Annotated in this window: 214 protein-coding genes, 3 tRNA genes, 1 other RNA gene and 1 riboswitch (1 of these 219 cut by a window edge); of the genes, 118 read left to right on the top strand and 100 right to left on the bottom strand. The window is 70.5% G+C overall.

What is annotated here, in order from left to right; genetic code table 11:
* The 4 genes from FFT10_RS15565 to FFT10_RS15580 all read right to left on the bottom strand — a co-directional run.
* The coding region (locus FFT10_RS15565) for a M61 family metallopeptidase (RefSeq protein WP_137733776.1) at nt 1-1531 on the bottom strand (1531 nt) is incomplete at its 3' end.
* Between the two features lie 9 nt (nt 1532-1540).
* Nucleotides 1541-1993 (bottom strand): DUF3429 domain-containing protein, encoded by a 453-nt coding sequence (locus tag FFT10_RS15570; protein WP_137733777.1) that lies wholly within the window; start codon nt 1991-1993, stop codon nt 1541-1543.
* A 42-nt stretch (nt 1994-2035) separates the two neighbouring features.
* Nucleotides 2036-2779 carry a DsbC family protein gene (locus FFT10_RS15575; protein ID WP_373282535.1) on the bottom strand — a complete coding sequence of 248 codons (744 nt, stop codon included), beginning with the start codon at nt 2777-2779 and terminating at the stop codon, nt 2036-2038.
* Nucleotides 2780-2801: 22 nt separating this feature from the next.
* Nucleotides 2802-3920 carry an FAD-dependent monooxygenase gene (locus FFT10_RS15580; protein ID WP_137733778.1) on the bottom strand — a complete coding sequence of 373 codons (1119 nt, stop codon included), beginning with the start codon at nt 3918-3920 and terminating at the stop codon, nt 2802-2804.
* 248 nt (nt 3921-4168) lie between these two features.
* Between FFT10_RS15580 and ychF the strand changes: the two genes are divergently transcribed.
* The 6 genes from ychF to FFT10_RS15610 all read left to right on the top strand — a co-directional run bounded on the left by ychF (nt 4169) and on the right by FFT10_RS15610 (nt 11309).
* Nucleotides 4169-5263, top strand: coding sequence for a redox-regulated ATPase YchF (ychF, locus tag FFT10_RS15585; RefSeq protein WP_137733779.1), 1095 nt, complete (start codon nt 4169-4171; stop codon nt 5261-5263).
* Nucleotides 5264-5319: 56 nt separating this feature from the next.
* Complete coding sequence (gene ylqF / locus FFT10_RS15590; RefSeq protein WP_265575347.1) at nt 5320-6267, top strand: ribosome biogenesis GTPase YlqF; 948 nt, start codon at nt 5320-5322, stop codon at nt 6265-6267.
* A gap of 114 nt (nt 6268-6381) precedes the next feature.
* Nucleotides 6382-7959 (top strand): WS/DGAT/MGAT family O-acyltransferase, encoded by a 1578-nt coding sequence (locus FFT10_RS15595; RefSeq protein WP_228027133.1) that lies wholly within the window; start codon nt 6382-6384, stop codon nt 7957-7959.
* Between the two features lie 4 nt (nt 7960-7963).
* The gene (locus FFT10_RS15600) at nt 7964-8764 is read left to right on the top strand and encodes an SDR family NAD(P)-dependent oxidoreductase (RefSeq protein WP_137733781.1); all 801 of its coding nucleotides are present in this window, start codon (nt 7964-7966) and stop codon (nt 8762-8764) included.
* Nucleotides 8765-8853: 89 nt separating this feature from the next.
* A complete protein-coding gene (locus FFT10_RS15605; protein WP_137733782.1) occupies nt 8854-10551 on the top strand; it encodes an AMP-binding protein in 1698 nt (565 codons plus the stop codon).
* Entirely contained in the window at nt 10551-11309 is a 759-nt protein-coding gene (locus FFT10_RS15610; RefSeq protein WP_137733783.1) for a sulfite exporter TauE/SafE family protein, read from the top strand. The genes FFT10_RS15605 and FFT10_RS15610 overlap by 1 nt, the downstream gene beginning before the upstream one ends.
* On the opposite strand, the gene FFT10_RS15615 is transcribed toward FFT10_RS15610, so the two are convergent.
* Entirely contained in the window at nt 11306-12118 is an 813-nt protein-coding gene (locus FFT10_RS15615; protein ID WP_137733784.1) for an IclR family transcriptional regulator, read from the bottom strand. The genes FFT10_RS15610 and FFT10_RS15615 overlap by 4 nt on opposite strands.
* Nucleotides 12119-12274: 156 nt before the next feature.
* Between FFT10_RS15615 and FFT10_RS15620 the strand changes: the two genes are divergently transcribed.
* The 14 genes from FFT10_RS15620 to FFT10_RS15685 all read left to right on the top strand — a co-directional run bounded on the left by FFT10_RS15620 (nt 12275) and on the right by FFT10_RS15685 (nt 27651).
* Nucleotides 12275-13543 carry a 3-isopropylmalate dehydratase large subunit gene (locus FFT10_RS15620; protein WP_228027134.1) on the top strand — a complete coding sequence of 423 codons (1269 nt, stop codon included), beginning with the start codon at nt 12275-12277 and terminating at the stop codon, nt 13541-13543.
* A complete protein-coding gene (locus FFT10_RS15625; RefSeq protein ID WP_137733785.1) occupies nt 13540-14079 on the top strand; it encodes a LeuD/DmdB family oxidoreductase small subunit in 540 nt (179 codons plus the stop codon). The genes FFT10_RS15620 and FFT10_RS15625 overlap by 4 nt, the downstream gene beginning before the upstream one ends.
* A gap of 11 nt (nt 14080-14090) precedes the next feature.
* The gene (locus tag FFT10_RS15630; protein ID WP_137733786.1) at nt 14091-14981 is read left to right on the top strand and encodes an isocitrate lyase/PEP mutase family protein; all 891 of its coding nucleotides are present in this window, start codon (nt 14091-14093) and stop codon (nt 14979-14981) included.
* A gap of 62 nt (nt 14982-15043) precedes the next feature.
* A complete protein-coding gene (locus FFT10_RS15635) occupies nt 15044-16039 on the top strand; it encodes a Bug family tripartite tricarboxylate transporter substrate binding protein (protein ID WP_137733787.1) in 996 nt (331 codons plus the stop codon).
* Nucleotides 16040-16184: 145 nt separating this feature from the next.
* A complete protein-coding gene (locus FFT10_RS15640) occupies nt 16185-16931 on the top strand; it encodes a FadR/GntR family transcriptional regulator (RefSeq protein ID WP_137733788.1) in 747 nt (248 codons plus the stop codon).
* 34 nt (nt 16932-16965) lie between these two features.
* Entirely contained in the window at nt 16966-18291 is a 1326-nt protein-coding gene (locus FFT10_RS15645; RefSeq protein WP_137733789.1) for an ABC transporter substrate-binding protein, read from the top strand.
* Nucleotides 18292-18332: 41 nt separating this feature from the next.
* Nucleotides 18333-19229 (top strand): branched-chain amino acid ABC transporter permease, encoded by an 897-nt coding sequence (locus tag FFT10_RS15650; RefSeq protein ID WP_137733790.1) that lies wholly within the window; start codon nt 18333-18335, stop codon nt 19227-19229.
* Between the two features lie 3 nt (nt 19230-19232).
* Complete coding sequence (locus FFT10_RS15655) at nt 19233-20225, top strand: branched-chain amino acid ABC transporter permease (protein WP_137733791.1); 993 nt, start codon at nt 19233-19235, stop codon at nt 20223-20225.
* Complete coding sequence (locus tag FFT10_RS15660) at nt 20222-20977, top strand: ABC transporter ATP-binding protein (RefSeq protein ID WP_137733792.1); 756 nt, start codon at nt 20222-20224, stop codon at nt 20975-20977. Before FFT10_RS15655 ends, FFT10_RS15660 begins: the two co-directional genes overlap by 4 nt.
* A 13-nt stretch (nt 20978-20990) precedes the next feature.
* A complete protein-coding gene (locus FFT10_RS15665; protein WP_137733793.1) occupies nt 20991-21650 on the top strand; it encodes an ABC transporter ATP-binding protein in 660 nt (219 codons plus the stop codon).
* 11 nt (nt 21651-21661) lie between these two features.
* Nucleotides 21662-23296, top strand: coding sequence for a class I adenylate-forming enzyme family protein (locus FFT10_RS15670; RefSeq protein WP_137733794.1), 1635 nt, complete (start codon nt 21662-21664; stop codon nt 23294-23296).
* Between the two features lie 95 nt (nt 23297-23391).
* Nucleotides 23392-23490: riboswitch (cyclic di-GMP riboswitch) on the top strand.
* 68 nt (nt 23491-23558) lie between these two features.
* Nucleotides 23559-25643, top strand: coding sequence for a PKD domain-containing protein (locus FFT10_RS15675; protein ID WP_137733795.1), 2085 nt, complete (start codon nt 23559-23561; stop codon nt 25641-25643).
* A gap of 155 nt (nt 25644-25798) precedes the next feature.
* Entirely contained in the window at nt 25799-27040 is a 1242-nt protein-coding gene (locus FFT10_RS15680; protein ID WP_174246117.1) for a PQQ-dependent sugar dehydrogenase, read from the top strand.
* Nucleotides 27037-27651: a c-type cytochrome gene (locus tag FFT10_RS15685; RefSeq protein WP_137733796.1), complete on the top strand. Its 615-nt coding sequence runs from the start codon at nt 27037-27039 to the stop codon at nt 27649-27651. The genes FFT10_RS15680 and FFT10_RS15685 overlap by 4 nt, the downstream gene beginning before the upstream one ends.
* Before the next feature lie 105 nt (nt 27652-27756).
* Here FFT10_RS15685 and FFT10_RS15690 read toward each other — a convergent pair whose 3' ends face one another.
* A complete protein-coding gene (locus FFT10_RS15690) occupies nt 27757-28380 on the bottom strand; it encodes a CHRD domain-containing protein (RefSeq protein ID WP_162520816.1) in 624 nt (207 codons plus the stop codon).
* A gap of 167 nt (nt 28381-28547) precedes the next feature.
* Here FFT10_RS15690 and FFT10_RS15695 point away from each other — a divergent pair, with 167 nt between their 5' ends.
* Genes FFT10_RS15695 through FFT10_RS15710 form a run of 4 tightly spaced genes read left to right on the top strand, consistent with a single transcriptional unit; the run spans nt 28548 to nt 31217 of the window.
* On the top strand, nt 28548-29189 hold the full coding sequence (locus FFT10_RS15695; RefSeq protein WP_137733797.1) for a lysophospholipid acyltransferase family protein: 642 nt from the start codon (nt 28548-28550) through the stop codon (nt 29187-29189).
* On the top strand, nt 29186-30160 hold the full coding sequence (locus FFT10_RS15700) for a phosphatidate cytidylyltransferase (protein WP_137733798.1): 975 nt from the start codon (nt 29186-29188) through the stop codon (nt 30158-30160). Before FFT10_RS15695 ends, FFT10_RS15700 begins: the two co-directional genes overlap by 4 nt.
* A 14-nt stretch (nt 30161-30174) precedes the next feature.
* Nucleotides 30175-30717 carry a crossover junction endodeoxyribonuclease RuvC gene (gene ruvC, locus FFT10_RS15705; RefSeq protein WP_137733799.1) on the top strand — a complete coding sequence of 181 codons (543 nt, stop codon included), beginning with the start codon at nt 30175-30177 and terminating at the stop codon, nt 30715-30717.
* A gap of 41 nt (nt 30718-30758) precedes the next feature.
* Complete coding sequence (locus FFT10_RS15710) at nt 30759-31217, top strand: tetratricopeptide repeat protein (RefSeq protein ID WP_137733800.1); 459 nt, start codon at nt 30759-30761, stop codon at nt 31215-31217.
* A 22-nt stretch (nt 31218-31239) separates the two neighbouring features.
* On the opposite strand, the gene FFT10_RS15715 is transcribed toward FFT10_RS15710, so the two are convergent.
* The 5 genes from FFT10_RS15715 to FFT10_RS15735 are packed head-to-tail and all read right to left on the bottom strand — an operon-like array spanning nt 31240 to nt 35021.
* Nucleotides 31240-31449, bottom strand: coding sequence for a hypothetical protein (locus FFT10_RS15715; RefSeq protein WP_137733801.1), 210 nt, complete (start codon nt 31447-31449; stop codon nt 31240-31242).
* A 10-nt stretch (nt 31450-31459) separates the two neighbouring features.
* Nucleotides 31460-31645 (bottom strand): hypothetical protein, encoded by a 186-nt coding sequence (locus tag FFT10_RS15720; RefSeq protein WP_137733802.1) that lies wholly within the window; start codon nt 31643-31645, stop codon nt 31460-31462.
* Between the two features lie 13 nt (nt 31646-31658).
* Nucleotides 31659-32594: a UDP-3-O-acyl-N-acetylglucosamine deacetylase gene (lpxC, locus tag FFT10_RS15725; protein ID WP_137733803.1), complete on the bottom strand. Its 936-nt coding sequence runs from the start codon at nt 32592-32594 to the stop codon at nt 31659-31661.
* A gap of 44 nt (nt 32595-32638) precedes the next feature.
* Nucleotides 32639-34114, bottom strand: a complete 1476-nt coding sequence (locus FFT10_RS15730; protein WP_137733804.1) for a serine/threonine-protein kinase — start codon at nt 34112-34114, stop codon at nt 32639-32641.
* Between the two features lie 34 nt (nt 34115-34148).
* A complete protein-coding gene (locus FFT10_RS15735) occupies nt 34149-35021 on the bottom strand; it encodes a Tll0287-like and HAMP domain-containing protein (RefSeq protein WP_137733805.1) in 873 nt (290 codons plus the stop codon).
* 197 nt (nt 35022-35218) lie between these two features.
* Between FFT10_RS15735 and FFT10_RS28760 the strand changes: the two genes are divergently transcribed.
* Genes FFT10_RS28760 through FFT10_RS15750 form a run of 3 tightly spaced genes read left to right on the top strand, consistent with a single transcriptional unit; the run spans nt 35219 to nt 39463 of the window.
* Nucleotides 35219-37834, top strand: coding sequence for a flavin-containing monooxygenase (locus tag FFT10_RS28760; RefSeq protein ID WP_137733806.1), 2616 nt, complete (start codon nt 35219-35221; stop codon nt 37832-37834).
* A gap of 16 nt (nt 37835-37850) precedes the next feature.
* Nucleotides 37851-38702, top strand: a complete 852-nt coding sequence (locus FFT10_RS15745) for a CoA transferase subunit A (RefSeq protein ID WP_137733807.1) — start codon at nt 37851-37853, stop codon at nt 38700-38702.
* Nucleotides 38699-39463, top strand: a complete 765-nt coding sequence (locus tag FFT10_RS15750; RefSeq protein WP_137733808.1) for a CoA-transferase — start codon at nt 38699-38701, stop codon at nt 39461-39463. The genes FFT10_RS15745 and FFT10_RS15750 overlap by 4 nt, the downstream gene beginning before the upstream one ends.
* On the opposite strand, the gene FFT10_RS15755 is transcribed toward FFT10_RS15750, so the two are convergent.
* Nucleotides 39438-40424, bottom strand: a complete 987-nt coding sequence (locus FFT10_RS15755) for a tripartite tricarboxylate transporter substrate binding protein (protein WP_137733809.1) — start codon at nt 40422-40424, stop codon at nt 39438-39440. The genes FFT10_RS15750 and FFT10_RS15755 overlap by 26 nt on opposite strands.
* Nucleotides 40425-40612: 188 nt before the next feature.
* Between FFT10_RS15755 and FFT10_RS15760 the strand changes: the two genes are divergently transcribed.
* Nucleotides 40613-41425 (top strand): CbbQ/NirQ/NorQ/GpvN family protein, encoded by an 813-nt coding sequence (locus tag FFT10_RS15760; RefSeq protein ID WP_137733810.1) that lies wholly within the window; start codon nt 40613-40615, stop codon nt 41423-41425.
* Nucleotides 41422-43206, top strand: coding sequence for a nitric oxide reductase activation protein NorD (locus tag FFT10_RS15765; protein ID WP_137733811.1), 1785 nt, complete (start codon nt 41422-41424; stop codon nt 43204-43206). The genes FFT10_RS15760 and FFT10_RS15765 overlap by 4 nt, the downstream gene beginning before the upstream one ends.
* A 33-nt stretch (nt 43207-43239) precedes the next feature.
* On the opposite strand, the gene FFT10_RS15770 is transcribed toward FFT10_RS15765, so the two are convergent.
* The gene (locus tag FFT10_RS15770) at nt 43240-43746 is read right to left on the bottom strand and encodes a CinA family protein (protein WP_137733812.1); all 507 of its coding nucleotides are present in this window, start codon (nt 43744-43746) and stop codon (nt 43240-43242) included.
* 14 nt (nt 43747-43760) lie between these two features.
* On the bottom strand, nt 43761-44684 hold the full coding sequence (locus FFT10_RS15775) for a hypothetical protein (protein WP_137733813.1): 924 nt from the start codon (nt 44682-44684) through the stop codon (nt 43761-43763).
* Between the two features lie 162 nt (nt 44685-44846).
* Here FFT10_RS15775 and FFT10_RS15780 point away from each other — a divergent pair, with 162 nt between their 5' ends.
* From FFT10_RS15780 to FFT10_RS15800, 5 genes are read left to right on the top strand one after another with little or no spacing between them, the layout of a single operon-like run.
* Nucleotides 44847-45674 (top strand): acyl-CoA thioesterase, encoded by an 828-nt coding sequence (locus FFT10_RS15780; protein ID WP_162520817.1) that lies wholly within the window; start codon nt 44847-44849, stop codon nt 45672-45674.
* Complete coding sequence (locus FFT10_RS15785) at nt 45671-46675, top strand: DMT family transporter (RefSeq protein WP_137733815.1); 1005 nt, start codon at nt 45671-45673, stop codon at nt 46673-46675. Before FFT10_RS15780 ends, FFT10_RS15785 begins: the two co-directional genes overlap by 4 nt.
* Before the next feature lie 9 nt (nt 46676-46684).
* Nucleotides 46685-47527, top strand: coding sequence for a class II aldolase/adducin family protein (locus FFT10_RS15790; RefSeq protein ID WP_137733816.1), 843 nt, complete (start codon nt 46685-46687; stop codon nt 47525-47527).
* Between the two features lie 19 nt (nt 47528-47546).
* Nucleotides 47547-48557 carry an aldo/keto reductase gene (locus tag FFT10_RS15795; RefSeq protein WP_137734008.1) on the top strand — a complete coding sequence of 337 codons (1011 nt, stop codon included), beginning with the start codon at nt 47547-47549 and terminating at the stop codon, nt 48555-48557.
* Nucleotides 48558-48588: 31 nt separating this feature from the next.
* Complete coding sequence (locus FFT10_RS15800; RefSeq protein WP_137733817.1) at nt 48589-50964, top strand: MGH1-like glycoside hydrolase domain-containing protein; 2376 nt, start codon at nt 48589-48591, stop codon at nt 50962-50964.
* A 432-nt stretch (nt 50965-51396) separates the two neighbouring features.
* On the opposite strand, the gene FFT10_RS15810 is transcribed toward FFT10_RS15800, so the two are convergent.
* Both FFT10_RS15810 and FFT10_RS15815 read right to left on the bottom strand, forming a co-directional pair.
* Entirely contained in the window at nt 51397-52386 is a 990-nt protein-coding gene (locus tag FFT10_RS15810) for a tripartite tricarboxylate transporter substrate-binding protein (RefSeq protein ID WP_137733818.1), read from the bottom strand.
* Between the two features lie 129 nt (nt 52387-52515).
* The gene (locus FFT10_RS15815) at nt 52516-53436 is read right to left on the bottom strand and encodes a LysR substrate-binding domain-containing protein (protein WP_228027135.1); all 921 of its coding nucleotides are present in this window, start codon (nt 53434-53436) and stop codon (nt 52516-52518) included.
* Between the two features lie 109 nt (nt 53437-53545).
* Between FFT10_RS15815 and FFT10_RS15820 the strand changes: the two genes are divergently transcribed.
* Nucleotides 53546-54712, top strand: a complete 1167-nt coding sequence (locus tag FFT10_RS15820) for a mandelate racemase/muconate lactonizing enzyme family protein (RefSeq protein WP_137733819.1) — start codon at nt 53546-53548, stop codon at nt 54710-54712.
* Between the two features lie 348 nt (nt 54713-55060).
* Here FFT10_RS15820 and ftsZ read toward each other — a convergent pair whose 3' ends face one another.
* From ftsZ to rnpB, 18 genes are all read right to left on the bottom strand, one after another.
* Entirely contained in the window at nt 55061-56290 is a 1230-nt protein-coding gene (gene ftsZ / locus FFT10_RS15825) for a cell division protein FtsZ (protein WP_137733820.1), read from the bottom strand.
* Between the two features lie 126 nt (nt 56291-56416).
* Nucleotides 56417-57649 (bottom strand): cell division protein FtsA, encoded by a 1233-nt coding sequence (ftsA, locus tag FFT10_RS15830; RefSeq protein ID WP_137733821.1) that lies wholly within the window; start codon nt 57647-57649, stop codon nt 56417-56419.
* A gap of 55 nt (nt 57650-57704) precedes the next feature.
* On the bottom strand, nt 57705-58550 hold the full coding sequence (locus tag FFT10_RS15835) for a cell division protein FtsQ/DivIB (RefSeq protein WP_137733822.1): 846 nt from the start codon (nt 58548-58550) through the stop codon (nt 57705-57707).
* Nucleotides 58551-58554: 4 nt separating this feature from the next.
* Entirely contained in the window at nt 58555-59541 is a 987-nt protein-coding gene (locus FFT10_RS15840) for a D-alanine--D-alanine ligase (RefSeq protein ID WP_137733823.1), read from the bottom strand.
* Entirely contained in the window at nt 59538-60950 is a 1413-nt protein-coding gene (murC, locus tag FFT10_RS15845; protein WP_137733824.1) for a UDP-N-acetylmuramate--L-alanine ligase, read from the bottom strand. Before murC ends, FFT10_RS15840 begins: the two co-directional genes overlap by 4 nt.
* Entirely contained in the window at nt 60947-62020 is a 1074-nt protein-coding gene (murG, locus tag FFT10_RS15850; RefSeq protein ID WP_137733825.1) for an undecaprenyldiphospho-muramoylpentapeptide beta-N-acetylglucosaminyltransferase, read from the bottom strand. Before murG ends, murC begins: the two co-directional genes overlap by 4 nt.
* On the bottom strand, nt 62020-63282 hold the full coding sequence (gene ftsW, locus FFT10_RS15855) for a putative lipid II flippase FtsW (RefSeq protein WP_137733826.1): 1263 nt from the start codon (nt 63280-63282) through the stop codon (nt 62020-62022). Before ftsW ends, murG begins: the two co-directional genes overlap by 1 nt.
* The gene (murD, locus tag FFT10_RS15860; RefSeq protein ID WP_137733827.1) at nt 63279-65012 is read right to left on the bottom strand and encodes a UDP-N-acetylmuramoyl-L-alanine--D-glutamate ligase; all 1734 of its coding nucleotides are present in this window, start codon (nt 65010-65012) and stop codon (nt 63279-63281) included. Before murD ends, ftsW begins: the two co-directional genes overlap by 4 nt.
* A 7-nt stretch (nt 65013-65019) precedes the next feature.
* The gene (mraY, locus tag FFT10_RS15865) at nt 65020-66198 is read right to left on the bottom strand and encodes a phospho-N-acetylmuramoyl-pentapeptide-transferase (protein ID WP_137733828.1); all 1179 of its coding nucleotides are present in this window, start codon (nt 66196-66198) and stop codon (nt 65020-65022) included.
* Nucleotides 66189-67628: a UDP-N-acetylmuramoyl-tripeptide--D-alanyl-D-alanine ligase gene (locus FFT10_RS15870; protein WP_137733829.1), complete on the bottom strand. Its 1440-nt coding sequence runs from the start codon at nt 67626-67628 to the stop codon at nt 66189-66191. Before FFT10_RS15870 ends, mraY begins: the two co-directional genes overlap by 10 nt.
* Nucleotides 67625-69130 (bottom strand): UDP-N-acetylmuramoyl-L-alanyl-D-glutamate--2,6-diaminopimelate ligase, encoded by a 1506-nt coding sequence (locus FFT10_RS15875; RefSeq protein ID WP_137733830.1) that lies wholly within the window; start codon nt 69128-69130, stop codon nt 67625-67627. The genes FFT10_RS15870 and FFT10_RS15875 overlap by 4 nt, the downstream gene beginning before the upstream one ends.
* 4 nt (nt 69131-69134) lie before the next feature.
* Complete coding sequence (locus FFT10_RS15880) at nt 69135-70901, bottom strand: peptidoglycan D,D-transpeptidase FtsI family protein (RefSeq protein ID WP_137733831.1); 1767 nt, start codon at nt 70899-70901, stop codon at nt 69135-69137.
* Nucleotides 70898-71218, bottom strand: coding sequence for a cell division protein FtsL (ftsL, locus tag FFT10_RS15885; RefSeq protein ID WP_137733832.1), 321 nt, complete (start codon nt 71216-71218; stop codon nt 70898-70900). The genes FFT10_RS15880 and ftsL overlap by 4 nt, the downstream gene beginning before the upstream one ends.
* A complete protein-coding gene (rsmH, locus tag FFT10_RS15890) occupies nt 71215-72165 on the bottom strand; it encodes a 16S rRNA (cytosine(1402)-N(4))-methyltransferase RsmH (protein ID WP_137733833.1) in 951 nt (316 codons plus the stop codon). The genes ftsL and rsmH overlap by 4 nt, the downstream gene beginning before the upstream one ends.
* A complete protein-coding gene (locus FFT10_RS15895) occupies nt 72165-72635 on the bottom strand; it encodes a division/cell wall cluster transcriptional repressor MraZ (protein ID WP_505891287.1) in 471 nt (156 codons plus the stop codon). The genes rsmH and FFT10_RS15895 overlap by 1 nt, the downstream gene beginning before the upstream one ends.
* Before the next feature lie 300 nt (nt 72636-72935).
* A complete protein-coding gene (locus FFT10_RS15900) occupies nt 72936-74054 on the bottom strand; it encodes a carbonic anhydrase (RefSeq protein WP_137733834.1) in 1119 nt (372 codons plus the stop codon).
* 86 nt (nt 74055-74140) lie between these two features.
* Nucleotides 74141-75346 (bottom strand): multidrug effflux MFS transporter, encoded by a 1206-nt coding sequence (locus FFT10_RS15905; RefSeq protein WP_137733835.1) that lies wholly within the window; start codon nt 75344-75346, stop codon nt 74141-74143.
* A 58-nt stretch (nt 75347-75404) separates the two neighbouring features.
* Nucleotides 75405-75737, bottom strand: an RNA gene (rnpB, locus tag FFT10_RS15910) — RNase P RNA component class A.
* Nucleotides 75738-75793: 56 nt separating this feature from the next.
* Here rnpB and cysK point away from each other — a divergent pair.
* The gene (cysK, locus tag FFT10_RS15915) at nt 75794-76711 is read left to right on the top strand and encodes a cysteine synthase A (protein ID WP_137733836.1); all 918 of its coding nucleotides are present in this window, start codon (nt 75794-75796) and stop codon (nt 76709-76711) included.
* On the opposite strand, the gene FFT10_RS15920 is transcribed toward cysK, so the two are convergent.
* Together FFT10_RS15920 and pyrC are read right to left on the bottom strand one after the other, a co-directional pair.
* Nucleotides 76656-77420: a DUF3025 domain-containing protein gene (locus FFT10_RS15920; RefSeq protein WP_174246124.1), complete on the bottom strand. Its 765-nt coding sequence runs from the start codon at nt 77418-77420 to the stop codon at nt 76656-76658. The two genes, cysK and FFT10_RS15920, sit on opposite strands and share 56 nt — an antisense overlap.
* Nucleotides 77417-78451 carry a dihydroorotase gene (pyrC, locus tag FFT10_RS15925; RefSeq protein ID WP_137733837.1) on the bottom strand — a complete coding sequence of 345 codons (1035 nt, stop codon included), beginning with the start codon at nt 78449-78451 and terminating at the stop codon, nt 77417-77419. The genes FFT10_RS15920 and pyrC overlap by 4 nt, the downstream gene beginning before the upstream one ends.
* A 182-nt stretch (nt 78452-78633) precedes the next feature.
* On the opposite strand from pyrC, the gene FFT10_RS15930 reads away from it, so the two are divergent.
* From FFT10_RS15930 to FFT10_RS15945, 4 genes are all read left to right on the top strand, one after another.
* The gene (locus tag FFT10_RS15930; RefSeq protein WP_137733838.1) at nt 78634-79674 is read left to right on the top strand and encodes an amino acid ABC transporter substrate-binding protein; all 1041 of its coding nucleotides are present in this window, start codon (nt 78634-78636) and stop codon (nt 79672-79674) included.
* A gap of 108 nt (nt 79675-79782) precedes the next feature.
* Nucleotides 79783-80964 carry an amino acid ABC transporter permease gene (locus tag FFT10_RS15935; protein WP_137733839.1) on the top strand — a complete coding sequence of 394 codons (1182 nt, stop codon included), beginning with the start codon at nt 79783-79785 and terminating at the stop codon, nt 80962-80964.
* A gap of 1 nt (nt 80965) precedes the next feature.
* Complete coding sequence (locus FFT10_RS15940; RefSeq protein ID WP_137733840.1) at nt 80966-82069, top strand: amino acid ABC transporter permease; 1104 nt, start codon at nt 80966-80968, stop codon at nt 82067-82069.
* 5 nt (nt 82070-82074) lie between these two features.
* On the top strand, nt 82075-82818 hold the full coding sequence (locus FFT10_RS15945) for an amino acid ABC transporter ATP-binding protein (RefSeq protein WP_137733841.1): 744 nt from the start codon (nt 82075-82077) through the stop codon (nt 82816-82818).
* A 56-nt stretch (nt 82819-82874) separates the two neighbouring features.
* Here the strand turns inward: FFT10_RS15945 and FFT10_RS15950 are convergent, their stop codons facing one another.
* Nucleotides 82875-83789 (bottom strand): LysR substrate-binding domain-containing protein, encoded by a 915-nt coding sequence (locus tag FFT10_RS15950; protein WP_137733842.1) that lies wholly within the window; start codon nt 83787-83789, stop codon nt 82875-82877.
* 182 nt (nt 83790-83971) lie between these two features.
* Here FFT10_RS15950 and FFT10_RS15955 point away from each other — a divergent pair, with 182 nt between their 5' ends.
* Nucleotides 83972-84688, top strand: coding sequence for a PEP-CTERM sorting domain-containing protein (locus tag FFT10_RS15955; RefSeq protein ID WP_137733843.1), 717 nt, complete (start codon nt 83972-83974; stop codon nt 84686-84688).
* Nucleotides 84689-84743: 55 nt separating this feature from the next.
* On the opposite strand, the gene FFT10_RS15960 is transcribed toward FFT10_RS15955, so the two are convergent.
* Nucleotides 84744-86558: an ABCB family ABC transporter ATP-binding protein/permease gene (locus tag FFT10_RS15960; RefSeq protein WP_137733844.1), complete on the bottom strand. Its 1815-nt coding sequence runs from the start codon at nt 86556-86558 to the stop codon at nt 84744-84746.
* 67 nt (nt 86559-86625) lie between these two features.
* On the opposite strand from FFT10_RS15960, the gene FFT10_RS15965 reads away from it, so the two are divergent.
* Nucleotides 86626-87051 (top strand): acyl-CoA thioesterase, encoded by a 426-nt coding sequence (locus FFT10_RS15965; protein ID WP_137733845.1) that lies wholly within the window; start codon nt 86626-86628, stop codon nt 87049-87051.
* A 12-nt stretch (nt 87052-87063) separates the two neighbouring features.
* Here the strand turns inward: FFT10_RS15965 and FFT10_RS15970 are convergent, their stop codons facing one another.
* The 6 genes from FFT10_RS15970 to FFT10_RS15995 all read right to left on the bottom strand — a co-directional run bounded on the left by FFT10_RS15970 (nt 87064) and on the right by FFT10_RS15995 (nt 94491).
* Nucleotides 87064-87825 carry an enoyl-CoA hydratase gene (locus tag FFT10_RS15970; RefSeq protein WP_137733846.1) on the bottom strand — a complete coding sequence of 254 codons (762 nt, stop codon included), beginning with the start codon at nt 87823-87825 and terminating at the stop codon, nt 87064-87066.
* Nucleotides 87826-87827: 2 nt separating this feature from the next.
* Entirely contained in the window at nt 87828-89027 is a 1200-nt protein-coding gene (locus tag FFT10_RS15975; RefSeq protein WP_137733847.1) for an acetyl-CoA C-acyltransferase, read from the bottom strand.
* Nucleotides 89028-89043: 16 nt separating this feature from the next.
* On the bottom strand, nt 89044-91425 hold the full coding sequence (locus FFT10_RS15980; RefSeq protein ID WP_137733848.1) for a 3-hydroxyacyl-CoA dehydrogenase/enoyl-CoA hydratase family protein: 2382 nt from the start codon (nt 91423-91425) through the stop codon (nt 89044-89046).
* Nucleotides 91426-91453: 28 nt separating this feature from the next.
* Nucleotides 91454-91888 carry a DUF2147 domain-containing protein gene (locus tag FFT10_RS15985; RefSeq protein ID WP_137733849.1) on the bottom strand — a complete coding sequence of 145 codons (435 nt, stop codon included), beginning with the start codon at nt 91886-91888 and terminating at the stop codon, nt 91454-91456.
* A gap of 31 nt (nt 91889-91919) precedes the next feature.
* A complete protein-coding gene (locus tag FFT10_RS15990; protein WP_137733850.1) occupies nt 91920-93710 on the bottom strand; it encodes an acyl-CoA dehydrogenase C-terminal domain-containing protein in 1791 nt (596 codons plus the stop codon).
* 70 nt (nt 93711-93780) lie between these two features.
* Entirely contained in the window at nt 93781-94491 is a 711-nt protein-coding gene (locus FFT10_RS15995; RefSeq protein WP_373282536.1) for a TetR/AcrR family transcriptional regulator, read from the bottom strand.
* Nucleotides 94492-94719: 228 nt separating this feature from the next.
* Between FFT10_RS15995 and FFT10_RS16000 the strand changes: the two genes are divergently transcribed.
* The 4 genes from FFT10_RS16000 to FFT10_RS16015 all read left to right on the top strand — a co-directional run bounded on the left by FFT10_RS16000 (nt 94720) and on the right by FFT10_RS16015 (nt 97944).
* On the top strand, nt 94720-95277 hold the full coding sequence (locus FFT10_RS16000) for an HNH endonuclease (protein WP_137733851.1): 558 nt from the start codon (nt 94720-94722) through the stop codon (nt 95275-95277).
* Nucleotides 95277-96014 (top strand): c-type cytochrome, encoded by a 738-nt coding sequence (locus FFT10_RS16005; protein WP_137733852.1) that lies wholly within the window; start codon nt 95277-95279, stop codon nt 96012-96014. Before FFT10_RS16000 ends, FFT10_RS16005 begins: the two co-directional genes overlap by 1 nt.
* Entirely contained in the window at nt 96011-97294 is a 1284-nt protein-coding gene (locus tag FFT10_RS16010; RefSeq protein ID WP_137733853.1) for a cytochrome c, read from the top strand. Before FFT10_RS16005 ends, FFT10_RS16010 begins: the two co-directional genes overlap by 4 nt.
* Nucleotides 97295-97425: 131 nt before the next feature.
* Nucleotides 97426-97944 (top strand): outer membrane lipoprotein, encoded by a 519-nt coding sequence (locus FFT10_RS16015; RefSeq protein ID WP_137733854.1) that lies wholly within the window; start codon nt 97426-97428, stop codon nt 97942-97944.
* 31 nt (nt 97945-97975) lie between these two features.
* On the opposite strand, the gene FFT10_RS16020 is transcribed toward FFT10_RS16015, so the two are convergent.
* A complete protein-coding gene (locus FFT10_RS16020) occupies nt 97976-98587 on the bottom strand; it encodes a restriction endonuclease (RefSeq protein WP_228027137.1) in 612 nt (203 codons plus the stop codon).
* A gap of 97 nt (nt 98588-98684) precedes the next feature.
* Here FFT10_RS16020 and FFT10_RS16025 point away from each other — a divergent pair, with 97 nt between their 5' ends.
* Both FFT10_RS16025 and FFT10_RS16030 read left to right on the top strand, forming a co-directional pair.
* On the top strand, nt 98685-99251 hold the full coding sequence (locus FFT10_RS16025) for a ferritin-like domain-containing protein (RefSeq protein WP_137733856.1): 567 nt from the start codon (nt 98685-98687) through the stop codon (nt 99249-99251).
* 104 nt (nt 99252-99355) lie between these two features.
* The gene (locus tag FFT10_RS16030; protein ID WP_137733857.1) at nt 99356-99514 is read left to right on the top strand and encodes a DUF3309 family protein; all 159 of its coding nucleotides are present in this window, start codon (nt 99356-99358) and stop codon (nt 99512-99514) included.
* Here the strand turns inward: FFT10_RS16030 and FFT10_RS16035 are convergent, their stop codons facing one another.
* From FFT10_RS16035 to FFT10_RS16060, 6 genes are all read right to left on the bottom strand, one after another.
* A complete protein-coding gene (locus FFT10_RS16035; RefSeq protein WP_228027138.1) occupies nt 99515-100339 on the bottom strand; it encodes a YihY/virulence factor BrkB family protein in 825 nt (274 codons plus the stop codon).
* A 59-nt stretch (nt 100340-100398) separates the two neighbouring features.
* Nucleotides 100399-100767: a BON domain-containing protein gene (locus tag FFT10_RS16040; protein ID WP_137733858.1), complete on the bottom strand. Its 369-nt coding sequence runs from the start codon at nt 100765-100767 to the stop codon at nt 100399-100401.
* A 31-nt stretch (nt 100768-100798) separates the two neighbouring features.
* Complete coding sequence (locus tag FFT10_RS16045) at nt 100799-101116, bottom strand: BON domain-containing protein (RefSeq protein WP_137733859.1); 318 nt, start codon at nt 101114-101116, stop codon at nt 100799-100801.
* 133 nt (nt 101117-101249) lie between these two features.
* Nucleotides 101250-103229 (bottom strand): sensor histidine kinase, encoded by a 1980-nt coding sequence (locus tag FFT10_RS16050; protein WP_137733860.1) that lies wholly within the window; start codon nt 103227-103229, stop codon nt 101250-101252.
* A 56-nt stretch (nt 103230-103285) separates the two neighbouring features.
* The gene (locus FFT10_RS16055) at nt 103286-104422 is read right to left on the bottom strand and encodes an ABC transporter substrate-binding protein (RefSeq protein WP_137733861.1); all 1137 of its coding nucleotides are present in this window, start codon (nt 104420-104422) and stop codon (nt 103286-103288) included.
* Nucleotides 104419-106749, bottom strand: a complete 2331-nt coding sequence (locus tag FFT10_RS16060; protein ID WP_137733862.1) for a GGDEF/EAL domain-containing response regulator — start codon at nt 106747-106749, stop codon at nt 104419-104421. The genes FFT10_RS16055 and FFT10_RS16060 overlap by 4 nt, the downstream gene beginning before the upstream one ends.
* Nucleotides 106750-107218: 469 nt before the next feature.
* On the opposite strand from FFT10_RS16060, the gene FFT10_RS16065 reads away from it, so the two are divergent.
* Nucleotides 107219-107791, top strand: a complete 573-nt coding sequence (locus FFT10_RS16065; RefSeq protein ID WP_137733863.1) for a carboxymuconolactone decarboxylase family protein — start codon at nt 107219-107221, stop codon at nt 107789-107791.
* 268 nt (nt 107792-108059) lie between these two features.
* Here FFT10_RS16065 and FFT10_RS16070 read toward each other — a convergent pair.
* Nucleotides 108060-108136 (bottom strand) — tRNA-Ile (locus FFT10_RS16070).
* A gap of 40 nt (nt 108137-108176) precedes the next feature.
* Entirely contained in the window at nt 108177-109205 is a 1029-nt protein-coding gene (gene hrcA, locus FFT10_RS16075) for a heat-inducible transcriptional repressor HrcA (RefSeq protein WP_137733864.1), read from the bottom strand.
* A gap of 106 nt (nt 109206-109311) precedes the next feature.
* Between hrcA and FFT10_RS16080 the strand changes: the two genes are divergently transcribed.
* The 4 genes from FFT10_RS16080 to FFT10_RS16095 are packed head-to-tail and all read left to right on the top strand — an operon-like array spanning nt 109312 to nt 113463.
* Nucleotides 109312-110187 carry an NAD kinase gene (locus FFT10_RS16080; RefSeq protein ID WP_137733865.1) on the top strand — a complete coding sequence of 292 codons (876 nt, stop codon included), beginning with the start codon at nt 109312-109314 and terminating at the stop codon, nt 110185-110187.
* A 2-nt stretch (nt 110188-110189) separates the two neighbouring features.
* Nucleotides 110190-111911 carry a DNA repair protein RecN gene (gene recN, locus FFT10_RS16085; protein ID WP_137733866.1) on the top strand — a complete coding sequence of 574 codons (1722 nt, stop codon included), beginning with the start codon at nt 110190-110192 and terminating at the stop codon, nt 111909-111911.
* Entirely contained in the window at nt 111908-112825 is a 918-nt protein-coding gene (gene rapZ / locus FFT10_RS16090) for an RNase adapter RapZ (protein WP_137733867.1), read from the top strand. The genes recN and rapZ overlap by 4 nt, the downstream gene beginning before the upstream one ends.
* Nucleotides 112822-113463, top strand: coding sequence for an LON peptidase substrate-binding domain-containing protein (locus tag FFT10_RS16095; protein WP_228027139.1), 642 nt, complete (start codon nt 112822-112824; stop codon nt 113461-113463). The genes rapZ and FFT10_RS16095 overlap by 4 nt, the downstream gene beginning before the upstream one ends.
* A 19-nt stretch (nt 113464-113482) precedes the next feature.
* Here the strand turns inward: FFT10_RS16095 and mutY are convergent, their stop codons facing one another.
* The 3 genes from mutY to mutM form a co-directional block, all read right to left on the bottom strand.
* Nucleotides 113483-114574 (bottom strand): A/G-specific adenine glycosylase, encoded by a 1092-nt coding sequence (gene mutY / locus FFT10_RS16100; RefSeq protein WP_137733868.1) that lies wholly within the window; start codon nt 114572-114574, stop codon nt 113483-113485.
* Nucleotides 114575-114604: 30 nt separating this feature from the next.
* Nucleotides 114605-116620, bottom strand: a complete 2016-nt coding sequence (locus FFT10_RS16105) for a dynamin family protein (protein ID WP_162520818.1) — start codon at nt 116618-116620, stop codon at nt 114605-114607.
* A gap of 103 nt (nt 116621-116723) precedes the next feature.
* Nucleotides 116724-117569 (bottom strand): bifunctional DNA-formamidopyrimidine glycosylase/DNA-(apurinic or apyrimidinic site) lyase, encoded by an 846-nt coding sequence (gene mutM, locus FFT10_RS16110; RefSeq protein WP_137733870.1) that lies wholly within the window; start codon nt 117567-117569, stop codon nt 116724-116726.
* A 97-nt stretch (nt 117570-117666) separates the two neighbouring features.
* On the opposite strand from mutM, the gene FFT10_RS16115 reads away from it, so the two are divergent.
* The 9 genes from FFT10_RS16115 to FFT10_RS16155 all read left to right on the top strand — a co-directional run bounded on the left by FFT10_RS16115 (nt 117667) and on the right by FFT10_RS16155 (nt 124988).
* Nucleotides 117667-119562, top strand: coding sequence for a tetratricopeptide repeat protein (locus FFT10_RS16115; RefSeq protein WP_228027140.1), 1896 nt, complete (start codon nt 117667-117669; stop codon nt 119560-119562).
* Nucleotides 119559-120086 (top strand): outer membrane lipoprotein LolB, encoded by a 528-nt coding sequence (locus FFT10_RS16120; protein ID WP_228027141.1) that lies wholly within the window; start codon nt 119559-119561, stop codon nt 120084-120086. The genes FFT10_RS16115 and FFT10_RS16120 overlap by 4 nt, the downstream gene beginning before the upstream one ends.
* Complete coding sequence (ispE, locus tag FFT10_RS16125; RefSeq protein ID WP_137733871.1) at nt 120083-120970, top strand: 4-(cytidine 5'-diphospho)-2-C-methyl-D-erythritol kinase; 888 nt, start codon at nt 120083-120085, stop codon at nt 120968-120970. Before FFT10_RS16120 ends, ispE begins: the two co-directional genes overlap by 4 nt.
* Nucleotides 120971-121006: 36 nt before the next feature.
* A tRNA-Gln gene (locus tag FFT10_RS16130) sits at nt 121007-121083 on the top strand.
* 56 nt (nt 121084-121139) lie between these two features.
* Complete coding sequence (locus tag FFT10_RS16135) at nt 121140-122102, top strand: ribose-phosphate pyrophosphokinase (RefSeq protein WP_137733872.1); 963 nt, start codon at nt 121140-121142, stop codon at nt 122100-122102.
* Nucleotides 122103-122181: 79 nt separating this feature from the next.
* Complete coding sequence (locus FFT10_RS16140; protein WP_137733873.1) at nt 122182-122817, top strand: 50S ribosomal protein L25/general stress protein Ctc; 636 nt, start codon at nt 122182-122184, stop codon at nt 122815-122817.
* Between the two features lie 96 nt (nt 122818-122913).
* Entirely contained in the window at nt 122914-123903 is a 990-nt protein-coding gene (locus tag FFT10_RS16145; protein WP_137733874.1) for a LysR family transcriptional regulator ArgP, read from the top strand.
* Nucleotides 123900-124538: an aminoacyl-tRNA hydrolase gene (pth, locus tag FFT10_RS16150; RefSeq protein ID WP_137733875.1), complete on the top strand. Its 639-nt coding sequence runs from the start codon at nt 123900-123902 to the stop codon at nt 124536-124538. Before FFT10_RS16145 ends, pth begins: the two co-directional genes overlap by 4 nt.
* Nucleotides 124539-124607: 69 nt before the next feature.
* Nucleotides 124608-124988 (top strand): hypothetical protein, encoded by a 381-nt coding sequence (locus FFT10_RS16155; RefSeq protein ID WP_137733876.1) that lies wholly within the window; start codon nt 124608-124610, stop codon nt 124986-124988.
* Nucleotides 124989-125000: 12 nt separating this feature from the next.
* Here the strand turns inward: FFT10_RS16155 and FFT10_RS16160 are convergent, their stop codons facing one another.
* The 4 genes from FFT10_RS16160 to hisF form a co-directional block, all read right to left on the bottom strand.
* Nucleotides 125001-125258, bottom strand: a complete 258-nt coding sequence (locus tag FFT10_RS16160; protein WP_137733877.1) for a YfhL family 4Fe-4S dicluster ferredoxin — start codon at nt 125256-125258, stop codon at nt 125001-125003.
* 6 nt (nt 125259-125264) lie between these two features.
* Nucleotides 125265-125756: a pantetheine-phosphate adenylyltransferase gene (gene coaD / locus FFT10_RS16165; protein WP_137734017.1), complete on the bottom strand. Its 492-nt coding sequence runs from the start codon at nt 125754-125756 to the stop codon at nt 125265-125267.
* Nucleotides 125757-125827: 71 nt separating this feature from the next.
* Complete coding sequence (gene rsmD, locus FFT10_RS16170; protein ID WP_306446575.1) at nt 125828-126367, bottom strand: 16S rRNA (guanine(966)-N(2))-methyltransferase RsmD; 540 nt, start codon at nt 126365-126367, stop codon at nt 125828-125830.
* A gap of 32 nt (nt 126368-126399) precedes the next feature.
* On the bottom strand, nt 126400-127179 hold the full coding sequence (gene hisF, locus FFT10_RS16175; protein WP_137733879.1) for an imidazole glycerol phosphate synthase subunit HisF: 780 nt from the start codon (nt 127177-127179) through the stop codon (nt 126400-126402).
* A gap of 134 nt (nt 127180-127313) precedes the next feature.
* Between hisF and FFT10_RS16180 the strand changes: the two genes are divergently transcribed.
* Nucleotides 127314-127886 (top strand): CHRD domain-containing protein, encoded by a 573-nt coding sequence (locus tag FFT10_RS16180; RefSeq protein WP_162520819.1) that lies wholly within the window; start codon nt 127314-127316, stop codon nt 127884-127886.
* Between the two features lie 21 nt (nt 127887-127907).
* Here FFT10_RS16180 and hisA read toward each other — a convergent pair whose 3' ends face one another.
* The 12 genes from hisA to FFT10_RS16240 form a co-directional block, all read right to left on the bottom strand.
* Complete coding sequence (gene hisA / locus FFT10_RS16185) at nt 127908-128648, bottom strand: 1-(5-phosphoribosyl)-5-[(5-phosphoribosylamino)methylideneamino]imidazole-4-carboxamide isomerase (protein ID WP_137733881.1); 741 nt, start codon at nt 128646-128648, stop codon at nt 127908-127910.
* Nucleotides 128649-128688: 40 nt separating this feature from the next.
* Entirely contained in the window at nt 128689-129348 is a 660-nt protein-coding gene (gene hisH / locus FFT10_RS16190) for an imidazole glycerol phosphate synthase subunit HisH (protein ID WP_137733882.1), read from the bottom strand.
* A 4-nt stretch (nt 129349-129352) separates the two neighbouring features.
* Entirely contained in the window at nt 129353-129958 is a 606-nt protein-coding gene (gene hisB / locus FFT10_RS16195) for an imidazoleglycerol-phosphate dehydratase HisB (RefSeq protein WP_137733883.1), read from the bottom strand.
* Nucleotides 129958-131046, bottom strand: coding sequence for a histidinol-phosphate transaminase (hisC, locus tag FFT10_RS16200; protein ID WP_137733884.1), 1089 nt, complete (start codon nt 131044-131046; stop codon nt 129958-129960). The genes hisB and hisC overlap by 1 nt, the downstream gene beginning before the upstream one ends.
* Complete coding sequence (locus FFT10_RS16205; RefSeq protein WP_137733885.1) at nt 131043-131489, bottom strand: PIN domain-containing protein; 447 nt, start codon at nt 131487-131489, stop codon at nt 131043-131045. The genes hisC and FFT10_RS16205 overlap by 4 nt, the downstream gene beginning before the upstream one ends.
* Nucleotides 131486-131725: a CopG family transcriptional regulator gene (locus tag FFT10_RS16210; protein ID WP_137733886.1), complete on the bottom strand. Its 240-nt coding sequence runs from the start codon at nt 131723-131725 to the stop codon at nt 131486-131488. Before FFT10_RS16210 ends, FFT10_RS16205 begins: the two co-directional genes overlap by 4 nt.
* A 53-nt stretch (nt 131726-131778) precedes the next feature.
* On the bottom strand, nt 131779-133146 hold the full coding sequence (hisD, locus tag FFT10_RS16215) for a histidinol dehydrogenase (RefSeq protein ID WP_137733887.1): 1368 nt from the start codon (nt 133144-133146) through the stop codon (nt 131779-131781).
* Between the two features lie 22 nt (nt 133147-133168).
* Nucleotides 133169-133825, bottom strand: coding sequence for an ATP phosphoribosyltransferase (hisG, locus tag FFT10_RS16220; protein WP_137733888.1), 657 nt, complete (start codon nt 133823-133825; stop codon nt 133169-133171).
* Complete coding sequence (murA, locus tag FFT10_RS16225; protein WP_137733889.1) at nt 133825-135102, bottom strand: UDP-N-acetylglucosamine 1-carboxyvinyltransferase; 1278 nt, start codon at nt 135100-135102, stop codon at nt 133825-133827. The genes hisG and murA overlap by 1 nt, the downstream gene beginning before the upstream one ends.
* Before the next feature lie 102 nt (nt 135103-135204).
* The gene (locus tag FFT10_RS16230; RefSeq protein WP_137733890.1) at nt 135205-135471 is read right to left on the bottom strand and encodes a BolA family protein; all 267 of its coding nucleotides are present in this window, start codon (nt 135469-135471) and stop codon (nt 135205-135207) included.
* A gap of 21 nt (nt 135472-135492) precedes the next feature.
* On the bottom strand, nt 135493-136257 hold the full coding sequence (locus tag FFT10_RS16235) for an ABC transporter permease (protein ID WP_174246120.1): 765 nt from the start codon (nt 136255-136257) through the stop codon (nt 135493-135495).
* Complete coding sequence (locus FFT10_RS16240; protein WP_137733891.1) at nt 136254-137198, bottom strand: ABC transporter ATP-binding protein; 945 nt, start codon at nt 137196-137198, stop codon at nt 136254-136256. The genes FFT10_RS16235 and FFT10_RS16240 overlap by 4 nt, the downstream gene beginning before the upstream one ends.
* 121 nt (nt 137199-137319) lie before the next feature.
* On the opposite strand from FFT10_RS16240, the gene FFT10_RS16245 reads away from it, so the two are divergent.
* The gene (locus FFT10_RS16245) at nt 137320-138027 is read left to right on the top strand and encodes a TetR/AcrR family transcriptional regulator (RefSeq protein ID WP_137733892.1); all 708 of its coding nucleotides are present in this window, start codon (nt 137320-137322) and stop codon (nt 138025-138027) included.
* A 31-nt stretch (nt 138028-138058) separates the two neighbouring features.
* Nucleotides 138059-138832, top strand: coding sequence for a hypothetical protein (locus FFT10_RS16250; RefSeq protein ID WP_137733893.1), 774 nt, complete (start codon nt 138059-138061; stop codon nt 138830-138832).
* Nucleotides 138833-138839: 7 nt separating this feature from the next.
* Here the strand turns inward: FFT10_RS16250 and proB are convergent, their stop codons facing one another.
* From proB to rplU, 4 genes are all read right to left on the bottom strand, one after another.
* Nucleotides 138840-139958 (bottom strand): glutamate 5-kinase, encoded by a 1119-nt coding sequence (proB, locus tag FFT10_RS16255; RefSeq protein ID WP_137733894.1) that lies wholly within the window; start codon nt 139956-139958, stop codon nt 138840-138842.
* Nucleotides 139951-141036: an Obg family GTPase CgtA gene (gene cgtA, locus FFT10_RS16260; RefSeq protein WP_137733895.1), complete on the bottom strand. Its 1086-nt coding sequence runs from the start codon at nt 141034-141036 to the stop codon at nt 139951-139953. The genes proB and cgtA overlap by 8 nt, the downstream gene beginning before the upstream one ends.
* Nucleotides 141037-141124: 88 nt before the next feature.
* Nucleotides 141125-141382: a 50S ribosomal protein L27 gene (rpmA, locus tag FFT10_RS16265; RefSeq protein WP_137733896.1), complete on the bottom strand. Its 258-nt coding sequence runs from the start codon at nt 141380-141382 to the stop codon at nt 141125-141127.
* 36 nt (nt 141383-141418) lie between these two features.
* Nucleotides 141419-141730 (bottom strand): 50S ribosomal protein L21, encoded by a 312-nt coding sequence (gene rplU / locus FFT10_RS16270; RefSeq protein ID WP_137733897.1) that lies wholly within the window; start codon nt 141728-141730, stop codon nt 141419-141421.
* Nucleotides 141731-142016: 286 nt separating this feature from the next.
* On the opposite strand from rplU, the gene ispB reads away from it, so the two are divergent.
* The 13 genes from ispB (at nt 142017) to FFT10_RS16335 (ending at nt 158846) form a co-directional block, all read left to right on the top strand.
* Nucleotides 142017-142958: an octaprenyl diphosphate synthase gene (gene ispB, locus FFT10_RS16275; RefSeq protein WP_137734019.1), complete on the top strand. Its 942-nt coding sequence runs from the start codon at nt 142017-142019 to the stop codon at nt 142956-142958.
* Between the two features lie 14 nt (nt 142959-142972).
* A tRNA-Pro gene (locus tag FFT10_RS16280) sits at nt 142973-143049 on the top strand.
* Between the two features lie 145 nt (nt 143050-143194).
* On the top strand, nt 143195-144949 hold the full coding sequence (pilB, locus tag FFT10_RS16285) for a type IV-A pilus assembly ATPase PilB (protein WP_137733898.1): 1755 nt from the start codon (nt 143195-143197) through the stop codon (nt 144947-144949).
* An 83-nt stretch (nt 144950-145032) separates the two neighbouring features.
* Nucleotides 145033-146253, top strand: a complete 1221-nt coding sequence (locus FFT10_RS16290) for a type II secretion system F family protein (RefSeq protein WP_137733899.1) — start codon at nt 145033-145035, stop codon at nt 146251-146253.
* A gap of 3 nt (nt 146254-146256) precedes the next feature.
* On the top strand, nt 146257-147189 hold the full coding sequence (locus FFT10_RS16295; RefSeq protein ID WP_137733900.1) for a prepilin peptidase: 933 nt from the start codon (nt 146257-146259) through the stop codon (nt 147187-147189).
* Nucleotides 147186-147797 (top strand): dephospho-CoA kinase, encoded by a 612-nt coding sequence (gene coaE / locus FFT10_RS16300; RefSeq protein WP_228027142.1) that lies wholly within the window; start codon nt 147186-147188, stop codon nt 147795-147797. Before FFT10_RS16295 ends, coaE begins: the two co-directional genes overlap by 4 nt.
* An 86-nt stretch (nt 147798-147883) precedes the next feature.
* Nucleotides 147884-148639, top strand: a complete 756-nt coding sequence (gene zapD / locus FFT10_RS16305; protein ID WP_137733901.1) for a cell division protein ZapD — start codon at nt 147884-147886, stop codon at nt 148637-148639.
* Nucleotides 148636-148845, top strand: a complete 210-nt coding sequence (locus FFT10_RS16310; protein ID WP_137733902.1) for a DNA gyrase inhibitor YacG — start codon at nt 148636-148638, stop codon at nt 148843-148845. Before zapD ends, FFT10_RS16310 begins: the two co-directional genes overlap by 4 nt.
* Nucleotides 148842-152564, top strand: coding sequence for a DUF748 domain-containing protein (locus FFT10_RS16315; protein WP_137733903.1), 3723 nt, complete (start codon nt 148842-148844; stop codon nt 152562-152564). The genes FFT10_RS16310 and FFT10_RS16315 overlap by 4 nt, the downstream gene beginning before the upstream one ends.
* A 185-nt stretch (nt 152565-152749) precedes the next feature.
* A complete protein-coding gene (gene groES, locus FFT10_RS16320; RefSeq protein WP_054018942.1) occupies nt 152750-153040 on the top strand; it encodes a co-chaperone GroES in 291 nt (96 codons plus the stop codon).
* A gap of 50 nt (nt 153041-153090) precedes the next feature.
* Nucleotides 153091-154740: a chaperonin GroEL gene (gene groL, locus FFT10_RS16325; RefSeq protein ID WP_137733904.1), complete on the top strand. Its 1650-nt coding sequence runs from the start codon at nt 153091-153093 to the stop codon at nt 154738-154740.
* Nucleotides 154741-154912: 172 nt separating this feature from the next.
* The gene (locus tag FFT10_RS16330) at nt 154913-156532 is read left to right on the top strand and encodes a DUF1631 family protein (protein ID WP_137733905.1); all 1620 of its coding nucleotides are present in this window, start codon (nt 154913-154915) and stop codon (nt 156530-156532) included.
* Nucleotides 156522-158846, top strand: a complete 2325-nt coding sequence (locus tag FFT10_RS16335; RefSeq protein ID WP_228027143.1) for a patatin-like phospholipase family protein — start codon at nt 156522-156524, stop codon at nt 158844-158846. The genes FFT10_RS16330 and FFT10_RS16335 overlap by 11 nt, the downstream gene beginning before the upstream one ends.
* Before the next feature lie 26 nt (nt 158847-158872).
* Here FFT10_RS16335 and FFT10_RS16340 read toward each other — a convergent pair whose 3' ends face one another.
* Nucleotides 158873-159793: an alpha/beta fold hydrolase gene (locus FFT10_RS16340; RefSeq protein WP_137733906.1), complete on the bottom strand. Its 921-nt coding sequence runs from the start codon at nt 159791-159793 to the stop codon at nt 158873-158875.
* Nucleotides 159794-159829: 36 nt separating this feature from the next.
* Entirely contained in the window at nt 159830-160549 is a 720-nt protein-coding gene (gene yihA, locus FFT10_RS16345) for a ribosome biogenesis GTP-binding protein YihA/YsxC (RefSeq protein WP_228027144.1), read from the bottom strand.
* 116 nt (nt 160550-160665) lie between these two features.
* Here yihA and FFT10_RS16350 point away from each other — a divergent pair, with 116 nt between their 5' ends.
* From FFT10_RS16350 to msrQ, 5 genes are all read left to right on the top strand, one after another.
* Nucleotides 160666-161328: a c-type cytochrome gene (locus FFT10_RS16350; protein ID WP_137733908.1), complete on the top strand. Its 663-nt coding sequence runs from the start codon at nt 160666-160668 to the stop codon at nt 161326-161328.
* Nucleotides 161329-161416: 88 nt separating this feature from the next.
* Nucleotides 161417-163561, top strand: a complete 2145-nt coding sequence (locus tag FFT10_RS16355) for a cytochrome c biogenesis protein ResB (protein ID WP_137733909.1) — start codon at nt 161417-161419, stop codon at nt 163559-163561.
* Entirely contained in the window at nt 163558-164952 is a 1395-nt protein-coding gene (ccsB, locus tag FFT10_RS16360) for a c-type cytochrome biogenesis protein CcsB (protein ID WP_137733910.1), read from the top strand. The genes FFT10_RS16355 and ccsB overlap by 4 nt, the downstream gene beginning before the upstream one ends.
* Before the next feature lie 81 nt (nt 164953-165033).
* Nucleotides 165034-166023 (top strand): protein-methionine-sulfoxide reductase catalytic subunit MsrP, encoded by a 990-nt coding sequence (gene msrP / locus FFT10_RS16365; RefSeq protein ID WP_137733911.1) that lies wholly within the window; start codon nt 165034-165036, stop codon nt 166021-166023.
* Between the two features lie 34 nt (nt 166024-166057).
* Nucleotides 166058-166678 (top strand): protein-methionine-sulfoxide reductase heme-binding subunit MsrQ, encoded by a 621-nt coding sequence (gene msrQ / locus FFT10_RS16370; RefSeq protein WP_137733912.1) that lies wholly within the window; start codon nt 166058-166060, stop codon nt 166676-166678.
* Here msrQ and FFT10_RS16375 read toward each other — a convergent pair.
* The 3 genes from FFT10_RS16375 to FFT10_RS16385 are packed head-to-tail and all read right to left on the bottom strand — an operon-like array spanning nt 166668 to nt 169488.
* On the bottom strand, nt 166668-167960 hold the full coding sequence (locus FFT10_RS16375; RefSeq protein ID WP_137733913.1) for a TRAP transporter large permease: 1293 nt from the start codon (nt 167958-167960) through the stop codon (nt 166668-166670). The two genes, msrQ and FFT10_RS16375, sit on opposite strands and share 11 nt — an antisense overlap.
* Nucleotides 167957-168460: a TRAP transporter small permease gene (locus FFT10_RS16380; protein ID WP_137733914.1), complete on the bottom strand. Its 504-nt coding sequence runs from the start codon at nt 168458-168460 to the stop codon at nt 167957-167959. The genes FFT10_RS16375 and FFT10_RS16380 overlap by 4 nt, the downstream gene beginning before the upstream one ends.
* Nucleotides 168457-169488, bottom strand: coding sequence for a TRAP transporter substrate-binding protein (locus FFT10_RS16385; RefSeq protein WP_137733915.1), 1032 nt, complete (start codon nt 169486-169488; stop codon nt 168457-168459). Before FFT10_RS16385 ends, FFT10_RS16380 begins: the two co-directional genes overlap by 4 nt.
* A 285-nt stretch (nt 169489-169773) precedes the next feature.
* Here FFT10_RS16385 and FFT10_RS16390 point away from each other — a divergent pair, with 285 nt between their 5' ends.
* A complete protein-coding gene (locus FFT10_RS16390) occupies nt 169774-170415 on the top strand; it encodes a hypothetical protein (RefSeq protein ID WP_137733916.1) in 642 nt (213 codons plus the stop codon).
* A gap of 100 nt (nt 170416-170515) precedes the next feature.
* On the top strand, nt 170516-171106 hold the full coding sequence (locus FFT10_RS16395; RefSeq protein ID WP_137733917.1) for a lysophospholipid acyltransferase family protein: 591 nt from the start codon (nt 170516-170518) through the stop codon (nt 171104-171106).
* Nucleotides 171107-171109: 3 nt separating this feature from the next.
* Here the strand turns inward: FFT10_RS16395 and FFT10_RS16400 are convergent, their stop codons facing one another.
* From FFT10_RS16400 to FFT10_RS16415, 4 genes are read right to left on the bottom strand one after another with little or no spacing between them, the layout of a single operon-like run.
* The gene (locus tag FFT10_RS16400) at nt 171110-172339 is read right to left on the bottom strand and encodes a M20 family metallopeptidase (protein ID WP_137733918.1); all 1230 of its coding nucleotides are present in this window, start codon (nt 172337-172339) and stop codon (nt 171110-171112) included.
* On the bottom strand, nt 172336-174108 hold the full coding sequence (uraD, locus tag FFT10_RS16405; protein WP_137733919.1) for a 2-oxo-4-hydroxy-4-carboxy-5-ureidoimidazoline decarboxylase: 1773 nt from the start codon (nt 174106-174108) through the stop codon (nt 172336-172338). Before uraD ends, FFT10_RS16400 begins: the two co-directional genes overlap by 4 nt.
* Nucleotides 174109-174116: 8 nt before the next feature.
* The gene (puuE, locus tag FFT10_RS16410; RefSeq protein ID WP_137733920.1) at nt 174117-175085 is read right to left on the bottom strand and encodes an allantoinase PuuE; all 969 of its coding nucleotides are present in this window, start codon (nt 175083-175085) and stop codon (nt 174117-174119) included.
* 29 nt (nt 175086-175114) lie between these two features.
* Nucleotides 175115-175843, bottom strand: a complete 729-nt coding sequence (locus FFT10_RS16415) for a GntR family transcriptional regulator (protein WP_137734022.1) — start codon at nt 175841-175843, stop codon at nt 175115-175117.
* Between the two features lie 75 nt (nt 175844-175918).
* On the opposite strand from FFT10_RS16415, the gene uraH reads away from it, so the two are divergent.
* Together uraH and FFT10_RS16425 are read left to right on the top strand one after the other, a co-directional pair.
* Complete coding sequence (gene uraH, locus FFT10_RS16420) at nt 175919-176275, top strand: hydroxyisourate hydrolase (protein ID WP_137733921.1); 357 nt, start codon at nt 175919-175921, stop codon at nt 176273-176275.
* Between the two features lie 243 nt (nt 176276-176518).
* Nucleotides 176519-177727 (top strand): urate hydroxylase PuuD, encoded by a 1209-nt coding sequence (locus tag FFT10_RS16425; protein ID WP_137733922.1) that lies wholly within the window; start codon nt 176519-176521, stop codon nt 177725-177727.
* A 15-nt stretch (nt 177728-177742) separates the two neighbouring features.
* On the opposite strand, the gene FFT10_RS16430 is transcribed toward FFT10_RS16425, so the two are convergent.
* On the bottom strand, nt 177743-179038 hold the full coding sequence (locus FFT10_RS16430; protein ID WP_137733923.1) for a cytochrome P450: 1296 nt from the start codon (nt 179036-179038) through the stop codon (nt 177743-177745).
* Nucleotides 179039-179201: 163 nt separating this feature from the next.
* Here FFT10_RS16430 and FFT10_RS16435 point away from each other — a divergent pair, with 163 nt between their 5' ends.
* Together FFT10_RS16435 and FFT10_RS16440 are read left to right on the top strand one after the other, a co-directional pair.
* Nucleotides 179202-179957 (top strand): SDR family oxidoreductase, encoded by a 756-nt coding sequence (locus FFT10_RS16435; protein WP_137733924.1) that lies wholly within the window; start codon nt 179202-179204, stop codon nt 179955-179957.
* A 101-nt stretch (nt 179958-180058) separates the two neighbouring features.
* Nucleotides 180059-180925, top strand: a complete 867-nt coding sequence (locus FFT10_RS16440; RefSeq protein WP_137733925.1) for an intradiol ring-cleavage dioxygenase — start codon at nt 180059-180061, stop codon at nt 180923-180925.
* Nucleotides 180926-181258: 333 nt separating this feature from the next.
* Here the strand turns inward: FFT10_RS16440 and FFT10_RS16445 are convergent, their stop codons facing one another.
* Nucleotides 181259-181933, bottom strand: a complete 675-nt coding sequence (locus tag FFT10_RS16445; RefSeq protein WP_137733926.1) for a 3'-5' exonuclease — start codon at nt 181931-181933, stop codon at nt 181259-181261.
* A gap of 48 nt (nt 181934-181981) precedes the next feature.
* On the opposite strand from FFT10_RS16445, the gene FFT10_RS16450 reads away from it, so the two are divergent.
* The 14 genes from FFT10_RS16450 (at nt 181982) to FFT10_RS16515 (ending at nt 195445) form a co-directional block, all read left to right on the top strand.
* Complete coding sequence (locus tag FFT10_RS16450; protein ID WP_137733927.1) at nt 181982-182572, top strand: YqiA/YcfP family alpha/beta fold hydrolase; 591 nt, start codon at nt 181982-181984, stop codon at nt 182570-182572.
* Nucleotides 182563-183303 carry a 3-oxoacyl-[acyl-carrier-protein] reductase gene (gene fabG, locus FFT10_RS16455; RefSeq protein WP_137733928.1) on the top strand — a complete coding sequence of 247 codons (741 nt, stop codon included), beginning with the start codon at nt 182563-182565 and terminating at the stop codon, nt 183301-183303. Before FFT10_RS16450 ends, fabG begins: the two co-directional genes overlap by 10 nt.
* Entirely contained in the window at nt 183300-184373 is a 1074-nt protein-coding gene (locus tag FFT10_RS16460; protein WP_137733929.1) for a PLP-dependent cysteine synthase family protein, read from the top strand. The genes fabG and FFT10_RS16460 overlap by 4 nt, the downstream gene beginning before the upstream one ends.
* Before the next feature lie 83 nt (nt 184374-184456).
* Complete coding sequence (locus tag FFT10_RS16465) at nt 184457-186451, top strand: ribonuclease catalytic domain-containing protein (protein WP_137734023.1); 1995 nt, start codon at nt 184457-184459, stop codon at nt 186449-186451.
* A gap of 30 nt (nt 186452-186481) precedes the next feature.
* Nucleotides 186482-187417, top strand: coding sequence for an energy transducer TonB family protein (locus tag FFT10_RS16470; RefSeq protein WP_137733930.1), 936 nt, complete (start codon nt 186482-186484; stop codon nt 187415-187417).
* Complete coding sequence (aroE, locus tag FFT10_RS16475; protein ID WP_137733931.1) at nt 187414-188298, top strand: shikimate dehydrogenase; 885 nt, start codon at nt 187414-187416, stop codon at nt 188296-188298. Before FFT10_RS16470 ends, aroE begins: the two co-directional genes overlap by 4 nt.
* 2 nt (nt 188299-188300) lie before the next feature.
* The gene (locus tag FFT10_RS16480) at nt 188301-189098 is read left to right on the top strand and encodes a transglycosylase domain-containing protein (protein ID WP_137733932.1); all 798 of its coding nucleotides are present in this window, start codon (nt 188301-188303) and stop codon (nt 189096-189098) included.
* Between the two features lie 53 nt (nt 189099-189151).
* Nucleotides 189152-189763 carry a hypothetical protein gene (locus FFT10_RS16485; RefSeq protein WP_137733933.1) on the top strand — a complete coding sequence of 204 codons (612 nt, stop codon included), beginning with the start codon at nt 189152-189154 and terminating at the stop codon, nt 189761-189763.
* On the top strand, nt 189760-190311 hold the full coding sequence (locus FFT10_RS16490) for a TlpA disulfide reductase family protein (protein ID WP_137733934.1): 552 nt from the start codon (nt 189760-189762) through the stop codon (nt 190309-190311). The genes FFT10_RS16485 and FFT10_RS16490 overlap by 4 nt, the downstream gene beginning before the upstream one ends.
* Before the next feature lie 309 nt (nt 190312-190620).
* On the top strand, nt 190621-191082 hold the full coding sequence (gene accB / locus FFT10_RS16495) for an acetyl-CoA carboxylase biotin carboxyl carrier protein (protein ID WP_137733935.1): 462 nt from the start codon (nt 190621-190623) through the stop codon (nt 191080-191082).
* Between the two features lie 20 nt (nt 191083-191102).
* Nucleotides 191103-192452: an acetyl-CoA carboxylase biotin carboxylase subunit gene (accC, locus tag FFT10_RS16500; RefSeq protein WP_137733936.1), complete on the top strand. Its 1350-nt coding sequence runs from the start codon at nt 191103-191105 to the stop codon at nt 192450-192452.
* Between the two features lies 1 nt (nt 192453).
* Nucleotides 192454-193356, top strand: a complete 903-nt coding sequence (gene prmA / locus FFT10_RS16505; protein WP_137733937.1) for a 50S ribosomal protein L11 methyltransferase — start codon at nt 192454-192456, stop codon at nt 193354-193356.
* 65 nt (nt 193357-193421) lie between these two features.
* Entirely contained in the window at nt 193422-194465 is a 1044-nt protein-coding gene (locus tag FFT10_RS16510) for a zinc-ribbon and DUF3426 domain-containing protein (protein ID WP_137733938.1), read from the top strand.
* 65 nt (nt 194466-194530) lie between these two features.
* On the top strand, nt 194531-195445 hold the full coding sequence (locus FFT10_RS16515) for a carbohydrate kinase family protein (RefSeq protein ID WP_137733939.1): 915 nt from the start codon (nt 194531-194533) through the stop codon (nt 195443-195445).
* A gap of 6 nt (nt 195446-195451) precedes the next feature.
* Here FFT10_RS16515 and aroQ read toward each other — a convergent pair whose 3' ends face one another.
* The 8 genes from aroQ to FFT10_RS16555 form a co-directional block, all read right to left on the bottom strand.
* Nucleotides 195452-195925 (bottom strand): type II 3-dehydroquinate dehydratase, encoded by a 474-nt coding sequence (gene aroQ / locus FFT10_RS16520; RefSeq protein WP_137733940.1) that lies wholly within the window; start codon nt 195923-195925, stop codon nt 195452-195454.
* Nucleotides 195922-196827 (bottom strand): sugar phosphate isomerase/epimerase family protein, encoded by a 906-nt coding sequence (locus FFT10_RS16525; protein ID WP_137733941.1) that lies wholly within the window; start codon nt 196825-196827, stop codon nt 195922-195924. The genes aroQ and FFT10_RS16525 overlap by 4 nt, the downstream gene beginning before the upstream one ends.
* Before the next feature lie 3 nt (nt 196828-196830).
* Complete coding sequence (locus tag FFT10_RS16530) at nt 196831-197715, bottom strand: 4-hydroxyphenylpyruvate dioxygenase (protein WP_137733942.1); 885 nt, start codon at nt 197713-197715, stop codon at nt 196831-196833.
* A 20-nt stretch (nt 197716-197735) separates the two neighbouring features.
* Complete coding sequence (locus FFT10_RS16535) at nt 197736-198608, bottom strand: shikimate dehydrogenase (RefSeq protein WP_137734024.1); 873 nt, start codon at nt 198606-198608, stop codon at nt 197736-197738.
* 8 nt (nt 198609-198616) lie between these two features.
* On the bottom strand, nt 198617-199621 hold the full coding sequence (locus tag FFT10_RS16540) for a TRAP transporter substrate-binding protein (protein ID WP_137733943.1): 1005 nt from the start codon (nt 199619-199621) through the stop codon (nt 198617-198619).
* A gap of 46 nt (nt 199622-199667) precedes the next feature.
* Nucleotides 199668-200948 (bottom strand): TRAP transporter large permease subunit, encoded by a 1281-nt coding sequence (locus FFT10_RS16545; RefSeq protein ID WP_137733944.1) that lies wholly within the window; start codon nt 200946-200948, stop codon nt 199668-199670.
* Nucleotides 200949-200964: 16 nt separating this feature from the next.
* A complete protein-coding gene (locus FFT10_RS16550) occupies nt 200965-201516 on the bottom strand; it encodes a TRAP transporter small permease (RefSeq protein ID WP_137733945.1) in 552 nt (183 codons plus the stop codon).
* Between the two features lie 174 nt (nt 201517-201690).
* Entirely contained in the window at nt 201691-202374 is a 684-nt protein-coding gene (locus FFT10_RS16555; protein ID WP_137733946.1) for a TetR/AcrR family transcriptional regulator, read from the bottom strand.
* 91 nt (nt 202375-202465) lie between these two features.
* Here FFT10_RS16555 and FFT10_RS16560 point away from each other — a divergent pair, with 91 nt between their 5' ends.
* The 10 genes from FFT10_RS16560 to FFT10_RS16605 all read left to right on the top strand — a co-directional run bounded on the left by FFT10_RS16560 (nt 202466) and on the right by FFT10_RS16605 (nt 211256).
* Nucleotides 202466-202888 (top strand): DUF1924 domain-containing protein, encoded by a 423-nt coding sequence (locus FFT10_RS16560; RefSeq protein WP_137733947.1) that lies wholly within the window; start codon nt 202466-202468, stop codon nt 202886-202888.
* Nucleotides 202889-202907: 19 nt separating this feature from the next.
* Nucleotides 202908-203393, top strand: a complete 486-nt coding sequence (locus tag FFT10_RS16565; protein WP_137733948.1) for a diheme cytochrome c — start codon at nt 202908-202910, stop codon at nt 203391-203393.
* The gene (locus tag FFT10_RS16570) at nt 203365-204105 is read left to right on the top strand and encodes a cytochrome b/b6 domain-containing protein (RefSeq protein ID WP_137733949.1); all 741 of its coding nucleotides are present in this window, start codon (nt 203365-203367) and stop codon (nt 204103-204105) included. Before FFT10_RS16565 ends, FFT10_RS16570 begins: the two co-directional genes overlap by 29 nt.
* A gap of 26 nt (nt 204106-204131) precedes the next feature.
* Nucleotides 204132-204815: a response regulator transcription factor gene (locus FFT10_RS16575; protein ID WP_137733950.1), complete on the top strand. Its 684-nt coding sequence runs from the start codon at nt 204132-204134 to the stop codon at nt 204813-204815.
* Nucleotides 204812-206335: an ATP-binding protein gene (locus FFT10_RS16580; protein ID WP_162520820.1), complete on the top strand. Its 1524-nt coding sequence runs from the start codon at nt 204812-204814 to the stop codon at nt 206333-206335. Before FFT10_RS16575 ends, FFT10_RS16580 begins: the two co-directional genes overlap by 4 nt.
* A gap of 35 nt (nt 206336-206370) precedes the next feature.
* Nucleotides 206371-207630: an MFS transporter gene (locus FFT10_RS16585; RefSeq protein ID WP_137733951.1), complete on the top strand. Its 1260-nt coding sequence runs from the start codon at nt 206371-206373 to the stop codon at nt 207628-207630.
* The gene (locus FFT10_RS16590; RefSeq protein WP_137733952.1) at nt 207608-208630 is read left to right on the top strand and encodes a cation diffusion facilitator family transporter; all 1023 of its coding nucleotides are present in this window, start codon (nt 207608-207610) and stop codon (nt 208628-208630) included. Before FFT10_RS16585 ends, FFT10_RS16590 begins: the two co-directional genes overlap by 23 nt.
* Nucleotides 208631-208645: 15 nt before the next feature.
* Nucleotides 208646-209389, top strand: coding sequence for a YoaK family protein (locus tag FFT10_RS16595; RefSeq protein ID WP_137733953.1), 744 nt, complete (start codon nt 208646-208648; stop codon nt 209387-209389).
* Nucleotides 209390-209943: 554 nt separating this feature from the next.
* Nucleotides 209944-210801 carry a PEP-CTERM sorting domain-containing protein gene (locus FFT10_RS16600; RefSeq protein ID WP_162520821.1) on the top strand — a complete coding sequence of 286 codons (858 nt, stop codon included), beginning with the start codon at nt 209944-209946 and terminating at the stop codon, nt 210799-210801.
* 239 nt (nt 210802-211040) lie between these two features.
* Entirely contained in the window at nt 211041-211256 is a 216-nt protein-coding gene (locus FFT10_RS16605) for a 4-oxalocrotonate tautomerase (RefSeq protein ID WP_137733955.1), read from the top strand.
* Between the two features lie 34 nt (nt 211257-211290).
* Here the strand turns inward: FFT10_RS16605 and pcaF are convergent, their stop codons facing one another.
* The 4 genes from pcaF to boxC form a co-directional block, all read right to left on the bottom strand.
* The gene (gene pcaF, locus FFT10_RS16610) at nt 211291-212493 is read right to left on the bottom strand and encodes a 3-oxoadipyl-CoA thiolase (protein ID WP_137733956.1); all 1203 of its coding nucleotides are present in this window, start codon (nt 212491-212493) and stop codon (nt 211291-211293) included.
* Nucleotides 212494-212559: 66 nt separating this feature from the next.
* Entirely contained in the window at nt 212560-213828 is a 1269-nt protein-coding gene (boxA, locus tag FFT10_RS16615) for a benzoyl-CoA 2,3-epoxidase subunit BoxA (protein ID WP_137733957.1), read from the bottom strand.
* A gap of 76 nt (nt 213829-213904) precedes the next feature.
* A complete protein-coding gene (gene boxB, locus FFT10_RS16620; protein ID WP_137733958.1) occupies nt 213905-215332 on the bottom strand; it encodes a benzoyl-CoA 2,3-epoxidase subunit BoxB in 1428 nt (475 codons plus the stop codon).
* 89 nt (nt 215333-215421) lie between these two features.
* Nucleotides 215422-217080, bottom strand: a complete 1659-nt coding sequence (boxC, locus tag FFT10_RS16625) for a 2,3-epoxybenzoyl-CoA dihydrolase (protein ID WP_137733959.1) — start codon at nt 217078-217080, stop codon at nt 215422-215424.
* A gap of 210 nt (nt 217081-217290) precedes the next feature.
* Here boxC and FFT10_RS16630 point away from each other — a divergent pair, with 210 nt between their 5' ends.
* Nucleotides 217291-217950 (top strand): DUF502 domain-containing protein, encoded by a 660-nt coding sequence (locus FFT10_RS16630; protein WP_137733960.1) that lies wholly within the window; start codon nt 217291-217293, stop codon nt 217948-217950.
* A 25-nt stretch (nt 217951-217975) separates the two neighbouring features.
* On the opposite strand, the gene FFT10_RS16635 is transcribed toward FFT10_RS16630, so the two are convergent.
* On the bottom strand, nt 217976-218938 hold the full coding sequence (locus FFT10_RS16635) for a helix-turn-helix transcriptional regulator (RefSeq protein ID WP_137733961.1): 963 nt from the start codon (nt 218936-218938) through the stop codon (nt 217976-217978).
* 96 nt (nt 218939-219034) lie between these two features.
* Here FFT10_RS16635 and FFT10_RS16640 point away from each other — a divergent pair, with 96 nt between their 5' ends.
* The 4 genes in view from FFT10_RS16640 to FFT10_RS16655 are tightly spaced (at most 39 nt apart) and all read left to right on the top strand, a layout consistent with a single transcriptional unit that may run on beyond the window.
* Nucleotides 219035-219499: a DUF4863 family protein gene (locus FFT10_RS16640; RefSeq protein ID WP_137733962.1), complete on the top strand. Its 465-nt coding sequence runs from the start codon at nt 219035-219037 to the stop codon at nt 219497-219499.
* A gap of 39 nt (nt 219500-219538) precedes the next feature.
* Nucleotides 219539-221137: a benzoate-CoA ligase family protein gene (locus tag FFT10_RS16645; RefSeq protein WP_137733963.1), complete on the top strand. Its 1599-nt coding sequence runs from the start codon at nt 219539-219541 to the stop codon at nt 221135-221137.
* Nucleotides 221134-221937 (top strand): alpha/beta fold hydrolase, encoded by an 804-nt coding sequence (locus FFT10_RS16650; RefSeq protein ID WP_137733964.1) that lies wholly within the window; start codon nt 221134-221136, stop codon nt 221935-221937. Before FFT10_RS16645 ends, FFT10_RS16650 begins: the two co-directional genes overlap by 4 nt.
* 2 nt (nt 221938-221939) lie before the next feature.
* Nucleotides 221940-222484 carry the beginning of an ABC transporter substrate-binding protein gene (locus FFT10_RS16655; protein WP_373282538.1) on the top strand. The gene runs 625 nt beyond the window's last position, so the window shows 545 of its 1170 coding nt (coding positions 1-545); its start codon is at nt 221940-221942; the stop codon falls past the right edge of the window.

Raw genomic sequence — 222484 nt, forward strand, 5'->3', positions numbered from 1 at the left:
CATCGATGGCCAGCAGTTCGTCACCGGCCGACAGCCCGGCCGCGACCGCGGCACCGCCGGCCAGCACGCTCTTGACCTGCACGCCGCTGACCGGGCCTTCGGACAGCCGCAGCCCCAGGCTGGCCGCCAGGCCGGCGCGCTCAGGCTGGCTGTGCACCCCGATGGCCGTCAGCAGCTCGGCCACCGGCAGCTCGCCGGTGCCATGCACCCAGGCCTGCAGCTCGGCATCCAGCCGGCGGCCGGCCACGTCGGCCAGCACGTCGGCGATGTCGCCTTCGGTGATCGGGCCGCCGCCGCTGCGCTGCCACAGGCCTTGCAGCACGGCATCGAGGCTGCGGCCACGCTGGCGCAGCGTCAGGTCCAGGCACAGGGCCACCAGGGCGCCCTTCAGGTAGTAGCTGACGGTGGCGTTGGGCGTGTTCTCGTCGGTGCGGTAGTACTTCACCCAGGCGTCGAAGCTGGCGGCAGCCACGCTCTGCACCTGGCGGCCGGGCGTGGCCGCCACCGCATTCACCGTCTTGGCCAGCAGGCGCAGGTAGCGCGGCGCGTCGATCAGGCCGCAGCGCAGCAGCATCAGCTCGTCGTAGTAGGAGGTGAAGCCCTCGAAGAACCACAGCAGTTCGGTGTGGTTCTCGCGCTGCCAGTCCACCCTGGCCAGGTCGGCCGGCATCAGGCGCTTGACGTTCCAGGTGTGGAAATACTCGTGGCTGATCAGCCCCAGCAGCGTGAGGTAGCCGTCGGGGATGCCGTCCATGCCGCGGCGCGGCAGGTCGCGGCGGGCGGCGATCAAGGCCGTGCTGGCGCGGTGCTCCAGGCCGCCGTAGCCGTCGTCCACCGCATTCAGCAGGAACAGGTAGTGGCCGAACGGCGGCGCGCCGCCGTCCTGCCCATGCCAGAAGGCGATCTGTGCGCTGCAGATGCGCTGGGCATCGGCCAGCAGCCGGTCGCCGTCGAAGCCGGGCAACGCGCCGGCCACCACGATGTGGTGGGGCACGCCGCCCGCCGTGAAGCTGCCGCGCCAGAAGCTGCCCAGTTCCACCGGGTGGTCGACCAGCTCGTCATAGCTGGCGGCGTCGAAGGCCAGCGGCGTGCCGTCGGCCGCCGGTGCCATCGCGGTGGCGGCTTCCCAGTCGGCCGGCAGGCGGCCCAGATGCAGCCGGTGCGGTGCGGCCTCCTGCCCCACCACCCGCAGGCACAGGCTGGTGCCGTTGAAGAAACCGCGGCGGTCGTCCAGGAAGGCGGCCCGCACCGAGGTGTCGAAGGCATAGACCCGGTACTGCACCACCAGCGCCGCGCGGCCGCTGCAGTCGGCCAGCCAGCGGGTCTTGTCGAGCTGGCGCAGCGGCACGGCGCGGCGGCCCTGGCGGGCTTCCAGCGCCGACAGGTGGCGGCCGAACTCGCGCACCATGTAGCTGCCGTTGATCCACACCGGCAGCGCCAGCTCCTGCTGCGCCGCGGGCTGCGGCACGGTGAGGGTGACGCGGAAATGGTGGCTGTGCAGGTCGTCGATGGCGACGTGGTAGTGCGGCATCGGAGGCCCTCAGCTGCCGGCGGCCGCCAGGAAACAGCAGAACGCGGCCACCGACGACAGCCGGAAACGCAGCGTCAGCCAGTGCGCCACGCCCTGCACCGGATAGACGCGGCGGTCGACCAGGTAGCAGGCCACCAGCATCGCGCCGTGCAGCACCAGGCCGGCGCGCGGCGGCATCAGCACCGCCATCCAGGCCACCAGCGACGGCACCACGCCCCAGAGGAACAGCGAGGCCGGCGGCGCGGTGTGGCGGAAGGCCAGCCCCCAGTGGATGCCGCCGAGGAACGAGACGATCAGCGCGGCATAGGCCGACATGCCGAAGGTGACGAAGTCATGCAGTTCGGGCGCCAGGCCCACCCAGACCAGCAGCGCGCCGAAGCCGAAGGGCAGCAGGCCGCCGTGGCCCAGCCAGCGGGCGGCATCGGTGATCGGGGGGTGGTAGGCCGTGGGCGCGTGGTTCATGGCCCGCGATTGTGGCGTGGCGGGGTGGTCACCCCGCGGGGATCAGCTTTTCTTGGCCGCGGCCATGCGCGCCTCGATCTGCGCGGCGGGGATCGCGCCGGGCGCACGGGTGCCGTCCTCGAACACCACGGCCGGCGTGCCCTGCACCCGGTACTTGCGGCCCAGCTCGGCATTGGCCTCCAGCGCGGCGGTGTCGCAGTTGGCCGGCGCCTTGGAGGCCAGCTTGCCATCGACCATCCAGTCGCGCCAGGCCTTGGCCGGATCCTTGGCGCACCAGATGTCCTTGCTCTTGGCCACCGAATCGGGGCCCAGGATCGGGTAGATGAAGTTGTAGATCGTCACGTCCTTCAGCGCCACCAGGTCGCGCTCCAGGCGCTTGCAGTAGCCGCAGTTCGGATCGCCGAAGACCACCAGCTTGCGCGCCCCGGTGCCCTGCTTGATGACCACCGCGTTCTTCATCGGCAGGCTGGCGAAGTCGATCGCCGTCAGCTTGTTGATGCGCGCCTCGGTCAGGTCGGTCTTGGTCTTGGTGTCGATGATCGAGCCCTGGATGATGTGCAGGCCGTTCTCGTCGCTGTAGATCAGCTCGCTGCCCAAGCGCACCTCGTACAGGCCGGGGATCGGCGTCTTGCTCACCTCGTCGATCTTGGGCAGGTTGGGCAGGCGCTCGGCCAGGTTCTTGCGGATGGCGGCCTCGTCGGCCCAGGCCGAGCCGGCCAGCCCCATCGACAGGGACATGGACAGGCCGAAGGCGGCGGCGGCGCGGTGCAGGGCGGTGGGGGTCATCAGGCAGGTCCGGTGGAAGGCGTCAGGCGTCGAGCGCACGTTGGGTGAGGAAGCGCTTGAGCGGCGCCAGCAGGTTGAGCAGACCCATGCCGCGGTTACGGAGTTCCCGCGCCAGCGGCTGCGGGTGGGCGAACAGGTGCAGCAGGCTGTCGGTCACCCAGCCCATGGCCCGGGTGGGGCCGGCACGCTCGCGCACATGGCGGCGCAGCAGGATCTCGTCGCCCAGTGTGCGCCAGGGCTCGCGCTCGGCGATCACCCGGGCGAGGGACGCGGCATCGGCCAGCCCCAGGTTCAGCCCCTGGCCGGCCAGCGGGTGCACCTGGTGCGCGGCGTCGCCCACCAGCACCCAGCCCGGGCCGCAGAGGCGGTCGGCCTGGGCGATGGCCAGCGGCCAGGCGGCCACCGGGCTGGCCAGGCGCAGCGTGCCGGCGGCGCCGCCGGTGGCATCCGCCAGCGCGGCTTCCACCTCGGCGGCCGGCGCGGCCTGCAGCGCGGCCGCCCGCTCGGCCGGCAGCGACCACACCAGGCCGTAGCTGCGGGTGGGTTCGGGCCGGTCGAACGGCAGCAGGGCCAGCACATCGGGCGCGCGGAACCACTGCCGCGCCACGCCGCCGTGCGGCTGGTCAGCCACCAGGCGCGCGGCCAGCGCGGTGTGGCCGTAGGCCTGGCGCTGGAACTGCACGCCCAGCGCATCGCGGCTGGCCGAGGCCTTGCCTTCGGCCAGCACGGTGAGGGCGGCGTCGCCGGCGTCGGCTTCAGCCAGCATCGCCAGGTGGGGGGCGAAGCGGGCGGCGGTGTGCAGCGTGGCCTCCAGCGCGGCGGCATCGACGATCCAGGCCAGCGCCTCGCAGCCCTGCTGCCAGGCCGAGAACTGCAGCTGGCCGCCGGGCGCATCGCCGGCGATCTGCATCTCGTCGACCGCGGTCACCGCGTCGGCCGGCAGGGCGTGCCACACCCGCAGGTCGGTCAGCAGCCGGCGGGAGGCGGCATTGAGCGCATAGGTGCGCACGTCCGGGGCCGCCGGCAGCGTGGCCGGCGGCGGGCCGGCCACGCCCACCCGCAGGCCCTGGCGGGCCAGCGCCAGCGCCAGGGTCAGGCCGACGGCGCCGTTGCCGCGGATGCACACATCGAGGGTTGCCATGGTCAGTTCCGCCCGGCCGTTCCGAAGGAATTGACAGCCCCATCGGGGGGCAGCGAACGAAGGGAGCGTGGGGGCGTCATTGCCGACCATTGTAGAAACCGGGGGTGACAGGCGGTGGGCCGAATAAAATGGCCTGTTCGGCGGTGCCGGGGCCTGGTGGCCCGACGCAAGCGCCCCGCCCCGTTGCCCCCTGTGGTTTGTGCGTGCGCCAGCCGACGCCAGCCCGTTCGCCCCCCAGAAAGCCACCGATGAGCCTCCAATGCGGCATCGTGGGCCTGCCCAATGTCGGCAAGTCCACCCTCTTCAATGCCCTCACCAAGGCCGGCATCGCCGCCGAGAACTATCCGTTCTGCACCATCGAGCCCAATGTGGGCGTGGTGGAGGTGCCCGACCCGCGGCTGGCCGCGCTGACGCAGATCGTCCAGCCCGAGCGGGTGGTGCCGGCCATCGTCGAGTTCGTCGACATCGCCGGCCTGGTGTCCGGTGCCAGCCAGGGCGAGGGCCTGGGCAACCAGTTCCTCAGCCACATCCGCGAGACCGACGCCATCGTCAACGTGGTGCGCTGCTTCGAGGACGACAACGTCATCCACGTGGCCGGCAAGGTCGACCCGATCGCCGACATCGAGGTGATCCAGACCGAGTTGTGCCTGGCCGACCTGGGCACCGTGGAAAAGAGCCTGCACCGCTATGTGAAGGCCGCCCGCAGCGGCAACGACAAGGAAGCCGCCGCCCTGGTGAAGGTGCTGGAAAAGTGCCAGGCGGCGCTGGACCAGGCGCAGCCGGTGCGCAGCATCGACTTCAGCAAGGAGGAGCGCGCCATCCTCAAGCCGCTGTGCCTGATCACCGCCAAGCCGGCGATGTTCGTCGGCAACGTGTCGGAGACCGGCTTCGAGAACAACCCCTTCCTCGACCGGCTGAAGGAGTTTGCGGCCAAGCAGAACGCCCCGGTGGTGGCCATCTGCGCCAAGACCGAGGCCGAGCTGGCCGAGATGGAGGATGAAGACCGCGCCATGTTCCTGGCCGAGATGGGCCAGGACGAGCCGGGCCTGAACCGGCTGATCCGCGCCGCCTTCAAGCTGCTGGGGCTGCAGACCTACTTCACCGCCGGGGTGAAGGAAGTGCGCGCCTGGACCATCCACATCGGCGACACCGCGCCGCAGGCCGCCGGCGTGATCCACACCGATTTCGAGCGCGGCTTCATCCGCGCCCAGACCATCGCCTTCGACGACTTCATCAAGTTCAAGGGCGAGCAGGGCGCGAAGGACGCCGGCAAGATGCGGGCCGAGGGCAAGGAGTACGTCGTCAAGGACGGCGACGTGCTCAATTTCCTCTTCAACGTCTGACCTTGGGCGCTGACCAGCACGCCGGACCACCCGGCGCCGGGGCCCGCGGCAGCAGCCTGATCCAGTGGTTTCCGGGCCACATGCACAGCACGCGCAAGGCCATCGCCGAGCGCCTGCCGGAGATCGATGCCGTCATCGAGCTGCTCGACGCCCGCCTGCCCGGCAGCAGCGCCAACCCGCTGCTGGCCGAGCTGACCGCCGCCAAGCCCAAGCTCAAGATCCTGAACAAGCAGGACCTGGCCGACCCGGCGCTGACCACGCTGTGGCTGGACCACCTGCGTGCCCAGGCCCAGACCCAGGCGCTGGCGCTGGATGCCGGCGAGGCCGCGCCGGCGCAGAAGCTGATCGCCGCCTGCCGGGCCCTGGTGCCCGGGCGCGGCGGCATGGTCAAGCCGGTGCGGGTGATGATCTGCGGCATCCCCAACGTGGGCAAGAGCACGCTGATCAACAGCCTGCTGGGCAAGCGCAGCGCCAAGACCGGTGACGAGCCGGGCATCACCAAGACCGAACAGCGGCTGGCGCTGGCCAGCGACTTCATCCTCTTCGACACGCCCGGCATGCTGTGGCCGCGCCTGGTGGTGCCCGAGGGCGGCGAGCACCTGGCGGCCAGCGGCGGCATCGGCCGCAATGCCTACGACGACGTGGAGGTGGCGCTGGCCCTGCTGGCCCGGGTGCGCCCGCGTTATGCCGACCGGCTGGCTGCCCGCTACAAGCTGGCCGACCTGGCCGCCGACAGCGACGAGGGCCTGCTCAGCGCCGTGGGCCGCCAGCGCGGCGGCCTGCTGCCGGGCGGGCGGGTCAACATGCAGAAGGCCGCCGAGATGGCGATCCACGACTTCCGCAGCGGCGCCTGGGGCCGCATCACGCTGGAGACGCCGGACGAGTTCGGCCAGTGGCGCGCCGCCGCCGAGGCCGCCGACGCACAGCGCCAGGCCCGCCGCAAGGCACCGAAGACGCCGCAGCGCCAGCAGGACGCCGCCAAGGGCGACACGCCGGCCGGCTGACGCGCTGCTGGAGAACCCGGCCCCGCGCTTTCACCCTCCCCGGGCGGCCCGGGCCGGGACCAGAATCGCCGCAGACCGCCCCACCCGACCGGCGGCCGCCACGAGGAGTCCCGCATGAGCGACATGAGCCACCTCAGCATCATCGACGGTGCCTTCCTGCACCTGGAAAGCCCCGAGATGCCGATGCACGTCGGCAGCCTGGCCCTGTTCGACCCGCCGGAAGGCGGCGCCACCGACTGGTACGAGGCCGTCAAGGCCCATGTGGCCGGCCGCATGCACCTGGCGCCGGTGTTCACCCGCAAGCTGGCGCTGATGCCCTTCGACCTGGCCAACCCGGTGTGGATCCCCGACGACGACATCGACCTGGACTACCACGTGCGCTACCTGGTGCTGCCCAAGCCCGGCACCATGGCGCAGATGGAGGCGCTGTGCGCCCGGCTGCACAGCAGCCTGCTCGACCGCAGCCGCCCGCTGTGGGAGTTCTACGTGATCGAGGGTCTGGCCGACGGCCGGCTGGGCTTCTACAGCAAGGTGCACCACGCCGCAGTGGACGGCCAGGCCGCCGTGGCCATGGCCAACAGCGTGTTCGACCTGACTCCCGAGCCGCGCCGGGTGAAGCCGCCGCGCGCCCGCCGCGGCCACCGCTACCAGCTGGGCGTGGCCGAGCTGCTGGGCGCTGCGCTCAGCAACCAGGCGCGCCAGGTGGTCGAGTTTGCCAAGCTGCTGCCGCCGCTGTTGGGTGCGGCCTCCGGGGCCGCCGTGGACGCCGCCCGACAGGCCCTGGCGCAGCGCCGCGCCGGTGGTGCGGCCACGGCCGGCCCCAAGCTGAAGATGGCGCCGCCCACGCCGTTCAACATGCCCATCACCAACCAGCGCGCCTTTGCCGGCGTGGCGCTGCCGCTGGGCGAGGTCAAGGCCATCGGCAAGGGGCTGGGCGGGTCGATCAACGACATGGTGATGTGGCTGTGCAGCACCGCGCTGCGCGACTACCTGGCCGAAGGCCGCGAGCTGCCGCCCAAGACCCTGGTGGCCGGCGTGCCGATCTCGCTGCGCGCCGAGGGCGACACCAGCGCCAACAACCAGGTCTCGGGCACGGTGATCGACCTGGCCACCCAGGAGAAGGACCCGGCCAAACGCCTGGCGCAGATCATGGCCGGCACCCAGGCGATGAAGGCGACGATGGGCAGCTTCGGCAACCTGATCCCGACCGACTTCCCGTCGCTGGGCTCGCCCTGGCTGCTGAGCGGGCTGGCCTCGCTGTACGGCCGCAGCCGCCTGGCCAGCCGGCTGCGGGTGGCCAACCTCACCATCAGCAACGTGCCCGGGCCGCAGGTGCCGCTGTACCTGGCTGGCGCCACGATGACCGGCATGTTCCCGCTGTCGATCGTGGTGCACGGGGTGGCGCTGAACATCACGGTGCAGAGCTACCGCGGCCAGCTGTGCTTCGGTCTGATCGCCTGCCGCCGCGCGGTGCCTGACGTGGGCGAGCTGGCCCAGGCGCTGGACCGGGCGATGGGCGCGCTGCGCAAGCTGGCCGGGGCGCAGGCGGCAGCCGCACCCGCCGCCGCGCCGGAGCCGGTGCCCGAACCCGCCCCCCGCAAGCGCGCCCGGCCCAAGCTGGCCGTGGTGGAAGCCGCCGCGGCGCCGGCAGAAGCGGCCCGCCCGCGCACCGCCCGCCGCCGCGCGGCCTGAGCGCATGGCCACCGCCCGCCGGCCGGTCGCCCTGGTCACCGGCGCCTCGTCGGGCATCGGCGAGGCCCTGGCCCGGCGCTTCGCCCAGGCCGGGCATGACCTGGTGCTGGTGGCCCGCAGCGCCGACAAGTTGCAGGCCCTGGCCGACGCCTTGAAGCGCGACCTCGGCGTGCGCGCCTGGGTCCTGCCGGCCGACCTGGCCCAGCCCGGCGCCGCCGCCGACCTGACCGCCCAACTGAAGCGCGCCCGCCGGACCATCGACGTGCTGGTCAACAACGCCGGCGTGCTGGAACACGGCCCGTTCATCGGCATGCCCGCGGCGCGCCACCAGCAGCTGATCGACCTGAACATCAGCGGCCTGACCGCGCTGCTGGCGCAGTTCCTGCCCGGCATGGTGGCGCGTGGCAGCGGCCGGGTGCTGAACGTGGCCTCGATCGCCAGCTTCCAGCCGGTGCCGTCGCTGGCCACCTATGCCGCCACCAAGGCCTATGTGCTGAGCCTGACCGAATCGCTGTCGGAAGAACTGAAGGGCACCGGCGTGACCATCACCGCGCTGTGCCCCGGCATCACCGCCACACACATGTTGGCAGCCGCCAGCGCGTCCAGCGCCGAGCTGCAGCGGCTGCCGGGCTTCCTGGTCGGCGATGCCGACGACGTGGCCGACCAGGGCGTGGCCGCCTGCCTGGCCGGCACGGTGATCTGCGTGCCCGGCGCCCTCAACCGCGCCACCGTCACCGCCGGCCGGGCCACGCCCAAGTGGCTGCTGCGGCGCCTCAGCGGCAGCCTGGTGCGGCGGCTGAAATAGCCCTGGCTGCCCCCGATGGGCAGGCACCGGGGCAGCAGGCATGATCATCGGCATGGCCTGACCAGGCCACGACCCGGAGACACCTGCCCATGACCACCAACCCCGACCTGGCCGCCTACCGCGCCGCGCGCGACTTCCTGCTGGCCCACCGCACCGACCTGGACGCCGCCCATGCCGGCTTCCGCTGGCCGCAGCTGACCCACTTCAATTGGGCGCTGGACCATTTCGACGACCTGGCACGCGACAACCACACCATCGCGCTGTGGATCGTGGCCGACGACGGCAGCGAGCAGAAGGTGACCTATGCCGAGATGGCCGCACGCAGCAACCGCGTGGCCAACTGGCTGGAAGGCCTGGGCGTGGCCCGCGGCGACCGCGTGCTGCTGATGCTGGGCAACGAGGTGCCGCTGTGGGAGCTGATGCTGGCCTGCATCAAGATCGGCGCGGTGATGATCCCGGCCACCCAGCTGCTGAGCCGCGACGACCTGATCGACCGCTTCGAGCGCGGCCGCGTGCGGGCGGTGGTCACCACGCCGGCGCACGCCACCAAGTTCGACGGGCTGGACCCGCACGCGCCCGGGCCGGTGGTGCGCATCGCCATCGGCGAGGCCGCAGGCTGGAACAGTTACGCCGATGCGGACGAGGCGTCGGCGGTCTACACGCCCAGGTGCAAGACGCGCACCGACGAGCCGCTGCTGCTGTACTTCACCAGCGGCACCACCGCCAAGCCCAAGCTGGTGGAGCACACCCATGTCAGCTACCCGGTGGGCCACCTCAGCACGCTGTACTGGATCGGCCTGCAGCCGGGTGACGTGCACTGGAACATCTCGTCCCCGGGCTGGGGCAAGCATGCCTGGAGCTGCTTCTTCGCGCCGTGGATCGCCGGCGCCACCATCTTCATCTTCAACTACCACCGCTTCGACCCCCGCCGCGTGCTGGACGTGCTGGTGCACAAGCAGGTGACCACGCTGTGCGCGCCGCCCACGGTGTGGCGCATGCTGATCCAGGAGCAGCTGGGCGGCTGGCCGGTGAAGCTGCGCGAGCTGCTGAGCGCCGGCGAGCCGCTGAACCCCGAGGTGATCGAGCAGGTGCGCAGCGCCTGGGGCGTGACCATCCGCGACGGCTTCGGCCAGACCGAGACCACTGCCCAGGTGGGCAACCCGCCGGGCCAGAAGATCAAGTTCGGCTCGATGGGCAAGCCCCTGCCCGGCTACCGCGTGGTGCTGCTCGACCCCGACGACAAGCCGGCCGACGAGGGCGAGATCAGCCTGGACCTGGGCGATGCCCAGCTCGGCCGCCCCACCGGCCTGATGGTGCGCTATGCCGATTCACCCGAGAAGACGGCCGAGGTGATGCGCGCCGGCCACTACCACACCGGTGACGTGGCCCAGCGTGATGCCGAGGGCTACATCACCTACGTCGGCCGGGCGGATGACGTGTTCAAGGCCAGCGACTACCGCATCAGCCCGTTTGAACTGGAGAGTGTGCTGATCGAGCACCCGGCGGTGGCCGAGGCTGCCGTGGTGCCCTCGCCCGACGCGCTGAAGCTGGCCGTGCCCAAGGCCTTCGTCACCCTGGCGGCCGGCCATGCGGCCGACGAGGCCACGGCGCAGGACATCCTGGACTTCTGCCGCGAGAAGCTGGCGCCGTACAAGCGCATCCGCCGCCTGCAGTTCACCGAGCTGCCCAAGACCATCAGCGGCAAGATCCGCCGGGTGGAACTGCGCCGCGCCGAAGAGGCCCGCACCATGCCGCCGGTGCCGGGAGACGGCGAGTACTTCGCCTGATGGGCTGGCTGGGCTTCGGTGCAGCCCAGCTGGCGGCCATCGGCGCCATCGCGCTGCTGGCCTTCGTGGTGCGCGGGGTGTCGGGCTTCGGCTCGTCGATGGTGGGCATCGGTGGCCTGAGCCTGCTGCTGCCGCCGCAGCAGGTGGTGCCGGCCTTCCTGGCGCTGGAGCTGCTGACCACCGCCCACCTGCTGCCTGGCGTGTGGCGGCAGATCGACTGGCGCAGCCTGCGCTGGGTGATCGGCGGCTGCCTGCTGGCCACGCCGCTGGGCCTGACCCTGTTGGCCGGGCTGGATGCCGGCACGATGCGGCTGGGTGTGTCGCTGTGCCTGCTGGTCATCGCCGCGCTGATGCTCAGCGGCCTGGCCCAGCGCTGGGCGCCCAGGCAGACGCCCGGCCCGCTGGGCGCGCTGGCGGTGGGCGCGGTGTCGGGCGCGCTGAACGGCGCCGTGGGCATCAGCGGGCCGCCGGCCATCGTCTTCTACTTCGCCACCACCGCGGCGGCCACCAGCCGGGCCACGCTGATCGCCTACTTCCTGTTCACCGATGTGTGGGCGCTGGCGCTGGCCGGCGGCGCCGGTTTGCTGAAGTCCGCCGCGTTGCCGCTGATCGTGGCGGCGCTGCCGTGGTCGCTGGCCGGCATCTGGCTGGGATCGCGGCTGTACCTGCGGCTGGACGAGGCGCAGCTGCGCCGGCTGGTGTGGTGGCTGCTGGCGGCGCTGGGCGCGGCCGGCGTGGCCAATGCGTTGCGCGGCTAAGCGGACTGCAGGCCACCTGCCGCGGCGCTGAGCCCGGCCAGCATCTGCGCCAGGCGCCGGGTCTGCCGCTGCAGCACCGCCGCCACCTCGCGCCGGCGGTCGGCGTCCAGGCGTGACGAGATCGCCGCCACGCTGACCGCGGCCACCGGGTTGTCGGCCGGCCAGGCCACGCCCACCGCGGCCGTGCCCGGCACCACCGCGCTGTCGAGGAAGGCAAAGCCCTGGGCCCGGCCTTCGTCCACCGCGGCCTGCACCCGCGCCGGGTCCAGCGCCGACAGCTTGTCGTAGCGCCGGGCATTGGCCTCGATGATCTCGGCCGCCTCGTCGGGCGGCAACGCGCTGAGGATGGCCAGGCCGCCGGCGCCCACGCCCAGCGGCCGGCGGATGCCCACGTCCAGCGTCAGCGCCTTGATCGGGTAGTCGCCCAGCGCGCGGGCGGTGCACACCGCCTCCAGGCCGCGCCGCTCGCTGAGGTAGACGGTGTCCTTGGTCACCTCGGCGATCTCGGCCAGCACCGGCTCGCAATGCGCCGCCAGCTGCACCCGCGGCCGTGCCAGCAGGCCCAGCTCATGCAGCAGCGGGCCCAGGAAGTACTTGCGGGTGACCGGATGGCGCTCGACCAGGCCTTCCACCTCCAGCCGCTGCAGCATGCGCAGGCAGGTGGACGTGGGCAGGCCGCTGGCGGTGGCCACATCGCCCAGGCGCATGCCGTTGCGCCCGCGCGAGGCCACCACCCGCAGCATGCCCACCACGCGCTCGATGCTCTGGGTGCCGCGGCGCGCGCCGCCGGCCGGGCTGGTGGTGCTCATCAGCCGCCCCCGCCCGCAGGCAGTTGCCACGATGCGGCAGAACTTCGGGTTCGACCTGTGGGTGCGCAATACTGTTTCATCCTGCAATGCTAGGTGACCGCCACCCGAATGAATTGCCACATCGTGACAACTTCTGCCCCACCCCGACCCCAGACCATGACCGAGAAGATCCTCGCCCGTGCCAGCGGGCGGGCGGCGGTGCAGCCGGGCGACGAGATCGAGGCCCGGCCAGATTTCGTCATCAGCTACGACTTCCCCGGTTACACCGATGTGTTCTTCAAGGAAGCGCGGGACGAGTTCGGCGTCGACACCGTGGCCACGCCCGAGCGCTATGTGCTGTTCATCGACCACATGATCCCGGCCGCCGCGCCGAAGGAAGAAGAACTGCACCAGAACACCCGTGCCTGGGGTGCGAAGAACAACGTGCCGGTGCATGAGCGCAAGGGCATCGGCCACCAGGTGTCGGCCGAGCTGGGCTATGCCACGCCGGGCGCCTTCATCGTGCACTTTGACGGCCATGTCAGCCAGCTCGGCGCCTTCGGTGCCTATGCCTTCGGCGCGCGCAAGGGCGTACTGGAGGCCTATGTGTCGGAGACGGTGGCGCTGCGGGTGCCGCCCACGGTGAAGATCGTGCTCACCGGCACGCTGCAGCCCGGCGTGATGGCGCGCGACGTGTTCCACCACCTGGTGCGGGTGCTGGGGCCGTCATCCTGCGCCTTCAAGGCGGTGGAGCTGAGCGGCCCGGTGATCGACGCGATGAGCGTGGAAGGCCGGCAGACAGTGTGCGGCCAGGCGATGTTCCTGGGCGCCACCACGATGCTGATCGCGCCCGATGCCAAGACCCTGGCCTGGCTGGACGGCCGCCAGCGCCTGAACGTGCCGCCGGTGCTTCCCGACCCCGACGCGGTGTACGAGCGCACCGTCTCCATCGATGTGTCGGACCTGGCGCCGATCGTGGTGGTGCCGCCCAGCCCGGCCAACACGCGGGACCTGACCGACCACCTGGGCCTGCCGGTGCAATCCGGCTACCTCGGCTCCTGCGCCAGCGGCCGGCTGGAAGACCTGCGCATCGCTGCCCAGGTGCTGCGCGGCCGCCAGGTGCAGCCCGGCTTCCAGCTGCATGTGGTGCCCACCTCGCAGGCCATCATGGCCCAGGCCGCACGCGAGGGCCTGCTGGCCACGCTGGTGGAGGCCGGCGCCTTCGTCAGCTCGCCCACCTGTGACTACTGCTACGGCCGCATCGCCACCATGGCCGACGGCCAGCGCGCAGTGTCCACCGGCACGCTGAACACGCCTGGGCGCATGGGCAGCGTCGATTCCGAGATCTACATCTGCAATGCCGCGGTGGTGGCGGCGTCGGCGATCGAAGGCTGCATCGCCGACCCGCGGCCGTACCTGGTGGGCCAGGCGGAGGTGCCGGCATGAGCCTGACGAACCTGCAAGGCCGTGTCGCCTGGGTGTTCACCGAAGACGACTACGACATCGACCGCATCATCGGCGTGCGCAACATCAAGATCACCGATGTGCAGGAGCTGGCCCGCCTGGCGATGAGCGATGTCGAGCCCGGCTTCGCCGCCACGGTGCAGAAGGGTGACTTGCTGGTGGGCGGCCGCAACTTCGGCTATGGCCACCCGCACTACCCGGCGATGAAGGCGATGCGCCACCTGGGCATCACCGGCGTGGTGGCCGAATCCTTCTCGCCCGGCTTCTTCCGCGGCGAGATGGCGATGGGCTTTCCGCTGATCACCTGCCCCGGCATCCTGGCGGCTGTGGCGCGTGGCGATGCGATCGCCGTCGACTGGGCCGCCGGTTGCGTGCGCCTGCCGGGCCGCGGCCAGCAGCTGCCGTTCGAGCCGCTCGGCAACGCCGAGCGCGGCATGCTGGAAGCCGGCGGCCTGAATCCCTACCTGAAGGCACGCATGGCCCAGGCCAGCGCCAAGCCTGCCCAACCCACCACCTGAGCGACACCACCATGCCCCCAACCAACCGCCAGGCGCTGCGCCAGCGCATCCAGTCCGGCCCCACCTTCTGGTTTGCCGGCGCGCAGGACGCGCTGTCGGCCCTGCTGGTCGACCAGAGCGACTTCGACGGCGTGTTCTCCACCGGCTTCGGCATCTCGGCCTCGCTGCTGGGCCAGCCGGACATGGAGCTCTACACCCTCAGCGAGAACCTGCAAGTCGTCGACCACATGGCCGCGGCGGTGAAGAAGCCCATCTTTGCCGACGCCGACACCGGCTACGGCAACGTGCTGAACGTGGCCCGCACGGTGCGCGGCTTCGAGAAGGCCGGCGTGTGCGCGCTGTCCATCGAAGACCAGATCAGCCCCAAGCGCTGCCCGGCGGCGGCCGTCACATCGCTGGTGGTGCCGCTGGCCGATGCCGTGGCCCGCATCCGCGCCGCGGTCGATGCCCGGCAGGATCCGGACCTGCTGATCGTGGCCCGCACCGACGTGGCCGATCCCGACGAAGCCATCGACCGCGCCTGCCGCTTTGCCGAAGCAGGGGCCGACCTGATCCAGCCGATCTCGCGCACCTTCAGCAGCTATGCCGACCTGGTGCGCCTGCGCGAGGCTTGCGGCCGCCGGCTGAGCCTGCAGCTGATGGAAGGCACCTGGATGGCCCAACTGGACCGGGCGCAGATTGAATCGGTGGCGGCGTTTGCCACCTACCCCATCGTCACGCTGTTCAGCATCACCCACGCGATGCAGGCCAACCTGGCGGCGCTGGCCGCGCGCCGCGGCCAGCCGATGGGCGACCTCCCAGTGGGTCGGACCAGCATGGCCGACTTCAAGCAGCTGATCGGCTGGCACACGCTAGAACACCTGCAGAACCACTACGAACTGGGTGCGGCCAAGCCGCATTGAGCGCTGCATCCGCGCTGGCCCGCCGCATCCGATCCCACAAACCACACACCGAGGAGCTCCGCATGCCCATCACCCGCCGCCATGTGCTGGCCACCAGCCTGGCCACCGCCGCCGTGCTGTCCACCGCCCCCAGCCTGGCGCTGGCCCAGGCCTACCCCAGCAAGCCGATCCGCATCATCGTGCCTTACCCGGCCGGCGGCGCCACCGACGTGGCCACCCGCCTGCTGGCGCCGCGCCTGCAGGACGAACTGAAGCAGAACGTCATCGTCGAGAACAAGCCCGGCGCCAGCGGCAACCTGGGCATGCAGGACCTGGTGCGCAGCCAGGCCGATGGCCACACCCTGCTGATGAGCCTGACCGGCATGCTGTCGATCAACCCGGCCACCTTCAGCAAGGCCGGCTTCACCGCCGCCGACGTGGTGCCGATCGCCCGCGTGTCCCTGGCCCCGCTGATGCTGGTGGTGCCGGCCGATTCACCCTGGAAGACCATGGGCGACCTGGTGGCCGCGGGCAAGGCCGCCGGCAAGGGCGGCCTGCCCTACGGATCCACCGGCCCGGGCGGGCTGTCGCACCTGGCCTCCGAGCTGATCAACGGCCACGCCAATGGCCACTACACCCATGTGCCCTACAAGGGCGGTGCGCCGCTGGCGCAGGCACTGATGACCTCCGAGGTGAAGTGGGGCCTGCTGGGCACCGCCGATGCCCGCGGCTTCATCCAGGGCGGCAAGCTCAAGGCCATCGGCCAGCTGCGGGCCAGCCGGTCCGAGTTGTGGCCCGATGTGGCCACGCTGACCGAGCAGGGCTACAAGGGCGGTGTCGACTTCGATGTCTGGTTCGGCCTGGTGGCCCCGGCCAAGACACCGCCGGCCGTGGTGCAGCTGCTCAACCAGAAGGTGGCGCAGATCGTCACCGAGCCCGATTTCCGCAAGCGCCTGAATGAACTGGGCGGCGTGTCGATGACCAGCGGCAACACCGTCGAGGCCTTCAACGAGGTGCTGCAGCGCGAACTGGCCGTGCTGCCCAAGACTGCCAAGGACCTGGGCCTGCAGCTCGACTGACCGCCTGCGCGCCGCCGCAGGCGGCGCCTGCAAACCTGCCGGCTTGTCCCAGACCGGACACACCCACCGCGGGTTAGCGAGGTTCCGGCAATCCGCTTGTCGGACTAAGATCGCGGCCACAACAAGCAGCGATCGGAGACAGCGGATGGAGGCCCAGACCGGGGCAGAGGTGTTCCAGCGCGTGGTGGTCGAGCCGGCCTACAAGACGGTGTCGGCGGCCATCGAGCGGGCCATCCTCGATGGCGCACTGCGCCCCGGTGCCGCCCTGCCCACCGAGCAGGAACTGGCCGAGCGCTTCGGCGTGCACCGCAGCACCGTGCGTGAAGCCATCCGCCAGGTCGAGCAGGAGGGCCTGCTTCAGCGCCGCGAGGGCCGCCGCCTGTTCGTCTGCCTGCCCGGCGTGCACGACCTGGCACCCCGCGCCACCCGCCTGCTGCTGCTGCACCAGACCACCTTCCAGGAACTGTGGGACGTGGCCCTGACGCTGGAGCCGCTGGCCGCCCGCCTGGCTGCCGCCCAGGCCACCGACGACGACCTGGCCCAGCTGCAGGCCAACATCGACGCCAGTGCCACCGAGACCCGCCTGCCCGAGCTGGTGGCGTTGGACATGGAATTCCACGCCCTGGTGGGCCGCGCCAGCCACAACCGCGCACTGATGCTGGCCCGCGAGCCGGTGGGCCTGCTCTACAACCCCACGCTGCAGCAGATCTTCCAGCGCCTGCCGCAGGCCAGCGCCCGCAACCTGGCCGCCCACCGGCACACGCTGGACGCGCTGCGCGCACGCGATGCCGAGGCCGCGGCCGAGTGGACACGCAAGCACATGGTCGATTTTCAACGCGGCTTCGCGATGGCCGGGCTCAGCATGCGCACGCCCATCGCCCAGCCAACCTAATGCCCATTCCGGGCGACTTCCGAGGAGACATCCGATGACCACTTCCCACGTTACGAAGTCCGCCCGCAGGGGCATCGGCGCCTTGCGCCTGCTGGCCGCCGCCGCAGCGCTGTGCGCCGCCACCAGCGCCCAGGCGCAGGAGACCTTCAAGGTCGGCATCGTCAGCTTCCTGTCGGGCCAGGCGGCCGAGAGCTTCGGCATCCCGGCCGTCAACGGCGCCAAGGTGCTGCTGGACGCCTTCAACAAGGGCGCGGCGCCGGCGCCCTACAACAAGGTGGGCTTCGGCGGCATGAAGCTGGAGTTCGTCTACGTGGACGAGGCCGGCGGCGCCACCAAGCAGGTGCAGGAGCTGAAGACCCTGTACGACCGCGAGAAAGTCGACGCGGTGCTGGGCTATGTGTCCTCGGGCGACTGCCTGGCCGTGGCACCGGCGGCCGAGGAGATGAAGAAGTTCCTGATCCTCTATGACTGCGGCACGCCGCGCATCTTCGAGGACAACAAGTTCCAGTACGTCTTCCGCACCGCCAGCCACGGCGCCATGGACAACGTGGCCCTGGCGCGCTATCTGAAGGCCAAGAACATCAAGGCCGACAGCTTCAACATGATCAACCAGGACTACGCCTGGGGCCAGGATTCGAAGAAGGACTTCGCCGGCTCGATGTCCAAGCTGTTCCCCAACGCCAAGCCGGGCGAGGACCAGTTGCCCAAGTTCGGCGCCGGCCAGTACGGCACCGAGATCTCGGCGCTGATGAGCAAGCCCGCCGACGTGACCCACAGCAGCCTGTGGGGCGGCGACCTGCAGGCCTTCATCCTGCAGGCCGGGCCGCGCGGCCTGTTCAAGCGCACCCAGGTGCTGCTGTCAGCCGGCGACCATGTGCTGCCCGGCCTGGGCGACAAGATGCCCGACGGCGTGATCCTGGGCGCCCGCGGTGCCTATGGCCACATGTCGCCCAAGAGCGCCCTGAACGACTGGTGGTGGGACCTGTACAGCAAGGCCTACAACGTCTACCCGGTGCAGGCCCCGTACCGCATGGTGCAAGGCCTGCTGGGCCTGAAGCTGGCCGCCGAGAAGGCCATGGCCGCCAACGGTGGCAAGAAGCCCACACCCGAGCAGTTGGCCGCGGCGATGCGCAATTCCGAGTGGGATTCGCCCGCCGGCAAGATCCGCATGGCGCTGGGCGGTGGCCACCAGGCCATCCAGGACACCGCCATCGGCCGCACCAAGTACGACGCCGCCAAGAAGATGGTGATGATCGAGGACATCGTGCGCTTCCCGGCCGAGTGCGTGAACCCGCCGGCCAACATGGACGCCGAGGACTGGATCAAGGCCGGCTTCCCGGGCGCGAAGAACTGCCCCTGATCCGTCACCGCTGACCCCCAGGACCTTCGAGGACGCCGCCCATGGCTGAGCTTGTCACCATCCTGATCGACGGCCTGACCTATGCGTCATGGCTGTTCATCGTCGCGCTCGGGCTCACGCTGGTGTTCGGCGTGCTCAAGATCCTGAACATCGCCCATGGCAGCTTCTATGCGCTGGGTGCGTATGGCGCGGCCACCATGGTGGCCTGGTTCGCGAGCATGCAGTTCGCGCCCTGGCTGTCCCTGGTGGCCATGCTGCTGGCGGCGGTGGCCATTGCAGCCATCGTCGCGCCGCTGACCGAGCGCGGCCTGCTGCGCTTCTTCTACGGCCGCGACGAGGTGCTGCTGGTGCTGACCACCAACGCCCTGTTCCTGATCATGGAAGACCTGACCAAGCTGATCTGGGGCGCCAACCCGTACTTCGTCTCCGAGCCCTATGCGCTGTTCGGCAATGTCGACATCGGCGTTCAGAGCTACGTGGGCTACGACTTCATGCTGGTGGGCCTGGCGGTCACCGTGGGCCTGGCGGTGTGGTGGGGGCTGAACCGCACCCGCCAGGGCAAGATCGTGCTGGCGGTGATCCACAGCCCCGAGGTGGCCGCCAGCATGGGCGTGAACGTCTCCCGCGTCTACATGGTGGCGTTCTCGATCGGCATCTTCCTGGCGGCGCTGGGCGGCGCCTTCACCGCGCCGATGATCTCGGTGCAGCCGGGGGTCTCGGTCGGCGTGATCATCCTGTCGTTCGCGGTGGTGATCATCGGCGGGCTGGGCAGCATCGAGGGCGCAGCCATCGGCGCGCTGATCGTCGGCATGGCCCGCTCGGTGGCGGTGCACACCGCGCCGGTGGCCGAGCTGTTCGCCATCTACCTGGTGATGGCGGTGGTGCTGATGTTCCGGCCCGAGGGCCTGTTCCAGCGCATCCAGGCAAGAAAGATCTAGACGATGGCTGCAACGCTCTCCTCCACCGCCCCGGTGTCCAGCGGCCAGCGTGCCGACACCGTGGGCCACGGCCGCACCATCCTGCTGGGTGTGGGCTTTTGCGCCGCGCTGTGCGTCGCCGGCCTGTTCGCGCCCAAGTGGCTCACCTTCCTGGTCACCATGGCGGCTGCCAATGGCCTGGTGTCGCTGGGCATCGTGGGCCTGATGCGCGGCGGCGTGGTGCCGTTCGGCCAGGGCATGATGCTGGCGCTGGGCGGCTATGCCGCCGCGCTCAGCTTCAACCACCTGGGCATCACCGATGTGCTGCTGCTGACCTTCGGTGGCGGCACGGTGGCCGCGCTGGTGGCCGCACCGTTCGCGCCGCTGCTGTCGCGCTACCGGGGCATCTTCTTCGCGATGCTGACGCTGGCGCTGTCGATGGTGCTCTACGGCCTGCTGATGAAGCTGACCATCCTGGGCGGCAGCGACGGCTTCAACGTCGGCCGGCCCACGCTGCTGGGCCAGAAGCTGCCCGACAGCCACAGCGGCTACATCATGTTCGCGGTGGCGGTGGTGCTGGCCACGGTGATGGCGCTGCTGGCGCGCATCTACTTCGACAGCACCCGCGGCCTGGTGACCCTGGCCGTGCGCGAGAACGAGCTGCGGGTGGAGTACCTCGGCGGCTCGGTGCGCCAGGCGATGACCATCAACTTCATCCTGGCCGCCTTCTGCGGCGGCATGGGCGGTGCGCTGGCGGTGCTGGCGCTGGGCCACATCGAGCCCAACTTCAGCTTCTGGACGACCTCCGGTGAGTTCGTCTTCGTCGCCATCCTGGCCGGCTGGCAGAGCGTGGCCGCGGTGTTCGTGGCCAGCACGGTGCTGGAGGTGGTGCGCAGCTTCTCAAGCGCCTACTTCCCCAACACCTGGCAGCTGGTGCTGGGCCTGTTCCTGCTGTTCGTGATCCGCTTCCTGCCAGGCGGCATCGGTTCGCTGTGGATGAAGGGCCAGACGAAATGACGCTCCTCCTCGACGCCCAGGGCCTGCAGAAGCGCTTTGGCGCGGTGGTCGCCGCCAGCGACGTCAACATCGCGGTGCAGGCCGGCGAGCGTGTCAGCCTGATCGGCAGCAACGGCGCGGGCAAGACCACCTTCGTCAACATGGTCACCGGCTACCTGAAGCCCGACGAAGGCCGCATCACGCTGGCCGGGCAGGACATCACCCCGCTGGCGCCGCGGGCCATCACCCACCTGGGCGTGGCGCGCTCGTTCCAGATTCCGCAGCTCTACGGCGCGCTGAGCGCGTTGGACAACATGCTGGTGGCCAATGCCTGCCACGACCGGCGCCTGAGCTTCTGGCAGCCCGCCCGCCGGCCCGAGGCCATCGCCCGGGCCGAGCTGCTGCTGCAGCGCTTCGGCCTGATCGACCACCGCGACCGCCGCGTGTCCGAGCTGCCCGGCGGCGTGCGCAAGCTGCTGGACATCGCGATGGCACTCACTGGGCGGCCCAAGCTGCTGCTGCTGGACGAGCCCACCAGCGGCGTGTCGGCCGAGGAGAAGTTCCCGATGATGGCCACCATCATGGACGCGCTGGGCCAGGAGGCCGACACCACCGTGCTGTTCGTCGAGCACGACATGGACATCGTCGAACGCCATGCCAGCCGGGTGATCGCGTTTTACGCCGGTCGGGTGATCGCCGACGACACGCCGGCCGTGGCCCTGGCCGCCGACGATGTGCGGCGCTACGTGACCGGCGAACTGCTGGCCGAATGAGAAGGCGCAACCCATGTTGAAGATCGAAGGCATCCATGTGGCCATCCAGTCGGTGGTGGCCCTGCGCGGGCTGTCGCTGACGGTGGCCGACGGCACCATGGTCGGCCTGATCGGCCGCAACGGCGCCGGCAAGACCACCACGCTGCGCACGGTGATGGGCCACCTGGCGCCCAGCCAGGGCCGCATCCACTTTGCCGGCCAGGACCTGGCCACCCTGCCCAAGCATGCCCGCGCCGAGCTGGGCATCGGCTACATGCCCGAAGACCGCGGCCTGGTGCCCGAGCTGACGGTGGAAGAGAACATCCTGGTGCCGGTGTGGGTGAACAAGGCGCTGAAGGTCGACCAGCGCCTGGCCCTGGTCTACCGGGTGCTGCCCGAGCTGATGGAGATGAAGGACCGCCGCGCGCTGCTGCTGTCCGGCGGCCAGCAGAAGCTGGTGGCCCTGGCCCGCGCCCTGGCCGTGGGCACGCGGCTGCTGCTGCTGGACGAGCCCTTCGAGGGCGTGGCCCCGGCGTTGAGCAAGCGCCTGGGCGAGGTGATCGCCGGGCTCAAGGGCACCGAGATCTCGGTGCTGATCGCGCAGAGCGACCTGAACCACTCGCGCAAGCTGGTGGATGCGGAATTCACCATCGAGCGTGGCGCGAACGTCGCCCCCGGCGTGGCAGCCCACTGACCAGCGCGCCCATGCAAGACCACTGGCAAGACTGCCCCGTGCCGCCGATGCGGCACGAGGCCTGGTTCGGCGACCGCGTGGTGGCTGCCTTCCATCCGCGGCCGGCCAATGTGTGGGCGATGTTCGCCGCAGCCGCCCAGCGCACACCACAGGCCGAGGCGGTGGTGTGCGGCGCGGTGCGGCTGTCCTATGCCGACTGCGATGCCGCCGCTGCCCGGCTGTCGGCCGGCCTTGCAGCTCAGGGCATCCGCCCGGGCGAGCGCGTGCTGCTGTTCATCGACAACCGGCCCGAGTTCGTGCTGGTCTTTCTGGCGCTGCAGCGGCTGGGCGCCATCGCCGTGCCGGTGGGCGTGCGCGAGCAGCGCCCCGGCCTGGCCTACATCGCCCGGCAATGCGGCGCGGCCGCCATCGTCATCGACGCCGATCTGGCCGACCGCGCGCCGCGCGGCGACGAGGCGCCCGATCTGCGCCTGCACATCAGCATCGGCGGTGCGGCGGGCTGCCAGCCACTGGCCCCGCTGCTGGCCTGTGCCGACAAACCGCCGCCGGTGCACCAACCGGCCGAGCAGGATGTGGCGGTGATCCTCTACACCTCGGGCACCACCGGTCACCCGAAGGGCGCGATGCTGACGCACGCCAACATCGTGCACTCGGTGCTGCACTACCAGGCCGGCATGCGGCTGCGCACGGCCGCGCCGGGCACGCCGGGCGAGCGCTCGGCCCTGGTGGTGCCGGCCAGCCATGTCACCGGCCTGGTGGCGGTGATCCTGACGATGCTGCACCTGGGCGGCTGCGTGGTGGTGGTGCCTGCCTTCAAGGCCGAGCCCACCATCGCCCTGCTGGCCGCCGAGCGCATCAGCCACGCCATCATGGTGCCGGCGATGTACAACCTGTGCCTGATGCAGCCCGGCTTCGCCACGGCGGATCTGTCGGCCTGGCGCATCGGCGGCTATGGCGGCGCGCCGATGCCGGTGGCCACCATCGATGCGCTGGCCGCCCGCCTGCCCCAGCTGACGCTGGTGAACGCCTACGGCGCCACCGAGACCACCTCGCCCACCACGATGATCCCCATGGGACGGACCCGCGGCCATGCCGACACCGTGGGCGTGCCGCTGCCCGCGGCCCGGGTGAAGGTGATGGACGATGCCGGCTGCGAAGTCCCCGCCGGCGACACCGGCGAGCTGTGGATCGCCGGCCCGATGGTGGTGCCCGGCTACTGGGCCAACCCCGCCGCCACGGCCGCATCCTTCACCGCTGGCTACTGGCATTCGGGCGACCTCGGCTCGGTCGACGACCAGGGCTTCGTGCGGGTGTTCGACCGCAAGAAGGACATGCTCAACCGCGGTGGCTACAAGATCTACTCGGTCGAGGTCGAGAACGTGCTGATGGCCTGGCCGGGCATGGTCGAGGCCGCCATCGTCGGCCGGCCTTGCCCGGTGCTGGGCGAGCGGGTGCATGCGGTGGTGCATGCGGCGCAGGGCAGTGCCAGTCGGGGCGACGACGCCGCGCTGCGTGCCTTCTGCGCTGCCCGCCTGGCCGACTACAAGGTGCCGGAGACCATCGCCTGGCGCGCCGAACCACTGCCGCGCAACGCCAACGGCAAGCTGATGAAGCGGCTGCTGCGCGACGAGCTGACCGGCGGCTGAGCCCGCCGACCCGCCGCCAGCCATCCGCAACCAATCGCCACCGCGGGTAACCGGGGGTAAGGCCGGCTGCGCCAGTCGCTGCCCTGCGCCTACCATCGGGGCATTGGCACACCCGTGCGAAAGCCGGGGTCGCAAAGTTCCCGGTCTAACGCCGCCCTGCCCTGCAGTGCGGCCACGGCAGCGGGGCCGCACTGCAGATGCTTCGTCATCGGCGCTGGGTCCCGACGCTCCGGGTGATCCACCGTACCGCCCGAGGCCCTGCATGACCGCTGTCTCCCGTCTCTCCACCACCTTGTCGGCGCTGGCCCTGCTGCTGGCCGCCACGCTCGCCACACCTGCCACGGCGGCCGGTCCGGCGGAACCTGCCGCCACGTCCCGGCTGGGCACGGAAGCCCGGGTGCCGCACCGCGACAAGGGTGCCTTCCCGCAATTGATGCTGCGCGAGCGCGAGGCGCGCGGCCAGCGTGCGGTCGACCAGCTGGGCGCCCGGCTGCCCGAACTGGCGGCCTGGTACGGCAAGTCGGCCGACGAGTTCCGCGCCCACCTGCTGAACGACCGCAGCTGGCGGCTGGACCAGCGTGGCCGGGTGTTCATCGTGGAGGAGATGGACCGGCCGCTGCCGGCAACAGCGCCCACGGCGGCCGCATCCAGCCTGATCGACGGCACGCTGCTGCCGCTGGACCAGACCTTCCTGCTGCACAGCAAACCCGGCGCGGCCCGCACCATCTACCTGAACTTCAAGGGCGCCACCCTCAGCGGCACCGCCTGGAACAGCGCCGGCACCACGATCAACGCGTTGCCGTTCGACCTGGACGGCATCCCCTACAGCTTCTCGACCGCCGAGCTGCAGCGCATCCAGGCCATCTGGCAGCGGGTGGCCGAGGACTACGCGCCGTTCGACGTGAACGTCACCACCGAGGCGGTGCCGGCCGACCGCATCACCCGCGCCGGCAGCACCGACACGGTGTTCGGCACCACGGTGCTGATCACCAGCAGCACCGGCGTGTACAGCTGCAGCTGCGGCGGCGTGGCCTACCTGGGCGTGTTCGATGACACCAGCGACTTCTACAAGCCCGCCCTGGTGTTCTACAACCAGCTCGGTGCCGGCAACGAGAAGTACGTGGCCGAGGCCATCTCGCACGAGGCCGGCCACAACATGGGCCTGGGCCATGACGGCACCGCCACCGTGGGCTACTACACCGGGCACGGCAGCGGCGCCACCGGCTGGGCGCCGATCATGGGTGTGGGCTACTACCAGGCCCTGGTGCAGTGGAGCAAGGGCGAGTACGGCGGCGCCAACAACACCCAGGACGACTTCGCGGTGATGCAGAGCAACGGCCTGCCGTTGCGGGCCGACGACCACGGCAACACCGCCGCCACCGCCACCGTGCTGAGCGGTACCAGCGCCGGCGGTCTGAGCACGCTGACGGCCCAGGGCGTGATCGAACGTTCCAGTGATGTCGACATGTTCAGCTTTGCCGCCGGCGCCGGCTCGGCCAGCTTCACCGTCAGCCCGGCAGCGCGCGCGCCCAACCTCGATGCGCTGGTCACGCTGCGCAACGCCGCCGGCACGGTGCTGGCCACCATCAACCCGGCCGATGCGGTGGGCGCCAGCTTCAGCGTCACCCTGCCGGCCAGCGGCACCTACACCCTGGCGGTGCAGGGCACCGGCAAGGGCGACCCGCTGGCCACCGGCTACAGCGCCTATGGCAGCCTGGGCCAGTATGCGGTGGCTGCCACCGTGGCCACACCGGGCAGCCTGGCGCCCACGGCGGTGATCGGCGCCTCGGCCCTGCGCGGCACGGCACCGCTGACCGTGGCCTTCAACGGCGCCGGCTCCAGCGATGCCGACGGTGCCGTGGTGGCCTGGGACTGGGCCTTCAGTGAAGGCGGCACCGCCGCCGGCAGCAGCACCAGCCGCACGTACACCGCGCCCGGCAGCTACACCACCACACTGCGGGTGACCGACAACGCCGGCCTGAGCGCCAGCGCCAGCGTCACCGTGACCGTGGACGCCCCGGTGGTGGTGCGGACCATGCGCGTGGCCGACATCGCGATGGGTCTGGTGCCCGGCAGCAACGGCGCGGCCCAGGCCTCGGCCGCCGTCAAGGTGCTGGACAGCGACGGCCGACCGGTGGTCGGCGCGGCCGTCAACGGCCAGTGGAGCGGTCTGGTGTCGCGCAAGAGCCTCTCGAACACCGATGCCAACGGCGTCGCCCGCTTCCTGTCGCCCAGCACCCGGGCCACCGGCAACAGCTTCCGCTTCGCCGTCACCGGTGTCAGCCGCAGCGGCTACACCTATGCGCCGCTGACCAACACCGAGACCAACGACAGCATCGCCCGCTGATCCGGCCCCACCGCAGCGGCCCGCACCCCCGGGCCGCTGCGGATGGGCAGACCCCCGCCCCAGCGGCTACCCTGCAAACGGCGCGTCCAGAGACCGGCATCTCCCGGCACGACGCGCCCGCTGACGCCCCGCGTCAGCCCCCGCAGGAGACGCCCATGACCCCACGTTCCGCCCCACCCCGCCGCTGGCTGGCCACGCTGGCCGCCGGCGCCCTGGTGCCCCTGGTCAGCCTGGCGCTGGCCGGCAGCGCCTTCGGCCAGGCCAAGGCCGAGGAAGAGCCCTTCTGGGCCAAGGGCCGGCCCAAGGCCGGCACCGGCGCGCAGCTGGCCCCGGTGCCGGCCTTCCCCATCCCCACCGCCGCGGCAGACCTGCCGCTGGCCAAGATCAAGCTGCCGCCCGGCTTCAAGGCCGAGGTCTGGGCCAGTGGCATCCTCGATGCCCGCGGCATGCGCCAAGGCGACAAGGGCACGGTCTTCGTCAGCTCGCTGTTCGTCGCCGGCAAGATCTACGCGGTGACCGACCAGGGCGGCAAGCGCACCGTCAAGACCATCGCCGAGAAGCTGTTCCTGCCCAACGGCATCGAGTTCCACAAGGGCAGCCTGTACGTGGCCACGCCCAAGGACATCACCCGCTACGACGACATCGAGGCCAAGCTCGATGCGCCGCCCAAGCCGGTGATGGTCTACGACAAGCTGGCCGGCGAGATCCCGCACGGCTGGAAGTTCATCAAGATCGGCCCCGACGGCAAGCTCTACGTGCCCACCGGCGCACCCTGCAACATCTGCGAGGACAAGGAGGGTTTCGCCGTCATCCAGCGCATGAACCTCGACGGCAGCGGGCTGGAGACGGTGGCCAAGGGTGTGCGCAACACCGTGGGCTTCGACTTCGACCCCAAGGACGGCAGCCTCTGGTTCACCAACAACGGCCGCGACTGGCTGAGCGAAGACCTGCCCAACGACACCCTCAACCGGGTCGGCCAGCCCGGCAAGGACCACTTCGGCTACCCGTACTGCCACCAGGGCGACTTTGCCGACCCCGAGTTCGGCTGGGGCAAGGACTGCAAGACCTACACCCAGCCCGCCATGCTGACCGGCCCGCACGCCGGCACGCTGGGCATGCGCTTCTACACCGGCAAGATGTTCCCGGCCAAGTACCAGGGCGCGATCTTCATGGCCCGCCACGGCCCCTGGAACCGCACCCAGAAGTTCGCCGACATCCTGGTGGCCTGGCCGGACGGCAAGGGTGGCATCGCCCGGTCGGAGCCGTTCATGACCGGCTTCGTCGAGAACAACGCCTACCTCGGCCGGCCGGTCGACGTGCAGGTGCTGAAGGATGGCTCGATGCTGGTCAGCGACGACCACAACGGCGCCATCTACCGCGTCAGCTACCAGCCGTGAGGCGGGCGCTTCGGCGGGCGCTGCTTGCTGCGGCCGGCCTGCTGCCGGCAGCGGCCTGGCCCCAGGCCACGGTGGCGTCCTATGCCGAGCGCTATGCCGCCCAGTGCGCCGCCTGCCACGGCGCGCAGGGCGTCAGCACGCTGGCGCAGACGCCCTCGCTGGCCGGCCAGCCCAGCTTCTACGCGATCACCCAGCTGTTCCTGTTCCGCGACGGCCGACGCGACAGCGGCCCGATGACCGCCATCGCCAAGACGATGAGCGACGACGACCTGCGCGGCTTCGCCGATGCCATCGGCAAGCTGCCGCCGGCGCCGCCCGCGGCCACCAGCCCGCCCGATGCCCAGCGGCTGGCGCGCGGCGCTGCCGCGGCCCAGCGGCTGCACTGCCTGGGCTGCCACGGCAGCCAGGGCGAGGGCGCGCGCCAAGTGCCACGCGTGGCCGGCCAGCGCGAGGACTACCTGCTGCTGGCGCTGCGCGGCTTCCGCGCCGGCACCCGGGCGGGCTACCAGCCGGCGATGACCGAGGCCATGGCAGGCGTGGCTGCCGACGAGCTGGATGATCTGGCCCACTTTCTCGCCCATCTGCCGGTGCAACCAGGCGCGCGCCCCTGACTGGCGGCCGCAACACCTGCGGGCCACAGGCGGCGCCGGCATGACCCCAGCCGACGCAAAAAAGCCCGCCGAAGCGGGCTCTTGACCGACGGAAGACGTGCGGGCTCAGCGCGCGCGGCGGCGTGCCAGCAGGCCCAGGGCGGCAACCCCGGCCAGGAGCATGGCGTAGCTGGACGGTTCGGGAACCGCCGACACCTGGATCAGCTGCCCGCGGACCGCGCCGCCGGGGTTGAGCGTCGTGTGCACGTTGACGTACGCCAGGCCGCCCTGCAGCATCTGCAGGAAGCTCATCGCCGCGTAACCCTGGTTCACGCTGCTGGCCGGTGTCGACGCGATCGATGGCGCAAGGATGTTGCTGCCACCCACCAACAGGGTGCTGCCGGCGTTCAGGGCCGTGAACAGGGGGCCGTCCAGCGACACCCGGACCGGGCCATTTTCCGTGGCGCTTGCAGCACCGTGGATGTGGAACGCATTCGCCGCCTTGCCGCCCGTGCCGCCGGTCAGCCCGAAGACCGACATCGCGAAATCGTAGGTGTCGTCCAGCAGCGACACGGTGCCTTGTGTGTCATAGGCGAGGATGGCGATGCCGGAGCCCGGGCCACCGACCGTGGGCAGCACCTCGTTGGCACCCGAGAGCGACGCATTGAAGGTGTACACCACGGCGTGGGCGCTGGGGGCAGTGATCGTCAGCGTCGCGAGCGCGGCCAGACTGAGCAACGTCTTTTTCATGGACGGCAACCTGTTGGGAGCGTGAAAAATGTCAAACAGGAGCGTAGTGCAAGCCGACGGCGTCTTCAATGACCCTTCCGCCGCCATGCGCCCCCCTGAGCAAGGGGGGGCACCTTGTCCTGGCCGCCCGCCGGGCGCGGCACGGACCACCGGATAGCATCGGGCCCATGACCCGCGCCGACGCCATGGGCTTGCTGCTGGCCTTCATCGCCCGACTGATCACCGGGGCGCAGGGCCATTGGAAGGGCTGCCCGCCCAAGGCCGAGCAGCGCATCTACTTCGCCAACCACCAGAGCCACCTCGACTGGGTGCTGATCTGGGCAGCGTTGCCGCGCGAGCTGCGCGCCAGCACCCGGCCGATCGCCGCACGCGACTACTGGACTGCCGGCCGCTTCAAGCACTGGATCACCCGCGAAGTGTTCAACGCCGTCTATGTCAGCCGCCAGCGCACCGACGACCAGGATCCGCTGGAGCCCCTGGTCGAGGCGCTGCGCAACGGCGATTCGCTGGTGATCTTTCCGGAAGGGACACGCAGCAACAAGGGCCTGCCGCAGCCGTTCAAGAGCGGCCTCTACCACCTGGCCCAGCAGTTCCCGCAGGTGCAGCTGATCCCGGCCTGGATCGACAACGTGCAGCGCGTCATGCCCAAGGGCGAGGTGGTACCGGTGCCGATCCTGTGCACCGTCACCTTCGGCACGCCGGTCGCGCTGGGCGAGGGCGAGGACAAGCGCGACTTCCTCGCCCGGGCCCGCGCCGCGGTGGTGGCGCTGCAGCCGGTGGAATCGCAGCTGCAGACCAGCGCCGGATGAACGCGCTCAAGTCCTGGAGCGCCGACCAGCAGGTGGCGCTGCTGTTCGTCATCCTGTTCGGCCTGCTGCTGCTGGCCAGCGCGGCGGTGGCGCTGCTGACGCTGCGCGAGCGCAGCGGCGCCCAGCTCGACCACCATGACCGCCTGCGCCGCGAGCTGCGCGCGGTGTGGGTGGGCGCGGTGCTGTTCTGGGCGGCCTGGGTGTCGGGGCCGGCCGGCGCCACGGTGCTGTTCGGCGTGGTGTCGTTCCTGGCGCTGCGCGAGTACGTCACCCTGGTCAAGACCCGCCGCGGCGACCACCGCAGCCTGCTGCTGGCCTTCTTCGGCGTGCTGCCGCTGCAGTACGTGCTGGTGGCCAACCGCAACTTCGACCTGTTCTCGGTGTTCATTCCGGTCTATGTGTTCCTGGCCATCCCGGTGGTCAGCGCGCTGGCGGGCGATCCGCAGCGCTTCCTGGAGCGCAACGCCAAGATCCAGTGGGGCATCATGGTCTGCGGCTACGGCCTCAGCCATGCGCCAGCGCTGGTGCTGCTGGACTTTCCCGGCCATGCCGGGCGCGGCGCCTTCCTGCTGTTCTTCCTGGTGGTGGTGACCGCCGGCGCCCAGCTGGCGCAGACGGCCGCCAGCCGCCGCCTGCGCCGCCGGCCGGTGGCCCGCCACATCGACCGCAGCTTCTCGCTGCGCGCCTGGGGCATCGGCATCGCCGCAGGCGCGGCGCTGGGCGTGGCGCTGTTCTGGATCACGCCGTTCAAGGCCGGCCAGGCGCTGGCCATGGCCGCCATCGCCGCGGCCGCCGGCACGCTGGGCGAACTGGTGATGAGCGCGCTCAAGCGCGATGCCGGCGTGCGCTACTGGGGCAACACCAGCTCGGTCACCGGCGCGGTGGGCCTGCTCGACCGGGTGGCGCCGCTGTGCTTTGCGGCGCCGGTGTTCTTCCACTCGGTGCGCTGGTACTTCCAGCTCAAGCCCTGAATGGCGACAACCTGATGCGCATCCTCGGCATCGACCCTGGCCTGCAGCGCACCGGCTTCGGCGTCGTCGACATCGACGGCGCGCGCCTGACCTACGTGGCCAGCGGCACCATCAGCACGCTGGAGGTGGCGCGCGGCAACCTGCCGGGCCGGCTGAAGGTGATCTACGACGGCGTGGCCGAGGTCAAGCGCCGCTATGCGCCGCAGGCGGCGTCGGTGGAGATCGTGTTCGTCAACGTCAATCCGCAGAGCACGCTGCTGCTGGGCCAGGCCCGCGGCGCGGCGCTGGCCGCGCTGGTCAGCGACGACCTGCCGGTGGCCGAGTACACCGCGCTGCAGATGAAGAAGGCCATCGTCGGCCATGGCCTGGCCACCAAGCCGCAGATCCAGGAGATGGTCATGCGCCTGCTGCAGCTGCCCGGGCTGCCGGGCAAGGATGCGGCCGACGCGCTGGGCCTGGCCATCATCCATGCCCATGCGGCGCGCCACTTCGAGGCGCTGGGCGGCGCGAAGCAACGGCGCAGCCAGGGTCAGTACAAGGCCGGTCGCACCTACTGACGGCTTGCGCGACACTCACGCGAACCCGAAGGAGCCTGACCATGCGCGCCACCCTCTGCCTGACCGCCGCCGCCCTGCTGGCCTGCGCCCTGCCGCTGCAGGCGGCTGACACACCCGCACCCGCCCCCCGTGCCGCCGCGCCGGCAGCCGACCCGCTGGGTGCCGCACGCGCCCGCATCGCCGCCAACGACTGGCCCGGCGCGCTGAACGCGCTGAGGGCCGTGCGCGACGAGCGCAACGCCGACTGGCACAACCTGATGGGTTTTGCCCTGCGCAGCCAGGCCACACCCGACTACGCCACCGCCGAGCAGCACTACAACGAAGCCCTGCGCATCAATCCGGCCCATCGCGGCGCGCTGGAGTACGCGGGCGAGTTGTACCTGAAGACCAACCGCCGCGCCCAGGCCGAGGCTCAGCTGGCCGCGTTGGCCAAGGCCTGCCCGTCGGGCTGCCCCGAGCTGACCGACCTGAAGGACGCACTGGCCCGCGCCAAGCCCTGAGCGGCCTGCGGCGCAGCAGCCGCTACCAGACCAGGATGATCCCCTGGACCACCTTGGTGAAGATGGCGATGTCGAAGGTGCCCAGGAACACCACCACCGCCCAGTGGTAGAGGGCCTTGGCCCGGGCCAGGGGCACCGGCTCGCCGGTGCCCAGATGCAGCGCGAAGAAAAAGGCCGCCGGCAAGGCCGTCAACGCCAGCAGCACACCACCCACCCAAAACAGCACAGTCATGCGGCCAAGGCTACAGCATCAGAGCGAGCCGCTCGAGGATCAGCACGCCAAAAAACCCCATGGCCGCCAGCAGGGCCCACTTCAGCAGCAGCATGCCGCGCCGGCGCCACACCACCTGCCCGGTGCCGATGGACATGGCGAAGCACAGCAGGCTGGCCAGCAACAGCAGGCCGAAGACCAGGCGGAAGATCAGCATCGCTGGTCCGCCCTCACCAGGCAGGCGCCAGCTCGGCGAAGCCGGCCGGCGCGTCGGCCGCGTTGTCGAAGCTGACCAGTTCCCAGGCCGACGGCCGCGACAGCAGTTCGCGCAGCAGCAGGTTGTTCAGCGCGTGGCCGCTCTTGTAGGCGGTGTAGTGGGCCAGCATCGGGTGGCCGGCGTTGTACAGGTCGCCGATGGCGTCCAGGATCTTGTGCTTGGCGAACTCGTCGTCGTAGCGCAGGCCGTCGGCATTGAGCACGCGGCTGTCGTCGACGACGATGGCGTTGTCCATGCTGCCGCCCAGCGTGAGGCCGCGTGAGCGCATCGCCTCCACATCCTTGGTGAAGCCGAAGGTGCGGGCGCGGGCGATGTCGCGCTTGTAGCGGCCCGAGCCCATGTCGAAGGTGACGCGCTGGCCGGTGGCGTCGACCGCTGGGTGCCCGAAGTCGATCTCGAAGCTGAGCTTGAAGCCGTGGTACGGCTCCAGCCGGGCCCACATCAGGCGCTTGCCCTCGCCCTGGCGCACCTCCACCGGCTCCTTCACCCGCAGGAAGCGCTTGGGCGCATCCTGCAGCGCGATGCCGGCGCTCTGCAGCAGGAAGACGAAGCTGGCGGCCGAGCCGTCGAGGATGGGCACCTCGTCGGCGGTGATGTCGACCTGCAGGTTGTCCAGCCCCAGGCCGCAGCAGGCGCTCATGAAGTGCTCGATGGTCTGCACCTTGGGCGCGCCGGGGTCGCCACCGGCCGAGATGGTGCTGGCCATGCGGGTGTCGCTGACCGCGTCGCAGCGCACCGGGATCTCCACCGGCACGGCCAGGTCGACGCGGCGGAAGACGATGCCGGTGTCCGGCGGCGCCGGGCGCAGCGTCAGCTCCACCTTCTGGCCGCTGTGCATGCCCACGCCCACGGCGCGGGTGATCGATCGGAGGGTGCGTTGCTGCAGCATGAGGGCCGGATTGTCCCGCAGATCGGCCGGGCCCGCGGCCGCCGTCAGTGGGGCAGGCGGCGCAGTTCGTCGAGCAGGCGGGCGCGTGCGGCCGGGTCGTCCACCGCTTGGGCCAGCCGCTGGATGAAGGCATCGCGCTGCGGCGCCGCGGCCAGGGCCTTCTTCACCAGCAGCGGCGCGATCGGGCCGACCTGGCGGGCCAGCAGCCGCTGGGCCGCCTCGACCATGGCCGCGCTGGGCGGCGCCAGGCCGGCGCTGCCGCCGGTGCTGGTGGGCGCCGGCTGGGTGGGGTGGCGCGCGCTGGCGGTGTGGGTGTTGGTGGGCGCGCCGGTGTTCGTGGGCATGCCCGGCCGGCTGCCGGTGCCGGTGGCCGCGGGCTTGCCGGTGCCGGTGGTCAGCGTGGCCGATTCATGGGCGAAGGCCAGGCGGGCGGTCGGGTCGGTCACCTGCTCGGCCAGGCGGGCGTACAGCGTGGGCAGGTCGGGGCAGCCGCGGGCCACCCGCTTGACCAGCACCGCCGCCATCGGCCCCACATGCCGGCCCAGCCGGGCCGCGGCCAGGGCCAGGTCGTCAGGGCTGAAGCCGGTGGGCAGGCTGGAATTGGTGGCCAGGTCGCCCGGTGCCACCAGCGGTGGCGGCATCAGCGCGGTGATGGTGGCGTTGGAGATGCTGTCGGGGTGCAGGCGGCCCATCGCTGCTTCCAGCGCGTCCATGAACTGCACCGCGTTGGCGAAGCGGTCTTCGGCGCGCTTGGCCAGGGCGCGGGTCAGCAGCTCGTCATAGGGCGCCAGTCGGTGCAGGCCGGGCAGGCGCGAGGGCAGCACCAGCGGCTCGTGCACCGCCTTGTACATGATGGTCTCGGGCGGCCCGCTGAACGGCACCCGGCCGGTCAGCATCTGGTAGAGCACCACGCCGGTGGCGTACAGGTCCACCCGCCGGTCCACGGCCAAGCCCTGGAAGCGCTCGGGCGCCATGTAGGCCGGCGTGCCGATCAGGCTGGCGGCCTGGGTGAGGTCGGCATTCTCGATGCGGGCGATGCCGAAGTCCGACACCTTGACCTTGCCGCTGGGCGTGATGATCAGGTTCGACGGCTTGATGTCGCGGTGCCACACGCCCTGCTCATGGGCATGGTCCAGCGCCTCGAGCAGCTGGCCGATGATGCTGGCGACATCGTCGTCGTTGATGTCCAGCCGCTCGCTGACGGCCTGGGTGATGTAGCGGCTCAGGGTGTTGCCGCGCACGTACTCCATCGCGATGTAGTCGACGCCGGCGTCGCGGCCGAAGTCGTACACCGCGACGATGCCGGGGTGCTGCAGCCGGCCGGCGGCCTGGGCCTCGTTGCGGAAGCGGTCGGCGTACGACACGCCCTGCCCGGCGTCCGCGTCAGCGGCCACCCGCATCGTCTTGATCGCCACCTCGCGTTGGATGTCGGGGTCGAAGCCCTTGTAGACGATGCCCATGGCGCCCTCGCCCAGCACGCCGGTGACGCGGTACTTGCCGAGACGTTCAGGGTGGGCCATGGAGGACGTGCGTTGGGCAGGCGCGGCGGACGGCTCAGTCGTCCAGCATCTTCATCGCTTGCACCACGCTGGCGCGCATGCGGGCGAAGCTGGCGGCCAGCACCCCGATCTCGTCGCGGCTGCTGGCGGCGAACTCGGGCGCGGCCAGGTCGCCCTGGCTGACCCGGTCGGCCAGCGCCGACAACTGGGTGACCGGCTGCACCACCAGCTTCCAGATCATCAGGTTCAGCAGCAGGCCGACCACCACGAACACGCCCACCAGCGAGCCGATGAACAACTTGAAGGAGCGCTCGGCCCGGGCCAACGGCACGTCCATCGGCACCGACACGATCTGCGCGCCCACCACCTCGTTGAGCTGCCAGCCGAAGCCGTTGGCCGGGCCGTACTTCGCCACCATCGTCTTGGGCGCCGCCTCCACGCTGCTGTGGCACTGCAGGCAGGCCGGGTTGGTGATGCGCAACGGCCGCGCCACGTAGAGCGAGCGGCCGGCCGGCGTGTCGCGCTGGCCGACGAATTCCTTCAGCTCACCGGCATTGCGGAAGTGGCTGACGATGTCGACCTCCCAGCCCACGGCGCGGTCGCGCGGGTTGGTGGGGTTGAGCGTGGCTTCCTTGTAGGCGTATTCGGGGTACTTGGCGTGCAGCGCGTTCTGCACCTCGGTGGCCGAGTAGCTGGGCACCGCCTGGGGCAGGAACTCATGCTCCATCTGCGCCTGCAGCAGCTTGGTGATCTGCCCGGCGGTGTAGCCACGCACCGCGGTGGCGCTTTCCATCAGCAGCCGGGCGTTGTTCTGCACCTCCTCGCGGGCATTGGCCTGCAGCAGGTCGCGGGTGATCCAGCCGCTGATGGCGATGCCCACGGTCACCACGCTCACGAAGATCAGATTGAATTTGGCCAGCAGCTTCATCGACATCCTTCCGCGGACCCGCCGGCCCGGTTGCGGCGCCAATTCTCACGCAAGTTGCAGGCCCCGCCGCTGCACCAGCCTGGCGCAATGTGGCCCGCCAGCCTCCGGGAAAACCGCCGCACACCACCACCGCGCCCCGTGCAAGATGGTTGCCACAACAACCCCGGCGCGGCGCGCCGACCCAGCAGGAGACAGCGATGGCCGATTCCAGTGCGACAGCAGGGGGCGCGCGCGCCGCCGATGTGGATGTGGTGGTGGTGGGCGCGGGCTTTGCCGGCCTGTACCTGCTGCACAAGCTGCGGGGGCTGGGCTTCCGTGTGCAGGTGCTCGAAACCGCCGACGACGTGGGCGGCACCTGGTACTGGAACCGCTACCCCGGCGCCCGCTGCGACATCCCCACCACGGATTACACCTACAGCTTCGACCCGGCGCTGGAAACCGCCTGGACCTGGTCGGAGAAGTACGCCACCCAGCCCGAGATCCTGCGCTACGCCCAGTTCGTGGCCGACCGCTACGACCTGCGGCGCGACATCCAGTTCAACACCAAGGTGGAGGCGGCGCATTGGGATGCTGCGGCCAACCGCTGGCGCATCCGCACCAGCACCGATGCCAAACTCAGCGCCCAGCACCTGGTGATGGCCAGCGGCTGCCTGTCGGTGCCCAAGACGCCCGACATCCCTGGCGCCGGCCGCTTCCAGGGCCCGGTGTATTCCACCGGCCGCTGGCCGCACCAGGGGGTGGATTTCACCGGCCAGCGGGTGGCGGTGATCGGCACCGGCTCATCGGGCATCCAGTCGATCCCGCTGATCGCCGAGCAGGCGGCGCAACTCACCGTGTTCCAGCGCACGCCCAACTATTCCATCCCCGCCGGCAACGGCCCGGTGGCGCCAGAGCGCCGCGCGCCGCTGGAAGCCAACCGCGACGCCTACCGGCTGGCGGCCAAGTGGTCGCGCGCCGGCGTGCCCAGCGAGCCCACCCAGATCTACGGCCGCTACAGCCCGCCCGATGTGCACGCCGAGCGCTTCGAGGCCGCCTGGAAGACCGGCGAGCTGATCCCCATCCTGGGCGTGTTCGCCGACCAGATCCTGTTCCCGGACAGCAACGCCATCGTCGCCGGCAAGGTGCGCGAGAAGATCCGCGCGGTGGTCCACAACCCCGAGACGGCCGAGCTGCTGAGCCCGAAGGACCACCACTTCGGCACCAAGCGTCCCTGCCTGGACACCGGCTACTACCAGACCTACAACCGCCCCAATGTGCGCCTGGTCGACCTGCGCCGGCAGCCGATCACCAGCATCACCGAGACCGGCATCGACGTGGGCGGCGAATCGATGCGCTTCGACGCCATCGTCTACGCCACCGGCTTCGACGCGATGACCGGCGCCATCGTCGCGGTCGACATCACCGGCCGCGACGGCGTCACGCTCAAGGGCAAGTGGGCCGCCGGACCGATCACCTACCTGGGCCTGATGTCGGTGGGCTTCCCCAACTTCTTCATGGTCACCGGGCCGGGCAGCCCGTCGGTGCTGTCGAACATGATGGTGTCGATCGAGCAGCATGTCGACTGGATCAGCGACTGCCTGGTGCGCCTGCGCAGCGACGGCCTCAGCACCATCGAGCCCACGCCCCAGGCCGAGGCCGGCTGGATGCAGCACAGCCAGGACTGCGCCGCGATCACCCTCTTCCCCAGCGCCGACAGCTGGTACATGGGCGCCAACGTGCCGGGCAAGCCGCGGGTCTTCCTGCCCTACGTGGGCGGGGTGGACGCCTACCGCAAGGCCTGCGACGAGGTGGTGGCCCGCGGCGACCTGGGCCTGCGCCGCAGCGGCCCGGCCGGCGAACGCTGCAACGACGGCGTGGTGCGCCAGCTGCAGCCCGACGTGGGCATGGTGCTGGACATGCTGGCGGCGATGAACCTGCCCACCTTCGATTCCATGCCGCCGGAGGCCGCACGCGCCTTCCTGGCGCAGCTGAACGCCGCCCGGCCGCCCGGCCCGGCGGTGGGCGAGGTGCTAGACGGCAGCTTTCCCGGCGCGGCCGGCCCGCTCAACTACCGGCTGTACCGCCCCGCCACCCCCGGCCCGCATCCGGTGGTGCTGTACTACCACGGCGGCGGCTGGGTGCTGGGCAGCGCCGACAGCGACGACCCGCTGCTGCGCGACCTGTGCGTGCGCAGCGGCTGCCTGATCGTCTCGGTCGACTACCGCCATGCGCCCGAGGCCTGCTTCCCCGCCGCGGTGGACGACGCCATGGCCGCGCTGCGCTGGGTGTCGGCGAACGCCGAATCGCTGGGCGGCGCGCCCGGCCCGGTGGCCGTGGCCGGCTGGAGCGCTGGCGGCAACCAGGCGGCGGTGGTGTGCCAGCTGGCGCGCGACCAGGGCGGCCCGGAGAACCCGCAGATTGCCGGCCAGCTGCTGCTGACGCCGGTGACCGACGGCGAGCGCAGCACCGCCAGCTACCGCGAGAACGCCGAAGGCTATGTGCTGACCGCGTCGCTGATGCAGTGGTTCTTCGACCATTACGCCGACGAAGCCGACCGGCACGATCCGCGCATCGCCCCACTGCGCGCCAAGTCACTGGCCGGCCTGCCGCCTGCCTGCATCGTCACCGGCCAGTTCGACCCGCTGCGCGACGAAGGCGCCGCCTACGCCCGCGCGCTGGAGGCCGCCGGCAACCGGGTGCAGCACATCGCCGCGCGCGGCCACACCCACACCTCGCTGACGATGATCGACGTGGTGGTCTCGGGCGAGCCGGTGCGGGCGCAGATGGCTGCAGCCTTGCGCGGCTTTTTTGCCCGATCCACGGTGGCGGCCTGAGCGCGAGGATGGCGGCATGACACGCACCACCCCCTCCCCCACTGTCGACGACCTCGCCGCCCTGGTGCCCGATGGCGCCAGCGTCACCGTGCACAAGGGCGACGAGCCCGATGTGCCGATGGCGCTGGGCCTGGCGCTGATCCGCCGCGGCGTGCGCGGCCTGCACATCGTCACCCTGCCCACCGCGGCCTACCCGGCCAGCGGCATGCTGGTGGATCTGCTGATCGGCGCCGGCTGCGTGGCCAGCGTCGAGACCTCGGGCATCTCGCTGCATGAACTGGGGCCGGCGCCGCGCTTCTCGGCCGCGGTGAAGGCCGGCACGCTGAAGGTGCTGGACGCCACCTGCCCGGCGGTCTACGCCGCGTTGCAGGCCGGCGCCAAGGGCCAGCCGTTCGCGCCGCTGCGCGGCCTCATCGGCTCCGATCTGCTGCGCCACCGGCCGGACTGGAAGGTCATCGACAACCCGGTGGCCGCGCCCGGCACCGGCCCTGACCCGATCGTGGTGCTGCCGGCGCTCAACGCCGACGTGGCGATCTTCCATGCCGCGCGCGCCGATGCCGAGGGCAATGTGTGGATCGGCCGCGACCGCGACCGCCTGCTGGCGGCCCATGCCGCCGACACCGTGCTGGTGACGGTGGAAGAACGCGTGGCCGGCAACTTCTTCGCCGACGAGGCCCTGGCCGCCGGCACGATCCCGGCCGCGCTGATCACCGCGCTGGCCGTGGTGCCCGGCGGCTGCTGGCCGATGGCGCTGGACGGCAGCTGCGACCTGGACGCGGTGCGCCAGTACCAGCAGGCCGCCCGCAGCGACGACGGCTTTGCCGACCACCTGCGCCGCGCGCTGGCGGGCCAGGCGGTGGCCGCATGACCGACGGCACGCCCATCCGCCCCGAGGAGCTGTACGCCAGCACCATCGCCGACCTGCTGGCCGGCGTGCGCAACGTGGCGGTGGGCATGCTGTCGCCGATCCCCGGTGCCGGTGCGCTGCTGGCCCGCGAGCTCAGCAGCCAGTCCGCCGGGCCGGCCACGCGGGTCACCATCCTCGGCAGCCAGGCCCACAACCGCTTCACCAACGGTGGCGCCGAGCTGTTCGACCTGGCCGGCCGCGGCCGCATCGACGCGTTCTTCCTCAGCGGCGGGCAGATCGACGGCCAGGCCAACATCAACCTGGTGGGCACCGGAGAATACCCGGCCACACCAGTGCGCTGGTCGGGGTCGTTCGGCTCGGCCTACCTGTACTATCTGGTGCCGCGGGTGGTGCTGTTCCGCTGGGAGCACAGCCGCCGCACGCTGGTGCGGCAGGTCGATTTCATCAGCGCACCAGGCCGGTCGGAGCCCGGCGTGCACCGCCCTGGCGGGCCGGTGGCGCTGATCACCAACCTGTGCCTGTTCCGCTGGCAGCGCGAACAGGGCCGCTTCCTGCTGCAGAGCGTGCACCCCGGCCACACCGTGGAAGAAGTGCGCGACCAGACCGGCTTCGACTTCGACCTGCCAGCCACCGTGCCCACCACCGCCACGCCCGATGCGCACCGCCTGGCGCTGCTGCGCGGGCCGGTGGCGGCGCAGATCGCCGAGGTGTACCCGGCGTTCGCGCAGCAGGTCTTCAGGCTTTCGCCAGCCCTGCCTTGATCAGCAGCGGCTTGACGCTGTTGAAGTAGCCCTCGGCGAAGGCGCGGTACTCGGTGGGGTTCTTCTTCCACGGCACCTGGATGTAGCGGCTGAGCAGTTCCAGCGTGGCGGGGTCGTTGTTGGCGTCGTTGAAGGCGTCGTACAGGCTCTGCACGATGGCCGGCGGCAGGTCCTTGGGGCCGACGAGGCCGTAGGGGCTCTGGCCGATGGCGTCGATGCCACGCTCGCGCAGCGTCGGCACGTTCGGGTACTTGGGCAGGCGGGTCTCGGTCACCATCGCCAGGATGCGGCAGCGGCCGTCGTCGACGAACGGGCCCCACTGCGAGGCATCGGCCAGGAAGTCGATCTGCCCGGCCAGCAGGGCCTGCATCCACTCGGCGCCGCCCTTGTACGGGATGTGGGTGAATTTCGAGCCGACCTTCTGCTCGATCTCGATCATCATCAGGTGGCCCGAGCCGCCGATGCCGCTGGTGCCGTAGGTGTGCTTCTCGGGGCTGGCCTTGCCGGCGGCGAACAGGTCCTCCACCGTCTTCCACGGCGAATCGGCCTTGACCACCAGCGCGAAGGTGTACGACGACAGGCCAGTGATGAAGCTGAAATCCTTGGTCGGGTGCCAGTTCACCGGCTGGTAGTGCGGGTAGCGCAGGCTGTTGATGGTGTAGACCGCCAGCGTGTGGCCATCGGGCTTGGCGGTCATCAGCGCCGCCGGGGCCAGGGTGCCGGCCGCGCCGGCGCGGGCTTCCACCAGCACCTGCTGGCCCAGCACCTTGCCAACCTTCTCGCCCACCAGGCGCATGTGCAGGTCGGTGATGCCGCCCACCGCAAACGGGTTGTAGATGGTGATCGGGCGCTCGGGCTTCCAGCGGGGCGCCTGTGCCAGGGCCAGGCCGGGGGCGGCCAGTGCGGCGCCCAGGCCGGCCACCACGGTGCGGCGACGGGGGTGGGTGGGTTGGTCGGTCATGCCATGCCTCCAGGGTTGAGGCCGTGATCTGACCAGCGCAGCCTGCCTTGCACCATGCGGGATGACGAGCAGGAACCCCGCGCTGGCAACGGGAACCGGTGGCCGATGTCGCCTGCGTGACCGGCCGTCCGCATCAACCGGGCCGCTGCTGGACCGGGCCGGCCATCGCCCGTAGCATCGGCCGCCTCATGGACGACCACCCACCGAACCTGCCCTGGTACCAGCCGATCGGCGACGAGGTGCAGGTGTTCGAGGCCGCCTGGGCGGCGCGCCTGCCGGTGCTGCTCAAGGGCCCCACCGGCTGTGGCAAGACCCGCTTCATCGAGCACATGGCCGCCCGGGTGCGCGCGGCCGGCGGCGGCACCGGCGTGCCGCTGGTCACCGTGTCCTGCCATGAAGACCTGACCGCCAACGACCTGGTCGGCCGCCACCTGCTGCTGCACGACCGCACGGTGTGGACCGACGGCCCGCTGACCCGCGCGGTGCGCAGCGGCGCCATCTGCTACCTCGACGAGATCGTCGAGGCCCGGCGCGACACCACGGTGGTGCTGCATTCGCTGGCCGACCACCGCCGCGTGCTGCCGCTGGAGAAGACCGGCGAGCTGCTGCAGGCCGCGCCCGACTTCCTGCTGGTGGTGTCGTACAACCCCGGCTACCAGACGCTGCTGAAGGACCTGAAGCCCTCCACCCGCCAGCGCTTCGTGAGCCTGGCCTTCGACCATCCGCCGCCGGCCCTGGAAGCCCGCATCGTGGTGCACGAGAGCGGCATCGATGCCACGCAGGCCGACCGCCTGACCGACATCGCCCAGCGGCTGCGTGCGCTGCAGGCCCAGGGCGTGGGCGACGGGGTCAGCACCCGGGCGCTGGTCCATGCCGCCCAGCTGATGCGGCAGGGCATCGCACCCCGCCGCGCCTGCACCGTGGCCCTGGCCGACGCACTGGGCGACGACCCCGCGCTGGCCCAGGCCGCGCGCGAGCTGATCGACGTGCTGCTGCCGTGAGCCCCGGCACCGGCCCGGCGGAGGCCTGGCGGCTGCTGGCCGCCGCGCTGGATGTGCCCGGCCTGCAACTGCAGCCGCTGCCCGGTGCCAGCCGCTGGCGTGGCGGCCTGGGCGATGCCGGCGTGCTGGCGCTGGACCCGGCCGCCGCCCCGGCACGGCAACGCCTGCAGGTGCTGCGCCATGTGCTGGACCGGCAGGCCGACGGCCGCTGGGCGCTGGACGGGCTGGCCGCCGGCCTCGGCCGCCCGGCGCAGGGCCGGCTGCTGCGGCGGCTGTTCCTGTGGCTGGACGGCCGCCGCGTCGATGCCCGGCTGGCCGCCTGCTTTCCCGGTGCGCAGGCCGATCTGGCGCTGGACCCGGCCCCGCGCCTGCCAGCCTGGGTGGCCGCCCACCAGCCGCCCGGCCCGCCACCGGCCACGGCGGCCGCCGCGCTGCAGCAGGCGCTGGACTGGCACCAGCAGTTGCTGGCCTTGGGACGCCGCCGCGTGCGGCGGGCGGCGCCGGCGTGGCTGCGCATCCAGCCTGCCGTGGGCCCGGCCGACCCGGCAGCGGCCGGGCCGCCAGGCCATGGCAGCGCGGCCGGCCCGGGCGCCGGCGGCGCGCCAGCGGCTGCCAGCCCGGCACCGCAGGCGCACGGAGCAGGCATGGTCCTGTCGGAGGCTGACCGGGCCGCTGCCGACCCATCGACGCAGCCGCCAACCGAGGCCATGGGCCAGCCTGCCGCGGGTGGTCGCACCGCGCGGCCACGGCTTGCGCCGGCCGGCCCGGCAGGCGCCGAGGTCCGCACCACCTTGTACGACGAGTGGGATGCCCAGCTGCAGGCCTACCGCCGCCACTGGGTGGCGGTGCACGAGCGCCCGCTGGTCGGCCACGATCTGCAGGCGCTGGCCGATCTGCGCCGGCGGCACGCGCCGCTGGTGCGCCAGATCCGGCAGCGCTTTGCCAGCCCGCTGGCCGGCGCACCGCGGCGCGAACGCCGGCTGAGCGATGGCGATGCAGTGGACCTGGATGCCGCGCTCGATGCCCAGGTGGCCCGCCGAACCGCCCGCGCCGCCAGCGACGACCGCGTCTACCAGGCACGGCCGCTGCACCAGCGCTCGCTCAGCGTGGCGCTGCTGCTGGACTGCAGCAGCAGCACCGGCTTCGCCATCCCCGACCACCAGGCCACGCCGGCCGAGACGGCAGCCGACGATGTGCTCTGGCATGCATTCGGCAGCCGGCAGAACCAGGCCGCGCTGCAGCCGCCGCGGCGGGTGCTGGACGTCACCAAGGACGCCGCCGGCCTGCTGTGCGAGGCGCTGCAGGCCATGGGCGACCGGCATGCGGTCTTCGGCTTTTCGGGCGCCGGGCGGCTGCAGGTCGACATCGACCTGGTGAAGGACTTCGATGCCCCCTGGGCCGCCGCGGCCGGCGCGGCCCTGGCAGCCCTGAAGCCGCAGGGCGGCACCCGCACCGGCGCGGCGGTGCGCCATGCCACCCAGCGCCTGCTGGCCGAGCCGTCGCAGCGCCGGGCGCTGATCGTGCTGTCCGACGGCTACCCGCAGGACCGCGACTACGGCCAGGGCACGCAGGCGCTGCAGCACGGGCTGCAGGACACCGCCCAGGCCTTGCGCGAGGCCCGGCGGGCCGGCGTGGCCAGCTTCCATCTGTCGGTCGACGCCGCGGCGCACGACTACATGCGCCGCATCTGCCCGCCGCACCGCTACTGGGTGGTGGAGGCGGTGGACGCGCTGCCGGCGCGCATGCTGGCGCTGGTGCGGCTGCTGGCGCGGCCGGCCTGACGGCGGGCCGGCGCAGCGGCTCGGGTCAGCCGGTCAGGCGGCCGGCGGCGGCGCGGCGTCCAGCGCCGCCTCCAGCAGCTGCAGCGCTGCGGCGGCAAAGGCCAGCATGTTGGCGGCGCGGTCGCCGTGGCCGGTGCGCAGCATGCGGTCCAGGGCCACCGGGCCGTCCACCGCCAGGCAGCTGTGGCCGGCGGGGTCGCCATAGGTGTTGCCGTCGGGGCCGGCGGCGCCGGTCTCGGCCAGGCCCCAGCTGGCGCGGAAGCGGCTGCGCTGGTGGCGCGCCAGCAGCGCCGCATAGGGCGGGCTGGACGAGCGCATGCCCACGGTGTCGTCCGAGGTCAGCGTGGTCAGCAGCCGGCGCGAGCGGCGGGTGTACAGCACCGCGCCGCCAAAGTAGTAGGCCGAGGCACCGGCCCGCGACAGCAGCGCCGCCGACAGCAGCCCGCCGGCCGAGGATTCGGCCACCGCCAGCGTCTCGCCGCGGGCCACCAGCTTGTCGCCGACGCGCTGGCCCAGCGCGAACAGGGTGTCGAGGTCCATGGCTGTGTCCGTTCTCAGGCTGCCTGGCCCTGGGCCACCGGCGGCACCAGCAGCTGGGTGCGCAGGTGGCTGTGGTCTTCCAGGTGGTAGTCGTTGCGCTGGAACACCAGGCTCACCAGCAGCCGGGGGTGCACCGACGGCGACTGCGCCTTGTGCAGACCGAAGGTGTCCTCGGCAAAGCCCAGGCCGGCCGGGCCGTGCAGCTCGCGCATGGCCGGTGCACCGTAGCCCCGGCGCACCTGCTCGTCGGTCCAGCGCTTCTTCTGGAAGCCTTCCACCGTCAGCTGCTTCCAGCCCGGCCGGTGCGACTGCAGCACGAAGTGGTGCGAGCCATCGCCGGCCTGCACCGGCGTGATGTAGAAGAAGAACTTCAGGAAGGCCCAGTCGTCGATGTCGCGGTGGAAGAAGTGCGCCGCCTTCTTGCGCGTCTTCTCGTCGGCATCGGTCGGGAAGGTCCACCACAGCTGGCGCGACACCAGCTGCGCGCCAGCGCCCAGGTAGGCCTGGGCCACCGCATGCACCTGGGGCGAATCGCAGACCGCCCGCATCGCGGCGCAGCCCTGCTCGGGGTTGAAGTACACCGCCTTCAGGATCGGACGGCCCAGCGCCGCCTCGGCCTGGGTGCGCTGGTGCGGCAGGAAGCCGTGGGCCGGGTTCTCGTAGGCGAAACAGGGCGAGCTGTCGGCCCAGCGTTGGATGTCGGCCACCACGTCGGGGCGCAGCCGCAGGTGCGGCGCCAGGCCATCGCGCTCCAGATCCGCCAGCATCGCCGCGGTGCTGGCGCTGGCCTGCACCGGATCGGCCGCCGCGGTGGGCAGCGGACCGTCGGCCGGCTGGCCCTGCCGCGCCCGGGCCATCGTGGCCCGCCGCACGCCGCTGAACCGGGCGATGCGCTGCATGAACTCGTAACTGGCGCGGGCAAGCAGGGGGCCGGACATGGCAGGTCTTTCGGTGGACGCCGGATGATACGGGCCGGCTGTCACCGAGGCGGTGCACCCGCGGCGCCGGCTTCGGCACACTGGGTCCATGCCCCGCCACCGCCCGCCCCTGCGCACCGCCCGCCGCACCAACCGCCACAACACCCGCCACAACACCCGCCCATGAGCGCCTTCGACGACGACACCCGGGTGTGGCCCGGCGACCGCCCCGGCCGCTACACCGGCACGGTGCACCCGGCCTGGAACATCGGCGCCAACCCGAACGGCGGCTACCTGCTGGCGCTGGCCGCGCAGGCGCTGCGCCAGGCCACGCCCAACCAGCCCGATGCGCTGAGCATCACCGTGCACTACCTGCGCCCCGGGCTGGCCGGCCAGCCCTGCGAGATCGACACCCAGGTGCTGCGCAGCGGCCGCACGCTCAGCACCGTGCGGGCCACGCTGGTGCAGGACGGCAGCGCCCGCATGGAGCTGCTGGCGGCCATGGGCGACCTGGGCGCCGCCGGCAGCCAGCCGCCGCCCGTCATCGCCCTGCCGCGCCCCGTGCTGCCGCCGCCCGAGGCCTGCCCCGGCCGCTCGGCCTCGGCCCAGGGCGTGGGCTTGCCGATCCTCAACCGCCTGGACATCCGCCTGCACCCCGACCAGGCCGTGCCCGGCGCTGCCGGCGAGGCGCGGGTCAGCGGCTGGATCCGCTTTGCCGACGGCCGCGCACCCGACGCCCTGGGCTGCCTGCTGATGGCCGATGCCTTCCCGCCCGCGGTGTTCGGCCTGCTGGGCATGGTGGGCTGGGTGCCGACCATTGAACTGACGGTGCACCTGCGCGGCCGGCCGGCGCCGGGCTGGCTGATGGGCGCCTTCTGGGCGCAGGACCTGCGCGACGGCCGGGTGATCGAGGATGGCGCGCTGTGGGATGCCGATGGCCAGCTGGTGGCCCAGGCCCGGCAGCTGGCCCTGGTGCGCAGCCCTGACGGCGGTGCCAAGGCCCCCGGGTGAGCAGCGCCGGCCCCGCCCCGGCCGAGACCGCCCGCCAGGCGCTGCTGGTCGGCACCGCGGGCTACCTGTTCGCTGCGGTGCTGTGGGGCCTGAACCTGCCGCTGTCGGCCGCGCTGCTGAAGCACTTCGATCCGTTCTGGGTGTCGCCGCTGCGCTATGTGGTGGCCACGGTGCTGCTGGGCGCGATGGTGCTGGTCTCGCAGGGGCCGGCGCAGCTGCGCAGCCCCATCCCGCTGTGGCGGGTGGCGGTGCTGAGCGGGTGCGTGGCCGGCTTCCTGGTGCTCTACAACCTGGGGCTGTTCCGCACCCATCCGATGACGGTGGCGGCCATCTCGGCCGGATCGCCGGTGTACGTGGCGGTGGTGTCGCGGCTGATGACCGGCGCACGGCTGGAGCGCGGCTTCTGGGGCGCCACCACGCTGACGCTGATCGGCGCGGGCATCGCGATTGCCGGCCGCAGCCAGGCCCTGGTGGATGCCGGCGGGCCGGCGGTGGGTGTGGCACTGCAGCCGCGGGGCGGCGAGCTGCTGGTGGTGCTGGGCATCTGCAGCTGGACGGCCTATTCCATCCTGGCGCAGCGCTGGTTTCCGCCCACCACGCCGCAGCTGCGCCGCACCTGGCTGACGACGGTGTGGGCCCTGCCCTGGCTGTTCGGCTTCTGGGCGCTGGCCCGCGCCACCGGCCTGGCCGGCGCACCCAACCTGAGCCCCGCGCCGCTGCCGGTGGTGCAGCTGCTGATCGCCGCGGTGTTCTGCACCGCGCTGGCCACCGTGGCCTGGAACACCGGCGTCAACCGCCTGGGCATCCAGACCGGCGGCATGTGGCAGAACACCGTGCCGGTGTTCGCGGTGCTGATCTCGCTGCTGTTCTTCGGCGTGCAGCCGCTGCCCGCGCAGATCCTGGGTGGCGCCATCGTGTTGACCGGCGTGCTGTACATGCAGTGGCAGCGCAGCCCGGCTCGGCAGAAATCACCAGTTCCCAGCCCCACCGCAAAGGACTAAGCTTTGGCCATGATCGACACACCCGACGCCCCCACCGCCGCCGCCACGGTCCCGATGATCGATGGCATCCCCCTCACGCCCAAGCAGGTGACCGTGATCGGCGCCGACCAGATGGCGCCAGCGCCCACGGTGGCGGCCGAGCGGCTGCGGCGCAAGCAGAAGCTGGCCGGTGCGCTGCGCATCTTCGGCCGCTTCGGCTTCGGCGAGGGCGTGGCCGGCCACATCACCGTGCGCGATCCCGAGTTCCCCGACCATTTCTGGGTGAACCCGCTGGGCCTGTCGTTCCGCCATATGAAGGTGTCGGACCTGCTGCTGGTCAACCACCATGGTGAAGTCGTCATCGGCAAGCATGCGGTCAACCGCGCCGCCTATGTGCTGCATGCCGCGGTGCACGCGGCCCGGCCCGACGTGGTGGCCGCCGCGCATGCGCACTCGGTCTACGGCAAGGCCTTCAGCGCGCTGGGCGTGCCGCTCGATCCGCTGACCCAGGACGCCTGCGTGTTCTACGAGAACAACGTGGTCATCGCCGAGCATGGCGGCGCCGTGGTGTTCGAGACCTCGGCCGGCGCCGATTTCGCCCGCGCCTTCGGCCAGAACCGCGCGGCCATCCACCAGAACCACGGCCACTTCACCGTGGGTGCGTCGGTGGACGAGGCGGTGTTCTGGTATGTCTGCTTCGAGCGCTGCGCCCAGGCCCAGCTGATGGCCATGGCCGCCGGCACGCCCAAGCTGGTGCCGCATGCCAACGCGGTGTACACCCGCGAGAACGCCGGCAGCGCGGCCGTGGGCTGGACGCACTTCCAGCCGCTGTGGCAGGAGATCTGCCGCACCGACCCCGAGCTGTTCGACTGACTTGGCGGCGCCCACCCTGATGCAGTACCGCCGCCTCGGCACCAGCAACCTGCAGGTGTCGGCCCTGTGCCTGGGCACGATGATGTTCGGCGACCAGACCGATGCGGCCGAGGCCGGCCGCATCGTCGCCCATGCCCACGCCGCCGGCGTGAATTTCATCGACACCGCCGATGTGTACACCCACGGCGCGTCGGAATCGATGGTGGGCACGCTGATCCGGCCGCACCGGCATGACTGGGTGCTGGCCACCAAGCTGGGCAACGCGATGTCGAAGCGGCCCAACGAGGGCCATTACTCTCGCATCTGGATGCTGCGCCAGGTGGAAGCCAGCCTGCAGCGGCTGCAGACCGACCACATCGACATCCTCTACCTGCACCGGGATTTCCCGGGCATGGACCTGGAAGAACCGCTGCGGGCGCTGGACGACCTGGTGCGCGGCGGCAAGATCCGCCACTGGGGCCTGTCCAACTTCCGCGGCTGGCGCATTGCCGAGCTGGTGCACGGCGCGGCACGGTTGAACATGCCGGGGCCGGTGGTCTGCCAGCCGTACTACAACCTGCTCAACCGCATGCCCGAGGTCGAGATCCTGCCGGCCTGCGACCACCATGGCATCGGCGTGGTGCCCTACAGCCCGATCGCCCGCGGCGTGCTGACCGGCAAGTACCTGCCCGGTGCCCAGCCCGAGCCCGGCAGCCGCGCCGGCCGCGGCGACAAGCGCATCGCCGAGACCGAGTTCCGCGCCGAGAGCCTGGCCATCGCCCAGCAGCTGCAAGGCCATGCCGAGGCCCGGGGCGTCACGCTGGCGCAGTTCGCCACCGCCTGGGTGCTGGCCAACCGCATGGTCAGTTCGGTCATCGCCGGCCCGCGCACGCTGGCGCAATGGGAGAGCTACCTGCCCGCGCTGGACTGCAGCCTCACCGCCGAGGATGAAGCCCTGATCGACGGCCTGGTGGCCCCCGGCCACCCGTCGACACCGGGATTCAACGATCCGGCCTATCCGCTGGTGGGGCGGCGCACCAAGGCCGGCTGAGACCCGCTGCCGGGCGGCACCCGGCGCACCGATGCAACAGACATTCCCGCCCTACCCTGGCGACGCCAGCGGCCGCGATGAAACCGTGCGCGCCGATGTGACGCTGCGGCCCGACGGCACCCGCCGCTTCACCTTGCAGTCCAGCCAGGCGCAGCGCGACGGCGCGGCGCAGCAGCGCAGCATCGATGAACTGCCGGACGCGCCCCGCGTGCAATCGCCCAGCGCCCTGTTCGACGCGCTGTTTGCCATGGCGGTGGACGACGCCCGCCTGAACAGCGTGGACGCGATCCAGGACGCCGCCTACAACGGCGGCCAGCCCATCCCCTGCCGCGGCTTCCAGACCGGCGAGCGCTGGCACTATGTCTGGACGCGTGACCTGGCCTACGCGGCCCACCTGGGCCTGGCCTGGCTGGACCCGGAGCGCACCGCGACATCGCTGCTGTTCAAGACCAGCGGCTGGCGCGACGGCATCACCCCGCGGGCCGGCCTGCCGGCCAGCAGCACCCAGATCGTGCAGGACACCGGCTCGGGCGGCAGCTGGCCGGTGAGCACCGACCGGGTGAGCTGGGCCTGGGCCGCCCAGAGCGTGCTGGACATGCTGGACGGCGATGCGCGGCAGGCGTTTGCCGACCGCGCGCGGGCTGCCCTGCAAGGCACGGTCGAGGCCGACCGCCTGGCGGCATTCGACCCCGCCTCGGGCCTCTATGGCGGCGAGCAGTCCTTCCTGGACTGGCGGGTGCAGAGCTGCGCGCCCTGGATCACCGACCAGCTGGCGCGCATGGCCGGCGCGCGTGCGCTGTCGACCAACGTGGCGCACTTCCAGGCCTTGCAGCTGCTGGCGCAGCTGTCCGACGCCGCGGGCGATGCCGCTGCGGCGGCGCGCCATGCCGGCTGGGCGGCCGATCTGCGCACGGCGATCGACCGGGTGTTCTGGCTCGATGAGGCGCAGCAGTACGCCAGCCTCACCAGCGACGACGGCCACCCGATCGCGCTGCACAAGTTCGACCTGCTGGGCACGGCGCTGGCCGTGGTCAGCGGCGTGGCGCCGCCGCAGCGGGCCGCCGAGGCGCTGGCCCGCTATCCGCATGCGCCGTTCGGGGCGCCGGTGCTGGCGCCGCAGCAACCGGGCGTGCCGGTCTACCACAACCGGGCGATCTGGCCCTTCGTCACCGCCTACGCACTCCGCGCTGCCGCTCAGGTGGGCAACCCGGCCATCGCCGGCCATGCCTTCGATTCGCTGCTGCGGGGCGCAGCACTGAACCTGTCGAACATGGAGAACCTGGAGTGGCTGACCGGCCTGCCGCAGTTCGATGATGGCCCGGTCATCAACTCGCGGCGGCAGCTGTGGTCGGTGGCCGGCTACCTGGGCGCCGTCGCCGAGAGCGTCTTCGGCTGGCGGGTGACCGGCGACGGCCTGCACATCGCCCCGTTCCTGACCACCGCCGCACGGCGCGCGCTGGGCGACGGCGCGGCCGCCACCCTGTCGGGCCTGCGCTGGCGCGGCCACCGGCTGGAGATTGCGCTGGCCCTGCCACCGATGCCGGCCGACGCGGCCGGGCCCGCCCACTACCCGGTGCTGCAGGTCACGCTGAATGGCCAGGCGATCAACGGCGTGATCGGGCCGCAGCAGCTGGCTGCCGGCGACAACCGGATCACGGTGGCGTTTGGCTCGCCGGTGCCCGGCGACACACGGATCGCGCGGGTCGCGACCGTCGATGCGATGGACCGGGCGGATGCGCGGGTGTTCGCGCCCGATGTGCCGCAGGTGCTGTCCCTCGACCGCACGCCCGGCGGCACCGTGCTGCAGTTCGCTGCCCCAGCCTACCGCGAGGCGCTGCGCTTCAACATCTACCGCGATGGACACCCGGTGGCCACCGGCCTGGCCGCCCCCACCTGGACCGACCACCAGGCGCAGCCAGGCGTGGCCCATGTCTATGCGGTGGAGGCGATGGGCATGGCCTCGGGCCACCGGTCGCACCTCAGCGCACCGGTGCGGCTGGACAATTCGGTGCAGCGGCTGGCCTTGGGCGACTGGTTCGTTCGCGACCGCGCGGGCCCGGTCGGCCTGGAACTGCTGTACGACAACCATGCGCACGAGACGCAGACCGGGGTGACCAATGCCGTCAAGGTCTTGCGGGTGCGGGACAGCGCTGGCCAGGCAGTGGCGCAGGGCGTCGTGCAGATGCCCCACATCGAACCCGACGGCGACCGCCATCCGCTGCGGCTGTCGACGATGCTGCGCTGCCAGTTGCCGGCAGGCCGCTACCGCGCCGAGTTGGCCGACTTCTTCAACATGAGCCACCTGCAGGCCAATGCCAGCTACGGCGGCGCCGGCGGCGCCGGCGGGCCGCTCAATGCGGCCGACATCGCCGCGCTGCAGGTGGTGACGCTGCCCGACACGCGCTGAGGCACGCCACGCGCGCCCGCCGGCCTCCCGCCGCCTGCTTGCGCGGGAAGGCGGGAATCTCGATCTCGTCCATGCCATTGCGCGACAGCGCTTCCATCTTGGCCGCGGCCTGGTGGCGGTTGGCAGGCAGCACCGAAGATCACATGCGCGTCGTCGGCCGCATCGCGGCGGATGGTGTTCATCGCTGCACAGCGTTCGCTGTGCTTGACGTTGGCCTTGTTGGCGGCGATTAGCACCAGCACACGGCCCGGGAACTGGCTCGCCATGGCGGGCCTGCGCGCGCCGCTCAGGTCGATGCCTTCGGGCAACGGGCAGGTCACGGCCGCCTTGGTGGTGCGGTCGGGGTTTGCACCCGCCTCCGACCCTCAGCCGATGTACGACCTGATGACGAAGCAGACAGTCAGCCATCAGGCACGGACGCAACCTCAGACGTCAGTCTGCGTAGGACCCTGCCGCCTGGATGACCTTCGCCCACCGCATCACTTCAGCTTCCACAAACTTCTTGTGCGCAGCCGGTTCCACGCGAGCATCCGAAACGACGGTGATGCCCAGCGCCTCCTGGCGCTTGATGAGTTCGGGATCCTTCAGCGCTCCGCGCAGCGCCTCGTTCAGCTTCGCAAGCACGGGCGCGGGCGTGTTCTTGGGCGCGTAGAGGCCGTGCCACACCGTCACGCCGAAGTCCGGCAGGCCAGACTCCGCCAGTGTCGGCAGGGACGCCAGCGAGGGCAGCTTCATGCGCTCCTTGCTCGTCACCGCGAAGGCGCGCACCTTGTCGCCCTCGATCTGCGGCACGGCGTTCGTCGCCTGCTCGCACATCAGGTCGACCGTGCCCCCCATCAGGTCCGTCATCGCCGGTCCCGTGCCCTTGTACGGCACCGTGGTCAATTCCGTCTTCAACGCACTCTGCAGCATCAGCCCGCACAGATGCGAGGCCGAGCCCACGCCAGCGTGGGCCAAGTTGACCTTGGTCGGGTCGGCCGCGATCCACTTGCGCAAGTCGGCAAAGCTCTTGGCCGGCAGCGTCGTGCGCCCGATCAGAGTCGACGGCGCTTCGTTGATGAGGCCGAGGTAGGCGAAGTCGTCGATGCCCTTGTAGGGCAGCTTGCGGTACAGGGTGGGTGCCGTCGCGAAACCAATGTGGTGCACGAGCAGCGTGTAGCCGTCGGCAGAGGCCGTCGCCACCTTCGCTGCGCCCAACGTGCCGCCGGCACCGCCCACGTTCTCGACGATGACCGTCTGGTTGAGCTTCTTGCGCAGCGCTTCGGCCAGGTCGCGGGCGATCTTGTCGCTCGGTCCGCCTGCGGCGAAAGGCACCACCAGAGTGACGGGCTTCTCTGGGAACTCCGCCCGGGCCGCGCCCACGCCGGCCAGAAGAACCGAGGCCACGGCAAGGCCCCACGTACGCCGATGCAATTTGTCCATGCTTGTCTCCGTTGTGGAGCGCCTCAAAAGAGCGCCATGGACGAGATGATCGGGATCTGCGCCGCCGAGGGCCAATGCCCAATTTCTTGGCTTTGATGCCTTCAAAGCACCGCCGTCGGAACCACCGCCTCAGTGACCCGACGCGGCTGCGCTGGCCGCCTTCCAGAAGTGTTCGGCAGCCTTGCCGGACTGTCCACGCTGGCGGTACAGGCGCACCTGCAGATCGATGCGCCAGTCGTCCGGCGCCGCGACGGCGAGCCGTCCGCTGGTCAGGTCGTCCTCGACCAGCAGCTTCGGAAGCCACGCGAGGCCGCGCCGGTCCAGCGCCATTGTTCGCAGCACCGATGCCAGGTGCGCCGTGAGTGCCTGGTGCACGTGCAGCCGATCCAGCGCGGGCCCCTTCAACTCCTTGAGGATGCGCCCGAGCCCGGACTCAGGGCTGTAGCCCAGCCATGGAACTGGAGCACCCTTGCTACTTTCAGGCAGCGCGTGAAGTGGCTCGCCGCCTTCTCCGGGTGCCGAGACTGGGATCAGCTGGTCCGCCCCGACGACGATGCTCGGAAAGTCTGCCTCGTCCAACGGCCCGCGCACACCCGGGTGCCCGTGAGCCAGCATGAAGTGCACCTGGTTCTGCGCCAGCAGCGTCTCGCACTTCTGCTGCACGTCCGACATCAACTGCAGTTGCCCCATCGACGCCTGCGCCTCCAGGGCATGCAGCCAGCGCGGCATGAAGGTGAACGACAGCGCATGGGTGGCCGCGAAGCGCAACGTCGTCGAACTGGCCTCCGCGATGGCCCGTGCCTCGCCCGGCATGCCGGCCACGCGCGACTGCAGGTCCTGCGCGACCGTTCGGAACCACTCGCCCACCTCGGTGACCCGCGCCGGCTGCGAGCTGCGGTCGAACAGGTCCGCGCCGAGCCACTCTTCCAGAGCGCGGATGCGCCGGCTGAAGGCCGGCTGCGTCATGTGCCGCTCGTCGGCCGCACGCGAGAAGTTGCCGGTGGACGCAAGCGCCATGAAGTCGTCGATCCAAGACAAGTTCATGGTCATGGCGGTGCTTTCAAGGCATCAAAGACTAGATAAACAGCATTGGGCAGAACCGGCGCCGCCCACGATCATTTCGACATCGCAACCCCAACCCGACCCGCAGGAGACCACCGTGAAGATCGTCGAGATTCGTGAGAAGACCATCCCCATCAGCTCTGCCATCCGCAACGCCTACATCGACTTTAGCAAGATGAACCTCAGCCTCGTGGCCGTCGTGACCGACGTGATCCGCGATGGCAAGCCGGTGGTGGGCTACGGCTTCAACTCCAACGGCCGCTACGGCCAGGGCAGCATGATGCGCGAGCGCTTCATCCCACGCATCCTGGAGACGAAGCCCGATGACCTGATCGACGCCAGCGGCAAGAACCTCGACCCGCACAAGATCTGGAACGCCATGTTCCGCAACGAGAAACCGGGCGGCCACGGTGAGCGCTCGGTGGCCATCGGCACGATCGACATGGCCGTGTGGGACGCGGTCGCCAAGATCGAAGGCAAGCCGCTGTTCCAGCTGCTGTCCGACCGCTACGGCGATGGCAAGCCGAACCGCAAGATCTTCGTCTACGCCGCCGGCGGCTACTACTACCCGGGCCAGGACTACAAGAAGCTTCAGGACGAGATGAAGAGCTACATCGACCGCGGCTACACGGTGGTGAAGAAGAAGATCGGTGGCGCCTCGCTCGACGAGGACCTGCGCCGCATCGACGCCATCATGGAAGTGCTGCAGGATGGCCAGAAGCTGTGCGTGGACGCCAATGGCAAATTCGACCTGGAAACGGCCGTTGCCTACGCCAAGGCGCTGTCGCAGTACAACTTGTTCTGGTACGAGGAGCCGGGCGACCCGCTGGACTACGAGCTGCAGGCCACTTTGCGCCAGTTCTACAAGAACCCCATGGCCACCGGCGAGGACCTGTTCTCGATGCAGGACGCGCGCAACCTCATCCGCTACGGCGGCATGCGCCCCGACCGCGACTGGCTGCAGTTCGACTGTGCTCTGAGCTACGGCCTGGTCGAGTACCTGCGCACGATCCAGATGCTGAAGGAACACGGTTGGTCGCCCAGCCGCTGCATCCCGCACGGCGGCCACCAGATGTCGCTGAACATCGCGGCAGGTCTGGGCCTGGGTGGCAACGAGAGCTACCCCGACCTGTTCCAGCCCTTCGGCGGCTTCCCTGATGGTGTGAAAGTCGACAACAGCTACGTCACGCTGCCGGACCTGCCCGGCATCGGCTTCGAAGGCAAGGCCGATCTGTTCCGTGAGATGAAGGCACTGGCCGGCTGATGTCCTACAGGGCCGAGCGCCCTGTCTCCGCCTGCACGCTGCGGGAAGCCAGCCCTTTCGAGGTGACAGTGGACGGCACGCCGTACAGCCGCCGCCGCCCTACGCATCGCCACTTTCGGACCCATGATGCCGGTAGGCCTCGCCGCTGCGGATCGCGCGTCGCGCGGTTCGAACGTCAGGTGTCTGGCGCTGCCGGGAGCGACGGCTCCTGGCCGGTTCCCGCCGCCCGGCCCGCCGCCCAAGCCCCGGGCTGGCATGGCTGAACCGACCAGAGGTGAAACAGCCCCCAGACCCGGCGTCCCAGGTCTGGGGGCTTGCTTGCAAAGGCCCCCGCTGCGGGCCGCAGCCTCAGTCCGCCTGCTTGCGCAGGAAGGCCGGGATCTCGATCTCGTCCATGCCGTTGGATGACAGCGCTTCCACCTTGGCCGCCGCCTGGTGGCGGTTGGTGCGCCACACGCTGGGCGTGCTGAGGTTGCCGTAGTCGGGCTGCTGGACCTGGCCCGTGCCACCGGGCTGCGGCGTGGCCAGCACCTGGTTCAGGATGGGCAGGTTGTCGGTGCCGGTGCGCAGCGCGGGCTGGGCGGTGGGCTGCACCACCGTCAGCGGCGGGGTCTGCTGGCGGGCGCCGCGGCTCAGGCCGGTGGCGATCACGGTGACGCGCAGTTGGTCGCCCAGGCTGTCGTCGTAGGCGGCGCCGAAGATCACATGCGCATCGTCGGCAGCGTAACGGCGGATGGTGTTCATCGCCGCACGGCTTTCGCTGAGCTTGAAGTTGGCCTTGTTGGCGGCGATCAGCACCAGCACGCCGCGCGCGCCGCTGAGGTCGATGCCTTCGAGCAGCGGGCAGGCCACGGCGGCTTCAGCAGCTTTGGTGGCGCGGTCGGGGCCGCCGGCCTGGGCCGTGCCCATCATGGCCTTGCCGGGCTCGCTCATCACCGTCTTCACGTCCTCGAAGTCGACGTTGACCAGACCGTGCATGTGGATGATGTCGCTGATGCCGCCCACGGCGTTCTTCAGCACGTCATTCGCGTGGGCGAAGGCCTGGTCCTGGGTCACGTCGTCGCCCAGCACGTCCAGCAGCTTTTCATTCAGCACGACGATCAGGCTGTCGACATTGGCTTCCAGCTCGCTGGTGCCGGCGTCGGCCTGCTTCATGCGGCGCGGGCCTTCGAAGTCGAACGGCTTGGTGACCACGCCCACCGTCAGGATGCCCATCTCCTTGGCCACCTTGGCCACGATGGGCGCGGCGCCGGTGCCGGTGCCACCGCCCATGCCGGCGGTGATGAACACCATGTTGGCGCCTTCCAGGCTGGCGCGCACGCGGGCCTCGGCCTCTTCGGCCGCGGCCTTGCCCTTCTCGGGCTTGCCGCCGGCACCCAGGCCGTTGTCGCCCAGCTGGATCAGCTGGTGCGCGCTGCTGCGGTTGAGCGCCTGCGCATCGGTGTTGGCGCAGACGAACTCCACGCCCTGCACGCCCTGCGTGATCATGTGCTCGACGGCATTGCCGCCACCCCCGCCCACGCCCACCACCTTGATGCGGGTCCCCTGGTCGAATTCTTCGATCATCTCGATAGGCATGTGAATCTCTCCTGTGTCGTCGTCAAGCAGTTGCCAAAATTCTGAAGGTCAAGCCAAAGAGCGCGGGGTTGTTTGAACCCCTGTTGTGTCTGGCCCGGTGGTCGCTGTGCCGCCGGGTCGTTGTGGTCAGAAATTGCCGAGAAACCAATCCTTCGCGCGGCCCACCAGGGTCTTGACCGACCCCGCCTGTGCCGCCACCTTGTGCCCGCGGGCCCGGGCCATGCGGGCCTCTTCCAGCAGGCCCATCACCGTGGCGCTGCGCGGGTTGGCCACCATGTCGAACAAGGGCCCGTGGTAGGTGGGCAGGCCCTTGCGCACGGGCTTCAGGAAGATGTCCTCACCCAGCTCCACCATGCCCGGCATCACTGCGCTGCCGCCGGTGATGACGATGCCGCTGGACAGCAGCTCTTCATAGCCGCTCTCGCGGATGACCTGGTGCACCAGGCTGTAGATCTCTTCCACCCGCGGCTCGATCACGCCGGCCAGGGCCTGGCGGCTGAGCATGCGCGGCGCGCGGTCGCCCAGGCCGGGCACTTCCAGGTTCTCGCTCGGGTCGGCCAGCAGCTGCTTGGCCACGCCGTACTCCACCTTGATCTCTTCCGCATCCTTGGTGGGCGTGCGCAGCGCCATCGCGATGTCGCTGGTGATCAGGTCGCCGGCGATCGGGATCACCGCCGTGTGGCGGATCGAGCCTTCGGTGTAGATGCTGACATCGGTGGTGCCGGCGCCGATGTCGACCAGGGCCACGCCCAGCATCTTCTCGTCCTCGGTCAGCACGGCGGCGGCGCTGGCGCTGGGGTTCAGCACCAGGCGTTCCACCTCCAGGCCGCAGCGGCGCACGCACTTCAGGATGTTCTCGGCCGCACTCTGCGCCCCGGTCACGATGTGCACCTTCACCTCGAGCCGGCTGCCGCTCATGCCCACGGGCTCTTTCACCTCGTGGCCGTCGATGACGAATTCCTGCGGTTCCACCAGCAGCAGGCGCTGGTCGTTCGGGATGTTGATGGCCTTGGCGGTTTCGACCACGCGGTGCACGTCCACCGGCGTCACCTCGCGGTTGTCGCGCACGATGACCATGCCCGTGCTGTTCTGCCCACGGATGTGGCTGCCGGTGATGCCGGTGTAGACCCGCTCGATCTTGCAGGCGGCCATCATCTCGGCCTCCTTCAGCGCCTGCTGGATGCTCTGCACCGTGGCGTCGATGTTGACCACCACGCCGCGCTTCAGGCCATGGCTGCTGGCCACGCCCAGGCCAGCCAGCCGCAGCTCGCCGCTGGGCAGCACCTCGGCGGCCACCGCCATCACCTTGGCGGTGCCGATGTCCAGTCCGACGATGAGATCCTTGTATTCCTTGGCCATGTTGGCGGTGCCCTCGGGTGTTTTGTGTGGCCGTCTGCGCAGCGTCTTGCCGTGTCTATTTCTTGCGGGCCGGCGGCACCGGCTCGCTGGTGCTCACGCCCTTCAGGCGCACCGCAAATCCATCCAGGTGCCGCAGGTCGGCCGATTCCAGCGGGCGCTGGTAGCGCGCCTCCACCCGCGGCAGCGTCTGCACGAAGCGCTGGGTGCGGGCGATCACCTCGTCTTCGGTGCCGCGTCCCAGCTCGATCACGGCGCCCTTGTCCAGCGTGGCGCGCCAGGAGCCGCGGTCGGACAGCTCCAGCTGCGCCAGGTCGCCATCGCGCAGGTTGCGCTGTTGCGCACTGAACACCGGTGCCAGCCGCTGGAGCATCGCCAGCATGGCCGGGGCGCTGCCTTCGGGCCCCTGCAGCCGCGGCAGGCTGTCGTCTTCCACATCGCCGATGTTGGCCTCGAACACCTCGCCATGGCTGTTGACCAGTCGGTCGTTGCCATCGGTGCCCAGCCACAGTGCGGCCGGCCGGTGTTCTTCCAGCCGCACCGCCAGCCGGCCGGGCCACACCCGCTGCACCACCGCATGGCGCACCCAGGGCACGGCCTCGAAGGCCGCGCGGGCCTGCTGCAGGTCCAGCGTGAGGAAGCTGCCGGCCAGCCGCGGCGCGGCGTTGGCGCGGATGGTGCTCTCGCTGTTGCGGGCGACATCGCCCTCGATGCGGATGGCGCGGATGTCGAACAGCGGGGCGCGCGCCAGCCGCTGCAGGCCAGCCGCCAGCAGGCCCACCACCACCAGGGCGAGCACGGTGTTGGCGGTGGCCTGCATCAGCCGCACATCCGCCGGCAAGGCCACGCCTGCCGCTGCAGCCTGGCGGCTGAACGGGGTGGCGAGGGTGGCGGCGCGGACCATGGGCTCAGGCCTGGCCGTCCAGCGCGGCGGTGGACAGCAGGTACAGGCACAGCTGCTGGTAGGAGATGCCGGCGGCGCGGGCCGACATCGGCACCAGCGAGTGCCCGGTCATGCCGGGCGAGGTGTTCATCTCCAGCAGGTAGGGCTGGCGGTCGCTGGCGCGGATCATCAGGTCGGCGCGGCCCCAGCCGCGGCAGCCCAGTGCCCGGTAGGCGGCGACGACGAGGCGCTGGATTTCACGCTCTTCGTCGGGGGGCAGGCCGCTGGGACACAGGTACGAAGTGTCGTCGGTGAAGTACTTGTTCTGGTAGTCGTACTTGCCCTCGGGGGCGACGATGCGTACCACAGGCAGGGCCCGCGCCGTGGCCCCATGGCCGATGACCGGGCAGGTGACTTCGTCGCCATCGATGAACTGCTCGCACAGCACGTCGGCATCGTGGCCGGTGGCCAGCTGCACCGCTTCGGCCATGTTGCTGTAGCCCATGACCTTGGTGATGCCGATGGACGAGCCCTCGCGCGGCGGCTTGACGATCAGCGGCAGGCCCAGTTCATCCGGCACGGTGCGCAGCCGCTCGCGCGACTGGTCCTGCGCCGACAGCCACACCCAGCGGGGCGTGGGCAGCTGCTCGGCCAGCCACACCCGCTTGGTCATGGTCTTGTCCATGGCGATGGCGCTGGCCATCACGCCCGAGCCGGTGTAGGGCAGGCCCATCAGCTCCAGCGCGCCCTGCACCGTGCCGTCTTCGCCATGGCGGCCATGCAGCGCGATGAAGACGCGGGCGAAGCCCTCGCGCTTCAGGTCCGACAGGTCACGCTGCGCCGGGTCGAAGGCCTGGGCGTCCACGCCCTCGGCCTGCAAGGCGGCCAGCACGCCGTTGCCGCTCATCAGCGAGATCTCGCGCTCGGCGCTGCGGCCGCCCATCAGCACCGCCGTCTTGCCCAGGGCGCGGGCGTCGATGGCGGGCAGCTGGAAGGTGGTCGGGTTGCTCATGCCATCTCCCCCAGGAACTTCTCCACCACCTTGGCCGGCACTGCGCCGATGGTGCCGGCGCCCATGGCGATCACCACATCGCCGGCACGGCTGTGCGCGACGATGGCGTCCGGCAGGTCGGCCACGTTGTCGACGAACACCGGATCGACCTTGCCGGCCACCCGCAGCGCGCGGCTCAGCGCCCGGCCATCGGCGGCGACGATCGGTGCCTCGCCGGCGGCATACACCTCGGTCAGCAGCACCGCGTCGGCGCGGCCCATCACCTTGACGAAATCCTCGAAGCAGTCCCGCGTGCGGGTGTAGCGGTGCGGCTGGAAGGCCAGCACCAGGCGCCGGCCGGGGAAGGCGCCGCGCGCCGCGGCGATGACCGCGGCCATCTCCACCGGGTGGTGGCCGTAGTCGTCGATCAGCGTGAACTCGCCACCGTCGCTGCTGGGCAGCTCGCCATAGCGCTGGAAGCGCCGGCCCACGCCGGTGAACTCGGCCAGCGCCTTGACGATGGGCGCGTCGGGCAGCTCCAGCTCGGTGGCCACGGCGATGGCCGCCAGCGCATTGCACACGTTGTGCTCGCCGGGCAGGTTCAGCGTGATCTGCAGATCGGGCAGCACCACGCCGTTGCGGCGCTGGCAGGTGAAGCGCATCTGCCCGCCGGGCAGGGCTTCCACGTTGACGGCGCGCACCTGCACGTCGTCACCCAGGCCGTAGGTGACGATGGGGCGCGAGACCATCGGCAGGATGCTGCGCACGCCGGGGTCGTCGCCGCAGACGATTGCCGCGCCGTAGAACGGCATGCGGTGCAGGAAGTCGACGAAGGCCGCCTTCAGCCGGGCGAAGTCATGCCCGTAGGTGTCCATGTGGTCGGCGTCGATGTTGGTGACCACCGCCATGATCGGCAGCAGGTTCAGGAACGACGCATCGCTCTCGTCGGCCTCGACCACGATGTAGTCGCCCGAGCCCAGGCGGGAATTGGCACCGGCCGAGTTGAGCTTGCCGCCGATGACGAAGGTGGGATCCACGCCCGCCTCGGCCAGCACGCTGGTGACCAGGCTGGTGGTGGTGGTCTTGCCGTGGGTGCCGGCGATGGCGATGCCGCTCTTCAGCCGCATCAGCTCGGCCAGCATCACCGCGCGCGGCACCACCGGGATGCGCTTGTTGCGGGCGGCGATCACCTCGGGGTTGTCGCCCTTCACCGCGGTGCTGGTGACGATGGCCTCGGCACCGGCGATGTGCGCGGCATCGTGGCCCACGAAGACACGGATACCGAGCTCGGCCAGCCGGCGCGCAGTGGCGCTGTCGCTCTGGTCGCTGCCCGAGACGGTGTAGCCCAGGTTGTGCAGGATCTCGGCGATGCCGCTCATGCCGGCGCCACCGACGCCCACGAAGTGGATGTGCTTGACGGCGTGTTTCATCGCTTGTTCACCAACTTGTCGAGTTCGTCGGCCACGCGGGCGGCCGCCTGTGGCCGCGCCAGCGCGCGGGCCTGCTCGGCCATGGCCAGCAGGGCAGGACGCGTCAGCGCTTGCAATTGGGAGGCCAGGCTGGCCGGCGTCAGCGTGGCCTGGTCGATGTGCAGCGCGGCACCGTGGCCGGCCATGTGGCGGGCGTTGTCGCGCTGGTGGGCGGTGGTGCTGACCACCAGCGGCACCAGCAGGCTGGGAACGCCGGCGGCGCACAGCTCGCTGACCGTCACCGCGCCGGCACGGCACACGATCACATCGCAATCGGCCAGCTGCTGCGCCATGTCGTCGATGAACGGCCGCACATCAGCGGCGATGCCGGCGGCGGCATAGGCGCTGCGCACCGCATCCAGCTGGGCCTTGCCGGTCTGGTGCAGCACCTGCGGACGGGCCTCGGCCGGCATCAGCGCCAGCGCGGCCGGCAGGGTCTGGTTCAGCACCTGGGCACCCAGGCTGCCGCCCACCACCAGCAGGCGCAGCGGGCCGCTGCGGCCGGCGTAGCGCGCCGCCGGTGCCGGCAGGGCCTCGATCTCGGCGCGCACCGGGTTGCCGGTGACCAGGCCGTTCTTCACCCGGGCCGCCGGGCCGTCGAAGCCGAAGGCCACGCGGTCGGCCACCGGCAGCAAGGCCTTGTTGCTCAGCAGCAGGCCGGCATCGGCATTGACCAGCATCAGCGGCTTGCCCAGCAGGCTGGCCATCATGCCGCCGGGAAAGCAGACATAGCCGCCCATGCCCAGCACCGCGCTGGCGCTGCGCCGGCGCAGGATGCGCGCCGCATCCCAGAAGGCCTTGAGCAGGCGCAGCCCGCCGGTGGCCGTGTGCAGCAGGCCCTTGCCGCGCAGGCCGGAGAACGCCAGCACGTCCAGCGGGATCTGCGTGGGCGGCACCAGGGTGTTCTCCATGCCGGTGGCGGTGCCCAGCCAGCTGACCGTCCAGCCACGCTTCTGCACCTCGCGGGCCACCGCGATGCCGGGGATGATGTGGCCACCGGTGCCGGCCGCCATGATGACGAGATGGGGCATCACTCCCTGCCCCCCCGCATCAAGCTGCGGTTCTCGATGTCCACCCGCACCACGATGGCCAGTGCCACCAGGTTCATCAGGATGGCCGAGCCGCCGTAGCTCAGCAGCGGCAGGGTCAGGCCCTTGGTGGGCAGCGCGCCCAGGTTCACGCCCATGTTGATCAGCGTCTGGCCGCCGATCCAGATGCCGATGCCCTGCACCATCAGGCCGGCGAACACGCGGTCGAGCACCACCGCCTGGCGGCCGATGACGAAGATGCGGCGGGTCAGCCAGAAGAAGGCCAGGATCACGCAGGCGACGCCGATGAAGCCCAGCTCCTCACCGATGACCGCCAGCAGGAAGTCGGTGTGGGCCTCGGGAAGGTAGTGCAGCTTCTCGACGCTGCCACCCAGGCCCTGGCCGGTCAGCTCGCCACGGCCGAATGCGATCAGCGAATGGCTGAGCTGGTAACCCTTGCCGGCCGAGTACTGCGGATCGAACGGGTCGGTGAAGGCCAGTGCCCGCTGCAGCCGCCACGGGTTGGTGACGATCATCATCACCATCGCGCCCAGCAGCATGGCCACGCTGACGGCGAACATGCGGCCGTTCACCCCGCCCAGGAACAGGATGCCCAGCGCCACCGCGGCGATCACCACGAAAGCGCCCATGTCGGGCTCGGCCAGCAGCAGCACGCCGATCACCGCCAGCGCCACCGCCATCGGCCACACCGCCTTCAGGAAGCGTTCCTTCACTTCCATCTTGCGCACCATGTAGCTGGCGGCATACATGGCCATGGCCAGCTTGGCCAGCTCGCTGGGCTGGAAGTTCATCACCCCCAGCGGCAGCCAGCGGCGCGCGCCGTTCACGCCCTTGCCCAGGCCGGGGATCAGCACCAGCACCAGCAGCACCAGGCTGGCGACGAACAGCCAGGGCGCCGCCCGCTCCCACAGCTTGATCGGCAGCTGCACCACCACCAGCGCGGCGACGAAGGCGATCGCCAGCGACAGCGCATGCCGGCTGAGGAAGAAGGTGGGGCTGTAGAGCTTGTACTTGGGGCTGTCGGGCAGGGCCACGCTGGCCGAATAGACCATCACCAGGCCCAGCGACAGCAGGGCCACGATGCACCACACCAGCGCGCTGTCGAAGCCCAAGATGCGCGGCGCCTGGCTGCCGCCGGCGGGGCCGGTCCAGTCGCGGATCGGCAGGTCCTCGCCGTCGGCGGCGCCGCGCTTCAGGCGCTTGAGCCAGGCCAGCGGCTGCAGGCGTTGCACCAGGCTGCTCATGCCAGCGCCTCCCCACGGTCGGCCGCGATGCCCTGCACCGCAGCCACGAAGACGTCGGCCCGGTGGCCGTAGTTGCGGAACATGTCCAGGCTGGCGCAGGCCGGGCTCAGCAGCACCGCATCACCCACCCGGGCTTGCTGGAAGCACCAGGCCACAGCCGCCTCCAGGCTGTCATGGCGCTGCTGCGGCACCGCGGCGGCGCCGGCATCGGCGGCCAGCGCGGCGGCGATGGCATCGGCATCGCGGCCGATCAGCGCCACCGCACGGGCATGGCGGGCCACCGGTGCGGCCAACGGGCTGAAATCCTGGCCCTTGCCGTCGCCACCCAGGATGACCACCAGCCTGGCCGGCGCCTTGTCGGCACCCAGGCCGATCAGCGCGGCCACGGTGGCACCGACATTCGTGCCCTTGCTGTCGTCGAAGGCCTCGATGCCGCCGATGGTGGCGATGTACTCCACCCGGTGCGGCTCGCCGGCGTAGTCACGCAGGCCGTGCAGCAGCTGGGCCAGCGGGCAGCCGATGGCGGTGGCCAGGGCCAGCGCGGCCAAGGCATTGGCGGCGTTGTGGCGGCCGCGCACCCGCAGCGCGTCGGCCGGCATCAGGCGCTGCAGGTGGATCTCTTCGTCCTCGTCCTTGCGGCGCTTCAGAGTTTCATCGACCTCGCGGGCGCGCACCAACCAGGCCATGCCGTTCTCGACCACCAGGCCGAAGTCGCCCGGTCGCTGCGGCGCGTCCAGGCCGAAGCGCACCAGCTTCGGGCCGGTGGCCTTGGCCGGCTTGCCGCGCCCGCCCTTGACCAGCACCGGCGCCGGCACCAGGGCCTCCACGCGGGCGTCGTCGCGGTTCAGCACCCAGGTGGTGCCAGTGCCGAAGATGCGGGCCTTGGCCGCCGCATAGGCGTCCATGGTGCCGTGCCAGTCCAGGTGGTCCTGGGTGATGTTGAGCACCGTCGCGGCGCTGGGCTGGAAGCCCTGCACGCCGTCGAGCTGGAAGCTGGAGAGCTCCAGCACCCAGACCTGGGGCAGGTGGACAAACACCGGCGCGGCCGGCGGTGGCGGGGCCAGCTGCAGCGGGGCGTCATCGGCGGTGTCGTCCGGCTCGGCGGCGTTCACGGCATCCGCCGCTTCCACCAGGCCGACGTCGGGTGCGGCGGCGGTGTCAACGTCAGCGGGTTCGGTCACGGCAGCCGGCGCAGCCTCGGCCGGCGGCACGCTGGCCTCCAGGTCCAGCGCCGCGGCCAGCGTGTCCAGCATGGTCGGGCCGATGTTGCCGGCCGCGGCCACCCGCAGGCCGCAGCGGGCCACCAGCAGCGCGCACATCGCGGTGGTGGTGGTCTTGCCGTTGGTGCCGGTGATGGCCAGCAGCTTGGGCGCATAACCGCGGTCGGCCTGCAGATCGGCCAGCGCGCGGGCGAACAGGTCAAGCTCGCCGCCCACCGCGATGCCGGTGGCCCGGGCCGCCGCCAGCAGCGGAGCGATGCGGTCATCCTGCGGTGCCAGGCCGGGGCTCTTCAGCACCATCTGGATGCCGGCCAGGGCATCGGCCGACAGCGCGCCGCTGCGCAGCGTGGCGCCCGGCGCGGCGGCGGCCAGCGCGGCGGCCTGCGGCGGGTTCTCGCGTGAATCCCACACCTGCACCTGCGCACCCTGGCGGGCGCACCAGCGCGCCATCGCCAGGCCGGAGTCACCCAGGCCCAGCACCAGCACGTTCAGGTTGGCGAGGTGGTTCATCGTCGGTTCAGCGCAGCTTGAGCGTCGCCAGGCCCACCAGGCACAGCAGCATGGTGATGATCCAGAAGCGGATGACGACCTGGGTCTCGGTCCAGCCGCTCTTCTCGAAGTGGTGGTGCAGCGGCGCCATCTTCAGGATGCGCCGGCCCTCGCCGTACTTCTTCTTGGTGTACTTGAACCAGCTGACCTGCAGCATCACGCTCAGCACCTCGGCCACGAACACCGCGCCCATGATCCCCAGCACGATCTCCTGCCGGGTGATGATGGCGATGGTGCCCAGCGCGCCGCCCAGGGCCAGCGCGCCCACGTCGCCCATGAACACCTGCGCCGGGTGGGCGTTGAACCACAGGAAGGCCAGGCCCGCACCGGCCAGCGCACCGCAGAAGATCAGCAGCTCGCCCGCACCCGGGATGTAGGGGAACAGCAGGTACTTGCTGTAGACCGAGTTGCCGACGATGTAGGCGAAGATGCCCAGCGCCGAACCCACCAGCACCACCGGCATGATCGCCAGGCCGTCCAGCCCGTCGGTGAAGTTCACCGCATTGCTGGCGCCCACCATCACGAAGTAGCTCATCGCGATGAAGCCGAACACGCCCAGCGGGTAGCTCACCGTCTTGAAGAACGGCAGCATCAGGTCGGCCCGCGGCGGCAGCTCGGCGGTGAAGCCGCTCTGCACCCAGTTGACGAACAGCTCCAGCACCTTCTGGTTGTTGGATTCGCTGACGGCGAACGCCAGGTAGGCCGCGGCCACCAGGCCGATCAGCGACTGCCAGAAGAACTTCTCCCGCGAGCGCATGCCCTCGGGGTTCTTGTCGACCACCTTGCGCCAGTCGTCCACCCAGCCCACGGCACCGAAGCCGAAGGTCACCAGCATCACCACCCAGACGAAGCGGTTGCTCCAGTCGAACCACAGCAGCGTGGCCACGCCGATGCCCAGCAGGATCAGCACGCCGCCCATGGTGGGCGTGCCGCGCTTGGCCAGGTGGCTCTGCACGCCGTACTCGCGGATCGGCTGGCCGATCTTCAGTTCGGTGAGCTTGCGGATCACCCACGGGCCCAGGCCCAGGCCGATCAGCAGTGCCGTCATCGCCGACATCACGGCGCGGAATGTCAGGTACTGGAAGACGCGCAGGAAGCCCCATTCGGGGTTCTGCGCCAGCAGCCATTGGCTGAGGGTCAGCAGCATGCGGCACCTCCGGCGGGTGCGGCCTGGGCCGCGGCCTGCAGCGCGGCCACCACGGTGGGCATGCGCATGAATTTCGATCCTTTCACCAGCACCGCGCCGCAGGCGGGTGCCTCACCCAATGCGGCGATGACCGCCGGCGCATCGGCAAAGTGGCGGGCGCCGGCACCGTAGGCGCGGGCAGCGTCGATGCAGGCGGTACCTGCCGTCCAGAACTGTTCGATGCCAGCGGAGCGCGCGTAGGCGCCCACCTCGGCATGGAAGGCCGGACCCTGGTCGCCCACCTCACCCATGTCGCCCAGCACCAGCCAGCGCGGCGCCGGCAGCGTGGCCAGCACATCGATGGCGGCCCGCACCGAATCGGGGTTGGCGTTGTAGCTGTCGTCCACCAGCGTCACCGACCGGCCGGCCCACTGCAGCGGCAACAGCCGCGAGCGACCGGCCACCGGCCGGAAGGCGCCCAGGCCCTGCACCACCGCGGCCAGCGGCACGCCGGCGGCCAGGGCGCTGGTGGCGGCCGCCAGCGCGTTGTGCAGGTTGTGGCGGCCGGGGATGTGCAGCTGCAACGTGGCGGCGCCGGCCGGCGTGCGGATGGCGAACTGCCAGTGGCCGCCCTCGGCATCGGCCACCCAGACCGCGGGCGAGCGCGCATCCGGCGTCACGTCGGCCGGGCCCTGCATCGCGAACGTGGCCTGGCGGCGGCTGCCGGCCAGCGACCGCCAGACGCCGGCATGGGCATCGTCGGCCGGGAACACCGCCACGCCGTCGGCCGGCAGCGCGCTGATGGCGGTGCCGTTCTCCTGCGCCACCGCTTCCACCGTGGCCATGAACTCCTGGTGTTCACGCTGGGCGTTGTTGACCAGGGCCACGGTGGGCCGGGCGATGGCCGACAGCAGCGCCATCTCGCCCGGGTGGTTCATGCCCAGCTCGAAGGCGGCGATGCGGTGGGCGCCGGCGCCGCTGGGGTGCAGGCGCAGCACCTGCAGCGGCAGGCCGATGTGGTTGTTGTAGTTGCCGGCGGTGGCCAGGCCCTGGGCGCCGGCATGGGCCTGCAGGATGGCGGCCAGCATCTGGGTGACGGTGGTCTTGCCGTTGCTGCCGGCCACGGCGATCACCGGGCCGCCGAAGCGCTGGCGCCAGCCGGCGGCCATCTGCTGCAGCGCGGCCAGGCTGTCGGCCACCTGCAGGCCGGCCAGGCCAGCGTCGGCGATGCCCTGCTCGGCCAGCACCGCGGCGGCACCGGCGGCACGGGCCTGCGGCAGGAAGGCATGGGCATCGAACACCTCGCCGCGCAGCGCCACGAACAGGTCGCCCGGGCGCAGGGTGCGGGTGTCGCTGTGCACCCGCAGGAGGGGCGTGGCCGGGTCACCCAGCAGGGTGGCGCCGGGCAGCAGCGCGGCAGCGTCGGCCAGGGTCATCAAGGGCTGGCTCATGCGGCGCTCCGCGTGCTCAAGGCCTGGGCGGCCACCGCACTGTCCAGGAAGGGCCGCTTGCTGCCGGCCACCTCCTGGTAGTCCTCATGGCCCTTGCCGGCCAGCAGCACCACATCGGCCGGCGCGGCCTGCTGCACGGCCTGGGCGATGGCGACGGCACGGTCTTCGATCACGGCAGCCGGCTCGGCGTGCAGGCCGGCGCGGATCTGCGCCAGGATGGCCAGCGGGTCTTCATGGCGCGGGTTGTCGCTGGTCAGCACCACCCGGTCGGCCAGGCGCTCGGCGATGGCGCCCATCAGCGGGCGCTTGGTGGCATCGCGGTTGCCGCCGCAGCCGAACACGCACCACAGTTGGCCACCGCGGGCGGCGGCCAGCGGGCGCAGCGCGCCCAGGGCCTTGTCCAGCGCATCGGGCGTGTGGGCATAGTCGACCACCACCTCGGGCTGGCCGGCCGTGCCCGGCACGCGGTCCATGCGGCCGGGCACCGGCGTCAGGCGCGGCACCACCGCGGCCGCATCGGCCAGCGACACGCCCAGCGCCCGCACCGCGCCCAGCACGCCCAGCAGGTTGCTGGCGTTGTAGTCGCCGATCAGCCGGCTGCGCACCGGCACGCGGGCCTCGCCTTCGGCCAGGGTGAAGCACAGGCCGTCGGCGGTGTAGCCCAGGTCCAGCGCGCGCAGCCGGGCGGGCTGGTGCACCGACACCGTCCACAGGTCCAGCGGGGTGCCGGCCAGGTCGGCGGCGAGTGCGGCGCCCTGCGGGTCGTCGGTGTTGACCACCGCTACCTGCAGGCCCGACCAGGCGAACAGCGCCCGCTTGGCCGCCCAGTAGGCGTCCATGCTGCCGTGGTAGTCCAGGTGGTCGCGGGTGAAGTTGGTGAACTGGGCGACGCGGATGGCCGTGCCGGCCAGGCGCTGCTCGGCGATGCCGATCGACGAGGCCTCGATGGCGCAGGCGGCGTAGCCGCCATCGGCCATGGCGCGGAAGCCGGCCTGCAGCGTCACCGGGTCGGGCGTGGTCAGGCCGGTGAAGGTGATGCTGCCGGCGTCGCCATCCAGCGGCGGCTGCCCAATCCCGAGGGTGCCCACCACGCCGCAGCGCCGGCCCAGCGCGGTCAGGGCCTGTGCCGTCCACCAGGCGGTGCTGCTCTTGCCATTGGTGCCGGTGGCGGCGACCACGTCCAGCGCCTCGGCCGGCCGGCCGAACCAGGCCGCGGCCAGCGGGCCGGTGGCGGCCTTCAGGCCCGGCAGCGCGGCGATGCGGTCGTCAGCGAAGCCGAAAGCCTCGGCACCCTCGGCCTCGACCAGGCAGGCGGCCGCGCCACTGGCCAGGGCCGTGGCCACGTACTGCCGGCCATCGTTGGCGGCACCGGGCCAGGCGATGAAGGCATCGCCCGGGCCCACGCGCCGGCTGTCGGTGCGCAGCCGCGGCGCGCCCTGGGGCTGCACGCGGGCAGCCAGCCAGGCCGTGGCGTCAGCGACGGATGACAGGGTCTGCACCATCACCTCAGAAGCTTTCCGGCGCATCGGGCACGGCCTTGGCCACCACCCGCGGCTTGACGTCCAGGTCGGGCGGCACGCCCAGGGTGCGCAGGGTCTGCTGCACCACCTGGCTGAACACCGGCGCAGCCACGGCGCCGCCGTAGTACTTGCCGTTGCTGGGCTCGTCGACCATCACCGCCACCACGATGCGCGGCTTGTCGATCGGCGCCAGGCCGACGAACCAGCTGCGGTACTTGTTGCTGGCGTAGCCCTTGCCTTCCTGCTTGTGGGCGGTGCCGCTCTTGCCGCCCACCGAATAGCCGATGGTCTGCGCCAGCGTGCCGGTGCCGCCGGGGGCGGCCGCCATCTGCAGCATGGTGCGGATCTCGCGCGCCGTCTCCGGCGAGATGACGCGGATGCCCGAGACCGGCTGCTCCTGGCGCAGCATGGTGATGGGGATCACCTCGCCGTCGCGGGCGAAGGTGGTGTAGGCCCGGGCGATCTGCAGCAGCGAGGCCGACAGGCCGTAGCCGTAGGACATGGTGGCCTGCTCGATCGGCCGCCAGGTCTTGTACGGGCGCAGCCGGCCGCTGACCGCGCCGGGGAAGCTGATCTGCGGCTTCTGGCCGTAGCCGACGCTGGCGTACAGCTCCCACAGCTCGCGCGGCTGCATCTGCATGGCCATGCGCACCGTGCCGATGTTGCTGCTCTTCTGGATCACCTCGCGCACGCTCAGCGTGCCGTAGTGGTGGGCGTCCTTGATGGCGATGCCGCTGACCACCACGCTGCCGGCGCTGGCGTTGATCGGCGTCTCGGGCTTGACCTTGCCGGTCTCCAGCGCCCAGGCCACGACGAAGGGCTTCATCGTCGAGCCGGGCTCGAAGATGTCGGTCAGGGCGCGGTTGCGCAGCTGCTCGCCGGTGCGCTTGCCGCGCTCGCCGGGGTCGTAGCTGGGGTAGTTGGCCAGCGCCAGGATCTCGCCGGTCTGCACGTCCAGCACCACCACGCTGCCGGCCTTGGCCTTGTGCTCGGCCACTGCCTCGCGCACCCGCTGGTAGGCGAAGAACTGCACCTTGGCATCGACCGACAGCGCGATGTCGCTGCCGTCGGCCGGCTCGACATGGGTGCCCATGTCCTCGATCACCCGGCCCAGGCGGTCCTTGACCACGCCGCGGGTGCCGTTGCGGCCCTGCAGCTGGCGCTGGAACGCCAGCTCCACGCCCTCCTGGCCTTGGTCTTCCAGGTTGGTGAAACCCACCACGTGGGCCGCCGATTCGCCCTCGGGGTAGCGGCGGCGGAACTCGCGGCTCTGGTAGACGCCCTTGATGCCCAGCTTGGCGATCTGGTCCCAGGTGGGGGTGTCGACCTGGCGCTTGAGCCAGGCGAAGCTGGCGCTGCCGCTGGCCAGACGCTGGTTCAGCTCGGCATCGTCCATGCCCAGCAGCCTGGCCAGCTGGCGGCGCTGCTCGGGCGTGGCCTTCAGGTCCTTGGGGATGGCCCAGACGCTGGGCACCGGCACGCTGGTGGCCAGCAGCTGGCCGCTGCGGTCGAGCACCCGGCCGCGGGTGGCCGGCACCTCCAGGCTGTGGGCGTAGCGCTTCTCGCCTTCCTTCTGGAAATACTCGGGCTTGACCAACTGGATCTGCGCGGCGCGCAGCAGCAGGCCGGCAAAACCCAGCGCCACCGCGGCCACCAGGAAGCGGCTGCGCCAGTTGGGCGTCTTGCTGGCCAGCAGCGGGCTGGTGGCGTAGTTGACGCCGCGCACGGCGGTGGGGGTCAGCAGCTTCTTCATGGCCGGGCTCCCGAGGCGGCCACCAGGCCGCCCGCCGTGGCAGCCGGCGACGAGGCCGGCGCGCTTTCGTACATGGTGACGGCCGGCGTGGCGGTGGTCATCTTCAGCCGTTCACGCGCGCTCTTGTCCACCCGCTGGTTGGTGGCCTGCAACTCGCGCTCGGCCTCCAGGCGCTTGTGCTCGCCCTGCAGGCGCCCGGCCTCCACATCGGCGCGGTGGTCGGCGGTGAACAGGCGGCGGGCGTCGTAGGCGGTCTTCACCAGCACCAGGGCACTGGCGATCACCGCGATCAGCAGCAGGACATTCAACTTCGTCATGCCGCCACCACCGAGCGTTCGGCCACCCGCAGCGTGGCCGAGCGGGCGCGCGGGTTGGCGCGCACCTCGTCGGCACCGGGCCTGATGCGGCCCAGGGCCAGCAGCTTCATCGCCTTGGGCGCGGCATACATCGCCGGCGAATGGCGGTCGACCACTTCCTTGCTCTCGCGGGCGATGAAGGTCTTGACGATGCGGTCTTCCAGCGAATGGAAGCTGATCACCGCCAGCCGGCCGCCCGGCGCCAGCAGCGCCAGCGCGGCGCTCAGCCCCTTCTCAAGCTCCGTGAGCTCACCGTTGACGAGAATCCGAAGAGCTTGAAATGTCCGCGTTGCAGGGTCCTGGCCCGGCTCGCGGGTCTTGACCGCACGAGCCACGACCTGGGCAAGTTCGGCTGTTGTTCGAACAGGGGTCCCGCCGTCCCGGCGAGCAACAAGCGCCTTTGCAATCGGAACAGCAAACCGTTCTTCGCCATAGTCACGAATCACCTCCGCGATGCGGCGCTCGTCGGCGCCGGCCAGGAATTCCGCGGCGGTCGTGCCACGGGTCGTGTCCATGCGCATGTCCAGCGGCGCATCGAACCGGAAACTGAAGCCCCGCGCGGGGTTGTCGATCTGCGGCGAGCTCACGCCCAGGTCCAGCAGCACGCCATCCACCTGGCCGATGCCGCGTGCGGCCAGCACCGGCGCCATGTCGGCGAAGCTCTCGTGCGCGATGGCAAAGCGCGGGTCATCGGCCGCCAGGGCCTGGCCCACGGCCACCGCCTCGGGGTCCTTGTCGAAGCCGATCAGCCGGCCGGCCGGGCCCAGGCGCGCCAGCAGCGCGCGGCTGTGGCCACCGCGGCCGAAGGTGCCGTCGACATAGGTGCCCTCAGGCCGGATGGCGACCGCATCGACCGCCTCGACCAGCAGGACCGTGGTGTGCTGCCAGGCAGCAGGGGTGGCGGCCATCAGAAGACAAAGCTCTTGATGGCGTCGGGCATCGGCCCGGCCATGACCGTCGCCTGGTGCGCCGCATAGCGCGCCGGGTCCCACAGCTCCAGCCGCTGGCCCATGCCCATCAGCAGCACGTCCTTGTCGAGCCCGGCCATGGCGCGCAGCTCGGGCGGCACCAGCACGCGGAAGGCGGAATCCATCTCCACGTCGGCCGCGCTGCCCACGAAGAAGCGGCGCCAGCCGTCGGCTTCCATCGGCAGCGTCAGCAGCCTGGCGCGGAATTCCTCCCAGGCCGGGCGGGGGAACACCAGCAGGCAGCCCGCCGGATGCTGGGTGAGGGTGAGCTGGTTGCCCGACAAGGCGGCCAGCGGGTCGCGATGGCGCGCAGGGACGGCCATCCGCCCCTTGCCATCGAGCGACAACGCCGCAGTCCCTTGAAAGACGATTCCAGCCACTTTGCCCCACCAAATCCCACCGAACTCCACTTTAGCGCAGAAATCAGGGGATTCACAGACTCGTCACTGGAAAAATCAATCAAATCAACTACTTACAGTCCAATGCTCAAGATGGCTGGATACAAAATCCGTTTCAAAATAGGGACTTGCGAGGGCTTGTGAAAGCGGTGGTTGAAATGGTGGAGGCGGCTTGGCAGGCACCGGCCGGGCGGCGGGTGTGCAGATTGTCACGGACGCCGGCCTCCAGTCCGGCGCGCAACGGCCGAGCCGGACGACAAAAAGCCCGCCGCGGCCAGGCCGGGGCGGGCGCGCCGCACTGGCGTTGCAGCGTCAGTTGCTCTGCTTGATCAGCCGGCCGGCGGCCTGCTGCACCGGCCGCGCGTTCATCGGGTAGAGCTTCGAGAACACGCCGATCTGGTCCTGCGCCACCGTCACCGGCTGCTGCAGCACCAGCCACAGCACGCCCTCGCTGCACGGCGGCGTGGTCAGCGAGCCCATGTAGGTGAAGTAGCGGCGGTCGGCCGGCAGCAGGTGGTTCATGTCGATGTCACCGCGCACGCTGACCTCGGTGCCCTTTTCCAGCGGCAGGTTGTTCCACACCGTCTGGATCAGCGGCTGGGCCTGGCCGCCGCGGTCCAGCAGCACCGCCACCACGGCCAGGCGGCCCTCGGGGCTCTTGTGCACCAGGTGGGCCACCATGTCGAACTGGCGGCCGTTGATGCGCTCTTCCGACGGCCGGTGGAAGTGGAACTGCACCAGGTCGAAACGCTGGCCCTGCACCTCGATGGCATTGCCGCCGGCCACGTTGACCTGGATGGTGTGGCCGTTGTCGATGACGCCGAACGGCGACGGCCGGTAGTCGAACTGGATCGGCTCCAGGTCCACCTTCACGCCGCTGCGGATGTCGATCGGGCTCTGGCGGCTGCCCTTGGCGCAGGTGGCGAACTCGGGCTTGAGCTGGCCCCACTGCTCGGGGCCGCCTTCGCCGCCGTAGCTCCAGTGCGCGGCATGCGGGTTGGGCACCTGGCCGGCGGCGGCCTTGGCCGCACGCAGCCGCGCCACCTTGGCCGGCGTGCCGCCATGGGCATCGGCCTTGCCTTCGGCATGGGCGGCGGCGGTGCCGGGCGCCGGCTCGGCATTGGCCTTGGACACCACCCGCACCACATACGGCGTGGGTGCCTCGGGCGCCTTCACCGCGCCCAGCCGGGTGGCCAGCTTCTCGCGCAGGGCGTCCATCGGGTCGGCCGACGCGGTGGCGGCGGGCTTGCCGGGCTCGGCCGCCGCGGCCTTGGCGGGCGGCTTGGCGGCTGCGGGCCTGGCCGCAGCCGGCGCGGGCCCATGGCCATCCGAGGCCCAAGCCGGTGCCGACAGGCACAGCGCGGCGGCCAGGGCCAGCAGGCCGGTGGCCAGGGGGCGGGACGGAACAGGGCGGCGGACGGTGTGGGGCATGGCGGGCACTCGCGACAGGTGTGGGGGTGGCGCACGAGCCCCACCCCATTCCCAGCGCTATCGGCCTGCCGGGCCGCTTCTTGAGATCAGGCGGGCACGCGCTGGATGAACAACCAAGCCACCAGGCCCACCAGCATCAGCGCCAGCGAGGCCAGCGCCAGCCCCAGCGTGGAATGCATGACCAGCGGCGCCACCACGCCGGCCACCAGACCGTTGGCGGCGCTGCCCACGCAGGCCTGCAGGCTGCTGGCCATGCCGCGCCGCTCGGGCGCCAGGTCCAGCACCATCAGCGTGACCACCGGCACCATCAGCGCCCAGCCGAAGGCAAACACCGACACCGGGATCAGCGCCCAGGCGGGGTGCGGCGCCAGCGTGGCGTTCAGTGCCACATTGACCAGCGAGCAGGCCAGCATGATGGCAAAGCCCCAGCGGATCTGCCGCCGCGGTGGCCAGCGCCCGGCCAGGCGGCCGCTGACGGCGGCACCGGCCATGATGCCGCCGATGCTGAGCAGGAAGAACCAGAAGAACTGCGTGGGCGCCAGCTGCAGGTGGGTGCCCAGCCATTCCGGCGCCGACAGCACGTACAGGAACATGCCGTTGAACGGCACACCGCTGGCCAGCACCAGCAGGCCGAAGCGCGGATTGCGCACCAGCGCGCCGTAGGCCCGCAGCAGCGGCCCGGGCGCGAACGACTGGCGGGCCGAGACATGCAGCGTCTCGGGCAGCCAGCGTGCGGCCAGCACCAGCAGCAGCAGGCCCACGCCCACCAGCAGCCAGAAGATCGCATGCCAGTCGGCGGCCACGAACAGCAGGCCGCCCAGCACCGGCGCGATCGCCGGCGCCACGCCGAAGAAGATGGTCACCTGCGACATCACCCGCTGGGCGTCGGCCGGCGGGAACATGTCGCGGATGATGGCCCGCGAGACCACCACGCCGGCGCCGGCCGACAGGCCCTGCAGTGCGCGGAAGGCCACCAGCTGGGCGATGCTCTGGCTCAGCGCGCAGCCCAGCGAGCCCAGCGTGAACACCGCCAGCCCCCACAGCACCACCGGCCGGCGGCCGAAGCGGTCGGACAGCGCACCGTGGAACAGGTTCATCAGCGCAAAGCCGAACAGGTAGGCCGACAGTGTCTGCTGCATCTGCGCCGGCGTGGCCTGCAGCGAGCGCGCGATGCCGGAGAACGCCGGCAGGTAGGTGTCGATCGAGAACGGCCCCAGCGTGCCCAGGGCAGCCAGCAGCGCGGCCAGCACCCATTGCGGGTGCGGCCAGAGGGTCTTGGCGTCGGGATTCAAGCGTGGCTCACAGCAAAAAGGACAGCCGGCAGCCCGATGGGGCTGCCGGCCAGGATTAGTGTGAAGCGAGCCGATAGGCCGGATTCTGTGCAGCGCCGGCGCCCCTTGCGGAGCGCCGACGCCGTGACCGCCATTCCTCTGGGCCGGGGGTCGCCCCACCGGCTCGGTGCCACCTACCCGCACACTCCCCGAGCCGGATCAACGTGTGCCTATTCGGTGTTGCTGCGCGTAGAGATTGCCCGTTTCACCCGAACTGAATCGGCTCGTCTCTGTTGCTCTGATCCTCACCTCACGGTGGGCAGCCGTTAACTGCTACGCCGCTCTGTGCAGTCCGGACCTTCCTCCAGGGCCACCTTTCGGTGCTTGCCCCAGCGGCGGTCTGGCTTGCTTCACCATGCGATTATCGCGGCAGGCCCAACTGAAGCCTGCTGCAAGGAGATCAACAGCATGAAAGCCGACAACATCCTGGCCACCATCGGCCACACCCCGCATGTGCGCATCAACCGCCTGTTCGGCGCTGGCGCCAACGTGTGGATCAAGAGCGAGCGCAGCAACCCCGGCGGCTCGATCAAGGACCGCATCGCGCTGGCGATGGTCGAGGATGCCGAGCGCAGCGGCGCGCTGAAGCCCGGCGGCACCATCATCGAACCGACCAGCGGCAACACCGGCATCGGCCTGGCCATGGTGGCCGCGGTCAAGGGCTACAAGCTGGTGCTGGTCATGCCCGACAGCATGAGCGTGGAGCGCCGCCGCCTGATGCTGGCCTACGGCGCCAGCTTCGACCTGACGCCGCGCGAGAAGGGCATGAAGGGCTCGATCGCCCGGGCGCAAGAGCTGGTGGCCCAGACGCCCGGCGCCTGGATGCCGCAACAGTTCGAGAACCCGGCCAACATCGCGGTGCATGTGCGCACCACGGCCGAGGAGATCGCGGCCGACTTCCCCGAGGGCCTGGACGCCATCATCACCGGCGTGGGCACGGGCGGCCACCTCACGGGCTGCGCCCAGGTGCTGAAGGCCAGGTGGCCCGGCCTGAAGGTGTTTGCGGTGGAGCCCAGCGCCAGCCCGGTGATCAGCGGCGGCGCGCCCAGCCCGCACCCGATCCAGGGCATCGGCGCCGGCTTCATCCCCACCAACCTGAAGACCGAACTGCTCGACGGCGTGGTGCAGGTGGATGCCGAAGCGGCCCGCGAGATGGCCCGCCGCTCGGCCCGCGAAGAAGGCATGCTGGTGGGCATCAGCAGCGGCGCCACGCTGGCGGCCATTGCCCAGAAGCTGCCAGAACTGGGCGCCGGCGCCCGGGTGCTGGGCTTCAACTACGACACCGGCGAGCGCTACCTGTCGATCGAAGGCTTCCTGCCGGCCTGAAGACCGCGACATCGGCGTAGAACACCGGGTCGGCATTCGCCGGCCACCAGCCCGGCACGCCCAGCACCGGCAGCGGGCTGAACGGCTTGGCCGCCCAGGCCGCCTCGTCCATCGCCAGCACCGCCTCGGCCGGCAGCACATGGGCCGTCAGCGGCTTGCGCGGCGCGGTGGCCAGCTGTTCCAGCAGGGCATGGCCAACGAGTGTCAGCCGTGCCTCGGCCCACAGCGGGCGGTGGGTGATGAAGAGTGCGTTCCAGTCGCGCTGGCGCAGCGCCTGCCACAGCGGCGGCGGCGCCTGCAGCAGTGCGCCGTTTTCATCGAACAGCGTCAGCGCATCCCGCAGCGGGCCGCGGCGGGGTTGCACGCCGTTGCGTGCCAGGGCGGCGGCCTGCAGCGCATTCAACCGCCGCTTGAGCGCGGGTTGCGACAGCCACACCAGGCCGTTGAAGAAGTCATGCGGGTTGTCGCGCGTGGGCACGCTGGCGCTGCGGTGGATGAAGGCCTCGTAGGCCTCGCCGTCCGGCAGCGCGGTCTGCGGCACGAACTGCAGCGGGCCGGCGTCCAGGCGCATGACCGCGCCGTCTGCCAGCCGTTGCGCATTCAGCGCGGCAGCCACCGGCGCGCCGGCCTGCCAGGCGGCCCAGGCCGCCGCCAGCGCCGGCTGCAGCGGCGCCAGCCAGGGGCCGGTCAGGTCGATCGGCAAGCTCAGGCGGTCTGCCGCCAGGCCAGGGTTTCGCCGCCGCGCAGGGGCTTGAGCTGCGCATCGCCGAAGGGCACAGCCTCGGGCAACTGGAGGGGCTCGCGGCGCAGCGTCACCGTACCGGTGTTGCGCGGCAAGCCGTAGAAATCCGGCCCGTGGTGGCTGGCAAAGCCCTCCAGCTTGTCGAGTGCGCCCACTGCGTCGAAGGCCTCGGCATACAGCTCCAGCGCGCTCAGCGCGGTGAAGCAGCCGGCACCGCAGACGCTGGCCTCCTTCATCTGGCTGGCATGCGGCGCGCTGTCGGTGCCCAGGAAGAACCGGCTGCTGCCGGAGGTGGCCGCCGCCACCAGCGCGCGGCGGTGCACCTCGCGCTTGAGCACCGGCAGGCAGTAGTAGTGCGGCCGCAGGCCCCCCATGAAGATGGCATTGCGGTTGTAGAGCAGGTGGTGGGCGGTGATGGTGGCTGCGGTGTGCGGGCCAGCCTCGGCCACATACTGCGCCGCCTCCTGGGTGGTGATGTGCTCGAACACCACCTTCAGTTCCGGAAAGTCGGCGCGCAGCGGCCGCATCACCCGGTCGATGAACACCGCCTCGCGGTCGAACAGGTCGATCTCGCCGTCGGTCACCTCGCCGTGCACCAGCAGCTTCAGGCCGGCCTTCTGCATCGCTTCCAGCACCTTGTACGTCTTGCGGATGTCGGTGACGCCGGCATCGCTGTTGGTGGTGGCGCCGGCCGGGTAGAGCTTGAGCGCCACCACGCCGGCGTCGGCCGCGCGTGCGATCTCGTCGACCGCCAGGTTGTCGGTCAGGTACAGCGTCATCAGCGGCGTGAAGTCGACGCCGGCCGGCACCGCAGCGCGGATGCGGTCGCGGTAGGCCGCCGCGGCGGCTGCGGTGGTCACCGGCGGGCGCAGGTTGGGCATGATGATGGCGCGGGCGAACTGCCGCGCCGTGGCCGGCACCACGGCCGCCATGGCGGCGCCGTCGCGCACATGCAGGTGCCAGTCGTCGGGCCGGGTGAAGGTGAGGATGTCGGTCATGGCCGGATTCTGGCACCCGGTCCGCCGCGCCAGCGGCGTCCCATGCGCGCCGCGCATGACCCCATGCTACGTAGAAGCGCGAGGGTGAGCACGGTTCTTGCCTCGCTACACTGCGCCACGCTCAAAGGCAGGCCCCCGAGGCCTGGCATCCACGAGCGAGGAACCCACCAGGAGCCATCTTCATGACGAAACTGACCGCCAAGACCCTTTTCGCAACCGTTTGCACCACCGCGGTGCTCGGCTTGGCCGCCCTGCCCGCCCAGGCGGGCAAGACTGTCGACGCGATCAAGGCCCGCGGCCAACTGATCTGCGGCGTCAACACCGGCCTGGCCGGCTTCTCCGCAGCCGACAGCCAGGGCAACTGGTCCGGCCTCGATGTCGACGTTTGCAAGGCCATCGCCGCCGCCATGCTGGGCGACCCGAACAAGGTCAAGTACGTGCCGCTGAATGCCCAGCAGCGCTTCACCGCCCTGCAGTCCGGCGAGATCGACATCCTCAGCCGCAACACCACCTGGACGCTGACCCGCGACGCCTCGCTGGGCATGCACTTCACCGGCACCACCTACTATGACGGCCAGGGCTTCATGGTGCCGGCCAAGGGCAAGATCAAGAGCGCCAAGCAGCTCAAGGGCGCCACGGTCTGCGTGCAATCGGGCACCACCACCGAGAAGAACCTGACCGACTTCTCCCGTGCCAACAACCTGGGCATCAAGCCGGTGGTGTTCGAGAAGCAGGAAGCCTCGACCAGCGCCTATTTCAGCGGCCGCTGCCAGGCCTTCACCACCGACGCCTCGGGCCTGGCCTCGATCCGCAACAAGGAAGCCAAGAACCCGGCCGAGCACCTGATCCTGCCCGAGCTGATCTCCAAGGAGCCGCTGGGCCCCAGCGTGCGCCGCGGTGACGACGAGTTCTTCGCCATCGCCAAGTGGGTCGTGTATGCACTGATCGAGGCCGAGGAGTACGGCATCACCCAGGCCAAGGTGGACGAACTGGCCAAGAGCAGCACCGACCCGGTGGTCGGCCGCATCCTGGGCACCACCGAGGACACCGGCAAGCTGCTGGGCCTGGACAAGAGCTGGGCCGCCAACGCCATCAAGGCGGTGGGCAACTACGGCGAGATCTTCGAGCGCAATGTCGGCCCGAAGAGCGCGCTGGGCATGCCCCGCGGCAACAACAACCTCTGGAACAAGGGCGGCTTCATGTACGCCCCGCCGGTGCGGTAACACCCCCGGCTGCCGGCGCGCCGACTCCGCGCGCGCCGGCTCCCCCCTCCCCGCAAGACCCCCCGATTCCTCGGCAGCCGATGTCCCCAGGCTGAAGGAGCTTTGTCCATGACGGCCCGTGCCGCCCCTCCCAAGACACGCGACTGGTCGCTGCGCAGCCGCGCCGTGCGCGCCATCCTCTACCAGGTGCTGGCCCTGGGCCTGATCGCCCTGGGCGTGTGGTTCCTGGCGCACAACACGCTGGAAAACATGCGTGTGCGCGGCATCCAGAGCGGCTTCGACTTCCTCACCGGCCCAGCCGGTTTCGACATCGGCGAGCTGCTGATCCCCTACGAGTCGGTCGACCCGTACTGGAAAGCCTTCCTGGTGGGCGTGCTCAACACGCTGCGGGTGGCCATCGTCGGCATCGTGCTCACCACGTTGCTGGGCACGCTGATCGGCGTGGGCCGCTTCTCCAACAACGCCATCGTCCGTGGCCTGTGCTACGGCTACGTGGAGCTGTTCCGCAACGTGCCGGTGCTGCTGCAACTGCTGGTCTGGTACCTGGTGCTGACCGAAATGCTGCCGAACCCGGACGAGCCGATGAACCTGGGCGGGCTGGTGTTCCTCAGCAAGGGCGGGCTGTCCTATCCGGTGCCGGTGTGGGGCACCGGCCAGGCGTTGGCCGCGCTGGGCCTGGTGGCCGGCGCCGTGCTGTCGTGGCTGTGGGCGCGCAAGGCGCGCACGCTGTTCGAGGCCACCGGCCAGGTGCGGCCGGTGCTGCTGCCCAGCATCGGCCTGCTGATCGGCGGCACGCTGGTGGGCTGGCTGGCGGGTGGCGCGCCGATGGAGTGGAACCTGCCCAAGGCCGGCGATGTGGCGGTCGAGGGCGGCAGCTCGCTGACGCCGGAGTTCATCTCTGTGCTGCTCGGCCTGACCTTCTACACCGCTGCCTTCGTCGCCGAAGTGGTGCGTGCCGGCATCGCTTCGGTGCCCCGCGGACAGAGCGAGGCCTCGGGCGCCCTGGGCCTGGGCAAGGGCCAGCAGATGCGTCTGGTGGTGCTGCCGCAGGCCCTGCGGGTGATCATCCCGCCGATGACCAACCAGTACCTGAACCTGACCAAGAACTCGTCGCTGGCGGTGGCCATCGGCTACCCCGACGTGGTCTCGATCAGCAACACCGCCATCAACCAGACCGGCCGCGCGGTGGAATGCATCGCGCTGATCATGCTGGTCTACCTGACCACCTCGCTGACCACCTCGGGCATCATGAATTGGTACAACACCCGCTCGGCGATCAAGGAGCGATGAGATGACGACCACCTTTGTCTCCATCGAGCCGCGCCCCGCGCCGGTCAAGACCGAGGGCCTGGTGCCCTGGATGCGCCGCAACCTGTTCGGCAACCTGCCCAGCTCGGTGGCCACCATCGTGATGCTGGGCCTGGCGGCCTGGCTGATTCCGCCGCTGCTGGACTGGGCCGTGTTCAAGGCGGTGGTGGTTGCCAACGCCGAGCAGTGCCAGGCCGCACGCGGCGTGGGGGCCTGCTGGGGCGTGATCACCGAGAAGTACCGGCTCATCATCTTCGGCCGCTATCCGTTCGAGCAGCAGTGGCGGCCGGAGCTGGCCACCATCGCCCTGGTGGCGCTGCTGGTGGTGAGCTGCGTGCGCACCTTCTGGAAGCCCTGGCTGCTGCTGCTGTGGGTGGCCGTGCTGGCGCTGTTCTTCACGTTGATGAAGGGCGGCGTGCTGGGCTTGGCGCCGGTGGAGACCGACCGCTGGGGCGGCCTGCCGCTGACCATCATGCTGGCCACGCTGTCCATCGTCTTCGCGTTCCCGCTGTCCATCCTGGTGGCGCTGGGGCGGCGCAGCAAGATGCCGGCGATCAAGACCATCTGCGTGATCTACGTCGAGCTGATCCGCGGCGTGCCCCTGATCAGCGTGCTGTTCATGGCCAGCTTCATGTTCCCGCTGTTCATGCCGCCGGGCACCACGGTGGACGTGCTGCTGCGGGTGCTGGTGGGCATCACGCTGTTCGCGGCGGCCTACATGGCCGAGATCGTGCGCGGCGGCCTGCAGGCCATCCCCAAGGGCCAGCAGGAGGCCGCCGACACCCTGGGCCTGAGCTACTGGCAGGCCCAGCGCAAGATCATCCTGCCGCAGGCGCTGGCCCTGGTGGTGCCGGGCGTGATGAACAACTTCATCTCGATCTTCAAGGACACCTCGCTGGTGACCATCGTCAGCCTCTATGAGCTGACCGGCGCGATGGGCCTGGCGCTGAACTCCGACGCCGACTGGCGGCCGTTCAAGATCGAGGCCTATCTGTTCATCGCCGCCATCTACTTCGCCTTCTGCTTCTCGATGTCGCGCTACAGCCTGTGGATCGAGAAGCGGCTGTCACTCAGCAAGAACCGGTAATCACCATGTCCGAACCCATCATCACGTTCGAAAAAGTCAACAAGTGGTACGGCAACAGCTTCCACGTGCTGCGTGACATCGACCTGTCGGTCGCCAAGGGCGAGCGCATCGTCATCTGCGGGCCGTCGGGCTCCGGCAAAAGCACGCTGATCCGCTGCATCAACCGGCTGGAAGAACACCAGCAGGGCACGCTGAAGGTCGACGGCGTGGAGCTGACCGACGATGTGAAGGCCATCGAGGCCATCCGCAAGAACGTCGGCATGGTTTTCCAGCAGTTCAACCTGTTCCCCCACCTCACGGTGCTGGAGAACCTGACCCTGGCGCCGATGTGGGTGGGCAAGATGCCCAAGAAGGAGGCCGAGGAGCGGGCCATGGCCCAGTTGAAGCGGGTGCGCATCGCCGAGCAGGCGGGCAAGTACCCGCTGCAACTCTCGGGCGGCCAGCAGCAGCGCGTGGCCATCGCCCGCGCGCTGTGCCTGACGCCCAAGATCATGCTGTTCGACGAGCCCACCTCGGCGCTCGACCCGGAGATGATCAAGGAAGTGCTCGACGTGATGATCGAGCTGGCCGAGGGCGGCATCACCATGCTGTGCGTGACCCATGAGATGGGCTTCGCCAAGGCCGTGGCCAACCGGGTGATCTTCATGGACCAGGGCCAGATCGTCGAGCAGAACGCGCCGCATGCCTTCTTCGACAACCCGCAGAGCGACCGCACCAAGGACTTCCTGTCCAAGATTCTCGGCCACTGACCGCGCCGGCACGGGCATTGCACGTGGGGCGGATGGCCCGCCCCAACCGCCCCAGATCAGGTCGCCTGGCGCAGGAAATCCCACAGCGCCTGCGCGGCAGGCTTGGTGTGGCGCGCCACTTCGGGGCGCTCGCGGTAGATGCGCACTTCCATGGTCAGCTCGCCCACGCCGGGCGGCGCGGCGGCCACCAGCCGGCGGGACTTGAGCTCCTGCCGCACCGAGCTGGCCGGCAGGAAGGCCAGGCCGTGGCCTTCCAGCGCCATGGCCTTCAGGCCCTCGGCCATGTCGGTCTCGTAGGTGGTCTCCAGCGCGGGCGCCACCGGCATCTGGCGGATGATCTGCTCGACCATGTGGCCCATGTAGGCGCCCGAGGCATAGGCCAGCAGCGGCACCGGCGCACCGCCGGCGGCCAGGAAGAACAGCGGCTGGCCGGCCGCGTCGGCCTTGGCATAGGCGGCCAGGGTCTCGCGGCCCAGCGACAGCATCTCGTAGCGGTCGGGGCTGAGCTGCAGCGGCTGCGACGGGTGGTGGTAGGCGATCAGCAGGTCGCAGCCGCCTTCGGTGAGCCGCAGCACCGCATCGTGCACGTTCAGCGCGATCAGCCGGGTCTTGACGCTGCCGAAGCGCTGGCGCAGCTCCATCAGCCAGTGCGGGAAGAAGGTGAAGGCCAGGGTGTGCGGGATGGCGAACTCGATCACGTCCTGCCCGCTGGCACGGTGGCTGCGCATCAGGTTGCGCGCCGACTGCAGCGCCACCAGGATCTCCAGCGCCTGTGCGTGCAGGGTCTCGCCGGCCGAGGTCAGCCGCGTGGGATAGGACGAGCGGTCGACCAGATCGACGCCGGCCCAGGCCTCCAGCGCCTGGATGCGCCGCGAGAACGCCGGTTGGGTGACATGCCGCAGCTGGGCCGACCGCGAGAAGCTGCGTGTCTCCGCCAGGCTGACGAAGTCTTCAAGCCACTTGGTTTCCACCGGGTCAGTGTAATAGTCGCAATCGACCCACCATTCAAGGGGCCGGCCGGGCCGACCCCCCTTGAACAAAGGGGGCCGGAGCGAGGCATCGGTCACAGTCGTTCGATACAGTCCATCACACTTACCGTTCCGTTTCGGCTATCAGCCCACCGCGGAATCACCCCACAGATCCAGCAGGACACATGATGACAACCGTACGACGTTCCACCGCCCTGGCCATTGCGCTGTTTGCACTGTCTGCGGGTGTGTCCGCGGCGCCGACGTTCGATCTGGACTTCGAAGCCGAAGGCAAGGATGCTGTCGGCAAGCTGGAGCCGGTCAAGCCGACCGCGTTGAAGGGGCTGAAGCTGTCGGGTGCGTGGGGCTACGGCTGGAACATGTTGATCAAGGCGCCCGCTGACATCCGGCCCGAGGAGTTCGACGAAGCCAACCCGAAGGGAAACTACTGCGGTTCCCTCTCGGGCAAGTGCAACGAGGGCGGGTTCCTGCTGAACCGTGACTTCTCGGCCGACAGAGGCAGTTCGATCGTGCTGTCGGTCGACGAGAAGCTGTTCCCCAGCGGCTACTTCAAGTCGATCACCCTGGATCTGTTCACCAACACGGATTCGGGCCTCAAGCTGACTGCCACCGGTCGTGACGGCAAGACAGACATCTCCGACAACTTCGGCGCCGGTTCCAAGGCATGGCAGACCGGGCAGCTGATCGACATGCTGACGGAGTTCGACACGCTGGGCGAAGTGGTCTCGCTGGAGTTCAGTGTGGGCGCCTCGACGCTGGGGCTCGACAACATGGCGATCGTCATGGGTGGCGTCACTGTTCCGGTCCCTGAGCCAGCCGGCTACGGCCTGGTCGGGCTGGCCCTGCTGGCTGCCGGTGCTGCCAGCCGCCGCCGCAGCTGATCCCCGTCTGATCCTGAACGAGCCCGCCGCCGGCGGGCTTTTTCATGCCCGAAGCTCAGGCGTTTTCGTCGGCCTGCTGCAGCCGCCACATCTCCGCATAGCGCCCACCGCGGGCCAGCAGGTCGGCATGGGTGCCGCGTTCGACCACCCGGCCGCCGTCGAGCACCACGATCTCGTGCGCATCGGCCACAGTGGACAGGCGGTGGGCGATCACCAGGGCCGTCTTGCCCAGCGCCGCGCTCTTCAGTTCGGCCTGGATGGCCCGCTCGTTGGCGGAGTCCAGCGCCGAGGTGGCCTCGTCGAAGATCAGCACCGGCGGGTTCTTCAGCAGGGTGCGGGCGATGGCCACCCGCTGCTTCTCGCCGCCGGACAGCTTCAGGCCCCGTTCGCCCACCATCGTGGCATAGCCCTTGGGCGTGCTGGCGATGAAATCGTGGATGTGCGCAGCGCGGGCTGCCGCCTCCACCTCGGCCGGGGTGGAGCCGGTGCGGCCGTAGCCGATGTTGTAGCCCACGGTGTCGTTGAACAGCACCGTGTCCTGCGGCACGATGCCGATGGCCTGGCGCAGGCTGGCCTGCTGCACGCTGCGGATGTCCTGGCCGTCGATGGTGATGCGGCCGTCGGTCACGTCGTAGAAGCGGTACAGCAGCCGCGCCAGCGTGCTCTTGCCGGCGCCGGACGGGCCGACCACCGCCACCGTCTTGCCGGCCGGGATCTCGAAGCTGATGCCGTGAAGGATGGGGCGGGCGGGGTCGTAGGCGAAGCGCACGTCCTCGAAGCGCACCACACCTTCGGTCACCGCCAGCGGCGGCGCGCCGGGCGCATCGGCCACCTCGCGGTCGCGTTCCAGCAGGCTGAACATGCGGTCGAGGTCGGTCAGGCTCTGCTTGACTTCGCGGTACAGCACGCCCAGGAAGTTCAGGGGGATGTAGAGCTGGATGAGGAATGCGTTGATCATGACCAGGTCGCCCAGGGTCAGGCGGCCCTCCACCACCCCCTGCGTTGCACGCCAAAGCATGGCGACCAGGCTCAGCGCGATGATCAGCTGCTGACCGGTGTTGAGCATCGACAGCGTGGTCTGGCTCTTCACCTGGGCGCGGCGGAAGGACTCCAGCCCCTTCTCGTAGCGCGCGGCCTCGAAGGCCTCGTTGTTGAAGTACTTCACCGTCTCGAAGTTCAGCAGCGCGTCGATGGCCCGGGTGTTGGCGCTGCTGTCCAACTCGTTCATCTCGCGGCGGAACTTGTTGCGCCACTCGGTCACGCTGACGGTGAAGGTGATGTAGGCCACCAGCGCGGTCAGCGTGATCCACACATAGCCCATGTCGAACTTCCAGCCCAGGAAGGCCAGCACCAGCGTCACCTCCACCAGCGTGGGCACGATGGAGTACAGCGAGTAGCTGACCAGGCTCTGCAGCGCCCGGGTGCCGCGCTCGATGTCACGCGTCAGCCCGCCGGTCTGGCGTTCCAGGTGGAAGCGCAGGCTCAGCGCATGCATGTGGCTGAACACCTCCAGCGCGATCTGCTTGCTGGCGCCGAAGCTGACCTTGGCGAACACCAGCTCGCGCAGCTCGGTGAACAGGCTGGTGCACAGGCGCAGTGCGGCATAGGCCAGCAGCAGGCCGATGGGCACCACCAGCACGGCGCGCACGTCGCCCGGCTTCAGCGCCAGCGCGTCGACCAGGTACTTCAGCAGCACCGGCACACCCACGTTGGCCATCTTGGCCGCCAGCAGAAAGCCCAGCGCCAGGCCCACCCGCCAGCGGTATTGCCACAGATAGGGCAGCACCTTGCGCAGCGTCTGCCAGTCGGAGCGGGGGGCGCCGGGCGAGGCCGGCGTGGGCAGGGCAATGGCGGGGGCGGAGCGGCGCATGGTCAGGGCGGATCAGTCAGGCGGCGTGGAAGAATGGCCTGCCAAGAACAGCACCCAGGTGATGCCGATGCCCGATCCCGCAAGCCCCCGGCAGCCCCTGACAGGGCCCACCAGTTTGCCCGATGGCAGCGAGCTGGTGCTGCGGGTGATGCCGCTGCCGGCCGACGTCAACGGCAATGGCGACATCTTCGGCGGCTGGCTGATGGCCCAGGTGGACCTGGCCGGCGCGGTGCTGCCCTCGCGCATCGCCCGCGGCCGCATCGCCACCGTGGCAGTCAACCAGTTCATCTTCAAGCAGCCGGTGTCGGTGGGCGACCTCGTCAGCTTCTACGCCCGCATCACCCGGGTGGGCAACACCAGCATCACGGTGCATGTGGAGGTGTTCGCCGAGCGCAACCCGGCCAACCTGCAAGTGGTGAAGGTGACCGAGGCCAACCTCACCTACGTCGCCATCGACGGCCAGGGCAAGCCGCGGCCGATCCCGAAGGACTGACCGTCCGGCTGGTCAGAACTTGCTGAAGTCGGGCTTGCGCTTCTGGAAGAAGGCCTGGAAGGCCTCGGTGGCCTCGGGGCTGCGCAGGCGCTGGCCGAACAGCGCGCCCTCGGCGGCCATCACCTCGCGGATGCGGGCGCGCTGGGGCGCGCGCATCAGGCGCTTGGTGTCGGCCACGGCGCCAGGCGCCAGGGCGTTGAAGCGCTCGGCCATGCGGCGGGCGTGGTTCACCACCTCGCCGGCCGGCAGCACCGCGTTGGCGATGCCGCAGTCCACCGCATCGCTGCCGCTGAAGGGCTCGCCCAGCATCAGCTTCTCGGCCGCCTTGGCATGGCCGATCAGCGCCGGCAGCACCAGGCTGCTGGCGTACTCGGGCACCAGGCCCAGGCTGACGAAGGGCATGGCCAGGCGGGCCTCGTCGCTGACATAGACCAGGTCGCAGTGCAGCAGCAATGTGGTGCCGATGCCGACCGCGGCGCCGGTGACCGCCGCCACCACCGGCTTGTCGCAATCCAGCAGCGCGCGCATGAAGCGGGCCACCGGCGTGTCGTCGCCCTGCGGCGGGCGCTGCATGAAGTCGTCGATGTCGTTGCCCGAGGTGAAGATGCCGGGCTGGCCGGTGATCAGCACGCTGCGCACGCTGGCATCGCCGTTGGCGGCTTCCAGCGCCTCGGCCATGGCGGTGTACATCGCCTGGGTCAGCGCGTTCTTCTTCTCGGGGCGGGCGATCTCGATCGTCAGCACCTTGTTCAGGGTGGCAGTGCGGATGGTCATGGTCACACCCTTTCGAAGATGCCGGCCGCGCCCTGGCCGGTGCCCACGCACATCGTCACCATGCCGTACTTCAACTGGTGGCGGCGCAGCGCATGGACCACGGTGGCCGCGCGGATGGCGCCGGTGGCGCCCAGTGGGTGGCCCAGGGCGATGGCACCGCCCATCGGGTTGACCACGTCGGGGTTCAGGCCCACGGTGCGGATGACGGCCAGCGCCTGCGCGGCAAAGGCCTCGTTCAGCTCGATCCAGCCCATGTCGGCCAGGCTCAGGCCCGCGCTCTTCAGCGCCGCGGGGATGGCCTCGATCGGGCCGATGCCCATGATCTCGGGCGGCACGCCGCGGGAGGCGAAGCTGACGAAACGCGCCAGCGGCTTCAGGTCGAAGCGCTTCACCGCCGCCTCGCTGGCCAGGATCAGCGCACCGGCGCCATCGCTGGTCTGGCTGCTGTTGCCGGCGGTGACGCTGCCCTTGGCCGCGAACACCGTGCGCAACTTGGCCAGCGCCTCCAGCGTGGTCTCGGCGCGCGGGCCTTCGTCCAGGCTGACGGTGCGGGCGCGGATGTTGACCTCTCCGGTGGCCAGATCGGGCGTGCGCTCGACCACCTGCACCGGGCAGATCTCGTCGGCAAACGCGCCGGCCTGCTGGGCGGCGATGGCCTTCAGGTGGCTTTGCAGCGCGAAGGCGTCCTGGTCCTCGCGGCTCACCTTCCACTGGTTGGCCACCTTCTCGGCGGTCAGGCCCATGCCGTAGGCGATGCCGACGTTTTCGTCGTTGGTGAAGACGGCCGGGTTGAACGAGGGCTTGTTGCCGGTCATCGGCACCATGCTCATGCTCTCGGCGCCGGCGGCGATCATCACGTCGGCCTCGCCGACGCGGATGCGGTCCGCCGCCATCTGGATGGCGGTCAGGCCCGAGGCACAGAAGCGGTTGACCGTCACGCCACCCACGCTGTTCGGCAACCCCGCCAGCAGCGCGCCGATGCGGGCGATGTTGGCGCCCTGCTCGGCCTCGGGCATGGCGCAGCCGACGATGGCGTCCTCGATGGCTTTCGGGTCCAGCCCCGGCACTTGCGCCAGCGCGGCCTGGATGGCGGCCACCAGCAGGTCGTCGGGCCGGGTGTTGCGGAAGAAGCCGCGGTGGCTGCGGCCGATGGGCGTGCGGCTGGCGGCGACGATGTAGGCGTCTTGAAGTTGCTTGCTCATGGGATGTCTCCGCCGATCAGTTGCGAACAGGCTTGCCGGTCTGCAGCAGGCCCATGATCCGTTCCTGCGACTTGGGATGCTCCAGCAGGCTGCAGAAGTGCTTGCGCTCCAGCGCCATCAGGTACTCCTCGGTCACCATGGACCCGGCTTCCACCGCACCGCCGCACACCACGTCGGCGATCAGGCTGGCGATGTGGAAGTCGTGCGCGCTGATGAAGCCGCCGTCACGCATGCCGACCAGCTGCGCCTGGATGGTGGCGATGGCCGAGCGGCCGGCCACCGGGAACTGGGCCTTCAGCGGCGCGCGCCAGTTGCTGGCGGCCATGGCCTTGGCCTGGGCGATGGCGGTGAACAGCAGCTCGTCCTTGTGCGCCACCACCACGTCGTCGGCCAGCAGGTAGCCCAGCTGGCGGCTTTCCAGCGCGCTGGTGCCCACCTTGGCCGTGGCCGCGGCCTGGAAGCCGTCCTTCAAGAAGGCCAGCAAGTCGGTGCTGTTGGCCGCAGCCGCGTTCTCGGCGGCGCGGCGGGCGATGTAGGTGAGGCCGCCACCGCCGGGGATCAGGCCCACGCCCACTTCCACCAGGCCGACATAGGTTTCCAGGTGGGCCACGCGCTTGGCGCAGTGCACCGCGATCTCGCAGCCGCCGCCCAGGGCCAGGCCGCGCATGGCTGCCACCGTGGGCACGCTGGCGTAGCGCAGGCGCAGCAGGGCATCCTGCAGCTTCTGGATCTCGGGCGCGATGCCCTTGGCGCCCAGCTTCATGAAGGTGGGCAGCATCGCCTCGAGGTTGGCGCCGGCCGAGAACGGCTCGTCACCGCTCCACAGCACCAGGCCGTCGTACTGGCCCTCGGCCAGTTCCACCGCCTTCAGCAGGCCCTCGATCACGCCGGGGCCGATCAGGTGCATCTTGCTGGTGATGCTGGCGATCAGCACGCTGCCGTCCAGCGTCCACAGGCGGATCTCGTCGTTCTTGAAGACTTCGGTGCCTGACTGGATGAAGGGCGTGGCGCCCTCGCCGCCCAGTGCCTCGGGGAAGTGCTGGCGTTGGTAGACCGGCAGGCTGCTGCGCGGGACCATGCGGCCCTGGGCGGCGCTCCAGGAGCCTTCGGCGGTGTGCACCCCGGTGCGGCCATCGAACACCCAGGCCGGCAGCGGCGCGCTGCTCAGTGCCTTGCCGGCGTCGATGTCTTCCTGCACCCAGGTGGCCACCTGCTGCCAGCCCGCGGCTTGCCACAGTTCGAACGGGCCTTGCTGCATGCCGAAGCCCCAACGCATGGCCAGGTCCACCTCGCGGGCGGATTCGGCGATGTCGGCCAGGTGCACCGCCACATAGTGGAAGGCATTGCGCTGGATGGCCCACAGGAACTGCGCCTGCGGGTTGGTCGATTCACGCAGCAGCTTCAGCCGCTCGGGTGCGGGCTTCTTCAGGATGCGGTCGATGAGGGCGTCGGCCTTGCCGCCGGCCTTCACGTACTCGCCGGTGGCGGCGCTGAACTGCAGGATGTCCTTGCCCACCTTCTTGTAGAAGCCGGCGCCGGTCTTCTGGCCCAGGGCGCCGGCAGCGATCAGCTTGGCCACCGCGTCGGGCGTGGCATAGCTGGCGTAGAACGGGTCGGCCTGCAGGTTGTCCTGCATGGTCTTCACCACATGCGCCAGGGTGTCGATGCCCACCACGTCGGCGGTGCGGAAGGTGCCGCTGCTGGCGCGGCCCAGCTTCTTGCCGGTGAGGTCGTCGACCACGTCGTAGCCCAGGCCGGCCTTGGCGGCTTCGGCAATCGTGCCCAGCATGCCGGCGATGCCCACCCGGTTGGCCACGAAGTTGGGCGTGTCCTTGGCCCGCACCACGCCCTTGCCCAGGCTGCGGGTGACGAAGGTTTCCAGGTCGTCCAGGATCTGCGGCTGCGTGGCGGCGGTGGGGATCAGCTCCACCAGCTGCATGTAGCGCGGCGGATTGAAGAAGTGGATGCCGCAGAAGCGCGGGCGCAGCGCTTCGGGAAGCACTTCGCTCAACTTGGTGATCGACAGACCCGAGGTGTTGCTGGCCACGATGGCGCCGGGCGCCAGGTGCGGCGCCACCTTGGTGTAGAGGTCCAGCTTCCAGTCCAGCCGCTCGGCGATGGCCTCGATCACCAGGTCGCAGCCGGCCAGCAGGTGCAGGTGCTCGTCGTAGTTGGCCAGTTGGATCAGCGCCAGGTCACCGGCCACGCCGATGGGGCTGGGCTTCAACTTCTTCAGGCCCTCGATGGCCTTCAGGCCGATGCCGTTCTTCGGGCCTTCTTTCGCCGGCAGGTCGAACAGCACCACCGGCACCTTCACATTCACCAGATGGGCGGCGATCTGCGCACCCATCACGCCGGCGCCAAGCACGGCCACCTTGCGGACATTGAAACGGTTCATCGTGGTTCCTTGTTGTGGGTGCACGTGGTCATTCCACACGTTGCCACTGCTGGTTGCGGAAGAACGGGCCGATGTAGCCGCGCACCTCCAGCGCCTTGCCGCCGTCCACCGGCTTCAGGCGCAGCTTGTAGACCTTGCCGTTGTTCGGGTCGAGGATCTCGCCGCCTTCCCAGTGCTGACGGTCACCATCGGCCTTGGCGCCGCGGATGATGGTCATGCCCAGCACCGGCTTGCCGGCGCGCTCGTCGGTGCATTTCTCGCACACCGCGTCGGCCTTGGTCTTGGGATCCAGGAACTTCTCGACACGGCCGTTGAGCACGCCACCGGCCTCGGTGATGCGCACCAGCGACTTCTCGGTCTTGGTCTCGTCGTCGATGGTCTTCCACAGGCCCACCGGCGTCGCTTGGGCGAGGGCCGTGCCGGCGGCAGCGGCCAGGGCCAGGGTGATCAGCAGCTTCTTCATGGCTTGTCTCCGGTCAGGGTGGTCGGTGGGGTCAGAACAGGGCTTCGTCCATCGCCATCAACGGCGACACGCCGGCACGGGCGGTGCGGATCAGCGTGGCCGTCTCGGGCAGCAGCTTGGCGAAGTAGAAGCGGGCGGTGTGCAGCTTGGCGGTGTAGAACGGATCGCCACTGTGCTGCTTGTCCAGCGCCACCTTCGCCATGCGGGCCCAGAAGTAGGCAAAGCACAGGTGGCCCACCACGCGCAGGTAGTCCACCGCCGCGGCGCCCACCTCGTCGGGGTTGCCGAAGGCCTTCATGCCCAGCTCGGTGGTGAGCTTGGTCACCTTGTCGCCCAGGTCGGCCAGCGGATTGACGAACTCCTGCATGTCCTCGCGCACGCCTTCCTCTTCCACGAAGGCGGCGATCAGCTTGCCAAACTTCTTCAGCTTCTTGCCGTTGTCGCCCAGCACCTTGCGGCCCAGCAGGTCCAGGCTCTGGATGGTGTTGGTGCCTTCGTAGATCATGTTGATGCGGGCATCGCGCACGAACTGCTCCATGCCCCACTCATGGATGTAGCCATGGCCGCCGAACACCTGCTGGCAGGCGCTGGTGGCCGTCCAGCCGTTGTCGGTGACGAAGGCCTTCACGATGGGCGTGAGCAGGGCCACGATGTCGTCGGCCTCCTGTCGCTGATCCTCATCGTCGGTGGACACCAGCACATCCAGCTGCAGCGCGGTGTAGGTCAGCATCGCGCGGGCGCCCTCGGCATAGGCGCGGGCGGTCAGCAGCATCTTGCGCACATCCGGGTGCACGATGATCGGGTCGGCCGGCTTGTCGGCCGCCTTCACGCCGGAGAGCGAGCGCATCTGGATGCGGTCTTTCGCGTAGGCCACGGCGTTCTGGTAGGCCACCTCGGTCAGGCCCAGGCTCTGGTTGCCCACGCCCAGGCGGGCGGCGTTCATCATCACGAACATCGCCGCCAGGCCCTTGTTCGGCTGGCCCACCAGGGTGCCCACGGCGCCGTCCAGCACCATCTGGCAGGTGGCGTTGCCGTGGATGCCCATCTTGTGCTCCAGCGCGCCGCAGAAAATGCCGTTGCGGTCGGCCAGCGTGCCATCGGGGTTGACGTGGAACTTGGGCACGATGAACAGCGAGATGCCCTTGCTGCCGGCCGGTGCATCCGGCAGGCGGGCCAGCACCAGGTGCACGATGTTCTCGGCCAGGTCGTGCTCGCCGGCGCTGATGAAGATCTTCTGGCCGGTGATGCGGTAGCTGCCATCGGCCTGGGGTTCGGCCTTGGTGCGCAGCAAGCCCAGGTCGGTGCCGCAGTGCGGCTCGGTCAGGCACATGGTGCCGGTCCACTGGCCGCTGGTCAGCTTGGGCAGGTACAGCGCCTTCTGCTCGGCCGTGCCGTGGGCATGCAGGCATTCGTAGGCGCCATGGCTCAGGCCGGGGTACATGGTCCAGGCCTGGCCGGCAGAGTTCAGCATTTCGTAGAAGCACTGGTTCAGCACCAGCGGCAGGCCCTGGCCGCCGTAGGCCGGGTCGCAGCTCAGCGCCGGCCAGCCGCCTTCCACGTATTGCGCATAGGCCTGCTTGTAGCCCTTGGGCGCGGTCACCGCATGGGTGGTCTTGTCGAGATGGCAGCCCTCGGCATCACCCGGCAGGTTCAGCGGCGTGACCACCTCGGCGGCGAACTTGCCGCCCTCGGACAGCACCGCATTCAGCGTGTCGGCATCGATGTCGGCATGGGGCGGCAGGGCCTGCAGCGTGGGCACGGCGTCGAGCACCTCGTGCAGCAGGAACTGCATGTCACGGATCGGCGGGGTGTACTGGGGCATGGCTTGCTCCTGGAGCGGGACAGTGGAACGCGGCCCGGCTGGGCCGCCTGGGGGACAGGGAAACGCGGGCTCAGCGGGCCGTGCCGCGCGCCAGGGGCGCTGCCGGCTCGGCCTGCAGGTAGAACTGCACGATGCGGTCGAAGCCCTTGCGGGCGCGGTCGACCGCACCAGGGATGCGCAGGAAGCGGGCGTCGTGGTGCAGTGCCAGGATCAGGCCGTGCACCTCGAACAGCATCTGCAGGGTGTCGGTGTCGGCGCGCAGGTGGCCGGCCTCGATCGACAGGCGGATCGCGCGCTCCAGCGCCGATTGCCAGTCGCGCACCATGCTGGCCAGGGCGTCGCGCACCGGGCCGGGCCGGTCGTCGAACTCGACCGCGCCGCTGATGTAGATGCAGCCTGAATCCAGTTCCACCGACACGCGCTTGACCCAGCGGTCGAACAAGGCGCGCAGCCGCGGCAGGCCGCGCTGCTCCCGCACCGCAGGGAAGAACACCTCATCCTCGAAGCGGGTGTGGTACTCGCGGATCACCGCGATCTGCAGTTCCTCGCGTGAGCCGAAATGGGCGAACACGCCCGACTTGCTCATGCCGGTCACCTCGGCCAGCGCGCCGATGGACAGCCCTTCCAGCCCCATGTGCGAGGCCTGCGACAGCGCGGCCTCCAGGATGGCGGCACGGGTCTGCTGGCCCTTGTGCAGGGAACGGACGGCGTTGCTGGCAGCAGCAGTGCGCTTGCGCGCGGCGGGCGCCTCGGGGTCGACAGGCAGGGGATGTGCGGACACGGTGCTCGGCGGATGGGCGGCCGCGGAATGAAACGAACGATCGTGCTATTTTGCAGAAGCCGCCGCTGCCGTGCCGCCTGGGCGACGCCTTTTTTCTAGACGATGGCGACTAGATCACGCCAGAAGCCCTGCGCTGCATCCGCATTGCCGGCGCAGCCGGCGGGCCCGGGCCGGCGCGGGGCATGCCGAATGCAGTACGCTAGGCACCGTTGACTGGAGGTGCTGTCCTTGGACGTTCTGCAGCTCGATGTGTCCGGACGCCCGCAAGCGTGGATCACGCCGCGGGAGGCCGCCCTGCTCTACGCCTGCGACGGCGTGGCCTGGACGCTGGGCCGCGCCGTGCAGGTGCTGCGCGGCGGCATCCAGCGCACCACCGGGCTGCAGTCGCGCATCGAGGTGCACGCCATCATCGCGGTGCGCGGCGCCATCCCCAGCCGGGCCTGGCGGGTCACGCCCACGCTCACCAACCCCAAGCTCTTTGTGCGTGACCGGCATGTCTGCGCCTACTGCGGCGGGCGCTTCGGCTTCGACACCCTGACCCGTGAACACATCATCCCCACCTCGCGCGGTGGGCGCGACACCTGGATGAACTGCATCACCGCCTGCCGGGCCTGCAACGGCCGCAAGGGCAACCGCCTGCCCGAAGAAGCCAACATGAGCCTGCTGTACCTGCCCTACACGCCCAGCCTGCACGAGGACATGATCCTGCGCGGCCGCCGCATCGTGGCCGACCAGATGGAGTTCCTGCTCGCCAGCGTGCCGCGCTCGAGCCGGTTGCACGGCTGATGCGCTGGCCGATCGCGCTGGCACTGGCCAGCGCGCTGCTGGCACCGCCCGCCTGGGCGGCGGACGCCGCTGCACGGGCCGCCACGGCGCCGTCACCACTGCAGGTGCCCGACACCCTGGCCCAGCGCCTGCAGCCCTGCATGGCCTGCCACGGCGCCCAGGGCAAGGCCAGCCGGGACGGCTACCTGCCGCGCATCGCCGGCAAGCCGGCCGGTTACCTGTACCAGCAGCTGCTGCATTTCCGTGACGGCCGGCGGCAGAACGCCACCATGACCCGCCTGCTGGCCCAGCAGACCGATGCCTACCTGCGCGAGATGGCAGAGCACTTCGCCGCGCTGGACCTGCCCCATGCCGCCCCGCTGCCCAGCCCCGCTCCGGCGGCACTGCTGGCCCGTGGCCAGGCCCTGGCCCTGCAGGGCGATGCCGGCCAGCGGCTGCCGGCCTGCAGCGCCTGCCACGGCGCGCAGCTGGTCGGCGTGCTGCCGGCCGTGCCCGGCCTGCTGGGCCTGCCGCGCGATTACCTCATCGGCCAGCTCGGCGCGTGGCAGACGCAGCAGCGCCGGGCCCTGGCGCCCGACTGCATGGCGCAGATCGCCCAGCGGCTGACGCCAGCCGACATCGGCGCGGTGGCGGCCTGGCTGGCCGCCCAGCCGGTGCCGGCCCAGCAGCGGGCCGCCGCCGCCGCGCCCGGCCCGGCACCGCTGCCCTGCGGCAGCACCGACCACCCGCCGCGATGAGACCCGCCCGCCTGATGCGCTGGGCCGCCGGCCTGGCCGCCACCCTGTTGACCGGGGCCGCGCTGGTGCTGTGGCTGAACCTGCGAGGCGAAGCCCCGCTGGCGCCCGACCCCAGCCCGCCGGTGGTGGCCGATGCCGGCACGCTGGCCCGCGGCGCCTACCTGGCCCGTGCCGGCAACTGCGCCGGCTGCCACACCGCGCGCGGCGGTGCGCCCTATGCCGGCGGGCGCGACATCGCCACCCCGTTCGGCACCGTCGTCGCCGGCAACCTGACGCCGCATGCCAGCGGCCTGGGCAACTGGACGGCGGCGCAGTTCCGGCGCGCGATGTGGCACGGCCGCAGCGCCGACGGCCGCCTGCTGGTGCCGGCCTTCCCGTACACCCACTTCACCCAGGTCAGCCGCGCCGATGCCGATGCGCTGTGGGCCCACCTGCGCAGCCTGCCGCCGGTGGACCAGCCCAACCGCCCGCATGCGCTGCGCTGGCCCTATGGCACGCAGCCGGCGCTGGCGGTGTGGCGGGCGCTGTTCTTCCAGCCGCTGGCCGGCGAGGCACCGGCACCTGCGGCCACCACCGCCGATGCCACGCTGCTGCGCGGTGCCTACCTGGTCAACGGCCTGGGCCACTGCAGCGCCTGCCACGGCGGCCGCAATGTGCTGGGCGCCAGCGGCGCCCTGGGTGGCGACGGCGGCGGCAGCAGCCTGCCGGGGCAGCGCTGGCAGGCGCCATCGCTGACCGATCCACAACAGCTGGCCATGGGCCAGCGCAGCACAGACGAGCTGGTGCAGTTGCTGCGGACCGGCCTGTCCGAGCGCGCCGCGGTGATGGGCCCGATGGCCGATGTGGTGGCCGACAGCACCCAGCACCTGACCCCCGCCGACCTGCGGGCGATGGTGGTCTACCTGCAATCGCTGGCGCCGGCCGCGCCTGCCCAGCCGCCCGCCCTGCCCCCACGTGATGGTCCGGTGCTGGAGCGCGGCCGCCAGCTCTATGCCGACCACTGCATCAGCTGCCATGGCAGCGAGGGCCAGGGCGCACCGGGCATCTACCCGCCGCTGGCGCGCAACCCCACGGTCACCCTGCCCGACCCCACCAACCTGGTGCAGGCCATCACCGGCGGCGGCTTTCCGCCCGGCACGGCCGGCAACCCGCGGCCCTATGGCATGCCGCCGTTCGACCTGCCGCACGAGGACCTGGCCGCCCTGACCACCTGGCTGCGCGCCAGCTGGGGCCACGACGCCGCACCGGTGACGCCGGTGCAGGTGCTGCTGGCGCGTTGAGCGCGTCACCGCTGTTCACGCTTCTTCACCGGCCAGCAACCTGGCAGCCGGCCACCGGGCGCAGCATGTCGGCGGGTCAACGTGGGACTGCCACGCCCCGTTGTACACGCAGACACACCAAAGGACACACCATGTTCCGCTCCACCTCCGCGCTGGCCCTCGCTGCCGTGCTGGCCCTGGCCGGCTGCGCCACCAGCAGCCCCGACGTCATCAGCCGCCACGATGCCCAGCGCATGTCCACCGTGCTCGACGCCACCGTGCTGGCCGTGCGCCCGGTGACCGTGGACGGCAGCCAGAACGGCGCCGGCGGCGTGGCCGGTGGCGTGGTGGGCGCGGTGGCCGGCTCGTCGATCGGCGGACGGCGTGACTCGGTCGTCGGCGGCGTGCTGGGCGCGGTGGCCGGCGCGGTGATCGGCAATGCCATCGAGCGCAATGCCACCCGCGAAGAATCGCTGGAGATCATGGTGCAGCTGCGCAACGGCGAGCGCCGCGCCATCGTGCAGGCCAAGGGTGCCGAGAGCTTCGCCCCCGGCGATGCGGTGATCCTGGTGACCACCGGCAGCAAGGTGCGGATCTCGCGCGCGCCCGGCCATGCGCCTCAGGGCGGCAACGCGCCGCTGCCGCCGCCGCTGCCCGGCCACCGCAGCTGACCGGCCGGCACGCTGGCCGTCATCCCCACCGTCAGCGTGCCGGCTTCGGCGCCGGCAGTGTCACGCCGCGCATCGCCAGTGCCAGCTCGGACGCCTGCCACAGCGTGATGCCGTGGGCACGCGCATAGTCGGCCGCGGTGTCGCTGAACCCGCCGAGGCAGATGCACACCGCCCGCGGCACATCGGCCGTGGTGTTGTCGGCCTGGCGGGCCGCCTGCAGCGCACGCAGCGGCTCCACGCCCAGCCGGGCTGATTTCCAGCGCCGCGCACTGACCAGGGTGCGCAGCCCCTGGCGTTCCATCACGAAATCGACCGCATCGCCCGCAGGCGCCGGCTGCACCTCGATGCCGCTGCGCCGCAGCCCATCGGTCAACAGCGCCTGGAAGGCCGGCCAGGCCATCGCGCTGACGGCCTCCTGCGTCTGTTGCACCCGGGCGGCGCTGGGCAGGCGCCACTGGCGCTGCGCCGCGATCGCGGCGATCACGATGAACGGAAAGCCCGACAGCGCGCCCACCACGCGGAAGGCCTCCGGCAGCAGCGCGGCCGCCACCAGGCCCAGCACCGCCGCGATCAGCAGGCTCACCCACCAGGGCGAGCGCAGCAGCACGGCAAACAGCGAATTGGGCGGCGGTCTGAACTTCAAGCGGGTCTCCGGCAGCAGCCCGGTGGCGTGCGGATGCGCACAGACCGACCAGGCCAGGAAGGCCATTGTGGCTGCCCGCAACCGCCTGAAAGCCCGCATGTCACGCCACGCCGACCACACCAAGACCGCCACCGCCGGCCCCGACGCCCCCATGGCGCTGGACCTGGCCGCCCTGGAAGCCGCCCGCCAGGACATCAGCCAGGGCGCGATCACGCCCTTCCACAGCGCCTGGCGGGAAGAGACCATCGCCCTGCTCAACGGCGTCCTGGCCACCGAGTGGGTGTGCGTGCTGCGCTACCGCCGCCACCACTTCACCGCCGCCGGCATGGCCTCGCCCAAGATCGCCGAAGAGTTCCTGGTGCATGCCAACGAGGAGATGGGCCATGCCGACCGGCTGGCGCGGCGCATCGTGCAACTGGGCGGCGCACCCGACTTCGCGCCCGATTCGCTGCTGGCGCGCAGCCATGCCGCCTACGACGATTCACCGGGGCTGAAGGCGATGATCCGCGCCAACCTGGTGGCCGAGCGGGTGGCGATCGAGGCCTACAGCCAGATGATCGCCCTGGTGGGCACGCGCGACTCCACCACCCGCCGGCTGCTGGAGGACATCCTGGCCGACGAGCAGGCCCATGCCGAGGAGCTGAGCGACTGGCTGGCCGAGTAGGCAGCCGGCCGGCCCGCGGCGGCCGTGTGCGACAGCGCACCGACCGCCGCGCCGCTGCCGGCCACCATGGCCGTCACTGGCGCCTTCGCGCCGAGGAGACGGCCATGGGCCTGGGAACCATCCTGTTGATCGTGCTGGTGCTGCTGCTGATCGGCGCCGTGCCCTCCTGGCCGCACAGCCGCAACTGGGGCTATGGACCCAGCGGCGGCATCGGCCTGGTGCTGCTGGTGCTGGTGGTGCTGCTGCTGATGGGGCGGATCTGATCAAGCCGGCGCCGGCTGCGGCCGGCGCGAGCCCAGCACATGGGCATAGACCCAGGTGAACTCGGCGCCCAGCAGGAAGATCTGCGCCGAGTAGTACACCCACACCAGCACCACCACCAGCGAGCCGGCCGCGCCAAAGCCGGCGCTGACCGCGGCCAGCCCCAGGTAGGCGCCCAGCAACTGGCGGCCCACCGCGAACAGCGCGGCCGTGACCAGCGCGCCCACCCACACGTCGGACCAGGGGATGCGCACCCGCGGCATCAGCTTGTAGATCAGCGCGAAGACGCCGGTGACCAGCGCGAAGCTGCTGGCCGGATCCAGCACCGCCAGCACCAGGGCCCAGCCCTGGAACTGCGGCGCCCACCAGCGCTGCAGCCCGGCCAGCGCCGCGCTGGCCAGCAGCGAGACCATCAGCAGGAAGCCCAGCCCCAGGATCAGCCCGAAGGACAGCACCCGGGCACGCAGCAGCAGCCACAGCCCACCGGCGGGGCGGGCGGGCGCGCGCCAGATGCGGTCCAGCGTGTTCTGCAGCTCGGCGAACACCGTGGTGGCGCCCACCAGCATCAGCACCACGCCCAGCGCAGTGGCGGCCCAGCCATCGGCCGGGCGGTTCACGCGCTCCAGCAGGCCCTGGACGGCGGCGGCTCCGGCGGCACCCACCAGGCCCTGCAGCTGGCCGAAGATCTCGCCGCGGGCGGCTTCGGCGCCGAACACCAGGCCGGCCACCGCGGTCACGATCAGCAGCAGCGGCGCCAGCGAGAACAGCGTGTAGTAGGCCAGTGCCGCGCCCTTGCTGGCGGCATCGTCGTCGATCCAGGCGACCACCGACCGCCGCACCAGCAGCCAGGGCAGCGCCCAGCGCGCGGGGGTGGCGGCGGGCGCGCTCAGCTGTGGATGTCCAGCAGGCTGTCGACCAGGGTGACGCCCGGCACGGCCAGCGCCAGGCGGGTGGCACGCTCGCGCATCGGGCCGCTGGGCACCCGGCCATGCAGCACCACCTTGCCGTCGACGGTGTCGACGCCGATCCGCCAGGCCCGCAGCGCCGGATCGGCGGCCAGCGCGCTCAGGATGCGCAGGGTGATGCTGGCATCGGCCCAGGCCTGGCCCGGCGCCGGACAACTGCCGGACGGGCCGGCGATGGCCGTGTCCAGCATGTCGTCGATGCCGGCATCCTCACCCGGACCGCAGCCCGCCAGCGACAGCGCGCCGATGGCGGCCAGCAGCACGGTGGCCAGGCGTGGCGAGGTGCGCATGGCGGGCGAAGGTGGCTGTGGGGCCGGGCGCTCAGCTGCGCACGGTCAGCTGGTTCTTCACCGCCTTCACGCCCTTGGTGGCGCGGGCGATGTTCTCAGCCGCTTCCTTCTCGGTCTGCGACTTGGCAAAGCCCGACAGCATCACCGTGCCTTCCAGCGTCTCCACGCCGATGGCGGCGGCATCGACCTGGGTGCTGTCGACAAAGCGCGCCTTCACCGCGGTGGTGATGGCGGTGTCGTCGATGTAGGCACCGACAGTGGACTGGCCGCGGGTGACGGCGCAGCCGGGCAGCAGGGTCAGCGCAGCAACGGCGGTGACGACGGCGACGAGGGTGTGGCGTGCGGGCATGGGGGGCTCCTGTGGTGCGCCGCAGGCGCGGCGGGATGGACGCCAGTCTAGGCATCGCGGCCGGGGCCCCCCATCGGAAGGCGGCGACAGGCGCTGTAGGACAACGCGCCGTGGGCTGGCGGGCCAGCCCGGCTCAGCCCTCGTGCACCGCGGCCTGCGGCGCGCTGCAGGGCATCTGCAGCAGGAAGGTGGTGCCGACGCCCTCCTCGCTGGTGACGCTGAGCGCGCCGCCCAGCACGTTGGCCGCGATGCTGTGCGCGATGTTGAGGCCCAGGCCGCTGCCACCGCGCCCCATGCGCGTGGTGACGAACGGGTCGAACACCCGGCTGCGCAGCGCCGCCGGGATGCCGCGCCCGTCGTCGTGCACGCGCAGCAGCACCAGGTCGGCATCGCCGGCCTGGCGCTCGGCGCGCAGCGTGATGGTGCCGTGGTCGCGCCCGTCGAAGCCGTGCAGCACCGCGTTGTTCACCAGGTTGGTGATGATCTGGCCCAGCGAGCCGGGGTAGCTGTCCAGCGTGATGCCAGCCGGCACCTCCAGTGTCAGCCGGTACGGCGTGCGGGCGAGCGTGGGCTTCAGCGTCAGCAGCAGTTCGCCCACCACGGCGCGCAGGTCGAAGCGGCGGCGGTGGCCGCTGGCCTGGTCCACCGCCACCTGCTTGAAGCTGGTGACCAGATCGGCCGCACGGTGCAGGTTGCGGCCGGCGATGTCGGTGGCCTGGTCCACGCCGTCCAGCAGCGCATCCAGCGCCGACTTGCGCAGACCCTGCGCCAGGCTGCCGCGGAACTGCCGCAGGTCCCCCTGCAGCGTGCTGATGGCCAGCACGCTGTTGCCCAGCGGCGTGTTCAGCTCATGGGCCACACCGGCCACCAGGCCGCCCAGCGAGGCCAGGCGCTCCTGCCGCACCAGGTCGTCGCGGGCGCTCTGCAAGGCGTGCATCGAGGTCTGCAAGGCCGCATTGGCATGCGCCAGGTCCTGCGTGCGTTCGGCCACGCGCTGCTCCAGGCCCTGGTTCAGCTGCACCAGGTCGGCCTTCTGCGCATGGATCTGGCGCGCCATGTCGCCCAGCTGGGAAGACAGCTGGTTCAACTCGCGGATCGGGCCCTGCGGCCACCGGGCCACATGCTGGCCGCGCGACTCGTCGCCTGCCGCCCGCACCAGCGCCTGCACCGAGCCCGCCACCCGGCGTGCCAGCAAGGGTGCCAGCGCCAGGCTGAACAGGCCGGTCAGGCCGAAGGCCACCGCGGCCGACTGCAGGGCCTGGCGGCTGTCGGGATGGTCCAGCCCGGCGGGCTGGCGCGCCACGAAGGTCCAGCCCAGCTGCGCCGAGCGCACCGCGGCCACCTCGTGGTCGACGTTCTCATGGCGCCAGACACCCAGCGGCTGGCCGGAGGTTGCCGACGCCGCCAGCATCGGGCTGTCGCGCAGGTTGATGCGGCCGACCGCCGCGTTGTTGTCGGTGTCGGCCATGACTTCGCCGCGCTGGTCCACCAGCCACAGCTGGCTGCCGCCGAGCGACGGCGTGGCCTGGGCGCCGGCCAGCGCGCCGATGCTGGAAACCAGCTGGTCCAGGCCGATCTCGGCCACCAGCACCCGGCCGTCGTCCAGGCGCACCGACAGGCCGACGGTCAGCGTGCCGGTGAACATCGACAGGTGGCGGCCGGTCCAGGCCACCCTGCGCCGGGCATCCACGCCGGTGAACAGCGGCGAGCCCGACAGGTCCATGCCGGTGGCATCGGCCCGGGCACCCGACTGGCGCGCCTTCAACCCCACGGCCTGGACGGCACCCGCAGGCGTGGTGACGGCCACCAGATCCACCAGGTCGTCGGCCGCCACACTGCGGGCCACCAGGGCCACGCTGATCTCGGGCTCGGTGGCCTCCAGCAGCTGCGCCAGCTGCTGCAGCCGGGTCTGCACCGAGTTCAGCAGCAGCTCGGCGCGGCCGGCCATGACCGCGGCCTCCACCTGCACCAGCGCGCGCGACTGCGCCTGCACCGCCGGCAGCCGCCACGCCAGCAGCAGCGCCAGCCCCAGGCCCAGCGCCAGGCTGGAGGTGCCGAAGACCAGCAGCAGCAGACTGCGCGACAACGGCCAGCCGCCAGGAGTGGTGCTCACTGGGGCACCGTCGTGCTGCGCACCGTGGAATTCGCCCGTCGGCGGGCCGGGCGGGCTCATGCCGCCCCCAGCGTGGCGAAGCGACCATGGCGCACCTGCACGAAGAAGGCCTGCCGCTGTGCGCCGCCCTGCGCGTCGAAGCGGATTGGCTGTTGCAAGCCCTGGAAGGCCTCGCCGCGGCCCAGCGTGTCGGCCAGCGCACGGCCGCGCGGCTGCCGCTGCATCGCCTGGGCCAGCACCGCCATGGCGTCGTGGGCCAGCACCGCGCCCTGGCCGGGGGCCTCGCCAAAACGCTCGTGGAAGCGCTGCGCGAAGGCCAGGTAGGCGGCCGAACGGTCGTCGGGATTGAACGCCTGCAGCAGCACCAGGTCTTCCACCGCCCGGCCGCCCAGCTGCAGCAGGGCGGCGTTGCCGGCGCGGTCGATGGTGCAGAGCGGCAGGCCGGGCCGCAGGCGGCGGAACTGCTGGCACAGCCGGGCCACGTCCGTCGTCGGGCCGATCAACATGGCGCCGTCGCAGGCCGTGCCCTGCGTGCTGCGCACCAGCGCGTCGAAGCTGGTGTCGGCATCGGCGGTGTAGGTCAGCACCTGGCTGGTCTGGCTGCCCAGCGCGGACAACGCCTGGCTGAAGTTGGCGATCCAGGACTGCACGAACTCGCGCGACGAGACCTCCGCGATCACGGCGATGCGGCGCTGGCCGCTGCGCGTCAGCTGCCGGGCATAGGCCTGCGCGTTCTGCTGGGCGGTGCGGTTGAGCCGCAGCACGATGTCGTCGTGCTCGGCATCCACCGGCAGGGCCAGGTTGGGGCTGATCACCGGCACGTCGACCGCGCGGGCCATCGGCCCGATGGCGTCGCTGAGGGGCTTGGCATACGCCCCCACCAGCGCGACGATGCCGCGCGCCAGCATGCGCTGGAAACCGGCCACGGCCCGCTGCGGGTCCATCTGGTCGTCTTCCACCAGCAGTTGCAGCGGGTGGCCGGCCACACCGCCCAGCGCATTGATGCGCTCCACGGCCACCAGTGCGCCGTTGCGGCCGCCCTCGCCCAGGTCGGTGCGGCGGCCGCTCAGCGGCGCCATGAAGCCCACGGTCAGCCCGCCGCTGCGCTGGCAGCCGCCCAGGGCGAGGCTGCCCGCCAGCAGTGCCAGTGCCCGCCGGCGTGATGCCATGCCCGGCGCCATGCCTGGCGTCATGTGCCGCAGATCCGGGCCCCGGGCACGGCGGCGGGCGTGCGCAGCCAGGGCAGGGGCGGGGTGCTGCGCTGCCCGATCCAGGCCAGCAACTCCGGCAGCGGCATCGGCCGGGCGAACAGGTAGCCCTGCACCTCGTCACAGCCCAGCTCGTGCAGCAGGATGGCCTGCTGCAGCGTCTCCACGCCCTCGGCCACCACCGTCATGCCGATCTGGTGGCCCAGCGGCACCACCAGGCTGGCGATGCGGGCGCCCGGCCCGCAAGTCTCCAGCCGCTGCACGAAGGCACGGTCGATCTTCAGCCGGTGGGCCGGGATCTGGTCGAGGTAGGACAGCGACGAGAAGCCGGTGCCGAAGTCGTCGATGGCCAGGCTGATCCCCAGCGAGCGCAGGGTGCGCAGCACGTCGATGACGGCATCCTGGCCGATCAGCGCCACGCTCTCGGTGACTTCCAGTTCCAGGTCGGCGGCGGCCATGCCGGTGGTGGCCAGCGCCTCCAGCACCTTCTGCACGAAGTCGGGCTGCATGAACTGGCTGACGGTCACGTTGACAGCCACATGCAAGCCGGTGTGACCGGCCTCCTTCAGCGTCTTCAGGGCCTGCAGCGCGGTCTGCAGCGCCCAGCTGCCCATCGGCAGGATCAGGCCGGACTGCTCGGCCAGCGGAATGAACCGGTCGGGCGGCACCACGGTGCCGTCGGCCTGGCGCCAGCGCATCAGCGCTTCCATGCCGACCAGGCGGCCGCTGGCCAGATCGAACTTGGGCTGGTAGGCCAGCGACAGCGCACCGCTGTCCACGGCCTCGTGCAGGGCATGCAGCAGCCGCGTGCGCTGCTCGGCGGCATCACTGAGTTCGGGCCGGTAGACCTCGCTCTGGCCCAGCCCGCGCCCCTTGGCGCGCTTGAGGGCGATGGTCGCCTTCTTCAGCCACACGCTGCCATCGACCGGGCCGAGCAGCCGGCCATGCAGCCAGCCGATGCAGGCCGACAGCGGCACCGACTTGTGGCAGCGGCCCGCGGCTGGCGACACCGCCTCGCGCAGCAGCTTCTCGTGCAGGGCGTTCTCCGGCCCCAGCACGCCGAAGGTGTTGCCACCGACACGGGCCAGGAAGCCCCGCGGCCCGGTCACCTGGGCCAGGCGCTCGCACAGGTCCTTCAGGACCTGGTCGCCGGCCTGGTGGCCCAGCATGTCGTTCATCTCGGCGAACTGGTCGATGTCCACCAGCGCCAGCACCTGGTCACTGGCGTAGCCGGTGCTCTGCAGCTCGTCGATGCGCTTGCACAGCGCCAGCTGGTTGGCCACGCCCAGCTGCTTGTCGACATAGGCCGAGTCGCGCAGGCGTTGCAGCAGGCCGATGTTGTCGGCACACACGGTGATGTTGGCGCAGAACACATCCAGCAGATGGCGGTGGGTCTCGTCCAGCGGACCGGGCAGCGCCACATAGGCGGCGGTGTCGTGGCCGTGGGCACCCTGGAAGAACAGTGCCATCTCCCTGGGCCGCAGGACGTTGCGCCGCTCGGCCAGGCACTGCTGCAGGCAATCGGCCACCCCGGCGTCGGCCAGCTGGGCCGCGCACTGGTTGACAAGGTGGCTGAACGGTCCGGCCGCGGCGATGACGGTGAAATCGGCGTCGCCTGCGGGCGGGGCGCCTGCACCGGGTGCGGCGGCACTGTCGGCCGCCTGCGCCCGCACGCAGACCAGGCCCTGCACCTCGATGTGCATCAGGCTGGCCAGCTGCAGGATGATGCCTTCGGCGAACGACGCCATGCCGGTCTCGGCGATGAAGGCGCGGCTGGCGCGGATCACCTTCTCCAGGCCGGCCCGGCTGACATCCAGCCGGTGCAGCTGGTCGTAGCAGCGCAGGGCGCCGAGCAGTGACACATGCAGCCGGCCGCGGGTCAGCTCGCTCTTGGTGCGGTAGTCGTTGATGTCGTAACGCTCGATCGTCTCGATCTCCGGCGCCATGCCGGGCTGCCCGGTGCGCAGGATGATGCGCAGCTTGTGCAGGCCCAGTTCCTGGCGGGCCTTGGCCACCAGCTGCAGTCCCGCGTCGTCGCACTCCATCACCACATCGACCAGGGCCACGGCGATGTCGGGCTCGGCTTGCAGCACTGCCAGCCCTTCGGCGGCCGAGTGGGCATGCAGCAGTTCCAGCGGACGGCCGTCGGCCAGCAGGCCGCGCAGGGCGAAGCGGGTGGCCGCATGCACGTCGGCATCGTCGTCGACCACCAGCACCCGCCATGGCCGCAGCCCGGCCGCCGGCCCAGCGGGCTGCGCCGGCGCAGGCGTCGGCAGTTCGTCGACGAACTGGAGCAGGTCGTTGTGGTTCATCGCGGGCTGGGCGCACGACACGCCCCGTCAACCGGGTCAATCGCGCCGGGCGGACCCTGCCGCGCTCAGCGCCCGGTGGACCAGCCTCGACGTGCTTACGGGCTTTTTCGGCCGCTGGGCGACGAAGCTTGAGCTTGGGGGCGGCGGTGTGCGATCGGCCGAGCGTGGCGCGGGTCGCGATGCATCCCCACCCACGGCCGTGATCCCACATGCCGAAACAGGCAAGTCCGGCAATGGATGCACGGCAGCGGCCGCCAAGATCTGTTCGGGCGTCACAGTCTGGGCGCCAGCACCTTGGACGCCAGGGGGGATCGGGATGTGCTGGGACAACACCTCGCCGATGGCGATGTCAGCACGGCCACCAACGACAGCAACGGCATGATCGTGAACCCGTGCCGTCGGATCAACGACACTTGTGCCGTTGGCCCGTTGACCAGCGGCCGAGGACGGCACGACCGAGAGCACCGACATGACTGCACCGCGCCCGACCAGCCCACGCATCCAGCCGATCAACCTCGACGAGGTCAAGGATCCTGAACTCGCCGAGACGCTGGCCGGTGCATTGACGCTCGACGGGCGGCCTTTGAACATCTTCGGGGTGCTCGGTCACCATCCGAAGCTCCTCAAGCGGTTCAACCTGATGGGCGGTTTCATCCTCAACAAGGGACTGCTGCCCGAACGTGAACGCGAGCTCGTGATCCTCCGGATCGGCTGGAACGCCAACGCTGTCTACGAGTTTGGACAGCACACCGTCATCGGGCTGCGGTGCGGCCTGACCGACGCTGAGATCGCAGCATTGACCAAGGCACCCGACGTCCATGGCTGGAGTGCCGACGACCGCGCCCTGATCGCCATGGCCGACGAACTGGCGGCCGATGACTGCGTCACCGATGCGACCTGGGCCACGCTGGCAGTGCGGTGGAACGACGCCGAACTCATCGAACTGCTCGTCGTCGCCGGTTTCTACCGACTCGTATCGGGGTTTCTCAACAGCGCCGGTGTGCAACTCGACAGCGGCGTCCCCGGCTTCCCAGCCGCCTGACGTCTCTCGGTGCCGGTGCGCCAAGGCGCCCAACCCATCCGTCGCCAGCACATGGGCCGTGCATCCAGCCGATGGATAGAGGCCATCCACGCCGAATGACCCTGGGGGATGCAGGAGACGCACGCCCGCTGGTCCGTCCGTCGTCGAGTGATCTGGTCACCGCTCTGGCGGCAACGCGTTCGGCGGGTGGACATCCGGCACCAGCGGCCCAAGCGCGAAGGGATGGCCGGTTTGCACAGGCGCTTCAGGGCCGACCTGCAGCCTGGATTGGTAGGCCGTGTTGGACTTGAACCAACGACCAAAGGATTATGAGTCCTCTGCTCTGACCAACTGAGCTAACGGCCCGCTGCACATACACCAGCAGAGGCGCGATTGTAGGAGCCGCCTACTTGGGCACCGACAGCGCGTTGCCCACCAGCCGGGCGGTGATGTCCACCAGCTGGATCATGCGGTCGTAGGCCATGCGGGTGGGGCCGATCACCCCCAGCGTGCCGACGATGCGGCCGTCCACCTCGTACGGTGCCGAGACGATGCTCAGCTCTTCATACGGCACCACGCCGCTCTCGCCGCCGATGTAGATGCGCACGCCATCGGCCAGGCTGCTGTTCTCCAGCAGGCGCATCAGTTCGGTCTTCTGCTCGAACAGGTCGAACAGCTTGCGCAGGCTGCCCAGATCGTTGCCGAAGTCCTGCACGCCCAGCAGGTTGCGCTCGCCCGAGACCACCAGCTGCTCGGCATTGGCGGCCATGGCATCGGTGCCGGCTTGCACCGCGGCCTGCATCAGCGCCGCGATCTCGCCGCGCAGCGCCTCCACCTCGTGCTTCAGCCGGTTGCGCACTTCGTCGATGGCCAGACCGGCGTAGTGGGTGTTGATGTAGTTGGTGGCCTCCACCAGCTCGCTCTGGGTGTGGTCGCGGGCGGTGAAGATCACCCGGTTCTGCACGTCGCCGTCGGGCGAGACCAGGATCACCAGCACCCGCCGCTCGCCCAGCCGCAGGAACTCGATGTGGTGGAACACGCTGGCGCGCTTGGGTGCCGTCACCACGCCGACGAAGTGGCTCAGGTTGCTCAGCAGGTGGGCCGCCTGGGCGATCACCCGCTGCGGCTGGTCGGGCTGCAACTGCTCGCGCACGCCGGCCATCTCGGGCGGGGTGTGGTGGATGTCCACCGGCCGCGCGGTCAGCATGGTGTCGACGAATAGTCGGTAGCCGCGCGCCGTGGGGATGCGCCCGGCGCTGGTGTGCGGGCTGGCGATCAGGCCCAGGTCTTCCAGGTCGGCCATCACGTTGCGGATGGTCGCCGGCGACAGCTCCAGCCCCGAGGCCCGCGACAGCGTGCGTGACCCCACCGGCTGGCCATCGGCGATGTAGCGTTCGACCAGGGTTTTCAGCAGGCTGCGGGCGCGGTCGTCCATGGGGTGGTGGTTGGAGGATGGGCCTCGAATTTTCATTGTACGGACAGGGACTTGGACACTCTGCCGCCACCCGTGCAAACACAGGCCCTGTGGTGTAATTCCCGGCATGGCCCGCCGTTTCCAACATGCAGCGCTGGTCGGCAAATACCAGGCCGACGGCATCCGGCCGCTGCTGCAGGAAATCGCCCACTTTCTGGTGCGCCAGGGGTTGGAAGTCTCGTTCGAGCACCACACCGCGGCCAGCACCGGCGTGACGGATTTCGACGCGCTCACCATCGACCAGATCGGTCAGCACTGCGACCTGGCCGTGGTGGTGGGCGGTGACGGCACCATGCTGGGCATCGCCCGCGAGCTGGCCCGCCACAACCTGCCGCTGGTGGGCATCAACCAGGGCCGGCTGGGCTTCATCACCGATGTGCCGATCGGCCAGTACCGCGAGGCCCTGGCGCCGATGATCGCTGGCGATTACGAAGAAGACTTCCGCGCCATGCTGGAAGGCGAGGTCTGGCGCGATGGCGAGCGCATCTTCGAGGGCCTGTCGCTGAACGACGTGGTGGTCAGCCGCGGCGCCACCGCCAGCATGGTCGAGCTGCGGGTGGACATCGGCGATGAATTCATCGCCAACCTGCGTGCCGATGGCCTGATCCTGGCCTCGCCCACCGGCAGCACCGCTTATTCGCTGTCGGCCGGCGGGCCCATCCTGCACCCCGGCATCGCCGGCTGGGTGCTGGTGCCCATCGCCAGCCACACGCTGAGCAACCGGCCCATCGTGCTGCCCGACAGCGGCCCGGTGCGCATCACCGTGGTGGCCGGGCGCGATGCCTCGGCCAACTTCGACATGCAGGGCATCGCCAGCCTGCTGCATGGCGATCAGGTGCGGGTGCAGCGCTCGGCCCACAAGGTGCGCTTCCTGCACCCACGTGGCTGGAGCTACTACGCCACGCTGCGCAGAAAGCTGCGCTGGTATGACGGTGTGGTCTGAGCATGCTGCGCCGCCTTGCCCTCCGAGATTTCGTCATCGTGCCCGCGCTGGAGCTCGACTTCCACGCCGGCTTTTCTGTGCTGACCGGCGAGACCGGCGCGGGCAAGTCCATCCTGGTCGATGCGCTGCAACTGGCGCTGGGCAGCCGGGGCGATGCCGGCGTGGTGCGCGAAGGCGCTGCCCGCGCCGAGATCACCGCCGAGTTCGACAGCCCGCCCACACTGGCCACCTGGCTGGACGACGCCGGCTTCCAGGGCGACGACCCCGGCAGCCTGCTGTTGCGCCGCACCGTCGACGCCCAGGGCAAGAGCCGCGCCTGGATCAACGGCAGCGCCGCCACCGTCACCCAGCTGCGCGAGGCGGCCGACCACCTGCTGGACATCCACGGCCAGCATGCCTGGCAGAGCCTCACCCGGCCGGCGGCCACACGGGCCTTGCTCGACAGCCAGGCCGGCATCGACACCACCACGCTGGTGCAGCTGTTCAACACCCGCAAGGCCGCGGCCGATGCGCTGGACCGCGCCCGCGAGCGCAGCGACGAGCTGCTGCGCGAGCGCGAGCGCCTGGCCTGGCAGATCGGTGAGCTGGACAAGCTGGCGCCCGACGACGGCGAGTGGGCCGAGCTGTCGGCCGAGCACCAGCGCCTGGCCCATGCCCAGGCGCTGATCGACGGCGCCCGCGGCGCCCTGCAGGCGGTGGCCGAGGCCGACGAGGCCCATGCCGAGGGCCTGACCGCCCAGGCCATCGACGCCCTGGCCGACGTGGCCGACCACGACCCGCGCATCGCGCCCATCCTGGAAGCCCTGCACGGCGCCCAGGCCCAGCTGCAGGATGCCGCCCACGCGCTGAATGCCTACCTGGGCCGCGCCGATCTCGACCCGCAGCGCCTGGCCGAATTGGACGAGCGCATGGCCGCCTGGATGGGCCTGGCCCGCCGCTACCGCCGCCCGCCGGCGGAGCTGCCGGCCCTGCTGGCGCAGTGGCGCGCCGAGCTGGCCCAGCTGGACGCCGCCACCGACACCGCAGCGCTCGAGGCCGCGCTGGCCGAGGCCGACCGCCATCACCAGGCAGAAGCAAAACGCGTCAGCGCCGCCCGCGCCCAGGCCGCCGGCCCGCTGGGCGCCCAGGTCAGCCAGGCGATGCAGGGCCTGGGCATGGCCGGTGGCCGGTTCGAGGTGGCACTGCAGCCGCTGGCCGCACCGCAAAGCCAGGGGCTGGAGACGGTGGAGTTCCTGGTTGCCGGGCATGCCGGCAGCACGCCGCGGCCGCTGGCCAAGGTGGCCTCGGGCGGTGAGCTGTCGCGCCTGGCCTTGGCGATCGCCGTCACCACCGCCCAGGCCTCGGCCGACGGCGCCGGCACGCTGATCTTCGACGAGATCGACGCCGGCATCGGCGGCGCCGTGGGCGACACCGTCGGTGCGCTGATGAAGCAGCTGGGCCGCCAGCGCCAGGTGCTGGCCGTCACCCACCTGGCCCAGGTGGCCGCCTGCGCCGACCACCACTACGTCGTCAGCAAGGCGCTGGGGCCGGATGGCGCCACCACCAGCACCGTGGCCCCGGTGGCCGGCGAGGCCCGCGTGGCCGAGGTGGCCCGCATGCTGGGCGGCGACCGCCTGGGCAGCACCAGCCTGGCCCATGCCCAGGCCATGCTGCAGCAGGCCGTTCCTCCCGCTGTGGACACACCCACTCCGCCACCGGCGCCACGCCGGCGCAGCAAGGCATGAGCACCATTCCGGGTGATCCGTCCACGCTGCCCGCACCCGGCACCGTGTTGCGCGAGCTGGTGCTGATCACCGGCATCTCGGGCTCGGGCAAGTCGGTGGCGCTGCATGCGTTGGAGGATGCCGGCTATTTCTGCGTCGACAACCTGCCGCCCGAGCTGCTGCGCGAGTACATGGGCCTGAGCCATCCGCGCTACACCCAGAAGGTGGCCATCGCGGTGGATGTGCGCACGGCCGGCTCGCTGCCGGTGCTGGTGCCACTGATCGACGAACTGCGCCGTGAAGGCGTGGCCATCCGCCCGCTGTTCCTCGACGCCAGCACCGACACCCTGGTGCGCCGCTTCTCCGAGACCCGCCGCCCGCACCCGCTGAGCCAGCCCGAGGCCGACGGCAGCGGGCAGCATGCGCTGATCGAGGCCATCGAGCTGGAACGCCTGATGCTGGCCGAGCTGCGCGAGTTGTCCACCGTCATCGACACCAGCACGCTGCGCCCGGCCGGCCTGCGCAGCCATGTGCGCGACCTGGTGGCTGCCGCCAACAGCCGCATCACCCTGGTCTTCGAGAGCTTCGCCTTCAAGTACGGTGTGCCGCTGGATGCCGACTATGTGTTCGATGTGCGGGTGCTGCCCAATCCCTACTACGAGCGTGACCTGCGGGCGCTGACCGGCCGCGATGCGCCGGTGGCGCAATTCCTGGCCGGCCAGCCCGAGGCGGCGGAGATGTTGTCGCAGATCGAGACCTTCATCCGCCGCTGGCTGCCGGCGCTGGCCACCGACCAACGCGGTTATGTCACCGTGGCCATCGGCTGCACCGGTGGCCAGCACCGCTCGGTCTACATGGTCGAGCAGCTGGGCCGGCGGTTTGCCGACCACGGCGCCACCGTGGTGCGCCACCGCGAACTGGTGGCCGGCGATTGACCACCGCCGCCGCACCCCAGGCCGGAGCCGGCCCCTGGACAGCGCTGCCGCTGTTCCCGCTGGGCACGGTGCTGTTCCCCGGCGGGCTGCTGCCGCTGAAGGTGTTCGAGGCGCGCTACCTCGATCTGGTCAGCCACTGCCTGCGCACCAACGAGCCCTTCGCCGTGGTGCACATCCGCCAGGGCAGCGAGCTGCGCGGTGCCGGCAGCGGCAAGACGCTGCTGGAGGCGGTGGGCGTGCTGGCCCACGTGCAGGAGGTGGACGCCGAGCAGCCCGGCATCCTGCGGGTGCGCTGCACCGGCGGGTTGCGGGTGCACCTGGGCGCCACCCACCAGCGTGACGATGGCCTGTGGCTGGCCGCCGCCACCGCCGGCGCCCCCGATCCTGCAGTGCCCCTGCCGGCCGAGTTGCAACCGGCTGCCGACGCCCTGGGCCGGGCCATCGAGGCGCTGGACGGCCAGGGCCACCACCCCTTCCTGCAGCCGCATGCGCTGGACGATGCCGGCTGGGTGGCCAACCGCTGGTGCGAGATCCTGCCGATCTCCGGCGCCGCCAAGCAGCGGCTGATGGCGCTGGACGAACCGGTGCTGCGCCTGCAGCTGGTGCAGGACTACCTGCAGGGCAAGGGTCTGCTGTAGGCCCGCCGCCGGCCTGCCATCAGGCCGGCGGGCCGGTCTCCAGCCAGCGGCGGATCGGCGTCGACAGGCCCAGTGCCAGCGCATCCGCGCGCGGCACCCAGCGGCCGGGTGGCAGCGCCGCCTCGATGGCCTGGCGTTGCTCGGCAGTCAGCGCGGTCGGCAGCGGCCAATGGCAGGGCTGCAGGGTCCAGTCCAGGTGGGTCAGCACATGCACCACTGGCGGCAGCAGCCGGCCCTCGCCCGGCCAGGCGGCCGTCAGCGCCCACAGCGCGGCCTCGGTATCGAACTCCGGCAGGCTCCACAGGCCGGCCCACACGCCGGTCTGCGGGCGCTGCACCAGCCACACCCGGTCGCCCCAATCCAGCCACAGCAGCAGGTGGGCGCGCCGGCCCCGCTTGAGCTTGCGCGTCTTCACCGGATAGGCCTCGGGCATGCCCTGGGCCCGGGCCACGCACAGGCCGGCCAGCGGACAGGCATCGCAGGCCGGCCGGCGCAGGCTGCACAGCGATGCACCCAGGTCCATCAGGCCCTGGGTGTAGGCCTGGATGGCGCCATCGGTGCCGGTCTGCGGCAACAGCGCCTCGGCCAGCTGCCACAGCGCCTTCTCCTGCCGCGCCTGGGCCAGGTCACCGGCAAAGCCCAGGGCCCGGCCCAGCACCCGCTTGACGTTGCCATCGAGGATGGCGCAACGTTCACCGAAGCAGAAGGCGGCGATCGCCGCGGCGGTCGATCGGCCAATGCCCGGCAGTTCGGCCAGCGCGGCGCTGCTGGGCGGGAAACGGCCGCCGTGGTCGGCCACCACCACCTGGGCACACCGGTGCAGGTTGCGCGCCCGGCTGTAGTAACCCAGGCCGCTCCACAGGGCCAGCACGTCGTCCTGCGGCGCGACGGCCAGCGCGGCCACGTCGGGAAAGCGGTCGAGGAAGCGCTGGTAGTAGTCCAGCACCACGCTGACCTGGGTCTGCTGCAGCATGATCTCCGACAGCCACACCCGGTACGGATCGCGGCTGCCCACCCAGGGCAGGCTGTGGCGGCCATGCTGGCGCTGCCAGGCGATCAGGGTTGTCGCAATCGGTGGCAGCGGTGCGGCGGCAGGCAGAGGCGGCGTCATGCCGCCATCATCGGCGATGCGGCGTGGCGCTCAGGCCGCGGCAGTGGCGGCCGGCTGCACCAGCTGCAGGTGCCCGGGCCGTGGCGGCACGCCGGTGGCAGTGGCCGACGCGGCCGACGCGGCCGATGGCGGCATGGTGGCCAGGTGGCGCAGGCGGTCGACATCGGTGGCCAGCTGGCCGGCCAGGCGCTCGCATTGCGTCTCCAGCGATTCCAGCCCGGCGATGCTGCGCTCCAGGCCGTCCTCGGCCTGGCGGATGCGCGTCAGCGACTCGCGCCGCTGCGCCAGGGCCTGGCGTCGGTCCCGCAGCTGGGTGTCGATCTGGTGGCTGACCAGCTGCACCCACTGCTCCACATCGTGGCTGATGCCGTCGAACACCACCCGCACGCGGGAATGCAGCAGACGGCAGAACCGGTCGATGAAATCGGGCTGGGCCAGACGCCAGATCTGGGTGATGCCGACATAGCGGCTGTAGCCCTCGCGCACCCGGTCCAGATCATGCCCGTGGCCATCGATGGCAGGGCGCATCGGCACCTCCAGGTTCAGGCCGTACTCGGTGTTCAGCGGCTGCACGCTGGCGCGCAGCATCTGGTCCAGTTCATCCAGGCCCCGTTCGGCCTGGACCACCGTGGCCTGCAGCTGGTCGCCCAGGCGGGCAAAGGCCTTGGCCGCGCCCAGCTTGAACAACGTGCCGCGGCTGCCCTCGCGCATCTCGCGCAGCAGGTCGCGCAAGCGGTCGCTCGACAGGCTGTCCAGCACCGTCTGCTGCTGGCGCAGCAGCACCGCGCGCAGCGCCGACAGCTTGGGCGCGCACAGCTCGAACTCGGCCGCCTCGCCTTCCAGCCGGCGGCCCATCAGCTGCAGCCGCGCCGCGCTCTTGCCGCGCAGGCTGCGCAGCTCGGCCAGCTGGTCGGCCTGCTGGCGCATGCGCTCGGCCAGCCGGGCCTGACCATGCTGCTGCAGCGCCAGCACGCCGTCCTCGACCATGCGGCCGATCACCTGGCTGCGCTGCGGCAGCAGCCCGTTGAGCAGCGCATCCTCCAGGCGCTGCAGGCCGCTGGCGGCTTCACCGTCGGCGTCGCCGTGCATGCGGGCAGTGAGGGCCTGGCGCGCCGAGATCGGGAACACCCGGCTGCCGTCGATGCCCAGCGTGGCCGCGGCGTCATCGCACTGGCGCTGCACCTGGGCGGCCACGGCGGCGGCATCGAGCAGCGGATCGGCCAGGGTGTCGATCTTGTTGAGCACCACGAAGCGCTCGCAGCCGCGGTCGCCGAGGTGTTCGCGCCAGACTGCCAGGTCGGTGCGGGTGACACCGGTGTCCGCCGCCAGCAGGAACACCGCAGCATGGGCCGAGGGCAGCAGCGACAGCGTCAGCTCGGGCTCAGCGCCGATGGCATTCAGGCCGGGGGTGTCCAGCACCACCAGGCCGCGCTTGAGCAGCGGATGCGGGTAGTTGATCAGCGCATGGCGCCAGGCTGGCACCTCGACCATGTCCTGCGCATCCAGCGGCGGGTTGTCGGCCGGATGCTCGTCGGACCAGAAGCCCAGTGCGCGGGCCTCGGCCAGCGTCACCTTCTGCACGCGGGTGACGGCCTGCAGCGCCTCGGCCAGCGCGGCGCCATCGCCCACCGGCAGCGGCACCTCGTGCCACAGCGCAGGCTGCTCGCGCAGGGCCAACACGGTCTGGCCGCCGGCGCGGGTGGCGATGGGCAGCAGCGCCAGCGCCGGCGGTTGCTGGGCATCCCAGGCCAGTTCCACCGGGCACATGGTGGTGCGTCCGGGCGTGGCCGGCAGCACGCGGCGGCCGGTGTCGGCGAAGAACAGCGCGTTGATCAGCTCGGACTTGCCGCGCGAGAACTCGGCCACGAAGGCCACCACCAGCCGATCGGAGGCCAGCCGCTGGCGCACCGCCGCGGCCAGGGCGCGGCCAGGCGCGTCGAGCAGGCCGTTGGACTCCATGCCCGCGGCCAGCTGCTCGATCGATCGGTCGAGCAGGCGCCGCCAGTGGGCCAGCGAGTCCAGGCGCGTCAGCAGGGTGGTCGACATGCGAGGCTGTGGCGTGTGAAGAATCCATCGTAGCGCAGGCCCTGGCCGCACAGCTTGCAGGATGCCGGAGCGGCCTCCGGCGGCCCGATCCGGCGTGACTTCTTCATCGCCGCTGGCAGCCGCCGCAGAAGTAGGTGGAGCGCTGCGCCTGCACGATGCGCCGGATGGTGCCGCCGCAGCGGGCACAGGTCTGGCCCTCGCGGCCATACACCAGTGCCTCGTCCTGGAAGGCGCCCGCCATGCCGTGTGCATCCTTGAAATCGCGCAACGTCGAGCCGCCCAGGTCGATGGCGCGCGCCAGTGTCAGCCGCAGGGCGGCCAGCAGGCGCTCGCAGCGCGGGCGGCTCAGGCTGCCGCAGCGGGTGCGCGGGTCGATGCCGGCACGGTGCAGTGCCTCGCTGACATAGATGTTGCCGGCGCCCACCACCACGTCGCCGGCCAGCAGCGCCGCCTTGATCGGCGTGCGGCGGCCGCGCAGCGCGGCGTGCAGCTGCAGCGGCGTGAAGGCGGGATCGAACGGTTCGGCGCCCAGGTTGGCCAGCAGCTTGGCCGCCGGGTCGGCCTGCAGTGCGTCGGACCAGACCACTGCGCCGAAGCGCCGCGGGTCGGTCAGCCGCAGCGTGCCGCGGCTGGTGTGCAGCTCGAAGTGGTCATGCGGGCCGGGTTCGCCCGGTGTGTCGGCCAGGTTCAGCGAGCCGGACATGCCCAGGTGCAGCAGCAAGCCGGCCCCGGGCGTGGCATCGGCGGCCGGATCGCTGCCGGCCAGCGGCAGCCACAGGTACTTGCCCCGCCGCAGCAGGGTGCCGGCCTGGCGGCCGTGCAACTGCTCGGGCGCCACGCCCAGCGGCCAGCGCAGCGGCTTGCCCAGCCGCACCCCCCGCACCTGGGCGCCCTGCAGCCGGTCGGCCAGGCTGGCGCGTGTGACTTCCACCTCGGGCAGTTCGGGCATGGCCAGATTATGGTGGCCGGTCTTCAGGGCCATCCGCCGGGTGAACCATGCCCGAGCGGTGGCCTCCTAGAATGATCCGCAGCTTCCAGGAGTCCCGATGACCGGCCCCCATGTCCGCACCTGCGGTCCCCGCCCGCCCCGCCAGCGGCCGGCCAAGCCGGCACTGCATCTGCTGACGGCCGCGCTGATGGCCCTGTCCGGCGGCCACGCGCTGGCCCAGGCCGACACATCCGCCGCACCGGCCGCGGCCGCGGCCAAGACACCACCACCGCCGCCATCGGCTCTGGATGCGCCACTGTTCTACCAGCTGCTGATCGGCGAGCTGGAACTGAAGGAAGGCCGGCCCGGCAATGCCTACCAGGTGATCCTGGACGCTGCACGGCGGCAATCCGACGATGACCTGTTCCAGCGCGCCGTCGAGATCGCGCTGCAGGCCCGCGCCGGTGACCAGGCGCTGGCGGCCACCCAGGCCTGGCGCGAGGCGCGGCCGCAGTCGCTGGCGGCCATGCGCTACCAGGTGCAGATCCTGCTCGCCCTGAACCGCGGCGAGGCCCTGGCCGAGCCGCTGACCGCCTGGCTGGCCGCCGCGCCGGTGATGGAGCGCCCGGGCCTGATCGCCAGCCTGCCGCGGGTGCTGGCCCGCCTGCCTGACCAGCAGAAGGCCCTGGCCCTGGCCAGCCGCCTGTTCACCCCCTGGCTGGACCAGCCTGCCACCCGCACGGCCGCCCGCGTCGCGCTGGGCCGTGCCCACCTGTCGGCCGGCCTGCCGGTGCAGGCCGTGGGTCTGGCCCGTGCCGCCGTGGCCGATGACCCGGCTGCCACCGGCCCTGCGCTGCTGGCACTGGAGATGGTGCCTGCAACGGCCGGGGCCGAGGCCCTGGTCACCGACTACCTGGCCCGCGACGACGCCGAACCGGCGGTGCGCCTGGCCTATGTGCGCACCCTGGCCCAGGGCCAGCGCTATGCCGAGGCCACGCGCCAGCTCGAACGCCTGACGCTGCAGCGCCCGGCCCTGCCCGACCCCTGGCTGACCCTGGGCGCGCTGCGGCTGGAGCTGAAGCAGCCCAAGGAGGCCGAGACTGCGCTGCTGCGCTTCGTGGAACTGGCCGGCGCCACGCCGCCGGCAGCCGTGGCTGCCGCCAATGCCGCCGGTGCTGCCACCGGCAGCACCGCCAGCGACACCGAGGACGACGACGAAGCGCCGCCGCCCGCCGCCGATGGCGCACGTGACCTGACCCAGGCCTGGCTGCTGCTGGCCCAGGCGGCCGAGCAGCGCGGCGACCTGAAGACCGCCGAGACCTGGCTGGCCAAGGTCGAAAACCCGCAGCGCCTGCTGGAGGTGCAGGCCCGCCGCGCCGGCCTGATGGCCCGCCAGGGCCAGCTGAAGGAGGCCCGCGCGCTGATCCAGGCCGTGCCCGAGCGCACCGGCGACGACGCCCGCGCCAAGCTGGTGGCCGAGGCCCAGCTGCTGCGCGACATCAAGCGCTGGCAGGACGCCGCCACCGTGCTGGCCACGGCCAGCCAGCGCTTTCCCGACGACACCGACCTGATCTACGAACAGGCCATGGTCGAGGAGAAGCTCGACCGCCTGCCCGAGATGGAGCGCCTGCTGCGCCGGGTGATCGCCCTCAAGCCCGACCATCCGCATGCCCACAATGCCCTGGGCTATTCGCTGGCCGACCGCGGCCTGCGCCTGCCCGAGGCGCGGGCGCTGATCGTGCGTGCGCTGGAGCTGTCGCCCGGCGACCCGTTCATCACCGACAGCCTGGGCTGGGTGGAGTTCCGTCTCGGCAACAAGGACGAGGCCCTGCGCCTGCTGCGCCAGGCCTACGCGGCCCGGCCCGACACCGAGATCGCCGCCCACCTGGGCGAGGTGCTGTGGGCCCAGGGCCAGCGCGACGAGGCCCGCCGCGTCTGGCAGGAAGCCCGCGGCCGCGACGCCAGCAACGAGGTGCTGCGCGAGACCCTGGCGCGGCTGAAGGTCGGCCTTTGACGCTGTCGGGCCTGGGGCGGCTGGCCGCACTCGCGGCACTGGCCGGGCTGACCGCCTGCGCCAGCGTGCCGCCACCGGCCACGGGGGTGCTGAGCGGCCGCCTGTCGGTGCGGGTGGACGGCCAGCCAGAGCGCGCCGTCAGCGCCGGCTTCGACCTCAGCGGCGATGCCGAACGCGGCAGCCTGGTGCTGAGCGGCCCCTTGGGCGCCACCGCCGCACGGGCCGACTGGTCGCCTGGCAGCGCGGTGCTGCGCAGCGGCGCCAGCGAGACCCGCCATGCCGACCTCGACAGCCTGGGCCAGGCCGCGCTGGGTGAGCCGCTGCCGATGGCCGCGCTGTTCAGCTGGCTGCGCGGCCGCGCCTGGGCCGGTGCGCCCAGCCAGCCGCGGCCCGACGGCCAGCCCGGCTTCCATCAGCTGGGCTGGCAGATCGACCTGTCCCGCTGGGCGGACGGCGCGCTGGAGGCGGTGCGCCTGGCGCCGCCGGCCATCACCGTGCGCGCCCGGCTGGAGGTGGCGGGATGAGCCTGACCACGCTGTACGACGTGCCGGCCCCGGCCAAGCTGAACCTGTTCCTGCATGTGGTGGGCCGGCGTGCCGACGGCTACCACCTGCTGCAATCGGTCTTCGTGCTGATCGACTGGTGCGACACGCTGCACTTCGAGTGCCGCAGCGACGGCCGGCTGCAGCGCCATGACCTGGGGCCGGCCTTGCCCGACGACGACCTGAGCCTGCGCGCCGCCCGCGCGCTGCAGCAGGCCAGCGGCACCACGCTGGGCGCCGACCTGTCGGTGCTGAAGCAGGTGCCCTGGGGCGCCGGCCTGGGCGGCGGCAGCTCCGACGCCGCCAGCACCCTGCTGGCGTTGAACCGGCTCTGGGGCCTGCATTGGCCGCGCGAGCGGCTGCTGGCCATCGCGCTCACGCTGGGCGCCGATGTGCCGTTCTTCGTCGGCGGCCGCAATGCCTTCGTCGGCGGCATCGGCGAGCAGTTGCATCCGCTGCCCGACGGCGCCCTGCCGCCGCAGGCGCTGGCGGTGGTCAAGCCGGCCCCGCCGATCGCCACCGCGGCGATTTTTGGCAGCCCGCTCTTGGTTCGCGACACCGAACCTGTTATAGTCATGAGCTTTCTCGCAGACGCCCAGCTCGCAGTGATGCTCGGATCAGGATACGGCCGCAATGATTTGCAGCCCCCGGCCGAAGCCAGCTGCCCCGAGGTGACGCAAGTCGCCCGGTGGTTGGAAGCCCGCTTCGGCAACAGCCGGATGTCGGGCTCCGGCAGTGCCGTGTTTGCGAGGGCAGGCGCAGTCGCTTCACCCATGGCGACAAACTGGCCGGATCTTCCGGCCGGGTGGGTGGGGCGGATGTGCCGCAGTCTGGACCAGCATCCCCTGGTGGATTGGTCCAGCTGACGAGTTCAGGGGCACGGCGCAAGCCGGGTCCTGTGTAGGGGAGTCGCCAAGTTGGTCAAGGCATCGGATTTTGATTCCGACATGCGAGGGTTCGAGTCCTTCCTCCCCTGCCAAACCTCTTCCAAGATCCCACCACCCTAGCGGTTTCAGGCCTGACGGAGAACGTACCGTGCTGTTCAACACCGTGCTGTTCACCGGCAACGCGAATCCCGCCCTGGCGCAAGAGATGGCCAAGAGCCTGGGGGTGGAACTGGGCAAGGCCACGGTGGGCCGGTTCTCCGACGGTGAAGTGACGGTCGAATTGCACCAGAACGTGCGCGCCCGCGACGTGTTCGTGGTGCAGAGCACCTGCGCACCGACCAACGAGAACCTGATGGAACTGCTGATCATGGTCGATGCGTTGAAGCGCGCCAGCGCCCGCCGCATCACCGCCGTGATCCCGTATTTCGGCTATGCCCGGCAGGACCGCCGGCCACGGTCGATGCGCGTGCCGATCTCGGCCAAGGTGGTGGCCAACCTGCTGGAGACGGTGGGCGTCGAGCGCGTGCTGACGATGGACCTGCACGCCGACCAGATCCAGGGCTTCTTCGACATCCCGGTCGACAACATCTACGCCAGCCCGGTGCTGCTGTCCGACCTGAAGAGCAAGGCCTACCCCGACCTGGTGGTGGTGTCGCCCGACGTCGGCGGCGTGGTGCGGGCCCGGGCGCTGGCCAAGCAGCTGGGCAGCGACCTCGCCATCATCGACAAGCGCCGCCCGCGCGCCAACGTGTCGGAAGTGATGCACGTGATCGGCGAGATCGAAGGCCGCAACTGCGTGATCATGGACGACATGATCGACACCGCCGGCACGCTGGTCAAAGCCGCCGAGGTGCTGAAGGAGCGTGGCGCCAAGCGCGTCTTCGCCTACTGCACCCACCCCATCCTGTCGGGCCCGGCGGTCGACCGCATCGCCGGCAGCCAGCTCGATGAAGTGGTGATCACCAACACCATTCCGCTGTCGGATGCGGCCAAGGCCTGCAAGAAGATCCGCCAGCTGTCGGTGGCCTTCCTGTTTGCCGAGACCATCCGCCGCATCTCCGACGGCGAATCGGTCACGTCGCTTTTCGCCGAGCAGAACGCCAACTTCTGATCGGTCGTACCCGGTGCCGGCATCCTGCCGGCGCCTTCACCCCGGTGGCCTGGTCGCGGGCCCCACACATGGAGCAACCATGAAATTCACCGCTTTCGAGCGCAATCTGCAGGGGACCGGAGCGAGCCGCCGCCTGCGCATGGGCGGCAAGGTGCCCGGCATCGTCTTCGGCGCCGGCACTCCCGCCATGATCGAACTCGACCACAACGCGCTGTACTTCGCGCTGAAGAAGGAAGCCTTCCACAGCTCCATCCTCGAGATGGACCTGGCCGGCACCACCCAGAAGGTGCTGCTGCGTGACTTCCAGATGCACCCCTGGAAGCAGCAGGTGCTGCACGTGGACTTCCAGCGTGTGGACGAGACCACCAAGCTGCGCAAGAAGGTGCCGCTGCACTTCTCTGGCGAAGAGCTGTCGGTGGCCGTCAAGACCGACAAGTGCCTGGTCAACCACGTCGCCACGGAAGTCGAGATCGAGTGCCTGGCCACCCAGCTGCCCGAGTTCATCGCTGTCGAGCTGAGCGGCCTGGTCAAGGGCCAGTCGCTGCATGTGTCCGACCTGAAGCTGCCCGAGGGCATCAAGGTCGTGAAGCACGGCAAGGTGAACCCGGTGATCGTCTCGGCCACCGCGCCGAAGATCGAGGAAGAAGTGGCACCGGTCGTCGCCGCCGTGCCGGCCAAGAAGGCCGCCGCCAAGAAGGCCGCCCCCAAGAAGTGATGCCGCGGCGGCTGCGCCAGCCGCCCGTCTCCCCCTTCCAGGCCCCTCCTCGGAGGGGCCTTGTCATTGGGGCGCGCCGTTTACAGTGTCCCCACGATGAACGCCTTCGACCCCGCCGCCCTGGAATGCCTGGCCGCCCTGGCCGATGCCGGCAGCTTCGAGCGTGCAGCGCAGCGGCTGGCCATCACCCAGTCGGCCGTCTCGCAGCGGCTGCGGGCGCTGGAGACCGGCCTGGGCCGGCTGCTGGTGGTGCGCTCGCGTCCGCTGCGCCTCACCGAGCCCGGCAAGCTGCTGCTGCGCTATGCCCGCCAGATGCAGGCCATGCGTGCCGACATCGCCCGCGAGCTGGGCGCCCAGGGCCAGCACGATGAACGCCTGCCGATCGCGGTGAATGCCGACAGCCTGGCCACCTGGGTGCTGCCGGCGCTGCAGCCGGTGGTGCAGGCCGGCCTGGCCGAAGGCTTCGGCCTGGAGCTGATCGTCGACGACCAGGACTTCACCCACGAAAGCCTGCGCGAAGGCACGGTGCTGGGCTGCGTCAGCACCGTGGCCGAGGCGCTGCGTGGCTGCACCGCCACGCCGCTGGGCAGCATGCGCTATGTGGCGGTGGGCAGCCCCGGCTTCATCGCCCAGGCGCTGCCGCAGGGCCTGCACCGCGCCAACTTCGCCAAGCTGCCCTGGCTGGTGTTCAACCGCAAGGACGACAACCACGCAGTGTGGGTGGGCCAGGCCTTCGGCGTGACCGAGCCGCGCCTGGTGGAACGGCATGTGCCGTCCACCGAGGCCCAGACCCGCGCCGCGGTGATGGGCTGGGGCGTGGCCGTGGTGCCCGAGCTGATGGCCGCACCCGGCCTGGCCAGTGGCGCGCTGGCCGCGCTGCACCCCGAGGTGCATGTGGATGTGCGCCTGCACTGGCACCAGTGGAAGCTGCGCTCCACGGCCGACGCCGACACCACCGACGCACCACCCGCCGCCGAGACGCCGCTGCGTGCCGGCGTGCTCGACCGCATCGGCCGCGCGCTGGCCGATGGTGCCCGCGCTGCATTGCGGCCTCTGGAACCCTCCAACCTCGCCACCACTCCATGATTCGCCTGATCGTCGGCCTGGGCAACCCCGGCCCCGAATACGAAGACACCCGCCACAACGCCGGCTTCTGGTGGGTGGACGCGGCCGCGCGCCAGCTGGGCGGGCACCTGGCCTTCGACCGCAACTACAAGGGCCAGGTGGCCCGCGTCAACCAGCCCCAGGGCCCCGTGTGGCTGCTGCAGCCGATGACCTACATGAACCTGTCGGGCCAGTCGGTGGCGCCGCTGGCGCGGTTCTTCAAGATCGAGCCGGCGCAGATCCTGGTGGTGCATGACGAGCTCGACCTGCTGCCCGGCCAGATGAAGCTGAAGCAAGGCGGCGGCGCGGCCGGCCACAACGGCCTGAAAGACATCCTGGCGCAACTGGGCTCGCCCGACTTCTGGCGCCTGCGCATCGGCATCGGCCACCCGGGCGTGCGCAGCGAAGTGGCCAACTGGGTGCTGCGCAAGCCGCCGCTGGACGACCGCATCGCCATCGACAAATGCGTGGCCGACTCGCTGGCCACGCTGCCGCTGCTGCTGGCCGGCGATCTGGCCGGCGCCATGCACAAGGTCCACGCCAAGCCGCCGCGGCCCAAGCCGCCACGGCCGGCCGACGCGCCCCCGCCCACCGACACCACCCCGCCCGAACGCTGACGCGCGGGCCACCACCGCAAGGAGCCCTGGATGCCCCAAAGCCGTCACACAGTTGCCTGGAGTCTGCCGATGCTCGCCCTGGCAACCGCGCTGTTGCTGGCGCCGGCCCGGGCGCAGGATGCCGGCGTCTACCGCTGCGGCAACACCTACGGCAGCACGCCCTGCCCTGGCGGCCAGCGGATTGCCGCCGACGATGCCCGCACCGATGCGCAGCGCCAGCAGGCCCAGGCACTGCAGCGACAGACGGCCGCGCAGGCCGACGCCCTGGCCGACGAGCGGCGGGGACGGGAGCAGGCAGCCACCGGCCAACTGGCCGCGCGCATCGGCCCCAGCGAGGCCGAACGCGCACGCGCTGACGCCGCCGCCGCCCGGAAGCTGGTGCAAGACAAGGCGAAGGCAAAAGCGAAGAAGCCCAAGACCAGCAAGGCCAGGCGGCTCAGCCAGGCCTGAAACCCGCTCCGCTCAGGGCGTGGCGCTGGCGATCAGCAGCCGGTACTTCGACCAGAGCTGGTCGCGGGTCTCCACCCGGTCGGGGTTGACCGGGATGCAGGCCACCGGGCACACCTGCACGCACTGCGGCTCGTCAAAGTGGCCGACACACTCGGTGCACTTGTCGGGCGCGATCTCGTAGAACTCCGGCCCCATCGAGATGGCCTGGTTCGGGCATTCGGGCTCGCAGACGTCGCAGTTGATGCACTCGTCCGTGATCATCAGGGCCATGGGGGGCTATTCCTCAGCGGGCGGCCGGGCCACACGTTCCTTCAACCGCGCCAACACGGAGGGTGCCACGAACTTGGAGACATCACCGCCCAGGGTGGCAATCTCGCGCACGAAGGTGCTGCTGACGAACTGGTACTGGTCGCTGGGCGTGAGGAACAACGTCTCCACCTCGGGCATCAGTTGACGGTTCATGCCGGCCATCTGGAATTCATAGTCGAAGTCGCTGACGGCGCGCAGGCCGCGCACCACCACGTTGCCGTTGTTGCCGACGACGAAGTCGCGCAGCAGGCCGCGGAACGGGATCACCTCCACATTGCCGTAGGGCTTGGCGATCTCGCGGGCGATGTCCATGCGCTCGGCGATGGTGAACATCGTGCGCTTGTGGTGGCCAGCGGCCACCGCCAGGATCAGCTTGTCGAACAGCCGCGACGAGCGTGCCATCAGGTCTTCATGACCCAACGTCATCGGGTCGAAGGTGCCGGGGTAGACGGCGGTCATGAACTTGGCCTGGGTCACGGGCGTCTCCTGTGGCGGCTGCGCGCAATCTGGCGGCGTCCGCTTGGGGCGGATCAGGTGTTGCGGCGCAGCAAATGATAGTGCACCGCGCCGGCACGGCCTTGTCGCGAAAGTGCAAATTCGCGCGGGATCTCGGCCGGCGGCAGCGCGGCCGGTGATTCCAGGTACAGCAGGCCGCCCGCCACCAGCAGCGGGGCCGCTACCGCCAGTGCCGGCGCCTGCAAGCCGGCATCGAAGGGCGGGTCGAGCAGCACCAGGTCGAAGCGGGCCGGCGCGCAGCGGGCCATCCAGGCAACGGCATCGGCGCAATCCACCCGCAGCGTGGTGGCCTGCAGCCGGTCCTGGCTGGCTTGCAGGCTGCGGGCCAGCACTGGATCGCGTTCGAGCAGCTGCACCTCCGTGGCGCCGCGCGACGCCGCCTCGAAGCCCAGCGCGCCACTGCCGGCAAACGCATCCAGCACCCGCCAGCCGGTGAGATCCTGACCCAGCCAGTTGAACAGCGTCTCGCGCACCCGGTCGGGCGTCGGCCGCAGGCCGGGCCGGTCGGCCACCGGCAACTTGCTGCGCTTGAGACTGCCGCCGATCAAGCGCACTTCACGCGGCGGGCCGCCTGCCGCCGGCGGCTTCACAGCCGCACCGGGATGCCGTGCTGGGCCATCATCGCCTTGGCCTGGCCCACGGTGAATTCACCGTAGTGGAAGATGCTGGCCGCCAGCACCGCGTCGGCGCCGCCGATCTGGATGCCCTCGGCCAGGTGCTGCAGCGCGCCCACGCCGCCCGAGGCGATCACTGGCACCGGCACCGCGTCGCTGACCGCGCGGGTCAGTTCCAGGTCGAAGCCGATCTTGGTGCCGTCGCGGTCCATGCTGGTCAGCAGGATCTCGCCGGCGCCGAACTCGGCCATCTGCCTGGCCCAGGCCACTGCATCGATCCCCATGTTCTTGCGCCCGCCGTGGCTGTAGACATCCCAGCCCGGGCCGCGCGCCGCCAGGTCGTCGCCCTGGCGGCGCTTGGCATCGATGGCCACCACGATGCACTGGGCACCGTAGCGGGCCGAGGCCTCCTGGATCACCGGCGGGTTGGCGATGGCGGCGGAATTGAAGCTGACCTTGTCGGCCCCGGCGTTGAGCAGTCGCCGCACATCGGCCACGGTGCGCACGCCGCCGCCCACGGTGAGCGGGATGAACACCTGCGAGGCCACCGCCTCGATGATGTGCAGGATCAGGTCGCGGCCGTCGCTGGTGGCGGTGATGTCGAGGAAGGTGAGTTCGTCGGCGCCCTGCTCGTTGTAGCGCGCGGCGATCTCCACCGGGTCGCCGGCATCGCGCAGCTCGACGAAGTTGACGCCCTTGACGACGCGGCCGCCGGTGACGTCGAGACAGGGAATGATGCGTTTGGCGAGCATGGCCAGATTATCCCGGCAATCACTTGAGGGTTCACCCGCTCCCCTGTTCGAAGTCCGGCAGGCGGGCATGAATGACATCGTGTGCCGCGTACGCAGGGTTGGCATGCCCTTCCCCACCACCAGGAGTTTCCGACATGAAGTCGCTGTTGTTTGCCTCGATGCTGTCAGTCGCCGGCGCCGCACAGGCTCACCTGACCATCTTTGAAGGCACGTTCGCGCCAGAGGCCGCTGGCGCCACCGGCAGCGGCACGCTGCGGCTTGAATACGACGAGCTCGACAACACGCTCTTCATCCAGGCCGACTGGAAAGGCTTGTCCGGGACAACGGCCAACGCGCACATCCACTGCTGCACGGCCGCCCCGTTCACCGGCACGGCCGGCGTTGCGCTGGCCGAGAACGGCCGCCTGCCGGGGTTTGCTGCAGGCATCACCGACGCCTACACGCGCGTCATCGATCTGTCGCTGACCACGATGTACGGCGGCGGCTTCGTCACGGCCAGTGGTGGCACGGCCAACGGCGCGCGGGACCGCCTGCTGGCGAACCTGACCTCCGGGCAGGCGTACTTCAACATCCACACGTCCACGTTCGGCGGCGGCGAGATCCGCGCCTTCGTCACGCAGGTGCCCGAGCCACAGACTTGCGCCATGCTGATTGCCGGCCTGGGCGTGCTGGGTTGGGCTGCCCGCCGCACACGGACGCAGGCTTGAACGCAGGCGCCTGGCGGGCGCTCAGCCCGCCAGCTCGTCAGCCCGCTTCTGCGCCGCAGCGAAATCCAGCGCGCCACTGTAGATGCTGCGGCCGCAGATCACGCCTTCGATGCCTTCGCTCTCCACCGCGCACAGGCGTTCGATGTCGGCCATGTTGGACAGGCCGCCCGAGGCGATCACCGGGATGGTGAGCGCCTGGGCCAGCTTCACCGTGGCCTCGATGTTGATGCCGGTGAGCATGCCGTCGCGGCCGATGTCGGTGTAGATCACGCCGTTGACGCCGTAGTCCTGGAACTTGCGGGCCAGGTCGATCACCTCGTGGCCGGTGAGCTTGCTCCAGCCGTCGGTGGCCACCTTGCCGTCCTTGGCGTCCAGGCCCACGATGATGTGGCCGCCGAAGGCGCTGCAGGCGTCCTTCAGGAAGCCGGGGCTCTTGACCGCTGCGGTGCCGATGATGATGTCGCTGATGCCGTCATCCAGATAGCGCTCGATGGTGTCCAGATCACGGATGCCACCGCCCAGCTGCACCGGGATCTCGTCGCCCACCGCCCGCAGGATGGCCTTGATCGCCGGCTCGTTCACCGGCTTGCCGGCGAAGGCGCCGTTCAGGTCGACCAGGTGCAGGCGGCGCGCGCCGGCGTCCACCCAGCGGCGGGCCATGGCGCCGGGATCCTCGCCAAAGGTGGTGGAGACATTCATGTCGCCTTTTTCAAGGCGCACGCAGTGGCCGTCCTTCAGGTCGATGGCAGGGATCAGCAACATGGCTGGGGTTCAGCGGAGGGGTTGGGGAGGCGAGCGGTGCTCAGGGCTTCCAGGCGAGGAAGTTGCGGTACAGGGCCAGGCCCTGGTCGGCGCTCTTCTCGGGATGGAATTGGGTGGCAAAAATGTTATCCCGCGCCACTGCGCAGGTAAAGCGATCGCCGTAGTCCGTCAGCCCGGCGCTGTGGCGCGGGTCGGACGGTGCGGCGTGGTAGCTGTGCACGAAGTAGAACCAGCTGCCATCGGGCACGCCTTGCCAGATCGGGTGCAGCGCGCCACCGTGCGCCTGGGCGAAGACGCGGTTCCAGCCCATCTGCGGCACCTTGTAGCGGCTGCCGTCGGGCTGCAACCGACCTTCCAGCCGGAAACGCAGCACCCGGCCGGGGATCAGGCCGAGGCCGGGCGTGTCCTGCTCCTCGCTGTGGTCCAGCAGCATCTGCATGCCCACGCACACGCCCATCAGCGGCTTGGTGGCAGCGGCCTCCAGCACGGCCTCCTTCAGGCCGCTGTCGTGCAGCTCGCGCATGCAGTCGCGCATGGCGCCCTGGCCGGGCAGCACCACGCGCTCGGCGGCACGCACGTCCTCGGGGCGCTGGGTGACGATGACCTCGTAACCGGAATCAGCCGCCACATGCATCACGGCCTGCGACACCGAGCGCAGGTTGCCCATGCCGTAGTCGACGACGGCGACGGTCTTGGCCATGGCGTTACAGCGAGCCTTTGGTGGAGGGAATGACGCCGGCCGAGCGCGGATCCGGCGTCAGCGCCATGCGCAGCGCCCGGCCGAAGGCCTTGAACACCGTCTCGGCCTGGTGGTGGGCGTTCACGCCCTTGAGGTTATCGATGTGCAGGGTGCACAGCGCATGGTTGACGAAGCCCTGGAAGAACTCGTAGACCAGCTGGGTGTCCAGCGTGCCGACCATGCCGCTGGTGAACGGGATGTGCTGGTGCAGGCCAGGCCGGCCGGAGAAATCGACCACCACGCGTGACAGCGCTTCATCCAGCGGCACATAGCTGTGGCCGTAGCGGGTGATGCCCTTCTTGTCGCCCACCGCCTGCGCCACCGCCTGGCCGAGGGTGATGCCCACGTCCTCCACCGTGTGGTGGCCGTCGATGTGCAGGTCGCCGTCGCATTCGATGTGCAGGTCGATCAGGCCGTGGCGGGCCACCTGGTCGAGCATGTGGTCGAAGAAGCCGATGCCGGTCTTGAACACGCCGATGCCGGTGCCGTCCAGGTTCAGGCGCACCCGGATCCTGGTCTCGTTGGTGTTGCGGGTGACGTCGGCAGTGCGGTTCATGGGGCGGGGTTCCATCAGAGGCTGGCGCGCAGCGCGGCCAGGGTCAGCGTCACTTCATCGGGCGTGCCGACGGTGATGCGCAGGCAGTTGGCCAGCAGCGGGTGCAGGGCCGAGACGTTCTTGATCAGCACGCCGCGCGCCTTCATGCCGGCAAAGGTGGCGGCCGCGTCGGGCACGCGCGCCAGCACCATGTTGGCCTGGCTGGCCCAGGGGTGCACGCCCGGCATGTCCTGCAGGGCGCGGAACAGCCGCTCGCGCTGCTCGCGGATCAGCACCGCCTGGCGGGCGTATTCGTCGGCATGCGCCAGCGCGAACAGCGCCGCCTCGGCATTGAGCACGCTGATGTTGAACGGCGGCCGCAGCTTGTCGATCTCGGCGATCAGCGCGCTGGCGCCCATCAGGTAGCCGATGCGCACGCCGGCCAAGCCGAACTTGCTCATGGTGCGCATCACCAGCACATGCGGCTGGCGGCCGAGGCGGTGCATGGCATCGCGGGCTGCAAACGGCTGGTAAGCCTCGTCGATCACCACCAGGCCCTGGTGGCGGGCCATGGCGTCGACGATGCGGTCGATCACCGCCTCGTCCCACAGGTTGCCGGTGGGGTTGTTGGGGCAGGCCAGGTACAGCAGTGCAGGGCGGTGCTGGTCGATGGCGGCCAGCATCGCGGCCTCGTTCAGCTCGAAGTCGGCCGTCAGGGGCACGCCTTCGAAGCGCACGCCCTGCAGCGCCGCCGACAGCCCGTACATCACGAAGCTGGGCAGCGGCGACATGAACACCGCACCCGGCAGCGCACAGGCCATGCTCAGCAGCGTGATCAGCTCATCGGAGCCGTTGCCCAGCATCAGGCTGCAGCCCGCCGGCAGGCCGGCATGGGCGGCCAGGGCGGCCTTCAGGTCGTCACCCCGCTCGGCCGGGTAACGGTGGATGGCCACGCGGCCCAGCCGCTCGCCCAGCGCCTGCTGCAGCGCGGGCGGCAGCGGGTGCGGGTTCTCCATGGTGTCGACCTTGACGAAGCCGGCACTGGGCTGCACCGCGTAGGCGTGCAGGCCCTGGATGTCAGCGCGAACGACGCGGGCCATGGTGGCAGTGAGCAGATCGGTCATGGTGTGGCGTCGAGGAGGCTGATGTCGGCCTGGAAGGGGTTGACGATGCGCAGGTTGTCGATCTGCTGGTCATGCTGCATGTCTTCAGTCAGCAGCAAGGTGCAACCCATGTGCTGCGCTGCCGACACCATCAGTGCATCCCAGTAGTTCAAGCCGTAGCGGCTTTCGATCGCCCAGGCGGTTTCGACGGTGGCGTGATCGATCTGCCAGGGCGACCACTCCTGGTAACGACGCACTTCAGCTCGCGCATCACCGGGGGTGATCAGGTGGCGAAAGCGTTTGCGGGCGTTGGCATAGAACTCGTTCAACACCTGGGTGGACACGCGGCCTCGGCGTTGCAGCCAGCAGGCGCCGACCCAGGCCTGGGCCCGGTCGCGCTTCTCCGGATACGCGTCGTCAAACGTGTACAGCAACACATTGGTGTCGACGAAGACCGGACTCATGCGCGCGGCTGGCTGCGGTCGTACATCTCGTCGTCGGTCAGATAGGGCCCGGTGGACGGGCCGAAACTGCGGAACTTCAAGGCCTCATGCATGGCGCGTTCATAGGAATCGGTGCGCCGCATCTTCTCGGCCAGCATCTCGCCCACCAGGCGCGACACGCTGGTGTTGCGGCGCGCCGCTTCCATGCGCGCCCAGTCGGCGACGCTGTCTTCCATGGTGACGGTGACGTTCTTCATGCTGCACCCACGAGATCAGTGTTGCACGATTTTCGTGTCACACGAACTTCGTGTCAACGCTTCAAACGCAGTTCCGCTGCTTGCGCATGGGCCTGCAGGCCCTCGCCGTAGGCCAGGGTGGCAGCGATCGGGCCCAGCACCTGGGCGCCGGCCTCGCTCACCTCGATCAGGCTGCTGCGCTTCTGGAAGTCGTACACGCCCAGCGGCGACGAGAACCGCGCCGTGCCCGAGGTGGGCAGCACATGGTTGGGGCCGGCACAGTAGTCGCCCAGGCTCTCGCTGGTGAAGGCGCCCAGGAAGATCGCGCCGGCATGGCGCAGCAGCGGCTCCCAGCGGTGCGGGTCGTCGCTGCTGACTTCCAGGTGCTCGGGCGCGATGCGGTTGCTGATGGCGCAGGCTTCCTCCATGCTGCGCGTGCAGATCAGCGCGCCGCGGCCTTCCAGGCTGGCGCGGATCACGTCGCGCCGGGGCATGCCGTCGATCAGCCGGTCGATGGCGTCCTGCACCCGGGCGATGTAGCCGGCGTCGGGGCACAGCAGGATGCTCTGCGCCAGCTCGTCATGCTCGGCCTGGCTGAACAGGTCCATCGCCACCCAGTCGGGCGGCGTGCTGCCGTCGGCCAGCACCAGGATCTCGCTGGGCCCGGCAATCATGTCGATGCCCACCTGGCCGAACACCCGCTTCTTGGCGCTGGCCACGTAGGCATTGCCCGGGCCGGTGATCTTGTCGACCTTGGGCACCGTGGCCGTGCCGTAGGCCAGCGCCGCCACCGCCTGTGCGCCGCCGATGGTGAAGGCGCGGGTGACGCCGGCCACGTGGGCGGCCGCCAGCACCAGGTCGTTGCGCTCGCCACGGGTGGCCGTGCCGCCCGCCCCGCTGCCGCCGGTGGCCACGCTGCCGCGCACCGGCGTGGGCACCACCATGATGATCTCCTGCACGCCGGCCACATGCGCCGGCACGGCATTCATGATCAGGCTCGACGGGTACGCAGCCTTGCCGCCCGGCACGTAGATGCCCACCCGGTCCAGCGGCGTCACCTTCTGGCCCAGCAGGGTGCCGTCGTCGTCGCGGTAGCTCCAGCTCTCGCCACAGGCCTTCTTCTGGGCCTCGTGGTAACTGCGCACACGCCGGGTGGCGGCCTGCAGCGCCTCGCGCTGCGCAAGCGGCAAGCCGTCGAAAGCCGCCTTGAAGTCGGCCTGCGACAGCTCCAGCGCCGCCACGCTGTCGGCCGCCAGGCCGTCGAAGCGGGCGGTGCAGTCCAGCACCGCCGCATCGCCCCGCTGCTGCACGTCGGCCAGGATCGCAGCCACCCGCTGCTCGATGGCGTCATCGGTCTCGGCCGACCAGTGCAGCACGCGCTGGAACTCGGCTTCGAAATCGGCGCTGGCCGTGGACAGGTGGCGGATTCGGACGGACGGCATGGCAACGGACTCGGTGGAGAGGTCAGCCCGCGGCGCGGGCGAAGGCATCGATCAGCTGGCGCAGCGGCTCGCGCTTCAATTTCAGCGCCGCCTGGTTCACCACCAGCCGGGCGCTGATGTCGAGGATGCGTTCCACCTCGACCAGGTGGTTGGCCTTGAGCGTGCTGCCGGTGGACACGAGGTCGACGATGGCATCGGCCAGGCCGGTCAGCGGCGCCAGCTCCATCGAGCCGTAGAGCTTGATCAGGTCGACATGCACGCCCTTGTCGGCGAAGTGCTGGCGGGCGATCTGGGTGTACTTGCTGGCCACGCGGATGCGCGAGCCCTGCTGTACTGCGGCGGCGTAGTCGAAATCGGCCCGGGTGGCCACGCTGATGCGGCAGCGGGCGATCTTCAGGTCCACCGGCACGTACAGGCCGCAGGCGGCCAGGTCGTCGCTGTGTTCCAGCAGGGTGTCCAGGCCCACCACGCCCAGGTCGGCGCCGCCGTGCTCCACATAGGTGGGCACGTCGCTGGGGCGCACCAGCACCACCCGCACACCCGGCAGGCTGGTGCCCAGGATCAGCTTGCGGCTCTTCTCCGGGTCGTCGGTCACCGCGATGCCGGCGGCGGCCAGCAGCGGCAGGCAGTCGTCGAAGATGCGGCCCTTGCTCAGGGCCAGGGTGATGGTGCCCGGCATCACTTCACCCGCTCGATGTCGGCGCCGATGGCCCGCAGCTTGGCTTCCATGCGGTCGTAGCCCCGGTCCAGGTGGTAGATGCGGTCGACCTGCGTCTCGCCCTGGGCCACCAGGCCGGCGATCACCAGGCTGGCCGAGGCGCGCAGGTCGGTGGCCATCACCGTGGCGCCCTGCAGCAACGGCACGCCGGTGACCACCGCCGTGTGGCCGTCGACCTCGATGTGGGCACCCAGGCGCACCAGCTCGTTCACATGCATGAAGCGGTTCTCGAAGATCGTCTCGCTGATGCGTGCGGTGCCGGTGGCGATGCAGTTCACCGCCATGAACTGCGCCTGCATGTCGGTGGGAAACGCCGGGTACTCGCTGGTGCGGAAACCCACCGCCTTGGGCCGGCCGTCCCCGCGCACGCGGATCCAGGGCACGCCGTCGAGCACACCGTCGGTGATGTTGGCGCCAGCCTCGCGCAGCTTGTCGACCAGGGCATCCAGGTGGTGGGCATCGGCGCCCTGCAGCGTCACGTCGCCGCCGGTGGCCGCCACCGCGCACAGGAAGGTGCCAGCCTCGATGCGGTCGGGGATGATGCGGTGCGGCTGCGCCGGCGCGTGCAGCCGCTCCACGCCCTGCACGCGGATGCGGCTGGTGCCGTGGCCCTCGATCTTCGCGCCCATGGCGATCAGCAGCTCGGCCAGGTCGGGGATCTCGGGCTCCTGGGCAGCGTTCTCGAGCAGGGTCTCGCCGTCGGCCAGCACGGCGGCCATCAGCAGGTTCTCGGTGCCGGTGACGGTGACCATGTCGGTGGTGATGCGCGCGCCCTTCAGGCGGGCGGCACGGGCCACGATGTAGCCGTGGTCCACCGTGATGTCGGCGCCCATGGCCTGCAGGCCCTTGATGTGCTGGTCCACCGGCCGCGAGCCGATGGCGCAGCCGCCGGGCAACGACACCCGCGCCTGGCCGAAGCGGGCCAGCAACGGGCCGAGCGCCAGGATGGACGCGCGCATGGTCTTCACCAGCTCGTACGGCGCCTCGGGCGCGCTGATGCGGCTGGCGTCCAGCGTCACCACATCGGGCTGCTCGGCCGCGCGCTCGGCCACCACGCCCATGTTGCGCAGCAGCTTCAGCATGGTGGCCACGTCCTGCAGCTGCGGCACGTTGTGCAGCGTGGTCACGCCGTCGACCAGCAGCGCGGCGCACAACTCGGGCAATGCCGCGTTCTTGGCGCCGGCGATGGCCACCGTGCCGTTGAGCCGGCGGCCGCCGCGGATGAGGAGTTTGTCCATGAGGGGTGCCTGTGTGCAGGCGGCCGCTCGCGGATCAGGGGGCCGGGGCGCACTGCGGGGCGCCAGAACGGCCACCCGCTGCGTGCTGCCGCGGGTGTTGTGTCAGTGGGGGTGGTGCGGGGCTGCCGGGGTGGCTGCCCATTCCGCCGGGGTGAGCGTCTTCATCGACAGCGCGTGGATCTGCTCGCGCATTCTATCGCCCAGGGCACTGTAGACCCGCTGGTGGCGGCGCACCCGGGCCAGGCCTTCGAACTCGGCCGAGACGATGGTGGCAAAGAAGTGGCGGCCGTCGCCCTCCACATCCAGGTGTTGGCAGGGCAGGCCGGCGGCGATGAAGCCGCGCACCTCGTCGGCAGTGGGTTCAGACATGGCGCAATTATCGCCCGCCGGTCATGGCCGGATCTTGTAGCCGGTCTTCAGCAGCCGCAGCGCGATGGCACTGACCACCAGGAAGGCCGTGCCCACCACCGCCAGGCTGACCCAGGGCGACACATCGCTGGTGCCGAAGAAGCCGCGCCGGAAGCCGTCGATCATGTAGAAGAACGGGTTCAGGTGGCTGGCCTCCAGCCAGAACGGCGGCAGGCTGTGCACCGAATAGAACACGCCCGACAGGAACGTCATCGGCATGATGATGAAGTTCTGGAAGGCCGCCATCTGGTCGAACTTGTCGGCCCACAACCCGGCGATCAGCCCCAGCGCGCCCAGCATGCCGGCGCCCAGCGCGGCAAACACCAGGATCCACAGCGGCTGCGCAAACGCCGGCGGCGCAAACCACACGGTGACCAGGAACACGCCCAATCCCACCGCCAGCCCGCGCACCACGCTGGCGCCCACATAGCCGACGAACCAGGCCCAGTGCGACAGCGGCGAGACCAGCAGAAACACCAGGTTGCCGGTGACCTTGCTCTGCACCAGACTGCTGGAGCTGTTGGCGAAGGCGTTCTGCAGCACGCTCATCATCACCAGGCCGGGGATCAGGAAGCTGGTGTAGCCGACGCCGTCGAACACCTGCACCTTGTCCTCCAGCACATGGCCGAAGATCAGCAGGTACATCACCGCGGTGAGCACTGGCGCGGCCACGGTCTGGAAGCCGACGTTCCAGAACCGCAGGATCTCCTTCCTGAACAGCGTCTGCGCGCCCGCCAGCCGGATCATGCGGGCACCGCCTGGGGCTGCGCCGGCGCGGCAGAAGGCCGGCCGCCGTTCATGATCTCGACGAACACGTCTTCCAGGTCGGCACGGCCGATCTCCAGGTCTTCGATCCTGACGCCCGCCTCGCGCAACACGGCCAGCAGGTGCTCCACGTCGGGCGCGTCCTTGGCCTTCAGCTGCACGATGCGGCCGGTGATCCGGGCCTGCGCGGCCAGCGTGGCCGGCAGGGCCTGGTCGGTCTTGAAGCGCAGCATGGTGCTGGCACTGGCCGACAGCAGGTTGGCGGTGCGGTCCAGTGCCACCAGCTCGCCCTTGCGCAGCATGCCGATGCGGTGGCACAGGGCCTCGGCCTCTTCCAGGTAGTGGGTGGTCAGCAGCACGGTGTGGCCTTCGCGGTTCAGCCGGGCGATGAAGGCCCACAAGGTCTGGCGCAGCTCCACATCGACACCAGCGGTGGGCTCGTCCAGCACGATGACCGGTGGCCGGTGCACCAGGGCCTGGGCCACCAGCACCCGGCGCTTCATGCCGCCCGACAGTTGGCGCATATTGGCATTGGCCTTGTCGGCCAGGCCCAGCTCCTGCAGCAGCTCGTCGATCCAGGCGTCGTTGTTCTTGACCCCGAAGTAGCCGCTCTGGATGCGCAGCGCATCGCGCACCGAGAAGAACGGGTCGAAGACCAGCTCCTGCGGCACGATGCCCAGCGACATGCGGGCGGCCGCGGCATCGGACTGCACGTCGTGGCCCATCACGGTGACCTGGCCAGCGGTGGCCCGGGTCAGGCCGGCCAGCACCGAGATCAGCGTGGTCTTGCCGGCGCCGTTGGGCCCCAGCAGGCCGAAGAACTCACCACGCTGGATGTCGAACGACACCCCGGCCAGCGCGCGGAAGGTGCCCCGGGCACCGGTGTAGGTCTTCTCGACCTGTTGGAAGCGGACGGCGGGCATAGGGGCGCGATTGTAGGGAGGGGGTTGGCCTGCGGCAGGCGCCAAGGCGTCATGTCAGGGACAGCCACCGCATCCGGCAGGGGCGCGAGGTGCTAGATTGGCCGATGCTCTGAAACGTCCCATGCCCGACGCCAAAACCCCTGCTCCTGCCGACAAGCCCACGGCCAAGTCCGCCGCCAAGAAGCCGCGCCGCACTGCCGAGCGCATCCTGGAAGTGACGCTGGACCTGTTCAACCGCTTTGGCGAGCCCAATGTCAGCACCACGCTGATCTCGGCCGAGCTGGGCATCAGCCCGGGCAATCTGTACTACCACTACCCGGCCAAGGACGAGCTGATCAACGCGCTGTTCGACCGCTACGAGCGCGGCCTGACCGATCTGCTGCATGCCGCCGACAACGTGCGCAACGTCGAGGACGCCTGGCTGTTCTTCCACATGCTGTTCGAGCTGATCTGGCAGTACCGCTTCCTCTACCGCGACCTGAACGATCTGCTCAGCAAGAACCGCCGGCTGGAGACGCACTTCCAGTTCGTGCTCAAGAACAAGTCGCGTGCGGTGGCCCAGGTGCTGGATGGTCTGACCCGCGGCAGCAGCCTGCGCATCGACCGCCGCGAGAGCGAGACCGTGGCCAGCGCCATGGTGGTGGTGCTGACCTACTGGCTCAGCTACGAGTACGTGCGCGACCCGCGCCGTGCACTGGAGCCCGAAAGCGCCGCCGCCGCCCTGTCACGCGGCGCGTACCACGTGCTGAGCCTGCTGATGCCCTACCTGGAGCCGCAGTCGCGCGAGCACCTGTTCCAGATCGCCGGCGCCTACCGCAGCAACGACTGACACCCACGACACCCGACAAGGAGACAAGACCATGGCCAAGTGGACCGCCTTTCCCTACGACGACACCAGCTATGCACACGATGCCGCCGGCCTGAAGAAGCACTGGGCCCGCCTGCACATCGGTGATGCCGAGCCGCTGCCGAAGGAGGCCGCGGTGCTCACCGCCTGGGGCCACTTCCACGCCGGTGAGTTCCAGAAGGCGCATGACGCCGGCCTGAAGGCGGGCGGCGCCGGCATCACCGTGGCCAACAAGGCCCAGAGCATCTACGCCACCTACCTGGAGAAGAGCGAGAAGATCCGGCTGGCGATGTTCCAGGAAGTGGCCGCCCGCGCCGAGGCGCAGATCGCCGAGGACGCCAAGAACCCCAATGCCCACTACTGGCTGGCCTATGCGCTGGGCCGCTACGGCCAGGGCATCAGCGTGGCCAAGGCACTGGCCCAGGGCCTGGGCAGCCAGGTGAAGAACGCGCTGGAGACCACCATCAAGCTGGCTCCGAAGCATGCCGATGCCCACATCGCGCTGGGCGCCTTCCATGCCGAGGTGATCGACAAGGTGGGCAAGCTGCTGGGCCGCACCCAGGGGGCCGACGCCGCCACCGGGTTGAAGCTGTTCCAGCAGGCATTGAAGCTGAATCCCGGCTCGGCCATCGGCATGGTGGAGTACGCCAACGGCCTGGTGATGCTGGAAGGCGACAAGCGGATGAAGGAAGCCGAGAAGCTCTATGCCCAGGCCGCCGCCTGCACCGCCGCCGATGCGATGGAGCGGCTGGACATCGAGATGGCCAAGGCCGAGCTCGAAGACTGATTCAGGCTCAGCTCAGGACGAGGTTGTCCCGGTGGATCAGCTCGGGCTCGTTGGCAAAGCCCAGCAGCCCGGCGATCTGTGAGGAGGGCTTGCGGGCGATGAGCCGCGCCTCGGTGCTGGCGTAGTTGGCCAGGCCGCGGGCGATCTCCACGCCGGCGGCCGAGCGCACCGCGATCACGTCGCCACGCTGGAAGTCGCCGTCCACCTCGGTCACGCCGATGGGCAGCAGGCTCTTGCCCTCGTCGCGCAGTTTCAGCACCGCGCCGTCGTCCACCACCACCGCGCCACGCAGCTGCAGGTGGTCGGCCATCCACTGCTTGCGCGCCGCCAGCTTGGGCGTGCCGGCCAGCAGCGCGGTGCCGATGGCCTCGCCGGCGGCCAGGCGCAGCAGGGCGTCAGGCTCGCGGCCCCAGGCAATCACCGTGCTGGCGCCGCTGCCGGCCGCCCGTTTGGCGGCCAGGATCTTGGTCAGCATGCCGCCGCGGCCGATGGCCGAGCCAGCGCCGCCGGCCATCAGCTCCAGCGCCGGGTCGCCCGCCGCGGCTTCGTCGATGAAGCGGGCATCAGGCACCTTGCGCGGATCGGCCGAATACAGGCCGCGCTGGTCGGTCAGGATCACCAGCGCATCGGCCTCCACCAGGTTGGCCACCAGGGCGCCCAGGGTGTCGTTGTCGCCGAACTTGATCTCGTCGTTGACGACGGTGTCGTTCTCGTTGATCACCGGAATCACCTGCAGCTGCAGCAGCGTCAGCAAGGTGCTGCGGGCATTCAGGTAGCGCTCGCGGTCGGCCAGGTCGGCGTGGGTCAGCAGCACCTGGGCGCTGCCCATGCCGTGGGCACGCAGCTGGGTCTCGTACATCTGCGCCAGGCCCATCTGGCCGACGGCGGCGGCGGCCTGCAACTCATGCAGCTCGGTCGGGCGGGTGGTCCAGCCCAGGCGCTTCATGCCCTCGGCGATGGCGCCGGAGCTGACCATCACCACCTCGCGCCCCTGCTGCGACAACGCGGCCAGCTGGCGACACCAGTTGCCCACCGCCTCGGCGTCGATGCCGCGGCCCTCGTTGGTGACCAGGCTGGAGCCCACCTTCACCACGATGCGGCGGGCGTGCTTCAGCACCTCAGTCATCGGCGGGCTCCGCCATGGCCACCGGGGTGGGCGCGTCGAAGCGCGGGTCGATTTCGGGCGGGGCCTGCACCTTGTGCGCGGCCACGTGCTCGTAGATGGCCTGCACCATGGGATCGAGCCCCTCGCGGGCCAGCGCCGAGACCTGGAACACCGGGCCCTTCCAGCGCATGCGCTTGATGAAATCCTTCACCAGGGCGGCGCGGTCTTCGGTGGGCACCATGTCCAGCTTGTTCAGCACGATCCAGCGCGGCTTCTCGTACAGCGCCTCGTCGTACTTGCGCAGTTCCTTGACGATGCCCTTGGCCAGCGCCACCGGGTCAGCACCGTCGAATGGCGCCATGTCGACCACATGCAGCAGCAGCCGGGTGCGCTGCAAATGGCGCAGGAACAGGTGGCCCAGACCGGCGCCGTCGGCCGCGCCCTCGATCAGGCCGGGCAGGTCGGCCACCACGAAGCTGCGCTCCGGGCCGGCACGCACCACGCCCAGGTTCGGGTGCAAGGTGGTGAACGGGTAGTCAGCAATCTTGGGGCGGGCATTGCTGATCGCGGTGATCAGCGTGCTCTTGCCGGCATTCGGCAGGCCCAGCAGACCGACATCGGCCAGCACCCGCAGTTCCAGCTTCAGCTTCTTCTGCTCGCCGGGCCAGCCGGGTGTCTTCTGGCGCGGCGCACGGTTGGTGCTGCTCTTGAAGTGCAGGTTGCCGAAGCCGCCGTCGCCGCCCTTGGCCAGCAGCACCGGCACATCGGGCTCCAGCAGCTCGGCCAGCACTTCCTCGGTCTCGGCATCGCGCACGATGGTGCCCACCGGCATGCGCAGCACGATGTCCTCGGCTGCCGCGCCATACTGGTCGGAGCCGCGGCCGGCCTCGCCGTTGCGCGCCTCGTGGCGGCGGGCGTAGCGGTAGTCGATCAACGTGTTCAGGTTGCGGTCGGCCACCGCGAAGACGCTGCCGCCGCGGCCGCCGTCACCGCCGTTGGGGCCGCCGAACGGGATGAACTTCTCGCGTCGAAAGCTCATGCAGCCCGCGCCGCCATTGCCGGCTGCGATGTCGATGGTGGCTTCGTCGACGAATTTCATGGTGGTCCATCCCAAAAAACGCAAAAGCCCCGGCAGGCCGGGGCTTGGATCAGACCGGCAGCATGCCGCCGGCCCGCAGGCCTGAAGCTCAGACCGGGGTGACGATGACCGTCTGGCGGTTCAGCGCACCCTTGGTGGCAAACGACACCTGGCCATCGACCAGCGCGAACAGCGTGTGGTCCTTGCCCATGCCGACATTGTCGCCGGCGTGGAAACGGGTGCCGCGCTGGCGCACGATGATGGAGCCGGCCGGCACGGTCTGGCCGCCGAACACCTTCACGCCGAGCATCTTGGGTTGCGAGTCGCGGCCGTTGCGGGTTGAGCCGCCGCCCTTTTTCTGTGCCATGGTTCAAAAACTCCTGATGACGGGACGTTGCGGGCCTCAGACGCCGATGGCGCCGATTTCCAGCTCGGTGTAGGTCTGGCGGTGGCCGCCGTGCCGCTGATAGTGCTTGCGGCGACGCATCTTGAAGATGCGCACCTTGTCGTGCTTGCCGTGCGAGACCACGGTGGCTTTCACCGTGGCGCCGGCCACCAGGGGGGTTCCGATCGTCAGGTCGGCGCCGTTTCCGACGGCCAGCACCTGGTCGATCACGATCTCCTGGCCCACGTCCGCTGCTATCTGTTCTACCTTGATCTTTTCGCCGGCAGCAACCTTGAATTGCTTGCCACCGGTTTTAATGAGCGCGTACATAAGTGCCTCTGGGGTTGTTCACTTCCATCCAACGTCGGCAACCAGCCCGGGCTTGCCGATCCCTCGGCCAACGCCGAAGGAACCCGCGATGATAGCAGACGATCCGGGTTTGCACGCAGATTTCATGCATCCAGCGGCTGTCTCGTTGCTGAGTCGGCCCCAACCCTGAGGCCAGCCCGTCGGCGCCGGGACCGGTCGGCGGGGGCTCCCTATAATTTAGGGTCATCCCTCGACCCGAGCCTCTGTGAACGACCTCCTCACCCCTCCATCGGCCGACATCGACCCGATGGCCGCCGACATGCAGCGGGTGGACGAGGTCATCCGTCTGCGCCTGGCCTCGGACGTCGCGCTGATCAACCAGATCTCCCATTACATCGTCAGCGCCGGCGGCAAGCGCATCCGCCCCCGTCTGGTGCTGCTGGTCGCCCAGGCGCTGGGCTTCGTCGGGCCAGAGCGGCACGAGCTGGCCGCCACCGTCGAGTTCATCCACACCGCCACGCTGTTGCACGACGACGTGGTCGACGAATCCTCGCTGCGCCGCGGCCAGCAGACGGCCAACGCGCTGTTCGGCAATGCCGCCAGCGTGCTGGTGGGCGACTTCCTCTACTCGCGCGCCTTCCAGATGATGGTCGGCGTCAACCGCATGCGGGTGCTGGAAGTGCTGGCCGACGCCACCAACGTGATTGCCGAGGGCGAGGTGCTGCAGTTGATGAACATGCACGACCCCGACCTGGCGGTCGACGATTACCTGCGTGTCATCCGCTACAAGACGGCCAAGCTGTTCGAGGCCAGCGCCCGCCTGGGTGCGGTGCTGGCCAATGCCCCGCGCGAGGTGGAGGAAGCCTGCGCCGACTGCGGCCGCGCCCTGGGCACGGCCTTCCAGCTGGTGGACGACCTGCTCGACTACGAGGGCGACACCCACGCGTTGGGCAAGAACGTCGGCGATGACCTGCGCGAGGGCAAGCCCACCCTGCCGCTGCTGGTGGCCATGGCGCGCAGCTCCGAGGCCGACCGCCAGCTGATCCGCCAGGCCATCGAGCATGGCGAGCTCGACCGCCTGCAGGACATCATCGCCATCGTGCGCCAGACCGGGGCGCTGCAGGCCACCCGCCAGGCCGCGCGCGACGAGGCAGATGCCGCGGCGAAAGCACTTTCTGCACTGCCCGATTCAGCAGCCCGGCAAGCTCTGCTAAACTTATGTGCTCGGTCGGTGGAGCGATCCTCCTGAACCGACATCACCATCGGGGTGTAGCTTAGCCTGGTAGAGCGCTACGTTCGGGACGTAGAGGCCGGAGGTTCGAATCCTCTCACCCCGACCAGATCTGTTGTCCTTCGCGGACTGAAAAGCCCCTCCTGCAGGGGCTTTTTCACGTCCGGGCCCGGCCTTCGCCTGCCATCCACTTCCTGAACTGGTGGCCGATGCCCACGGTTCTAGGCGTTACAGTCGACGATTGATCGGTCATCATGGCGCGGTCAGCTGTCGTCACCTGCCGCGAAGCCGCCTTGGAAACTCTGGTCGAACCACCGCAATCGTCGTTGTCTGGCGTGGCCCGGGTGCTGGTGCATGCGGGCAAGCTCAGCAGCAAGGCGGCCGAAGACCTGGCCAAGTCGGCCAAGGACCGCCGCATCAGCTTCATCGGCGCGGTCATCGCCTCGGGTGCGGTGTCGGCCTTCGATCTGGCGCACACCCTGTCCACCGCCCTGGCGCTGCCGCTGCTGGACCTGTCGGCGGTCGATTTCGAACGGCTGCCCAAGAACATCGTCGAACCCAAGCTGGCGGTGCAGTACCAGCTGGTGATGCTGGGGCGCCGTGGCAACCGCCTGTTCATCGGCGGCGCCGACCCCACCGACCAGGAGGCGGTCGAGCGCATCAAGTTCGCCACCCAGCTGTCGCCCGAGTGGGTGATCGTCGAGTACGACAAGCTGGCGCGCATCATGGAGTCGCAGGGCGCGACGGCCACCGAGACACTGGAAGCGCTGACCGCCGAGGACTTCGAGTTCGACGTCACCGACGATGCCAGCGCACCCGAGGCTTCCGAGGTGGTGGCGGAAGTGGAAGACGCGCCGGTGGTGCGCTTCCTGCAGAAGATGCTGATCGACGCGATCAACCTGCGCGCCTCCGACCTGCACTTCGAGCCCTACGAATACCACTACCGGGTGCGCTTCCGGGTCGACGGCGAGCTGCGCGAGATCACCCAGCCGCCGCTGGCGATCAAGGAAAAGCTCGCCTCGCGCATCAAGGTCATCAGCCGGCTGGACATCGCCGAGAAACGCGTGCCGCAGGACGGCCGCATGAAGATGAAGTTCGGCAACAAGGCGATCGACTTCCGGGTGTCGACCCTGCCCACCTTGTTCGGCGAGAAGATCGTGATCCGGATCCTCGATCCGTCCAGCGCCAAGGTGGGCATCGAGGCCCTGGGCTACGAGAAGATCGAGAAGGAGCGCCTGATGGCCGCCATCGTGCGGCCCTATGGCATGGTGCTGGTCACCGGGCCCACCGGCTCGGGCAAGACGGTGTCGCTCTACACCTGCCTGAACATCCTGAACCAGCCTGGCGTGAACATCTCCACCGTGGAAGACCCGGCGGAAATCAACCTGCCCGGCGTCAACCAGGTGAACGTGAACGACCGCGCCGGCCTCACCTTCTCGGCGGCGCTGAAGTCCTTCCTGCGGCAGGACCCGGACATCATCATGGTCGGCGAGATCCGCGACCTGGAGACCGCCGACATCGCCATCAAGGCCGCCCAGACCGGCCACATGGTGATGAGCACGCTGCACACCAACGACGCGCCGACCACGCTGACCCGGCTGCTGAACATGGGCGTGGCGCCGTTCAACATCGCCAGCAGCGTGATCCTGATCACGGCCCAGCGGCTGGCGCGCCGGCTGTGCGAGAACTGCAAGACGCCGGCCGACTACCCTCGCGAGGCGATGCTGCGCGCCGGCTACACCCCCGAAGACCTGGACGGCACCTGGAAGCCGTTCCGCGCCGTGGGTTGCAACAGTTGCAACAGCGGCTACAAGGGCCGGGTGGGCGTTTACCAGGTGATGCCGATGACCGAGGCGATCCAGCGCATCATCCTCAGCGAAGGCACGGCCATGGACATTGCCCAGCAGGCCCAGCGCGATGGCGTGCGCGACCTGCGCCAGTCGGGCCTGGTCAAGGTGCGCCTGGGCGTGACCACGCTCGAGGAAGTCATCGCGGTGACCAACCAGTGACGGCGCCGATGGTCCATCGCCGCCGGCCACAACGCCGCGGCGCGCCCTGAGCACCGCAGCAACCCATCCGATCCGGAGCACGCATGGCGACTGCAACAGCCGCGAGAAACGTCAAGGAACTGGTCTTCGAGTGGGAAGGCCGGGACAAGAACGGCAAGGTGGTGCGCGGCGAGATCCGCGCCGGCGGCGAGGCCCAGGTCAGCGCCAACCTGCGCCGCCAGGGCATCCTGCTGACCAAGGTGAAGAAGCGCCGCACCAGCGGCGGCAGCTCGATCAAGCAGAAGGACATCGCCCTCTTCACCCGCCAGCTGGCCACGATGATGAAGGCCGGCGTGCCGCTGCTGCAGGCCTTCGACATCGTCGGCCGCGGCGCCACCAACCCGCGGCTGACCAAGCTGCTGGGCGACATCCGCTCCGATGTGGAGACCGGCACCAGCCTGTCGGCGGCGTTCCGCAAGCACCCGATGCACTTCGATGCGCTGTACTGCAACCTGGTGGAAGCCGGCGAGGCCGGCGGCATCCTGGAGCAGCTGCTCGAGCGCCTGGCGATCTACCAGGAGAAGACGCTCGCCATCAAGAGCAAGATCAAGTCGGCCCTGATGTACCCGATCGCGGTGCTGGTGGTGGCCTTCCTGGTCGTCGTGATCATCATGATCAAGGTGATCCCGGCCTTCAAGGAGGTGTTCAGCTCCTTCGGCGCCAACCTGCCGGCACCCACGCTGATGGTGATCGCGATGTCGGAGTTCTTCGTCGCCTACTGGCCGATCATCTTCGGCCTGATCGGTGGTGGCGGCTACATGTTCATGCAGAGCTGGAAGCGATCGGTGAAGATGCAGATGGTGATGGACCGGCTGCTGCTGAACCTGCCGATCTTCGGCCCGCTGATCAACAAGTCGGTCATCGCACGCTGGACACGCACGCTGTCGACCATGTTCGCCGCCGGCGTGCCGCTGGTCGAGGCGCTGGATTCGGTGGGCGGCGCCTCGGGCAATGCGGTGTATGCCGAGGCCACCACCAAGATCCAGCGCGACGTGTCCACCGGCAGTGCGCTCACCACGTCGATGCAGAGCACCGGCGTGTTCCCGAACATGGTGATCCAGATGGCCTCCATCGGCGAGGAATCCGGCTCGCTGGACCACATGCTGGGCAAGGCGGCCGAGTTCTACGAGGACGAGGTCGACGACATGGTCAAGGGCCTGTCCAGCCTGATGGAGCCGATCATCATCGTGGTGCTGGGCACGGTGATCGGCGGCATCGTGGTGGCGATGTACCTTCCCATCTTCCAGATCGGCCAGGTGGTCTGACCAATGGGGGTCCCGTCGGCGGAGGTGCTGCTGTCACCCTGGGTGCTGGGTCTGCTGGGCCTGGTGATCGGCAGCTTCCTGAACGTGGTGATCCACCGGCTGCCGCAGCTGCTGGAACGTGAATGGCTGGGTGATGCCGCCGGCTACCTGCAGGATGAGGCGGCCATCGGCCGCGTTTTGGGCAGCAGCCCGCAGCGCACCGCCGAGCTGGGCCGCCAGGGCGCGGCGTTGGCCGCCGACGTGCAGGCGCTGCCGGCGATGAGCCTGTCGCGCCCGCGCTCGCGCTGTCCGCAGTGCGGCCACCAGCTGGCCTGGCACGAGAACATCCCGCTGCTGGGCTGGCTGCGGCTGGGCGGCAAGTGCTCAGCCTGCGGCACCCGCATCTCGGCGCGCTACCCCATCGTCGAGGCGCTGACCGGCCTGCTGTTCGCCGGTGCCGGCTGGCTGGCCGGCCCCACCCCCGCCGCCGCGGTCTACTGCCTGGCGCTGGCGCTGCTGGTGGCCGCCGCCTTCATCGACCTGGACACCACCCTGCTGCCCGACGACCTGACCCTGCCGCTGATCGGCCTGGGCCTGGTGGCGGCCTGGCTGACGTGGACGCCGGTGGCGCTGCCCGATGCCGCGCTGGGCGCCTTCTTCGGCTACTTTTCGCTGTGGTTCGTGGCCTTCGTCTACAAGCTGGTGCGCGGCGTGCAGGGCATGGCCGAGGGCGACTTCAAGCTGCTGGCCGGCCTGGGCGCCCTGCTGGGCTGGCAGGCGCTGCCCAGCATCATCCTGCTGTCGTCGGCCGTGGGTGCGGTGGTCGGCATCTTCATGATCGTGGCCCGCGGGCATGGCCGCAACGTGCCGATCCCGTTCGGGCCTTACCTGGTCGGCGGCGGGGTCTGCGCGCTGTTCTTCGGCACCCAGCTCAGCCAGCTGTGGCCGATCCCGTGAGCAACGGCATCCGCCACATCGGCCTGACAGGGGGCATCGGCAGCGGCAAGAGCACGGTGTCGGCCCTGCTGGTGGCGCATGGCGCCACGCTGGTCGACACCGATGCCATCGCCCACAGCCTCACCACCCCCGGAGGCCCCGCCATGCCGGCGCTGCGCCAGCGCTTCGGCGATGACGTGGCCGATGCCAGCGGCGCACTCGACCGTGCCCGCATGCGCAGCCTGGTGTTCGCCGACCCGGATGCCAAGCGCGCGCTCGAAGGCATCCTGCACCCGATGATCGGCGCCGAGGCCCAGCGCCAGGCGGCGGCTGCCCACGGCGTGGTGGTGTTCGACGTGCCGCTGCTCAGCGCCGCCAGCCACTGGCGCGCCGCCTGCCAGCGCATCCTGGTGGTCGACTGCAGCACCGAGACCCAGGTGCAGCGGGTGATGGCCCGCTCGGGCTGGCCCGGCGAGCAGGTGCGCCGCGTCATCGCCCAGCAGGCCACGCGTGAACAGCGCCGGGCGCTGGCCGACGCGGTGCTGTTCAACGACGGCCTCAGCCGCGACGCGCTGGCCGCCGAAGTGGCGCAGCTGTGGGCCTGCTGGATCGGGCCGGCCACAGGCTGAAGCCTGCGGACGCTGTGGAACAATCGGCCACGCCGGCGGGTCAGCCAGCCACGGCTGCAACCCGGCCTGTGCCACGAGGAAGCCCCTTGGTCCTGTACGAATACCCCTTCAACGAGAGCATCCGCACGATGCTCCGGCTGGAGCACCTGTTTGACCGGCTGGGCCAGCTGCTGCCGCGGGATGCGGCCGTGGACCACCACTTCGCCCTGGTGACGATGTTCGAGATCATGGACGTGGCCGCCCGCGCCGATCTCAAGAGCGATCTACTGAAGGAGCTGGAGCGCCACAAGGCCCAGTTGGTGGCCTACCGCAGCAACCCGCAGGTGTCGCAGGCTGCGCTGGATGGCGTCATCGGGCGCATCGATGCGGCCTTCCAGGCGCTGAACCAGCAGCCCGGCAAGGCCGGCCAGGCCCTGGCCGGGCATGAATGGCTGACCAGCGTGCGCAGCCGCATCAACATCCCCGGCGGCACCTGCGAGTTCGACCTGCCGGTCTACTACGCCTGGCAGCAGCATGCGCCTGCCAGCCGGCGCGCCGACCTGCTGGGCTGGGTGGCCACGCTGGAGCCGCTGGCCCAGGCGCTGCAGCTGCTGCTGGGCCTGGTGCGCGATGCCGGCGTGCCGCACAAGGTGGTCAGCCAGGGCGGGCAGTTCCAGCAGAGCCTGCCGCAGGGCCGCAGCTACCAGCTGCTGCGCCTGCGCATCGACGGCAGCGACGGCCTGGTGCCCGAGATCACCGGCCACCGGCTGATGGTGCAGGTGCGGCTGATGCGCCCGGACACCGACGGCCGGCTGCGCCCCGCGGCGGTCGACATGCCGTTCGAACTGTCGCTGTGCGCATGACCGCCAACCCACCCGCCGCCGAGCCCCGCCGCGTGCCCTGCCCCACCTGCAAGCGGCCGGCGGTGTTTGCGCCCAGCAACCCGTCGCGGCCGTTCTGCAGCGAGCGTTGCCGTGGCGTCGACCTGGGCGCCTGGGCCAACGAAAGCTACCGCGTCGCCGCGCCGCCCGGCCGCGAGGACGACGACACCCTGCCCGACGGCGCGTGAACACCGCCGCAGTCCCCCCGCCGGTGGCAGCGGCACCGGCCTGGCGCCGCTGGGCCAGGCGCCTGGGGTGGCTGCTGGCGATCCTGGCCCTGCTGGTCGTTGCGGCGTGGTGGGGGGTGCCGGCGCTGCTGAAGTCGCAACTGCCGCCGCGGCTGGGCGAGGCCCTCGGCCGGCCGGTCAGCCTGGCCGACGCCCGCTTCGACCCCTGGGCGATGGCCGTCGAGCTGCAGGGCCTGCGCATCGGCGCTGCCGCGGTCAACGCGCCGCCGCAGCTGCAGATCGACCGCCTGCACCTGGACCTGAACCTGCCGATGGCGCTGCGCCACCGCGCGCCGGTGGTCGACGCGCTGACCATCGACGGCCTGCAGCTGCGCCTGGCCCGCACCGGCGACGGCCGCTTCGACATCGACGACCTGATCGCCCGGTTCACGCCGTCGCCGCAGGCCAAGCCGTCCGACGAACCGGCCCGCTTCGCGCTCTACAACCTGTCACTGCGCAACGGCAACCTGCGCTTCGACGACCAGCCGGTGGGGCGGGTGCACGCCGTGCAGGCGCTGAGCCTGAGCCTGCCCTTCCTGTCGAACCTGCCCGGCGACACCGTCATCCACACCCAGCCGCGCCTGGCCTTCCGGCTCAACGGCACGGCCTTCGACACCGGCAGCCAGGCCCTGCCGTTCGCCGAGACCCGCAGCGGCGACCTGCGCCTGCAGTTCCAGGACCTGGACCTGGCGCCCTGGCTGCCGTATCTGCCCGCCAGTCTGCCGGTGCGGCTGCAGCGTGGCCGCCTGGCCAGCGATCTGCAGCTGCACTTCGTCGCGCCGCCGCAGGGCACGCCGACGGTGGCGCTGAAGGGCCGCGTCGGTCTGCGGGACATCGCTGTCGCCGGGCCGGGCAACGCACCGCTGGCGGCCTGGCAGGCCCTGTCGCTGGAGCTGACCGATGTGCAGCCGCTGGTGCGCAAGCTGGCCTTCGGCCGGCTGCAGATCGACGGCCTCGTGCTGGACGTGGCGCGCGACGGCCAGGGCCGGCTGAACCTGCTGCAGCTGCAGGCGCCGGCCGCGGCCGCCGCGCCGGCGGCACCCGCCAGCGCCACCACTGCGCCCGCAGGCGGCTGGCAGCTGTCGCTGGCGGCCATCGGCCTGCAGGAGGCCCAGTTGCGCTGGCACGATGCCAGCCTGCGCCCGGCTGCCGACTACACCCTGGCCGGCGTGTCGCTGCAATTGCAAGACATCCGCTGGCCCACGCCAGGCCCGGTGCCGGTGGCGCTGAAGGCGGCGCTGCACCGCGGGGCCACCGCTGGCACCACCCCGGCAGCCAGCCTGGCGATCGACGGCACGGCCAATGACCAGCAGGCGGCGCTGACCCTCAGCCTGGACGGCCTGGACCTCGCCGCGCTGGCACCCTACACCGCCGCCGCCCTGCAGCCGCGGCTGAGCGGCCAGCTGGCGGCCAAGGCCCAGCTGCGCTGGGCGGCCGAGCCCGCCGCGCTGGCCCTGCAGCTGGACGATGCCACCTTGCAGAACCTGCAGCTGCTGGCCGGCACCGGCCGCCAGGCCACCCGGCTGGCGGGGCTGAAGTCGCTGCAGCTGGCCGATGCCCGCATCGACCTGCTGGCGCGGCAAGTGGCCGTGGGCACGCTGCGCATCGACCAGCCTGCCGCCCAGCTGGCCCGGTTGGCCGACGGGCAGATCGACCTGTCGGCCTGGCTGCCGCAGCCTGCGCCCGGCGCGGCGGCGCCTGCGTCCACCTCCAATGCAACGCCTGCTGGGCCGGACTGGCGCCTGGCGCTGCAGACCCTGGCGGTCCAGGGTGGCCGCCTGGCCTGGACCGATGCCGCGGCCGCCACCGACGGCCAGCCGCTGCGGGCCGAACTGTCGGGCCTGGCGGTGCAGTGGCAGGGTCTGGCCTGGCCGGCGACGGCCAAGACACCGCCGTCACGCCTGCGCTTGTCGGCCAGGCTGGGCGCGCCCAGCCAGCCCGGGGCAGTGGTGCCGCCCGGCCGCATCGACTGGACTGGCCGCGTCGGTCTGGTGCCGCTGCTCGCCGATGGCCGGCTGCAGCTCGACCGACTCCCGGTGCATCTGTTCGTGCCTTATGCCGACGATGCGCTGCCGGCGGCGCTGCTGCATGCCGACGCCAGCCTGTCGCTGCAACTGCGCGCGCTGTCGACGCCGGCCGGCCTGCAGCTGAACACCGATGGCGATCTGCAGATCACCGAGGTGATGCTGCACACCCGCCCCGGCCCGGGCGAGGCCGCCGGCAGCGAGCTGCTGAGCTGGGAATCGCTGGCGCTGCAGGGCCTGTCGGTGACGCTGCGCCCGCCCGCCAAGCCGCAGATCGAGGTGCGCGAACTGAGGCTGACCGACTTCTACAGCCGACTGGTGATCACCGAGCAGGGCCGCTTCAACCTGCAGGACATCGCAGCCACCGAGCCCGAGGTGGCGGCTGCGGCCCCGGCACCGGCCGCCAGCGCCACCGCTGCTGACCCGGGCCTGCCGATCGACCTGGCGCTGGGCCAGACCACGCTGCGCAACGGCCGCGTCGATTTCAGCGACCGCTTTGTGCGGCCCAACTACAGCGCCCGGTTGACCGAACTGAACGGCACGGTCGGCGCGCTGCGCTCGGGCACCCGCGAGATGGCCACCATCAGCCTGCGCGGCCGGGCGGCCGACACCGCGCTGCTGGACATCAGCGGCCAGCTCAACCCCACGGTGCAGCCGCTGGCGCTGGACATCCGCGCCAAGGCGACCGACCTGGAGCTGGCGCCGCTGTCGCCCTATGCCGGCAAGTACGCCGGCTATGCCATCGAGCGCGGCAAGCTGAGCATGGACGTGGCCTACCGCATCGACGCCGACGGCAAGCTCGATGCCAAGAACCAGGTCGTGCTGAACCAGCTCACTTTCGGCGAACGGGTCGAATCGCCCAGCGCCACCCAGTTGCCGGTGCTGCTGGCGGTGGCGCTGCTGAAGGACCGCAACGGCGTCATCGACATCAACCTGCCGGTCAGCGGCACGGTGAGCGACCCGCAGTTCAGCGTCGGCGCCATCATCTGGAAGGTGATCGTCAACCTGCTGGGCAAGGCGCTGACGGCGCCGTTCTCGCTGCTGGCCGGCGGCGGCGCCGACGACCTGAGCCAGGTGCAGTTCACCCCCGGCACCGCACGCATCACCGATGCCGGCCGCAGCGCGCTGGACAAGGTGGCCACCGCGCTGCAGGAGCGCCCCAGCCTGACCATGGCCGTCACCGGTGCCGCCGACACCGTGTCCGAGCGCGACGACGCCCGGCGCAGCCTGCTCGACGAGCGGTTGGCCGCCGAGGCCCGGCGCGACCGGGCGCGCAGCGCGCCGCCGGCGCCGGCCGCTGCGGCCTCGGCAGCCGCCGCGCCACCGGCGCCGCTGACCGCCGCCGAGCGCGCGGCCGCCCTCAAGCGCCTGTACCAGGCGACGCCGCTGCCCGACCGGCCACGCAACCTGATCAACCAGCTCAAGGACATCCCGCCGGCCGAGATGGAAGCCCGGCTGCTGGCCGGCATCGCCGTCAACGACGACACCATGCGCGCCCTGGCGCTGCAGCGCGGCCTGGCGGTGCGCGACGCGCTGATCGCCAAGGGCCTGCCCACCGAGCGGCTGTTCCTGGCCGCGCCCAAGCTGCGGCTGTCAGGCGAGGGCGACGCCGCCTGGGTGCCGTCGGTCAGCCTGAACCTCAGCGTCGCCCGCTAGGTGCTGCCGGGCCTTCGTGGCCGGGCCCCTCTTGAAAGCTGGATCGGCGCCCCTATAATCATTGCTAGCACTCGCTTGGTATGAGTGCTAACAATCCCGGCACCGTCCGGTTCGTTCCCGCTGCCTGCCGCGTGGCACCGCCCGCCGCAGGCGACAGCCAATCCTCAGTGACCCAAGGAGATACGATGAAACTTCGTCCTTTGCACGATCGTGTGATCGTCAAGCGCCTCGAGCAAGAAACCAAGACCGCCTCGGGCATCGTCATCCCCGACAACGCCGCCGAGAAGCCCGACCAGGGCGAAGTGCTGGCCGTCGGCCCTGGCAAGCGCAACGACAAGGGTGACTTCGTCGCCCTGAACATCAAGGTGGGTGACCGCGTGCTGTTCGGCAAGTACTCGGGCCAGACCGTCAAGGTCGATGGCGACGAGCTGCTGGTGATGCGCGAGGAAGACCTCTTCGCCGTGGTCGAGAAGTAATCCTTCTCCCCCGCGAAGACACCCCCTGAACTGAATCCGGAGAAATACACATGGCAGCTAAAGACGTCATTTTTGGTTCCGACGCCCGTGTCCGCATGGTCGAAGGCGTGAACATCCTGGCCAACGCGGTCAAGGTCACCCTGGGCCCCAAGGGCCGCAACGTGGTGCTCGAGCGCTCGTTCGGCGCCCCCACCGTCACCAAGGACGGTGTCTCGGTGGCCAAGGAAATCGAGCTGAAGGACAAGCTCCAGAACATGGGCGCCCAGATGGTCAAGGAAGTCGCTTCCAAGACCAGCGACAACGCCGGTGACGGCACCACCACCGCCACCGTGCTGGCCCAGGCCATCGTGCGCGAAGGCATGAAGTACGTGGCCGCCGGCATGAACCCGATGGACCTGAAGCGCGGCATCGACAAGGCGGTGATCGCCCTGGTCGCCGAGCTGAAGAAGCAGTCGAAGGCCACCACCACCTCCAAGGAAATCGCCCAGGTCGGCACCATCTCGGCCAACAGCGACGAGGAAGTCGGCACCATCATCGCCAGCGCGATGGACAAGGTCGGCAAGGAAGGCGTGATCACCGTCGAAGACGGCAAGAGCCTGAACAGCGAGCTCGACGTCGTCGAGGGCATGCAGTTCGACCGCGGCTACCTGTCGCCCTACTTCATCAACAGCCCCGAGAAGCAGTCGGCCCTGCTGGACAACCCGTTCGTTCTGCTCTTCGACAAGAAGATCAGCAACATCCGTGACCTGCTGCCCACGCTGGAGCAGGTGGCCAAGGCCGGCCGTCCGCTGCTGATCATCGCCGAGGAAGTCGAAGGCGAAGCCCTGGCGACCCTGGTGGTCAACACCATCCGCGGCATCCTGAAGGTCGTGGCCGTCAAGGCGCCTGGCTTCGGCGACCGCCGCAAGGCCATGCTGGAAGACATCGCCATCCTGACCGGCGGCAAGGTCATCGCCGAGGAAGTGGGCCTGACGCTGGAGAAGGTCACCCTGGCCGACCTGGGCCAGGCCAAGCGCGTCGAAGTGGGCAAGGAAAACACCACCATCATCGATGGCAACGGTGCCGCTGCCGACATCGAAGCCCGCGTCAAGCAGATCCGCATCCAGATCGAGGAAGCCACCAGCGACTACGACCGCGAGAAGCTGCAAGAGCGCGTGGCCAAGCTGGCCGGCGGCGTGGCCGTCATCAAGGTCGGTGCCGCCACCGAAGTCGAGATGAAGGAAAAGAAGGCCCGCGTGGAAGACGCCCTGCACGCCACCCGCGCTGCAGTGGAAGAAGGCATCGTCGCCGGTGGTGGCGTGGCCCTGCTGCGTGCCCGCCAGGCCGCAGGCACCATCAAGGGTGACAACCACGACCAGGAAGCCGGCATCAAGATCGTGCTGCGCGCGATCGAGCAGCCGCTGCGCGAGATCGTGGCCAACGCCGGTGGCGAGCCGAGCGTGGTGATCAACAAGGTGCTGGAAGGCAAGGGCACCTACGGCTTCAACGCCGCCAACGACACCTACGGCGACATGATCGAAATGGGCATCCTGGATCCGACCAAGGTGACCCGCACCGCGCTGCAGAACGCTGCCTCCGTGGCCAGCCTGATGCTGACCACCGAGTGCATGGTGGCCGAGGCCCCGAAGGAAGAAGCGGCCGGCGGCGGCATGCCCGGCGGCATGGGCGGCATGGGTGGCATGGGCGGCATGGACATGTAAGTCCATCGGAGGCGGCCTGCCGCCTCCGCAGCCCCTGCTGCACACGGACGGGCCACCTTCGGGTGGCCCGTTCTCATTGGGGCGTCCAACGCCAGGATCAAGGCCTGCGGCCAGCCGCATTTCCCGTTATCACCGGGGCACCGGCCGCGGTGGGCCATTGATAATCGCCGCCATGCCTACCCGCCCGACGCTGCAGGACTTCATCGACGAGGAACTGCTGCGCGTGCCGATGACGCTGGACCTGGTGATCGACGCGGTGCACCAGCGCTGGCGCGAGCGCCTGCCCGGGCAAAGCCGCGGCAGCGGCATCGACCCGGCCCGCGTGCTGCAGCAGCACCGCAACGAGCTCACCGCCCGCGCCCTGGCCGTGCTGCGCCTCAGCGCCCAGGAGGACCTGCGCGCGCTGCAGCCCGGCGGCAGCGTCCCGCCGCGCGGGGCCGCCAAGCCGGCGGCGCCGCGCCGCAGCGCCAGCCTGGTGGCCGAGCCTTCGCTGTCGCTGATCGACGAGGCCGACGTGGCCGTCGACATCGAGATCGCCCGCTGCACCCAGGCCGTCAAGCTGCAGGCCGAAGTGGTGCTGCGCGAGCTGCAGACCTACACCTCGGCACTGGTCAACGACGCCAACGTCTCGCGCGACACCAATCCGTTCCGCCCCGAACGCATGGTGCGCGCGCTGTGGGACGGCGTGCAGCAGCTGCCGATGGCGCGTCCGCTGATGGCCGCCTTCCTGCAGGACGCGGCCCAGCCGCTGGCCACCATCCTGCAGCGCGCCTATGCCGCCGCCTGCCGCCGGCTGGAGGAACAGGGCGTGGAGCCAGCCAGCTACCGCACCATCGTCACCAGCGGCAGCACGGTGTGGGGCCACCAGACCACCGCCCGCTACCAGGTGCCCGACGACCTGCATGTGCTGCGCAGCAGCATGCCCATGCCGCTGGGCAGCCTGCCGGCGGCGCCGCAGCGTGCCCCTGCCGCGGTCTCCGCCGCCGCCACGGCTGCCCCGATCGCCGCCACCACCACAACCGCCAGCGGCAGCGCCGCGCCGGACCCGCAGCTGATCGAGCTGCTGGCGCGGCTGTTCGAGGCCATCCAGGGCGACCTGCGGCTGGCGCCCGACACCGTGGCGCTGATGCAGCGGCTGCAGCCCACGGCGCTGCGGGTGGCACTGCGCGACCCGTCGCTGCTCGACCGCTATGACCATGCGCTGTGGCGCTTCATGGACCAGCTGGCGCACGACCTCGCGCTGTGCACGCCCAGCCAGCGCCTGCGCCTGCTGGGCCTGGGCCGCAACCTGGTCGACCACCTGGCCCAGGCCGATCCGCGCGACAGCCACGGCTTCGCCTGGGCGCTGGAGCGGCTGCTGGCGGCGCAGCGCCATGCGCTGAACCAGGCCATCGCGGCGGCCCAGCCCGAGATCGACAAGCTCGAGCGCATCGTCGCCGACCAGGCGTCGGCCACCACCGGGGCGATGCCGCTGGACATCGCCACGCTGGACACCGTGCCCGCGGCGCTGATGGCCGAGCCGCCATCGGCCACAGGCGGCACCCTGGCCAGCACCGGGCTGCCACCAGGCGCCACGGTGCGCGCCTACCTGCAGGGCGAGCGGCGCACCCTGGTGTCGCTGTGGCAGGACGGCCAGCATGAGCTGGCCCTGCTGCGCGAGCCCGCCACCGAGCTGCTGTTCGCGGTGCGCCAGCGCGCGCTGGCCCGGCTGCAGTCCGAAGGCCTGGCCCACACCTTCAAGGTGCGCTCGCTGGTGCGCCGCTCGGCCGAGAAGGTGATGCGTGCGCTGTAGCCGGCGGGCCGGCCGCTGGCGCGCTGCGTGCCTGCTGGCGGCAGCGGCCCTGGCCGGCACCGTGCAGGCCCAGGTCGCGGCGGCCGGGGTGCCGGCCGCCGCTGCATCGGCACCGGCGGCCGCCAGCGTGCTGCCGTCGCTGGGCCGGCCGCGCATCGGCCTGGTGCTGTCGGGCGGCGGCGCGCGCGGCCTGGCCCATGTGGGTGTGCTGAAGGTGCTGGAGGAAATGCAGATCCCGATCGACGTGATCACCGGCACGTCGATGGGCGCCATCGTCGGCGGTCTGTACGCCAGCGGCATGCGGGCCACCGAGCTCGAACGCGAGCTGAAGGCGGTGGCCTGGGCCGACCTGTTCACCACCCGGGTGGCGCGGCCGCAGCTGTCGCAGCGCCGCAAGGAAGAAGACTTCGAGATCTCGCCGCTGGTCGAGCTGGGCTGGCGCAACGGCGAGCTGCAGGTGCCGCTGAGTGCCGTCTCCAGCCGCGGGCTGGAATCGCTGCTGCGCCGCTACACCCTGCCGGTGCGCGATGTGCAGCGCTTCGACCAGCTGCCGATCCGCTTCCGCGCCGTCGCAACCGACATGGAGAGCGGCGCGGCCGTGGTGCTCGACAGCGGCGACCTGGCGCTGGCGCTGCGCTCGAGCATGAGCGTGCCGGGCGTGTTCTCGCCCACCGAGGTCAACGGCCGGGTGCTGGGCGACGGTGGCCTCGTCAACAACCTGCCGATCGATGTGGCGCGCGCGCTGGGCGCCGACGTGGTGATCGCCGTGAACATCGGCACGCCGCCCGGCGGGCGCGAGACGCTGAGCTCCGCGGTGGGCCTGACCGCCCAGATGCTGAACCTGCTGACCGAGCAGAACGTGCAGCGCAGCCTGGCCACGCTGGGGCCAGCCGATGTGCTGATCGCGCCGTCGCTGGGCACCCTGACTTCGGGCGATTTCAGCCAGGCCCGTGACTTCTTCGCCCTGGGCGAAGCCGGCGCGCGCGGGCGCAGCGACCGGCTGGCGCCGCTGGCGCTGGACGCGCAGGCCTATGCCCGCTGGCGCCCGACGCCTCCGCGTCCGGATCGCCATGGCGCGGGCGCCCGCATCGCCGCGGTGCGCATCGAAGGCAGCACCGTCACCAACCCCGAGCGCCTGCTGCAGATGCTCGACAGCCAGCCCGGCCAGCCCTTCGATCCGGCCGTGGCCGAGCGCGACACCGCCCGCCTGGCCGCCGGCGGCGACTACGCGCGCACCGACTACACCCTGGCGCCGGGCCCGCGCGGCGAAAACGGCGAGACCCTGGTGTTCGAGCTCGAAGACAAGCCCTGGGGCCCGAACTACCTGAGCCTGGGCCTGGACCTCAGCACCGACCTGAGCGGGCGCAGCGCCTTCAACCTGAAGATCAGCCACAACAGCCACTGGCTCACCCGCAACGGCACCGAGTGGCGCAACCGGCTGCAGATCGGCGAGGTGCCGCGGCTGTCCACCGAGCTGTACCACCCGCTGGCCTGGACCTCGTCACGTGCCAGCGACTGGTTCGTGGCCGCCCATGCCGGCCTGGAGCGGCAGCGGCGCACCATCTTCGAACCCGACACCGCGCAGGAGCTGGCCACCTTCCGCCGCACCACCGGCACCATCGGCCTGGACATCGGCCAGCCCTGGGGCGAGTTCGGCGAGCTGCGGCTGGGCTGGTCGCGCGTCTCGCTGGACAACCGGCTGCTGCTGCTGTCGGGCGACCTGGGCGTGGTGGTGGGCAGCCGCCGAGCCGACTGGACCGAGAACGCGCTGCGCGCCAAGGCGGTGGTCGACCAGCTGGACTACGCCAACTTCCCGACGGCCGGCTACCGCGGCGCGCTGGAGCTGTGGCTGGGCCGCCGCGAGGGCGCGCTGCGCGACAGCTTCTACCGCGTCGAGGCCGAGGGCACGGCGGTGCGCAGCGTCGGCCGCCACACCCTGGAGCTGCACCTGCTGGCGCAGACCTCGCAACAGAGCAACATCAGCTCGGGCGCGGCCCGCTACGTGCTGGGCGGCTTCCACCGCCTGTCGGGCTACCAGAACGGCCAGTTGCTGGGCAACCATGCCCTGCTGGTGCGCCTGGGCTGGACGCTGCGGCTCAGCCAGGCGCCCACGCTGACCCGCGGCTTCTTTGTCGGCGCCACGCTGGAGGCCGGCAACACCTGGATGGACCGCAGCGACATCGCGCTGCGCGGCCTGCGCACCGGCATGAGCGTGTACCTGGGCGCGGACACCGGCATCGGCCCGTTGTACGTCGGCATCACCTACGCGCCCAAGGGACAGGCCGGGCTGGCCCTGTCCATCGGCAGACCCTAGCCGGCCACACCCGTTCAGGCCGCGTTTCAGACCCGCGCCAGCACCTGCCGCAGGTGGCCGATCACCCAGTCGGGCTGCTCGTGCACGATCCAGTGGCTGGCCTCCGGGTGGCGGTGGATCTGCACGCCCGGCACCCAGGCGTCCAGGCCGTCGAGCAGGCCCGGGCACAGCGCCCGGTCGGCCAGGCCCCACAGCACGGTGGTGGGCACCCGCACGTTGACCACCGAATCCGGCAGCACCACGGCGGCCAGCGCCGGATCGTCGGCACTGCGCGGTGGCCGCAACGGCGAGGCGCGGTACCAGTTCAGCGCGCCGTCGAGCCCGCGCGCCCAGACATCGCGGTACTGCGCCCGCACCGCCGGCGTCAGCCAGGCCGGTGATGCCGCGCCGCCCAGGCCGTCGAGCTTGGCGAACAGAGCGGCAAAGTCGTCGGCTGCCAGGCGCTGGGCGGCATCGGGCTGCACCAGCATGGTCATGTACTGGCTGGCCGCGCGCTGGGCCTCGCTGTGGCGCAGCTCGCGCAGCATGGCGCCGGGGTGCGGCGAATTGATGATCACCAGCTGGCGCACCCGCTGCGGCAGCAGCGCGGCGAAGTTCCAGGCCACGCCGCCGCCCCAGTCATGGGCGACCAGCAGGTCGATCGGCGCGCCGGGCCCGGCCACCACGTCCATCAGCGCGGCGATGTCGCCCACCAGGTGCTTGGCACGGTAGGCGGAGACATCGGCCGGCGCGCTGCTGCCGGCATAGCCGCGCTGGTTGGGCGCCACGCAGCGCAGGCTCGGGTCGGCTTCGGTCAGCGCCAGCATCACCGCATCCCAGGCGAAGGCGGCCTCGGGGAAGCCATGCAGGAACAGCGCGCGGCGCGGCGCGTCCACCGGCCCGGCGGCACGGCAGGCCAGCGTGATGCCCGGGGCCACCGGCTGGTCGAACAGGGAGAGGGTCGTCATGCCCGCAGTGTGCGGGGACTGGCGCGGCCCCCGGCGTCAAGGCGGTGACAGTGGCGGCGTGGCGCCGTCGGCGGCATCGGGTGCATCGCCTGCACCACCGGAGGCATCCGCGGCGGCCGTCGGCGCCTGCCACTGCCGCAGCACCAGGGCCGCATCGCCCAGGCCCTGGCGCGACAGCGCCGAGAACAGCACCATGCTGATGTCGGCATGGTCGGTGGCCAGGTCGCCCAGCACCTTCTGCGCCGCCGCCAGGGCCTTGGCGGCCTCGTTGCGGCTGAGCTTGTCGGCCTTGGTCAGCAGCACCAGCAGCTTCACCTCGCCGCTGCCCACCCGCTGCGAGACGAAGTCCAGCAGCTGCCGGTCCAGCGGCGTGAAGCCGTGGCGGCTGTCGACCAGCATCACGATGCCGGCCAGCGCATGGCGGTGGGCCAGGTAGTCGGCCATCACCTGCTGCCAGCGCAGCTTGGCACCGCGCGCCACGGCGGCATAGCCGTAGCCAGGCAGGTCGGCCCAACGGGCATCCGGCGCATCGGCCGGGCCCAGTTCGAACAGGTTGATGTGCTGGGTGCGGCCGGGCGTCTTGGAGGCGAAGGCCAGGCGCCGGTGCTGGGCCAGGGTGTTGATCGCGGTGGACTTGCCGGCATTGCTGCGGCCGACGAAGGCCACCTCGGGCAGGCCGGGTGGCGGCAGCTGCGTCAGCAGGCTGGCGGTGGTGAGAAAGCGCGCGCTCTGGGTCCAGGACAGGGCCTCGCGCATGGCGGGGTCCGTGGCGCTCGTTGTCGCGGGTTGGGCGCCGGATCTCCGGGCGTCAGCATTGGGGTTCATGGAGCATTGTAAAATCGACGGGTTTACCCCATTCAAGGTTCCTCGACATGAAGTCGCTGCTCGTGAAGTCGCTGCACACCCTGGCCGCCCATGCTGCAACGGCCGCAGCCGCCGTGGCACTCACCGCGGCCTGCGCCCTGCCCGCGGCCGCTGCTGGTGCGGCAGCGCCGCCCAAGGTCGATCTGGCCAAGGGCCAGGAGAAGGCCGCCGCCTGCATGGCCTGCCACACCGCCGATGGCACCCGCGGCCTGCCGGCCAACCCCATCCTGCAGGCGCAGCATGCCGAGTACATCGTCAAGCAGCTGACCGAATTCAAGTCGGGCAAGCGGGCCAACGCCATCATGGCCGGCATGGCCGCCGCCCTGACGCCCGAGGACATGGCCAACATCGCCGCGTTCTACAACAGCAAGAAGCCGGTGACCGGCGCCGCCCGCAACAAGGACACCGTGGCCCTGGGCGAGAAGATCTACCGCGGCGGCATCCCCGGCAAGCAGGTGCCCGCCTGCGCCGGCTGCCACGCCCCCAGCGGCGCCGGCATGCCGGCCCAGTACCCGCGCATGGGCGGCCAGCATGCCGAGTACACCGAGGCCCAGCTGGTGGCGTTCCGCTCCGGCGCCCGTGGCAATTCGGCCCAGATGATGGCGATCGCCGCGCGCATGAGCGACAAGGAGATCAAGGCTGTCAGCGACTACATCGCCGGCCTGCGCTGACCGCTGCTTCCTGAACACCTGCTGAAGGGCCGGTCACTGACCGGCCTTTTGCATGGCGCGGTGCTGGCGCCTGGATAATCGGCGCCTCATGACCTTGTCCACCTCTGGCATTGCGCCCCGCACCGGCTCGCGCACCCTGCGCGACGCGGTTGAACTGCTGTCGTCGATGCGGTTCGCGATCTCGCTGCTGACGCTGATCTGCATCGCATCGGTCATCGGCACGGTCGTCAAGCAGAACGAGCCGTACAACAACTACGTCAACCAGTTCGGTCCGTTCTGGGCAGAGGTGTTCGGCCATGTCGGGCTGTACACCGTCTACAGCGCCTGGTGGTTCCTGCTGATCCTGGCCTTCCTGGTCACCAGCACCAGCCTGTGCATCGCGCGCAACACGCCCAAGATCCTGGCCGAGCTGCGCAGCTACAAGGAAGGCGTGCGCGAGCAGGCGCTGAAGTCCTTCCACCACAAGGCCGAGGGCACGCTGGCCACCACGCCCGAGGCCACCCTGGAGCGGGTGAACCAGCTGCTGATCAGCCAGGGCTGGCAGGCCCGCGCCCAGGTGCGCGGCCACGGCACCATGGTGGCCGCCCGCAAGGGCATGGCCAACAAGATCGGCTACCTGGCGGCGCACTCGTCCATCGTGCTCATCTGCCTGGGCGGCCTGTTCGACGGCGACCTGGTGGTGCGCGCGCAGATGGCGCTGCTGGGCAAGACGCCGTTCATGGGCGGCGGCCTGATCAGCGACGTGCCCGCCGAGCACCGGCTGAGCACCAGCAACCCCACCTTCCGCGGCAACCTGCTGGTGCCCGAGGGCGGCCGCGCCGGCGTCGCCATCCTGAACGTGAACGATGGCGTGGTGCTGCAGGAGCTGCCGTTCGACGTGGAACTGAAGAAGTTCATCGTCGACTACTACGACACCGGCATGCCCAAGCTGTTCGCCAGCCAGATCATCATCCATGACCATGCCACCGGCGCCAAGACCGAGGCCACGGTGAAGGTCAACGAGCCGGCCTTCCACCGCGGCATCGCCATCTACCAGAGCAGCTTCGACGACGGCGGCAGCAAGCTGCAGGTGCGTGCCCTGCCGATGGCCGCCGGCGGCCAGCCCTTCAACATCGAGGGCACGGTGGGCGGCAGCACCGAGCTGCGCACCGACAACGACCAGCACAAGCTCACGCTCGAGTTCACCGGCCTGCGGGTGATCAACGTCGAGAACATGGGTGGTGCCGGTGCGGCCGACACCAGCGGTGCCGACGTGCGCAAGGTCGACCTCACCAGCTCGCTGAACAAGCACCTGGGCTCGGGCTCCAAGCCCGGCGACAAGGTGCTGCGGAACGTGGGCCCGTCGATCAGCTACAAGCTGCGCGATGCCGCCGGCCAGGCGCGCGAGTACAACAACTACATGGTGCCGGTGGAACTGGACGGCCAGCGCGTGCTGCTGGCCGGCGTGCGCGAAAGCGCCAGCGAGGCCTTCCGCTACCTGCGCATCCCGGTGGACGACAACGGCAGCATCGACACCTGGTACCGCCTGCACCAGGCGCTGAAGGACCCGGTGTTGCGCGACAAGGCGGTGCGCCGCTATGCCGCGCAGTCGACCCCCGCCGACAAGCCCGAGATGGCCGAGCAGCTGCGCGTGACCGCCAGCCGGGCACTGGGCCTGTTTGCCGGCGCCGAGATCCCCAAGACCGCCGCCGGCACGCCAGCGGCCGAATCCGGCGGTCTGCAGGCGCTGTCGGATTTCGTCGAGGGCAGCGTGCCCGAGGCCGACCGCACCCGCATCTCGGAAGTGCTGCTGCGCATCCTCAACGGCAGCCTGTTCGAGCTGGCCCAGCTGGCCCGTGAAGCCGCCGGCCAGCCGCCGATGAAGGCCGACGAAGCCACCAGCCGCTTCATGACGCAGGCCGTGCTGTCGCTGTCGGACGCCGCGTTCTACCCGGCACCGGTGATGATCCAGCTGGCCGGCTTCGAGCAGGTGCAGGCCAGCGTGTTCCAGATGGCGCGCGCGCCGGGCAAGAACCTGGTCTACCTGGGCGCGGTGCTGCTGATCATCGGCGTGTTCGCCATGCTCTACATCCGTGAGCGCCGGCTGTGGGTGTGGCTGGCCCCGGCCGATGGCGGCGGAACCAAACTGCAGGCCGCCTTGTCCACCACCCGCCGCACGCTGGACGTGGACGCCGAATTCAGCCAGCTGCGCACTGCGTTGCTGGCCACGCCCCCGAAGGACAATCCCGCATGAACACCACCACCGCTCCCAAGACCCTGACCCTGGGCCGGCCTGGCCTGGCCGGCAGCCTGGCACGGCGCAGCGCCTACGACTGGCTGTTCGCCCTGCTGGTGGTGTTGGGCGCGGGCTATGCGTTCCAGCGCTACAACGCGTCGATGGACGGCTACGAGCAGGCCATCCTGCTGGGCAGCGTGCCGGCGCTGGTGGCGCTGGGCTGGTTCTGGGGGCCGCTGCGCGGTCTGAGCCTGGGTGTGGGTGCGGCCACGCTGCTGGCCATCGCCCTGTACAACCGCCAGACCGACGGCTTCGGCGCCGACCTGGCCAAGGGCGAGTCGGTGTTCCTGCTGAAGTACTTCATCAGCAGCCAGAGCGCGATCCTGTGGATGGCCGTGCTGTTCTGCATGAGCACGGTGTTCTACTGGATCGGCATGCTGTCCAAGGTGGGCAGCGGCCCGGCCGGCGCCCACAACACCGGCCGCGACAACACCGCCCTGGTGCTGGGTTCGCGCCTGGCCTGGGCCGGCGTCGTGATGGCCCTGGTGGGCACCCTGGTGCGCTGGTTCGAGAGCCACCAGATCGCCCCCGACATCGGCCACATCCCGGTGAGCAACCTCTACGAGGTGTTCATCATGTTCTGCTGGATGACGGCGCTGTTCTACCTGTACTTCGAGCAGCACTACCGCACCAAGGCGCTGGGCGGCTTCGTGATGCTGATCGTCACCGCGGCGGTGGGCTTCCTGGTCTGGTACACCGTGGCACGGGATGCGGCGCAGATCCAGCCCTTGGTGCCCGCATTGCAGAGCTGGTGGATGAAGCTGCATGTGCCGGCCAACTTCATCGGCTACGGCACGTTCGCGCTGGCGGCGATGGTGGCGTTCGCCTTCCTGATCCAGCGCCAGGCCGAGGAAACCCGCTGGTGGAAGCTGGCGCCGCTGTTCCTGCTGGGGCTGGTGCTGTGCTTCGAGCCGCTGGTCTTCCGCGCCGCCAAGCTCAGCACCTCGGCCGGCTACTGGGCCATGTATTTCGGCGTCAGCGTGCTGATCGTCGGCACCATCATCCTCGGCCGCCGCCGCCTGGCGGCCCGGCTGCCCTCCCCCGAGGTGCTGGATGACGTGATGTACAAGTCCATCGCGGTGGGCTTCGCCTTCTTCACCATCGCCACCATCCTGGGCGCCTTCTGGGCCGCCGAGGCCTGGGGCGGCTACTGGAGCTGGGACCCGAAGGAGACCTGGGCGCTGATCGTCTGGCTGAACTACGCCGCCTGGCTGCACATGCGCCTGATGAAGGGCCTGCGCGGCGCGGTGTCGGCCTGGTGGGCGCTGGGCGGGCTGGTGATCACCACCTTTGCCTTCCTGGGCGTGAACATGTTCCTGTCGGGCCTGCACAGCTACGGCGAGCTTTGACCCTGCGGCATCCGGTCCGCGGGCCGGCGCGTAAGGTCCGGGGCTGGCGGCCGACCAACCGGCAGCATCCTGGAGATCCCCATGCACTTCCGCCCTGACCGCGGCTTCGACCACGGCATCCCGTCCGAGATCACCCCGCGCGCCGTCTACGAAGGCCGCCGTGCCTGGCTGCAGCGCCTGTCGGCCGGCGCACTGGGCGCCGGCCTGGCCGGCTGGGCCGGCCGCGAGGCCCTGGCCCAGGCCGCCGCCCCCAAGGGCGCGCCGCTGCCGGGGGGCAAGAGCGCGGTGGTGGGCGCCAACGTGATGGATGCCATCACGCCCAAGGCGCTGAGCACCACCTACAACAACTTCTACGAATTCGGCACCGACAAGGCAGACCCGGCCCGCAACGCCCACACGCTGAAGACGCGGCCGTGGACGGTGGTGGTCGAGGGCGCGGTGGCCAAGCCCCGCACCTACGGCATCGACGACCTGCTGAAGCTGGCGCCGATGGAAGAGCGCATCTACCGCCTGCGCTGCGTCGAGGGCTGGTCGATGGTGGTGCCCTGGGTGGGCTGGTCGCTGGCCGAGCTGATCAAGCAGGTGGAACCCACCGGCAACGCCAAGTTCGTCGAGTTCCACACCCTGGCAGACCCCAAGACCATGCCGTTTGTCGGCAGCCGGGTGCTGGAATGGCCCTATGTGGAAGGCCTGCGGCTGGACGAGGCCATGCACCCGCTGACCATGCTGGTGTTCGGCCTGTACGGCGAGGTGCTGCCCAACCAGAACGGCGCGCCGCTGCGCCTGGCCGTGCCCTGGAAGTACGGCTTCAAGAGCGGCAAGAGCATCGTGAAGATCCGCTTCACCGAGCAGCAGCCCAAGACCGCCTGGCTGAAGGCCGCGCCGCAGGAATACGGCTTCTACAGCAACGTGAATCCCAAGGTCGACCACCCGCGCTGGAGCCAGGCCACCGAGCGCCGGCTGGGCGAGGACGGCATCTTCGCCAAGAAGCGGCCCACGCTGATGTTCAACGGCTACGAGTCGCAGGTCGGCCAGTTGTACGCCGGCCTGGACCTGGTCAAGAACTACTGACCACCTGGCGGCCGCCGCGGCCGCCGACCACCCGATGAACAAGCTGCTGCTCCATCCGGCGGCCAAGCCGCTGCTGCTGGCACTGGCCCTGCTGCCGTTCGCCCAGTTGCTGTGGGGCGCGGTGGCCAACACCCTGGGTGCCAACCCGGCCGAGGCGCTGATCCGCGGCACCGGCGACTGGGTGCTGCGCTTCCTGTGCATCACCCTGGCCGTCACCCCGCTGCGCGAGGCCTTCGGCCTCACTGGCCTGGCCCGCATGCGCCGCATGCTGGGCAACGTCGCCTTCTTCTACGGCGTGCTTCACTTTCTCTGCTACGCCTGGCTCGACATGGGGCTGGATGTGCCGGCCATCGTGGCCGACATCCCCAAGCGGCCGTTCATCCTGGTCGGCACGCTGGCCCTGCTGCTGATGGTGCCGCTGTCCGCCACCTCGTTCAACCGGGCGATCAAGGCGCTGGGCGCGGCGCGCTGGAAGCGGCTGCACCAGGCGGTGTATGCCACCGCGCTGCTGGGGCTGCTGCACTTCTTCTGGATGCGCGCCGGCAAGAACGACTTCGGCGAGTGGGCGGTCTACGCCGTGGTCATGGCCGTGCTGCTGGGTTGGCGGCTGCGCCGCCGACTGCAGCGGCACTCCGGCGTGCGCCTCACTTCATGAAGCCCGGCAGCCACAGTGCCAGCTGCGGCCATTCCAGCACCAGCAGCATCGCGCCGATCAGCATCAGCACGAACAGCCACACGCCGCGGAAGATCTGCTTGAGCGAGACGTCGTCGAGCAGCGCGTTCAGCACGAACAGGTTCATGCCCACCGGCGGCGAGATCAGGCCGATCTGCACCACGAAGACGATCAGCACGCCGAACCACACCGGGTCGAAGCCCAGCGCGGTGACGATGGGGAAGAACACCGGGATGGTCAGCAGCACCATCGACAGCTCTTCCATGATCGTGCCCAGCAGCACGTAGATCAGCATCATCGCGCCCACCACCATCACCGGCGACAGGCCCATGTGGGTGATCCAGTCGCGCAGGTCGCCCGGCATGCTGGTGAAGTTGATGAAATTGCTGAACATCATCGCGGCGATCAGGATGGTGAACAGCATCGCCGTGGTGCGCGCGCTCTCCACCAGCACCTGCAGCAGCACCTTGGGCGGCAGCGCACCACGTGCCAGCGCAAAGAAGAACGCGCCGGCCGCGCCGATGCCGGCGCCCTCGGTGGCGGTGAACACGCCGCCGTAGATGCCGCCCAGCACCACGATCACCAGCACCAGCACGCCCCAGATGCCGCGCAGCGCCGCCCAGCGCTGCGGCCAGGTGCTGCGCTCGCCGGCCGGGCCGGCCTGCGGGTCGCGCCAGGTGATCCAGCTGACGCCGGCCATCAGGAAGGCGGCGGTCATCAAGCCGGGGATCACGCCGGCGGCGAACAGCTTGCCGATGTTGGTCTCGGTGACGATGCCGTAGATGACCATGATGGTCGACGGCGGGATCATGATGCCCAGCGTGCCGCCGGCGGCGATGACGCCGGTGGACAGGTAGTCGCTGTAGCCCAGCTTCTTCATCGACGGGTAGGCCACCTTGCTCATCGTGGCCGCGGTGGCGATGGACGAGCCGCAGATGGCGCCGAAGCCGGCACAGGCCAGCACCGTGGCATGGGCCAGGCCGCCGCGCACATGGCCGATGAACGCATAGGCGGCGCGGAACAGCTCATGGGCCAGCCCGGCCTTGGCCACGAAGTTGCCCATCAGGATGAACAGCGGCACCACGCTCAGGGTGTAGGCGAAGCCGGTGTCGTAGACCACCTGGGCCGCCGAGGCGGCGGTCGGCCCCCAGCCGCGCATCAGCCCCAGCGCGACGAAGCCGACGAAGCCCATCGCGAAGGCCAGCGGCACCCTCAGCAGCGCCAGCAGGAAGACAGCGCCGAAGCCCAGCAAGGCGGCGGTCATGTGGCCCCCCCGGCCGGCACGTCGTCATCCACCCCGATGTGGTGGTGGCTGGTGGGCTGCAGCATCAGCAGCAGGTGCACCAGCGCGGTCAGGCCGCACAGCACCGCCATGAGTTGCACGAACGGCCCCATCGGCAGCTGCAACTGGGCGGTGGTGTCGCCGTAGCTGGCCATCTGCGCTGCCTTCTCCCACATCAGCCAGGCCAGGCCGCCCAGGGCGGCGGCACAGCCCAGGTCGACCACCGCCTGCTGCAGCCGGTGCAGCCAGGGCGGCATCAGGTGGTCGAGCGAATCGAACACCACATGCTCGCCATGCAGCGAAACCAGCGGCAGCGCCGCGAAGATCACCACCACCATCAGGATCTCGGTGAGCTCCAGCGAGCCGGTGATGGAGTGGTTGAGCAGCTTGCGGCCCAGCACGTCCACCAGGGTCAGCGCCATGATGGCGAACAGCGCCACCCCGGCCAGCAGGCCGCAGAGCGCATCGAGCAGGCGCTTCACTTCTGCAGCTTGGCGATTTCAGCGCGGTAGTCGGCCAGCACCTGCTTGGCGTTCTTCAGGCCCTTGGCCTCGGCGGCCTTGATCCAGGTGTCTTCCAGGCCGGCGGTCTTGGTCTTGACGGCACCGACGAAGGCGGCGTCGGCCTTGGTGAACTGCACGCCGGCGGCCTGCATGAAGGCCATGCCGCGGCGGTCGACCTTGTCCCAGCCACGGCCCAGCATGCGGGCGGCGAATTCGCCGGACATCTCGTCGACGATCTTCTTCACGTCCGGCGGCAGGCTGTCGTACTTGGCCTGGTTCATCATGAAGACGAAGCTGGTGTTGTACAGGCCGCCGGGGAAGGTGGTGGCGTGCTTGATCACCTTGTCGATCTTGAAGCCCTCGACCGACTCGGCCGGGAACAGCGTGCCGTCCATCACGCCGGTGGACAGCAGCTCGTAGCTCTCGGGCGCGGGCTTGAGCGTGACGTTCATGCCCATGGCCTTGCTGATCTCGTTGACCATGCCGCCGCCCACGCGGAACTTCATGCCGGTGACGTCGTCGGCCTTGGTGATCGGCTTCTTGGTGTTGAAGATGATGCCGGGGCCGTGGGTGAACACCGCCAGCACCTTCACGCCCTTGTGCTCCTCGGCAAAGGCCGGGTACTTGGCATACATGCGCTGGAAGGCCACCGAGGTGACCTCGGCCGAATCGCCCATGAACGGGAACTCGACCATCTGCGGCATCACGAAGCGGCCCGGCGTGTAGCCATGCACGGTGAACGACAGATCGGCCAGGCCGTTGCGCACCGCGTCGAAGGTGCCGGGCGCGGCCGTCACCGCGCGCGGCAGCGCATTGCACTTGATCTTGCCGGCGGCCTTCTGGGCCAGCATCTCGCACCATTCGATCTGGCCGGTGGTCAGGGTGTGGGCGGGCGGCACCCAGGACGACAGCGTCAGCACCGTCTGCGCGGCCACCGGCAGCGACGAGAGGGCACCCAGGGCGGCAACGGCGGTGGCCAGCAGGCTGGCGCGGGGGGACAAGGCCATGTGGATCTCCAGAAGATGGGCGGGCCGGCGCCCGATCGGCCCCGGCAACGGGGCGCATCCTGCCGCAGTCACCTGACAGGCGACATTGCAGAAAACGCGCCCCGCAGCCGGAGTGTCGCAGGCGCGCCACGGCCACAAGCCGGGACCGGGTGTGCGCTGTTCCACGAACCGCCAACCCGTCCACCCCATGCCCGTGGGGGACCGGCCGCCCGACCCCGCGGCTCGGGGGGCTGCGGGCGGCGGGCAGCGCCCTACGATGGCTCGAAACCACCTCGGGTGACCGCCATGAACACCGCGCCGCTGCAGTCCAGCTCCACCCTGCACCACCACCCCGTGGGCCTGTCGGCCGACGGCACGGCGCTGGGCGATGGCGCGGCCCGCGACGCGCTGCGCCAGGCCATGCACCAGCTCAGCGAAGCCGAGCTGGTCGAAGGCAACCACCGCGCACCGGCCATGTGCCAGGCACTGACCGAGGCCGCACGCGCCCTGGCCGGCCTGCATGCCTACGGCCCGGCCGAGAGCCACCTGGCCCAGGCGCTGCACTGGGCGCTGCAGATGGGCGGGCATGACCTGGCCGCCGACCTGCACTGCGCCTGGGCCGAGGTGGCGACCAACGCCGCCGACCTGGCCGATGCCCACGGCGAGCCAGCCCGCTGCCGCGCCGCCCGCGACCGCGCCCGTGACCATGCCTTCGAGGCCGCCCGCCTGGCCGACCTGGCGACCGACCCGAACTGGGAGATCCGCCTGCTGCTGCGCGCCAGCGATGTGCTCGACCGCTGCGGCGACCACGACGACTCGGTGCTGCTGCAGCAGCGCGCCCTGGTGCTGATGGGCATGGGCCAGGCCGATCTGCCGGCCGACGACCCGCTGCGCGCCGGCCCGGCACTGGACGCGGCACCGCTGACGGCACCCGGCGCCCTGATGTGAGTCAAATCTGGCATGCCGCCCTGCCGGGGCGGCATGCCGGCTGCCGCACAATGCCGGTGCGTGCGCGGGTGGTCTGCCGCACAGACGCCCGACGAATCCCATGCAACGCACCATCTTCACCACGCCCGGTGTCAACACCGTGCTGCGTGTCCTGTCCACCGCCTTCCTGCGGGCCACGGGCTGGACACTGGACGGCCAGGCGCCGGCCGGCCACCCCAAGTGCGTGTTGATCGCCGCGCCGCACACCAGCAACTGGGACCTGCCCTACACCCTGTTGGTGGCGTTTGCGCTGCGCCTGAACATCCACTGGATGGGCAAGCGGCAGATCTTCCGCTGGCCCTTCGGCGCTCTGATGCGCTGGCTGGGCGGCATCGCGGTGGACCGCGCCCAGTCGACCAACCTGGTGGCCGCCTCGGCCCAGGCGCTGCGCGAGGCCGAAGGCTCGGTGCACCTGGTGGTGCCGCCCGAGGGCACACGCAGCCAGACGCGGCACTGGAAGACCGGCTTCTACTGGATCGCCCACGAGGCGGGCGTGCCGATCGTGCTGGCCTACATGGACTACCCGCGCAAGCTCAGCGGCCTGGGGCCGGTGTTCACGCCCACCGGCGACATCGCCGCCGACATGCTGCAGATCAAGGCGTACTACAGCCAGTACAAGGGCAAGAACTGGCGGCAGTTCTCGACCGATTGACGGTCAGCTGAGCAGGTCGAGCAGGGTGCGGGCCACCACCTTGGTGGCGCGGCGCAAGTCATCCAGCACCAGGTGCTCATCGGCCCGCTTGGCGTTGCTCTCCAGCACGGTGCGCGGCCCGGCGCCGTAGATGGCCGCCGGGATGCCGTGGGCGCCGAACAAGCGCACATCGGTGTACAGCGGCGTGCCCGAGGTGGGAATGGGCTCGCCGAACACCGCCTCGCCATGCTTCTGCAAGGCGTTCACCAGCGGCGCATTGGCCGGATTGGCCTTCAGGCTGTCGGCCAACAGCAGGCGCTGGATCTCGACCGTGATGCCGGGCAGGCCGGCGGCGGCCTCGGCAATCACCCGGCGCACCTCGGCTTCCACCTCGGCGGGGTTCTCCTCCGGGATCATGCGGCGGTCGAGCTTGAACACGACCTTGCCGGGCACCACGTTGGTGTTGGTGCCACCCTCGATGCGGCCGACGTTCAGGTAGGGGTGGGTGATGCCCGCCACCTGCGAGGTGATGGTCTTGTAGCGGGCGTTCTGAGCGTACAGCGCATTCAGGATCGCCACCGCGCCCTGCAGCGCATCGACGCCGGTGTCGGGGATGGCGGCATGGGCCATCTTGCCGTGCACGGTGACGGCCATCTGCAGGCAGCCGTTGTGGGCGGTGACCACCTGGTAGCTGAAGCCGGCGGCCAGCAGGTAGTCGGGCTTCGTCAGCCCCTTCTGCAGCAGCCAGCCGGGGCCCAGTTCACCGCCGAATTCCTCGTCGTAGGTGAAGAGCAGCTCGACGCCGCCCTTCAGCTCGGCGCCCAGCGATTCGAGTGCCCGGAGCGCGAAGGTGTAGCTGGCGAAATCGCTCTTGCTGACGGCCGAGGCGCGGCCGTAGAGCTTGCCGTCGACCGCCGCGCCGCCGTACGGGTCCTGTGACCAGCCCTCGCCGGGCGGCACCACGTCGCCGTGGGCATTCAGGCCGATCACCGGGCCGCCGGCGCCGAAGCGCCGCCGCACGACCAGGTTGGTGATCGACTGCATGCCGTAGGCCTGCACGTCGGCCGCCGGCACCGGGTGCTGCTCGGCGGTGTAGCCCATGTCGGCCAGCAGTGCGGCGGTGCGCTCGGCATGGGGCGCGTTGTTGCCGGGCGGGGTGTCGGTGGGCACCTGCACCAGGGCCTGCAGGAAGCGCACCTCCTCGTCGAAATGGGCGTCGATCCAGGCGTCGAGTTGTTGGTGGGCGTTGGTCATGGTGTGCAGAGCTGGTCCAGAAGGTGCAGGAAGGCCTGCACGCTGAGATCGATGTCGTGGTTGGTGCTGGATTCCAGCGGGTTGTGGCTGATGCCGCTGTTCTCGCCCCGCACGAACAGCATGGCCTGCGGCATCACTTCATGCAGCTTCATCGCGTCATGGCCGGCGCCGCTGGGCATGCGCAGGACCGGCAGGCCCAGGGCGCTGACGGCCGCCTCCCAGCGCGCCTGCCAGGCCGGATCACTGGGCGCGGCGGCGGCGCGCAGCGTTTCCTCCAGTTGGAAGGCCAGGCCGCGGCGCTGGCAGATGGCGGCCAGTTCGGCCCGCACATCGGCCACCAGGGCGTCGCGGGCAGCGTCGGTGGTGGCGCGCATGTCCAGGCTGAACAGCACCCGGCCCGGCACCACGTTGATCGACCCGGCCGGCACCTGCAGCTGGCCGATGGTGCCCACCACATCGGGCACGCTGGCGGCGCGCTGCTCCAGGAACAGCGCCAGCTCGGCCAGCGCCGGCACGGCATCACGCCGCTGGCCCATCGGCGTGGTGCCGGCGTGGCTGGCCATGCCGGTGATCTCGCCCAAGCAACGCACGCTGCCGTTGATGCTGGTGACGATGCCCAGCGGCAGGGTGCGGGCGTTCAGCACCGGGCCCTGCTCGATGTGCACCTCGACGAAGCCGAGGTAGCGCGCCGGATCGCGCTGCAGCGCGGTGATGGCGGCCATCGTGCCCGGCAGGCCAGCGGCCTGCATGGCGGCGCGCATCGTCACGCCGTCGGCATCCTCCTGGTCCAGCCAGGCCGGGTTGAACTGCCCGACCAGCGCACCCGAGCCGAGGAAGGTGGCCTTGTAGCGCTGGCCCTCTTCTTCCGAGAAGCCCACCACCTCGATGCCGAAGGGCAGGCGTCGCCCCTGGCGGGCCAGTTCACGCACACAGGCCATCGGCACCAGGATGCCCAGGCGCCCGTCGTACTTGCCGCCGTTGCGCACGGTGTCGTAGTGGCTGCCGGTCATCAGGCGCCGGGCCGCGGAATCGGCCCCGTGGTAGACGCCGACCACGTTGCCGACCGCGTCGATGTGCACCTCGTCGAAGCCGGCCTCCTTCATCCACCACTGCAGCCGGCGGGCCACGGTGAGGTGGGCCTCGGTCAGGTAGGTCACCGTCAGCTGGCCCTGCTCCTTGAAGCCGGGGTCGCTGTGGGCGGCCAGTTCCTCGGCCCAGTCCCACACCAGGTTGCCCAGCTCGGGCTGGCTGCCGAACTTGTCGGCCAGCCGGATCTCGGCCACGCGGTGGATGTTGCGCAGCGCCTCGTCACGCTCGAAGTCGACGGGGTTGCCCAGCCGGCGGGCGAAGGTGTCGATGATCTGCCGCTTGCCCAGGCCGGTGCCGCGCGGCCCGCGCACCGCCAGCATGAACGGGAAGCCGAAGCGGGCGTTGTAGGCCGCGTTCAACTGCTGGATGCGGGCGAATTCCTCCGGCGTGCAGTCGGTCAGGCCGGCCTTGCCCTGTTCGTTGGTGCTTTCGGCCGTCAGCGTCTTGCTGACCATGGCCTTGCCGGCCAGCTCGGGGTGGCTGCGGATCAGCGCCAGCTGGGCCTCGGGCCCGGCGTCCTGCACCACTTGCACCAGCGCCTGCTTCAGCGCGCTGAGGGTGGCGAACGGCCGCGCGGCGGCGGCGCGCTCGGCGATCCAGGGTGAATGCTCGTAGGTGCCGTCGAGCAGGGCGGTGAACTCCGCCGGCGTGGCCGCGTTGAGCTGGTCAAGGGTGGGCATGGCGGCTTTCAGGAGGTCCAGATGAAGGCGGTCTCGGCGTTGAAGGGATGCACGTGCTTCCAGTGGCGGGCGATGTCGATGCGGCGGGTGACCCAGACCTTGTCGTGCTTCTCGACATGGTCGAGGAAGCGCTGCAGCCCGCGCAGCCGCCCTGGCCGGCCCAGGATGCGGCAGTGCATGCCGATGCTCATCATCTTCGGGCAATCGGCGCCCTCGGCATACAGCACGTCGAAGCTGTCGCGCAGGTACTCGAAGAACTCGTCGCCCTGGCTGAAGCCCTGCGGCAGGCCGAAGCGCATGTCGTTGCAGTCCATCGTGTAGGGCACCACCAGCTGCGGCAGCAGGTTGCCGCTGGTGGTCTTGACGTTCAGCCAGAACGGCAGGTCGTCGCCGTAGTAGTCACTGTCGTATTCGAACCCGCCCTGGTCGGCCACCAGGCGCCGGGTGGCCGGGCTGTCGCGGCCGGTGTACCAGCCCAGCGGCCAGGCGCCGCCGGTGATCTGCTTCAAGATGTCGGTGCCGATGCGCACATGCTCGCGCTCGACCACCTCGTTGATCTGCTGGTAGTTCACCCAGCGCCAGCCGTGGCAGGCGATCTCGTGGCCCAGCTCCATGAAAGCCTCGGCCAGCTCCAGATGGCGCTGCAGTGCCATCGAGACGGCGAACACCGTCAGCGGCATCTGCCGGCGCTCGAACTCCCGCAGGATGCGCCACACGCCGGCCCGCGAGCCGTACTCGTAGATCGACTCCATCGACAGGTGCCGCATCGGGTAGGCCGGCGGGTTGAACATCTCCGACAGGAACTGCTCGCTGCCGGGGTCGCCATGCAGCACGTTGTTCTCGCCACCCTCTTCGTAGTTCAGCACGAAGTTCAGCGCCACCCGAGCCTGCTTCGGCCACTGCGCCTGCGGCATGTCGCGGCCGTGGCCCTTCAGGTCACGCGGGTACTGGGGGCCGGAGCGGAACAGGGTGGTCATCGGCAGGGGTCCTGGTCGGAGGGTGCGGGTCACGCGGCCGGGCGCAGTGCGGCGGCCAGGTCGGGGGTGCGGGGGTCGAGATGCAGGTTGTGTTCCACGCTGGCCAGGTGGCGGGCCATCAGCGCGGCGGCAACGTCGGCATCACGCCGGGCGATGGCGTCGACGATCTGCACATGCTCGGTCTGCGACTGGCCGGCCGACAGCGCGCTCTGGTACATCAGCGCGATCAGCGACGAGCGGCGCAGCAGGTCGGCCAGCAGCTGCGCCAGCACCGCATTGCCGGCACTCTGCGCCAGCTTGCTGTGGAAATCGGCCAGCAGCCGGGTGCGGCCGGGCACGTCCGTCCGCGCCACCGCCGCCTGCTCTTGTTGCAGGTGCGCGCGCAGTTCGGCCAGCTGGGCATCGGTGATGCGCGCGCACAGGCTGCGCACCATCGCCACTTCCAGCATGGCGCGCACCTCGAACACCTGGCGCGCCTCGTCCACGCTGGGTGTGGCCACGAAGGCGCCGCGGGCCGGCTCCAGCACCACCAGGTGGTCGCGGCTGAGCTGGTTCAGCGCCTGCCGCACGATGGTGCGGGAGACATGGAAGATGTCGGCGATCTTCTGCTCCACCAGCTTGGTGCCGGGCATCAGCCGCCGCTCGACGATGGCGGTGGTGATCGACTCGACGATGCGCTCGGTGGCACCGGCCGGGTTGCGGCGCGGGGCGGCGGTGGTGGCAAGCTGGGGCACGGAAGCTGCTGGCGGGGAGTGCAGGTGCTGGACGGCGCCCGCAAAGTGTATACACTTTTGCACACCGCGCCCAGCCGGCGCCGCACCACAAGGATTCCGATGGGACACCTCAGCACCCATGTGCTCGACACGATGAACGGCTGCCCGGCCGCCGGCATGCAGGTGACGCTGCAGCGCATCACCGACAGCGGCACGCAGACGCTGCAGACCATGGCGCTGAACGACGACGGCCGCGCCCCCGGCGGCCCGCTGCTGGATGCCGCCAGCATGGCCGCCGGCCGCTACCGGCTGCTGTTTGCCGTGGCGCCCTACTTCCGCGCCCGCGGCGTGGAACTGCCCGACCCGGCCTTCATCGACACGGTGCAGCTGGATTTCGGCATTGCCGATGCCGCCGGCCACTACCACGTGCCGCTGCTGGTCAGCCCCTGGAGCTACAGCACCTACCGCGGCTCGTGACCTGCCGGGCATGGCGATTGCATCGCCGTGCCGGGCGGGTGCGGCGGGGTGGTCCCGTGCACACCAGGCCCTGAGGTGTATACACTTTGACCCTGTCGCCGCGGCGCCCGCGGACGCCGGCCAATCAACCGGCCGCCCTGCGGTTGCGACACCCCTGCCTCACAGAGCCCGCTGTGGTGAGGAGAAGCCCGGCCGCCGTGCGCCCTGCGCCACGGTGGTGCTTCTCCGACCATTGACCGCCTGATGGACACCACCTACCTGCTCGACTGGGCCAACCTGCTGCTGCGCTGGGCCCATGTGATCACAGCCATCGCCTGGATCGGCTCGTCGTTCTACTTCGTCTTCCTCGACAGCAGCCTCACCCCGCCCACCGCGCCCGACCTGAAGGCCAAGGGCGTGGATGGCGAGCTGTGGGCGGTGCACGGCGGCGGCTTCTACAACCCGCAGAAGTACATGGTGGCGCCCAAGAGCCTGCCGTCCAACCTGCACTGGTTCTACTGGGAGGCCTACAGCACCTGGCTGACCGGCTTTGCGCTGTTCACCGTGCTGTACCTGTTCAACGCCGGCAGCTTCCTGGTCGACAAGACGGTGTTCGCCTGGGCGCCGGGCACGGCCATCGCCGCGGCGCTGGGCTTCCTGGCGGCGTTCTGGCTGGTCTACGACGCCATCTGCCGCGCCTTCGGCCAGAAGAAGAACGGCGACATGATCGTGGGCCTGGGCGTGCTGGTGGCCATCGTGCTGGCCTCGTGGGCGGCCTGCCAGCTGTTTGCCGGGCGGGCGGCCTTCCTGCTGGTGGGCGCCATGATCGCCACGGCGATGAGCGCCAACGTGTTCTTCTGGATCATCCCCGGCCAGCGCACGGTGATCAAGCAGATGAAGGCCGGCGAGCCGGTGGACCCGATCCACGGCCAGCGCGCCAAGCAGCGCAGCGTGCACAACACCTACTTCACCCTGCCGGTGCTGGTGGCGATGCTGAGCAACCACTATGGCTGGCTGTACCAGGGCCCGCACAACTGGGCGGTGCTGGTGCTGCTGATGCTGGCCGGCGCGCTGATCCGCCACAGCTTCGTCGCCCGCCACAAGGCCCATGTGCTCGGGAAACGCGCGCCGTGGGAGCACGCCATCGTCGGCACGGTGCTGCTGGTGGGCCTGGCCATCTGGCTGGCGCCGGCACCACCATCGGCCGCGGCCCAGGCCGCCGCCAGCCAGCCGGCCAGCTTTGCCGAGGTGCGCGCGGTGGTGGAACAGCGCTGCGTGCTGTGCCACAACGCCCAGGTGCAGCAGAAGAACGTGGCCCTGCACACGCCCGCGCTGCTGCAGCAGCAGGCGCAGGCGGTCTACCAGCAGGCCTCGGTGCTGAAGCTGATGCCGATGAACAACGCCACCCAGATCACCGACGCCGAGCGCCAGCTGATCAAGCGCTGGTACGAGGCCGGGGCGCCCGGGCCCTGACGGTGGCGCCGGCTGTCAGGCCGGGATCACCACCGGCAGGTGGGTGTAGCCGCGCACGAAGTTCGACAGCGTGCGCTGCGGCGCGCCCACCACCTCGATGCGCGGGAAGCGCTGCAGGATCTCCTCCCACAGGATCTTCAGCTGCAGCTCGGCCAGGCGGTTGCCCACGCAGCGGTGGATGCCGAAGCCGAAGCTCAGGTGCTGGCGCGGCCGCGGCCGGTCGATCACCAGGGCCTCGGGGTTGTCGATGGCCGATTCATCGCGGTTGCCCGACAGGTACCACATCACCACCTTGTCGCCCTTGCGGATCTGCTGGCCGCCGATGACGGCATCGGCCAGCGCGGTGCGGCGCATGTGCGGCAGCGGCGTCTGCCAGCGGATGATCTCGGGCACCAGGCTGTCGACCAGGGCCGGGTTGGCGCGCAGCTTGGCCCATTCACCGGGGTGCTGGTGCAGGGCCAGCACGCCACCGCTCATGCTGTTGCGGGTGGTGTCGTTGCCGCCGACGATCAGCAGCAGGATGTTGCCCAGGAATTCCTGCGGGCTCATGTTCCGCGTGGCCGGGCTGTGGGCCAGCATGCTGATGAGATCGGGCCCCGGCGCGGCATTGACCCGCTGGTTCCACAGCTTGCCGAAGTAGGCGGCGCACTGGCCCAGCTCGGCCAGGCGGGCCTCGGGGCTGGCGGTGATCTTGTCGGTGCCGGGCACCGAGGTGGCCACGTCCGACCAGCGGGTGAGCAGGCGCCGCTCCTCGAAGGGGAAATCGAACAGCGTGGCCAGCATCTGGGTGGTCAGCTCGATCGACACCTTGTCCACCCAGTCGAAAGGCTCGTTGCGCGGCAGGCTGTCCAGCACCGCCTGGGTGCGCTGGCGGATGGTGCCGGCCAGCGCCGCCAGGTTGGCCGGCGCCACGATGGGACTGACGCTCTTGCGCTGTTCGTCGTGCTTGGGCGGGTCCATCGCGATGAACATCTGCAGCCGCGCGTCCATCGGGCCGTCGAACAGGCTGATGCCGCCGTTGGTCCAGTCGGACGAGAACACCGCATGGTTGGTGTCCACCGCCATGATGTCGTTGTAGCGGGTGACCGACCAGAAGCCGCCGTAGTAGGCGTTCTCGTGCCAGTGCACCGGTGCGTCGCGGCGCAGGCGGGCGAAGTAGTGGCCGATGCTGTCGTCCTGGAACAGCCGCGGCTTGGTCACGTCGATCTGGTCCAGCGGCACCGCCAAGGCCTCGGCGCGGGCGCGGGCGTCGGCGGCCTGGCGTTCGGCCTCCCAGTCGGTGCGGGCGGCGGCAATCTCGGTGCTGTGCATGGCGGGCGGGGCTGGTCAGAGGGCTGGCATGGCCGTGCCAACATCGGCCCGGCGGCGAAACCCTGGAGTCTCGCCCAGCCGCGGCCCTGGGGACAACCCTGGTAACCCGGCATCCTGCCCCACCCTGTCCGTTCACCCACGCGCCCGGCTGGCGCCTGCTGCCATGACCACCTCCGCCCCCGTCCTGCTGATCACCGGTGCCAGCCGCGGCATCGGCGCCGCCACCGCCCGCCTGGCCGCTGCCCGCGGCTGGGACGTGGCCATCAACTACGCCCGCGATGCCGCCGCCGCCGAGGCCGTGGCCGCCGATGTGCGTGCCGCCGGCCGGCGCGCCATCACCGTGGCGGCCGATGTGGCCGACGAGGCCGCGGTGCTGGCGATGTTCAACCGCGTCGATGCCGAGCTCGGCCCGCTGGCCGGCCTGGTCAACAACGCCGGCATCGTGGCGATGAAGGCGCGGCTCGACGAGATGGACGTGGCCCGCTGGCAGCGCATGTGGGCCGTCAACCTGACCGGCAGCTTCCTGTGCGCCCGCGAGGCGGTGCGGCGCATGAGCACCCGCCACGGCGGCAGCGGCGGTGCCATCGTCAACCTGGGCAGCGTGGCCGCGCGCATCGGCTCGCCGGCGATGTATGTGGACTACGCCGCCAGCAAGGGTGCGGTCGACACCTTCACCATCGGCCTGGCGCAGGAACTCGCGGCCGAGGGCATCCGCGTCAACGCGGTGCGCCCCGGGATCATCGACACCGACATCCATGCCGACAGCGGCGACCGCCACCGGCCGCAGGCGGCGGCAGCGGTCATCCCGATGGGCCGGCCGGGCACGGCCGACGAGATTGCCGCGGCCGTGCTGTGGCTGCTGTCGGCCGAGGCCAGCTACACCACCGGCGCCATCGTGGATGTGGCGGGCGCGCGCTGACGCAGCGCAACCCGGCCGCAACACGGCGGCAAACCGCAGGCTTTGCAATGTGTCCCGCCGCCGGAGAGAGCGGCACATCCATGGATGAGGGAGCCTGCACGATGTTCGACGATCACCCCCACGGCCTGCGCGCCGACTGGCCGTTGCTGCAGCGGCACACCGATGTCCAGGCCCGCAGGCGCCGGCTGACGCTGCGGCTGCTGGGCGGTCTCGGCCTGGCCGGCAGCCTGCCGCTGCTGGGCTGCGGCGGTGGTGGCGACGATGCCGGCACCAGCATCACCGACACCACCAGCGGCGGTACGACCACCACCACCACCGGCAGCTGCAGCACCATCCCCGCCGAGACCGCCGGCCCCTACCCGGGCGACGGCACCAACAGCAACGGCAACGGCGTGGCCAATGCACTGCTGCTCAGCGGCATCGTGCGCAGCGACATCCGCAGCAGCATCGGCAGCGCCAGCGGCACCGCCGCCGGCGTGCCACTGACGATCACGCTGACGCTAGTGAACACCAGTGCCAGCTGCGCCGCGCTGGCCGGCCATGCGGTGTACCTGTGGCACTGCGATGCCAGCGGCGACTATTCGATGTACAGCAGCAGCGTGGTCCACCAGAACTACCTGCGCGGTGTGCAGGTCAGCGATGCCAACGGCCAGCTGCGCTTCACCACCATCGTGCCGGGCTGCTACAGCGGCCGCTGGCCGCACATCCACTTCGAGGTGTTCCGCACCCTGGCCGAGGCCACCAGCGGCAGCAACGACGTGCGCACCAGCCAGCTGGCGCTGCCGCAGGCGGTGTGCCAGGCGGTGTATGCCCAGTCGGGCTACAGCGGCAGCGCCGCCAACCTGGCCGCCATCAGCCTGGCCAGCGACAACATCTTCAGCGACGGCGTGTCACTGCAGATGGCCACGGTCACCGGCAGCGTGGCGACGGGCTATGCCGCCACCTTGCAGGTGGGCGTGGCTGGTTGAGTGGCCCGGGCCGCTTGGGGCTCGTTGCGGTCGCATGGTTTGAGCGATCGCGCCGGTTCGGGTGGGCCTGTTTTGCTCCATGTCCACCGTCCTACACGCCGCAAGCGGCGCATAGGACTCCTCCCCTACTTCCGCAAAACAGGCCCACCCGCCCCGACGCTCAACCACCACCGAGGTGTGCGCCGCATGCGGTGACCGTGGATGGACGAGGGCGTCGGGTGCCTGGCCGACGTAGGTAAAGAAGGGAGGGCCGAAGGCCCGGAATGACACGGAGTCGGCCAGGTACACGACGCCCTCGGCCTCGCGCCGAAGATGGCAAGTCGGCAACTTCCGCTACGAGCCCGAAGCAACCGACTCAGCAGCGCGGCCGGCCTCGGAGAAGTACCTCGCCACCGCCCGCCCGAGTTGCTGGCGTGGCACGCGCTGCAGCTGGCACAGCAGGCCGAACGGCACCTCGGCTGCGTGGCGCGTCTGCACGTCGCGCACGATGCGCAGCCACAGTTCGGCGGCCATCTCGGCATCGGCCAGGGCGCGGTGGGCGCGGCCGGTGGGGGTGATGCCGTGCCACTGGGCCAGCGTGCCCAGTCGGTGGTTCGGCGCCTCCGGGTACATGCGGCGTGACAGCAGCAGGGTGCAGGCGAACGGTGCCTGCTGCACCTCCTCGTCCACCCCGGCCAGCGCATGCTCGGCCTGCCAGAAGCCACGGTCGAAGCTGGCGTTGTGCGCCACCAGGGCACAGCCACGGGTGAAGTCGGCCACGGCGCGCATCACGTCGTCGGCCGGCGGCGCGCTGGCCAGCATGCGGTTGCTGATGCCGGTGAGCTGCTCGATGAACGGCGGCACCCACACACCGGTGTGCATCAGACTGGCATAGCGGTCGACGATGCGGCCGCCGCGCACCAGCACCACCGCGATCTCGGTGGCGCGGGCGCCCTGGCCGGGGCTCATGCCGGTGGTTTCGAAGTCGATCACCGCCACCGGGGTGTCGTCTGACTGCTGGTTTGCCATGCCGCATTGTCGGCGGGCGCCGCCGGCGGCCTGCCAGACAATGGCGCCATGCCCGGCACCACCCACCTGCTCTACCTGCACGGCTTCCGGTCGTCGCCGGCCTCGTTCAAGGCGCAGCGCATGGCCGCCTGGCTGGCCGCGCACCGGCCCGATGTCCACTGGTGGTGCCCGCAGCTGCCGCCCTCGCCGGCCGCCGCCTGGGCGCTGATCCAGCAGGGCACGGCCGCCTGGCCCGTGGCCGAGATGGTGGTGGTGGGCAGCTCGCTGGGCGGCTTCTACGCCACCGCGGTGGCCGAGGCCACCGGCTGCCCGGCGGTGCTGCTGAACCCGGCGGTGGACCCGGCACGCGACCTGGCCCGCCACATCGGCACCCAGACCCAGTTCCACGCGCCGGAGGAGACTTTCTTCTTCGACCCCGCCTTCATCGACGAACTGCGCGCCCTCACCGTGCCCGCCGTCACCCGGCCGCAACGCTATGCCGCCGTCATCGCCCAGGGCGACGAGGTGCTGAGCTGGCAGGAGATGACCGGCCGCTACCCCGGTGCCCACATCCGCCTGCTGCCCGGCAGCGACCATGCGCTGTCGGATTTCGACGACCACCTCCCCTTCGTGCTGGAGTTTCTGAAGCTATGCGACTGAAGAACAAGGTTTCCATCATCACCGGCGCCGCCCAGGGCATCGGCCTGGCCACGGCGCTGAAGTTCGCCGAGGAAGGCGCCACCGTCATCGTCTGCGACATGAAGCCCGCCGGCGTGGATGCCGCGCTGGCCATGGTGCGCGCCCGCGGCGCCCAGGCCCAGGGCTATGCGGTGAACGTGACCGACCGCGCCGCCATCGACGCCATGGTGGCCGCGGTGAAGGACCACTACGGCCACATCGACGTGCTGGTCAACAACGCCGGCATCACGAAAGACGCGCGCTTGCAGAAGATGACGCTGGAGCAGTTCGACGCGGTGATCGACGTCAACCTGCGCGGCGTGTTCCATGCCAGCCAGGCGGTGCTGCCCACCATGGTGGCGCAAGGCTCGGGCGTGATCCTCAACGCCAGCAGCGTGGTGGGCATCTACGGCAACTTCGGCCAGACCAACTATGCGGCCAGCAAGTTCGGCGTGATCGGCTTCACCAAGACCTGGAGCCGCGAACTGGGGCCCAAGGGCATCCGCGTCAACGCGGTGGCGCCGGGCTTCGTCGAGACGCCGATCCTCGCCACCATCCCCGACAAGGTGCTGCAGCAGATGCGCGAGCAGGTGCCGCTGCACCGCCTGGGCAAGCCGGAGGAGATCGCCAACGTCTATGCCTTCCTGGCCAGCGACGAGGCCAGCTACGTCAACGGCGCGGTGATCGAAGTGTCGGGCGGGATGACGGTGTGACGACGGCAACCGCCGGCGACAGCGCCCGCCGCGCCTGGGTGGCCGAGGCGCTGCGCCGCATCGAGGCCGATGCCCGCCGCTCCGCCGACACCCACCTGATCCCGCTGGCCCTGCCGGAGGCGCCGGGCGTCACGCTCTACCTGAAGGACGAATCCACCCACCCGTCGGGCAGCCTGAAGCACCGGCTGGCCCGCTCGCTGTTCCTCTACGGCCTGTGCAACGGGCTGATCGGGCCGGGCACCACCATCGTCGAGGCGTCGTCCGGGTCCACCGCCATCAGCGAGGCCCACTTCGCCAAGCTGCTGGGCCTGCCCTTCGTCGCCGTGGTGCCGCAGGGCACGGCCGCGCGCAAGCTGCAGGAGATCGCCTTCCACGGCGGCCAGTGCGTGGAGGTGCCGGCCGCCCGGGTGTATGCCGAGGCCGAGGCCATCGCCACCCAGCGCGGCGGCCACTACATGGACCAGTTCACCCATGCCGAGCGGGCGACGGATTGGCGCGGCAACAACAACATCGCCGAGAGCCTGTTCAACCAGCTGGCACTGGAGCCGCACCCGCTGCCGCGCTGGATCGTGGTGGGCGCGGGCACCGGCGGCACCAGCGCCACCATCGGCCGCTACATCCGCTACCGACGCGACGCCCTGGCCACCACCCGGCTGGCGGTGGTCGACCCCGAGCGCAGCGTGTTCTTCGACGCCTTCGTGCAGGGCCGGCGCGATGTCGTCAGCGCCGAGCGCGGCCGCATCGAGGGCATCGGCCGGCCGCGGGTGGAGCCCAGCTTCCTGCCGCCGGTGATCGACCGCATGCTGCGTGTGCCCGATGCGCTGAGCTTTGCCGCTGCGCTGGACCTGTCGCAGCGCCTGGGCCGGCGGGTGGGGCCGTCCACCGGCACCAACTTCGCCGGCGCGTTGCACCTGGCGCGGGAACTGGCAGCGCGTGGTGAAGCCGGCAGCATCGTCACCCTGCTCTGCGACGCCGGCGAACGCTACGACGACACCCTGTTCGCCCCCGGCTGGCTGGCCGCGCAGGGGCTGGACGGCGCGGCCGGCATCCGGGACAGCCACGGCGCCTGAGCCCGCCGCCCCGGGATGGGACAATCCCGGTGGTGAACTACGCCCTGTTTGATGACGCTGGCAAATTCCTCGCCGGCCGTGTGATGTCGGAAACCGATGCCTCGGTGCAAGTCGAGCTCGATTCCGGCAAGCGCGTGAAGGTGAAGACCGCCAACCTGCTGCTGCGCTTTGCCAAGCCCGAGCCGGCGGCGCTGCTGGCCGCTGCCCAGGCCCAGGCCGCCGACATCGACCTGGAGATGGCCTGGGAGTTTGCGCCGGAGGGTGAATTCGGCTTTGCCGACCTGGCGCGCGACTATTTCTCGGCCAGCGCCGGGCCCGAGCAGCAGGCGGCCATGCTGTTCCGGCTGTTCGAGGCGCCGCACTACTTCCGCCGCGCCGGCAAGGGCCAGTTCAAGAAGGCGCCGGAAGAGATCGTCAAGGCCGCGCTGCTGGCCATCGAGCGCCGGGCCCAGCAGGCCGCGATGATCGAGGCATGGGCCGCCGAGCTGGCCGCCGGCCGCTGCCCGGCCCCGGTCCGCGAGCAGCTGTACCGCATCCTGTTCAAGCCAGACAAGAACGGCCCCGAGTACAAGGCGGTGGTGGCCGCCACCCAGCGGGCGCAGAAGGCACCGCTGGACCTGCTGCTGGCAGCAGGCGCCATCGACAGCCCCTACCAGTTCCACTGGCGGCGCTTCCTGTTCGACAGCTTTCCCAAGGGCACCGGCTTCCCGGCGCTGGCCGCACCGGCCATCAAGGACGAGCTGCCGCTGGCGCCGGTGCAGGCCTTCTCGATCGACGATTCACAGACCACCGAGATCGACGACGCACTGTCGGTCAACGGCCTGGGCACGGGCGAGATCATCTTCGGCGTGCACATCGCCGCGCCGGCGCTGGCCATCGCGCCCGATTCGCCGATCGACAAGGTGGCGCGGGAGCGGCTGTCCACCGTCTACATGCCCGGCCGCAAGCTGACCATGCTGCCCGACGCCGTGGTGCAGGCCTACACGCTGATCGAGGGCCGCGATTGCCCGGCGGTGAGCGTGTACTTCCGCTTCGACGAAGCCACGCTGGCGCTCAACGGCGCCGAGACCCGCATCGAGCGGGTGCCGATCGCCGCCAACCTGCGCCATGACCAGCTCGACGAGGTGGTCACCGAATCGGCGCTGACCGGCGACTCGGTGGCCGCGTACCCGTTTGCCCCCGAGCTGGCCTTCTGCTTCCGCCTGGCGCGGCATCTGAAGGCCCAGCGCGAGGTGGTGCGCGGCAAGCCGGAGAACTTCAACCGGCCCGACTACAACTTCCGGCTGGATGGGAACGACGGCGAGCCCGACGGCGACGAGACGGTGCGCATCAGCGAGCGCAAGCGCGGTGCACCGCTGGACCTGATCGTCAGCGAGGCGATGATCCTGGCCAACTGCCACTGGGGCGGCTTCATCGCCGAGCACGGCGTGCCCGGCATCTACCGCAGCCAGGCCAGCATGGCGCCAGGCATCAAGGTGCGCATGGGCACCAAGCCGGCGCCGCATGCCGGCATGGGCGTGCCGCAGTACACCTGGGCCACCTCGCCGCTGCGCCGCTATGTCGACCTGGTGAACCAGTGGCAGATCATCGCCGCCGCCCGCCATGGCCGCACCGCCGCGCTGGTGGCGCCGTTCAAGCCCAAGGACGCGATGCTGTTCTCGGTGATCTCGCAGTTCGACGCCGCCTACACCGCCTACAACGACTTCCAGCGCGCCATCGAGCGCTTCTGGACGCTGCGCTGGCTGCAGCAGAACAGCATCGCCGAGCTGGACGGCGTGGCCCTGAAGGACGGCCTGGTGCGCGCCGACACCCTGCCGCTGGTCTTCAAGGCCCTGGGCTGCGAGGCGCTGCCGCGCAATGCCCATGTGCGGGTGCGCATCACCGGCATCGACCTGCTGACGCTGGACCTGCATGCCAACCTGGCCAGCCGGCTGGATGACGCGCCCGCCGCCCAAGCCGCCGACGAGGCCGGCGACGACGATGAGGCCGCTGCCGCCGCGCCGCTGGCGCTGGCCATCGACCTGGGCGATGCCCAGGCACCCGAGGGCGACACGCCCCCCGCCGTGCCGGCGGGCTGATCCACCCGCCACGCCGACCGGCCCTCCGCCATGCCCGGGCGACGCACCCGCAGCCGCATCACCACGCTGCATGCTGCCCTGGCGGTGTCGGTGTCGGTGCATGCGGCGCTGATCGGCTGGCGCTGGGCCGATCCGGCCAGTTTCGACCGGCTGTTCCGCGCCACGCCGCTGGAGGTGATCCTGGTCAATGCCCAATCCAGCGAGACGCCGCCGGAGGCCAAGGCCCTGGCCCAGGCGGCGCTGGCCGGCGGTGGCGACCAGGCCGAGGGCCGCGCCACCTCGCCGCTGCCGGCCATGCCGCAGGCCGAGATGGGCAATGCGCCCGACGAGGCCCGCAAGCGTGTCGACCAGCTGCAGGACCAGCAGCAGCAGTTGCTGGCGCAGATCCGCCGCGAGATGGCCCTGCTGCCACCGCCCGACCCGCGCCGCGACACCGGCACGCCGCAGGAACGCGAGCAGGAAGAACGCCGCCGCCAGTTGCTGAAGCTGCTGGCCGAGATCGAGAAGCGCATCAACGACGACAGCGCCGCCCCGCGCAAGCGCTATGTGAGCCCGGCCACCCGCGAGGTGGCCTATGCGCTGTACTACGACCGGCTGCGCCGCCGCATCGAGGAGCGCGGCACCCGCGACTTCCCCGAGGCGAACGGCCGCAAGCTCTACGGCGAGCTGACGATGAACATCACGGTCGACGCCGTCGGCCGCCTGATCGAGGCCGACATCGTGCGCGGCTCGGGCAATGCGCTGCTGGACCGGCGGGCGGTGGCCATCGTGCAGCGGGCGGCGCCGTTCGCCCGCTTCAATGCCGAGTTGCGCGAGCAGACCGACCAGATCGTCATCACCTCGCGTTTCCGCTTCACCCGCGACGAGGGGCTGGAAGCGACGATGGTGTCGAACCAGGCGCCCGGCGCCGAGGCTGCCGCTGCCGCGGCTCCACCGGCCGGCAACGCACAATCCAGGCCGCCATGAATCCTGCCAATCCCCCGCTGCCCGACCGCTATGCGGTGCTGGGCCACCCGGTGGCGCACAGCCAGTCGCCGTTCATCCATGCGGAATTCGCCCGCCAGACCGGCGAAGCCATCACCTATGGCCGCATCGAGAGCCCGCTGGACGCGTTCGAAGCCACGGTGCGCGCCTTCATCGCCAGCGCCGACGCGGAAGCCGGCCTGGGGCCGGCGCGGGGCTGCAACATCACCGTGCCGTTCAAGTTCCAGGTGCTGCCGCTGGCCAGCCGGGCGAGTGAGCGTGCGGTGCTGGCCCAGGCCGCCAACGTGCTGCGCTTCGACGCCGACGGCTGGTTCGCCGACAACACCGACGGCACCGGCCTGGTGCGCGACATCCAGCAGCATGCCGGCGTGCCGCTGGCCGGCCAGCGGGTGCTGCTGATCGGCGCGGGCGGCGCGGCAGCCGGCGTGCTGGGGCCGCTGATCGAGGCCGGCTGCGCGTCGGTCACCGTGGCCAACCGCACGCGGGACAAGGCGGTGCAGCTGGTGCAGCGCCACGCGGCCTGGGCCGACAGGCACGGCGTGGCGCTGGCAGCCACCGGGCTGGACGCTGCGGGCAGCGCCTTCGACGTGGTGCTCAACAGCAGCGCCAGCAGCCTGGCGGGCGCCGGCGTGCCGGTGTCGGCGGCGGTGCTGCGACCCGGCGCGCTGGCCATCGACCTGATGTACGGGCCCGCGGCCCAGCCCTTCCTGGACTGGGCCGAAGCCCACGGCGCCACTGCGCGCGACGGCCTGGGCATGCTGGTCGAGCAGGCGGCCGGCGCCTTCCAGCTGTGGCGTGGCGTCATGCCCGACACCCCGCCGGTGCTGGCGGCCCTGCGCGCCCGTCTGGCGGCCAAGGGCTGAGCATGGCGGGCAAGTCGCGGGGCCTGGGCGGCCACCTGCTGCGCGGGCTGGCCCTGGTGGCGGTGTGCACGCTGGCACTGCAGCTGTTCTTTCTGGCGCGCATCGCGCTGATGCTGGTGGTCGATCCGCAATCCACCACCTTCCAGCGCAGCGAGATCATCCGGCTGGCGGTGGAGAAGCACCAGGTCGCCTGGGCGCAGGACTGGGTGGACAACGACCGCATCGCCGCCCACCTGAAACGCGCGGTGATCGCCAGCGAGGACGCCGGCTTTGCCGAGCACAGCGGCGTGGAATGGGATGCGCTGGAAGCCGCCTGGGAGAAGAACCAGCGCGCCGAGGCCGCGGCCGAGCGCCGCAACGCCCAGCTGGCGAAGCGTGCCCCCCCGCCCGACAGCCCCGCGGCTGCCAAGCCGCGGCCGGCGGTGGTGCCCAAGATCGTCGGCGGCTCCACCATCAGCCAGCAGCTGGCCAAGAACCTGTTCCTGTCGGGTGAGCGCACGGTGCTGCGCAAGGCGCAGGAGTTCGTGCTCACCTTCATGCTCGAAGGCTTGCTGAGCAAGCAGCGCATCCTGGCCATCTACCTGAACAACGTGGAATGGGGCGAGGGCCTGTTCGGCGCCCAGGCGGCGGCGCGGCATTACTTCCGCGTCGATGCGGCGCAGCTGGGCCCGGGCCAGGCAGCGCGGCTGGCGGTGATGCTGCCGGCACCCAAGCGCTTCGAGAAGAACCCCGGCTCGGGCTACGTGGCAAGCCGCGCGGCCACCATCGCCGCGCGCATGGGTGGCGTCGACCTGCCCTGACCGCCTTGCCCTGACGCGCACCCAGGCCCGGCCCGCCGGGCACAATCCCGCCCATGCCAGCCGCCCTGACCGACGAGATCGCCGCTGCCGCCGCCCGGCTGGTGGTGGACGAAGGCATGGAATACGCCCAGGCCAAGCGCAAGGCGCTGCGCAGCCTGGGCCGCACCCACGCCCGGCAATCCGAGCTGCCCAGCAATGAGCAGGTGGAAGACCAGGTGCGCGAGCACATCGCGATCTTCTGCGCCGACACCCAGCCCGCCGAGCTGCAGGCGCTGCGCCGCTTGGCGCTGGTGTGGATGGAGCGGCTGGCCGAATTCCGGCCGCACCTGTCGGGCGCGGTGTGGCGCGGCACCGCCACCCGGTTGTCGGCCATCCACCTCGACCTGTACTGCGACGATGCCAAGTCGGCCGAACTGGCGCTGATCAACCACGGTGTCGACTACGACGTCGGCAGCCGGCCCGACCCCCGTGGCGGCCAGGTCGACATGCTCAGCATCGCCAGCCGCTGCGCCGAGCTGGGCGAGACGGTGACCCTGTTCCTCACGGTGCTGGACCACGACGACCTGCGCGGCGCGCTCAAGCCCGACGCCCGCGGCCGCAGCTGGCGCGGCGACGTTGCCGGGCTGCGCCGCCTGCTGGCCGAACCCGCCGAGGCGACGCCATGACCAGCTCCCGACGCCACCTGCTCGTCGGCGGCGTGGCCGTGGCCGCCGCGGCGGCCGGCGCCGGTGCCGCCTGGTGGCGCCAGCAGGCGGTGACTGCCACGGCGCCAGGCGCCGAGCCGGGCGACGCGGCCGCGCTGGCCGCCTTGTGGGCGTTGCGGCTGGAGCGGCCCGAGGGCGGCGAACTGGTGTTCGCCGGCCTGCGCGGCAAGCCGCTGCTGCTGAACTTCTGGGCCACCTGGTGCCCGCCCTGCGTGAAGGAAATGCCGGAGCTGGACCGCTTCCACCAGGCCTTCCAGTCCCGGGGCTGGCAGGTGGTGGGCCTGGCCATCGACGGGCCGACGCCGGTGCGGGCGTTCCTCGCCAAGGTCAAGGTGGGCTTCCCGATCGGCCTGGCCGGCCTGGCCGGTACCGAGCTGGTGCGCAGCCTGGGCAATGCCCAGGGCGCGCTGCCGTTCAGCGTGCTGATCGGCGCCAACGGCCAGGTGCTGCAGCGCAAGCGCGGCGAGACCACCTACGACGAGCTGGCCGGCTGGGCGAAGCAGGCCTGACAACACCGCCTCGGTCGGTTTTTGCGAAGTTCGGCGATCTCGCCGCCATCGCGGCAACATGACGTCGGCAACTGCCGGCATCTGCGTTATTCCACAGAAACCCGCAAGGGCACCCCAAAGCGCGCCCCAGGCCAGCAGCCTGTGACACAATTCGCGCTCTTTGACGGCTGTACGCGGCAGTAGCTGCCAACTTCCAAACCACTTTCTGCCCGATCCGGCCCGGCGCTGCCAACGATGGCACTGCCCGCCCCGCCCGTCTGTCAGGCACCGGCCACGGCCGCCGTGCCACCCCACCTGGAGTTCAACCCCATGGACTTGCGCAAGCTGAAGACACTGATCGACCTGGTGTCTGAATCGAACATCTCCGAACTGGAAATCACCGAAGCCGAAGGCAAGGTGCGCATCGTCAAGGCCGGCGCGCCCGGCGCGGCCGGCACGCCGATGATGATGATGGCACCCGCCCCGGCCGCCGCGCCGGTGGCCATGGCGCCCGCCGCTGCAGCGCCCGCCGCCGCACCGGCCGAGCCCGAGCAGACCGGCCACATCGTCAAGAGCCCGATGGTGGGCACCTTCTACCGCGCCAGCAGCCCCGGCGCCAAGCCGCTGGTCGACGTCGGCCAGTCGGTGAAGGAAGGCGAATCGATCTGCATCATCGAAGCCATGAAGATCATGAACGAGATCGAGGCCGACAAGACCGGCACCATCGTGCGGGTGCTGGCCGAGAACGGTGCCGCGGTCGAGTTCGGCCAGCCGCTGTTCGTCATCGAGTGACGGCGCGCGCTGGCGGCACCATGTTCAAGAAGATCCTCATTGCGAACCGGGGCGAGATCGCCCTGCGCATCCAGCGGGCCTGCCGCGAGATGGGCATCAAGTCGGTCGTGGTCTATTCCGAGGCCGACCGCGAGGCCAAGTACGTCAAGCTGGCCGACGAGGCGGTGTGCATCGGTCCGGCGCCGTCGGCGCAGAGCTACCTCAACATGCCGGCGATCATCGCCACCGCCGAGGTGACCGATGCCGAAGCCATCCACCCCGGCTACGGCTTCCTCAGCGAGAACGCCAACTTCGCCGAGCGGGTGGAGAAGAGCGGCTTCACCTTCATCGGCCCCACGCCCGAGTCCATCCGGCTGATGGGCGACAAGGTGTCGGCCAAGCAGGCCATGATCCGCTCGGGCGTGCCCTGCGTGCCCGGCAGCGAAGGCGCCCTGCCCGAGGACAACAAGGCCATCGTGCAGGCGGCCCGCGCCATCGGCTACCCGGTGATCATCAAGGCCACCGGCGGCGGCGGCGGCCGCGGCATGCGGGTGGTGCACACCGAGGCTGCCCTGCTGCATGCGGTGCAGACCACCCGCACCGAGGCCGGCGCGGCCTTCGGCAACCCGGGCGTGTACATGGAGAAATTCCTCCAGAACCCGCGCCATGTGGAGATCCAGATCCTGGCCGACGAGCACCGCAATGCGGTGTGGCTGGGCGAGCGCGACTGCTCCATGCAGCGCCGCCACCAGAAGATCATCGAGGAAGCACCGGCGCCGGGCATCCCGCGCCGGGTGATCGAGCGCATCGGCGACCGCTGCGCGGCCGCCTGCAAGAAGATCGGCTACCGCGGTGCCGGCACCTTCGAGTTCCTGTTCGAGAACGGCGAGTTCTATTTCATCGAGATGAACACCCGGGTGCAGGTGGAGCACCCGGTGACCGAGATGGTGACCGGCATCGACATCGTGCAGATGCAGATCCGCGTGGCCGCCGGCGAGAAGCTGCCGTTCACCCAGCGGCAGATCCAGATGCGCGGCCACGCCATCGAGTGCCGCATCAACGCCGAAGACGCGTACAAGTTCACCCCCAGCCCAGGCCGCATCAGCATGTGGCACCCGCCGGGCGGGCCGGGCGTGCGGGTGGACAGCCATGCCTACACCAACTACACCGTGCCGCCCAACTACGACTCGATGATCGGCAAGATCATCGTGCACGGCGACACCCGCGACCAGGCGTTGGCGCGCATGCGCACTGCGCTGTCGGAGACGGTGATCGAAGGCATCCAGACCAACATCCCGCTGCACCGCGAGCTGATGGTGGATGCCAAGTTCGTCGAGGGCGGCACCAGCATCCATTACCTGGAAGGCTGGCTGGAACGCAGGAAGCGCTGACATGCATGAATTGGTGCTGCGGCTGCCCGAGTCGCTGGTCGAAGCCGTCAGCGAGGCGCTGGTCGACGAATTGGACGCGCTGAGCGTGTCGGTGGCCGATGCCGATGCCGGCACGGCGGCCGAGCAGGCGCTGTTCGGCGAACCCGGCATGCCGGCGCCCAAGGAAGGCTGGCAGCGCTCGGACCTGACCGCGCTGTTCGAGACCGAGGCCGCCGCCACCGAGGCCGCCACCCTGCTGCGCGCCCAGGACTGGGCCACCAGCATGACGGTGCTGGCCCTGCGTGCTGTGGAAGACCAGGACTGGGTGCGGCTGACGCAGAGCCAGTTCGCACCGGTGGAGATCACGCCCAGCTTCTGGATCGTGCCCAGCTGGCACGAGGCGCCGCCGGCGGCGGAGAAGGTCATCCGCCTCGACCCCGGCCTGGCCTTCGGCACCGGCACCCACCCCACCACCCGCATGTGCCTGCGCTGGACGGCCCGGCAGGCCGCCACGCTGGCGCCGGGCTGGACGCGGGTGCTGGACTACGGCTGCGGCTCGGGCATCCTGGCCATCGGCGCCGCGCTGCACGGGGCCCAGGGCATCGATGCGGTCGACATCGATGCCGCCGCCGTCACCGCCACCGAGGCCAATGCCCAGGCCAATGGCGTGACGCTGACTGCCGGCCTGCCCGAGCGCGCCGGCGGCACCTACCCGCTGGTGCTGGCCAACATCCTGGCCACGCCGCTGAAGCTGCTGGCGCCGCTGCTGGCCGGCCATGTGGCGCCGGGCGGCCACCTGGTGCTGGCCGGCATCCTCGAGCGTCAGGCCGACGAGCTGAAGGCCGCCTACGCGCCCTGGCTGGCGCTGGACGTGGCCGACACCGAAGACGGCTGGATCCTGATGACGGCCCGCCGGCCGGCCTGAGGCCGACCGCGGCGCAGCCCTGGCATCATCACGCCGCCGATGCACCCCCAGCCACCCCTCCACGCATGAACCTGGCCACGCGTTGCCTGTCCTGCGGCACGGTGTTCCGTGTCGGCGAGGAGCAACTGCTGGCCTCCGACGGCTGGGTGCGCTGCGGCCGCTGCAACGGCGTGTTCAATGCCGCCGAGGTGCTGTTCGACATCGACACCGGCGCGCCGATGCGGCTGGACCTGCCGCCTGCCGCGCCACTGCCCGGCGGCGGCCCCGACACCACGGCGCCGCTGGCCGCCCCCACGCCGGACGCCCGGCCCGATCCGCGGTTCGAGCCCCAGTTCGAGCCGCCGCCGATGGCCGCCGACCTGCCCGAGGGCGTGCTGCTGCGCGCGCCCTCGCGCGAGACCGTCGACGAGCCCGACGAACCCATCATCATCACCGACCATGTGCCACCGCCGGCACCGGTGGCCGAGCCGGCACCGCAGGTCGATGACGGCCCCTCGCTCGCGCCGGCCCCTGCCCCGGTGGTGGCGGTGGCCGAGCCGATGCTGGCGGCGGCCAGCCCGGCCCTGGCGCCGGTGCAGGCCAGCCCGGTGCAGGCCGCGCCCAGCTTCCTGCGCCAGGCCGAGCGTGCGGCGGTCTGGCGCCAGCCCCTGGTGCGGCTGGGCCTGGCGGCCGGCGTGGTGGTGCTGGCGCTGGGCGTGTTGCTGCAGGCGGCCCTGCTGTGGCGCGACAGCCTGGCCGCCCACCTGCCGCCAAGCGCACCGGCGCTGCAGGCGCTGTGCAAGCTGGCCGGCTGCAGCGTGCAGCCGCTGCGGCGCATCGGCCAGCTGGCGGTGGAAAGCTCGGGCCTGAACCGGCTGGAAGGCTCGCCGCTCTACCGGCTGCAGCTGGTGCTGCGCAACCGGGCCGACACCGCGGTGATGGTGCCGGCGCTGGACCTGACCCTGACCGATCCGCAAGGCCAGCTGGTGGCCCGCCGCGTGCTGCCGTTGGCCGAGCTGGGCGTGGCCCAGACGTCGCTACAGCCCGGCCAGGAAATGCCGATCAAGGTGCTGATGTCCACCAGTGAGCGCCGCGTCGAAGGCTACACGCTGGAACTCTTCTATCCCTGAGGGCAACTGCTGCCCGCAGCCCCCCGCTCACTCCAACCTGCCGCCACTGAGGCCGCCCCACCACCATGTCCGTCCTGATCTGCGGCTCGCTCGCCTTCGACACCATCACCAACTTCCCCGGCCGCTTTGCCCAGCAGATCATGCCGGACAAGGTGCACATGCTGAACGTCAGCTTCCTGGTGCCGACGATGCGGCGCGAGTACGGCGGCTGCGCCGGCAACATCGCCTACAGCCTGCACCTGCTGGGTGGCCAGCCGCTGGTGATGGCCGCGCTGGGCAACGATGGTGGCGACTACCTCCAGCGCCTGCAGGACTGGGGCCTGGACACCTCGCAGGTGCTGCGCGCCGGTGACACCTACACCGCGCAGTGCATGATCATCACCGACGAGGACAACAACCAGATCACCGCCTTCCACCCCGGCGCCATGCAGCTGGCCCACAACACCGTGGTGCCCGCCGACCGCGGCGACATCCAGCTGGCCATCATCGCGCCCGACGGCCGCGACGCGATGCTCAGCCATGCCGCCCAGCTGGCGGCAGCCAAGATCCCGTTCGTCTTCGACCCCGGCCAGGGCCTGCCGATGTTCAACGGCGACGAGCTGCGCAACTTCGTCGCCCAGGCCACCTGGGTGGCGGTGAACGACTACGAGGCGGCGATGCTGTGCGAGCGCATGGGCACCACGCTGGAGGCGCTGTCGCAGACGCCCAACCTGCAGGGCCTGATCGTGACGCTGGGCGCCGAGGGCTGCGACCTGTGGATCCACGGCCAGCGCACCCATGTGCCGGGCGTGAAGGCCGATGCCGTGGTCGATCCCACCGGCTGTGGCGATGCCTTCCGCGCTGCCCTGCTACATGGCCTGAGCCTGGGCTGGCCGCTGGCGCGCTGCGTGGCCCTGGGCAACCAGGTGGGCGCCATCAAGATCGCCCAGCGCGGCGGCCAGAACCACACGATTCCGGCCGCGCTGATCGCCGCCGCCTGAGCCTGGTCAGGCCGCCTTGGCGGCCTTCGCCTTGCGCACCAGACCGTCGATGGCCAGCACGTAGCCGTCGATGCCGAAGCCGACCACGATGCCGGCGGCCGCCGGCGAGATGTAGCTGTGGTGGCGGAAGGCCTCGCGGGCGTGCACATTGCTGATGTGCACCTCGATCACCGGCACGCCGCTGCCCTTGATGGCATCGTGCAGGGCCACGCTGGTGTGGGTGTAGGCACCGGCATTGAAGACGATGCCGGCCAGCGCGCCGGCGCGGTGCTGCACGCCGGCGGCGTGGATCCAGTCGAGCAGCACGCCCTCGTGGTTGCTCTGCCGGCAGTCGGCCTCGGCGCCGCGCTCGGTGGCGGCGGCGCGGCACAGCGCCTCCACATCGGCCAGCGTGGTGTGGCCGTAGACCGCCGGCTCGCGGGTGCCCAGCAGGTTGAGGTTGGGCCCGTTGAGCACCAGGATCTTCAGCGTCGTATTCATGATGGGGTGGCGGCCTTCAGCCGCATGCGGTTGGGCAATGGTACCGAGCGGCGCAGCACCTCCTCGCCCAGCCAGCGGGCCGAGGCGCGGGCGCGCTGGGCCACCATCGGCAGCGGCATCTGCTGGTAGTCGTCGTTGAAGACCTCGAAGCTGTAGTCGCCGCGGTAGCCCAGCGCCGCCAGCCGAAGCACCAGATCCGCCACCTGGGTGCTGTGCACCCCCTCGCCGGGGAAGACGCGGAAGGTGCGCGCGGTGCTGATGCGCTCTTCCACCGTGCGGGTCTCCTGCCACATGAAGTCCGACAGCTGCACCAGGAAGATCTTGCGCACGTCCAGCGCGTCCAGCCCGTCCAGCGGCGTGTTGGTGGCAAAGGCATGGAAGCTGTCGATGCCGATGCCCAGGTTGGGCGCATCGGCGCGGCAGATCACGTCCCAGGCGGTGGTGTATTCGTTGATCGTGCGGCCCCAGCTCAGGCCCTCGTAGGCGATTTGGATGCCCATCGGCACGGCCAGCATGGCCAGCTTGCGCAGGTCGCGCGCAATGGCGTCCAGGTCCTGCGTGGCGTGCTGGCTGGTGCTGCTGCAGGCCAGCAGCAGCGGTGCGCCCAGCGCATGGGCCATCTCCAGCATGGCCTTGGCGATGTCGACCTTGTAGGCATGCAGGTGGCCAGACAGGCCTTCAAAATCCCGCAGCACCTGGAAGCCGGTCACGCGCAGGCCGCTGGCCTTGACGGCGCGCACCGCCGCATCCACCCCGCCGGCATGGCCGACGATGTCGTTGGCCTTCAGCATCACCTGGCTGAAGCCGGCATCGCGCATGGCCTGCAGCTTGTTCTCCAGGCTGCCGGCCAGTGTGATCGTGTCCATGCCGAAGTCGTCGATGGCGCCGGTGGTCTGCGTCATGGCTCAGCCCCGGTTCTGCACCAGCTCGAACATCACGCCGCCCAGCCAGGGGGTTGTCAGCGCGCCGCGCTGCGCCACCTGCAGGCCGGCGGCATCGACGAAGTCCACGCCGCGCTGGCGCAGCGCAGCCACCGCCGCCGGCACATCGGGCGTGCCCAGGCCCATGCGCTGCAGGCATTCGGCGCCGTCGCCCTCGGCCAGGCCGGCGTCGGGCTCGATCAGCTGCAGGTAGAAGCTGCGGCAGGGGCTGCGCAGGATGCGGCCCTTGGGCAGGATGCCGAAGCGCTGGCCGGCGGGCAGTTCGTCGAAGCCGAACAGCTCGCGGTAGAAGGCGGTCCAGTCGTCCAGCCGGTCGCTGCCGATGTACTGCACGATGCCGAACCAGTGCAGCCCGGCCAGCGCCGGCGGCTGCCGGTCCACCGTGGGGATGGGCACGAAGTCCACGTCCCAGATGGAGAAATCCTTGTACCGGTCGACGAAGTACAGCCGGCTGGCGCCCACGCCGTGGATGGCCGGGATGTTCAGCTCCATCACCGCCACCTGGGTGGGCACGGCCCAGGCGCCGCGGTCCAGCGCACGCTGGTAGGCGGCGGCGGCATCGCGCACCCGCAGGGCGATGGCGGTGATGGTCGGCACCTCGGTGGGTGCGTGGTGCGTCGGCCGGTCGGCGGTGTGGGCGTTGATGACCACGTTCATGCCGCCCTGGCGGTACAGCAGCACCTCGCGCGAGCGGTGGCGCGCCACCGGGCGGAAGCCCATCATCTCCAGCACCTGGCCCAGGGCCTGGGGCCGGCTGGTGGCGTATTCGATGAACTCGATGCCGTCCAGCCCCAGCGGGTTGGGCAGCGCACCGATGGCTTCGCGGTCGCGCAGGGTGTCAGCGGTCATGGTGCAGGTCCGTTGAAAGCTCAGTCGCTGCCGCGGGCAGCGACCATGTCGAGGAAGTGGGCGCGCATGCGGGCTTCGTCGGCCGCGCGCCCGGTGAACAGCTCGAACGCGCCCACCGCCTGGCCCACGGCCATGCCGCCACCGTCGCTGACCGGGCAGCCGGCGGCGCGGGCGGCCTGCAGCAGCGCCGTCTCCAGCGGGAAGTAGACGACCTCGGCCACCCACAGGCCGGGCCGCAGCAACGCCGCATCCAGCGGCAGGCCGGGCAGCTTGGCCATGCCGGTGGGCGTGGCGTGGACCAGGCCGGTGGCGCCGGGCACCACGGCAGCGGCCTCGGTGCCGGCGCTCACCCGGCCGGCGCCGTACAGCGCGTTCAGGCTGTCGGCCAGGGCCTGGGCGCGGGCGCCGTCGGTGTCCACCAGCATCAGCCGGCTGGCCCCCAGGCCCAGCACCGCATGGGCGATGGCCGAGCCGGCGCCGCCGGTGCCCAGCAGCACCACCCGCGACAGGTCGGCATCGGGCAGCGCGCGGGTGAAGCCCCAGGCCCAGCCGCTGCCATCGGTGTTGTGGCCGATGGCCTGGCCGCCATGGAAGACCACGGTGTTGACCGCGCCCATGGCCCGCGCCTCGTCCGACAGGCCATCGAGCAGCGGAATCACCGCCTGCTTGCAAGGGTAGGTGATGTTCAGCCCGGCATAACCCATGACCTTGGCGGCCTGGATCAGCCCGGGTAGCGCGTCCACGCCCACGCCGGCCTGGTCCAGGTCGATCAGCTGGTAGTGCGCGCGCAGGCCCTGGGCCGCGGCTTCGGCCTCCTGCATGGCCGGGGTCAGGGACCGTTGGATCCCCGAACCGATCAGGCCGAGCAGCAGCTTGGATGGCGTGGCGGGCACCGTCAGACTCACTTGCGCAGCTTGGCGAGCTCGGCCTGCACCTCGGCCACCGTGGCCTGGATGGCGGCGCCATGCTTGGCCACCACCGGCTCCAGCTTGGCGCGCAGCTTGGCCTGCTCGGCGGGGCTGAACTCGGTCACCGCCATGCCGGCCTTCTTCAGCTCCTGCAGGTCGTCGGCCGACTTGTCGCGGTTGACCTTGCGCTGGAAGGCGCTGGTTTCCTTGGCGGCGTCCTGCAGGATCTTCTGGTCGGCCGGGGTCAGCGTGTCCCAGACCTTCTTGCTGAAGATGATGGACTGCGGGTTGTACTGGTGGTTGGTCACCGCCAGGTTCTTCTGCACCTCGAAGAACTTGTTGGCCAGGATCACCGACAGCGGGTTCTCCTGCCCGTCGATGGCCTTCTGCTCCAGGCCGGCATACACCTCGGGGAAGGCCATCGGCGTCGGGTTGGCGCCCAGGGCCTTCACCCAGTCGATGTTGATGGCGTTCGGGATCACGCGCAGCTTCAGGCCGGCGATGTCCTCGACCGTGTTGATCGGCTTCCTGCTGTTGGTGATGTTGCGGAAGCCCAGCTCCACATAGGCCAGCCCGATGATGCCCTTCTCGGCCAGCTTGGCATGCAGCTTCTGGCCCACCGGGCCGTCGACCACCGCATCGGCCTCCTTGGCGCTGGCGAACAGGAAGGGGAAGTCGAAGACCTCGAAGTCCTTGACCTGGCTGGCCAGGATGCCCGAGTTGAGCTGCACGAACTCGATGGTGCCGCCCTGCAGCGCCGAGACATTGGCCGCATCACCGCCCAGCGTGCCGCCTGCGAAGACGTTGACCTTCATCTTGCCGCCGCTCTTGGCGGCCACCAGCTCGGCGAACTTCTGCGCGCCGATCTCCAGCGGATGGCCCTTGGGGTTCTGCAGCGCGAACTTGAAGCTGCGCTCCTGGGCCTGGGCGGCGCCGGTGGCGGCCAGGGTGGCAACGGCGATGGCGGCCAGGACGGCACGGCGGGCAAAGCGGATCATGGGTTGTCTCCTTGTTGAACGGGGCAGTGCGGGGATCGGTGGGAGGTCAGCCGGCGAACCATTTCGCGGGCACGGTGACGATGGCGGGGAAGAACACCATCAGGAACATCACGATGAACTGCGCGGTCATGAACGGCAGCACGCCGCGGGTGACCTCGTCCATCTTCATCTTGCCCACGCCGGCCACCACGTTGAGCACGGTGCCCACCGGCGGGGTGATCAGGCCGATGGCGTTGTTCATGATGAACAGCACGCCGAAGTACACCGGGTCGATGCCCGCGGCCTTGACCACCGGCATCAGCACCGGGGTGAGGATCAGGATGGTCGGCGTCATGTCCATCGCCGTGCCCACGGCGATGACCAGCAGCATGATGGCCAGCAGCAGCAGCGTGGGGTTGTCCATCAGCGGCTCGAGCAGGCTGATCATCTTGCTGGGGATGTCGGCCACGGTGATCAGCCAGGCGCTGACCATGGCCGCAGCCACCAGGAACATGATCACCGCGGTGGTCTTGGCGGCGTTGATGAAGACCGCAGGCAGCTTGTCGAGCTTCAGTTCGCGGTAGACGAACAGCGACACCGCCAGCGCATACACCGCCGCCACCACCGCCGCCTCGGTGGGCGTGAACACGCCCATCTTCAGGCCTAGCACCACGATCACCGGCAGGCCCAGGGCCCAGGTCGATTCCTTCAGCGCCTGCAGTCGGTCGGCCGTGCTGGCCTTGGGCGGCGGGGTGATGTTCTCGCGCTTGGACACGAAGTACCAGGCCACCGCGATGCTCAGGCCCATCAGCAGGCCGGGCACGATGCCGGCGAGAAACAGCTTGCCGATCGACACGTTGGCCGCCACGCCGAAGATCACGAAGCCGATCGACGGCGGGATCACCGGCGCGATGATGCCGGCGCTGGCGATCAGGCCGCCGGCCGTGGCCTTGTCGTGGCCGGCTTTCACCATCATCGGCAGCAGCAGGGCCGCCAGGGCCGCGGTGTCGGCCACCGCCGAGCCCGACAGCGCCGCCAGCATGCAGGCCGCGACGATGGCGACGAAGCCCAGACCGCCACGGTGGTGGCCCACCAGCGTGAGCGCCAGGTTGACGATGCGCCGGCTCAGGCCGCCGACGTTCATGATCTCGCCGGCCAGCATGAAGAAGGGCACGGCCAGCAGCGGGAAGCTGTCGGCGCCGTTGATCACGTTCTGCGCCAGGATCTGCGCGTCGTACAGATCGAGGTGCCACATCAGCGCCACACCCGACAGCAGCAGCGCATAGGCGATGGGCACGCCGATGGCCATGGCCGCCAGCAGCGAGCCGAGGAAGATGAAGACGGTCATGCGCGGGCTCCCGGGCTCACTTGGATGGGGACGCGTCGTCCTGCCGCGCCTGCAACTGGGCCAGGTCTTCCGACTCCTGCACCATCACCAGCTCGTCGTCGCGCAGCTGGCCACTCAACGTGCGCCACAGCTCGCGCAGCAGCAGCACGCCGGCCGAGACGGCGAACACCACGCCCGAGGCATAGAAGATCGCCACCGACAGGCCCGAGACCGGCGCCTCGACGTCCCAGTTGATCTTCGCCTGCGCCACGCTGCCGGAGAACAGCAGCCAGGTGGCCCAGAGCATCAGCGCCTGCGCCAGCGCCAGGCAGACGCGCTTGCCCAGCGGGCCCAGGCGCGACACCAGCATGTCGGTGCCCAGGTGGCCATGCTCCTTCAGCGCCACCACCGCGCCCAGGAAGGTCATCCACACGAACAGCCAGCGCGACAGTTCCTCGCTCATCGTGATGCCGGAATTGGCCACGTAGCGCAGCACCACGTTGCCGAAGACCAGCAGCACCATGGCCGCCAGCATCGCGGCGATCAGCCACTCCAGCGCCTTGCAGTACGCATCGATCAGCCGGGTCATCGGGTCTCCTGGGGGGTGTCGGCCCGCGTCGGCCGGACCGCCGCGGGTGGCCCAGGTGTCACCACACCGGCCTGTTCGAAATTTTGTACGAACTGGTTAGTTCTTTGCTGAGGGTTTTCCCGGTACGGCGTGGCGAACAGGAAACAGGCCCCGGCGCAGCCGGGTGCGGCGCGCCTAGCGGCGCACGAAGCGCACCACCATGTCGACGATGCTGTCGCGGCGGGCACCCACGGCGCGCGGGTCGTCGAGGTCGCGCTGGAAGATCAGCGAGAAGGTGTGGCGGTTGGCCACGTTGAACACGCTGAGCGCGCTGATCGACATGTGCAGGTCCACCGGGTCGATGCCGGCGCGGAACACGCCTTGCGCCACGCCGCGCTCGTACAGGCTGCGCAGGCCGTCGATGGCGGGCACGTTCAGCGCGCGGATGCTGGCGCTCTGGGCCAGGTATTCACCGCGGTGGATGTTCTCGGTCATCACCAGGCGGATGAACTCGGGATGGGCCAGTTGGTAGTCGACGGTGAAGCCGACCAGCCGGCGCAGCGCATCCTCGGGCGGCAGGTCGTCCAGGTGCAGTTCGCTCTCGATGCTGCGCATGCGCCGGTACACCTCCTCCAGCACGGCGACATACAGGCCGTCCTTGCTGCCGAAGTAGTAATAGATCATGCGCTTGCTGGTCCGCGTGGCCGCGGCGATGGCATCGATGCGCGCGCCGGCCAGACCCTTGTCGGCGAACTCGCTGATCGCCACCGCCAGGATGTCGGCCATGGTGCGCGCGGGGTCGTTGGTGCGCGTCGGCGCCGCGGCCTTGGCCGGGCGTGCGTCCGTCGCCTGCGCCGGCTTTTGTACTGGCTGGTTCATGGCCCGCCAGCTTAGCAGCCCCGCCCGCGCGGCGGCCATGCTTAAGCCGGCCATCAGACTGTCTGCCGAACATGGTGGCCAAGGAGCTGCCATGACCCATCCCCGTCCCCCCGTCCACCGCCACGGCATCCGCCAGGCCGCCGCCGGCCTGCTGGCCACGCTGCTGGCCGGCGTGGCGCTGGCAGCCACCCCGGGCGACCTGCTCGCCGGCTACACCGCCGAGGCCGGCGCGCCGGCCCAGGCTGCCCGCGGCCAGGCCTTCTTCAATGCCAGGCACGGCAAGGACTGGAGCTGTGCCAGCTGCCACGGCGCCGTGCCCAGCCAGCCCGGCAAGCATGCCAGCACCGGCAAGCCCATCACCGCGCTGGCGCCGGCCTTCAACCCCGAGCGCTTCAGCGACGCCGCCAAGGTGGAGAAGTGGTTCCGCCGCAACTGCAACGACGTCGCCGGCCGCGCCTGCACGTCCGGCGAGAAGGCCGATGTGCTGGCCTGGCTGATCAGCCTGCGGCCCTGACCACCTCTGCGAGACCGCCATGCACCGACCCCGCACCCTGCCCATGATGACCTTGCTGGCTTGCCTTCTGGCAGCCAGCCCCGGCCGCGCCGACGGCGACCGCGCCGCCGCCCAGGTCCCGCTGCACCCTGCCTATCGGCAGGAATGTGCGGCCTGCCACCTGGCCTACCCGCCCGGCCTGCTGCCAGCCGCGTCCTGGCGCCGGCTGATGGACAACCTGCCGCGCCACTTCGGCACCGATGCCTCGCTGGACGCCGCCACGCTGCAGCAGCTCAACACCTGGCTGGCCGCCAACGCCGGCACCCACAGGAAGGTGGCGCGCGATCCGTCGCCACCGCCGCAGGACCGCATCACCCGCGCCGCCTGGTTCGTGCGCGAGCACGACGAGGTCCCCGCCGCCACCTGGACGCGGCCCGCGATCAAGAGCGCGGCCCACTGCGCCGCCTGCCACACCCGTGCCGACCAACGAGAGTTCCGTGAACGCGACATCCGCATCCCCCGCTGACCTGGGCACCGCCCCGGCGGTCCCCACGGCGCATTCGCGCCGCACCGTCGACGCCCCCACCCGGGCCTTCCACTGGCTGACGGCCTTGTGCTTCGCAGGCGCGTACGCCACCGCCGACGGCGAGCGCTGGCGCCTGGTCCACATCACCCTGGGCTACAGCCTGGTCGGGCTGGTCAGCTGGCGCGTGCTGTGGGGCCTGCTGGGCCCGCGCAGCACCCGGTTTGCAGGCTGGGCCACCAGGCTGCAGGCGCTGCCCGGCGTGCTGCGGCAGCTGCGCCAAGGGACGTGGCCCGGCACCCAGGTGCAGAACCTGGGCATGCTGCTGCTGATCGTGGCGCTGCTGGCCAGCCTGACGGCCACCCTGGCCAGCGGCTGGGTGGGCGACCAGGGCTTCACCGGCGACTGGATCGAAGAGGTGCATGAATTCTTCGGCAACACATCGCTGGCCCTGGTGGGCGCCCACATCGGCGCGGTGGTGGTGCTCAGCCTGCTGCGCCGGCGCAACCTGGCCGGCCCGATGCTGACCGGGCGCACGCCCGGCCGCGGCCCGGATCTGGTGGCCCGCAACCGCGGCTGGCTGGCCGGTCTGATGGTGGTGGCGGTGCTCGGGTTCTGGCTCAGTTTCGGGGTTTGGCAGTGGCAGACTGCACCGGCCGGCAGCCTGCTGTCCGCCCCGGAGTCCAGCCAGCACCACGGCGACGACGACGACTGATCCGCACACCGACACCCCACCCCGCCATGCGCATCCTGCTCGCCGAAGACGACACCCTGCTGGGCGACGGCCTGCGCGCCGGCCTGCGCCTGGCCGGCTTCCAGGTCGACTGGGTGCGCGACGGCCCGGCCGCCGAACGCGAGCTGCGCGCCCAGCCCTATGCCGCCGCGGTGCTGGACCTGGGCCTGCCCGGCATGGACGGCATCGACGTGCTGGCCAGCGTGCGCCGCGCCGGCGTCACCCTGCCGGTGCTGGTGCTGACAGCGCGCGATGCCGTGCCCGACCGCATCAAGGGCCTGGACACCGGCGCCGACGACTACGTGGTCAAGCCGGTCGACCTGGACGAGCTGGCCGCCCGGCTGCGCGCCCTGGTGCGCCGCGCCGCCGGCCAGCCGCAGGAGCAGCTGCAGGCCGGCGACATCCGGCTCGACCCCGCTGCCCGCACGGTGCAGCGCGGCACCGAGCCGGTGGCCCTGTCCACGCGCGAATTCGACCTGTTGCAGGCGCTGCTGCTCAACGCCGGCCGGGTGCTGTCGCGCGAGCAGCTGGAGCAGCACCTCTACAGCTGGGGCCGCGAGGTGGAGAGCAATGCGGTGGAGGTGCACATCCACCACCTGCGCAAGAAGCTGGGCGCCGACTGCATCCAGACGGTGCGCGGCGTCGGCTACCTGCTGCCCAAGGTGCCGCCGGCCGGCGGCAGCGCCGGATGAAGAAGGGCCGGCCACCGTCCTTGCAGGGCCGGCTGCTGGCCCTGCTGCTGGCCGCGGTGGTGGCGGTGTGGGTGGGCACGGCCGCCTCCACCTGGCGCGACATGCAGCATGAGCTGGACGAGCTGCTCGACGGCCACCTGGCCCAGGCCGCCGCGCTGCTGGTGGTGCAGCAGGCGGCGGCACCGGGCGACGATGACCAGCGCCTGAACGCGCCGCAGCTGCACCGCTACGCGCCGCGGGTGGCCTTCCAGGTCTGGCACGACGGCGCGCTGGTGCTGCGCTCGGCCAATGCGCCGGCCACGCCGATGGTCAGCCTGGGCCCGCAGGCGGTGGCCGAGGCGCGCGCGCGCGAGGCGCGGCGTGACCGCGACGACGACAGCGACGATGAACACCACGACCGCAAGCCCGGCCCGGTGCGGCAGGCGCCGGCTTCGCAGGCCGGCCTGGGGCTGGGCTTCCACAGCGTGCAGTTCGACGGCCAGCCCTGGCGGGTGTTCGTGGCCCAGGGGGCGGCGCGCGATGTGCGGGTGTTCGTCGGTGAACAGGTGGCCAGCCGCGACGACATCCTGTGGGCGGTGCTGCGCGGCATGCTGGGGCCGATGGCCCTGGCCCTGCCGCTGCTGGCGCTGGCCATCTGGTGGGCGGTGCGGCGCGGCACCGCGCCGCTGCGCACCCTGGGCACCACGCTGGCCGCGCGCGATCCGCAGGCCCTGGCGCCGGTGCAGCTGCCCGGCGCCACCGCCGAGATGCAGCCGATGCTGGACGCGCTGAACCGGCTGTTCGAGCGCATCACCGCGATGGTGGCGGCCGAGCGCCGCTTCACCGCCGATGCCGCGCATGAACTGCGCACGCCGATCGCCGCCATCCGCACCCAGGCCCAGGTGGCGCTGGCCGAGACCGACAGCGCCGCCCGCGCCCATGCGCTGCGCGCCACGCTGGCCGGCTGCGACCGCGCCGCCCGGCTGGTCGACCAGCTGCTGACGCTGTCGCGGCTGGAGGCCGGCGCCACGCCCAGCACCGCCCTGGTCGACCTGGCGCCGCTGGCCCAGCGGGTGGTGGGCGACCTGGCGCCGCGCGCCATCGAGCGTGGCCAGACCCTGGGGCTGGACGCCGGCCCCGGCTGCCAGGTGACCGGCAGCGATGCCCTGCTGGCGGTGCTGCTGCGCAACCTGGTCGACAACGCGCTGCGCTACAGCCCGGCCGGTGCCGAGGTGCGGGTGGCCGTGCAGCGCAGGGATGGGCAGGTGCAGCTGCAGGTGGACGACAGCGGCCCCGGCCTGGCCGAGGCCGACCTGGCGCGGCTGGGCGAGCGCTTCTTCCGCGTGCTGGGCAGCGGGCAGGACGGCAGCGGCCTGGGCTGGTCGATCGTGCGGCGCATCGCCGCGGCCCAGGGTGCCACGGTGGCGGTGGGCCGGTCGGCCGCGCTGGGCGGGCTGGCGGTGACGGTGGCCTGGCCGGCGGCCGGCAGCGTGCCAGCGCCGGTGCAGGTGCAGGCGCCGGCATCTGGAGACGCTTGCTAGCATCGGCCCACGATGTTGCACCGTGACCGCGCCTGATGGCCTGGACCCGCTTCAGCCAGGCGGCCGGTGGCCGGGCGCGGCCGGTGGCCCTGCTGGGCCTGGCGCAGACGCTGTCCTGGGGTTCGTCGTTCTACCTGCCGGCGGTGCTGGCGCACCCGATGGCCAGCGACCTGGGCCTGCCGCCGCCGACGGTCTACCTGGCCTTCTCGGGCGCGCTGGTGGTCTCGGCTGCGGTGGGCCCGGCCGCCGGCCGCGCCATCGACCGCCTGGGCGGCCGGCCGGTGCTGATGGCCTGCAACGGCATCTTCGCGCTGGGCCTGGTGCTGCTGGCGATGGCCCAGGGCCCGTGGGGCCTGTTCGCCGCCTGGGCGCTGCTGGGCGTGGCCATGGGCGCCGGCCTGTACGAGGCCGCCTTCGCCACGCTGGTGAAGCTGTACGGCCAGGCCGCGCGCAACCCGATCACCGGCATCACGCTGATCGCCGGCTTTGCCAGCACGGTGGGTTGGCCGCTCAGCGCCTGGCTGCTGGGCCAGCATGGCTGGCGCGGTGCCTGCCTGGGCTGGGCCGCACTGCACCTGCTGGTGGGCCTGCCGCTGAACGCGCTGCTGCCGCGGGCCGACCCCGCGGCGGTGCCGCCACCATCGCCAGCCGGCGCAGCCGCGCCAGCGCCGGCTGGCGCCACCACCGCTGCGCCGCCAGTGCAACCGGCCGCCGCCACGCCGCAGCGCGCGCTGGTGGCGCTGCTGAGCCTGTTCTTCGCCGTCAGCATGTTCATCGGCACCGCCTGGGCCACCCACCTGCCGCAGCTGCTGCAGAGCGTGGGCGCCACGCTGGCGGTGGCCATCGGCGTGGGCGCGCTGGTGGGCCCGGCCCAGGTGGCCGGGCGGGTGCTGGAGTTCAGCTTCCTGCGGCGGGTGCATCCGCTGCTGTCGGCGCGGCTGTCGTCGCTGGCGCATCCGCTGGGCATCGTGGCGCTGCTGCTGCTGGGCGCGCCGGCGGCGGCGCTGTTCGCGGTGCTGCATGGCGCCGGCAACGGCATCCTCACCATCGCCAAGGGCACGCTGCCGCTGGTGCTGTTCGGCGCCCAGGGCTACGGTGCGCGCCAGGGCTGGCTGATGATGCCGGCGCGGGTGGCCCAGGCCAGCGCGCCCTTCGTCTTCGGCCTGGCGCTGGACCGCTGGGGCCGCGGCGCGCTGTGGCTGTCGGGCGCGCTGGGGCTGGTGGCCTTTGCCGCGCTGATGGCGATCCGGCTGCGGCATGATCCAGCCACCGATGCCCAGCCACCCCCACGATGACCACCACGGCCATGCCGATGGGCACGGCCACGACCACGCCGACCCTGCGGCGCATGGCCATGCGCATGGTCACTCACACGGCCACGCACACGGTCACGGCCACACCCACGCCCACGCCCCGGCCAACTTCGACCGCGCCTTCGCCCTCGGCATCGGGCTGAACATCGCCTTCGTGGCGGTGGAGGCTTTCTACGGCTGGCGGGTCAACTCGCTGGCGCTGCTGGCCGATGCCGGCCACAACCTGAGCGACGTGGCCGGCCTGGTGCTGGCCTGGGCGGCGGCGGTGGCCGGCCGGCGCCAGGCCGATGCCCGCCACACCTACGGCTGGCAGCGCGCCAGCCTGCTGGCCGCGCTGGCCAATGCGCTGCTGCTGCTGGTGGCCATGGGCTCGCTGGGCTGGGAGGCGGTGCAGCGCCTGGGCACGCCCCAGCCCACCCAGGGCTGGACGCTGATCGCCGTGGCCGGCGTGGGCATCGTGGTCAACGGCGCCACGGCGCTGCTGTTCCTGCGCGGCAGCCATGGCGACATCAACCTGCGCGGCGCCTTCCTGCACATGGCGTCGGATGCGCTGGTGTCGCTGGGCGTGGTGCTGGGTGGCGCGCTGGTGCTGTGGCAGGGCTGGACCTGGGTGGACCCGGTGATCAGCCTGCTGATCGCGGTGGTGATCGTGGTGGGCACCTGGGGCCTGCTGCGGCAGAGCGTGCACCTGCTGTTCGACGGCGTGCCCGACGGCATCGACCTGGCCGCCGTGCGCCGCAGCCTGCTGGCCCTGCCCGGCGTGGTCGGCCTGCACGACCTGCATGTGTGGGCCATGGGCAGCACCGAGAACGCCGCCACCGCCCACCTGGTGCTGACCGACCAGGCCGATGCCGCCGCGGTGCTGCAGGCCGCCACCCAGGCGCTGCGCGCGGACTACGGCATCGGCCATGCCACGCTGCAGCTGGAGACGCCAGCCTTTGCCGCCGGCTGCGCGGTGCGCCATGGCGAATCGCATGGCTGAGCGCCGCTGCCCCTGATGCCCCGCCAATCCCTGCGCAGCCTGGTCGGCCACCAGCGCACCCGGCGCGCCAACCGCCAGCTGGGCCTGCTGCTGGCGGCGGTGGCCGGCGCCATCAACGCGGGTGGCTTCCTGGCCATCCAGCGCTACACCTCGCACATGACCGGCATCGTCTCCGGCGTGGCCGACGACCTGGCGCTGGGCCACGGCGGCCTGGCGCTGGCCGGCGTGCTGCTGGTGGCGGTGTTCATCGGCGGGGCGATCACCACCACCGTGCTGATCAACTGGGCACGGCGGCGCAGGCTGCACAGCGAGTTTGCGCTGAGCCTGCTGCTGGAGGCGGCGCTGCTGCTGGCCTTCGGCCTGCTGGGCGCCAACCTGGCCCACACCAGCGCGCTGCTGGTGCCGGTGACGGCGGCGGTGCTGTGCTTCATCATGGGCCTGCAGAACGCGATGGTCACCAAGATCTCGCAGGCCGAGGTGCGCACCACCCACATGACCGGCGTGATCACCGACCTGGGCATCGAGCTGGGCAAGCTGCTGTACTGGAACCGCACGCCCGACACCCCGGCCGAGCCGATGGTGCGCGCCAACCGCGACCGCCTGCGCCTGCATGCCATGCTGCTGGCCTGCTTTGCCGGCGGCGGCCTGGCCGGCGCGCTGGCCTTCCAGTGGCTGGGCTACTACGCCACCCTGCCCATCGCCCTGCTGCTGGCCGCGCTGGCGGTGGTGCCGATCCTGGACGACCTGCAGGCGGCCTGAGCCGTGTGAAGCGTCCATGCCGGGGACCATGCCGGGTGGTGCACGGCAGCGGCTGTCAGCAGCTTCATGCGACCCGCCTGTGGTGGCAACTCGGTGAATCAGAGCCTGGCTGCTGATTCGGCTGGGATGTGGGCGCCGGGTCGAAGGCCTGCTGCTGGCGCGTCCAGTGCGACCCTGCACACCCCGGGACTGGATGGGCTGCACGGCGTGCACGCGTCGACCAAAAAACGGCCCCCACCGGGAGGCTGACCGACTGCCGTCGGGACATGCCGTCCACTGTCGAATTTCCTGACAGTCGCCGGAGGCGACGACGGGGCGCGTGGCGTCGAGATGCCAACAAATCACCGAGGATGAATGTAAGCAATTGACGCTGACCCGGGCGGGTCGTCATGGCACGCCACTTGCCTATTGAGGACGGAGCCAGGCAAATCACTACACAAATTGCCTGTCCTACGCAATCCCTAGCAAATCACCGAGCTCCGACATCCCCGCCCGCGCAGTCCGCTGCGACGGATCGGCAGGACCCGACTCCCAACCTCAAGGCGACCTCTCCCATGTCCAACCAACACCTTGCACAAGCACTCCGTTCAGCCGCACCGATCGCGCGTCGGGTGGGCCAGTCGCTCCGCCAGGGCGCCATCGCCGTGGCGCTGACTGCGGCGGCGATGATGCCGGCACAGGCGGCGCCCTTGAAGGTCTTGTTCCTCGGGTATGACTACAACGTCGCGAGCGTGAAGAACGACATCCTCGGGTCGGACGCCCGGTTTGACTTTGCCGCATCGACGGGTTCGGACAGCTGTGGCGCTGCCGCGCCGTCGCTCGCGACACTGCAACAGTACGACTCCGTGCTCGTGTGGGGCAACTGTGGCCCGGGCGCCGGTCTGGGCAACGTGCTCGCCGACTTCGCCGACGGTGGCGGGCGGGTGGTCCTGGGCACCTTCCTGGGCTACTTCCAGTCGCTCGGGGCCTTCACGGGCCGCATCAACAGCACTGGCTACAACCCGTTCATCGGCGGAACGACCGACGCGTACAGGAACGTGACCCTGGGCACCCACGACGCCTCCAGCGCGCTCTTCGACGGCGTCGGGTCGATTGCCTCCAGCTACTACAACGGTGACTGGATGGGTGTGGACGTGGGCGCCACCCTGGTGGCCGAGTGGAGCAACGGCCGACCCTTCGTCGGCGTCAATGCTGCCGGCAATGTGCTCAACGTGTCGCTGTTCCCCAACGTCGCCAGCTTCCGCCACGCTTCGGGCAACTACCAGCAGCTGTTCCGCAACGCGCTCGCCTACGAGGCAGCACCCGCCCCCGTCGCTGCCGCAGTGCCGGAGCCGGCGTCCTTGGCGCTCGTCGGCCTCGCCCTGCTGGCGATGACCGGCACGCGCCGGCTCGCACGGCGCCAGAGCCGCTGACGCAACAGCGCGGCGACCTCGATCCAGCGCTTCGGACCAGCCGCCAACCTGGGCCTGACCGCGTACCAAATCGCGCTGGAGGGCCGCTTCGGAGCGCGTCGATGGGCTGGTACCGGTCGTTCAGCGGCATTCGAGACCGCACGCACAGCCCATGCTCCGCATGCCAACGTGTGGCCGGCCCTCGCCGGGTGCAGACTGCCTTAACCTCGGCGCAGTCTCAACACCACCCGGAGCCCCGCATGCCCACCGTCCACGTCCAGCTCTTCAAAGGCCGCACGGCCGACCAGAAACGCGCAGCCGCCGCGGCCATCACCGAGGCCGTGGTGGCCACCCTGGGCGGCAACGCGGCCACCGTGGACGTGATCTTCCACGACATCGAGCGCCACGACTGGGCCACCGGCGGCAAGCTGTGGAGCGACCAGCCGCCCGCGCCGCCCACCCCGGCGGCGCCCTGAATCCGGCTGCGGTCGGCCGCGGCCCGCGCTGCGGTCAGACCCGCTCGAGCACCACCGCGATGCCCTGGCCCACGCCGATGCACATGGTGCACAGCGCATAGCGGCCACCGTTCACATGCAGCTGGCTCACCGCCGTGGTGGCCAGCCGCGCGCCGCTGGCGCCCAGCGGATGGCCCAGCGCGATGGCGCCGCCCCAGGGGTTCACACGCGCATCGTCGTCGGCCACGCCCAAGTCGCGCAGCACCGCCAGGCCCTGGGCGGCAAAGGCCTCGTTCAGCTCGATCACGTCCATCTGCGCCAGGCTCAGACCGGTCAGCTCCAGCACCTTGCGCACCGCCGGCGCCGGGCCGAAGCCCATGACGCGCGGCGCCACGCCGGCGGTGGCCATGCCGACCACCCGGGCGCGAGGCGTCAGGCCGTGCTTGGCGGCCGCGCTCTCGCTGGCCAGCAGCAGCGCGCAGCTGCCGTCGTTCACGCCGCTGGCGTTGCCGGCGGTCACCGTGCCGTCGGGGCGCACCACGCCCTTGAGCTTGGCCAGGGCTTCCAGGCTGGTCTCGCGCGGATGCTCGTCCTGGCTGACGAGGGTGGGCTCGCCCTTCTTCGACGGGATGGTGACCGGCGTGATCTCCAGCGCCAGGTGGCCAGCCTTCTGCGCCGCCACCGCCTTCAGCTGGCTGGCCAGGGCCATGCGGTCCTGCGCTTCGCGCTCGATCCTGAAATCGGTGGCCACGTTCTCGGCCGTCTCGGGCATGGAGTCGACGCCGTACTTCTCCTTCATCAGCTTGTTGACGAAGCGCCAGCCGATGGTGGTGTCGTAGACCGCATTGCTGCGGCTGAACGCCGTCTCGGCCTTGGGCATGACAAACGGCGCGCGGCTCATGCTCTCCACGCCGCCGGCGATCATCAGCTGGGCTTCGCCGGACTTGATGGCGCGGGCGGCCGTGCCCACCGCATCCAGCCCCGAGCCGCACAGCCGGTTGATGGTGCCGCCGGGCACGCCGATCGGCAGGCCGGCCAGCAGGGCGGCCATGCGGGCCACGTTGCGGTTGTCTTCACCCGCCTGGTTGGCGCAGCCGTACAGCACATCGGCCAGCTGCTCCCAATCCACCTTGGGGTTGCGCCCCATCAGCGCCTTCAGCGGGATGGCGCCGAGGTCATCGGTGCGCACGCTGGACAGGCTGCCGCCGTAGCGGCCGAAGGGGGTGCGGATGGCGTCGCAGATGAAGGCGTGGGTCATGCGGGGGCTCCTGAGTGAGGCGGCGATTCTCGTGTCGGCGCGGCGGCCTGGCTGTCACGCGCAGGATCAGTAGGTTTCCAGGTGCAGCCGGCCTTCGCGCTTCAGCGCGGCGCCCACCGTGTCCCAGTCCAGCCCGGCGGCGGTGGCGATGTCGCGCAGGGCCAGCACCACGCCCTCTTCCATGCTCTTCAGGCCGCAGACGTAGAAGAAGCTGTTGGCATCCTTCAGCAGCGGCACCAGGTCGGCCGCGCGCTCGCGCATCACGTCCTGCACATAGCGCTTGGGCGCGCCGGGCGTGCGGCTGAAGGCGAAGTTGCTGTCGATGAAGTCCTTGGGCAGGTTCTGCAGCGGGCCGAAGTAGGGCAGCTCCTGCTGGGTGCGGGCGCCGAAGAACAGCATCAGCTTGCCGCCCTCGAACTTGCCCGACTGGCGCAGCCGGCGCCGCCACTCGGTCATCGCCCGCATCGGCGCGCTGCCGGTGCCGGTGCAGATCATCACGATGTGGCTCTTCGGGTGGTTGGGCATCAGGAAGCTGCTGCCGAACGGGCCAATCACCTGCACCGTGTCGCCCACCTGCAGGTCGCACACGAAGTTGCTGGCCACGCCGCGCACCGGCCGGCCCTGGTGGTCTTCCAGCACCCGCTTCACCGTCAGCGACAGGTTGTTGTAGCCCGGCCGCTCGCCGTTGCGCGGGCTGGCGATGCTGTACTGGCGGGCATGGTGCGGCTTGCCGTGGGCATCCAGCCCCGGCGGCAGGATGCCGATGCTCTGGCCTTCCAGCACCGGGAACGGCATGGCGCCGAAGTCCAGCACGATGTGGTGGGTGTCGTAGTCGGTGCCGACTTCGGTGACCCGCACATTGCCCACCACCGTGGCGGTGACGGACTTCTCCGCCGCCTTCGGGCCGTAGAGGTTGGTGTAGGCATGGGCGGCCGACCAGGGCGGCAGCGTGGCGCCGTAGGCGCCGGCGTTGAACGGCGCGGCAGCGTTGGCATCGGCCGGACCGCTGGCGACGGCAGCGGGCGCAGCGTCGGTCACCGCGCCAGCTTCCGCCAGTTCCTCGGCGCTCAGCTCGGCCGGCAGCTCATCCCAGGTCAGCTGCTCTTCCGGCGTGTAGGCCCGCGCCAGCGGCATGCTGCGCCAGTTGTCGATGCTGCCGGTGGGGCACGGCGAGATGCAGGCCATGCACAGGTTGCACTTGGCCGCATCCACCACGTAGTTGCGGTCGTCGTGGGTGATGGCACCCACCGGGCAGGTGGCCTCGCAGGTGTTGCAGCGGATGCAGATCTCGGGATCGATCAGATGCTGCTTGATGACGGTGACGGCCATGTCCATGGGTGTGCTCCTCGCGGGGTGCCATTGTGCGCAAGGGGCCCGCAGGCCCCTTGCTCAGTCGCCTGTCGTGGGGCGATCAGCTGAACCGCACATACTCGAAGTCGACCGGCTGGCGGTTGATGCCCATCACCGGCGGCGCAATCCAGTTGGCGAACTTGCCCGGCTCCACCACACGGCCCATCAGGCCCTGCACATAGGCGCGGTCGGTGGCGCTGGGCAGCCACTCGTCCTGGCGCTGGGCCCATTCCACCTCGCTGACCACCTGGCCCTCGGGCGACACCTTCACATTGCTCAGCGCGCCGATGTTGCGGTGGAAGGCCTTGTGCGGCGCCTTCAGCTTGAACGGGATGCCGGCCTTCTCGATCACCTTGTTCCAGCGCTCCACACCGGCCACGCTGTCCTTGATGTAGTCGTCGCGCAGCACCTCGTTCAGCGCGTTGAGCATCGGCACCTCCTTCTCCACCAGCTGGCCGTTGACGGCATTCAGCACGCGGTAGGTCTGGCCGCGCAGCTGGTGGTCGTCCATGCGCTTGCCTTCCTCGTAGCGGCCCTTCAGGCCGGTGGAGTAGAAGGTGGCGGCGTTGCTGCTCTCGTCGGCGCCGAACAGGTCGATGGTGACGCTGAAGTGGAAGTTCAGGTAGCGCTGGATGGTCGGCAGGTCGATCACGCCGGCGGCGCGCAGCTTGGCCGGGTCGTCGGTCTTCAGCTCGTTCATCGCCGCGCAGGTGCGGCTGATGACGCGGCTGACACCCGACTCGCCCACGAACATGTGGTGCGCTTCCTCGGTCAGCATGAACTTCGTGGTCCGCGCCAGCGGGTCGAAGCTGCTCTCGGCCAACGCGCACAGCTGGAACTTGCCGTCGCGGTCGGTGAAGTAGGTGAACATGAAGAAGCTCAGCCAGTCGGGCGTCTGCTCGTTGAAGGCCTGCAGGATGCGCGGGTTGTCCTCCTGGCCGCTGCGGCGCTCCAGCAGGGCTTCGCCTTCCTCGCGGCCGTCGCGGCCGAAGTGCTTGTGCAGCAGGTAGACCATCGCCCACAGGTGGCGGCCCTCTTCCACGTTGATCTGGTAGAGGTTGCGCAGGTCGTACATGCTGGGCGCCGTCAAGCCCAGGTGGCGCTGCTGCTCCACGCTGGCCGGCTCGGTGTCGCCCTGGGTCACGATGATGCGGCGCAGGTTGGCGCGGTACTCGCCGGGCACGTCCTGCCAGGCCTTCTCGCCCTTGTGGTCGCCGAAGTGGATCTTGCGCTCGGCGTCCCCCGGATTCAGGAAGATGCCCCAGCGGTAGTCACGCATCTTCACGTGGCCGAACTGCGCCCAGCCCTGCGGATCGACGCTGACCGCGGTGCGCAGGTAGACCTCGCTGTCGGTGCTGCCCTCGGGGCCCATGTCGCCCCACCAGTCCAGGAAGTTGGGCTGCCACTGCTCCAGCGCGCGCTGCAGCGTGCGGTCTTCGCTGAGGTTGACGTTGTTCGGGATCTTCTCGCTGTAATTCATGGTGCTCATGGCGGTGTGTCTCTTGAAAGTTCAGCGCTGGGGGAAGAGTTCGGTTGCAGCGCGCCCCGCGACAGCGCTGCACAACGAGAGTTGAAGGCTCAGACCCGGTTCCAGTCGAAAGCGGCCTTGTCGCCCTTGCCGTAGACCTTCAGGGCCCCCTTCTCGCCGACAGCGTTGGGGCGCTGGAAGATCCAGTTCTGCCACGCCGTCAGGCGGCCGAAGACCCGGGTGGCCATGCTCTCGGGGCCGTTGAAGCGCAGGTTGGCCTCCATGCCGGTCAGGGCGTCGGGGCTCATGGCCACCCGCTCTTCCACCGCGATGCGCACCTCGTCGGCCCAGTCGATGTCGTCGGGGTTGCTGGTGACCAGGCCCAGCTTGAACGCCGCATCGGCATCCAGCGGTTGGCCGATGGTGGCACGCACAGCAGCCAATGGGGCTTCTTCATCGTAGAAGCGGCGACCCAGGCGGCCCTGGCCGGTGGCCATCGGGTACAGCGCGAAGTTGGCCTGGCTGACGGCGATCTTCGGCGTCTTGGCGGCGTCGTCGGGCAGGATCAGCTGGTAGCTGCGGTCGCAGGCCAGGGCCAGCTCCAGCAGGCTGCCGGCAAAGCAGCTGCCGGGCTCGATCAGCGCAAACAGGCTGCGGCTGCTGACGTCCAGCCGGCTGAAGGTGCGGCGCAGCAGGCCGATGGTCTCGCGCACCAGCCAGTGGTGCTGGTGCGACAGCAGCGTGGCATCCAGCGCCAGCGCGGCCTGCACGTCGCCCTGGGTCTTGATGAGCCAGGTGCCGATGTCCAGCTCGTTGGTGCGCATCTGCAGGATGGCGTCTTCCAGCTCGCGGCCCATCTGCAGCGGGTACCAGGCGGCGCCGGCGGCGGTGATGCCGGCGATGTCGGTGGGCTGCGCGCCCTGCGGGCCGGCCACGGTGAACACGGCGGTGCGCTTGGCGCGGTCGATCTCCACCGTCACATGCTGGTAGCGCAGCGCGTCGGGCTCGTCCACGCGGGCCAGCTTCGGCAGGTGCACGCCCTGGCCATCGGCCGGGCGGTCGCTCTCGGCCGCCAGCTGCAGCGCACGCTCCTGCACCTTGGCGGCGAACTGCGCCGGCTTGGCGATGTCGTCGACCAGGCGCCAGTCCTTGGCCTTCTGGCCGCGCACGCCTTCGGCGCTGGTGCAGAACAGGTCGGCCAGGTCGTGGCGCACCTTCTTCTTGTCGGTCACCCGGGTCAGGCCGCCGGTGCCGGGCAGCACGCCCAGCAGCGGCACCTCGGGCAGGCTCACCGCGCTGCTGCGGTCGTCCACCAGGATGATCTCGTCGCAGGCCAGGGCCAGCTCGTAGCCGCCGCCGGCGCAGGCACCGTTCACCGCGGCGAGGAACTTCAGGCCGCTGTGCTGGCTGCTGTCTTCCAGACCGTTGCGGGTTTCATTGGTGAACTTGCAGAAGTTCACCTTCCAGCTGTGGCTGCTCAGGCCCAGCATGAAGATGTTGGCGCCCGAGCAGAACACCTTCTCCTTGGCGCTGGTGACCACCACGGTGCGCACTTCCGGGTGCTCGAAGCGGATGCGGTTGATGGCGTCGTTCAGCTCGATGTCCACGCCCAGGTCGTAGCTGTTGAGCTTGAGCTTGTAGCCGGGGCGCAGGCCGCCGTTCTCATCGAAATCGGCCGCCAGCGTGGCCACCGGGCCCTCGAAGCGCAGCTTCCAGTGGCGGTACTGGGACGGATCGGTCTGGTACTCGACGCGGTCGGGCTGTTGCATGGGGCTGCCTCCGGGATATGCAAAATAATGCTTGTTTGCGCAAGCGGTGCACGCATCATACTGCACATCAATGGCGCGTCAAGTGCTGACCTGCACTTTTCTGCCTGTCCTCGGCTTGACGCCGAATCAGCCTGCGCAAGGTGTGGGTCCGGCGCGCGGCCGGGCCAGAATGCGCCCGCACCGTCCACCGCCACCTGCCCGCCCACCACCATGCCCTTGCGCCGCTCCACGCGCCATCTGTTGCAGCTGTTCGTCACCGGGCTGCTGGCCGCGCTGCCGCTGGCCGCCACCGTGGCCATCTTCTGGTGGCTGACCGACCTGCTGCTGGGCTGGGTGGGCCCGGACAGCCTGGTCGGCGGCGCGCTGGTGGCGCTGGGCCTGGGGCTGGGCGACTCGCTGCTGGTGGGCTACCTGCTGGGCATCTGCATCGTCATCGCGGCGCTGGTGATGCTGGGTGCGCTGGTGCGCACCGGCCTGCAGCAGGGCGCCAGCCGCCTGTTCAACCGCGCCATGGGCCGCATTCCGCTGGTGCGCACCGTCTACGAGCTGTCGACCCGGCTGGTCGACCTGCTGCGCCAGAAGGACCGCGAGGGGCCGCGGTCGATGAGCGCGGTGTGGGTGCACTTCGGCGGCGCCGACACCCACGGCGTGGTGGTGCTGGCCCTGCTGTCGGCACCCGGCCCGGTGCTGCTGGAAGGCCGGCCGCACCTGGCGGTGATCGTGCCCACGGCGCCGGTGCCGGTGGGCGGCGGCCTGTTGTTCGTGCCCGCCGATTGGGTGCGCCCGGCCGACGTCGGCGTGGAAGCGCTGACCAGCATCTATGTGTCGATGGGCGTGACGGCCCGCCAGCACCTGCCGCAGGCCGAGTGAGCGCCCACTGCCTTCACCCAGCAAATCAGCCCGGGATCGCCAGCGCCGCCCGCACCTGCGTGCGCAGGGCCTGGAAGGTGGCCTGCAGCGGCGCCGCGCTGGTGTCCAGCACCATGTCGGCCTGGCTGTAGAAGGCGGCGCGGCCGGCCAGGATCTGGCGCAGGTCGTCCATGGCCTCGCGGCTGGCGGCCATGGGCCGCAAATCGCCCTGGGCCGCCACCCGCGCCATGTGGTCTTCCGGCGCCGCCTGCAGCCACACGGTGGTGCAGTGGCTCAGCAGCAGGTTGAAGGTGGCCGCGTCGCTGACCAGGCCGCCGGGCGTGGCGATCACCGCCTCGGGGTAGATCTGGATCGCCTCTTCCAGCGCCCGGCGCTCGTAGCGGCGGTAGGCGCTCTGGCCGTACAGCGCCTGGATCTCGGCGATGCTGCAGCCGGCGAACTGCTCGATCTGCCGGCTCAGCTCGACGAACGGAAAGCCCAGGTCGTCGGCCAGCAGCTGGCCCAGCGTGGACTTGCCGGCGCCGCGCAGGCCGATCAGCGCCACCAGCTGGGTGCGCCCGCGGGTGCCGGTGGCCGCGCCGCTGCCGCCGCCCAGCAGCTCGCTGACGGCCACCCGCACCCGCCGCAGCGTGGCCTCGTCGCGGCCCTGCAGCAGCTCGCGGATCAGCAGCCACTCGGGTGTCGAGGTGGTCACGTCGCCGGTCAGCTCGGCCAGCGGGCACTGCAGCGCGCCGGCCACCTGCTGCAGCACCAGGAAGGACGCATTGCCGATGCCGTATTCCAGGTTGGCCAGGTGGCGCTCGCTGACGTCGGCGGCCAAGGCCAAGGCCTTGCGCGTCATGCCGCGGGCAGCACGCAGCCGGCGCACCCGCTCGCCCAGGGCCAGCAGCGCCGGGTTCTTGTCGTCGCCGGGGCCGGTGGGCTCGGCGCTGGCCGGCAGGTCCGCCTTCGGTGTTAACCCGGGTGAATGCATTATAGTGCTTGACATGGTGGGGGTGCGGCGGTACCTTTCGGTGACTTGCACAATACTGCATATCACCGGCCGCTGCAAGCCGATGGTGTGCGGCCGACGGAGACCCCCACTGTGCCCCAGACCGTCCTGCGCGCGCCGCTGGCCGCCCTCACCGCCCAACTGGCCGGCCGTCCGCTGGATGCGGCGCTGGACGCCTGGCTGAATGCCGAACACGGCGCCGGCAGCGCCACCTTCGCCACGCTGCAGGCCGCCTGCCAGCAGGGCGTGGCCGAAGGCTGGCTGTGCAACCGCGAAGGCGGCGGCATCCGCTACGGCCGGGTGTTCAAGCCGGCCGACGACCTGCACGGCTTTTCGGTCGACGTCGTCGACATGGCCGACATCGCCGGCCCGCACCACACCCATCCGCTGGGCGAGATCGACCTGATCATGCCGATCGACGGCGATGCCCGCTTCGACGGCCGGCCCGCCGGCTGGCTGGTCTGCCCGCCCGGCAGCGCCCACCCGCCCACGGTGACCGGCGGCCGCGCGCTGGTGCTGTACCTGCTGCCCGAAGGCCGCATCGATTTCACCAAGTGAGCCCCCATGGCCACTGAAGGGCCACCAGGAGACACCCGCATGCCCCCGATCCCCCACGTCAGCCCGCCGCCCGAGCGCTTCAACATCGCCGCCCACCTGCTGGCCGCCAATGCCGGCCGCGCCGCCAAGGCCGCCTTCATCGACGACCGCGGCACGCTGACCTACGGACAGCTGGACGAGCGCGCCCGCCGCCTGGCGGCAGCCCTGCGCGCGGCCGGCCTGAAGCGCGAGGAACGGGTGCTGCTGCTGATGCTGGACGGCACCGACTGGCCGGTGGCCTTCCTCGGCAGCATCTACGCCGGCCTGGTGCCGGTGGCCGTCAACACCCTGCTGACCGCCGCCGACTACGCCTACATGCTGGAGCACAGCCGCGCCCAGGCGGTGCTGGTGTCCGGCGCCTTGTTGCCCACGCTGACCGCCGGCATGGTGCAGAGCGACCATGAGGTGCAGAAGGTGGTGGTGTCGCAACCGGTCGCCCCGCTGCACCCGGCCGAGGTCGAGTTCGAAGCCTTCCTGGCCGCCGCCGCGCCGCTGCAGAAGCCGGCTGCCACCGGCGCCGACGACCCGGCCTTCTGGCTGTATTCCAGCGGCTCCACCGGCCGGCCCAAGGGCACGGTGCACAGCCAGGCCAACCCGTACTGGACCTGCGAGCTGTACGGCAAGGCGGTGCTGGGCCTGGTGGAGACCGACGTCTGCTTCTCCGCCGCCAAGCTGTACTTCGCCTACGGCCTGGGCAACGGCCTCACCTTCCCGATGAGCGTGGGCGCCACCACGCTGCTGATGGCCGAGCGGCCCACGCCCGATGCCACCTTCAAGCGCTGGCTGGGCGGCGTGGGTGGCGCCAGGCCCACGGTGTTCTACGGCGCGCCCACCGGCTTTGCCGGCATGCTGGCCCATCCGGCGCTGCCGGCCGCGAAGGACGTGGCGCTGCGCCTGGTGTCGTCGGCAGGCGAGGCCCTGCCCGCCGAGATCGGCGAGCGCTTCCAGCGCCACTTCGGCGTCGACATCGTCGACGGCATCGGCAGCACCGAGATGCTGCACATCTTCCTGTCGAACCGGCCTGAGAAAGTGCGCTACGGCAGCACCGGCTGGCCGGTGCCGGGCTACGACATCGAGCTGCGAGGCGAGACCGGCGGCCCGGTGCCCCTGAATGCCGACGGGACCAGTGAGCCCGGCGACCTCTACATCCACGGCCCCAGCGCGGCGCTGATGTACTGGGGCAACCGCCAGAAGAGCCGCGAGACCTTCCAGGGCGGCTGGACCAAGAGCGGCGACAAGTACGTGCGCAATGCCGACGGCAGCTACACCTACAGCGGCCGCTCGGACGACATGCTCAAGGTCAGCGGCATCTACGTCAGCCCCTTCGAGGTGGAAGCCACGCTGGTGCAGCACCCCGCCGTGCTGGAGGCCGCGGTGATCGGCGTGCCCGACGCCGAGGGCCTGACCAAGACCAAGGCCTTCGTGGTGCGCAAGGCCGGCGCCGCGGTGACCGAGGACGAGCTGAAGGCCTTCGTCAAGGACCGGCTGGCGCCCTACAAGTACCCGCGCCTGATCGCCTTCGTCGACGACCTGCCCAAGACGGCCACCGGCAAGATCCAGCGCTTCAAATTGCGCGATCAAGAGAAGGCTGCTGGGTGAGCGCTGCGCTGGTCAGCGTCGATTGGGCCAGCCGGCCGGTGCAGATTGAGCATGCCTGGGTGGGCGTGCCCGACCCGGCGGCGCCGCTGCTGGTCTTCCTGCACGAGGGCCTGGGCTCGGTGTCGATGTGGCGCGACTTCCCCGGCCGGCTGTGCCGCACGCTGGGCTGGCGCGGGCTGGTGTATTCACGGCCGGGCTATGGCCAATCCACGCCCCGCGCCGCCGACGAGCACTGGGCCCCCGACTTCATGCACCGCCAGGCCGAGGACCTGCTGCCCGCGCTGCTGGCCACGCTGGGCGTCACCGGCCGCTACAGCCTGTTCGGCCACAGCGACGGCGGCAGCATCGCGCTGCTGCACGCCGCCCACCAGCCCGACCGGGTGGACCAGGTGGTGGCGCTGGCGCCGCACATCCTGGTCGAGCCCATCAGCCTGGCCAGCATCCGCCAGGCGCGCGACCAGTACATCAACAGCGACCTGCACGGCCGCCTGGCGCGTCACCATGCGGATGTGGATTCGGCCTTCTACGGCTGGAACGACATCTGGCTGGCGCCCGAGTTTCTACCGTGGGATCTGCGCCCCCGGCTCCCCTACATTCGGTGCCCGGTGCTGGCCATCCAGGGCGTGGACGATGTCTACGGCACGATGGCCCAGATCGACGGCATTGCCGACGCCCTGCCCGGCACCCGGTTGTTGAAGCTGCCCGCCTGCGGCCATTCCCCCCACCGCGACCAGCCCGAGGCTGTGCTCGCTGCCTGCCAGGCCTTCCTGGCCGGCGTTCCTTCCCCCCAGGAGACATGACGATGAACGCTCCCTGCCTGCGCACCACCCTGGCCGTGGCTGCCGCGCTGCTGGCTTCCACCACCGTGCTGGCCCAGGGCCAGCCACCGCTGAAGGTGGGCCTGATGCTGCCGGCCACCGGCACCTTCGCCGCGCTGGGCACGGCCATCGAGAACGGCTTCAAGCAGTATGTGGACGAGCAGGGCGGCAAGCTGGGCGGCCGCAGCATCCAGTATTTCAAGGTCGACGACGAGAGCGATCCGTCCAAGGCCACCGACAACGTCAACAAGCTGATCAAGCGCGACAACGTCGACGTGATCGTGGGCACGGTGCACTCGGGCGTGGCCCTGGCCATGGCCCGCGCGGTGAAGGAAAGCAAGACCATGCTGATCGTGCCCAATGCCGGGGCCGACGCCATCACCGGCCCGCTGTGCGCGCCGAACATCCTGCGCTCGAGCTTCAGCAACTGGCAGCCGGGCTATGCCACCGGCGTGATGGCCGCCCAGAAGGGCTACAAGAAGGCGATGACCATCACCTGGAACTACGCCGCCGGCACCGAGACGGTCAA

It is taken from the genome of Pseudaquabacterium pictum (assembly GCF_005403045.1).
GTDB lineage: Bacteria > Pseudomonadota > Gammaproteobacteria > Burkholderiales > Burkholderiaceae_C > Pseudaquabacterium > Pseudaquabacterium pictum.

Bases quoted from the DNA above. Each gene is read 5' to 3' on its own strand.
- FFT10_RS15570 (WP_137733777.1), bottom strand. From the start codon at position 1,993: ATGAACCACGCGCCCACGGCCTACCACCCCCCGATCACCGATGCCGCC.
- FFT10_RS15575 (WP_373282535.1), bottom strand. From the start codon at position 2,779: ATGACCCCCACCGCCCTGCACCGCGCCGCCGCCGCCTTCGGCCTGTCC.
- FFT10_RS15580 (WP_137733778.1), bottom strand. From the start codon at position 3,920: ATGGCAACCCTCGATGTGTGCATCCGCGGCAACGGCGCCGTCGGCCTG.
- ychF (WP_137733779.1), top strand. From the start codon at position 4,169: ATGAGCCTCCAATGCGGCATCGTGGGCCTGCCCAATGTCGGCAAGTCC.
- FFT10_RS15595 (WP_228027133.1), top strand. From the start codon at position 6,382: ATGAGCGACATGAGCCACCTCAGCATCATCGACGGTGCCTTCCTGCAC.
- FFT10_RS15600 (WP_137733781.1), top strand. From the start codon at position 7,964: ATGGCCACCGCCCGCCGGCCGGTCGCCCTGGTCACCGGCGCCTCGTCG.
- FFT10_RS15605 (WP_137733782.1), top strand. From the start codon at position 8,854: ATGACCACCAACCCCGACCTGGCCGCCTACCGCGCCGCGCGCGACTTC.
- FFT10_RS15610 (WP_137733783.1), top strand. From the start codon at position 10,551: ATGGGCTGGCTGGGCTTCGGTGCAGCCCAGCTGGCGGCCATCGGCGCC.
- FFT10_RS15615 (WP_137733784.1), bottom strand. From the start codon at position 12,118: ATGAGCACCACCAGCCCGGCCGGCGGCGCGCGCCGCGGCACCCAGAGC.
- FFT10_RS15620 (WP_228027134.1), top strand. From the start codon at position 12,275: ATGACCGAGAAGATCCTCGCCCGTGCCAGCGGGCGGGCGGCGGTGCAG.
- FFT10_RS15625 (WP_137733785.1), top strand. From the start codon at position 13,540: ATGAGCCTGACGAACCTGCAAGGCCGTGTCGCCTGGGTGTTCACCGAA.
- FFT10_RS15630 (WP_137733786.1), top strand. From the start codon at position 14,091: ATGCCCCCAACCAACCGCCAGGCGCTGCGCCAGCGCATCCAGTCCGGC.
- FFT10_RS15635 (WP_137733787.1), top strand. From the start codon at position 15,044: ATGCCCATCACCCGCCGCCATGTGCTGGCCACCAGCCTGGCCACCGCC.
- FFT10_RS15640 (WP_137733788.1), top strand. From the start codon at position 16,185: ATGGAGGCCCAGACCGGGGCAGAGGTGTTCCAGCGCGTGGTGGTCGAG.
- FFT10_RS15645 (WP_137733789.1), top strand. From the start codon at position 16,966: ATGACCACTTCCCACGTTACGAAGTCCGCCCGCAGGGGCATCGGCGCC.
- FFT10_RS15650 (WP_137733790.1), top strand. From the start codon at position 18,333: ATGGCTGAGCTTGTCACCATCCTGATCGACGGCCTGACCTATGCGTCA.
- FFT10_RS15655 (WP_137733791.1), top strand. From the start codon at position 19,233: ATGGCTGCAACGCTCTCCTCCACCGCCCCGGTGTCCAGCGGCCAGCGT.
- FFT10_RS15660 (WP_137733792.1), top strand. From the start codon at position 20,222: ATGACGCTCCTCCTCGACGCCCAGGGCCTGCAGAAGCGCTTTGGCGCG.
- FFT10_RS15665 (WP_137733793.1), top strand. From the start codon at position 20,991: ATGTTGAAGATCGAAGGCATCCATGTGGCCATCCAGTCGGTGGTGGCC.
- FFT10_RS15670 (WP_137733794.1), top strand. From the start codon at position 21,662: ATGCAAGACCACTGGCAAGACTGCCCCGTGCCGCCGATGCGGCACGAG.
- FFT10_RS15675 (WP_137733795.1), top strand. From the start codon at position 23,559: ATGACCGCTGTCTCCCGTCTCTCCACCACCTTGTCGGCGCTGGCCCTG.
- FFT10_RS15680 (WP_174246117.1), top strand. From the start codon at position 25,799: ATGACCCCACGTTCCGCCCCACCCCGCCGCTGGCTGGCCACGCTGGCC.
- FFT10_RS15690 (WP_162520816.1), bottom strand. From the start codon at position 28,380: ATGAAAAAGACGTTGCTCAGTCTGGCCGCGCTCGCGACGCTGACGATC.
- FFT10_RS15695 (WP_137733797.1), top strand. From the start codon at position 28,548: ATGACCCGCGCCGACGCCATGGGCTTGCTGCTGGCCTTCATCGCCCGA.
- FFT10_RS15700 (WP_137733798.1), top strand. From the start codon at position 29,186: ATGAACGCGCTCAAGTCCTGGAGCGCCGACCAGCAGGTGGCGCTGCTG.
- ruvC (WP_137733799.1), top strand. From the start codon at position 30,175: ATGCGCATCCTCGGCATCGACCCTGGCCTGCAGCGCACCGGCTTCGGC.
- FFT10_RS15710 (WP_137733800.1), top strand. From the start codon at position 30,759: ATGCGCGCCACCCTCTGCCTGACCGCCGCCGCCCTGCTGGCCTGCGCC.
- FFT10_RS15715 (WP_137733801.1), bottom strand. From the start codon at position 31,449: ATGACTGTGCTGTTTTGGGTGGGTGGTGTGCTGCTGGCGTTGACGGCC.
- FFT10_RS15720 (WP_137733802.1), bottom strand. From the start codon at position 31,645: ATGCTGATCTTCCGCCTGGTCTTCGGCCTGCTGTTGCTGGCCAGCCTG.
- lpxC (WP_137733803.1), bottom strand. From the start codon at position 32,594: ATGCTGCAGCAACGCACCCTCCGATCGATCACCCGCGCCGTGGGCGTG.
- FFT10_RS15730 (WP_137733804.1), bottom strand. From the start codon at position 34,114: ATGGCCCACCCTGAACGTCTCGGCAAGTACCGCGTCACCGGCGTGCTG.
- FFT10_RS15735 (WP_137733805.1), bottom strand. From the start codon at position 35,021: ATGAAGCTGCTGGCCAAATTCAATCTGATCTTCGTGAGCGTGGTGACC.
- FFT10_RS28760 (WP_137733806.1), top strand. From the start codon at position 35,219: ATGGCCGATTCCAGTGCGACAGCAGGGGGCGCGCGCGCCGCCGATGTG.
- FFT10_RS15745 (WP_137733807.1), top strand. From the start codon at position 37,851: ATGACACGCACCACCCCCTCCCCCACTGTCGACGACCTCGCCGCCCTG.
- FFT10_RS15750 (WP_137733808.1), top strand. From the start codon at position 38,699: ATGACCGACGGCACGCCCATCCGCCCCGAGGAGCTGTACGCCAGCACC.
- FFT10_RS15755 (WP_137733809.1), bottom strand. From the start codon at position 40,424: ATGACCGACCAACCCACCCACCCCCGTCGCCGCACCGTGGTGGCCGGC.
- FFT10_RS15760 (WP_137733810.1), top strand. From the start codon at position 40,613: ATGGACGACCACCCACCGAACCTGCCCTGGTACCAGCCGATCGGCGAC.
- FFT10_RS15770 (WP_137733812.1), bottom strand. From the start codon at position 43,746: ATGGACCTCGACACCCTGTTCGCGCTGGGCCAGCGCGTCGGCGACAAG.
- FFT10_RS15775 (WP_137733813.1), bottom strand. From the start codon at position 44,684: ATGTCCGGCCCCCTGCTTGCCCGCGCCAGTTACGAGTTCATGCAGCGC.
- FFT10_RS15780 (WP_162520817.1), top strand. From the start codon at position 44,847: ATGAGCGCCTTCGACGACGACACCCGGGTGTGGCCCGGCGACCGCCCC.
- FFT10_RS15790 (WP_137733816.1), top strand. From the start codon at position 46,685: ATGATCGACACACCCGACGCCCCCACCGCCGCCGCCACGGTCCCGATG.
- FFT10_RS15795 (WP_137734008.1), top strand. From the start codon at position 47,547: ATGCAGTACCGCCGCCTCGGCACCAGCAACCTGCAGGTGTCGGCCCTG.
- FFT10_RS15800 (WP_137733817.1), top strand. From the start codon at position 48,589: ATGCAACAGACATTCCCGCCCTACCCTGGCGACGCCAGCGGCCGCGAT.
- FFT10_RS15810 (WP_137733818.1), bottom strand. From the start codon at position 52,386: ATGGACAAATTGCATCGGCGTACGTGGGGCCTTGCCGTGGCCTCGGTT.
- FFT10_RS15815 (WP_228027135.1), bottom strand. From the start codon at position 53,436: ATGACCATGAACTTGTCTTGGATCGACGACTTCATGGCGCTTGCGTCC.
- ftsZ (WP_137733820.1), bottom strand. From the start codon at position 56,290: ATGCCTATCGAGATGATCGAAGAATTCGACCAGGGGACCCGCATCAAG.
- ftsA (WP_137733821.1), bottom strand. From the start codon at position 57,649: ATGGCCAAGGAATACAAGGATCTCATCGTCGGACTGGACATCGGCACC.
- FFT10_RS15835 (WP_137733822.1), bottom strand. From the start codon at position 58,550: ATGGTCCGCGCCGCCACCCTCGCCACCCCGTTCAGCCGCCAGGCTGCA.
- FFT10_RS15840 (WP_137733823.1), bottom strand. From the start codon at position 59,541: ATGAGCAACCCGACCACCTTCCAGCTGCCCGCCATCGACGCCCGCGCC.
- murC (WP_137733824.1), bottom strand. From the start codon at position 60,950: ATGAAACACGCCGTCAAGCACATCCACTTCGTGGGCGTCGGTGGCGCC.
- murG (WP_137733825.1), bottom strand. From the start codon at position 62,020: ATGCCCCATCTCGTCATCATGGCGGCCGGCACCGGTGGCCACATCATC.
- ftsW (WP_137733826.1), bottom strand. From the start codon at position 63,282: ATGAGCAGCCTGGTGCAACGCCTGCAGCCGCTGGCCTGGCTCAAGCGC.
- murD (WP_137733827.1), bottom strand. From the start codon at position 65,012: ATGAACCACCTCGCCAACCTGAACGTGCTGGTGCTGGGCCTGGGTGAC.
- mraY (WP_137733828.1), bottom strand. From the start codon at position 66,198: ATGCTGCTGACCCTCAGCCAATGGCTGCTGGCGCAGAACCCCGAATGG.
- FFT10_RS15870 (WP_137733829.1), bottom strand. From the start codon at position 67,628: ATGAGCCAGCCCTTGATGACCCTGGCCGACGCTGCCGCGCTGCTGCCC.
- FFT10_RS15875 (WP_137733830.1), bottom strand. From the start codon at position 69,130: ATGGTGCAGACCCTGTCATCCGTCGCTGACGCCACGGCCTGGCTGGCT.
- FFT10_RS15880 (WP_137733831.1), bottom strand. From the start codon at position 70,901: ATGAAGAAGCTGCTGACCCCCACCGCCGTGCGCGGCGTCAACTACGCC.
- ftsL (WP_137733832.1), bottom strand. From the start codon at position 71,218: ATGACGAAGTTGAATGTCCTGCTGCTGATCGCGGTGATCGCCAGTGCC.
- rsmH (WP_137733833.1), bottom strand. From the start codon at position 72,165: ATGGCCGCCACCCCTGCTGCCTGGCAGCACACCACGGTCCTGCTGGTC.
- FFT10_RS15900 (WP_137733834.1), bottom strand. From the start codon at position 74,054: ATGCCCCACACCGTCCGCCGCCCTGTTCCGTCCCGCCCCCTGGCCACC.
- cysK (WP_137733836.1), top strand. From the start codon at position 75,794: ATGAAAGCCGACAACATCCTGGCCACCATCGGCCACACCCCGCATGTG.
- pyrC (WP_137733837.1), bottom strand. From the start codon at position 78,451: ATGACCGACATCCTCACCTTCACCCGGCCCGACGACTGGCACCTGCAT.
- FFT10_RS15930 (WP_137733838.1), top strand. From the start codon at position 78,634: ATGACGAAACTGACCGCCAAGACCCTTTTCGCAACCGTTTGCACCACC.
- FFT10_RS15935 (WP_137733839.1), top strand. From the start codon at position 79,783: ATGACGGCCCGTGCCGCCCCTCCCAAGACACGCGACTGGTCGCTGCGC.
- FFT10_RS15940 (WP_137733840.1), top strand. From the start codon at position 80,966: ATGACGACCACCTTTGTCTCCATCGAGCCGCGCCCCGCGCCGGTCAAG.
- FFT10_RS15945 (WP_137733841.1), top strand. From the start codon at position 82,075: ATGTCCGAACCCATCATCACGTTCGAAAAAGTCAACAAGTGGTACGGC.
- FFT10_RS15955 (WP_137733843.1), top strand. From the start codon at position 83,972: ATGATGACAACCGTACGACGTTCCACCGCCCTGGCCATTGCGCTGTTT.
- FFT10_RS15960 (WP_137733844.1), bottom strand. From the start codon at position 86,558: ATGCGCCGCTCCGCCCCCGCCATTGCCCTGCCCACGCCGGCCTCGCCC.
- FFT10_RS15965 (WP_137733845.1), top strand. From the start codon at position 86,626: ATGCCCGATCCCGCAAGCCCCCGGCAGCCCCTGACAGGGCCCACCAGT.
- FFT10_RS15970 (WP_137733846.1), bottom strand. From the start codon at position 87,825: ATGACCATCCGCACTGCCACCCTGAACAAGGTGCTGACGATCGAGATC.
- FFT10_RS15975 (WP_137733847.1), bottom strand. From the start codon at position 89,027: ATGAGCAAGCAACTTCAAGACGCCTACATCGTCGCCGCCAGCCGCACG.
- FFT10_RS15980 (WP_137733848.1), bottom strand. From the start codon at position 91,425: ATGAACCGTTTCAATGTCCGCAAGGTGGCCGTGCTTGGCGCCGGCGTG.
- FFT10_RS15985 (WP_137733849.1), bottom strand. From the start codon at position 91,888: ATGAAGAAGCTGCTGATCACCCTGGCCCTGGCCGCTGCCGCCGGCACG.
- FFT10_RS15990 (WP_137733850.1), bottom strand. From the start codon at position 93,710: ATGCCCCAGTACACCCCGCCGATCCGTGACATGCAGTTCCTGCTGCAC.
- FFT10_RS16005 (WP_137733852.1), top strand. From the start codon at position 95,277: ATGCGCTGGCCGATCGCGCTGGCACTGGCCAGCGCGCTGCTGGCACCG.
- FFT10_RS16010 (WP_137733853.1), top strand. From the start codon at position 96,011: ATGAGACCCGCCCGCCTGATGCGCTGGGCCGCCGGCCTGGCCGCCACC.
- FFT10_RS16015 (WP_137733854.1), top strand. From the start codon at position 97,426: ATGTTCCGCTCCACCTCCGCGCTGGCCCTCGCTGCCGTGCTGGCCCTG.
- FFT10_RS16025 (WP_137733856.1), top strand. From the start codon at position 98,685: ATGTCACGCCACGCCGACCACACCAAGACCGCCACCGCCGGCCCCGAC.
- FFT10_RS16030 (WP_137733857.1), top strand. From the start codon at position 99,356: ATGGGCCTGGGAACCATCCTGTTGATCGTGCTGGTGCTGCTGCTGATC.
- FFT10_RS16040 (WP_137733858.1), bottom strand. From the start codon at position 100,767: ATGCGCACCTCGCCACGCCTGGCCACCGTGCTGCTGGCCGCCATCGGC.
- FFT10_RS16045 (WP_137733859.1), bottom strand. From the start codon at position 101,116: ATGCCCGCACGCCACACCCTCGTCGCCGTCGTCACCGCCGTTGCTGCG.
- FFT10_RS16055 (WP_137733861.1), bottom strand. From the start codon at position 104,422: ATGACGCCAGGCATGGCGCCGGGCATGGCATCACGCCGGCGGGCACTG.
- FFT10_RS16060 (WP_137733862.1), bottom strand. From the start codon at position 106,749: ATGAACCACAACGACCTGCTCCAGTTCGTCGACGAACTGCCGACGCCT.
- FFT10_RS16065 (WP_137733863.1), top strand. From the start codon at position 107,219: ATGACTGCACCGCGCCCGACCAGCCCACGCATCCAGCCGATCAACCTC.
- hrcA (WP_137733864.1), bottom strand. From the start codon at position 109,205: ATGGACGACCGCGCCCGCAGCCTGCTGAAAACCCTGGTCGAACGCTAC.
- FFT10_RS16080 (WP_137733865.1), top strand. From the start codon at position 109,312: ATGGCCCGCCGTTTCCAACATGCAGCGCTGGTCGGCAAATACCAGGCC.
- recN (WP_137733866.1), top strand. From the start codon at position 110,190: ATGCTGCGCCGCCTTGCCCTCCGAGATTTCGTCATCGTGCCCGCGCTG.
- rapZ (WP_137733867.1), top strand. From the start codon at position 111,908: ATGAGCACCATTCCGGGTGATCCGTCCACGCTGCCCGCACCCGGCACC.
- mutY (WP_137733868.1), bottom strand. From the start codon at position 114,574: ATGACGCCGCCTCTGCCTGCCGCCGCACCGCTGCCACCGATTGCGACA.
- FFT10_RS16105 (WP_162520818.1), bottom strand. From the start codon at position 116,620: ATGTCGACCACCCTGCTGACGCGCCTGGACTCGCTGGCCCACTGGCGG.
- mutM (WP_137733870.1), bottom strand. From the start codon at position 117,569: ATGCCCGAACTGCCCGAGGTGGAAGTCACACGCGCCAGCCTGGCCGAC.
- FFT10_RS16115 (WP_228027140.1), top strand. From the start codon at position 117,667: ATGACCGGCCCCCATGTCCGCACCTGCGGTCCCCGCCCGCCCCGCCAG.
- ispE (WP_137733871.1), top strand. From the start codon at position 120,083: ATGAGCCTGACCACGCTGTACGACGTGCCGGCCCCGGCCAAGCTGAAC.
- FFT10_RS16140 (WP_137733873.1), top strand. From the start codon at position 122,182: ATGAAATTCACCGCTTTCGAGCGCAATCTGCAGGGGACCGGAGCGAGC.
- FFT10_RS16145 (WP_137733874.1), top strand. From the start codon at position 122,914: ATGAACGCCTTCGACCCCGCCGCCCTGGAATGCCTGGCCGCCCTGGCC.
- pth (WP_137733875.1), top strand. From the start codon at position 123,900: ATGATTCGCCTGATCGTCGGCCTGGGCAACCCCGGCCCCGAATACGAA.
- FFT10_RS16155 (WP_137733876.1), top strand. From the start codon at position 124,608: ATGCTCGCCCTGGCAACCGCGCTGTTGCTGGCGCCGGCCCGGGCGCAG.
- FFT10_RS16160 (WP_137733877.1), bottom strand. From the start codon at position 125,258: ATGGCCCTGATGATCACGGACGAGTGCATCAACTGCGACGTCTGCGAG.
- coaD (WP_137734017.1), bottom strand. From the start codon at position 125,756: ATGACCGCCGTCTACCCCGGCACCTTCGACCCGATGACGTTGGGTCAT.
- hisF (WP_137733879.1), bottom strand. From the start codon at position 127,179: ATGCTCGCCAAACGCATCATTCCCTGTCTCGACGTCACCGGCGGCCGC.
- FFT10_RS16180 (WP_162520819.1), top strand. From the start codon at position 127,314: ATGAAGTCGCTGTTGTTTGCCTCGATGCTGTCAGTCGCCGGCGCCGCA.
- hisA (WP_137733881.1), bottom strand. From the start codon at position 128,648: ATGTTGCTGATCCCTGCCATCGACCTGAAGGACGGCCACTGCGTGCGC.
- hisH (WP_137733882.1), bottom strand. From the start codon at position 129,348: ATGGCCAAGACCGTCGCCGTCGTCGACTACGGCATGGGCAACCTGCGC.
- hisB (WP_137733883.1), bottom strand. From the start codon at position 129,958: ATGGAACCCCGCCCCATGAACCGCACTGCCGACGTCACCCGCAACACC.
- hisC (WP_137733884.1), bottom strand. From the start codon at position 131,046: ATGACCGATCTGCTCACTGCCACCATGGCCCGCGTCGTTCGCGCTGAC.
- FFT10_RS16205 (WP_137733885.1), bottom strand. From the start codon at position 131,489: ATGAGTCCGGTCTTCGTCGACACCAATGTGTTGCTGTACACGTTTGAC.
- FFT10_RS16210 (WP_137733886.1), bottom strand. From the start codon at position 131,725: ATGAAGAACGTCACCGTCACCATGGAAGACAGCGTCGCCGACTGGGCG.
- hisD (WP_137733887.1), bottom strand. From the start codon at position 133,146: ATGCCGTCCGTCCGAATCCGCCACCTGTCCACGGCCAGCGCCGATTTC.
- hisG (WP_137733888.1), bottom strand. From the start codon at position 133,825: ATGCCGGGCACCATCACCCTGGCCCTGAGCAAGGGCCGCATCTTCGAC.
- murA (WP_137733889.1), bottom strand. From the start codon at position 135,102: ATGGACAAACTCCTCATCCGCGGCGGCCGCCGGCTCAACGGCACGGTG.
- FFT10_RS16230 (WP_137733890.1), bottom strand. From the start codon at position 135,471: ATGTCTGAACCCACTGCCGACGAGGTGCGCGGCTTCATCGCCGCCGGC.
- FFT10_RS16235 (WP_174246120.1), bottom strand. From the start codon at position 136,257: ATGATCCGGCTGGCGGGCGCGCAGACGCTGTTCAGGAAGGAGATCCTG.
- FFT10_RS16240 (WP_137733891.1), bottom strand. From the start codon at position 137,198: ATGCCCGCCGTCCGCTTCCAACAGGTCGAGAAGACCTACACCGGTGCC.
- FFT10_RS16245 (WP_137733892.1), top strand. From the start codon at position 137,320: ATGCCCGACGCCAAAACCCCTGCTCCTGCCGACAAGCCCACGGCCAAG.
- FFT10_RS16250 (WP_137733893.1), top strand. From the start codon at position 138,059: ATGGCCAAGTGGACCGCCTTTCCCTACGACGACACCAGCTATGCACAC.
- proB (WP_137733894.1), bottom strand. From the start codon at position 139,958: ATGACTGAGGTGCTGAAGCACGCCCGCCGCATCGTGGTGAAGGTGGGC.
- cgtA (WP_137733895.1), bottom strand. From the start codon at position 141,036: ATGAAATTCGTCGACGAAGCCACCATCGACATCGCAGCCGGCAATGGC.
- rpmA (WP_137733896.1), bottom strand. From the start codon at position 141,382: ATGGCACAGAAAAAGGGCGGCGGCTCAACCCGCAACGGCCGCGACTCG.
- rplU (WP_137733897.1), bottom strand. From the start codon at position 141,730: ATGTACGCGCTCATTAAAACCGGTGGCAAGCAATTCAAGGTTGCTGCC.
- ispB (WP_137734019.1), top strand. From the start codon at position 142,017: ATGGCCGCCGACATGCAGCGGGTGGACGAGGTCATCCGTCTGCGCCTG.
- pilB (WP_137733898.1), top strand. From the start codon at position 143,195: ATGGCGCGGTCAGCTGTCGTCACCTGCCGCGAAGCCGCCTTGGAAACT.
- FFT10_RS16290 (WP_137733899.1), top strand. From the start codon at position 145,033: ATGGCGACTGCAACAGCCGCGAGAAACGTCAAGGAACTGGTCTTCGAG.
- FFT10_RS16295 (WP_137733900.1), top strand. From the start codon at position 146,257: ATGGGGGTCCCGTCGGCGGAGGTGCTGCTGTCACCCTGGGTGCTGGGT.
- FFT10_RS16310 (WP_137733902.1), top strand. From the start codon at position 148,636: ATGACCGCCAACCCACCCGCCGCCGAGCCCCGCCGCGTGCCCTGCCCC.
- groES (WP_054018942.1), top strand. From the start codon at position 152,750: ATGAAACTTCGTCCTTTGCACGATCGTGTGATCGTCAAGCGCCTCGAG.
- groL (WP_137733904.1), top strand. From the start codon at position 153,091: ATGGCAGCTAAAGACGTCATTTTTGGTTCCGACGCCCGTGTCCGCATG.
- FFT10_RS16330 (WP_137733905.1), top strand. From the start codon at position 154,913: ATGCCTACCCGCCCGACGCTGCAGGACTTCATCGACGAGGAACTGCTG.
- FFT10_RS16340 (WP_137733906.1), bottom strand. From the start codon at position 159,793: ATGACGACCCTCTCCCTGTTCGACCAGCCGGTGGCCCCGGGCATCACG.
- yihA (WP_228027144.1), bottom strand. From the start codon at position 160,549: ATGCGCGAGGCCCTGTCCTGGACCCAGAGCGCGCGCTTTCTCACCACC.
- FFT10_RS16350 (WP_137733908.1), top strand. From the start codon at position 160,666: ATGAAGTCGCTGCTCGTGAAGTCGCTGCACACCCTGGCCGCCCATGCT.
- FFT10_RS16355 (WP_137733909.1), top strand. From the start codon at position 161,417: ATGACCTTGTCCACCTCTGGCATTGCGCCCCGCACCGGCTCGCGCACC.
- ccsB (WP_137733910.1), top strand. From the start codon at position 163,558: ATGAACACCACCACCGCTCCCAAGACCCTGACCCTGGGCCGGCCTGGC.
- msrP (WP_137733911.1), top strand. From the start codon at position 165,034: ATGCACTTCCGCCCTGACCGCGGCTTCGACCACGGCATCCCGTCCGAG.
- msrQ (WP_137733912.1), top strand. From the start codon at position 166,058: ATGAACAAGCTGCTGCTCCATCCGGCGGCCAAGCCGCTGCTGCTGGCA.
- FFT10_RS16375 (WP_137733913.1), bottom strand. From the start codon at position 167,960: ATGACCGCCGCCTTGCTGGGCTTCGGCGCTGTCTTCCTGCTGGCGCTG.
- FFT10_RS16385 (WP_137733915.1), bottom strand. From the start codon at position 169,488: ATGGCCTTGTCCCCCCGCGCCAGCCTGCTGGCCACCGCCGTTGCCGCC.
- FFT10_RS16390 (WP_137733916.1), top strand. From the start codon at position 169,774: ATGAACACCGCGCCGCTGCAGTCCAGCTCCACCCTGCACCACCACCCC.
- FFT10_RS16395 (WP_137733917.1), top strand. From the start codon at position 170,516: ATGCAACGCACCATCTTCACCACGCCCGGTGTCAACACCGTGCTGCGT.
- FFT10_RS16400 (WP_137733918.1), bottom strand. From the start codon at position 172,339: ATGACCAACGCCCACCAACAACTCGACGCCTGGATCGACGCCCATTTC.
- uraD (WP_137733919.1), bottom strand. From the start codon at position 174,108: ATGCCCACCCTTGACCAGCTCAACGCGGCCACGCCGGCGGAGTTCACC.
- puuE (WP_137733920.1), bottom strand. From the start codon at position 175,085: ATGACCACCCTGTTCCGCTCCGGCCCCCAGTACCCGCGTGACCTGAAG.
- uraH (WP_137733921.1), top strand. From the start codon at position 175,919: ATGGGACACCTCAGCACCCATGTGCTCGACACGATGAACGGCTGCCCG.
- FFT10_RS16425 (WP_137733922.1), top strand. From the start codon at position 176,519: ATGGACACCACCTACCTGCTCGACTGGGCCAACCTGCTGCTGCGCTGG.
- FFT10_RS16430 (WP_137733923.1), bottom strand. From the start codon at position 179,038: ATGCACAGCACCGAGATTGCCGCCGCCCGCACCGACTGGGAGGCCGAA.
- FFT10_RS16435 (WP_137733924.1), top strand. From the start codon at position 179,202: ATGACCACCTCCGCCCCCGTCCTGCTGATCACCGGTGCCAGCCGCGGC.
- FFT10_RS16440 (WP_137733925.1), top strand. From the start codon at position 180,059: ATGTTCGACGATCACCCCCACGGCCTGCGCGCCGACTGGCCGTTGCTG.
- FFT10_RS16445 (WP_137733926.1), bottom strand. From the start codon at position 181,933: ATGGCAAACCAGCAGTCAGACGACACCCCGGTGGCGGTGATCGACTTC.
- FFT10_RS16450 (WP_137733927.1), top strand. From the start codon at position 181,982: ATGCCCGGCACCACCCACCTGCTCTACCTGCACGGCTTCCGGTCGTCG.
- fabG (WP_137733928.1), top strand. From the start codon at position 182,563: ATGCGACTGAAGAACAAGGTTTCCATCATCACCGGCGCCGCCCAGGGC.
- FFT10_RS16465 (WP_137734023.1), top strand. From the start codon at position 184,457: ATGTCGGAAACCGATGCCTCGGTGCAAGTCGAGCTCGATTCCGGCAAG.
- FFT10_RS16470 (WP_137733930.1), top strand. From the start codon at position 186,482: ATGCCCGGGCGACGCACCCGCAGCCGCATCACCACGCTGCATGCTGCC.
- aroE (WP_137733931.1), top strand. From the start codon at position 187,414: ATGAATCCTGCCAATCCCCCGCTGCCCGACCGCTATGCGGTGCTGGGC.
- FFT10_RS16480 (WP_137733932.1), top strand. From the start codon at position 188,301: ATGGCGGGCAAGTCGCGGGGCCTGGGCGGCCACCTGCTGCGCGGGCTG.
- FFT10_RS16485 (WP_137733933.1), top strand. From the start codon at position 189,152: ATGCCAGCCGCCCTGACCGACGAGATCGCCGCTGCCGCCGCCCGGCTG.
- FFT10_RS16490 (WP_137733934.1), top strand. From the start codon at position 189,760: ATGACCAGCTCCCGACGCCACCTGCTCGTCGGCGGCGTGGCCGTGGCC.
- accB (WP_137733935.1), top strand. From the start codon at position 190,621: ATGGACTTGCGCAAGCTGAAGACACTGATCGACCTGGTGTCTGAATCG.
- accC (WP_137733936.1), top strand. From the start codon at position 191,103: ATGTTCAAGAAGATCCTCATTGCGAACCGGGGCGAGATCGCCCTGCGC.
- prmA (WP_137733937.1), top strand. From the start codon at position 192,454: ATGCATGAATTGGTGCTGCGGCTGCCCGAGTCGCTGGTCGAAGCCGTC.
- FFT10_RS16510 (WP_137733938.1), top strand. From the start codon at position 193,422: ATGAACCTGGCCACGCGTTGCCTGTCCTGCGGCACGGTGTTCCGTGTC.
- FFT10_RS16515 (WP_137733939.1), top strand. From the start codon at position 194,531: ATGTCCGTCCTGATCTGCGGCTCGCTCGCCTTCGACACCATCACCAAC.
- aroQ (WP_137733940.1), bottom strand. From the start codon at position 195,925: ATGAATACGACGCTGAAGATCCTGGTGCTCAACGGGCCCAACCTCAAC.
- FFT10_RS16525 (WP_137733941.1), bottom strand. From the start codon at position 196,827: ATGACGCAGACCACCGGCGCCATCGACGACTTCGGCATGGACACGATC.
- FFT10_RS16530 (WP_137733942.1), bottom strand. From the start codon at position 197,715: ATGACCGCTGACACCCTGCGCGACCGCGAAGCCATCGGTGCGCTGCCC.
- FFT10_RS16540 (WP_137733943.1), bottom strand. From the start codon at position 199,621: ATGATCCGCTTTGCCCGCCGTGCCGTCCTGGCCGCCATCGCCGTTGCC.
- FFT10_RS16545 (WP_137733944.1), bottom strand. From the start codon at position 200,948: ATGACCGTCTTCATCTTCCTCGGCTCGCTGCTGGCGGCCATGGCCATC.
- FFT10_RS16550 (WP_137733945.1), bottom strand. From the start codon at position 201,516: ATGACCCGGCTGATCGATGCGTACTGCAAGGCGCTGGAGTGGCTGATC.
- FFT10_RS16555 (WP_137733946.1), bottom strand. From the start codon at position 202,374: ATGAACCAGCCAGTACAAAAGCCGGCGCAGGCGACGGACGCACGCCCG.
- FFT10_RS16560 (WP_137733947.1), top strand. From the start codon at position 202,466: ATGACCCATCCCCGTCCCCCCGTCCACCGCCACGGCATCCGCCAGGCC.
- FFT10_RS16565 (WP_137733948.1), top strand. From the start codon at position 202,908: ATGCACCGACCCCGCACCCTGCCCATGATGACCTTGCTGGCTTGCCTT.
- FFT10_RS16575 (WP_137733950.1), top strand. From the start codon at position 204,132: ATGCGCATCCTGCTCGCCGAAGACGACACCCTGCTGGGCGACGGCCTG.
- FFT10_RS16580 (WP_162520820.1), top strand. From the start codon at position 204,812: ATGAAGAAGGGCCGGCCACCGTCCTTGCAGGGCCGGCTGCTGGCCCTG.
- FFT10_RS16585 (WP_137733951.1), top strand. From the start codon at position 206,371: ATGGCCTGGACCCGCTTCAGCCAGGCGGCCGGTGGCCGGGCGCGGCCG.
- FFT10_RS16590 (WP_137733952.1), top strand. From the start codon at position 207,608: ATGCCCAGCCACCCCCACGATGACCACCACGGCCATGCCGATGGGCAC.
- FFT10_RS16595 (WP_137733953.1), top strand. From the start codon at position 208,646: ATGCCCCGCCAATCCCTGCGCAGCCTGGTCGGCCACCAGCGCACCCGG.
- FFT10_RS16600 (WP_162520821.1), top strand. From the start codon at position 209,944: ATGTCCAACCAACACCTTGCACAAGCACTCCGTTCAGCCGCACCGATC.
- FFT10_RS16605 (WP_137733955.1), top strand. From the start codon at position 211,041: ATGCCCACCGTCCACGTCCAGCTCTTCAAAGGCCGCACGGCCGACCAG.
- pcaF (WP_137733956.1), bottom strand. From the start codon at position 212,493: ATGACCCACGCCTTCATCTGCGACGCCATCCGCACCCCCTTCGGCCGC.
- boxA (WP_137733957.1), bottom strand. From the start codon at position 213,828: ATGGACATGGCCGTCACCGTCATCAAGCAGCATCTGATCGATCCCGAG.
- boxB (WP_137733958.1), bottom strand. From the start codon at position 215,332: ATGAGCACCATGAATTACAGCGAGAAGATCCCGAACAACGTCAACCTC.
- boxC (WP_137733959.1), bottom strand. From the start codon at position 217,080: ATGCAACAGCCCGACCGCGTCGAGTACCAGACCGATCCGTCCCAGTAC.
- FFT10_RS16630 (WP_137733960.1), top strand. From the start codon at position 217,291: ATGCCCTTGCGCCGCTCCACGCGCCATCTGTTGCAGCTGTTCGTCACC.
- FFT10_RS16635 (WP_137733961.1), bottom strand. From the start codon at position 218,938: ATGTCAAGCACTATAATGCATTCACCCGGGTTAACACCGAAGGCGGAC.
- FFT10_RS16645 (WP_137733963.1), top strand. From the start codon at position 219,539: ATGCCCCCGATCCCCCACGTCAGCCCGCCGCCCGAGCGCTTCAACATC.